Source organism: Streptococcus oralis (assembly GCF_019334565.1).
GTDB lineage: Bacteria > Bacillota > Bacilli > Lactobacillales > Streptococcaceae > Streptococcus > Streptococcus oralis_CR.
In genome coordinates this window covers 145,001-375,686 of the sequence record NZ_CP079724.1, presented here as the reverse complement: position 1 = coordinate 375,686, position 230,686 = coordinate 145,001, and the positions used below count along the sequence as shown (strand labels likewise).

General features: G+C 41.8%; 212 protein-coding genes, 12 tRNA genes, 3 rRNA genes, 6 pseudogenes and 1 riboswitch (2 of these 234 cut by a window edge). Of the genes and pseudogenes, 37 read left to right on the top strand and 196 right to left on the bottom strand.

Annotated elements, in window-relative coordinates:
• The 18 genes from KX728_RS01915 to KX728_RS01830 all read right to left on the bottom strand — a co-directional run.
• Positions 1 to 1,538, bottom strand: the 5' portion of a protein-coding gene (locus KX728_RS01915; RefSeq protein ID WP_215804990.1) for a DEAD/DEAH box helicase. It extends 1,480 nt beyond the left edge of the window; only the first 1,538 of its 3,018 coding nucleotides appear in the window; the start codon lies at positions 1,536 to 1,538; its stop codon lies beyond the left edge, outside the window.
• A 45-nt stretch (positions 1,539 to 1,583) separates the two neighbouring features.
• Positions 1,584 to 2,144, bottom strand: a complete 561-nt coding sequence (locus KX728_RS01910) for a GNAT family N-acetyltransferase (RefSeq protein WP_215804991.1) — start codon at positions 2,142 to 2,144, stop codon at positions 1,584 to 1,586.
• A gap of 278 nt (positions 2,145 to 2,422) precedes the next feature.
• Complete coding sequence (locus tag KX728_RS01905) at positions 2,423 to 2,818, bottom strand: helix-hairpin-helix domain-containing protein (RefSeq protein ID WP_215804992.1); 396 nt, start codon at positions 2,816 to 2,818, stop codon at positions 2,423 to 2,425.
• Positions 2,819 to 2,915: 97 nt separating this feature from the next.
• Complete coding sequence (locus KX728_RS01900) at positions 2,916 to 3,170, bottom strand: DUF1912 family protein (protein ID WP_000119707.1); 255 nt, start codon at positions 3,168 to 3,170, stop codon at positions 2,916 to 2,918.
• Between the two features lie 9 nt (positions 3,171 to 3,179).
• Positions 3,180 to 4,514, bottom strand: coding sequence for a DUF438 domain-containing protein (locus tag KX728_RS01895; RefSeq protein WP_215804993.1), 1,335 nt, complete (start codon positions 4,512 to 4,514; stop codon positions 3,180 to 3,182).
• Positions 4,514 to 4,747, bottom strand: coding sequence for a DUF1858 domain-containing protein (locus KX728_RS01890; RefSeq protein ID WP_000368739.1), 234 nt, complete (start codon positions 4,745 to 4,747; stop codon positions 4,514 to 4,516). The genes KX728_RS01895 and KX728_RS01890 overlap by 1 nt, the downstream gene beginning before the upstream one ends.
• A 261-nt stretch (positions 4,748 to 5,008) precedes the next feature.
• Positions 5,009 to 5,191, bottom strand: a complete 183-nt coding sequence (locus tag KX728_RS01885) for a hypothetical protein (protein WP_000505781.1) — start codon at positions 5,189 to 5,191, stop codon at positions 5,009 to 5,011.
• A gap of 1 nt (position 5,192) precedes the next feature.
• Positions 5,193 to 5,972, bottom strand: coding sequence for a hypothetical protein (locus KX728_RS01880; RefSeq protein WP_215804994.1), 780 nt, complete (start codon positions 5,970 to 5,972; stop codon positions 5,193 to 5,195).
• A 150-nt stretch (positions 5,973 to 6,122) separates the two neighbouring features.
• Positions 6,123 to 6,473: a 30S ribosome-binding factor RbfA gene (gene rbfA, locus KX728_RS01875; RefSeq protein ID WP_125389399.1), complete on the bottom strand. Its 351-nt coding sequence runs from the start codon at positions 6,471 to 6,473 to the stop codon at positions 6,123 to 6,125.
• Positions 6,474 to 6,638: 165 nt separating this feature from the next.
• The gene (gene infB / locus KX728_RS01870) at positions 6,639 to 9,425 is read right to left on the bottom strand and encodes a translation initiation factor IF-2 (RefSeq protein WP_215804995.1); all 2,787 of its coding nucleotides are present in this window, start codon (positions 9,423 to 9,425) and stop codon (positions 6,639 to 6,641) included.
• A 16-nt stretch (positions 9,426 to 9,441) separates the two neighbouring features.
• The gene (locus KX728_RS01865; RefSeq protein WP_001041399.1) at positions 9,442 to 9,741 is read right to left on the bottom strand and encodes a YlxQ-related RNA-binding protein; all 300 of its coding nucleotides are present in this window, start codon (positions 9,739 to 9,741) and stop codon (positions 9,442 to 9,444) included.
• Positions 9,734 to 10,027 carry an RNase P modulator RnpM gene (rnpM, locus tag KX728_RS01860; RefSeq protein ID WP_000857560.1) on the bottom strand — a complete coding sequence of 98 codons (294 nt, stop codon included), beginning with the start codon at positions 10,025 to 10,027 and terminating at the stop codon, positions 9,734 to 9,736. Before rnpM ends, KX728_RS01865 begins: the two co-directional genes overlap by 8 nt.
• Positions 10,028 to 10,048: 21 nt before the next feature.
• Entirely contained in the window at positions 10,049 to 11,185 is a 1,137-nt protein-coding gene (gene nusA, locus KX728_RS01855; RefSeq protein WP_049550482.1) for a transcription termination factor NusA, read from the bottom strand.
• A 42-nt stretch (positions 11,186 to 11,227) separates the two neighbouring features.
• On the bottom strand, positions 11,228 to 11,707 hold the full coding sequence (gene rimP, locus KX728_RS01850) for a ribosome maturation factor RimP (protein WP_215804996.1): 480 nt from the start codon (positions 11,705 to 11,707) through the stop codon (positions 11,228 to 11,230).
• Positions 11,708 to 11,833: 126 nt separating this feature from the next.
• Positions 11,834 to 12,469 carry a tRNA (guanosine(46)-N7)-methyltransferase TrmB gene (trmB, locus tag KX728_RS01845; RefSeq protein WP_001266087.1) on the bottom strand — a complete coding sequence of 212 codons (636 nt, stop codon included), beginning with the start codon at positions 12,467 to 12,469 and terminating at the stop codon, positions 11,834 to 11,836.
• Positions 12,466 to 13,260, bottom strand: a complete 795-nt coding sequence (gene ccrZ, locus KX728_RS01840; RefSeq protein ID WP_215804997.1) for a cell cycle regulator CcrZ — start codon at positions 13,258 to 13,260, stop codon at positions 12,466 to 12,468. The genes trmB and ccrZ overlap by 4 nt, the downstream gene beginning before the upstream one ends.
• Before the next feature lie 47 nt (positions 13,261 to 13,307).
• Positions 13,308 to 14,357, bottom strand: a complete 1,050-nt coding sequence (locus KX728_RS01835; protein WP_215804998.1) for an ABC transporter permease — start codon at positions 14,355 to 14,357, stop codon at positions 13,308 to 13,310.
• On the bottom strand, positions 14,354 to 15,085 hold the full coding sequence (locus KX728_RS01830) for an ABC transporter ATP-binding protein (RefSeq protein ID WP_215804999.1): 732 nt from the start codon (positions 15,083 to 15,085) through the stop codon (positions 14,354 to 14,356). The genes KX728_RS01835 and KX728_RS01830 overlap by 4 nt, the downstream gene beginning before the upstream one ends.
• A 67-nt stretch (positions 15,086 to 15,152) precedes the next feature.
• Here KX728_RS01830 and KX728_RS01825 point away from each other — a divergent pair, with 67 nt between their 5' ends.
• The 3 genes from KX728_RS01825 (at position 15,153) to KX728_RS01815 (ending at position 16,574) form a co-directional block, all read left to right on the top strand.
• Positions 15,153 to 15,563: an HIT family protein gene (locus tag KX728_RS01825; RefSeq protein ID WP_215805000.1), complete on the top strand. Its 411-nt coding sequence runs from the start codon at positions 15,153 to 15,155 to the stop codon at positions 15,561 to 15,563.
• 9 nt (positions 15,564 to 15,572) lie between these two features.
• Positions 15,573 to 15,851 (top strand): hypothetical protein, encoded by a 279-nt coding sequence (locus KX728_RS01820; RefSeq protein WP_000777740.1) that lies wholly within the window; start codon positions 15,573 to 15,575, stop codon positions 15,849 to 15,851.
• Between the two features lie 63 nt (positions 15,852 to 15,914).
• Positions 15,915 to 16,574, top strand: coding sequence for a hypothetical protein (locus KX728_RS01815; protein ID WP_215805001.1), 660 nt, complete (start codon positions 15,915 to 15,917; stop codon positions 16,572 to 16,574).
• Between the two features lie 77 nt (positions 16,575 to 16,651).
• On the opposite strand, the gene dnaJ is transcribed toward KX728_RS01815, so the two are convergent.
• The 13 genes and pseudogenes from dnaJ to KX728_RS01755 form a co-directional block, all read right to left on the bottom strand.
• Positions 16,652 to 17,788, bottom strand: a complete 1,137-nt coding sequence (dnaJ, locus tag KX728_RS01810; RefSeq protein WP_001066315.1) for a molecular chaperone DnaJ — start codon at positions 17,786 to 17,788, stop codon at positions 16,652 to 16,654.
• Between the two features lie 608 nt (positions 17,789 to 18,396).
• Positions 18,397 to 20,220, bottom strand: a complete 1,824-nt coding sequence (gene dnaK, locus KX728_RS01805) for a molecular chaperone DnaK (protein WP_000034683.1) — start codon at positions 20,218 to 20,220, stop codon at positions 18,397 to 18,399.
• A 274-nt stretch (positions 20,221 to 20,494) separates the two neighbouring features.
• On the bottom strand, positions 20,495 to 21,010 hold the full coding sequence (grpE, locus tag KX728_RS01800) for a nucleotide exchange factor GrpE (RefSeq protein WP_215805002.1): 516 nt from the start codon (positions 21,008 to 21,010) through the stop codon (positions 20,495 to 20,497).
• A 26-nt stretch (positions 21,011 to 21,036) separates the two neighbouring features.
• Positions 21,037 to 22,071 (bottom strand): heat-inducible transcriptional repressor HrcA, encoded by a 1,035-nt coding sequence (hrcA, locus tag KX728_RS01795; RefSeq protein WP_215805003.1) that lies wholly within the window; start codon positions 22,069 to 22,071, stop codon positions 21,037 to 21,039.
• A gap of 160 nt (positions 22,072 to 22,231) precedes the next feature.
• Positions 22,232 to 22,321 (bottom strand): annotated as a pseudogene (locus KX728_RS09315) (DUF2812 domain-containing protein); the annotation flags it as partial.
• A 71-nt stretch (positions 22,322 to 22,392) separates the two neighbouring features.
• Positions 22,393 to 24,948, bottom strand: coding sequence for an LPXTG-anchored SHIRT domain periscope protein (locus KX728_RS01790; RefSeq protein ID WP_215805004.1), 2,556 nt, complete (start codon positions 24,946 to 24,948; stop codon positions 22,393 to 22,395).
• A 449-nt stretch (positions 24,949 to 25,397) separates the two neighbouring features.
• A pseudogene (locus KX728_RS09430) lies at positions 25,398 to 25,661 on the bottom strand (LPXTG cell wall anchor domain-containing protein); the annotation flags it as partial.
• Positions 25,662 to 25,812: 151 nt separating this feature from the next.
• On the bottom strand, positions 25,813 to 27,159 hold the full coding sequence (glnA, locus tag KX728_RS01780; protein WP_215805005.1) for a type I glutamate--ammonia ligase: 1,347 nt from the start codon (positions 27,157 to 27,159) through the stop codon (positions 25,813 to 25,815).
• Between the two features lie 38 nt (positions 27,160 to 27,197).
• Positions 27,198 to 27,554 carry a transcriptional repressor GlnR gene (glnR, locus tag KX728_RS01775; protein WP_000664333.1) on the bottom strand — a complete coding sequence of 119 codons (357 nt, stop codon included), beginning with the start codon at positions 27,552 to 27,554 and terminating at the stop codon, positions 27,198 to 27,200.
• 76 nt (positions 27,555 to 27,630) lie between these two features.
• Positions 27,631 to 28,158 carry an FUSC family protein gene (locus tag KX728_RS01770; RefSeq protein ID WP_042768020.1) on the bottom strand — a complete coding sequence of 176 codons (528 nt, stop codon included), beginning with the start codon at positions 28,156 to 28,158 and terminating at the stop codon, positions 27,631 to 27,633.
• Between the two features lie 133 nt (positions 28,159 to 28,291).
• A complete protein-coding gene (locus tag KX728_RS01765; protein ID WP_042902030.1) occupies positions 28,292 to 32,935 on the bottom strand; it encodes an antigen I/II family LPXTG-anchored adhesin in 4,644 nt (1,547 codons plus the stop codon).
• Positions 32,936 to 33,098: 163 nt separating this feature from the next.
• Positions 33,099 to 34,298, bottom strand: coding sequence for a phosphoglycerate kinase (locus KX728_RS01760; protein WP_001096772.1), 1,200 nt, complete (start codon positions 34,296 to 34,298; stop codon positions 33,099 to 33,101).
• A gap of 260 nt (positions 34,299 to 34,558) precedes the next feature.
• Positions 34,559 to 39,283 carry an endo-beta-N-acetylglucosaminidase gene (locus KX728_RS01755; protein WP_215805006.1) on the bottom strand — a complete coding sequence of 1,575 codons (4,725 nt, stop codon included), beginning with the start codon at positions 39,281 to 39,283 and terminating at the stop codon, positions 34,559 to 34,561.
• Positions 39,284 to 39,615: 332 nt separating this feature from the next.
• Here KX728_RS01755 and KX728_RS01750 point away from each other — a divergent pair, with 332 nt between their 5' ends.
• Positions 39,616 to 41,247: a Na/Pi cotransporter family protein gene (locus KX728_RS01750; RefSeq protein ID WP_000026664.1), complete on the top strand. Its 1,632-nt coding sequence runs from the start codon at positions 39,616 to 39,618 to the stop codon at positions 41,245 to 41,247.
• 94 nt (positions 41,248 to 41,341) lie between these two features.
• Here the strand turns inward: KX728_RS01750 and KX728_RS01745 are convergent, their stop codons facing one another.
• Both KX728_RS01745 and pepA read right to left on the bottom strand, forming a co-directional pair.
• Positions 41,342 to 41,638 carry a bacteriocin immunity family protein gene (locus KX728_RS01745; protein ID WP_000840142.1) on the bottom strand — a complete coding sequence of 99 codons (297 nt, stop codon included), beginning with the start codon at positions 41,636 to 41,638 and terminating at the stop codon, positions 41,342 to 41,344.
• A 20-nt stretch (positions 41,639 to 41,658) separates the two neighbouring features.
• Positions 41,659 to 42,723, bottom strand: coding sequence for a glutamyl aminopeptidase (gene pepA / locus KX728_RS01740; RefSeq protein ID WP_215805007.1), 1,065 nt, complete (start codon positions 42,721 to 42,723; stop codon positions 41,659 to 41,661).
• 232 nt (positions 42,724 to 42,955) lie between these two features.
• Here pepA and KX728_RS01735 point away from each other — a divergent pair, with 232 nt between their 5' ends.
• The 4 genes from KX728_RS01735 (at position 42,956) to KX728_RS01720 (ending at position 46,680) form a co-directional block, all read left to right on the top strand.
• Entirely contained in the window at positions 42,956 to 43,915 is a 960-nt protein-coding gene (locus tag KX728_RS01735) for an ABC transporter permease (RefSeq protein ID WP_215805008.1), read from the top strand.
• Positions 43,905 to 44,861: an iron chelate uptake ABC transporter family permease subunit gene (locus tag KX728_RS01730; protein ID WP_215805009.1), complete on the top strand. Its 957-nt coding sequence runs from the start codon at positions 43,905 to 43,907 to the stop codon at positions 44,859 to 44,861. Before KX728_RS01735 ends, KX728_RS01730 begins: the two co-directional genes overlap by 11 nt.
• Positions 44,858 to 45,610, top strand: a complete 753-nt coding sequence (locus tag KX728_RS01725; protein ID WP_215805010.1) for an iron ABC transporter ATP-binding protein — start codon at positions 44,858 to 44,860, stop codon at positions 45,608 to 45,610. Before KX728_RS01730 ends, KX728_RS01725 begins: the two co-directional genes overlap by 4 nt.
• A 98-nt stretch (positions 45,611 to 45,708) precedes the next feature.
• Positions 45,709 to 46,680 carry a siderophore ABC transporter substrate-binding protein gene (locus KX728_RS01720; RefSeq protein ID WP_215805011.1) on the top strand — a complete coding sequence of 324 codons (972 nt, stop codon included), beginning with the start codon at positions 45,709 to 45,711 and terminating at the stop codon, positions 46,678 to 46,680.
• Between the two features lie 31 nt (positions 46,681 to 46,711).
• Here the strand turns inward: KX728_RS01720 and yidD are convergent, their stop codons facing one another.
• The 10 genes from yidD to KX728_RS01670 form a co-directional block, all read right to left on the bottom strand.
• A complete protein-coding gene (gene yidD / locus KX728_RS01715; RefSeq protein ID WP_000821619.1) occupies positions 46,712 to 46,954 on the bottom strand; it encodes a membrane protein insertion efficiency factor YidD in 243 nt (80 codons plus the stop codon).
• A complete protein-coding gene (locus KX728_RS01710; protein ID WP_215805012.1) occupies positions 46,954 to 47,676 on the bottom strand; it encodes a pseudouridine synthase in 723 nt (240 codons plus the stop codon). Before KX728_RS01710 ends, yidD begins: the two co-directional genes overlap by 1 nt.
• A complete protein-coding gene (gene scpB, locus KX728_RS01705) occupies positions 47,663 to 48,232 on the bottom strand; it encodes an SMC-Scp complex subunit ScpB (RefSeq protein ID WP_215805013.1) in 570 nt (189 codons plus the stop codon). The genes KX728_RS01710 and scpB overlap by 14 nt, the downstream gene beginning before the upstream one ends.
• Positions 48,233 to 48,250: 18 nt before the next feature.
• Positions 48,251 to 48,979 carry a segregation/condensation protein A gene (locus KX728_RS01700; protein WP_000351887.1) on the bottom strand — a complete coding sequence of 243 codons (729 nt, stop codon included), beginning with the start codon at positions 48,977 to 48,979 and terminating at the stop codon, positions 48,251 to 48,253.
• Positions 48,979 to 49,713, bottom strand: a complete 735-nt coding sequence (gene xerD / locus KX728_RS01695; protein WP_287639059.1) for a site-specific tyrosine recombinase XerD — start codon at positions 49,711 to 49,713, stop codon at positions 48,979 to 48,981. The genes KX728_RS01700 and xerD overlap by 1 nt, the downstream gene beginning before the upstream one ends.
• Positions 49,710 to 50,171, bottom strand: coding sequence for a cyclic-di-AMP-binding protein CbpB (gene cbpB / locus KX728_RS01690; RefSeq protein ID WP_215805015.1), 462 nt, complete (start codon positions 50,169 to 50,171; stop codon positions 49,710 to 49,712). The genes xerD and cbpB overlap by 4 nt, the downstream gene beginning before the upstream one ends.
• Positions 50,168 to 50,689 carry a metallophosphoesterase gene (locus KX728_RS01685; RefSeq protein ID WP_084877440.1) on the bottom strand — a complete coding sequence of 174 codons (522 nt, stop codon included), beginning with the start codon at positions 50,687 to 50,689 and terminating at the stop codon, positions 50,168 to 50,170. Before KX728_RS01685 ends, cbpB begins: the two co-directional genes overlap by 4 nt.
• Complete coding sequence (locus KX728_RS01680; protein WP_215805016.1) at positions 50,665 to 51,636, bottom strand: nucleoside-triphosphate diphosphatase; 972 nt, start codon at positions 51,634 to 51,636, stop codon at positions 50,665 to 50,667. The genes KX728_RS01685 and KX728_RS01680 overlap by 25 nt, the downstream gene beginning before the upstream one ends.
• On the bottom strand, positions 51,633 to 52,427 hold the full coding sequence (gene racE / locus KX728_RS01675) for a glutamate racemase (RefSeq protein WP_000370379.1): 795 nt from the start codon (positions 52,425 to 52,427) through the stop codon (positions 51,633 to 51,635). Before racE ends, KX728_RS01680 begins: the two co-directional genes overlap by 4 nt.
• A gap of 205 nt (positions 52,428 to 52,632) precedes the next feature.
• Entirely contained in the window at positions 52,633 to 52,878 is a 246-nt protein-coding gene (locus KX728_RS01670; RefSeq protein ID WP_215805017.1) for a YneF family protein, read from the bottom strand.
• Positions 52,879 to 53,202: 324 nt separating this feature from the next.
• Here KX728_RS01670 and KX728_RS01665 point away from each other — a divergent pair, with 324 nt between their 5' ends.
• Positions 53,203 to 58,266 carry an SIALI-17 repeat-containing surface protein gene (locus tag KX728_RS01665; protein ID WP_215805018.1) on the top strand — a complete coding sequence of 1,688 codons (5,064 nt, stop codon included), beginning with the start codon at positions 53,203 to 53,205 and terminating at the stop codon, positions 58,264 to 58,266.
• Between the two features lie 69 nt (positions 58,267 to 58,335).
• On the opposite strand, the gene mraY is transcribed toward KX728_RS01665, so the two are convergent.
• Genes mraY through rsmH form a run of 4 tightly spaced genes read right to left on the bottom strand, consistent with a single transcriptional unit; the run spans position 58,336 to position 62,855 of the window.
• A complete protein-coding gene (mraY, locus tag KX728_RS01660) occupies positions 58,336 to 59,316 on the bottom strand; it encodes a phospho-N-acetylmuramoyl-pentapeptide-transferase (RefSeq protein WP_215805019.1) in 981 nt (326 codons plus the stop codon).
• A 1-nt stretch (position 59,317) separates the two neighbouring features.
• The gene (gene pbp2x, locus KX728_RS01655; protein ID WP_215805020.1) at positions 59,318 to 61,573 is read right to left on the bottom strand and encodes a penicillin-binding protein PBP2X; all 2,256 of its coding nucleotides are present in this window, start codon (positions 61,571 to 61,573) and stop codon (positions 59,318 to 59,320) included.
• Between the two features lie 3 nt (positions 61,574 to 61,576).
• Complete coding sequence (gene ftsL, locus KX728_RS01650) at positions 61,577 to 61,894, bottom strand: cell division protein FtsL (RefSeq protein ID WP_000840795.1); 318 nt, start codon at positions 61,892 to 61,894, stop codon at positions 61,577 to 61,579.
• A 10-nt stretch (positions 61,895 to 61,904) separates the two neighbouring features.
• Positions 61,905 to 62,855: a 16S rRNA (cytosine(1402)-N(4))-methyltransferase RsmH gene (gene rsmH / locus KX728_RS01645; protein ID WP_000159388.1), complete on the bottom strand. Its 951-nt coding sequence runs from the start codon at positions 62,853 to 62,855 to the stop codon at positions 61,905 to 61,907.
• 162 nt (positions 62,856 to 63,017) lie between these two features.
• Between rsmH and KX728_RS01640 the strand changes: the two genes are divergently transcribed.
• From KX728_RS01640 to KX728_RS01625, 4 genes are read left to right on the top strand one after another with little or no spacing between them, the layout of a single operon-like run.
• On the top strand, positions 63,018 to 63,212 hold the full coding sequence (locus KX728_RS01640) for a helix-turn-helix transcriptional regulator (protein ID WP_001082470.1): 195 nt from the start codon (positions 63,018 to 63,020) through the stop codon (positions 63,210 to 63,212).
• A gap of 15 nt (positions 63,213 to 63,227) precedes the next feature.
• Positions 63,228 to 63,770: a DUF3278 domain-containing protein gene (locus KX728_RS01635; protein WP_215805021.1), complete on the top strand. Its 543-nt coding sequence runs from the start codon at positions 63,228 to 63,230 to the stop codon at positions 63,768 to 63,770.
• A gap of 10 nt (positions 63,771 to 63,780) precedes the next feature.
• Positions 63,781 to 64,122: a hypothetical protein gene (locus KX728_RS01630; RefSeq protein ID WP_049484333.1), complete on the top strand. Its 342-nt coding sequence runs from the start codon at positions 63,781 to 63,783 to the stop codon at positions 64,120 to 64,122.
• A gap of 12 nt (positions 64,123 to 64,134) precedes the next feature.
• Positions 64,135 to 64,674 carry a DUF3278 domain-containing protein gene (locus KX728_RS01625; RefSeq protein ID WP_049484332.1) on the top strand — a complete coding sequence of 180 codons (540 nt, stop codon included), beginning with the start codon at positions 64,135 to 64,137 and terminating at the stop codon, positions 64,672 to 64,674.
• Between the two features lie 113 nt (positions 64,675 to 64,787).
• On the opposite strand, the gene KX728_RS01620 is transcribed toward KX728_RS01625, so the two are convergent.
• The 13 genes and pseudogenes from KX728_RS01620 to KX728_RS01560 all read right to left on the bottom strand — a co-directional run bounded on the left by KX728_RS01620 (position 64,788) and on the right by KX728_RS01560 (position 72,912).
• Complete coding sequence (locus KX728_RS01620) at positions 64,788 to 65,402, bottom strand: TipC family immunity protein (protein WP_215805094.1); 615 nt, start codon at positions 65,400 to 65,402, stop codon at positions 64,788 to 64,790.
• 4 nt (positions 65,403 to 65,406) lie between these two features.
• Positions 65,407 to 66,012 (bottom strand): TipC family immunity protein, encoded by a 606-nt coding sequence (locus KX728_RS01615; RefSeq protein WP_215805022.1) that lies wholly within the window; start codon positions 66,010 to 66,012, stop codon positions 65,407 to 65,409.
• Between the two features lie 10 nt (positions 66,013 to 66,022).
• Positions 66,023 to 66,486: pseudogene (locus KX728_RS01610) on the bottom strand (T7SS effector LXG polymorphic toxin); the annotation flags it as partial.
• Positions 66,487 to 66,488: 2 nt separating this feature from the next.
• Positions 66,489 to 67,094: a TipC family immunity protein gene (locus KX728_RS01605; RefSeq protein ID WP_215805095.1), complete on the bottom strand. Its 606-nt coding sequence runs from the start codon at positions 67,092 to 67,094 to the stop codon at positions 66,489 to 66,491.
• Between the two features lie 4 nt (positions 67,095 to 67,098).
• Complete coding sequence (locus KX728_RS01600; RefSeq protein WP_215805023.1) at positions 67,099 to 67,713, bottom strand: TipC family immunity protein; 615 nt, start codon at positions 67,711 to 67,713, stop codon at positions 67,099 to 67,101.
• A 4-nt stretch (positions 67,714 to 67,717) separates the two neighbouring features.
• The gene (locus KX728_RS01595; RefSeq protein WP_215805024.1) at positions 67,718 to 68,329 is read right to left on the bottom strand and encodes a TipC family immunity protein; all 612 of its coding nucleotides are present in this window, start codon (positions 68,327 to 68,329) and stop codon (positions 67,718 to 67,720) included.
• A gap of 10 nt (positions 68,330 to 68,339) precedes the next feature.
• A pseudogene (locus tag KX728_RS01590) lies at positions 68,340 to 68,788 on the bottom strand (T7SS effector LXG polymorphic toxin); the annotation flags it as partial.
• A gap of 2 nt (positions 68,789 to 68,790) precedes the next feature.
• The gene (locus tag KX728_RS01585) at positions 68,791 to 69,402 is read right to left on the bottom strand and encodes a TipC family immunity protein (RefSeq protein ID WP_215805096.1); all 612 of its coding nucleotides are present in this window, start codon (positions 69,400 to 69,402) and stop codon (positions 68,791 to 68,793) included.
• Positions 69,403 to 69,406: 4 nt separating this feature from the next.
• Positions 69,407 to 70,012 carry a TipC family immunity protein gene (locus tag KX728_RS01580; protein ID WP_215805097.1) on the bottom strand — a complete coding sequence of 202 codons (606 nt, stop codon included), beginning with the start codon at positions 70,010 to 70,012 and terminating at the stop codon, positions 69,407 to 69,409.
• Positions 70,013 to 70,016: 4 nt separating this feature from the next.
• On the bottom strand, positions 70,017 to 70,625 hold the full coding sequence (locus tag KX728_RS01575) for a TipC family immunity protein (protein ID WP_000721865.1): 609 nt from the start codon (positions 70,623 to 70,625) through the stop codon (positions 70,017 to 70,019).
• A 10-nt stretch (positions 70,626 to 70,635) separates the two neighbouring features.
• Positions 70,636 to 72,288 (bottom strand): T7SS effector LXG polymorphic toxin, encoded by a 1,653-nt coding sequence (locus KX728_RS01570; RefSeq protein ID WP_215805025.1) that lies wholly within the window; start codon positions 72,286 to 72,288, stop codon positions 70,636 to 70,638.
• Positions 72,278 to 72,637, bottom strand: coding sequence for a DUF3958 family protein (locus tag KX728_RS01565; RefSeq protein WP_215805026.1), 360 nt, complete (start codon positions 72,635 to 72,637; stop codon positions 72,278 to 72,280). Before KX728_RS01565 ends, KX728_RS01570 begins: the two co-directional genes overlap by 11 nt.
• Positions 72,634 to 72,912 (bottom strand): TIGR04197 family type VII secretion effector, encoded by a 279-nt coding sequence (locus KX728_RS01560; protein WP_215805027.1) that lies wholly within the window; start codon positions 72,910 to 72,912, stop codon positions 72,634 to 72,636. The genes KX728_RS01565 and KX728_RS01560 overlap by 4 nt, the downstream gene beginning before the upstream one ends.
• A gap of 201 nt (positions 72,913 to 73,113) precedes the next feature.
• Between KX728_RS01560 and KX728_RS01555 the strand changes: the two genes are divergently transcribed.
• Together KX728_RS01555 and KX728_RS01550 are read left to right on the top strand one after the other, a co-directional pair.
• Positions 73,114 to 73,590 carry a glutathione peroxidase gene (locus tag KX728_RS01555; protein ID WP_215805028.1) on the top strand — a complete coding sequence of 159 codons (477 nt, stop codon included), beginning with the start codon at positions 73,114 to 73,116 and terminating at the stop codon, positions 73,588 to 73,590.
• 341 nt (positions 73,591 to 73,931) lie between these two features.
• Entirely contained in the window at positions 73,932 to 79,928 is a 5,997-nt protein-coding gene (locus KX728_RS01550; RefSeq protein WP_219108657.1) for an alpha-L-fucosidase, read from the top strand.
• A 362-nt stretch (positions 79,929 to 80,290) separates the two neighbouring features.
• On the opposite strand, the gene KX728_RS01545 is transcribed toward KX728_RS01550, so the two are convergent.
• The 30 genes from KX728_RS01545 to KX728_RS01400 all read right to left on the bottom strand — a co-directional run bounded on the left by KX728_RS01545 (position 80,291) and on the right by KX728_RS01400 (position 112,858).
• Positions 80,291 to 80,584: a DUF5960 family protein gene (locus KX728_RS01545; protein ID WP_215805030.1), complete on the bottom strand. Its 294-nt coding sequence runs from the start codon at positions 80,582 to 80,584 to the stop codon at positions 80,291 to 80,293.
• Positions 80,577 to 80,939 carry a hypothetical protein gene (locus tag KX728_RS01540; protein WP_215805031.1) on the bottom strand — a complete coding sequence of 121 codons (363 nt, stop codon included), beginning with the start codon at positions 80,937 to 80,939 and terminating at the stop codon, positions 80,577 to 80,579. The genes KX728_RS01545 and KX728_RS01540 overlap by 8 nt, the downstream gene beginning before the upstream one ends.
• Positions 80,936 to 82,351 (bottom strand): Y-family DNA polymerase, encoded by a 1,416-nt coding sequence (locus KX728_RS01535; RefSeq protein WP_215805032.1) that lies wholly within the window; start codon positions 82,349 to 82,351, stop codon positions 80,936 to 80,938. Before KX728_RS01535 ends, KX728_RS01540 begins: the two co-directional genes overlap by 4 nt.
• 3 nt (positions 82,352 to 82,354) lie before the next feature.
• Positions 82,355 to 83,041, bottom strand: a complete 687-nt coding sequence (locus KX728_RS01530) for an XRE family transcriptional regulator (protein ID WP_215805033.1) — start codon at positions 83,039 to 83,041, stop codon at positions 82,355 to 82,357.
• Positions 83,042 to 83,245: 204 nt separating this feature from the next.
• Complete coding sequence (locus KX728_RS01525; RefSeq protein WP_215805034.1) at positions 83,246 to 84,211, bottom strand: hypothetical protein; 966 nt, start codon at positions 84,209 to 84,211, stop codon at positions 83,246 to 83,248.
• A gap of 239 nt (positions 84,212 to 84,450) precedes the next feature.
• A complete protein-coding gene (locus KX728_RS01520) occupies positions 84,451 to 85,269 on the bottom strand; it encodes a hypothetical protein (RefSeq protein WP_215805035.1) in 819 nt (272 codons plus the stop codon).
• A 13-nt stretch (positions 85,270 to 85,282) separates the two neighbouring features.
• Entirely contained in the window at positions 85,283 to 85,585 is a 303-nt protein-coding gene (locus tag KX728_RS01515; RefSeq protein ID WP_223335683.1) for a hypothetical protein, read from the bottom strand.
• Between the two features lie 205 nt (positions 85,586 to 85,790).
• A complete protein-coding gene (locus KX728_RS01510) occupies positions 85,791 to 86,144 on the bottom strand; it encodes a hypothetical protein (protein ID WP_215805036.1) in 354 nt (117 codons plus the stop codon).
• Complete coding sequence (locus tag KX728_RS01505) at positions 86,134 to 87,120, bottom strand: hypothetical protein (protein ID WP_215805037.1); 987 nt, start codon at positions 87,118 to 87,120, stop codon at positions 86,134 to 86,136. Before KX728_RS01505 ends, KX728_RS01510 begins: the two co-directional genes overlap by 11 nt.
• A gap of 125 nt (positions 87,121 to 87,245) precedes the next feature.
• On the bottom strand, positions 87,246 to 87,599 hold the full coding sequence (locus KX728_RS01500) for a hypothetical protein (protein ID WP_215805038.1): 354 nt from the start codon (positions 87,597 to 87,599) through the stop codon (positions 87,246 to 87,248).
• Complete coding sequence (locus KX728_RS01495; protein ID WP_215805039.1) at positions 87,589 to 88,572, bottom strand: hypothetical protein; 984 nt, start codon at positions 88,570 to 88,572, stop codon at positions 87,589 to 87,591. The genes KX728_RS01500 and KX728_RS01495 overlap by 11 nt, the downstream gene beginning before the upstream one ends.
• 142 nt (positions 88,573 to 88,714) lie before the next feature.
• Entirely contained in the window at positions 88,715 to 89,068 is a 354-nt protein-coding gene (locus KX728_RS01490) for a hypothetical protein (protein ID WP_049519867.1), read from the bottom strand.
• A complete protein-coding gene (locus KX728_RS01485; RefSeq protein WP_000816351.1) occupies positions 89,058 to 90,041 on the bottom strand; it encodes a hypothetical protein in 984 nt (327 codons plus the stop codon). The genes KX728_RS01490 and KX728_RS01485 overlap by 11 nt, the downstream gene beginning before the upstream one ends.
• Entirely contained in the window at positions 90,038 to 92,194 is a 2,157-nt protein-coding gene (locus KX728_RS01480) for a hypothetical protein (protein ID WP_215805040.1), read from the bottom strand. The genes KX728_RS01485 and KX728_RS01480 overlap by 4 nt, the downstream gene beginning before the upstream one ends.
• Positions 92,195 to 92,197: 3 nt before the next feature.
• A complete protein-coding gene (locus KX728_RS01475) occupies positions 92,198 to 92,566 on the bottom strand; it encodes a DUF5082 family protein (RefSeq protein WP_215805041.1) in 369 nt (122 codons plus the stop codon).
• Positions 92,567 to 92,575: 9 nt separating this feature from the next.
• Complete coding sequence (essC, locus tag KX728_RS01470) at positions 92,576 to 96,976, bottom strand: type VII secretion protein EssC (RefSeq protein ID WP_215805042.1); 4,401 nt, start codon at positions 96,974 to 96,976, stop codon at positions 92,576 to 92,578.
• Between the two features lie 21 nt (positions 96,977 to 96,997).
• Positions 96,998 to 98,269 carry a type VII secretion protein EssB gene (gene essB / locus KX728_RS01465; protein ID WP_000796947.1) on the bottom strand — a complete coding sequence of 424 codons (1,272 nt, stop codon included), beginning with the start codon at positions 98,267 to 98,269 and terminating at the stop codon, positions 96,998 to 97,000.
• On the bottom strand, positions 98,270 to 98,509 hold the full coding sequence (locus KX728_RS01460) for an EsaB/YukD family protein (protein ID WP_000434883.1): 240 nt from the start codon (positions 98,507 to 98,509) through the stop codon (positions 98,270 to 98,272).
• Positions 98,510 to 98,575: 66 nt separating this feature from the next.
• Positions 98,576 to 99,040: a type VII secretion protein EssA gene (essA, locus tag KX728_RS01455; protein ID WP_049519733.1), complete on the bottom strand. Its 465-nt coding sequence runs from the start codon at positions 99,038 to 99,040 to the stop codon at positions 98,576 to 98,578.
• A gap of 11 nt (positions 99,041 to 99,051) precedes the next feature.
• Complete coding sequence (gene esaA, locus KX728_RS01450; protein WP_215805043.1) at positions 99,052 to 102,081, bottom strand: type VII secretion protein EsaA; 3,030 nt, start codon at positions 102,079 to 102,081, stop codon at positions 99,052 to 99,054.
• A 71-nt stretch (positions 102,082 to 102,152) separates the two neighbouring features.
• Positions 102,153 to 102,437 carry a WXG100 family type VII secretion target gene (locus tag KX728_RS01445; protein ID WP_001173991.1) on the bottom strand — a complete coding sequence of 95 codons (285 nt, stop codon included), beginning with the start codon at positions 102,435 to 102,437 and terminating at the stop codon, positions 102,153 to 102,155.
• Between the two features lie 231 nt (positions 102,438 to 102,668).
• Entirely contained in the window at positions 102,669 to 102,977 is a 309-nt protein-coding gene (locus tag KX728_RS01440; RefSeq protein ID WP_000358232.1) for a hypothetical protein, read from the bottom strand.
• Between the two features lie 13 nt (positions 102,978 to 102,990).
• Positions 102,991 to 103,305: a hypothetical protein gene (locus KX728_RS01435; protein ID WP_042903175.1), complete on the bottom strand. Its 315-nt coding sequence runs from the start codon at positions 103,303 to 103,305 to the stop codon at positions 102,991 to 102,993.
• Positions 103,286 to 104,956, bottom strand: coding sequence for a cutinase family protein (locus tag KX728_RS01430; RefSeq protein ID WP_215805044.1), 1,671 nt, complete (start codon positions 104,954 to 104,956; stop codon positions 103,286 to 103,288). The genes KX728_RS01435 and KX728_RS01430 overlap by 20 nt, the downstream gene beginning before the upstream one ends.
• On the bottom strand, positions 104,949 to 105,371 hold the full coding sequence (locus KX728_RS01425) for a hypothetical protein (RefSeq protein WP_215805045.1): 423 nt from the start codon (positions 105,369 to 105,371) through the stop codon (positions 104,949 to 104,951). The genes KX728_RS01430 and KX728_RS01425 overlap by 8 nt, the downstream gene beginning before the upstream one ends.
• A 138-nt stretch (positions 105,372 to 105,509) precedes the next feature.
• A complete protein-coding gene (locus KX728_RS01420) occupies positions 105,510 to 105,920 on the bottom strand; it encodes a hypothetical protein (RefSeq protein WP_215805046.1) in 411 nt (136 codons plus the stop codon).
• Between the two features lie 53 nt (positions 105,921 to 105,973).
• Positions 105,974 to 106,363: a hypothetical protein gene (locus KX728_RS01415; protein WP_215805047.1), complete on the bottom strand. Its 390-nt coding sequence runs from the start codon at positions 106,361 to 106,363 to the stop codon at positions 105,974 to 105,976.
• A gap of 136 nt (positions 106,364 to 106,499) precedes the next feature.
• A complete protein-coding gene (locus tag KX728_RS01410) occupies positions 106,500 to 106,889 on the bottom strand; it encodes a hypothetical protein (RefSeq protein WP_215805048.1) in 390 nt (129 codons plus the stop codon).
• A gap of 855 nt (positions 106,890 to 107,744) precedes the next feature.
• Positions 107,745 to 111,227, bottom strand: a complete 3,483-nt coding sequence (locus KX728_RS01405) for a hypothetical protein (RefSeq protein WP_215805049.1) — start codon at positions 111,225 to 111,227, stop codon at positions 107,745 to 107,747.
• Between the two features lie 308 nt (positions 111,228 to 111,535).
• Positions 111,536 to 112,858, bottom strand: coding sequence for a hypothetical protein (locus tag KX728_RS01400; protein ID WP_215805050.1), 1,323 nt, complete (start codon positions 112,856 to 112,858; stop codon positions 111,536 to 111,538).
• A gap of 279 nt (positions 112,859 to 113,137) precedes the next feature.
• Here KX728_RS01400 and KX728_RS01395 point away from each other — a divergent pair, with 279 nt between their 5' ends.
• The 7 genes from KX728_RS01395 (at position 113,138) to KX728_RS01365 (ending at position 118,037) form a co-directional block, all read left to right on the top strand.
• Positions 113,138 to 113,665, top strand: coding sequence for a hypothetical protein (locus tag KX728_RS01395; protein ID WP_215805051.1), 528 nt, complete (start codon positions 113,138 to 113,140; stop codon positions 113,663 to 113,665).
• Positions 113,666 to 113,764: 99 nt separating this feature from the next.
• Positions 113,765 to 114,079, top strand: a complete 315-nt coding sequence (locus KX728_RS01390) for a hypothetical protein (RefSeq protein ID WP_215805052.1) — start codon at positions 113,765 to 113,767, stop codon at positions 114,077 to 114,079.
• The gene (locus KX728_RS01385) at positions 114,079 to 115,164 is read left to right on the top strand and encodes an AAA family ATPase (protein WP_215805053.1); all 1,086 of its coding nucleotides are present in this window, start codon (positions 114,079 to 114,081) and stop codon (positions 115,162 to 115,164) included. The genes KX728_RS01390 and KX728_RS01385 overlap by 1 nt, the downstream gene beginning before the upstream one ends.
• Positions 115,164 to 115,775 carry a hypothetical protein gene (locus KX728_RS01380; protein ID WP_215805054.1) on the top strand — a complete coding sequence of 204 codons (612 nt, stop codon included), beginning with the start codon at positions 115,164 to 115,166 and terminating at the stop codon, positions 115,773 to 115,775. The genes KX728_RS01385 and KX728_RS01380 overlap by 1 nt, the downstream gene beginning before the upstream one ends.
• A 125-nt stretch (positions 115,776 to 115,900) precedes the next feature.
• Positions 115,901 to 116,500 carry a replication protein gene (locus tag KX728_RS01375; RefSeq protein ID WP_215805055.1) on the top strand — a complete coding sequence of 200 codons (600 nt, stop codon included), beginning with the start codon at positions 115,901 to 115,903 and terminating at the stop codon, positions 116,498 to 116,500.
• Positions 116,491 to 116,754 (top strand): helix-turn-helix domain-containing protein, encoded by a 264-nt coding sequence (locus KX728_RS01370; protein ID WP_215805056.1) that lies wholly within the window; start codon positions 116,491 to 116,493, stop codon positions 116,752 to 116,754. Before KX728_RS01375 ends, KX728_RS01370 begins: the two co-directional genes overlap by 10 nt.
• Before the next feature lie 65 nt (positions 116,755 to 116,819).
• The gene (locus KX728_RS01365) at positions 116,820 to 118,037 is read left to right on the top strand and encodes a site-specific integrase (protein WP_215805057.1); all 1,218 of its coding nucleotides are present in this window, start codon (positions 116,820 to 116,822) and stop codon (positions 118,035 to 118,037) included.
• 106 nt (positions 118,038 to 118,143) lie between these two features.
• Here KX728_RS01365 and rpsI read toward each other — a convergent pair whose 3' ends face one another.
• The 10 genes and pseudogenes from rpsI to KX728_RS01315 form a co-directional block, all read right to left on the bottom strand.
• Positions 118,144 to 118,536, bottom strand: coding sequence for a 30S ribosomal protein S9 (gene rpsI / locus KX728_RS01360; RefSeq protein ID WP_000075973.1), 393 nt, complete (start codon positions 118,534 to 118,536; stop codon positions 118,144 to 118,146).
• Positions 118,537 to 118,554: 18 nt separating this feature from the next.
• The gene (gene rplM / locus KX728_RS01355) at positions 118,555 to 119,001 is read right to left on the bottom strand and encodes a 50S ribosomal protein L13 (RefSeq protein ID WP_001044624.1); all 447 of its coding nucleotides are present in this window, start codon (positions 118,999 to 119,001) and stop codon (positions 118,555 to 118,557) included.
• Positions 119,002 to 119,211: 210 nt separating this feature from the next.
• Positions 119,212 to 120,411 (bottom strand): annotated as a pseudogene (locus KX728_RS01350) (ABC transporter permease).
• Entirely contained in the window at positions 120,408 to 121,301 is an 894-nt protein-coding gene (locus KX728_RS01345) for an ABC transporter ATP-binding protein (RefSeq protein WP_215805058.1), read from the bottom strand. The pseudogene KX728_RS01350 and the gene KX728_RS01345 overlap by 4 nt, the downstream one beginning before the upstream one ends.
• Positions 121,302 to 121,550: 249 nt before the next feature.
• Positions 121,551 to 123,956: a phenylalanine--tRNA ligase subunit beta gene (pheT, locus tag KX728_RS01340; RefSeq protein ID WP_215805059.1), complete on the bottom strand. Its 2,406-nt coding sequence runs from the start codon at positions 123,954 to 123,956 to the stop codon at positions 121,551 to 121,553.
• 119 nt (positions 123,957 to 124,075) lie between these two features.
• Positions 124,076 to 125,122 carry a phenylalanine--tRNA ligase subunit alpha gene (gene pheS / locus KX728_RS01335; protein WP_215805060.1) on the bottom strand — a complete coding sequence of 349 codons (1,047 nt, stop codon included), beginning with the start codon at positions 125,120 to 125,122 and terminating at the stop codon, positions 124,076 to 124,078.
• Between the two features lie 312 nt (positions 125,123 to 125,434).
• Positions 125,435 to 125,854, bottom strand: coding sequence for a chromosome partitioning protein ParB (locus KX728_RS01330; RefSeq protein WP_215805061.1), 420 nt, complete (start codon positions 125,852 to 125,854; stop codon positions 125,435 to 125,437).
• Between the two features lie 27 nt (positions 125,855 to 125,881).
• Positions 125,882 to 126,532: a phosphatase PAP2 family protein gene (locus tag KX728_RS01325; protein ID WP_215805062.1), complete on the bottom strand. Its 651-nt coding sequence runs from the start codon at positions 126,530 to 126,532 to the stop codon at positions 125,882 to 125,884.
• Positions 126,522 to 127,085 (bottom strand): ECF transporter S component, encoded by a 564-nt coding sequence (locus tag KX728_RS01320; RefSeq protein WP_215805063.1) that lies wholly within the window; start codon positions 127,083 to 127,085, stop codon positions 126,522 to 126,524. The genes KX728_RS01325 and KX728_RS01320 overlap by 11 nt, the downstream gene beginning before the upstream one ends.
• Positions 127,086 to 127,238: 153 nt before the next feature.
• Positions 127,239 to 127,456, bottom strand: a riboswitch (FMN riboswitch).
• A 40-nt stretch (positions 127,457 to 127,496) separates the two neighbouring features.
• Positions 127,497 to 128,000: a tRNA (cytidine(34)-2'-O)-methyltransferase gene (locus KX728_RS01315; protein WP_033629317.1), complete on the bottom strand. Its 504-nt coding sequence runs from the start codon at positions 127,998 to 128,000 to the stop codon at positions 127,497 to 127,499.
• 401 nt (positions 128,001 to 128,401) lie between these two features.
• Here KX728_RS01315 and trkA point away from each other — a divergent pair, with 401 nt between their 5' ends.
• Both trkA and KX728_RS01305 read left to right on the top strand, forming a co-directional pair.
• Positions 128,402 to 129,751: a Trk system potassium transporter TrkA gene (gene trkA / locus KX728_RS01310; RefSeq protein ID WP_215805064.1), complete on the top strand. Its 1,350-nt coding sequence runs from the start codon at positions 128,402 to 128,404 to the stop codon at positions 129,749 to 129,751.
• A gap of 3 nt (positions 129,752 to 129,754) precedes the next feature.
• A complete protein-coding gene (locus KX728_RS01305) occupies positions 129,755 to 131,194 on the top strand; it encodes a TrkH family potassium uptake protein (RefSeq protein ID WP_215805065.1) in 1,440 nt (479 codons plus the stop codon).
• An 89-nt stretch (positions 131,195 to 131,283) separates the two neighbouring features.
• On the opposite strand, the gene KX728_RS01300 is transcribed toward KX728_RS01305, so the two are convergent.
• The 5 genes from KX728_RS01300 to KX728_RS01280 form a co-directional block, all read right to left on the bottom strand.
• Positions 131,284 to 132,213: an ATP-binding cassette domain-containing protein gene (locus tag KX728_RS01300; protein ID WP_001291306.1), complete on the bottom strand. Its 930-nt coding sequence runs from the start codon at positions 132,211 to 132,213 to the stop codon at positions 131,284 to 131,286.
• Between the two features lie 10 nt (positions 132,214 to 132,223).
• Positions 132,224 to 133,291: an ABC transporter ATP-binding protein gene (locus KX728_RS01295; RefSeq protein WP_215805066.1), complete on the bottom strand. Its 1,068-nt coding sequence runs from the start codon at positions 133,289 to 133,291 to the stop codon at positions 132,224 to 132,226.
• 8 nt (positions 133,292 to 133,299) lie between these two features.
• Entirely contained in the window at positions 133,300 to 134,226 is a 927-nt protein-coding gene (oppC, locus tag KX728_RS01290; protein WP_007522372.1) for an oligopeptide ABC transporter permease OppC, read from the bottom strand.
• A complete protein-coding gene (locus tag KX728_RS01285; RefSeq protein ID WP_215805067.1) occupies positions 134,226 to 135,722 on the bottom strand; it encodes an ABC transporter permease in 1,497 nt (498 codons plus the stop codon). Before KX728_RS01285 ends, oppC begins: the two co-directional genes overlap by 1 nt.
• Before the next feature lie 66 nt (positions 135,723 to 135,788).
• On the bottom strand, positions 135,789 to 137,768 hold the full coding sequence (locus KX728_RS01280) for a peptide ABC transporter substrate-binding protein (RefSeq protein ID WP_215805068.1): 1,980 nt from the start codon (positions 137,766 to 137,768) through the stop codon (positions 135,789 to 135,791).
• Between the two features lie 299 nt (positions 137,769 to 138,067).
• Here KX728_RS01280 and KX728_RS01275 point away from each other — a divergent pair.
• Positions 138,068 to 138,138 (top strand) — tRNA-Cys (locus KX728_RS01275).
• Positions 138,139 to 138,286: 148 nt separating this feature from the next.
• On the opposite strand, the gene KX728_RS01270 is transcribed toward KX728_RS01275, so the two are convergent.
• The 11 genes from KX728_RS01270 to KX728_RS01220 form a co-directional block, all read right to left on the bottom strand.
• Positions 138,287 to 139,618: a hemolysin family protein gene (locus KX728_RS01270; RefSeq protein WP_061421650.1), complete on the bottom strand. Its 1,332-nt coding sequence runs from the start codon at positions 139,616 to 139,618 to the stop codon at positions 138,287 to 138,289.
• 144 nt (positions 139,619 to 139,762) lie between these two features.
• Positions 139,763 to 140,587: a DNA/RNA non-specific endonuclease gene (locus KX728_RS01265; RefSeq protein WP_215805069.1), complete on the bottom strand. Its 825-nt coding sequence runs from the start codon at positions 140,585 to 140,587 to the stop codon at positions 139,763 to 139,765.
• 40 nt (positions 140,588 to 140,627) lie between these two features.
• Positions 140,628 to 140,822, bottom strand: coding sequence for a DNA-directed RNA polymerase subunit beta (locus tag KX728_RS01260; protein ID WP_000739701.1), 195 nt, complete (start codon positions 140,820 to 140,822; stop codon positions 140,628 to 140,630).
• Positions 140,809 to 142,092, bottom strand: coding sequence for a UDP-N-acetylglucosamine 1-carboxyvinyltransferase (gene murA, locus KX728_RS01255; RefSeq protein ID WP_215805070.1), 1,284 nt, complete (start codon positions 142,090 to 142,092; stop codon positions 140,809 to 140,811). The genes KX728_RS01260 and murA overlap by 14 nt, the downstream gene beginning before the upstream one ends.
• 23 nt (positions 142,093 to 142,115) lie before the next feature.
• Positions 142,116 to 142,346 (bottom strand): DUF1146 family protein, encoded by a 231-nt coding sequence (locus KX728_RS01250; protein WP_008276638.1) that lies wholly within the window; start codon positions 142,344 to 142,346, stop codon positions 142,116 to 142,118.
• A 55-nt stretch (positions 142,347 to 142,401) separates the two neighbouring features.
• Positions 142,402 to 143,439 (bottom strand): SepM family pheromone-processing serine protease, encoded by a 1,038-nt coding sequence (locus KX728_RS01245; protein ID WP_215805071.1) that lies wholly within the window; start codon positions 143,437 to 143,439, stop codon positions 142,402 to 142,404.
• A complete protein-coding gene (coaD, locus tag KX728_RS01240; protein ID WP_215805072.1) occupies positions 143,423 to 143,911 on the bottom strand; it encodes a pantetheine-phosphate adenylyltransferase in 489 nt (162 codons plus the stop codon). Before coaD ends, KX728_RS01245 begins: the two co-directional genes overlap by 17 nt.
• A complete protein-coding gene (gene rsmD, locus KX728_RS01235) occupies positions 143,901 to 144,440 on the bottom strand; it encodes a 16S rRNA (guanine(966)-N(2))-methyltransferase RsmD (RefSeq protein WP_215805073.1) in 540 nt (179 codons plus the stop codon). Before rsmD ends, coaD begins: the two co-directional genes overlap by 11 nt.
• A gap of 64 nt (positions 144,441 to 144,504) precedes the next feature.
• A complete protein-coding gene (asnA, locus tag KX728_RS01230; RefSeq protein ID WP_084860344.1) occupies positions 144,505 to 145,497 on the bottom strand; it encodes an aspartate--ammonia ligase in 993 nt (330 codons plus the stop codon).
• A 109-nt stretch (positions 145,498 to 145,606) separates the two neighbouring features.
• Positions 145,607 to 146,290: a Bax inhibitor-1/YccA family protein gene (locus KX728_RS01225; RefSeq protein WP_219108653.1), complete on the bottom strand. Its 684-nt coding sequence runs from the start codon at positions 146,288 to 146,290 to the stop codon at positions 145,607 to 145,609.
• Between the two features lie 54 nt (positions 146,291 to 146,344).
• Positions 146,345 to 147,085: a TrmH family RNA methyltransferase gene (locus KX728_RS01220; RefSeq protein ID WP_215805074.1), complete on the bottom strand. Its 741-nt coding sequence runs from the start codon at positions 147,083 to 147,085 to the stop codon at positions 146,345 to 146,347.
• A gap of 33 nt (positions 147,086 to 147,118) precedes the next feature.
• Between KX728_RS01220 and KX728_RS01215 the strand changes: the two genes are divergently transcribed.
• Positions 147,119 to 147,397, top strand: a complete 279-nt coding sequence (locus KX728_RS01215) for an acylphosphatase (protein ID WP_001174620.1) — start codon at positions 147,119 to 147,121, stop codon at positions 147,395 to 147,397.
• Between the two features lie 77 nt (positions 147,398 to 147,474).
• Positions 147,475 to 148,404, top strand: coding sequence for a membrane protein insertase YidC (gene yidC, locus KX728_RS01210; protein ID WP_215805098.1), 930 nt, complete (start codon positions 147,475 to 147,477; stop codon positions 148,402 to 148,404).
• 71 nt (positions 148,405 to 148,475) lie between these two features.
• On the opposite strand, the gene pflA is transcribed toward yidC, so the two are convergent.
• The 13 genes from pflA to KX728_RS01145 form a co-directional block, all read right to left on the bottom strand.
• Complete coding sequence (pflA, locus tag KX728_RS01205) at positions 148,476 to 149,270, bottom strand: pyruvate formate-lyase-activating protein (protein WP_001288281.1); 795 nt, start codon at positions 149,268 to 149,270, stop codon at positions 148,476 to 148,478.
• Positions 149,271 to 149,391: 121 nt separating this feature from the next.
• Entirely contained in the window at positions 149,392 to 150,648 is a 1,257-nt protein-coding gene (locus KX728_RS01200) for a diaminopimelate decarboxylase (protein WP_198464976.1), read from the bottom strand.
• A gap of 66 nt (positions 150,649 to 150,714) precedes the next feature.
• Positions 150,715 to 151,542 carry a pur operon repressor gene (gene purR, locus KX728_RS01195; protein ID WP_002874197.1) on the bottom strand — a complete coding sequence of 276 codons (828 nt, stop codon included), beginning with the start codon at positions 151,540 to 151,542 and terminating at the stop codon, positions 150,715 to 150,717.
• Between the two features lie 104 nt (positions 151,543 to 151,646).
• Positions 151,647 to 152,588: a 3'-5' exoribonuclease YhaM family protein gene (locus KX728_RS01190; protein ID WP_096753357.1), complete on the bottom strand. Its 942-nt coding sequence runs from the start codon at positions 152,586 to 152,588 to the stop codon at positions 151,647 to 151,649.
• Positions 152,578 to 153,834: a DNA recombination protein RmuC gene (locus KX728_RS01185; protein WP_215805075.1), complete on the bottom strand. Its 1,257-nt coding sequence runs from the start codon at positions 153,832 to 153,834 to the stop codon at positions 152,578 to 152,580. Before KX728_RS01185 ends, KX728_RS01190 begins: the two co-directional genes overlap by 11 nt.
• A gap of 1 nt (position 153,835) precedes the next feature.
• A complete protein-coding gene (locus KX728_RS01180) occupies positions 153,836 to 154,498 on the bottom strand; it encodes a thiamine diphosphokinase (protein WP_215805076.1) in 663 nt (220 codons plus the stop codon).
• Positions 154,461 to 155,117: a ribulose-phosphate 3-epimerase gene (gene rpe, locus KX728_RS01175; RefSeq protein WP_125413399.1), complete on the bottom strand. Its 657-nt coding sequence runs from the start codon at positions 155,115 to 155,117 to the stop codon at positions 154,461 to 154,463. The genes KX728_RS01180 and rpe overlap by 38 nt, the downstream gene beginning before the upstream one ends.
• A 10-nt stretch (positions 155,118 to 155,127) precedes the next feature.
• Positions 155,128 to 156,006: a ribosome small subunit-dependent GTPase A gene (gene rsgA, locus KX728_RS01170; RefSeq protein WP_125413398.1), complete on the bottom strand. Its 879-nt coding sequence runs from the start codon at positions 156,004 to 156,006 to the stop codon at positions 155,128 to 155,130.
• A gap of 1 nt (position 156,007) precedes the next feature.
• A complete protein-coding gene (gene rsmA / locus KX728_RS01165) occupies positions 156,008 to 156,880 on the bottom strand; it encodes a 16S rRNA (adenine(1518)-N(6)/adenine(1519)-N(6))-dimethyltransferase RsmA (RefSeq protein WP_125413397.1) in 873 nt (290 codons plus the stop codon).
• Positions 156,877 to 157,212 carry a hypothetical protein gene (locus KX728_RS01160; RefSeq protein WP_125413396.1) on the bottom strand — a complete coding sequence of 112 codons (336 nt, stop codon included), beginning with the start codon at positions 157,210 to 157,212 and terminating at the stop codon, positions 156,877 to 156,879. Before KX728_RS01160 ends, rsmA begins: the two co-directional genes overlap by 4 nt.
• Positions 157,213 to 157,405: 193 nt before the next feature.
• Positions 157,406 to 158,260 carry an SDR family NAD(P)-dependent oxidoreductase gene (locus KX728_RS01155; RefSeq protein WP_125413395.1) on the bottom strand — a complete coding sequence of 285 codons (855 nt, stop codon included), beginning with the start codon at positions 158,258 to 158,260 and terminating at the stop codon, positions 157,406 to 157,408.
• Between the two features lie 11 nt (positions 158,261 to 158,271).
• Positions 158,272 to 158,835: a ribonuclease M5 gene (rnmV, locus tag KX728_RS01150; protein WP_215805077.1), complete on the bottom strand. Its 564-nt coding sequence runs from the start codon at positions 158,833 to 158,835 to the stop codon at positions 158,272 to 158,274.
• Entirely contained in the window at positions 158,835 to 159,608 is a 774-nt protein-coding gene (locus tag KX728_RS01145) for a TatD family hydrolase (protein WP_215805099.1), read from the bottom strand. The genes rnmV and KX728_RS01145 overlap by 1 nt, the downstream gene beginning before the upstream one ends.
• A gap of 151 nt (positions 159,609 to 159,759) precedes the next feature.
• Here KX728_RS01145 and kimA point away from each other — a divergent pair, with 151 nt between their 5' ends.
• Complete coding sequence (gene kimA / locus KX728_RS01140; protein WP_070696060.1) at positions 159,760 to 161,604, top strand: potassium transporter KimA; 1,845 nt, start codon at positions 159,760 to 159,762, stop codon at positions 161,602 to 161,604.
• 181 nt (positions 161,605 to 161,785) lie between these two features.
• Here kimA and rpmH read toward each other — a convergent pair whose 3' ends face one another.
• From rpmH to KX728_RS01125, 3 genes are all read right to left on the bottom strand, one after another.
• Positions 161,786 to 161,920 (bottom strand): 50S ribosomal protein L34, encoded by a 135-nt coding sequence (rpmH, locus tag KX728_RS01135; RefSeq protein ID WP_000831905.1) that lies wholly within the window; start codon positions 161,918 to 161,920, stop codon positions 161,786 to 161,788.
• A gap of 144 nt (positions 161,921 to 162,064) precedes the next feature.
• Complete coding sequence (locus KX728_RS01130; RefSeq protein ID WP_049490443.1) at positions 162,065 to 163,279, bottom strand: pyridoxal phosphate-dependent aminotransferase; 1,215 nt, start codon at positions 163,277 to 163,279, stop codon at positions 162,065 to 162,067.
• A gap of 143 nt (positions 163,280 to 163,422) precedes the next feature.
• Entirely contained in the window at positions 163,423 to 163,722 is a 300-nt protein-coding gene (locus tag KX728_RS01125; protein ID WP_215805078.1) for a hypothetical protein, read from the bottom strand.
• A 173-nt stretch (positions 163,723 to 163,895) separates the two neighbouring features.
• Between KX728_RS01125 and KX728_RS01120 the strand changes: the two genes are divergently transcribed.
• Positions 163,896 to 164,348 (top strand): universal stress protein, encoded by a 453-nt coding sequence (locus KX728_RS01120; protein WP_000079162.1) that lies wholly within the window; start codon positions 163,896 to 163,898, stop codon positions 164,346 to 164,348.
• Positions 164,349 to 164,384: 36 nt separating this feature from the next.
• Here the strand turns inward: KX728_RS01120 and KX728_RS01115 are convergent, their stop codons facing one another.
• Complete coding sequence (locus KX728_RS01115; protein WP_219108650.1) at positions 164,385 to 165,770, bottom strand: Cof-type HAD-IIB family hydrolase; 1,386 nt, start codon at positions 165,768 to 165,770, stop codon at positions 164,385 to 164,387.
• A 65-nt stretch (positions 165,771 to 165,835) separates the two neighbouring features.
• Between KX728_RS01115 and KX728_RS01110 the strand changes: the two genes are divergently transcribed.
• Complete coding sequence (locus tag KX728_RS01110; protein WP_061426607.1) at positions 165,836 to 166,798, top strand: asparaginase; 963 nt, start codon at positions 165,836 to 165,838, stop codon at positions 166,796 to 166,798.
• A 52-nt stretch (positions 166,799 to 166,850) separates the two neighbouring features.
• On the opposite strand, the gene ccpA is transcribed toward KX728_RS01110, so the two are convergent.
• Positions 166,851 to 167,861, bottom strand: coding sequence for a catabolite control protein A (gene ccpA / locus KX728_RS01105; RefSeq protein WP_215805080.1), 1,011 nt, complete (start codon positions 167,859 to 167,861; stop codon positions 166,851 to 166,853).
• Positions 167,862 to 168,065: 204 nt separating this feature from the next.
• On the opposite strand from ccpA, the gene KX728_RS01100 reads away from it, so the two are divergent.
• Complete coding sequence (locus tag KX728_RS01100; protein ID WP_215805081.1) at positions 168,066 to 168,383, top strand: DUF960 domain-containing protein; 318 nt, start codon at positions 168,066 to 168,068, stop codon at positions 168,381 to 168,383.
• A gap of 50 nt (positions 168,384 to 168,433) precedes the next feature.
• Here KX728_RS01100 and KX728_RS01095 read toward each other — a convergent pair whose 3' ends face one another.
• The 7 genes from KX728_RS01095 to KX728_RS01065 form a co-directional block, all read right to left on the bottom strand.
• Positions 168,434 to 169,717 carry a DUF308 domain-containing protein gene (locus KX728_RS01095; protein WP_215805082.1) on the bottom strand — a complete coding sequence of 428 codons (1,284 nt, stop codon included), beginning with the start codon at positions 169,715 to 169,717 and terminating at the stop codon, positions 168,434 to 168,436.
• A complete protein-coding gene (folK, locus tag KX728_RS01090; protein ID WP_215805083.1) occupies positions 169,710 to 170,531 on the bottom strand; it encodes a 2-amino-4-hydroxy-6-hydroxymethyldihydropteridine diphosphokinase in 822 nt (273 codons plus the stop codon). The genes KX728_RS01095 and folK overlap by 8 nt, the downstream gene beginning before the upstream one ends.
• Before the next feature lie 158 nt (positions 170,532 to 170,689).
• Positions 170,690 to 171,244, bottom strand: coding sequence for a GTP cyclohydrolase I FolE (gene folE, locus KX728_RS01085; protein ID WP_000380931.1), 555 nt, complete (start codon positions 171,242 to 171,244; stop codon positions 170,690 to 170,692).
• Positions 171,225 to 172,547, bottom strand: coding sequence for a bifunctional folylpolyglutamate synthase/dihydrofolate synthase (locus tag KX728_RS01080; RefSeq protein ID WP_215805084.1), 1,323 nt, complete (start codon positions 172,545 to 172,547; stop codon positions 171,225 to 171,227). The genes folE and KX728_RS01080 overlap by 20 nt, the downstream gene beginning before the upstream one ends.
• 1 nt (position 172,548) lies before the next feature.
• A complete protein-coding gene (folP, locus tag KX728_RS01075) occupies positions 172,549 to 173,493 on the bottom strand; it encodes a dihydropteroate synthase (RefSeq protein ID WP_084881336.1) in 945 nt (314 codons plus the stop codon).
• A gap of 103 nt (positions 173,494 to 173,596) precedes the next feature.
• Positions 173,597 to 174,304, bottom strand: coding sequence for a CPBP family intramembrane glutamic endopeptidase (locus KX728_RS01070; RefSeq protein WP_215805085.1), 708 nt, complete (start codon positions 174,302 to 174,304; stop codon positions 173,597 to 173,599).
• Positions 174,305 to 174,358: 54 nt separating this feature from the next.
• A complete protein-coding gene (locus KX728_RS01065) occupies positions 174,359 to 175,777 on the bottom strand; it encodes an NCS2 family permease (protein WP_139689533.1) in 1,419 nt (472 codons plus the stop codon).
• Between the two features lie 187 nt (positions 175,778 to 175,964).
• Here KX728_RS01065 and KX728_RS01060 point away from each other — a divergent pair, with 187 nt between their 5' ends.
• The 4 genes from KX728_RS01060 (at position 175,965) to KX728_RS01045 (ending at position 179,863) form a co-directional block, all read left to right on the top strand.
• Complete coding sequence (locus KX728_RS01060; RefSeq protein ID WP_044020159.1) at positions 175,965 to 176,777, top strand: Cof-type HAD-IIB family hydrolase; 813 nt, start codon at positions 175,965 to 175,967, stop codon at positions 176,775 to 176,777.
• Between the two features lie 282 nt (positions 176,778 to 177,059).
• Positions 177,060 to 178,049: a PTS sugar transporter subunit IIB gene (locus tag KX728_RS01055; protein ID WP_000021983.1), complete on the top strand. Its 990-nt coding sequence runs from the start codon at positions 177,060 to 177,062 to the stop codon at positions 178,047 to 178,049.
• A 75-nt stretch (positions 178,050 to 178,124) separates the two neighbouring features.
• A complete protein-coding gene (locus tag KX728_RS01050; RefSeq protein WP_001280321.1) occupies positions 178,125 to 178,937 on the top strand; it encodes a PTS mannose/fructose/sorbose transporter subunit IIC in 813 nt (270 codons plus the stop codon).
• A gap of 14 nt (positions 178,938 to 178,951) precedes the next feature.
• Positions 178,952 to 179,863 carry a PTS system mannose/fructose/sorbose family transporter subunit IID gene (locus tag KX728_RS01045; RefSeq protein ID WP_000818316.1) on the top strand — a complete coding sequence of 304 codons (912 nt, stop codon included), beginning with the start codon at positions 178,952 to 178,954 and terminating at the stop codon, positions 179,861 to 179,863.
• Between the two features lie 61 nt (positions 179,864 to 179,924).
• Here the strand turns inward: KX728_RS01045 and KX728_RS01040 are convergent, their stop codons facing one another.
• From KX728_RS01040 to pbp2a, 26 genes are all read right to left on the bottom strand, one after another.
• On the bottom strand, positions 179,925 to 182,153 hold the full coding sequence (locus KX728_RS01040; protein ID WP_215805087.1) for an HAD-IC family P-type ATPase: 2,229 nt from the start codon (positions 182,151 to 182,153) through the stop codon (positions 179,925 to 179,927).
• Between the two features lie 164 nt (positions 182,154 to 182,317).
• Positions 182,318 to 183,652, bottom strand: a complete 1,335-nt coding sequence (pepC, locus tag KX728_RS01035) for a C1 family peptidase (protein WP_215805088.1) — start codon at positions 183,650 to 183,652, stop codon at positions 182,318 to 182,320.
• Between the two features lie 109 nt (positions 183,653 to 183,761).
• Positions 183,762 to 184,484, bottom strand: a complete 723-nt coding sequence (locus KX728_RS01030) for a pseudouridine synthase (RefSeq protein ID WP_215805089.1) — start codon at positions 184,482 to 184,484, stop codon at positions 183,762 to 183,764.
• A 224-nt stretch (positions 184,485 to 184,708) separates the two neighbouring features.
• Positions 184,709 to 184,939 (bottom strand): GlsB/YeaQ/YmgE family stress response membrane protein, encoded by a 231-nt coding sequence (locus tag KX728_RS01025; protein ID WP_000901578.1) that lies wholly within the window; start codon positions 184,937 to 184,939, stop codon positions 184,709 to 184,711.
• Between the two features lie 9 nt (positions 184,940 to 184,948).
• Complete coding sequence (locus KX728_RS01020) at positions 184,949 to 186,190, bottom strand: aminopeptidase (protein WP_215805090.1); 1,242 nt, start codon at positions 186,188 to 186,190, stop codon at positions 184,949 to 184,951.
• A 15-nt stretch (positions 186,191 to 186,205) separates the two neighbouring features.
• A complete protein-coding gene (locus KX728_RS01015) occupies positions 186,206 to 186,358 on the bottom strand; it encodes a hypothetical protein (protein ID WP_215805091.1) in 153 nt (50 codons plus the stop codon).
• A 19-nt stretch (positions 186,359 to 186,377) separates the two neighbouring features.
• Positions 186,378 to 190,769 carry a PolC-type DNA polymerase III gene (locus KX728_RS01010; protein ID WP_215805092.1) on the bottom strand — a complete coding sequence of 1,464 codons (4,392 nt, stop codon included), beginning with the start codon at positions 190,767 to 190,769 and terminating at the stop codon, positions 186,378 to 186,380.
• Between the two features lie 175 nt (positions 190,770 to 190,944).
• Positions 190,945 to 191,018: transfer RNA gene (locus KX728_RS01005), tRNA-Pro, on the bottom strand.
• A gap of 15 nt (positions 191,019 to 191,033) precedes the next feature.
• Positions 191,034 to 191,107: transfer RNA gene (locus KX728_RS01000), tRNA-Arg, on the bottom strand.
• An 11-nt stretch (positions 191,108 to 191,118) separates the two neighbouring features.
• A tRNA-Leu gene (locus tag KX728_RS00995) sits at positions 191,119 to 191,204 on the bottom strand.
• Between the two features lie 7 nt (positions 191,205 to 191,211).
• Positions 191,212 to 191,283 (bottom strand) — tRNA-Gly (locus tag KX728_RS00990).
• Positions 191,284 to 191,310: 27 nt separating this feature from the next.
• Positions 191,311 to 191,383: transfer RNA gene (locus KX728_RS00985), tRNA-Thr, on the bottom strand.
• Between the two features lie 12 nt (positions 191,384 to 191,395).
• Positions 191,396 to 191,477: transfer RNA gene (locus KX728_RS00980), tRNA-Leu, on the bottom strand.
• A 5-nt stretch (positions 191,478 to 191,482) separates the two neighbouring features.
• Positions 191,483 to 191,555: transfer RNA gene (locus KX728_RS00975), tRNA-Lys, on the bottom strand.
• A 24-nt stretch (positions 191,556 to 191,579) separates the two neighbouring features.
• Positions 191,580 to 191,652 (bottom strand) — tRNA-Asp (locus KX728_RS00970).
• Between the two features lie 2 nt (positions 191,653 to 191,654).
• A tRNA-Val gene (locus tag KX728_RS00965) sits at positions 191,655 to 191,727 on the bottom strand.
• A gap of 29 nt (positions 191,728 to 191,756) precedes the next feature.
• A 5S ribosomal RNA gene (gene rrf, locus KX728_RS00960) occupies positions 191,757 to 191,872 on the bottom strand.
• 76 nt (positions 191,873 to 191,948) lie between these two features.
• Positions 191,949 to 194,851: ribosomal RNA gene (locus KX728_RS00955) — 23S ribosomal RNA — on the bottom strand.
• 122 nt (positions 194,852 to 194,973) lie between these two features.
• Positions 194,974 to 195,046: transfer RNA gene (locus tag KX728_RS00950), tRNA-Ala, on the bottom strand.
• Positions 195,047 to 195,097: 51 nt separating this feature from the next.
• Positions 195,098 to 196,644, bottom strand: a 16S ribosomal RNA gene (locus KX728_RS00945).
• Together the 16S, 23S and 5S rRNA genes with 11 tRNA genes alongside form the textbook arrangement of a ribosomal RNA operon.
• 230 nt (positions 196,645 to 196,874) lie before the next feature.
• Positions 196,875 to 196,946 (bottom strand) — tRNA-Glu (locus KX728_RS00940).
• A gap of 63 nt (positions 196,947 to 197,009) precedes the next feature.
• Positions 197,010 to 197,483 (bottom strand): hypothetical protein, encoded by a 474-nt coding sequence (locus KX728_RS00935; RefSeq protein ID WP_045591891.1) that lies wholly within the window; start codon positions 197,481 to 197,483, stop codon positions 197,010 to 197,012.
• Positions 197,484 to 197,603: 120 nt separating this feature from the next.
• Positions 197,604 to 198,140, bottom strand: coding sequence for a transcription termination/antitermination protein NusG (gene nusG, locus KX728_RS00930; RefSeq protein ID WP_000376728.1), 537 nt, complete (start codon positions 198,138 to 198,140; stop codon positions 197,604 to 197,606).
• Between the two features lie 57 nt (positions 198,141 to 198,197).
• The gene (secE, locus tag KX728_RS00925; RefSeq protein ID WP_000505776.1) at positions 198,198 to 198,374 is read right to left on the bottom strand and encodes a preprotein translocase subunit SecE; all 177 of its coding nucleotides are present in this window, start codon (positions 198,372 to 198,374) and stop codon (positions 198,198 to 198,200) included.
• Between the two features lie 9 nt (positions 198,375 to 198,383).
• Positions 198,384 to 198,536, bottom strand: coding sequence for a 50S ribosomal protein L33 (rpmG, locus tag KX728_RS00920; RefSeq protein WP_001809375.1), 153 nt, complete (start codon positions 198,534 to 198,536; stop codon positions 198,384 to 198,386).
• A gap of 52 nt (positions 198,537 to 198,588) precedes the next feature.
• Positions 198,589 to 200,784 (bottom strand): penicillin-binding protein PBP2A, encoded by a 2,196-nt coding sequence (gene pbp2a, locus KX728_RS00915; protein ID WP_215805157.1) that lies wholly within the window; start codon positions 200,782 to 200,784, stop codon positions 198,589 to 198,591.
• 86 nt (positions 200,785 to 200,870) lie between these two features.
• On the opposite strand from pbp2a, the gene KX728_RS00910 reads away from it, so the two are divergent.
• Positions 200,871 to 201,746: an RluA family pseudouridine synthase gene (locus KX728_RS00910; RefSeq protein ID WP_223335705.1), complete on the top strand. Its 876-nt coding sequence runs from the start codon at positions 200,871 to 200,873 to the stop codon at positions 201,744 to 201,746.
• Positions 201,747 to 201,812: 66 nt separating this feature from the next.
• Here the strand turns inward: KX728_RS00910 and gap are convergent, their stop codons facing one another.
• The 24 genes and pseudogenes from gap to tgt all read right to left on the bottom strand — a co-directional run bounded on the left by gap (position 201,813) and on the right by tgt (position 224,077).
• Positions 201,813 to 202,823 carry a type I glyceraldehyde-3-phosphate dehydrogenase gene (gap, locus tag KX728_RS00905; RefSeq protein ID WP_215805158.1) on the bottom strand — a complete coding sequence of 337 codons (1,011 nt, stop codon included), beginning with the start codon at positions 202,821 to 202,823 and terminating at the stop codon, positions 201,813 to 201,815.
• Positions 202,824 to 203,142: 319 nt separating this feature from the next.
• Complete coding sequence (adhE, locus tag KX728_RS00900) at positions 203,143 to 205,794, bottom strand: bifunctional acetaldehyde-CoA/alcohol dehydrogenase (RefSeq protein ID WP_215805159.1); 2,652 nt, start codon at positions 205,792 to 205,794, stop codon at positions 203,143 to 203,145.
• Between the two features lie 295 nt (positions 205,795 to 206,089).
• A complete protein-coding gene (locus tag KX728_RS00895; protein ID WP_101800316.1) occupies positions 206,090 to 206,503 on the bottom strand; it encodes an MORN repeat-containing protein in 414 nt (137 codons plus the stop codon).
• Entirely contained in the window at positions 206,490 to 206,933 is a 444-nt protein-coding gene (locus tag KX728_RS00890) for a low molecular weight protein-tyrosine-phosphatase (protein ID WP_044020140.1), read from the bottom strand. Before KX728_RS00890 ends, KX728_RS00895 begins: the two co-directional genes overlap by 14 nt.
• Positions 206,934 to 206,981: 48 nt before the next feature.
• A complete protein-coding gene (gene yajC, locus KX728_RS00885) occupies positions 206,982 to 207,302 on the bottom strand; it encodes a preprotein translocase subunit YajC (RefSeq protein WP_025168800.1) in 321 nt (106 codons plus the stop codon).
• Between the two features lie 128 nt (positions 207,303 to 207,430).
• Entirely contained in the window at positions 207,431 to 209,407 is a 1,977-nt protein-coding gene (tkt, locus tag KX728_RS00880) for a transketolase (RefSeq protein WP_000067902.1), read from the bottom strand.
• Positions 209,408 to 209,524: 117 nt separating this feature from the next.
• Positions 209,525 to 210,148, bottom strand: a complete 624-nt coding sequence (locus KX728_RS00875; RefSeq protein WP_215805160.1) for a ribonuclease P — start codon at positions 210,146 to 210,148, stop codon at positions 209,525 to 209,527.
• Positions 210,149 to 210,203: 55 nt separating this feature from the next.
• Positions 210,204 to 211,190, bottom strand: a complete 987-nt coding sequence (gene jag, locus KX728_RS00870; protein WP_215805161.1) for an RNA-binding cell elongation regulator Jag/EloR — start codon at positions 211,188 to 211,190, stop codon at positions 210,204 to 210,206.
• A 14-nt stretch (positions 211,191 to 211,204) separates the two neighbouring features.
• Complete coding sequence (locus KX728_RS00865; RefSeq protein WP_000728097.1) at positions 211,205 to 212,032, bottom strand: membrane protein insertase YidC; 828 nt, start codon at positions 212,030 to 212,032, stop codon at positions 211,205 to 211,207.
• On the bottom strand, positions 212,007 to 212,378 hold the full coding sequence (gene rnpA / locus KX728_RS00860) for a ribonuclease P protein component (protein WP_000748120.1): 372 nt from the start codon (positions 212,376 to 212,378) through the stop codon (positions 212,007 to 212,009). The genes KX728_RS00865 and rnpA overlap by 26 nt, the downstream gene beginning before the upstream one ends.
• 149 nt (positions 212,379 to 212,527) lie before the next feature.
• A complete protein-coding gene (locus KX728_RS00855) occupies positions 212,528 to 213,718 on the bottom strand; it encodes an acetate kinase (RefSeq protein ID WP_215805162.1) in 1,191 nt (396 codons plus the stop codon).
• A 50-nt stretch (positions 213,719 to 213,768) separates the two neighbouring features.
• Complete coding sequence (locus KX728_RS00850; RefSeq protein WP_215805163.1) at positions 213,769 to 214,722, bottom strand: class I SAM-dependent methyltransferase; 954 nt, start codon at positions 214,720 to 214,722, stop codon at positions 213,769 to 213,771.
• 58 nt (positions 214,723 to 214,780) lie between these two features.
• Positions 214,781 to 215,371 (bottom strand): annotated as a pseudogene (locus KX728_RS00845) (class I SAM-dependent methyltransferase).
• 32 nt (positions 215,372 to 215,403) lie between these two features.
• On the bottom strand, positions 215,404 to 215,817 hold the full coding sequence (comGG, locus tag KX728_RS00840; RefSeq protein WP_215805164.1) for a competence type IV pilus minor pilin ComGG: 414 nt from the start codon (positions 215,815 to 215,817) through the stop codon (positions 215,404 to 215,406).
• Positions 215,795 to 216,256, bottom strand: a complete 462-nt coding sequence (comGF, locus tag KX728_RS00835) for a competence type IV pilus minor pilin ComGF (RefSeq protein ID WP_215805165.1) — start codon at positions 216,254 to 216,256, stop codon at positions 215,795 to 215,797. The genes comGG and comGF overlap by 23 nt, the downstream gene beginning before the upstream one ends.
• On the bottom strand, positions 216,219 to 216,521 hold the full coding sequence (comGE, locus tag KX728_RS00830; RefSeq protein WP_000413364.1) for a competence type IV pilus minor pilin ComGE: 303 nt from the start codon (positions 216,519 to 216,521) through the stop codon (positions 216,219 to 216,221). The genes comGF and comGE overlap by 38 nt, the downstream gene beginning before the upstream one ends.
• Complete coding sequence (gene comGD, locus KX728_RS00825) at positions 216,484 to 216,918, bottom strand: competence type IV pilus minor pilin ComGD (RefSeq protein ID WP_215805166.1); 435 nt, start codon at positions 216,916 to 216,918, stop codon at positions 216,484 to 216,486. Before comGD ends, comGE begins: the two co-directional genes overlap by 38 nt.
• Positions 216,881 to 217,204: a competence type IV pilus major pilin ComGC gene (gene comGC / locus KX728_RS00820; protein WP_215805167.1), complete on the bottom strand. Its 324-nt coding sequence runs from the start codon at positions 217,202 to 217,204 to the stop codon at positions 216,881 to 216,883. The genes comGD and comGC overlap by 38 nt, the downstream gene beginning before the upstream one ends.
• A gap of 1 nt (position 217,205) precedes the next feature.
• Positions 217,206 to 218,222, bottom strand: coding sequence for a competence type IV pilus assembly protein ComGB (gene comGB, locus KX728_RS00815; RefSeq protein ID WP_215805178.1), 1,017 nt, complete (start codon positions 218,220 to 218,222; stop codon positions 217,206 to 217,208).
• Positions 218,170 to 219,111 (bottom strand): competence type IV pilus ATPase ComGA, encoded by a 942-nt coding sequence (gene comGA / locus KX728_RS00810; protein WP_215805168.1) that lies wholly within the window; start codon positions 219,109 to 219,111, stop codon positions 218,170 to 218,172. Before comGA ends, comGB begins: the two co-directional genes overlap by 53 nt.
• Before the next feature lie 63 nt (positions 219,112 to 219,174).
• The gene (locus KX728_RS00805) at positions 219,175 to 219,540 is read right to left on the bottom strand and encodes a DUF1033 family protein (protein WP_000286399.1); all 366 of its coding nucleotides are present in this window, start codon (positions 219,538 to 219,540) and stop codon (positions 219,175 to 219,177) included.
• A 151-nt stretch (positions 219,541 to 219,691) separates the two neighbouring features.
• Positions 219,692 to 220,843 (bottom strand): N-acetylglucosamine-6-phosphate deacetylase, encoded by a 1,152-nt coding sequence (gene nagA / locus KX728_RS00800; protein WP_215805169.1) that lies wholly within the window; start codon positions 220,841 to 220,843, stop codon positions 219,692 to 219,694.
• A 140-nt stretch (positions 220,844 to 220,983) separates the two neighbouring features.
• Positions 220,984 to 222,801: an acyltransferase family protein gene (locus tag KX728_RS00795; RefSeq protein WP_215805170.1), complete on the bottom strand. Its 1,818-nt coding sequence runs from the start codon at positions 222,799 to 222,801 to the stop codon at positions 220,984 to 220,986.
• 133 nt (positions 222,802 to 222,934) lie between these two features.
• Positions 222,935 to 224,077, bottom strand: a complete 1,143-nt coding sequence (gene tgt, locus KX728_RS00790) for a tRNA guanosine(34) transglycosylase Tgt (RefSeq protein ID WP_001285249.1) — start codon at positions 224,075 to 224,077, stop codon at positions 222,935 to 222,937.
• Positions 224,078 to 224,193: 116 nt separating this feature from the next.
• Between tgt and KX728_RS00785 the strand changes: the two genes are divergently transcribed.
• Entirely contained in the window at positions 224,194 to 225,051 is an 858-nt protein-coding gene (locus KX728_RS00785) for a DUF975 family protein (protein WP_215805171.1), read from the top strand.
• 180 nt (positions 225,052 to 225,231) lie between these two features.
• On the opposite strand, the gene KX728_RS00780 is transcribed toward KX728_RS00785, so the two are convergent.
• The 5 genes from KX728_RS00780 to KX728_RS00760 all read right to left on the bottom strand — a co-directional run.
• Positions 225,232 to 226,434, bottom strand: a complete 1,203-nt coding sequence (locus KX728_RS00780) for a LysM peptidoglycan-binding domain-containing protein (protein ID WP_215805172.1) — start codon at positions 226,432 to 226,434, stop codon at positions 225,232 to 225,234.
• 165 nt (positions 226,435 to 226,599) lie between these two features.
• A complete protein-coding gene (locus KX728_RS00775) occupies positions 226,600 to 227,220 on the bottom strand; it encodes an HAD family hydrolase (protein WP_215805173.1) in 621 nt (206 codons plus the stop codon).
• Positions 227,221 to 227,223: 3 nt separating this feature from the next.
• The gene (locus KX728_RS00770) at positions 227,224 to 228,504 is read right to left on the bottom strand and encodes an MATE family efflux transporter (RefSeq protein WP_215805174.1); all 1,281 of its coding nucleotides are present in this window, start codon (positions 228,502 to 228,504) and stop codon (positions 227,224 to 227,226) included.
• Positions 228,505 to 228,564: 60 nt separating this feature from the next.
• Complete coding sequence (gene thrC, locus KX728_RS00765; protein ID WP_215805175.1) at positions 228,565 to 230,049, bottom strand: threonine synthase; 1,485 nt, start codon at positions 230,047 to 230,049, stop codon at positions 228,565 to 228,567.
• Positions 230,050 to 230,124: 75 nt separating this feature from the next.
• A protein-coding gene (locus KX728_RS00760) for a glutamate-cysteine ligase family protein (protein WP_215805176.1) crosses the window boundary here: on the bottom strand, positions 230,125 to 230,686 show its final stretch. Its footprint extends 716 nt past the window's final position; the window shows 562 of its 1,278 coding nt (coding positions 717-1,278); its start codon lies beyond the right edge, outside the window — the gene reads right to left on this strand; it ends in the stop codon at positions 230,125 to 230,127.

Here is a 230,686-nt window from a genome sequence, read left to right as displayed (position 1 = left end):
TTTAACATAGAAATAAGACGCTCATGCTCAAACAGCTCAGATTCTATTTCCTTTTTACTATTTTCTAATTGAATATGTTTATCCCGTATTTTAGATAGTTCTGAACGTCTTTGGGCATCATCCTGATGAAACTCTATCTCAACCTGTTGGTAAGCATTTTTCAATTTTACATGCAATCGAATCTTATCTGCTATATCTTGCATCTTTTCTCTTTTATCAAATAGCTTCTGATATTGAATTTTAAACTCTTCGTATACTGATGGATTCGATTGAAATTTATCCGAATTCAACTCTTGTCGTATTGCTTTTAAAACATTTTGCAGACGGTCTCTATTCTGTTTTTTTCCACCTTCTATCGAAAACAATCCCCAATATTTTTTGTCGTTAGAAACATCTTCATCTTCTAACAATAAATCATTACTGATTTCAGCAAAGTAATCAATTTTCTTTAATTCATCTAACCAATTTAATTTCTGATAAATTTCTTTTCTTTGGGGTAATTCATTAACAATATTTTTAACAGCACCATTATTAGAACTTGCAACTACGATTCCTTTTTCTGCAATTTCTTTTGGTAATTTTGCAATAAGATCTAGTTTGTCATGACAAACTAGATTCCCTTTAAGCTTAGGAGCCGATAATTCACTAATAATTCTCGCCTGTTCCGTTACCAGATCTGCAAAAATATCTTTTAAAAGTGTCGTTTTACCAGTCCCCGGAGGACCATTGACACTTCTCACATCTTCATCCGCATTCGAAGCTAAATTTACAGCTACTTGTTGCATCATGGAAAGAGCATATTCAGGGTTACTAGGAAATCTTCCTAATGGATAATTTTTCGGTTCAAGTATAGTTTCTAAATCTTTGGGATTAAAATAGGATGATTCTTTATTGCCGTCCAAATTAACCCTTACAGAATCGAATCCTGATAAATAACGATTGAGATTTTCATTATAAATTGATTTTGCATATTTCAAATCCTTTAGAAAAAATGAATGTAAATTTATTTCGTCAGCAAAATTCTTAACAAAATAATATCTGCAATCACTTGGTGAAATCTCATACTTTTTGAGAAGTTTACTAAAAACTTCATTGAACTCTCCATCAAGAAACGCCTGACCTAACTGTTCTCGAAGCTCATTTTCTGCTATTAAGAAATCTTTAGGCAATTCCCCATTTTTGAAAATTTGCCCACTCATGGTTAAAAAAAACTTATCAGCTAAGAACTTCAAATCTTTATCAAAGTATAGAGCAAAAGTAAATTTATAAGAAGCTCTTCCCAATTCTTCCTCCGTCGCCTTTAAATTGTATTTGCCTCTTAACACTTCAATAATTTTTCGAAAAGGGAAAATTCCACAATAAACAGCAATCCCTGAACTGGATTTTAATTTTTGACGTTTAAAAAAATCTTTTAATATTGATTGATAATCATCACCTTGAAAAATCTTATACTTAGAATCACTTTTTTCAATATTCCCTTCTGATAATTGTTCTACTGTAATCCAAGCATCTAATATTTGATTATGACTACTTCTCATCATGTCTCCCTTAAAGCATATAAAAACAAGAATATATCTTACTCATTAAAAACTCTCCCACTCACTCCTCAGCAAACCATATATCAGACTGTCACAGCGGTTTCCTTGGGCATCTTTGCGGTCTCGGATTCGAGCTTCTAAGGTAAAGCCAAGTTTCTCAGCGACTCGTTGACTTTGGACATTGTAACCAAAACAAGTTAGTTCAATCTTGTGTAGGTTCAATTCTTTAAAAGCTAAATCAATCAAGGTACGTGCCGCTTCGGGCACATAGCCTCGGCCCCAATAGTCTGGATGTAAGATATAGCCAATCTCCAAGACATCATCCTCGTGACGACGAGGGAAATCAACAGAGCCGATGATAGTATCGGTCCCTTTAACCACTATGCCGTAACCAGCTGGGAGATTGTCCTTTTCATTGCGCTCGGGCAGAATATGCTCCAGATAATAAATCTCATCTTCCAAGGTCTTGACGGGCGGAAAGCCTGCTGGGTAGGAAACTTCTGGCCTACTGGCATAGTCAAAGATATCCACAACATCAGCCACGGTACGGACTCGCAAGACCAGACGCTCGGTCTCTATTCGTTCTGGCAACTCTGCTCTTGTCATCCTTCTACCTCGCTTTCTACAAAAAATCGCCCCTGCCATATCCATGACAGGGACGAATGTGCTTATCCGCGGTACCACCCAATTTCGGGCAGATGCCCGCAACTCTCGTCTTTAAAACAAAAAGACAATATTATTTCATTTTTCATCCATCAGCAACCAGTTTTGACACATTTGTGGACTTCTCAGCACCGCCACTTTCTGTAAAATGTGGGATTCAAAACACCTCTAATGGCTCTATTGTAGCAAGTTTTTCTCGGAAATGCAAGGGGCAAGAAAGATTACTTGAAGCTGATTCCGTGCTCTTTTAATTTCTTGATGGTAGCTGGGCCGATTCCTTTCAAGGCAAGGAGTTCTTTTTCAGTCCAATTTTTAAAGTCAGCAGCCGACTTGATCCCCTCATCATAGAAAGTCTTAGCACGATCTACTGAGAGGCCACCCAAAGTAGCTGCGAAATCTTCTACTGAATTGGCTACTTTTTGAGCTTGCTCTTTAGTCGCTTCTACTGCTTGTTCCACTTTTTTAGAGACAACTTTTCCTGCTTGGCTGGCAGATTTTTCTGCATGTTTCACAACTTTCTTGGTCTCTTCGACAACTTTGGTCACCGTACTTGAAAATGCACCTGAGCGACGGAGGTGATTTCGCAATTGTTTTTTACGTTGGAGTTTCTTTGACATGATAAAATCCTTTCAATAAAAAATCCCTGCTCTGACAAGGATTTAATAAAGATATTCTATCAAGATTTTGGCAAAAAATCAAGAAAGTATCTGTATTTTAATAATTCCGTTCACCAAACAATCCTTCTGGCAAATCATGAAATCCCTTGCCCGCCTTGAAATTTTCAAATTTACCCAGCAAGAACTGATAAGCATCCAAACGACTCTCGTAGCGAATCATAGCATCTTTGGCACGCTCGTCCTGGTCTTCTTCGTAAACTTTTTGACTTTCCTTGTGCGCCATGTCGTTGATCATGATTTGGGTATTGACCCAAGCTTCAAATTCCTTCATAAATTCTTGTTCGTAACTCATTGATTCTCCTTATTCTAATCCACGGAAGTAGTCCGTATCAATCTCACGATAGGGCTGGATGTCCTGAACATACTCTAGCACGCCTTGAAATTCCCCAGCTTCATCGTGCACTGCAGCGTAGGTGATGTGGACAAACTTGCCTCGCGACTCAGACTTGAACCACATTTCATACTTGTCCTTTTTACCTTCACGAAGACCTTTCATAACGGCCTTCACCTTTTCTAGGTACTTAGGCGGATGGCAGAGTTCTACATTACGCCCGACTTGGGACGGCGTCCGTTTGAAAATCATCTCATCAGCTGGCGTATTGTCATTGTAATACTGGAAAATATCGTCTTTATTGACAAAGGTAATCTCCATAGGGAGGTTATTTAGGATGTGGTTGGCCTGCTCTACGGAGAGATAGCCATTGCCAAATACCTGTTGACTATGGCGGTCCAGCACTGCTTCCTTTTCCTTAGGGGTAAAGGTAATGATAAACTGGCCTTCTGGCGTATCGATAACTTGTTGCACTTGGCCTTCAGCTGTGTCTAGCTGCACGGGCTCCTCTGCACTCTTTTCCTCAACAAAACTCTGACGTTCTGGAACCCATTTCTCAGACGGACGGATGATGGCATAGCCGTAAGCATCGCTCTCCTCCGCAATCTGAATCCAGTCATCCTGAGTAAAGGACTCAAGGAGAATCATGAGAAGGATGGACTCTTCCTTGAAAATCATACTTTCAAACTCTGTCGCAAAAGCTTCGAAAGTTTCCTTTACAGTGGAAATCGGCACTTCTGGTAGTGACTTAGCTGTCGTTAGAGCTGTTTGAAAGAGTTCCCTGATCTGATCATCCACTCCCCACATGACCTTAGGGGGTGAATCGTGTCCATAGCGCTCCATGATAGGAAAGAAGAGCTCTTCCTTGCGCTGGTAGTGGATATCAAATTGCCCCAACAGCCCCATTTGACGGACCAAACCCTTGCGCATCTCTGCCAGCATTTCCTCATCTTCCATAGACTCATAGGTATCTAACAATCTCCGAATGCGAATCAAGGCAGCACGGAGGGCCAGGTTTTCATCCTTGAAGACGCGAACGGGGTGGCCAGGATGCTCGGTATCCTCTACTTCAACACCCTTAACAGCGTTTTTAAAAAGATTGGCATGGACATCACAGAGCTCCATAACGTCTTCAAAGGTGACACCTGAGTCTGAGTTCATCAGCTCGTGCTCCATGAGGGAAATCTCGATGGCTGACACACCTGTAAAGGTCGCATCAAAACGCTCCTGAACTGACTCAGGAGAGGCGCCATTGTGCAATTCTAACAAAATATCCCGTAGGATATGAATCCGTTCATCTGCCATTAGTCTAATCCAATCACTTCGTAACCATTCGCTTCCAGTGTGCGGACAATCTTGTCCATAGGAGTTCCTTCGAGCTTAGAACCCTGTTTGAGCGATACCTTGCGACCGACGGTGTTGCGCATCAAGGGATTAGCAAGTGGTTTAAAACCCAGCTCCACTAGGATTTCCAAAACTTCTGGGTGCTTGTCCACCACTTCTGCAACGGGAATTGACACATCGATGATATTGTCCATGACGACCTCCATTGTATGTTCTAATACTCAATGAAAATCAAAGAGCAAACTAGGAAGCTAGCCGCAGGTTGCTCAAAACAGTGTTTTGAGGTTGTGGATAGAACTGACGAAGTCAGTAACCATACCTACGGCAAGGTGAAGCTGACGTGGTTTGAAGAGATTTTCGAAGAGTATAAAATGATTTTACTGCTTATATTATACCATATGGGAAGAGATTAAAAAACTAGCAGCGGAGTTCCTGCTAGTTTCTTTCATTTCAAGTTATTCCTTATCATCTGGTTTTGCGAGCCACTGGGCTACATCCATCAACTTGTCAGCAAGCAGTACTTTCCCGAAACCTACTAGAGCATTGTCATCTTTTTTCATGTTCTTCAGGACTTTGACGCTTTGCATCACAAAAAAGTAATTCCCATAAGTCTTGGCTAGAATTTTAATGAACCCCATATTACTCTCCTTCGATGATTTCGACCTCTTTTCGGATAGTATCAACGTCTCTTTGATATTGCACTTCATTGTAGTTGACTAGCTTGGACAATTCCAGTTGCAATCTTTCTCCCATCGGTTTCATGGTCGCAAAGGTTAAGCCACCAGAAATGACTCCACCTAGGATAGGAATCACTTTCCCCATCCCTTTGGCTAGGCCTCCTTTTGTCAGATTGACTCCAAAAATTTTCAAAACTTTTTCTAAAATTGGATACCAAAGAGTTTTTGTCAAGGCTTTCTTGTTCACTACTTTTATGACTTGTTTGGCTACTGTCACACCGCCTGATCGAAGCAGAGCACCAGCGCCATTTACTCCCAGCATCACACCGAGGTACAGTAGGAGTGTGTTTTTAGCTTCCTCGCTTAACTCATTGCGCGATGCCCAGAGATCATCAAATCCGTAAATATACCCTAGCTCCTGAGCTAGTTTTAATGAGAATGCATAAAACTGGGCTACATCTGTCGGGATGGTGATCGCCATGACAATCCCTCCAGGTAGACCTGCCAAAACCGAAGTTCCACTGGCTAACAGGACATTATCCTTAATACAGGCCTTGGCTACTCTATCCAAGCTTTCTTGAGGCAACAAAGAAGTCGGTCCTTGTTCTAATAAGGTAGCAATGTCCTTGCGATCTAATTCCTTGGAAAACTTTTCCACCAAAAATTTCTCTCGATCAACTTTGACTACGGGAAGTTTCACCACTTGTTGCAGTACTTGCATAGCTATATCTTGTTTAGCCATATGTCTCTCCGTTTTTCATTTATATCAAGCTTTATCATATCATACTATTTGAAATTTACAAATTTTTTAAACTGCGTTTTACAAGGGCAACATATTGTTAATTAGATAATAGTTTACTCTGACAACAAAAAAGAGGGTATCCCCTCTTTCTTAATTCTTATCCAGATTGCGTAGCATCTCGTCAATCTTGTTTCCATATTCGATGGATTCGTCTTTGACGAAGGTCAAATCTGGGATTTTGTATAATTTCAAATTGCGACCAAGTTCACGTTTGATGGTGCCAGTTGCTTTTTCAAGCCCGATTTGAGCTTTTTGGTTATCCGAAGCAAGGTTACTCAAAATGGTGTAGTAAACCTTGGCCATCGATAAATCGCCTAGCATCTGAACATCTGTGATGGTCACACCTTGGACACGGGGATCACGGACCTTCTTTTGCAAAATCTCATTGACTTCACGCTTGATTTCCATGCCTACACGATCCGTACGGAAATGATTTGCCATGATATTCCTTTCTCTACTTTGAACCAAAAGCTAGGCCAGCAGACCTAGCTATTTCTGTTAGATAGAGGAACTAGAGCCATTTGAATCTAGGAAACAAGCCTTTGATAGAACTAAAGTTCATCAAGGCGCTGTTGACAACGAGTCAAATGAGCTATCGTTTCTCTATTATCGTTTGATTTCTTCCATGACATAGGCCTCAATCACATCATCAGTCTTGATATCATTGTAGCCATCAATCATGAGACCACCTTCACGACCGTTTGTAACTTCTTTGACGTCGTCTTTGTAGTGTTTCAAGCTGGCGAGTTCGCCATCATAGATAACGACACCATCACGGATAACACGAACTTTCGAGTCACGGGTAACCTTACCGTTGATAACCATGAATCCACCGATAGTTCCGACTTTAGATACCTTAAAGGTTTCACGGATAACTGCTTCACCGATAACTTTTTCTTCGAATTCTGGGTCAAGCATCCCTTTCATGGCTTCTTCCATCTCTTCGATAACCTTATAGATAATGCTGTGGAGACGGATTTCTACATCGTCAGCTTCCGCTTGTTGACGCGCTTGTGGTGTAGGGCGTACGTTGAAACCAACGATAAAGGCATTTGAAGCTTCCGCAAGAGTCACGTCAGATTCGTTGATAGCACCGACTGCCGAGTGGACAATGGTAACTTTGACACCTTCTACATCGATCTTTTGAAGTGAGGCAGAAAGGGCTTCAACAGAACCCTGTACGTCGGCCTTGATGATGACATTGACTGACTTGAGCTCACCAGCTTTAAGCGTATCAAAGAGGTTTTCAAGGCTGACACGTTGAGTAGCTTGACGTTGCTTCATAAGAGCACGTTTGGCACGTTCTTCACCGGCTGCACGCGCAGATTTTTCATCTTCGTAAACAGCAAAATGGTCACCCGCCATTGGCGCTTCGTTCAAACCTGTAATAGAAACTGGTGTTGATGGGCCTGCAACCTTGACACGACGACCAAGGTCATTGGTCATAGCACGGACACGACCGAAGGTATTTCCGACAACGATTGGGTCTTGGACATTCAAGGTACCTTGTTGCACAAGAAGGGTTGCAACCGCACCTTTTCCTTTATCCAAGCGCGCTTCGATAACTGTACCGATTGCACGAACTGTTGGGTCTGCCTTGAGTTCTTGGATTTCAGCCACAAGAAGAACTGTTTCCAAGAGTTCATCGATATTTTGGTTGAATTTAGCTGAGATTTCAACAAATTCAGAATCTCCACCCCAAGCTGTTGACATAACACCATGCTCTGCCAATTCACCGATAACACGTTCTGGATTGGCACCTGGTTTATCAATCTTGTTGATAGCTACGATGATTGGAACGTTGGCCGCTTTTGAGTGGTTGATGGCTTCGATAGTCTGAGGCATAACCCCATCGTCGGCTGCTACAACCAAGATGGTAATATCGGTAACAGAAGCACCACGCGCACGCATAGATGTAAAGGCCGCGTGTCCTGGTGTATCAAGGAAGGTGATCTTCTTGCCATTTTCCACAATTTGGTAGGCACCGATATGCTGAGTGATACCACCTGCTTCACCTGTCGCAACACGAGAGTTACGAAGGGTATCCAAGAGGGTTGTTTTACCATGGTCAACGTGTCCCATGATGGTTACAACTGGTGGACGCTCAACCAATTCATCTTCGTTAAGATAGCCATCTTCGACAAAGAAACGTTCGATGTCGGCATTATCCACTTCAACCTTTTGTTTGGCTTCAATACCATAATCCACCATGAGGAGTTCAATGGTTTTCCCATCCAAGGATTGGTTTTGTGTAGCCATGACACCCATCATAAAGAGTTTCTTAACGATTTCAGCTGGTTCACGTTTGATACGTTTTGCGATTTCCGCAACAGTCATACCATCTGTATACTCAAATTCTGTTGGCAATTCATGGAACTTACGCTCTGTAACAGGTTTGGGAGTCTGGTTACGGTTGTTTTGCTTGTTCCCTTTTTTATTTTTCTTGTTGTTATTCCAGTTACTATTTCTTTGATTTCTCACTTGATTCTGACTACTTCGATTCTTTTGTTGTTTTCTAGGACCATCTTCTTCGTGATCATAATCGTCACGTTCTTTGTCTGGTCGAGCTTGTTTTTTACGACGTGTATCCACCGGCGCTTCTTTCGCTACAGGAGCTACTGTTACTACTGGCTGCGTTTGTTCAGCTAGCTTAGCAGCTTCTTCAAAGATTTCCTCTGGTTCCTTGCGTTTATTAGCTTGAGCCAAGGCTTCTTTGGCAGCTTGCGATTGTTTGAAGCGCTCCTCGCTTGAGCGTGCGTACTCTGCATTTTGCTCTGCTTTTAGGGCTGCTGCACGGGCTTTAAAGTCAACACGTGGGCCAGCTTGCTTGGGCTGGAAGTCTTGTTGCTGACGGCGATCATTGCCATGATTTCCTTGACCTTGTGGTTTTTTCCCTTGGTCGTTAAATCGGCGATTGTCGCGGTTTCCTTGACCAGTTTTGCCACCATTACGGCCGTCGTTTTTCTGACGGTTGCCGTTTTGTTGTTGGTCACGGTTGTTGCCCTTGTTTTGTTTGCGTCGTTCTGCCTGCTCTTTGGCACGCGCCTCACGCTCCGCCTTGAAGTTTCGACTCTGTGGTCTTGCGGCCACTACTTTTTCTTCCTTAGGAGCTACAGGTGCAGCTGGTTTGCTTTCTTCCTTTGCAGCAGCTGGTTTAGCCGAAACAGACTTTTCTGCTTTCTTTTCTACACTTGCTTTTGGTGCTGCAGGTTTTGCTTCTGCCTTAGGAGCAGGTGCAGATTTAAAGCTAGCTGCGATTTGTTCAGCAGCAGCAACTTCCACGCTCGATGAGTGGCTTTTCACATCCAAGCCCAACTCTTTTGCACGCGCTACAACTTCTTTACTTTCTTTTCCAAGTTCTTTTGCGATTTCGTACAATCTTTTCTTAGACAAATTATGTCCTCCTCTTCTATTCCATAAGAGACCTCATTTTCTTTGTAAATCCAGCATCTGTCACAGCCAAAACCTTTCTCGATTTTCCGACTGCTATGCTTAATTCCAGTGTTGAAAACACGGTTATAACTTCTACTTGATAATAGTCACTTTTATCTTGAATCTTCTTGGTCAGATTGGGACCAGCATCCTGTGCTAGAAAGACTAGCTTGGCTTTCTGGTCTTGGATTGCCTTGACTACCAATTCCTCACCCGATATGATCCGGCCTGCTCGTTGAGCAAGTCCCAAGAGATTGCTTATCTTTTGCTTATTCAAGTCCTAACTCTCTTCTTTTCACTTTGTGATCCACATAAGCGATCAACTCGTCATAAAAGCTTTCTTCCACTTCCATGTTAAAGCTGCGGTTAAAGACTTTCTTCTTTTTTGCCTCTAGGGCTTCTGCATTGTCTAGCTTGATATAAGCGCCACGGCCATTGGCCTTGCCTGTCGGATCGATAAAGACCTGTCCTTCTTTGTTCTTGACAATGCGGAGCAAATCACGCTTATCAATCACTTCGTTGGACACAACAGACTTGCGCAAAGGGATTTTTCTTGTTTTCATCTTTCCCTCCTCTAGCAGCTTTTATTCTTCTGTCAATTCATCCGCATCTGCGTAATCCACTTGACCTGCTTCTTCCATAGCTTCAAACTCACTGGCTGACTTGATATCGATACGGTAACCTGTCAAGTGAGCTGCTAAGCGAACATTTTGTCCACGACGACCGATGGCAAGAGAAAGCTTGTTATCAGGTACAACGACCAAGGCACGTTTGCTGTCATTTTCATCAAAGATAACTTGGTCAACCTCTGCAGGTGCGATGGCATTGTAGATAAACTCAGCTGGATCCGCTACCCACTCGATAACGTCGATGTTTTCTTCGACAGGAATCATGCGGTCGCTCTTAGCATCGTAACGAGCTGGGTGGAATTTGCTGGTGATTTTCTTGATATTGGCACCACCACGTCCAACGATTGTCCCGATAGCGTCCACGTTTGGATTGTGGCTACGAACGGCAACTTTCGTACGGTCACCAGCTTCGCGGGCTACGCTCATGATTTCGACAGTTCCATCATACACTTCTGGAATTTCTTGCTCCATCAAACGTTTGATCATTTCTGGATGGCTACGGCTAACAAATACGTTGACACCACGAGGATTGTCTTCAACCTTGTAAACGTAGACTTCGATACGGTCATGGGAAGCAAAAACTTCTCCAGGGATTTGGTCCTGTTTTGACAATTGGGCTTCGATGCTACCAAGGTTGACATAGATGAAGCGGTTGTCAAAGCGTTCTACTGTACCAGACATGATTTCTTGTTCATGTTCTTTGTATGTATTATAAGTGATGGCACGTGTTTGCTTGCGCATTTTTTCCATGATGGTTTGTTTAGCAGATTGGGCTGCTACACGACCAAACTCAGCTGGTGCTTCTTCAAACTTGATTTTGTCACCAAGCTCATAGGCTGAATTAATGGCAAGGGCATCTTTCAAGCTAATTTCCAAACGGCTATCAAATACTTCATCAACAACTTCACGGACAGTATAAACTGTAAAGTCACCCGTTTTTTCATTGAAGTCAATGGCTACGCTGTCAGATTGACCATAGCGTCTGCGATAAGCGGAACGAAGCGACTCTACTACTGCGTCGATGATGTCTTCTTTTTTGATTCCCTTGTCTTCTTCCAAAATGCGGAAGGCCTCTAGCATTTCTTTACTCATGTTCTTTTTACTTTTGAATCCTCAAAAGCTATCCTTTCTTTTCTATAGTTTTACTGCTAAACGTGCTTTTGATACTAAACTGTATGGAATTTGAACGGTTTTCTTACGTGTCTTGTCCATATATTCCATGGTCAACTCGTCTTCTTCAAAGGATACCAAAGTTCCTTCAAAGACTTTTTGCTTATCAATGGCTTGGTAGAGCCCGACATGGATGTATTTCCCAACAGCTCCAGCGACAGCATCCTTGGTTTTCAAAGGACGTTCCAAGCCTGGACTGGTGATTTCTAGGAAATATTGTTCTGGGAAGGGATCGGGCTTGATGGTGTCTAGGACAGGACTGATAATTTCTGTCAGGTCTGCCGTGTCGTTCAAGGTAATTCCTTCAGGTTTATCTACAAAAATACTGAGAATCATGTCACTGTCAATCTTTCCATACTCGATATCCACGAGTTTGAAAGGCGCTTGGATGACAGGTTCTACAACTTCTCTGACTAATTCTACGATTGTTGCGATTGTGTCCACCTCCTCATAAGCAAGAGGCGAAGATATTTCCCCGCCTCTCTTTCTTATATTCTTACTATCAGTATAGCACGTTTGTCAATTTATGTAAAGCATAAGCACTCAAACGGCTAGTTTTCAAGCTATTTTTTAAAATTCTGCCTCAACACGGTAGATCACTTGACCCTTGTTGGAGAATTTTTGCTCATATTCCGTCATGACATTGCCTTCAAAATCACTGGCATGTAAGTCCAACCAAACCCCGTTCAGTTTCATGCCGTACTGAGAAAAACTCACCAGGCTGTACTCAAATAAGCCACGATTGTCTGTCTTGAAATGGATTTCCCCATTCTCAGGTAAGATGCGCTTGAAGGTATCCAAGAAACTCTTGTAGGTCAGACGGCGTTTTTCATGGCGTTTTTTAGGCCAGGGATCTGAAAAGTTTAGGTAGAGACGATCAATCTCACCGTCTTCAAAGTAGTCCGTCAAATCTGAACCATCTACCCACAACAACTTGATATTAGGAACTCCAACTTCTAATACCTTATCCAAGGCATAACTTAACACCGACTTTTGGATGTCAATCCCGATATAGTTGATGTCAGGGTTTTGTTTGGCCATTCCTGATACGAAGGCTCCTTTCCCACTTCCAACTTCAACATGAATAGGATGATCATTTCCAAACAAGTCTCGCCATTTCCCTTTAGCTTCCAAGGGATTGAGGACAACATACTGGGGATTAGCCTCTAGTAACTCTGTCGCCCCTTTACGATTTCTAACTCTCATCTTTTCTTTCCATACTTGTCACGGAAGACACGCAAGGCATAAATCTCCCGGTTTACATTGTCTAAATCTTGATTTTCACAGTATTTGGCAATCTGGTTCAAGTAAGAATACTGACCATACCAATACAATTTATCTAACACTGTCTGATTGTACTTATAGCCGTAGTCTCTCAACCATTGACGCCACTGATGATCTGGAATGTAGTGGCATAGCAAATGCGCTACATCAAACATACGATCCGTCAGACGAACCGAATCCCAATCCACTAGATAAACGAGTCCACTCTCTGTCTCAATCCAATTACTATGGCGAAGATCCCCATGCACAATCGTTGCATGGTCTTCTCTAAAACCTGGAACCGTCTTACCTAGCTCAGCAATCACACTATTCAAGTAGTGATTCTGTTGCAAGATTTCTGGTACTTCTTGTTGCCAAGAACGCAACAAATCAACTGGTTTTTCCATGGTATATCCCAAACGGCTCAACTGCTTCATCAAAGGACGCGAGCGGTGAAGGCGGTTCAAGATATTGATAATCTGCTTGCGATTCATATCGTAAGGGGTCAAGATTTTACCCGTCAGCCATTCCTGAGCACACATATCACGGCCGTCTGGCAAACGACGAGTCCATAGTAATTGAGGAGCGATTTGTTCTCTGGCTAGACCAGGTAGGATTGGAGAGGTGTTCATTTTTACAAAGACGCGCTTCCCATCAGGGTAGCTTCCCATATAAGCCTTGCCACTCTTCCCAGGTATAGGGGTCAGCGTTAGCTCATTATCACCCAAGTCCATTTCTTTCCTCCGTATAAAGTTTCCTTACTATTCTACTAGTTTTTGGTCTATTCGTCAACCAATCTTTTTAGTTGGTAAGGTAAATAAAACAATTGTAGGAAGAGACTAGCCCCTACAAGAGCCAACAAGGCTATTTTTTCTTGAAAAACCACTGCTCCGACCAGAAATTCTAACAAAAGAACTGCACTTCCCACACCGAGCACAATCTGTTTTAATCCCTTTTCTTTCTCCCCTTTTTCTAATGGAAAAAGCTGGGTCAAGTATTGGTAGTCAAAGGCGTGATAGAGGGCCAGTAACTGAAAGAGCAGGAGGTAGTTAAACAGCACTACCACCGCTGTCGCGATCCAAGATTGCGCGATAAAGACTAGAGCTAACAAGGATAGGAGCAAAAGGCGCAAACTGAGGGCAAAGAGGTCTCCATTTCGCAGGTAAGAACGAAGATAGAGGTTTTGCCAAATCTTGCTCGGCACTTTCTGAACTGCTTTAAGGATGAAATCCAGATAAACGCGACGTTTGACACTATTTGAAACGCCCTTGACCTGCGTAAAGAGAGCAAAGAAACGAAGCAAAACTTGCTTGCGCTTGCTTTCTTGGGAGATCACATAGTCCCAGTCGAGACCAGTATCAGTAAAAAATTTACTGGCTTTTTGACGAAAGAGGAGATATTTCCCAGTTCCCAATAAAAGCACATAGATGAGAAAGACTGGCAAACCATAGCCCATGGCTAAAAATAAGGGCGCAAATAACAGCAAGAAAAGGTTTTGGACAAAGAGCCAAAAGACCAGTGAGCGCACCGTCTGCCCTTTGAGGTGGGACTTAACCTCCTCTTCACTGACTAAGAGAAAGAGCTTGTCAGGTACTTCCATGTAGGTCGCGATTCCTCCCCAAGCTAAAAGCAAGGCAGAGACAATCCCCAAAAACAAGAGAATAGGCCAATGATTTTCAGGAAAATGTTGCAGGAGTTGACTATACTGGTAGGCTAAAAAACCGATGAGAACTAGCAGGAACAAGACAAAGTGGTCATTGAGAACATAACGAAGATAACCGACACATTCCTTACGAAAAGCCTGCTTTCTCTTTAAAAACAAGTCTTTCATAGCTCCTCCTCTTTTGTCAGAGCCAGATAAATGTCATTCAAACTAGCTTCAGGCATGTCAAAGGCTTCACGGAGTTGCTGGAGGTTCCCCTGAGCCCGCACCTCCCCCTTGTGGAGAATAACAAAGGCATCACACATCTTTTCTGCTGAGTCTAGCACATGGGTACTCATGAGAATAGACTTGCCTTTTTGCTTTTCCACTTCCAAAAGCTGAATCAAGTCAGAAATAGCCAGCGGATCAAGCCCAAGGAAAGGCTCATCAACGATGAAAAGACTCGGATCCACCACAAAGGCACAGATAATCATGACCTTCTGCTTCATCCCTTTGGAGAAATGCACTGGGAACCAGTCCAATTTTTGGTCCAGACGAAACATCTTTAACAAATGTTCCACTCGCTCAAAAGCCACTTTTTGCTCAATACCATAAGCCATGGCAACCGTCTCGAAATGCTCTCTGAGTGTCAGTTCCTCATACAAGCTAGGCGTCTCTGGGATGTAGCCAATCTGCTTGCGGTAGCTAGTCGCAGCTTCTCGCAGGGTCAAACCATTAATCTTAATTTCCCCACTGTAAGGAGTCAAAAGACCGATAATTTCATTGATAGTCGTTGATTTTCCAGCACCGTTTAGACCAATCAAACCGACCAACTGCCCACTTTCAACTGTAAAGGACACATCTTTCAAGACAGGGACGTGAACATAGCCACCTGTCAGGTTTTTAATTTCTAACATATTTTCTCCGAATCTGGTATAATGTAGCTATATTATATCAAAATTCAATACAGTAGAGGTGGATTTTATGTCAGATTGCATTTTTTGTAAGATCATCGCAGGGGAGATTCCTGCTTCAAAAGTATACGAGGATGATCAGGTTCTTGCCTTTCTTGATATCTCTCAAGTAACGCCTGGACACACCCTCATTGTACCAAAAGAGCATTATCGCAATCTTTTAGAAATGGATGCCGCAAGTGCCAGCCAACTCTTTGCCCAAGTGCCACTGGTAGCTCAAAAAGTTATGAAGGCTACCAAGGCCGCCGGAATGAACATCATCGCCAACTGTGAGGAAGTTGCTGGTCAAACAGTCTTTCATACTCACGTGCATCTCGTACCCCGCTACGGTGCAGAAGATGACCTCAAGATTGACTTTATCGCCCACGAACCTGACTTTGACAAACTTGCCCAAGTCGCTGAAACCATTAAAAACGCTTAAGGAGATGCCATGAAACTATCCAATCTATTGCTATTTGCAGGAGCTGCAGCTGGAAGTTATTTTGTCGTGAAAAATCGCCAAGCCATTCAGGATGAAGTGCTAGATACAACTGACCGCGTCGAAGCTATCAAGGATGATTTGGATATCATTCAAAACAGCCTACAAATCATCGACCAACAAAAAGCCCTTATCAAGGAATACCAAAAAGATTTGACCTACAAGTTCAAAGTCTTGGAAAAAGATTTCCAGACCAGAATGGCGGTCCTCCAAGAAGAAAAACAAGAATAAAAAAGCCTCCAACTTTCCTTAAACTCTTTTTTGGATACTAGGTTTGAACAGAAAAAGGAGGCAATGAAAGTGAAACAGTTTGTAAAAGTTCTAGCGAAGGTCATCGCGATCCCTTGTGGCTGTCTCTGTCTCCTTGCAGTTCTGGCATTTCTACTACTAATCAATCTTTTCAAAGCGTCACCAAGTGATATCCGAAAAGGGAATGAAACCTTAAAACAAATCTTTATCTCCCTTGATCTCCCTCCTGAGAAAATCGAATCAAATGGAAAGTATCAATTCGAGGGCGGGGGCTTAGATTTTTATGTGACATTCTCTGATGAAGTTATCAATAGCCGCCCCGTCCTAAAAGAAAGTCCAAAACTCACCAAAAACCGACTTAAAGTCTATGTCCTCCAGACAGGAGATATTTCCTACTATAAAGTAGGAGATAACTTATTCAATCATGGTTTAATACAATTTTTAGAGGAGGAAGGCGAGAAGTATTTTCGAGAAAACGGAAAGAAATCAAATTCTTCTTACACAATTCTAAATTGGAAAGATCAGGAAAGTCTTAAAAAGGGAATTACATTCTATGAAAAAGCTTTGACCTTAGTGGATATTCAAGATAACTCGGCGATTAAACACATTGATACCATCACCGTTAAACCTGGCAAAGAAGCGGAAATCAAGCAACTCATCCAGGAGATGGATGCAGCTGGCTTGCTCACTCAAAAGTATAAATAGTAGACTAACTGGAAAATGATTTTCTGAAGATAAATTTTTCAAGACAACACAAAAAGAGCCAATCGGCTCTTTTTACTTTATTCTCCTTCAAAGGCATCTTTTATATGGTCAAAGAAGCCTTTTTTCTTCGGATTGACTTTCAAGTCACCTGCAGCTGCGAATTCTTTAAGCGCTGCTTTTTGGCGGTCGTTCAAACCTGTCGGAGTCACGACATTGACAGTAACGTATTGGTCACCAACAGCACCGCCACGAAGGCTCGGTGCTCCCTTGCCACGTAGACGGAATTTCTTGCCAGTCTGAGTTCCTTCTGGGATAACCAATTCAACATCACCATGCACGGTTGGAATTTCAACAGTATCTCCAAGAGTAGCTTGGACAATATTGAGGTTTAACTTGTAGAAAATAGTTGTTCCTTCACGTTCAAACTTATCGCTAGCTTCTACTGAAACCACCACGTACAAGTCTCCGTAAGGTCCACCGTTAAAGCCTGCTTCACCTTGACCCGCGAGGCGGATTTGTTGGCCTGTTTCCACACCTGCAGGAATCTTCACATGTACGCTATGAGCTTGTTTTTCATGACCTGTTCCATGACAAGTTGTACATGGATCCTTGATTTCTTTTCCGCGACCATGACAGACATCACAGGTTACTTGGCGACGCATCATACCAAGAGGAGTCTGCGTATCAACGTTAATGACACCAGCGCCATGACAGCGTCCACAAGTGACTGGACTTGTTCCTGGCTTAGCACCAGATCCGTTACATGTACGACAGCTGGCTTCACGATTATATTTAACTTCTTTTTCCGTTCCGAAGATAGCTTCTTCAAAGGTCAAGTTCACACGGTACTGGAGGTCATCCCCTTGACGAGGAGCGTTTGGATTGCGCGAAGCTCCGCCTCCCCCGAAAAAACTTGAGAAGATATCTTCAAAACCACCGAAGCCACCTGCTCCGTCAAAACCGCCAAAACCACCGGCACCACCAAAGCCACCGTTGGCACCTGCAGCACCATATTGGTCGTAGGCTGCACGTTTTTGGTCGTCACTCAAAGTCTCATAGGCTTCTTGAACTTCCTTGTATTTTTCCTCAGCGCCAGGCTCCTTGTTGATATCTGGGTGATATTTTTTGGAAAGCTTACGATAAGCCTTTTTGATCTCGTCTGCCGAAGCGTTTTTTGACACCCCCAGACGATCATAAAATTCAGTATTGTTCATACAAGATACTAAGAGCGAACAGAAAGCGACTGAAATTTAGGAAACCGACAAGAAATCCTGGTTTCTTAGGAGGTTTATCTAATTTCCAAGCTTTCCGCTCGAGTTCAATTATGAACACCCTTATTCCTTTCTGTTAATATTGCGGAACGAGACCACGGTTTAGGTCGGGTTCAGTTCCTTTCTTTTATATTGATGGGACAAAAGCCAAATAAATGAGATTCAGTCCCTTTTTACCGAAAAACAGAGGCTGGGCTGCAACCTCTGGATTTCTTCTTATCATTATTACATTTAGACAAAGTACCTTAGTAATTCGTCATTCTTAACGAGTTAGGCTTAACTGAGTTTCGGCTAAAAACTTCGAAAAAAAGATAAGCCATCTTTTGTGCATCGCACAAGGCGATGGCTTCCTATTTTTCTTTCGTTTTCTTAACGCCTCAACATCTTACCGAATTGAGCACGCCCTAACCTCTTGGTGAAAAAGAGACGTAGCTGTTTTCGCTTTAGCGAACTACAGATATGGCTACCTTTAGGTGCAAGTCTTCCTAGAAACTAAAGTTTCTGCGTTAGATTTCCTATTTTCACTGTGAGGTTTTAACGGGCTTTGCATCTTATTTTTCAGTAAACTCTCCGTCTACGACGTCATCGCCTGCGTTTCCTGTTGCTTGTGCGCCTTCTGCTCCTGCTTGAGCTTGTTGGGCTGCTGCGGCTTGTTCGTAGAGTTTAACTGCAAGTCCTTGAGCTTTTTCGTTCAATGCTTCAAGTTTTGCTTTCATTTCGTCCAAGTTGTTGTCTTCTTGCGCTTTCTTAAGGTCATCAAGGGCAGCTTGAGCAGCATCGCGTTCTGCGTCAAAGCCTTTACCTTCAGTTTCCTTGATGGTCTTTTCAGTCGCAAAGATTGCTTGGTCTACTTCGTTACGAAGATCAACTTCTTCTTTACGTTTCTTATCTGCTTCAGCGTTTGCTTCTGCATCTTTCATCATGCGGTCGATTTCTTCATCAGTCAAACCTGAATTTGATTGGATGACAATAGTTTGTTCTTTTTGAGTTCCAAGGTCTTTGGCTTTAACGGATACAATACCGTTCTTGTCGATGTCGAAAGTTACTTCGATTTGAGGAATTCCACGAGGTGCAGCTGGGATATCTGTCAATTGGAAACGTCCAAGAGTCTTGTTATCTGCTGCCATTGGGCGTTCACCTTGAAGAACGTGGATATCAACGGCTGGTTGGTTGTCTGCCGCAGTTGAGAAGACTTGTGATTTAGATGTTGGAATAGTAGTGTTGCGATCGATAAGTTTTGTGAAGACGCCACCCATTGTTTCGATACCGAGTGACAATGGTGTAACGTCAAGAAGGACAACGTCTTTAACATCACCAGTAATCACACCACCTTGGATCGCAGCACCCATAGCAACTACTTCATCAGGGTTTACTGATTTGTTTGGTTCTTTACCAGTTTCAGCTTTCACAGCTTCTACAACGGCTGGGATACGAGTTGAACCACCAACAAGGATGACTTCGTCGATTTCTGATAAGCTTAAACCTGCATCTGAAAGGGCTTGACGAACTGGAACTTTTGTACGTTCTACAAGGTCACGAGTCAAATCGTCAAATTTCGCACGAGTCAAGGTCATTTCCAAGTGAAGAGGTCCAGCTTCACCAGCAGTGATGAATGGCAAGCTGATTTGTGTTGAAGTGACACCAGAAAGATCTTTCTTAGCTTTTTCAGCCGCATCTTTCAAACGTTGCATTGCCATCTTGTCAGTAGACAAGTCAATACCGTTTTCTTTCTTGAATTCTGCTACCAAGTGATCGATGATTTTTTGGTCAAAGTCGTCACCACCGAGTTTGTTGTCCCCTGCAGTTGACAATACATCGAAGACACCATCACCCAATTCAAGGATAGATACGTCGAATGTACCTCCACCAAGGTCGAATACCAAGATTTTTTCTTCTTTGTCAGTCTTGTCCAAACCGTAAGCAAGGGCTGCTGCAGTTGGTTCGTTGACGATACGTTCTACTTCAAGACCAGCGATTTTACCAGCGTCTTTTGTTGCTTGACGTTGAGCGTCGTTAAAGTAGGCTGGAACTGTGATAACTGCTTTGGTTACTTTTTCACCAAGGTATTCTTCAGCGTAACCTTTCAAGTATTGAAGAATCATAGCTGAGATTTCTTGTGGAGTATATTCTTTTCCATTAGCAGAAACTTTTTCAGAAGTTCCCATCTTAGATTTGATTGAGATAACTGTATCTGGGTTTGTAACTGCTTGACGTTTTGCGGCATCACCAACGATGATTTCTCCATTTTTGAATGATACTACAGATGGAGTTGTACGGTTTCCTTCTGGGTTTGCGATGATTTTGCTTTCAGTTCCTTCAAGAACTGCAACTGCTGAGTTTGTTGTACCTAAGTCAATACCGATAATTTTAGACATGTGTTTTTCTCCTTAAAGTTTAATTCGAATTTTGATTTTTTGATATTCCCCTTAAGTGGTGGGGACGTGAGCAACTCCCTACGGGATTTCATCACTTATTTTTGAGCCTATTGTCTCAAAAATCCCCTGTTTCAGTAGCAAAAGCTACTGAAACTTTCACCACGGCGGGAAATATCTTCCTTGCAAGCCTCCGGCTTGCTTTTTATCCTTCTTCATAGTTTATTGTCGTTTCGGACAAGTTTTCTATTATGTATGTTGCAACCGTCAGAATTGCCTAGTTGTAGACAACTACCATTGCTGGGCGTAGGATGCGGTCATGGAGTTTGTAGCCTTTTTGGAAGACTTGGGCGATTGTATCTGCTGGGTGTTCATCGTCTGCTGGGAGAGTTTGGATGGCCATATGGTAGTTATGGTCAAATTTGCCGTCAGCTACGATTTCTTCGATTCCTTCTTCTTTCAAAGCGTGAATCAAGCTCTCTTGCACCATCTCCAATCCTTTTTTGACATCGTCTGTCAAACCTTCAACTGCTAGTGCACGTTCTAAGTTGTCAAGCGATGGCAAGATTGCTTTCGCCAAGTCCTGGCTACGATAACGTTGCAAGTTTTGACGTTCTTCATTGGCACGGCGTTGAATATTTTGCATTTCTGCATGAGCGCGAAGGTATTTGTTTTCGAACTCATCCGCACGTTCATTTGCCAAGTCCAACTCTGACTTTTCAGGAGTTGTTTCTTCAGTTGTTTCCACAACTTCCTCTTCTTTCATTTCTTCCTTTTTTTTATCTTGGGCCATTTTCGCCTCCTTTAATGATTTCAATCTTAATGTACTTCGTAATGATTACTGCTGAGGTAGCGATAAAAATCTGTCAACTTCATCGTCAAAACACGATTGACCACATTGACTTGGTTGACCAATTGCTGATAATCTAGATTGACTGGACCGATAATCGCTAGAATTCCAAAACCTCGATAAGGAATGAGGAACTTACTGCTAATCACCGCCAAATCAGCTAGACAGGATTCCTGACTGTCTGCAACACGGACATTTTGCATTTGATCTTCATGCAGACCTTCACGAATCTCCAGAGCCACCTTTTGTGGATGATCAAAGAACTGATAGGCTGCTAGATTGGCAAAATTCAAGAGATTGACTTTTCCCGACACCACAATATTTTCGTTGAACATTTCTTTAAAAATGTGTTCAAAGAGATCCATAACATTGTCCGTAGTTGTGAAGTAACGCTGGATAATCTGTGGAATCTCCGTTCGAATCTTGTAGTGAATATCTAGAACTGTGTGACCGAGGAAACGTTCCTGAATGATGTTCTTCAGTTTCAGCAAATCTTCCTGCAAGAAATTTCTTGGAATCAAAAACTGACTGGTAACCGTTCGAGACTCGTCCAGGGTGAAAACTGCAAGAGCAGTATGTTGTCCTAGAACGACAATATCGAAAGCCGTCAGGCGCTGTCTACTTGGCTCAACATCCAGAGCCACTACCGTACAGCCACTCAAGTCTGTCAGTAAATTGGCAGCCTCTTGCAGAATATCCTCCAGTTTGAAGAACTCCTGATCAAAGGCTTTGACAATCTCATAAACCTCATTTTCAGCCAGTCGATCAAAAGCCAAGGAGTGTTTTACATAGTACTGAAAACCAGCCACACTAGGCATCCGACCACTTGAAGTATGAGCTTTCTCAAGCAATCCTTGTTTTTCTAGAGCTGCCATATCATTACGAATGGTAGCACTACTAGAATTAATAGACTCTTGTAGCGCTTTGGATCCGACAGGTTCGTGCGTTTTGGTAAAGATGTCAATAATCAGATTTAAAATATCCTGCTGACGCTCTGTAACCATCTCATCACTCCTCTCTGTCAGATTGATTAGCACTCGATACACACAAGTGCTAACTCATGATTCTATTATACACCCTTAGAAGAGAATGTCAAGACAAAAACTCAAAAAATTAGCACTCTTTTGTCAAGAGTGCTAAAAATCAGTCTAAAGACCTAGAATCTTACTTTTTATCTACTTGGTATTTCCTTTTTAGTCTGAAATAACCATAGATTAGATAAGAAATCAAGCAAGCGTATAAAACAAAAAAGAGAGAACGATTTCTCATTCTCTCTTCTTATACTACGGAATTAAGCAGTTAATCTCTCATTTACTAAGAGTAACTTAGTCTTTCTTGCGAAGGACAAAAGCTGCTAGGCTTGCAAAGGCAAGACCGATGATTGAAAGAAGACCAGATACTGCAGAGCCTGTGTTTGGTAACAAGGTCTTAGTTTGACTACTTCCTTCTTCTGGTTGGCTATTATTTCCAGAATTGTTAATTGGTGCCGGGGTAAATTCCCAAGTACCGACGAAGTGGGCATCCGCTCCATTGATGGTTTCTGATGCTTTGTCATAAGACTTAAAGCTCCATGTGCCTTCTGCTGTCTTCACTTCTGTTTGACTTGGTTGCGTTGGTGTCGCTTGACTACCGTCTTTCAAGTCTGTTTGGTCTGCTGGAAGCAAGGTTTTCACTTCTTGCGGAAGTTCTTTTCCTGGAGTTCCGCTGACAAACTCGTGAACTGCTTTATGAGTCACTGTTGGAACCGGGCTTGCTGTAAATTCCCATGTGCCTACAAACTTAACATCTGATCCATTGATGGTTTCTGATGCCTTGTCATAGGACTTGAAGCTCCATGTACCTTCTGCCGTCTTCACTTCTGTTTGGCTTGGTTGCGTTGGAGTTGCTTGACTACCATCTTTCAAGTCTGTTTGGTCTGCTGGAAGCAAGGTTTTCACTTCTTGTGGAAGTTCTTTGCCTGGCGTTCCGCTGACAAACTCATGTGTTGCCTTGTAAGTTGGTGCTGGGGTGAATTCCCAAGTACCGACGAAGTGAGCATCCGCTCCATTGATGGTTTCTGATGCCTTGTCATAGGACTTGAAGCTCCATGTACCTTCTGCGGTCTTCACTTCTGTTTGGCTTGGTTGCGTTGGAGTTGCTTGACTACCATCTTTCAAGTCTGTTTGGTCTGCTGGAAGCAAGGTTTTCACTTCTTGTGGAAGTTCTTTTCCTGGCGTTCCGCTGACAAACTCATGTGTTGCCTTGTAAGTTGGTGCTGGGGTGAATTCCCAAGTACCGACAAAGTGAGCATCCGCTCCATTGATGGTTTCTGATGCCTTGTCATAGGACTTGAAGCTCCATGTACCTTCTGCTGTCTTCACTTCCGTTTGACTTGGTTGTGTTGGCGTTACTTGACTGCCATTAGGTAAATTCTTTTCTGTTGCTGGAAGCAAATCTTTCACTTCTTGTGGCAACTCTTTACCTGGAGTTCCACTGACAAATTCATGGTGTTTTTCGTAAAGAAGAGCAGTGCTCACCTGATTAGAAGGAGCTGATAAGTTATCAACATGCAAGGTTACAGTGTTGTTAATTTTTTCAGGTCCCTTTTCTTCCACTTTTTTGTTTGTAGTAGTATTATAAGTTACAATAATTTCAGCAGAAGAATTTGCTTTTATGTATTCAGGTGTCATTTTAACAGTAACTGTTTGACCTGATTTCTCGATCGTATAGTCACGTCCTTCTTGCAGAGTCACTCCCCCTGATTCAACTTTAAGTTCTTGATAATCAAGGCGCTCATCAAAATTCTGAACCATTTCGATAGATGAAGGCGCTGCTAAAAGATCTTTGCCAGGAACCGGAACTTTAAACCTTGCTTTATAAGTGATATTTTGCCCCTCTTTAGCTGGAATCTCTGTAGGATCAACTTCTAGAACAGGGCTAGGATCAAGTTTTTCAACATAGAGACCAAAGACGGCCGAAGCAACCTCTGTTGATGAATAAGCAAAATTCATCCTATTACTATTCGATCGAAGGGCGAAACCAGAGATATTGTTCTCAGAATAGCTACCACTTGTAATCTGAGTCGCAATCCAAGCAGTTCGTTCTCCTTGGTCTTCCTGTTTCAAAACATTGGCATTGTTCATCAGACGAAGATTAACATCATTTTGATAACCTTTAATATAGAAGGTTTCCTTCAAGTTGTTTGCATCCATTGCATCGATATCCGTTGGTTTCATGACCAACTTCAAATCTGTCTCTGAACCATCTGCATAACTCAACTCGGCTGTTACATCAGCATCAATCCAAAATGCTTTATTCATGATGTAGTCATGATTCGCATCTACGTAAGGAACATTACCAATTTCAAAAGCACTACTTTCCCATAATTCAGAAATTGAGAAAAATTCAACAGTAGATTTTTGAGTACTATTCATTTCAGACTCTGCTTGAGCAGTGTTTAGATAGTGAAGAGTTACCTTATTGAATTTTAAGTAAGCATCTACTTGCTTACCATTAACTGTCCCAATATTTGTGAATTTTAGAGAAAGAGGATTTTCAAAAACTTGATCCTGCTTTTTACTTTTATCTACTTTAAGAGTAAAGTTCTCCATCTCGCCTGGATAGGCACCACCCCAGAGATATTCATAGTGGGGATTCGATAAATGAAACTGATCAACAGCCTGTGATTTAGATAAAACACTAAAATTGTTGATGTTCAAATTAAACTTACGAATATCCAAGGTTGAGATATCCGTTCCATTTTTTATTTCTTCTAAAGCCGCATAAGATTGAAGCGGAAGAAGAAAAATAGAAAAAAGTAAAACGACTAGTCCGAGAAAAGCCTGTTTTTTTCTACTGAAAATAGTAGAAAAAGGCATTCTCATGCGATATTTCCATTTCATAATGTACCTCCAAAACTAAAAATGATTATTTGATCATTTCAAAAGAAATATTCATCTCATTCTAACACAAAGAAAGGGAAATTGAAAGCAGATATAAAAAAATATTTACTTTTTTGTATTTCCAAATTATTATTCATTCTGTCCATATATACTTAAAACATCTATCTATATATTAAAAAATGTGTTCTTTTCACAAAGTTGACAAGAAGTAAAATCTATTTTGAGTCATTGAATCTATCTTCATTATGTAGTATTTATACTAGAACCCCCTCTATAAACCATACAAAAAAATTAATTTTTATTAATAATTTCGAAATTAGAATAAGAGTTTCTCTCTTTTGATTTAAAAGGTCTCAGTTTATTTTATATTTTATAAAAAGAACCCGAGAATCAATCTCGAGTTCTTTTTGATATCTGTCTCACAAAAAACTTTTGAACATTAAGATGGCTTAGTCTTTCTTACGAAGGACAAAAGCTGCTAGGCTTGCAAAGGCAAGACCGATGATTGAAAGAATACTAGATACTGCTGAACCTGTGTTTGGTAGAGCTTTCTTATCTTGACTTGCAATTTCTTCTTTCTTGTTACTTTCAGCTTGATTTCCTGTTGTTGTAGATGCTACTTTCTTAGTTCCTACTTCAACGATCTCATCTACTGCTGGGCTTGTGATTGTATTGGATTTCTCAACACGACCTGTTTCTACTCCGTCTGTGTATCAGAATATTCCCATTTACTATGTATAATTGTAAGCAAGCTAAGAAATATGAATTGCCTATATTACCTATACTAATATTTGCATCAAAATACTTTTATAACATTGCAAAAAATAAAAAAGATTGCCCATTCGGACAACCTCTTTTCTGCTATTAATACAAATCAAGATAATTATCAATTTCCCATTGTGAAACAAAGGTCGCATAGCTAGCCCACTCGATACGTTTGGCTTCAAGGAAACTAGTGTAGATGTGTTCACCTAGGGCTGCCTTGACCACTTCATCTTCTGTCAAAGCTTTCAAGGCGTTATGAAGAGTTGATGGAAGATCAGTGATTCCAGCTTCCTTACGCTCTTCTGCTGTCATGATGTAGATATTTTCTTCGATAGGAGCTGGTGCTTCGATTTTGTTTTCAATACCATGCAAACCAACTTCCAATAGAACTGCCATAGCGATGTATGGGTTTGCCATCGGGTCCACTGAACGCAACTCAAGACGAGTTCCCATACCACGTGAAGCTGGTACGCGCACAAGTGGCGAACGGTTACGACCAGCCCAAGCAATGTAAACAGGCGCTTCATAACCTGGAACCAAACGTTTGTATGAGTTAACTGTTGGGTTCATGATAGCAGTATAGTTGTAAGCATGCTTGATCAAACCACCAAGGAAATGGTAGGCAGTTTCAGATAACTGCATTCCTTTTGAATCATTTGGATCAAAGAAGGCATTGTTTCCTTCCGCATCAAACAAGGACATATTACAGTGCATACCTGAGCCAGCAATACCAAATTTCGGTTTAGCCATAAAGGTTGCGTAAAGGCCATGTTTGCGAGCAATGGTTTTAACAACGAGTTTAAAGATTTGAATCTTGTCACAGGCACGGAGGACTTCATCATACTTGAAGTCAATTTCATGTTGTCCAACCGCAACCTCGTGGTGACTCGCTTCTACTTCAAATCCCATTTTGGTCAAGACATTCACGATTTCACGACGCGTATTGTCTGCAAGGTCAGTAGGGGCCAAGTCGAAGTAGCCACCCTTGTCATTTACTTCAAGAGTCGGATCCCCATTTTCATCCAACTTAAATAGGAAGAATTCTGGTTCTGGACCAAGGTTGAAGGATTTGAATCCTACTTCTTCCATATGACTAAGTGCACGCTTCAGATTACCACGTGGGTCACCTGCAAAGGGTTCGCCTTCTGTTGTATAGACATCACAGATCAAACCTGCAACACTTCCATTTTCATCTCCCCAAGGGAAGACTGTCCATGTATCCAAGTCTGGGTACAAGTACATATCTGACTCATTGATACGTACAAAACCTTCAATAGAAGAGCCATCAAACATGGCTTTGTTTGACAAGACCTTATCTAACTGTTCATCTGTAGCAGGAATTTCGACGTTTTTCATGGTTCCCAGAATATCTGAAAACATGAGACGGATAAAGGTAACATTTTTTTCCTTGACTTCACGACGAATATCTGCAGCTGTGATTGGCATGGGTTTTCTCCTTAATATATATGACTACTTGCGATTGCCTAACCGCGACCAAAGGGTGACCGTACTGAAGCAAAGCGCCCTTGCTGGAGGAGTTCATTGTGGAGTGCGCGACGCACTTCCGTCTGACTCACGGCTTTCTTGGACTTCGCCTCGCGTTCAGCATATTTTTTCTTAATCGCAGCAATATTATGACCTTCAGAGATATAATCTTTGATTTCAAGTAGACGATCCATGTCATTCAACGAATACATGCGACGGTTTCCTTCGTTTCGATCAGGTTTGATCAACTCTTGATCTTCATAATAACGAATCTGACGCGCCGAGAGATCGGTCAATTTCATAACACTGCCGATAGGAAAAACAGCCATATTTCGGCGAAATTCTCTTTCCTTCATTTACAATTTCCTTCTTCCTGTCTATTATAGTCTAAAAAAAGATAAACGTCAACGAATAATGTCATAAAATGTAACATTATTTTCTTTTTTTCTCCCAAAAGAGTTTCAGTTGCTCAATATCATAATTAACAAGGATTGCGACAAAAACTCCCATAAATGTTTCAAATACGCGCGCAAACACGTACAAAAATGTTTCTCCGCTCGGTATTGATAGGGTAATAATCAACATAGCCGCTACACCACCGATAACTCCTGCCTTGTTGTTCATGGCAACATTTGTCATAATGGTTAACATGGTGCAAATCGGGACAACTAGTAAGGTTACCCAAAAGGCTTCATGAAATAAAGTGTTTAAGAGGAAAAAGACAAGGGCGTAAAAACCGCCAATGCTATTTCCTAAGATACGCGAAGTTCCAAAATGGACACTCTTATCAAAGCTCTCTCGTAGACTGAAGACCGCTGTTAGTGCTCCGATTTGAAGCCCCTTCCAGCCAAAAAAACCAAAAATCAAGAGAACTATAAATACAGCTATCCCTGTTTTGAAGGTTCGCATACCAAGCTTGAACTGTGACTTATCAAATTTATATTTTTTAAAATAACTCATAATCTCAACTTTCTACTACCATTTTAACATAAATTAGTTGATTTTATGAGCCAAAATCAATAGGAAGCGTTTTTAATTTTTGGCTATAAAAAAGAGGAAACAGAGTTCCTCTTTTCTATTTAACTTTTAGAGCTTAGTTGCTTTCGTCTTCTTTACGTTTCAACTGACCAAGTCCTAAAACTCCTACTAAAGCTGCTAGACCAAGATATGGCATGTAGCTTGAATCATTTGTACCTGTTTGAGGTAGAGTAGGGTTTCCTTTTGGATTTGGAGTAGGAGTTGTTGGCTCCTCTGGTTTCTTAGGTTCTGGCGTTGTCGTACGAACTGTATTTGAAGCATAAGCAACTTTGTTCACAGTATTTACATAGGTATTTTCAAAGGTTCCGACAGCAATTCGTTTCATTTGAATATAAGTCTCAGCCTGGAATGGAGAATCCAACTGAATCTCTTGAAGGAATTCTTCCTTGAAGCGAATGGTAATCATTCCCTTATCTTGATCATGTTCAACCTGTGTTTCAGCTGTTAAGTCTGTCCCTGCCTTAATAACACGACCGTCTTTCAATCGGATATCAACCTTGGCAAGAACTTTATAATTTCCAGTGTATTGATCACCTTTTTGGTCATAATCATCTACAAAACTATAGTCATTCAAGTCCTCAGAATGATTTTGTGGAATCAAACCACCGATTAAACGATAATTGAAGTACTGGTTCAACGGAATAGTTTGGCCATCAATATTGTCACTGCTTGGATCCATACTGATTGTCACATCTTTTTTCGGTGTGATTTTCGGTACGTTGTTGACAACTACTTCTGTAGCATAGCCATTTCCAAAATCAATTTGGTAGGCTTTGTTTTCGTACTTACCACCCGTTTGCCCAAATTCAGGTTTAACTGTCATCGGATCTGTGATGAGTAATGATTTTCCTGCTGCTACATAGTTCTTGTAGAATTCAGCTGGATTATCAGCTGAGAAGAGTTGGAAAGCACCTTTAACAGTGATGTTGGCTTTCTTCAACAGCTCTTGAACCTTCTTAGGCGCAGCTTCTAAACTATCAAATTGTTGAACACTGATACCTGATACAAGGTTGCCTTCTAGATCACGAATCTTAACCAATTCTGGTTGAAGGGTTAAGGCTTCTTCTGGATAATCATCAACATAGTAGAAACCATTTTGAATCGCTTCTTTAGAAGATTTATCTCCCTTGTATTGGTCCAAATCCCATGTGAGTTCATAGTAGTTCGTTGAACCAGCTAGAACTTCTTTGCCATCAATATTCACACCTTGCTTGTTCTTGTTAACTTTCAAAGGCTTGATGTAGTTGTTATTTGGATTGTCAGGATCATTTGGTTTACCTGGAGTCGTTACACGAACAATATTTGACTTGACACCGTAGGCATCGTTGACTGTCAAGGTAAAGTTATTTGTATAAGTCGCCCCATCATTCAAGACACGACCAACAACAGTTGGATATAGAGTCTCAAAGGATTTTGTCAAATCTGCATTGAAAGCAGCCAAGGTCTCCTCAGTAGCCTTAAAGGTTACAGTGTGACTAGCTTTGTCATAGCTTGTTTCAAAACCTTTGCTTGCAGCCTTAGTCGCTTCCAAATCAAACTGATAGCCAGTTGGAAGTGGATCTACCAATACAAACGAAGTTGTTTTTGGACGCCCTGCAGTTAAAGCTTCCGTTTTCAGCTCAAACTTCACTACAGACTGCTTAGCAACGAGAGTACGGTCGATATCTACTCCATCCTCATTTTTAATTTCTTTATTAATCTGAGGTTGTGCAAAAAGACGATTGTAATGGAAGTGAACTGTTGGCACCGCTGGTGGTGTTGGCAACTGCTTAGGAGTTGGTGCTACCGGCGGAGTTGGCAATGGATCATAATTTGGCTCTTCTGGTTTTGATGGCTCTGGTTGATCTGGAGTTTTTACCGGTGGTGTTGGCTCATTTTCATAGCTTGGTGCTACTGGAGCTGGTTCCAATGGTTTCTCTGTCTCATATGTTGGCTCTTCTGGTTTTGATGGCTCCGGTTGATCTGGAGTTTTTACCGGTGGAGTTGGCTCATTTTCGTAGTTTGGTGCTACTGGAGCTGGTTCCAATGGTTTCTCTGTCTCATATGTTGGCTCTTCTGGTTTTGATGGCTCCGGTTGATCTGGAGTTTTTACCGGTGGAGTTGGCTCATTTTCGTAGTTTGGTACTACTGGAGCTGGTTCCAGTGGTTTCTCTACTTCATAAGTAGGAGCTTGTGGTGCAGTTGGTTCTACTGGCGGAGTTGGTTTTTCTAATGTGATGGTTGGCAAATTAGTTGCTCGAACATTTCCGTTAATCGCAAACCAAATATTTGGCTTTTTGGGAGATAATTTCTCTGCTCTACGTGGATCATTCGCTGCAGGCTGTCCCAACACTTCTGAAGACGAAATTGTTCCGATAGTCATACTATTTGAAGGACCTGAGATTTCCACTGCTCCCGCACCATACCAAGAGTTTGGTGCATCTGCATTATCCCAACCAGAATCTGGTTGACTATTCTTATACATGGTGAAGCGGGAACCACCAACTCCTTTTTTGAAGTTTTCAGATTCTGTCGCATAAATTTGGCCGTTCTTTTCACCAACTGAAGAACCCGAAATTTTGATGAAATTCCCAGTATAATCTTTAGCCATCTCGATTGAGTTTGCTTCGCGGTTAAGAGACGCTACAGACATCAAGGCCTTGTCAAAATTAATAATTTGACCATCTTCATCATAGAATTGAAACTCAGTCTTAACGAAGAGAGAGGTAGCATCTTCTGTATTACCAGTATAAGCCGAAGCGAAAACCCCCATCGTTGGGTCTTTAAAAATTCCCAACCAAGCCTTATCATTGCGGAACTTGGAACTAGGATCAAGAGTATAAGTATAGACGATTTTAGAAACTTTTTTTCCTTGATAGTAAGTCCCCTGAAGATTCGTATAAGTTGCTGTTGCAGACTGACCTCGTTTCAGCAGGACTGAAGACCATTCAGTTGGTCCCTTACCACTTGTTACATTTGAATTGTACTCAGAATACTTACCGACTGTACCAAAGCTTTCCTGTTTGTTTGTCTGGTAGTTAGCATTTTGAATGTCTGTTACTTTAAAGTTATCCAACTGGAAGAGTTTATTGGCAAATTCTGCAGTATTCTTCACAGCTGCTTCCATGCCAGTATAGCTAACAAATTCACCAGTTGTAGTCAATGAAAGTTCAGCATTAGGCTCCGATTTGAAAATCAAACTTTGAGCACTTGGGCGACTCAAGTTTCCATCTTCATTCTTCTTTGATTCTGCTAAAGCCATAGCTGCCTTAATTTTGGCCTGCTCAGCTTCATAAGCTTGCAACTTAGCCGGATACTCAGCCAACTCTTTCTTATATTTGGCAAGATCAGCTTCGTATTTAGCTAATTTTGCTTCATAGTCAGTTTTAGCCGCGGCATTCCGCTGCTTGATTTCTTCGTTTTCAGCTTGGAGCGCTGCATTTTTTGCCTTATTGTCTTCAACAGCCTTCTCATAAGCTGTTTTAGCATCAGCATTTGCCTTTTGAACGCGAGCTAGTTCTGTCTGATAAGCCGCTAACTTAGTTTGGTAGTCTGTTTCGTTAGCTGCATTCGCTTGTTTGACTGCTGCCAAGTCTTTTTCGTATTGTGCTATTTTAGCCTCATAAGTTGCCTTGGCTGTTTCATTTCGTTGTTTAATAGCTTCATTTTCAGCTTGGATAGCATTGTTTTTAGCTGTGTTTTCTTCAACAGCCTTTTCATAGGCTACTTTTGCATCAGAATTAGCCTTTTGAACACGTGCCAATTCTGTTTTATAAGCTGCTAATTTAGCTTGATAATCAGCATCATTATCCTCTTTAGCTTTCTTAATAGCTGCAAGGTCTGCTTCATACTGCTTCATCGCTGCTTCATAATTCGCTTTTGCAGTTTCATTACGCTGTTTAATCGCTTCATTTTCAGCTTTAAGCGCTTCGTTTTTCGCAGTGTTTTCTTTTACTGCTTTATCATAAGCCTCTTTAGCTTCAGCATTAGCTTTTTGTACTCGAGCTAATTCTGTCTGGTAAGCTGAAAGTTTATTTTGATAATCCTGTTGACTATCTTCATTTGCTTTTTTGACAGTTGCTAAATCTTTTTGATATTGTGCTAGCTTAGCCTCATATTCTGCTTTAGCTGTTGCATTAGCAGTGTTGATTTTTTCAACTTCTTCTTGATGACTTTTTAGATCTTTTTGGTACTTGTCATCCGCTGCTTTGTTTTCAGCATTGATTTTATCTGTTTCAGCCTGATGAGCTGCGACTTCCTTTTTATATGCTTCAGTTGTTGTCTTTACTTCTTCAGCCTGTTTAGCATAGTCGCTTTTAATCTCATCTTGTTTTTGAGCATTCTCTGTAGCAGTTGTGGCTGTTCCTTTGTCTTTTGTTTCATCTTGAACTACCTTAACTCCTGCAGATTTTGCATCAGCAACTGCTTTATCCAAATCAGCTGATGATACTTCTACTGGCAAAGCTGAGTCTTTAGAACCAGCCTTAGCTTGGCTTGCTTTGGCAACTTGGCTCATTTCACCCTGAGCTTCAGGTAGATTTGTGGCTGGGTTCCCTGTAGTAGCTACCTCAACTGTACTTGTACTAGTTGTCTCTGTAACTTCATCAGCAAATACTGCTTTGTCTGCAAAAGCAATCAAAGCAGTTCCTAAAACAGCACCACACAACGTTTTCGCAACTTTGCTTTTACGAAATCCATAGACTTCTTTTTTATTTTTCATTATAATCCTTTTCCTTATCTAAATTTAGTAGTTACTTTTCATATTAGCACTTTACAAGGCAGGATGCAAATATTTACTCTTTTTTTATTTATAGAAAAATTCCACCTATTTATAAATTAAATTAAAAAGAAGATGGTCACACCATCTTCCTTTAGTTAACTATTTATTTTTCAGTCAAGGCTGCCAATCCTGGAAGAACTTTACCTTCAAGGAGTTCCATTGATGCTCCACCACCAGTAGAGATCCATGAGAACTTGTCTGCACGGCCAAGGTTGATGGCTGCGGCAGCTGAGTCACCACCACCGATGATTGATTTAACACCTGGTTGTTTCACGATAGCATCCATGACACCGATTGTTCCAGCTTGGAAGTCAGGGTTTTCAAATACACCCATAGGTCCGTTCCATACAACTGTTTTCGCACCAGTCAAAGCTTCGTCAAATTTAGCGATAGATTTTGGACCGATATCCAAACCAAGGAAACCTGGGTCTACTGCTTCACCTTCAGTGTCTTTCACTTCAGTGTAGTCAGCAAATGCGTTTGCTTCTTTTGAGTCAACTGGCAAGATCAATTTGCCGTTTGCTTTTTCAAGAAGAGCTTTCGCAACATCCAATTTGTCTTCTTCTACAAGTGAGTTACCGATTTCGATACCTTGTGCTTTGTAGAATGTGTAAGTCATCCCACCACCGATAAGAACTTTATCAGCTTTTTCAAGCAAGTTTTCGATAACACCGATCTTGTCTGAAACTTTTGAACCACCAAGGATAGCCACGAATGGACGTTCTGGAGCTTCAACTGCTTCTTGGATGTAGGCAATTTCATTTTCAAGAAGGAATCCAGCAACAGCTTTTTCAACGTTTGCTGAGATACCGACGTTAGATGCATGTGCGCGGTGAGCTGTACCGAATGCATCGTTTACGAAGATACCATCTCCAAGAGATGCCCAGTATTTACCAAGTTCAGAATCGTTTTTAGATTCTTTCTTGCCGTCAACATCTTCGAAACGAGTGTTTTCAACCAAGAGAACTTGTCCATCTTCAAGAGCGTTAACAGCGGCTTCCAATTCAGCACCACGTGTAACACCTGGGATAAATTTAACTTCTTGTCCCAATTTAGCAGCTAAGTCAGCAGCTACAGGAGCAAGTGATTTACCTTCTTTGTCTGCTTCTTCTTTTACACGGCCAAGGTGAGAGAAGAGGATTGCACGTCCACCTTGTTCAAGGATGTACTTGATAGTTGGAAGAGCTGCAGTGATACGGTTGTCATTGGTAATCACGCCATCTTTAACAGGTACGTTGAAGTCAACACGAACGAGAACTTTTTTCCCTTTCAAGTCAACGTCTTTAACAGTCAATTTTGCCATTAGATATGACTCCTTCTTTTTTTATACGTGTTAATTATATCACAAAATCAGCAAAAGAGATAGAAAAACCCTAAACTTTTCTTGTTCATTCTTGCAACTAAAACTAATATTTTTTATAATATAAGCTAGAAAAACCTTGCAAAACAACTCATTTACTCGTTCTTTCACTGATTTCTACTAGTTAAAACAAGGTCTGACTAATCTATAGTCAAACCTTGTTTTTTAATTTTTATGATAAAATCCAAGATTCGTAAATCTGATTAGTTTTCTTTCATCTTTCTAGCAAGCAAGCCGTAGCCACTCATTACTCCGAGGAGTCCCAGCGCTACTAGACTAGCATCTCTTGTCGCTCCCGTATTTGGAAGCTCTTTACTTGTTTCTTCAACTTTTGCTGGTGCTGCTGAAAGAGCTTGATCCCTTGTTTGTGAGACTTGATCCTCTTTCGTTCCTACTTCAACAATTTCTGGAAGAGCTTCCTTGAGAACCTCAATAGAATGAAGGGTGCGTTTGCCCTGAGCATCAACTTCTACAAAGCGACGAACTTGACCTTCAACGCCTGCTTGAACTAGCTGGCGTTTGCCTTTGAGAAGGCTTGCATTTGGTCGCTCTTGACGATTGAAGGCCACTGTGTCCTCTTCAATTTCTAGTTTCGGAATTTCTAAAACTAGGTCTTTTACTCCCTCAGCCGGTTGGTTACTTGACAGAACTTTTGTACCAACTTCGGTGATTTCTGGGACTGATTCCTTGACTACCTCAGTCGAACGAAGAGTGCGTTTGCCTTGGGTATCTACTTCTACAAAGCGACGAACTTGGCCTTCAACTCCTGCTTGCACTAGCTGCCGTTGGCCTTTGAGAAGTTCGGCGTTTGGTCTCTCCTGACGTTCAAAGGCTGTTGTTTCACTTTCAATAACTAGTTCAGGGAGGGCCTCAACCGTTGGAGCCACTTCATTTGGATCCATACTTCCAACATGGTGACTTTCTTCTGCAGGAGCTAGTTTCTTATTTAGCTTTTCTTTCATTTCCGCAAAAGCTTGTGGAGTTGGTGTTTGTGAAGACAACAAAGCTTCAGCTTGGGCAATCAACTCATTTTGAGAATCTTTTGCACGGACGGATTCGAGCAAGCCTTCCAATTCTTCTCTAGCAGTTTGATAACGTTGATTTCCATCCAAGTTTGTCCCTGCTTGTTTCAACTCATTCAAAGCCCGATTGACTTCTTCTTGGCTAGCATTATGGTTTTCTGCTACAGCTTTGGCTGCATTGAGCTTCTCTACTAGTGCTGCTTGTTTGTCCTCGCTTGAGAAGGTGTAGGCAAGGGTTGACTGACGGCCTTGGGCAGCAGTGATTTCTTGTTTGAGGTACTCATCATTGACTGAAGCCTTTGGAGAAACCAAGACATCAAACTCAGCGGTGTGTCCCTTGTAATGCAAGGCCAAGGTCTGACGACCAGTCTTTTGAGCATCGTAGCCCGTAATTTCAACACCTTGATCTGTGAAGGCATGGCTTTCTTCTGTCTCATCATCATAGAGAACGCCGAAGCGCCCTTCTGCAAGATCCAGTTGCTCTCCTACTAGATAGTCTGTTTTCGGTTTCTGAGTAATGTACAAGCCTGCTACTTCTTTCGGCTTCCCTTCATCTTGACCAGTCACTTGGACTTTCAGTTCACCTGACACTGGTAAACCAAGGTATTGAAGTGTTAGGTTCTGTTCCCCTTTTTGATGAGCGTTGTAGCCAGATACTGTCACACCTGAGTGAGTAAGGTTGATCAGCTCATCGGCTTGTCCCCCTTCGTATTGAACACGGAGAGTCCCACCTCTAAGGTCAAGTTTTTCTCCCTCTTTGTAAACTATCTTCTTAGGTCCTTTTTCAAGGCTAACTGCAGCAATTTTTCTCTCATCCTGCGGAATTGCTACTGCCAAGGTGTTACTGATTTCTTTGCCAGGTAGTTGGGTACGATAGTAGAGGAGAGTTGGTTGCTTGTCAAAGCCCAATGGTGCTGTTGCCAAGTCGCCTCCAGTTTCAGACTCCAAGGTTGCAATTGGTATTTGTGAATCTGCCTTGTCGTAAACGGTGATAGTTGCACCCGCTGGAACATCAGAGAAACCAAGTTGAACTTGATGGTTTCCAAGTGAACGAGCAGCTACCTTAGCCATTGGAATATTTTGACTTTCTGTGTCCAAGGTTTCGTACATCTTCCAGTTGTAGATACGAATGGCTTTCCAAGGTGTTCCGTTATCAGATGTAATGACATGCAAACGCCAGTCTTGGGCAGTGATTGGTTTGTCAAGAGTGATATCTGTAACGTGCACTTTGTTGCCACGGACTTCCTTAGCTAGTTTCCACTCGCCATCTGTATCCTTGTAATAAAGATCAAAGTCCTTGGTATTCATCAGACCATCGTTAACAGACTCACCACCAGCTCCTGCATGATCCATTACCCATCTAACAACGGTACGTGGCTTGGTCAAGCGAATATCCACACTACCGCTCAGCTGAGCTGAAGACCACTTATCTGACAAGCTAGTAATGGTACCATTCAACATACCTTCGATGCCTTCCCCGCCTTCAGTATTCGGGAAAGTGCTACCAATAACCGTTGCCCCTGGAACAATATTTTCAGCTAAAGGTCTTGGAAGAGTCGTATCCTGAACTGTCATCCCCCAGTTGAATGACGCAGTTGCAGCCTCAGAACGGAGCCCATTTTTACCAACTGCAACGACTTTCAATTCTTGAGTCCTACCAGTCGCATTAGCAGAACGGCTAACTTTTGGCAAGTAGATGGTTGAAGCAGATGATCCTGTCAACAAACGCCAGTTATCACCGTCTTTTTCGTAGACTTCATAGAAATCCGCATCTTGGTTACCCGAAAATTGAACCACTGCTTCAGCTTCTTGGGCATTCTTAAGAGATTGCTTCACTACAGAGAGACCTGTCGGGGCTTGTGGCGCTTGGTGATTGTCTGAAATGGTTAATTGACCTAGGTTGAACTGATAATCTTTTACAGCTCCTTCATGCTCGAAGAAGAGTTTGACTGCATAGATGGTTTTACCTGCTAGTGAGCTGAGGTCAAATTCTTCATTCTTCCAGTCATCAGAGAGAGTCAGTTCTTTCCATGCAGCTGCATCCTCAAATTTGTAGTCTGGTGTTGTAGAGAAAGCCATATAAACTTTAGAGCCTTTTCCTCCCTTGTGGGCAACACGAAGTTTGGTTTTCTCTGTTACTTCTAGTTTGGTAGAATACAAATTCACATCCTGGTCCGTCTTACCAGCTACATCGCCTGAGAATTTAAGGGAGTTTCCTCCATTATAGGCATCTGTAAAGTCATATTCTGCACGAAGTTTTTCCCCTGTTGAAGTCTGCCACCAGCGCCATGTTGGCAAGACACCAGAAACAGAACGGTAGTTCCACTCAGAATCCTTAGAAACTTTGCCGTCTACAAACCATTTTCTACCATGACCTGTATTAAAGGAGGTCGTGAAGGTTCGACCTACTGCTGGTGTACGGTCAGCAACTAAATTGGCAATTCCATACCACTCTTTATCTGCTGGTTTTTGAGCTGTTGGATCTCCTTGGTAACCTGTAAAGAAGATGTCTTCGTTCTTGTGGTAGTCTTCGCCTGTTTTTCCTAGACTGGTAATCGTATCTGGTGCAAAAAGTCCAAGTGACAAACGCAACTTGCCTTTTTCATCTAAGAGGGCATCCCATTTGACTTTGGTCTTATAAGAACCACCTTGTTGCAATTCCAAGCCTGCAAAGACATCATATTGACTACGCTCTAGCCATTTGGCCATCTCTACGGAGTGGTCATTCTTTTCCTTGTTCCAGTTGAAATTGGCAAAAAATTGATCTGCAGGGACTTTGTCACCTTCTTTTTGCATGAACTGGTAGTTGTAATCACCTAGACCATCTTCGTGGTAACGACCGTATTTGTAGGTCATGGCATCGTACCAAGCATACTTGATCGGGTGGTTGACTTTGGCTGCGTATTCTTTTGTATAGAGCATGAATTGGCGCATTTTTTCACCAAGAGGTGCTACCAATTCCCCCGTTGTTTCCTGATTAATGAAATAGCCATCAAAGCCATAGTACTTAGCAAGATCGACAAGTTTCCGTGCGATAGGGAAGGTGCCATCTGCGTCTTGTTTCAAGGCAGCGGCAAATTTCTCTTGGTCAGCAATACTGTTTGACCAGTTGAAAAAGAGTGTTCCATAAACGGGAACTCCGTTGCGGTGACCGGCATCAATGACATCTGGAGTTGGAACTAGACCTTCCCAGAAGACCATTGAATCCAAGTATTGCCAGTAGTCAAAAGCATAGGCCTTGAATTCTTCTCCACCAACAGAAGCGTGGTCTTTGGCCTTTGAGTTGGTATTTGCCAGCGCCTGAACCTTGGCTCTTCTGCTTGCTTTTTCGTTAACCAACTGGCCTCTATGGCGCTTGGCGAGTTCAACTGATGAACGGTTAATGGGATCATCCTCACGCGCACCCGGTTCCCATTTCAACAAATCCTCCCAGGTATCAAATTTGATTTCTTTTGGTCGGAGACTCTTTTCTTCATTTTTAGGAACGTCTGCTAGAGTCGGTTTGTCGGCTTTCTTCTCAGCTACTTGAGGAGTTTCCTCTGGTTTAACTTCTTCTTTTTCAGTTGGTTGAGCAGGTTTTTCAGTTTTATCTGTCGGAGTTGGCTTTGCTTCTTCTTTTTCATTAACCAGATCCGTTATTGCTGGAGTGTTTTCTGAAATTGGTTGCTCAGCTACTTTGTTCTCTGTTTCCTCTAATTGTTTTTCAAGGGCTGCAGTATCTGGATTAGTTGTTTCACTAGCGCTTGTAGCTTGGGCGCTCGTATTTGCAGCTGTTTCAGGGACTGCGACTTGTTCGGCAAGAGCTGGGCTCGCAAATAGAGCTGAACCAATCATCAAGGAACAAGCCCCGATTGACAGCTTACGAATACTGTAACGGCAACGTTTTTCAAAAAATAGATCTTTCATCTTATCCTCCTAATAAAATATAAAGTAAGCGCTTTACTTTTTGATAAAAAGTAACTGTTCTCAGTGCACACCACCAGAACAGGATCATCTTCATTTTATACTATATGAAAGCGATGTCAATCTATTTAACATAAAAACTATAACTAGGATAATAATCAGTAAAATTTGGACACAATCCTATAAATCATCTATCTTAAAGGGAATCTATCTCTCATTTTAAAAGAAAGTTCTTGTTTCTTATGAAAATTTCAGCTAAACACTTGTGAGATTTACTTTTATCCTTTAAAATAGAATAGGAGAAATTCCGTTATTATTTTTCGGAGGAAAAAGAAATGTCCATTAATTGGCAGGAAATTTTATTTCACTTTTTAGGAGGTCTAGGACTGTTTTTATACAGTATCAAGACCATGGGAGACGGTTTGCAACAAGCTGCTGGAGATCGCCTTCGTTTTTACATTGACAAGTACACTAGCAATCCCTTTTTAGGTGTTCTAGTCGGGATTGTCGTGACCGCCCTCATTCAGTCAAGTACAGGGGTTACAGTTATCACGGTTGGGTTGGTCAGTGCTAGTCTTCTCACTCTTAGACAGGCTATCGGAATTATCATGGGAGCCAACATCGGAACCACCGTTACTTCCTTTATCATCGGTTTCAAACTAGGCGAGTATGCTTTACCCTTGATTTTCCTTGGAACCATGTTCCTCTTCTTTACAAAAAACAGAACAGCAAACAATATCGGGCGCATCCTGTTTGGTGTTGGGGGAATCTTCTACGCCCTTAACCTCATCAGTGCCGGTATGAGTCCGCTTAAAGATTTACCACAATTCAAGGAATATATGGTAACCTTGGGACAAAATCCTATTTTAGGAGTAGTAGCTGGTGCAGTGATTACCGTCCTCATCCAGGCTTCCTCGGCTACAATCGGGATTTTGCAAGGTCTCTATGCAGGTGGGTTCCTTGATCTTAAAGGTTCACTACCAGTTCTCTTCGGGGATAATATCGGGACAACCTTAACCGTTATCATCGCAGCAGCTGGAGCCAATGTCTCAGCGAAACGCGTTGCAGCAACCCACGTTACCTTTAACGTTTTAGGAACTATTCTTTGCTTAATCCTATTAGGCCCCTTTACTGCTATGATCGAGTACTTCCAGGCACTCCTTCACCTCTCACCTGAGATGACCATCGCCTTCTCGCACGGTGCCTTTAACGTAAGTAACACCATTGTACAATTTCCATTCATCGGAGCCTTGGCCTACTTTGTAACCAAGCTCATCCCTGGTGAAGACGAGGTTGTCAAGTACGAGCCCCTCTATCTCGACGAGCAACTTATCCAGCAATCTCCTTCTATCGCTCTAGGAAATGCCAAAAAAGAACTCTTGCACTTAGGAAACTATGCAGCCAAAGCTTTTGACCTTTCTTATACCTATATCATCGGTTTGGATGAAAAGGTAGCTGAAAAAGGGCACAAGACAGAGGAAGCCATCAATACCATCGATGAAAAACTCACTCGTTACCTCATCAGACTCTCAAGCGAATCCTTGAGTCAAAAGGAAAGCGAAGTCTTGACCAACATCCTAGATTCATCTCGTGATTTGGAACGGATTGGGGACCACGCAGAAGGCTTGCTCAACCTAACAGACTACCTTCAACGTAAGAATGTTCAATTTTCTGATGCTGCTTTAGAGGAATTAGCTGAGATTTATCAAGCAACAACTACATTCATCAAGGATGCCCTTGATAGTGTGGAAAACAATGATATTGAAAAAGCTCAAAGTCTGATTGAACGCCATAAAGAAATCAACAATATGGAACGCGTTCTCAGAAAGACCCATATCAAACGCCTTAACAAAGGTGAATGTTCTACACAAGCTGGAGTCAACTTTATCGACATTATTTCCCATTACACTCGTGTATCTGATCACGCCATGAACCTTGCTGAAAAGGTCATCGCTGAACAAATTTAATTGGTAAGAAGCCACCTTAATTTAGGTGGTTTTTTTCGTCTCTTAATCAAGAATATTTTTTCTAACGTAAAAAATGCTTTGATTCACAATGGAATCAAAGCATTTTAAAGAGTTCTCCAAACATGATAGCAGAAACTGCAGTGCCCCTATACTTGGCTTCTTCTCTTTTGATAAAACGCGCCAAGTTGATCAACTCAGGTGCTGGGTGTTTGGGATTGGTGAGCAATTCACGGGTGACCAGTCCTGAGAGACGGACTGCTAGTAACTGCTCATTTGTAGTAGGCAGTTTCTTAGCAGTCTCTAGGAGAGCAGCAACTAAATCTTCACTCAAACCCTGACGAGCATGGTTATAGAGATCTTTTATAAGGCTTTCTAGGTTTGGTTCTGCCATCCCGACCACCTCCCTTATGCTTAATAATGTTTAATCAAATCTACTGTTGAACGATCCAATTTTTTCACCAAGGCTTGCAAGAAAGCTTGGGCTTCTAAGAAGTCATCCATCGCGTAGAGAGTTTGGTGAGAGTGGATATAACGAGCACAGACACCGATAGTTGTAGATGGGACACCACCATTTTTCAGATGAGCTGCTCCAGCGTCTGTTCCACCTTTTCCACAGTAGTATTGGTACTTAATGCCAGCTTCTTCAGCCGTTGTCAAAAGGAAATCCTTCATAGCTGGGAGGAGCAAATGACCTGGATCATAGAAACGAATCAAGGTTCCATCCCCAATCTTGCCTTGGCCACCATAAACATCACCAGCAGGTGAGCAGTCAACGGCTAGGAAAACTTCTGGGTCAAACTTAGTTGTAGAAGTATGAGCGCCACGAAGACCAACCTCTTCTTGGACGTTCGAGCCAAGATAGAGTTCATTTCCGAGTTTTTGACCTGAAAGGGCTTCTGCTAGCTCACTAACCATAAGAACTCCATAGCGGTTGTCCCAAGCTTTTGAGATGATATTTTTTTCATTGGCTGTCAAGATAGCGGAGCTATCAGGGACAATGGTATCACCCGGACGGATACCAAAGCTTTCTGCCTCAGCCTTGTCTGCAAACCCACCATCAAAAATGATATCTGAGATTGCTGGCATAGTTGGTCCTCCTGTTCCACGTGTCAAATGTGGAGGAACAGAACCTGAAATCACTGGGATTTCACGACCGTCACGAGTAAAGAGTTTAAAGCGTTGACTGCTGACCACCATAGGATTCCAGCCACCGATTTCAACCACACGGAAGGTTCCGTCTGGCTTAATCTCACTGACCATAAAACCAACTTCGTCCATGTGAGAAGCGACCAAAACACGCGGTGCATCGACAGCTTCTGAATGCTTGATACCAAAAATACCACCCAAGCCATCTGTCACTACTTCATCCACGTGCGGTGTCAACTTTTCACGAAGATAAGTCCGGACAGGCGCTTCATGACCCGAGATCGCAGCAAATTCTGTTACTTCTTTGATTTTTGAAAATAATGTTGTCATATCAGTTCCTTCTTTCTGTCCTCCATTTTACCACTTTTTATAGGAGAAGGATAGTGGGAAGTTGGACTGGTTTTTACTAGTTTATCCTATAAAATAGAGGAGCAGATGTAATTTCAGGAATTTTTCTTTCTTTTTACATTAAATTGTCAGAAAATTTATTGACAGATTAAAAAATCGTGTTACATTATCTCCAAGGGTATTTTTATACCAAATCTACATGAAAGGACGGGGCATGAAACTCTCTCATATTTTAACAGGCTTACTTCTACTCCTGGTCTTTCTCTCCATTAGTATTGGAACCAGTGATTTTTCTTGGGAAAAATTCTTTGCTTTTGACCAACAGACTTGGCTTCTCTTTCAAGAGTCGCGTCTTCCAAGAACCATCAGCATTCTCCTTGCAGCCTCCAGTATGAGCATGGCAGGACTCCTCATGCAGACCATTACCCAAAATCAGTTTGCTGCTCCGAGTACAGTCGGAACGACAGAAGCCGCCAAACTGGGAATGGTGTTGAGCCTCTTTGTCTTTCCGTCTGCGAGTCTGACCCAAAAGATGCTCTTTGCTTTTGGCTCATCTATTTTATTTACCCTCTTCTTCCTGGCTTTTATGACTATTTTTTCTGTAAAGGAAAGGTGGATGTTGCCCTTAATTGGGATCATCTATAGTGGGATTATCGGTTCTGTCACAGAAGTTATCGCCTATCGTTTCAATCTGGTTCAGAGTATGACTGCTTGGACCCAGGGCTCCTTCTCCATGATTCAGACCCATCAGTATGAGTGGCTCTTCTTAGGCCTCATTATCCTGATGGCCGTTTGGAAATTATCCCAAACCTTCACCATCATGAATCTGGGCAAGGAAACCAGTGAGAGTTTGGGGATTTCTTACTCCCTACTTGAAAAGCTGGCCCTCTTTCTAGTGGCGCTAACGACAAGTGTCACCATGATTACTGTGGGTGCCTTGCCTTTTCTCGGAGTCATCGTTCCCAATCTTGTCCGCAAGCGCTATGGAGATAATCTGAGCCAAACCAAACTCATGGTCGCTCTGATCGGAGCCAATCTGGTTCTGGCCTGCGATATCCTCTCTCGAGTCTTGATTCGGCCCTATGAGCTGTCTGTCAGTCTCCTACTAGGAATCATCGGTAGCCTCGTCTTTATCCTACTTCTCTGGAGAGGAGGACGAAAAGATGCAGTTTAAAAGCAAACATACCAAGCTCTTCTGGCTTCTCATTATTCTGGCCATCGGAGCTTGTCTCCTCTACTTTTGGCCCATCACTAACCTGTCTGCCTTTGCCTGGAAGCTGCGTTCCCAAAAAATCATTGTTTATCTCTTGGTAGCCATCGCGACAGGGATTTCGACCATTAGTTTTCAAACCCTGACGGAAAATCGCTTTCTGACGCCAAGTATTTTGGGAATCGAATCCTTCTATGTCTTGCTACAGACCCTGCTACTGATATTTGAAAGCAAATTTCTACAGCTTGGGAAGTCGCCTATCTTAGAATTTCTAGTCTTGCTTCTGCTTCAATCCCTCTTCTTTCTCGCCTTACAAGGCTACCTGAAGAGGCTGATGAAACAAGACCTGGTCTTCATCCTACTAATCTGCCTAGCCCTGGGAAGTCTCTTTCGAAATATCAGTACCTTCCTCCAAGTTCTGATGGATCCAAATGAATACGATAAACTGCAGAACAGTCTCTTTGCCTCCTTTCAGCATCTCAACACTTCCATCCTAGCCATCGGTTCTCTGATCATCCTCGCTTTGACAATCTTTTTCTTTCGCAAAGCAGTCGTTCTGGATGTCTTGCACCTGCAAAGAGAAACGGCTCAGATACTGGGACTAGATGTTGAAAAAGAACAGAGAGAACTCCTCTGGGGCATCGTGCTCTTGACCTCAACAGCCACTGCCTTGGTAGGGCCTATGGCCTTCTTTGGCTTTATGCTGGCCAATCTCACTTACCTGATTGTCAAAGATTATCGACACAAGTTGCTCTTTATCGTAGCCATTCTAATTGGATTTATTAGCTTAACCTTGGGGCAAGCCCTCATCGAACGAGTCTTTGCGCTGGAAATTCGCATCAGCATGATCATCGAGAGTGTGGGTGGTCTCTTATTCTTTATCTTACTATACAGGAGGGCCCGTCGGTGAAACTGGAAAACATTGACAAATCCATTCAAAAACAGGATATTTTGCAAGACATTTCCCTTGAAGTCAGTCCTCAGAAACTGACAGCCTTCATTGGTCCAAATGGTGCTGGAAAATCAACTCTTCTCTCCATCATGAGCAGACTGACCAAGAAAGATCAGGGAATCCTCAGTATCAAAGGGCGTGAAATCGAGAGTTGGAATTCGCAAGAACTAGCCAAAGAGCTCACCATCCTAAAGCAGAAGATCAATTACCAAGCCAAATTGACCGTTGAAGAACTAGTCAGCTTTGGACGTTTTCCCTACAGCCGTGGTCGACTGAAGGCAGAAGACTGGGAAAAAATCCGAGAAACCCTGGACTACCTGGAACTGACAAGCTTAAAAGACCGCTACATCGATAGTCTGTCTGGTGGACAGTTGCAACGTGTCTTTATCGCTATGGTACTGGCCCAGGATACAGACTTTATCTTGCTAGACGAACCGCTCAATAATCTCGATATCAAGCAAAGTGTCAGCATGATGCAGATCCTTCGGCAACTGGTGGAGGAACTTGGCAAAACCATTATCATCGTCCTCCACGATATCAATATGGCTAGCCAATATGCGGATGAAATTGTTGCCTTCAAGGACGGTCAAGTCTTTTGCAAGGGAACGACTGCTCAAATCATGCAGACTGACCTGCTCAGTCAACTCTATGAGATTCCCATCACGTTGGCTGATATCAATGGCAAAAAGATCTGTATCTATAGCTAGCTATTCTGAACTCATGTTAGAGAACCCTCTGTCTCTTAGCTAACAAGCCTATCTAAGAGACTCCCTACATCGTTATCATATTTTAAAAAGGAGAAATCATGAAAACATCCCTTAAACTTTATCTTACTGCCCTAGTGGCCAGCTTCTTGCTCCTACTTGGTGCATGTAGTACAAATACAAACTCAACCACTAGTAAGACGGAGTCAAGTAGCTCTGCTCCAACAGAGATAACCATTAAAAGTTCACTAGACGAGGTCAAACTTTCAAAGGTTCCTGAAAAGATTGTGACCTTTGATCTCGGTGCTGCGGATACTATTCGCGCTTTAGGTTTTGAAAAGAATATCGTCGGAATGCCGACAAAAACTGTTCCGACTTACCTAAAAGATCTTGCGGGAAATGTCAACAATGTGGGTTCTATGGTTGAGCCAGACCTAGAAGCCATTGCTGCTCTTGAGCCGGATCTGATTATCGCTTCTCCACGTACCCAAAAATTCGTAGACAAGTTCAAAGAAATTGCTCCAACTGTTCTCTTCCAAGCAAGCAAGGACGACTACTGGACTTCTACCAAGGCTAACATCGAATCTCTAGCAAGTGCCTTTGGTGAAACTGGTACACAGAAAGCCAAAGAAGAATTAGCTAACCTAGACAAGAGCATCCAAGAAGTCGCTACTAAAAACGAAAGTTCTGACAAAAAAGCCCTTGCTATCCTCCTCAATGAAGGAAAAATGGCTGCCTTTGGTGCCCAATCTCGTTTCTCTTTCTTGTACCAAACCTTGAAATTCAAGCCAACAGATACTCAATTTGAAGACTCTCGCCACGGACAAGAAGTCAGCTTTGAAAGTGTCAAAGAAATCAATCCTGACATCCTCTTTGTCATCAACCGTACCCTTGCCATCGGTGGGGACAACTCTAGCAACGATGGCGTCCTAGAAAATGCCCTCATCGCTGAAACTCCTGCTGCTAAAAATGGAAAAATTATCCAACTAACACCAGACCTCTGGTATCTAAGCGGAGGCGGTCTTGAATCAACCAAACTCATGATTGAAGACGCACAAAAAGCTTTGAAATAAACAAGAAAACCCAACATCAGGTGATGTTGGGTTATTTTTTTTCTTGATTTCGTCTGAGAGAAAAGTGGTCTGGGACAGGATCTTTTCCTATTGGCGACCAAGGATGGCATCGGAAAATTCGAGCCAAGCCCATCAGAACACCCTTGAAGCCATGTTTTTCAATAGCCTGAATCATGTAGTTGGAACAAGTCGGCTCAAAGCGACAAGAGGGTGGAAAGGCTGGTGAGATAAAACGTTGGTAAAAGCGTACTGGCGCTATTAAGATTCGTTTCATTATTTCTTGGTTACAGCCATGGTGTGTAGTTGGCTGATTTCTTTTTTATTGAGGCGACGAGCTTCACCTGGACGAAGCCCCGTCAAGTCTAGATGTCCAAAACGTGTCCGAGACAACTTATCCACTTGGAGGCCGACAGCTTCAAACATCTTTTTAACCTGATGGTTACGCCCTTCATGGATAGTCAACTGTACCACAGAGCGGTTTTTGACTGGATCCACTTTGAGAATTTCATAAATAGCCGGCTTGGTTTTCTTGCCATCAATCTCAAGACCGCGGGTCAAGGGGCGGAGATTGTCCTTATTAGCCACACCTTTAACACGCGCAACATAGACCTTGTCAATCTCATTACGGGGGTGAATCATCTCATCCGTAAAATCACCATCATTGGTTAAAATCAAGACACCTGATGTATCCCAGTCCAAACGTCCCACAGGGTAAATGCGTTCTTTAACATTGGGCAAGAGGTCGACAACAGTCTTACGACCCTTATCATCTGTCACACTGGAAATCACACCGCGTGGTTTGTTAAGCAGATAGTAAACCTTTTCTTCGTTGTAGATAGGTTGACCTTCAACTTCGACCTTGTCACCAGACTTGATGGTCGTTGCGAGTTCACGCACTACCTGTCCGTTGACCGTTACCAATCCTTGCTTGATCAGCTCTTCTGCTTTTCTCCTACTGGCCACACCTGCGTGGGCAATATATTTATTGATTCTCATCTTCTTCTATCCTTTCACCAAATAATTGGCTTTCTTGGGCTTGAATCTCAAGATCATCAATCACTGGTAATTCTTCTAAATGGTTAATCCCCATGTAATCTAGAAAATAATCCGTAGTCACATAGAGATTAGGGCGACCCAAAACTTCTTTTTTCCCATCTTCTCTTATCAATTCAAAAGCCTGCAACTTTGCCAAGGCTCCACTCGAGTTAACCCCACGAATAGCATCAATCTCAATTCGGGTAATCGGCTGCTTGTAGGCAATGATGGACAAGGTCTCAAGGGCAGCCCGAGACAAACTTTGGTTGATGGGTGCCTTGGAGTATTCCTTCAAAATCGCTGCAAATTGAGGCTTGGTGACCAATCTGTATGCACCACCTGTCTTGATCAGGGACAAGCTCGAATCTTGGTCTTTTTCATACTTCTGGGCTAATTTTTCTAAACTCTGTTGGATGCCTGTCGGTGGCAGAGAGAGGAGTTCAGCCAACTGACGGACCCGAATCCCATCTTCACCTGCCACAAACAAGAGCGCTTCTATTTCTGCTAAAGTACTCATCTTTCCTCTCTATCAAGTCTAGCTTTGTGCCTCTTGATTTTCTTCCTTCTTTTCCATGAGATAGATATCTCCGAAACTCTCCTCTTGCACGAGGATCAGTTCCTGGGTTTTGATTAACTCTAAGGTCGCCAAAAAGAGGGTAATAACCTCTTGGACATTCTGGGCTTCCTTGAACAAATCCTGCAAGCGCAACTGGTCTCGTCCAGTCAAGGACTCTTTTACGATGACCATCATGTCCTCAATCTTATACTCATCTCGCAAGATAGTTGTATGATTCTGAGCAAATTCCTCTTTTTTCTTGGCTAGGATATTTGAAAAAGCCAAAAAGAGGTCAATGGTCGTCTTGTCATGTACAAGCTCCGCATCCTCGTAAATCAACTCTGTCGGTGCTTTGGAATAATACTGGGCCCGATCTTGGTGCTTAGCTTCCAAGTGCTCACCCAAGAGCTTGAACTTACGGTATTCTTCGATTTGGGAGAGAAGATCCTGCTCCAGGTCATCCTCCAAGTCTGTCACTTCTGCTACCTTTGGCAAGAGCTTGCGGCTCTTGATCAGCATGAGCTGACTGGCCATGACCATATACTCGCCCGTCACTTCCAGACGCATGGCCTGCAGGGTTGAGACATAGGCTAGATACTGCTCGATGACTTCCGTAATGGGCACATCGTAGATATCCATCTGGTACTTGGAAACCAGGTGCAAAAGCAGGTCCAGAGGCCCTTCAAAATCTTTTAATTTAATATCCATTATCTATATTTTTCTAAGGTCAGGACTGTTTTTAATCCTAATTTTTTTGCAATTTCGTACAAATCGACCTTGTTTTCTATCTGTCTTAGAATGAACTGTTCCCGCAAGGCTTGGGCTGATAAGGCTGGGAACCTCTTCTCCTTGACAAAGGACTCCAGCTGACGAAAGGCCCACTGACGAGAATAGGTTTTCCCACTCCTTTCAAAGAGGTAGGTTTGCCCCATCAAGGGTTCTAGCTCTGGAATCAAGGTCGTGGGAATAGTGACAATCCTCTGTTGGGAAGCCTTGTTGATTCTCAAAACCTGAAAATCAAGATTGATATCCGCAATCTTGAGGGATAAAATCTCGCTTGGCAAGAGTCCCATTTCTAGGATTAAGAGCGCTAGCAAGCGTCCTTCTGGATAATTACTTTCCTGCCAAAAAGAGTCTAAGTCTAGAATCTCTGGCTTTTCGGTCTTCTTTTCAGCTTGTTTGGCTAATTCCAGACGGTAAAAACTGTCCACTTCACCTTTTTGATAGAGAAAGTAGAGAAATTGGTTGCAGGCCGAAAATTTTCGCTTCTGGGCGCTGATTTTTAGATTGGCTAGCTGGCCTTGGTAAATCTTAAGACTGGTCTCAGAAATCCGCTCACCCACAATGTCTAAAAATTGCTCCAGATCATACTTATAGGACTGCTTGGAATTGGCAGACAAACCCTGCTTTCCCTCTAAAAAGTCTGAAATCCTATCTCTCATTTGCATCGAATCTCATATTCCTTACTAAAGTCATGTAAGAGAGCATTGACGGCCTTGAGGATAGACTTGCGCGTGATGATTCCTTGGAAAATTCCTTCACCATCTACGACTGGCAAGAAGGGTTCATCCACCAGTTTATGGAGGACTTCAGTGATGTTATAGTCTGGAGCGACGACTGCCACATCTGTCTTGGTCATATTGACGATGTCTGTCGTTGCCATCTGCTCATCCGTCAAATCTTGCTCCATTTGATAAGCCAAAATGTCTCTCAGTCCAATGGTTCCAACAAAGCGTTTGTCAAAGGTCACAACAGGGATACGGGTATAGGTGATTTGGCTCAGCACCAAAATTGCATGGTCAGCGTTATGGGTATCAATCAAGGCTGCTAGATTCTCAGCAGGGGTAAGAAAAGTCTCTTCCTGCTCCAGTAAAAATGCTTCAAATTCCTTGGCAATCATCGAGAAAACTCCTTGGACAAGCCTGGATAAACCTCATGGTCACGTGTCAAAAAGTCTACTTTAAAATAGCTGTCATCAATCTCCACACGGGCATAAAGGCATTCCCTGATGGTTCCTCTTGGTTGGCTGATGGAGCCTGGATTTAAAAAGAGTGTTTTGCCTTCCATCCAAGCATTTGGCACATGTAAGTGACCATAGAGACAGATATCGGCATCTTCTTCCTGAGCCCAGTAGTCCAACTTTTGAAAGTTGAAATTGATGTCAAACAAGTGTCCATGCGTCTGGATGATCTTAGTGGGACCAAGTTGAGTTACCAAACGTTCTGGGTAGCCAGCATAAAAGTCCATGTTGCCTTTGACGACATGGATGCCTTCCCAGAGCGGAGAGTCTGGACGGAGTTCTGAGTCACCATCGTGAAAAATGGCATCGACTTTCCCCAGATAGCGATCACGAATTTCTTCCACAATCAAGCTATCGCCGTGGGAGTCACTCATTACAATGATGGTTTGCTTTGCCATGATGGAAATACCTCCAAAAGTTTCTTAACGGCTAAGGCACGGTGGGATTGGCTATTTTTTTCTTCAAGGGTTAATTCAGCTGAGGACTTGCCTGTCTCTCCCACAAGGAAGAGCGGATCATAACCAAAGCCATTTTCGCCCTTGGGCTCAAAGTTGATATAACCTGGCCAGTCAGCTTCGACAACCAAGCTTTCCTTATTTGGACTGGCTACAACTAGGGTTGTGTGGAATTGAGCCGAGCGGTCCTTGAGTTCAAAGACCATGGCCAATTCGTGCAAGAGCTTGGCATTGTTTTCACGATCATTCGCTCCCACTCCTGCAAAACGGGCTGACCAGACTCCTGGCAAACCGCCGAGGACATCGACTTTGAGACCTGAGTCATCTGCTAGCACCATCTTGCCTGTTAATTGGGAAATGGTTTCTGCCTTGAGGCGGGCATTTTCTTCAAAGGTCATACCTGTTTCAGCTACTTCAGGCAAATCTGGATAGTCATTGAGATTTTCCACATCGTAGCCTAACTTGTCAAAGATAGCTCGGAATTCCTTGGTCTTGCCTTCGTTGCGAGTTGCAATCAATAAGGTTTCTCTGACCTTGTTAGTTTCAAAGAAGGTTTCCACTTCAACTCCTTCTTTAGGCAATTCGACATGCAAAAGCTGTCCATTTTCAATCAAGAGCAGGGCACCCTGACGTTGGATGACTTCTAGATTGCGGCCTGCTTCAGCATTTAAAATCTCAACGATAAAGGAGAGCAGACGGAAGTTAGAAGACCAGCGCATCACCGTTATCGTAATCGGAAAGCCATTTTCCTCGTCACGAAAAATCCGCGCTAAATCCATAAAATCAAGCTCGAGAGAATCTTTGATAAGGCTATAGATGCCTCCATAGACATCCCAGACACCGACATACCAGTCCTGGTCATCCTTGTATTCATAAATTTTATTTGTCATAAAGTTACATGCTCCACATGAATCTCTTTTTCCAGCCATTCTGCTCCAATCTGGGCAAAACTTTGGCTATTGGCTGTTGTGTAAAAACGATGTTGAAGAGGTCCCGCATCTCGGCTACGATTGATTTCAAAATAGTTCAGCAAAACCGAGATATCCCGTACACACTCTGCCCCACTATCGATGAGCTGAACCTTTGGTCCCATGACATTTTGGATGATAGGGCGAAGGAGTGGGTAATGGGTACAACCCAAAATCAGGCTATCCACCTTTCCAACCAAGGGACGCAGAGTTTCATAGACCACTTTCTTAGTTACACTGGTTGACAGGGCACCAGACTCCACCAAGGGGGCAAACTTGGGACAGGCCAAACTCTCCACCTGTAAGTCCGGATCCAGATCATGGATTTTTTGACGATAGATGTCTGATTGGACCGTCATGGGGGTTCCAATGACCCCGATTTTCCCACCTTGACTGGACTTGATAGCTGCCGAAGCTCCTGGCAAAATCACGCCTAAGACAGGAATATCTAGTTGGGCCTTGATTTCTTCCCAGACGACCGCAGTCGCAGTGTTACAAGCAATGACAATCATCTTGACATCCTTGGTCAAGAGAAAGTTGACCAACTGCCAAGTATATTCACGAATTTGCTCAGCAGGACGGGGACCATAGGGTGCCCGTGCCGAATCTCCAATATAGACGATTTCTTCATGGGGAAGCTGGCGCATGAGCTCACGAACAACAGTCAAGCCCCCGACACCCGAATCCAAAAAACCAATTGGTCGATTATCCATACAGTCTTCTTTCTAGTCTTTTTTCTGATTGATAGTTCATCATAATTACTCGTCCTAAATGAACGGATAGACAGCTTGATAGAATGGCAACTGCCTCTCTTTTAATCATAATCAAATATCAATAGAATGCAAGGAAAAAGTCTTATCCTTGAGAACTATTGAACATAGTGAGAAGTCTGGAACTTTCATCCCAGACTTTTCCTATTTATTTCTTTTTGTTCTTAGCAAGGGCTGCTTTTTGTTGGCGGATGATTTGGTGGTAAACTTGTTGTACCTTGGCTTCGCTTGGTTTTTGACCATTTGCACTCAAGAGAGCACGAACTGCCTCAGCGTTCAAACGTGGGTTGTCCGCAAATTCTTTTTCGATTTGCTTACGAACCAAGTACATCCCTCCAAGAGCTCCCCCTAGAAAAGCTAGCACAATCAAGACAATTGCTAAAAGTAAATCCATTCTTTTTCTCCTGTTTCTTTTTGAGTCTTCTATATTATACCATAAAGTGACTTTCCTGACTAGTTTGTTTTACGCTTTCAAGAGGGGGTTAAGCCAATTCTAAGCTAGTCTTACAATCAGAATGAACTATAAAATTACGAATAATTCTCCCCCTTCCTCTCTTTTCTCTACTATTTTAAGAAAAAACAACAGCAAATATGTATCTTGCTAAAAACCTCTTGACAAATGCTAGATGACCAGTAGAATGGGAGGTAAATAGAAACAAAAATATAGGGATTTGTTTTACAAAATGTAAACGGTTCCAAAAATATAAAGGAGATTTCTATGGACAAAATATTTTGGGAGAAATCCTGTCGCTATAGCATCCGTAAACTAACGGTTGGGACTGCTTCTGTTTTACTGGGGGCTGTTTTTCTAGTCAACCATACTGTAGCCGCAGACAGTGTTGAGGTCAAACAAACTGAACCGACCTCTGTCGAATCTATCACTAAGCCTGATAGTGAATCCAAAGCTGCTAAAGCGACTGAAACTACAAATCCGTCTCTAGCAGAAAGTCCAGTAGTTTCTGAAAGTAAGCCAGCTAACGAGACTCAGACGACAAATAGTCAAGCTAGTGAAGAAGCCATTGTAGAAGCTAAAGAAAATAAGGAACCTGAAAAAGCAGATCAGCCCGTGACAAAGCAAGAAAACTATCAACTCAACTACGATCATCCAACAGCTCCTTCCTATGATGGATGGGAAAAACAAGCCCTTCCAGTCGGAAATGGCGAGATGGGAGCCAAGGTCTTTGGTCTGATTGGTGAAGAAAGAATCCAGTATAACGAAAAGACTCTCTGGTCTGGTGGTCCCCAGCCCGATAGCAGCGACTATAATGGTGGGAACTACAAGGATCGCTACAAGGTCTTGGCAGAAATTCGTAAGGCTCTTGAAGATGGAGACCGCCAAAAAGCCAAACGCCTAGCTGAAAGAAATCTCGTTGGGCCTAATAATGCCCAATATGGTCGCTACCTAGCCTTTGGAGATATCTTCATGGTCTTTAATAACCAGAAGAAAGGACTAGATACTGTAACTGATTATCATCGTAATCTAGACATCACCGAAGCCACTACGACCACTTCTTACACCCAAGATGGGACGACCTTCAAACGCGAAACCTTCTCCAGTTATCCTGATGATGTCACCGTGACCCACTTGACCAAAAAAGGAAACAAGACACTTGACTTTACCCTTTGGAACAGCTTGACAGAAGACTTGCTTGCTAATGGCAACTACTCTTGGGAATATTCCAACTATAAGAATGGTCATGTCACTACAGATGCAAACGGAATCCTTCTAAAGGGAACTGTCAAAGATAACGGCCTCCAATTTGCATCCTATCTAGGAATTAAAACGGACGGAAAGGTGACTGTTCAGGACGAAACTCTGACCGTTACAGGCGCAAGTTATGCAACCCTCTATCTCAGTGCCAAGACTAACTTTGCTCAGAATCCAAAAACCAACTATCGAAAAGACATTGACCTCGAAAAAACAGTTAAAGGGATTGTCGAAGCAGCTAAGTCCAAAGACTACGAGACACTTAAAAAGGCCCATATCAAGGACTATCAAAGTCTCTTTAACCGCGTTAAACTAAATCTAGGCGGAACCAAGACTACTCAAACGACAAAAGAGGCCCTTCAAGGCTATAACCCAGAAAAAGGGCAAAAATTGGAAGAACTCTTCTTCCAATATGGCCGATATCTACTCATCAGTTCGTCTCGTGATCGGACAGATGCCCTTCCTGCCAACCTACAAGGAGTCTGGAATGCTGTAGACAATCCACCTTGGAACGCTGACTACCACCTCAATGTCAATTTGCAAATGAACTATTGGCCAGCCTACATGAACAACCTTGCTGAAACTGCCAAGCCAATGATCAATTACATTGACGACATGCGCTATTATGGTCGTATCGCTGCTAAGGAATACGCTGGCATCGAATCCAAAGATGGGCAAGAAAATGGTTGGTTGGTCCACACTCAAGCAACACCATTTGGCTGGACAACTCCTGGTTGGAATTACTATTGGGGTTGGTCGCCAGCAGCCAATGCCTGGATGATGCAGAATGTCTATGACTACTATAAATTCACCAAGGATGAGACTTATCTCAAAGAAAAGATTTATCCAATGCTCAAGGAAACCGCTAAGTTCTGGAACTCCTTCTTGCACTATGACAAGGCCAGTGACCGTTGGGTGTCTTCTCCATCCTACTCACCTGAACACGGTACCATTACCATTGGAAATACCTTTGACCAGTCGCTAGTCTGGCAACTCTTCCACGACTACATGGAAGTCGCTAACCATCTGAAAGTCGACCAAGACTTAGTCACAGAGGTCAAGGCTAAATTTGACAAACTGAAACCACTTCACATCAACAAAGAAGGACGTATCAAGGAATGGTACGAAGAAGACAGCCCGCAATTCACTAATGAAGGCATTGAAAATAACCACCGCCACGTGTCTCATCTGGTAGGTCTCTTCCCAGGTACGCTCTTTAGCAAGGATCAGGCTGAATACCTAGAGGCTGCGCGTGCAACCCTCAATCACCGTGGAGATGGTGGGACTGGTTGGTCTAAGGCCAATAAAATCAACCTCTGGGCTCGTCTCTTAGACGGTAATCGTGCCCATCGCTTACTCGCTGAACAGCTCAAGTATTCAACCCTAGAAAACCTTTGGGATACCCACGCGCCTTTCCAAATCGACGGAAACTTTGGAGCAACTAGTGGGATGGCAGAAATGCTCCTGCAATCTCATACCGGCTATATTGCACCATTGCCAGCCCTTCCTGATGCTTGGAAAGACGGTCAAGTTTCTGGTTTAGTTGCCCGTGGTAACTTCGAAGTCAGCATGAAGTGGAAAGATAAAAATCTTCAAAGTTTGTCCTTCCTTTCAAATGTTGGCGGGGACCTGGTTGTAGACTATCCAAATATCGAAGCCAGTCAGGTTAAGGTCAATGGCAAAGCAGTCAAAGCAACGATCCTTAAAGATAATCGTATCCAGCTTGCAACGCAAAAAGGTGACGTCATTACCTTTGAACATTTTCCTGGTCGTGTAACCAGCCTGACAGCAGTTCGACAAAATGGAGTCACTGCCGAACTCACCTTCAACCAAGTAGAAGGCGCTACCCACTATGTCATCCAAAGACAAGTAAAAGACGAATCTGGCCAAACCTCTGCAACTAGAGAATTTGTAACCAATCAAACCCACTTTATCGACCGATCACTAAATCCTCAACTCGCCTATACTTATACCGTCAAGGCGATGCTGGGCGAAGTTTCCACACAAGTATCTGAACAGGCAACTGTAGAAACTCCTAGTGAATTGATGGATGACCGAGACAGTCGTATCCAGTACGGAGCTGCCTTTGGAAACTGGGCAGACTCAGAATTATTTGGAGGAACGGAGAAGTTTGCTGATCTTTCAAAAGGAAACTACACAGACCAAGACGTGACTGCTACTATTCCTTTCAATGGTGTGGGTATCGAAATCTATGGACTGAAATCGTCTGAACTAGGTCTTGCCACTGCTAAAATTGATGGCAAAGAAGTCGGCGAACTTGACTTCCATACTGCTGGGGCAACTGAAAAAGGTAGTCTCATCGGTCGCTTCACAGGATTGTCTGACGGACCTCACACATTGACTCTTAGTGTTAAACGTGAACACAAAGGACGTGGTAGTGAGCGTTCGAAAATTTCATTAGACTACTTAAAAATCCTAGCAGGAACAGACAATACGATTGAAAAAATGGATGATCGTGATTCGCGCATCCAGTATGGTGCCCAGTTTAAGGACTGGTCTGACCCTGAACTCTACGGAGGTACGGAAAAATACGCTGATATTAACAACAGCGACTCTAGTGCAGCTTCAGAAGCTCAGGCAACTATTTCCTTTACAGGGACGGGTATTCGTATCTTTGGCTTAAAGAGCCTCGCTCTTGGACGAGCACGTGTTACACTAGATGGCAAAGAAATGCCAAGTCTAGACTTCTACACTTCAGGTGCAACTGAAAAGAGAGCTTTTATTGGCGAATTTACAAATCTCACTGACGGTCCGCATACCCTGACATTACAAGTTGATCCAGATTCGCCAGAAGGTCGCAAGAAAATCTCTCTAGACTCCTTTGATATCATCAAAGCTCCTGCTGTTGGTATAGATAGCCCGAGCATTGCGCCTCTTAAGGAAAATGACAAAACCATTTCCTTAAGCCTACCAGCTGGAGATTGGGAAGCCATCGCAGTGACCTTCCCAGGAGTCAAAGATCCTCTAGTTTTGCGTAAGGTGGATGAAACGCATCTGGTTACCAGTGGGGATCAGACTATCCTATCAATCCAAGACAATCAAGTTCAAATCCCAATCCCTGACGAAACCAATCGCAAAGCTGGAAATGCCATTGAAGCTTATACAATTCAAGGAAATACCACAAGCAGCCCTATCGTGGCCGTCTTTACTAAAAAGGATGAAAAGAAAGTCGATGAGAAGCGACCAACTACAAGCAAGGGGGACGAACCAGCTCCTACTGTTGAAATTCCGAAATACACCGAGCCTATCGGAACGGCAGGGCAAGAAGTGCCACCCACTGTAGAAATGCCTGAATACACCGAACCTATCGGAACGGCGGGGCAAGAAGAGTCTCCTACTGTAGAAAAGCCTGAATACACCGAACCGATCGGAACAGCAGGTCAAGAGGAAGCACCTACTGTTGAAAAACCTGAATACACCAAACCTATCGGAACTAGTGGGGATCAGGCTGCTCCAAGCCTTAGCCTTCCTGACTATCCAGTTCGAGTCTTAAAAGATAAGGAAACTGGAGTAGAAATCATCGGTGGAGCCAGCGACTTAGAAGGAATTTCTCACGTTTCTAGCCGACGTGTCCTAGCTCAAGAACTCTTTGGCAAGACCTATGATGCTTACGACCTACAGCTTAAAAATCCAACCGATCATAGCTTGCAGCCAAAAGGCTCTGTCTTGGTTCGCTTGCCTATTTCAGCTAGCGTAGAAAACATCTACTACATCACTCCGACCAAGGAGTTGCAAGCCCTTGATTTCACCGTTCAAGACGGAAAGGTAGAATTCATCACTAATCATTTCAGTACCTATGCTGTCGTCTATCAAGCTACTGGAACAAGCTCTAACACTGAGGAAAAACCAAGTACTTCAGATGCAGAAACATTAGCACACGAGGCTGAACAACTTTCAGCTAGTCCGAGCCTTGCGAAAACTGGAAATCATTCTCCTAAAGAAGAACTTCCAGCAACAGGAGAAGCGTCCAACCCACTCCTCTTCTTAGCAGGACTCAGCCTAGCCCTTACAGCCACTTTTATGTTAAAAGGAAGAAAGGATGACTCCAACTAACCTTTAACCACACAAAAACAGGATGAAGATCACCTTCATCCTGTTTTATTTTGTAATCAGAAATTATTTTTACAGTAGGTATAAAAAGGCTAAGGTCAAGAGACTTGCTAGAAGCCCAACTCCCCAAAAGAAGAAGTCAACCTTCCACTCGCTCCAAGGATTGCCCTTGCCTGAGAATCCTCCAAGCTCAAAATGGTGATGCACAGGTGTCATACGGAAAATACGCTTCCCACCACTAAGTTTAAAGTAGGTGACCTGCATCATGACAGAGCTTGTCTCAAAAACATAGATAATCCCAATCAACAAAAGGGTCCATTCTTGGTGGAGAGCCATAGAAATAGCTGCCAGCATCCCACCTAGAGCCAAACTTCCCACATCTCCCATAAAGACCTTGGCAGGCTTGTGGTTAAAGACGAAGAAGCCTAACAAACCACCAATCATGGCAATAATCACAAGAAGAATATCCAGTTGATTTTGCATATAAGCAATCACACCATAGGCCGACAAGCTAATCACTACTGAGATACTAGCCAAGCCGTCGATCCCGTCAGTCAGATTCACCGCATTTGAAAAGCCAACTAGCCAGAAAAGGGCAAAGAAAATATAGAAAATTCCCAAATGAACTTGGTAGCCAAAAACTGAAAGCATATCGCCACCACGTTCATAAAAGAGGTAGAAAATCACTCCTCCAAGCAGCTGGAGAGCAAGTTTTTGCTTGGGATTTAAGCCTTCGTTGATTTTACGAAAGACCTTGAGGAAATCATCCAAAAAACCTACCAAACCATACAAAACCAAGATAAACAAAATCATGCCTATATTGTTGGTCAATTGTTGGGTAAAGAGAGCGACAAGGAAGCTCACAACAACTGCAACAATCAGGAAGACAAGACCTCCCATGGTTGGAGTCCCAGCTTTAGCTTGGTGTTGCTTGACATCCTCGTGCATCTGCTGTCCCGTAATCTGTGCTTTTCGATAAAATCGGATAAAGGCTGGAATACCTATCAAGGTCAATAGAAAGGCTAGAATTCCAGCACTAATGGAACTAATCATCTTAATCTCCTAAAGTTATTTTCATTTTTTTAATGTCTTTGAGGGCTGTATTGGCACGGACACTTTGTTTCTTGACCGTTTTGCCACTACCTTCCCACTCGACTTCTATATTCAGCCATTTGGCAAATGTTTGCACATTTTCATCTGTCCAGCCGTACATATCAGGCATTTCTTCGACCTTATCTGACAGGATCAAGATCTGCTGATTGGCTTCCAAATTATCTCCTTCAGAAACCGAGAGTTCCTTGATCTTGGTTCCTGTTCCGATAACGATTGGTTGGACCAGGTTTCGACGCAATTCCTCCGCTAGGTCTCCCGGCGTAAAGTCCTTGGTAGCTGGCATGGCATAACTTGTCGTCTTGCTGACCTGATCTAAGCTCTTGGCAGTTGACTGAAGATTGAGGGATTCTTTCATGGCAGAAGCTCGCTCAAGGATTGGGTTGGCAAACTCTCCTAGCTGAACGCCTGAATAATGCTCTGGCTGTTGCACCGTCACATAGAGGATAAAGTCAGGATTCTCTGCAGGATGCATCGACACAACAGAGAAGATATAGTTGGTTTCACCTGTTAGGTAACCCCCATTCTTCTCATCAGCAATCTGAGCAGTCCCTGATTTCAGGGCAACATTTTGCCCCGGAACATTGACATTTGGTTTTCCTGTGCTGTGGTTGTACATGGTACCGTAGACAGGATCTGTTCCGACCATGACCATGTGATCCCGAGTAGAGGAAGCTGCTGCTTTTGATACAGGATTTCCAACAATTTCCTTTTGAGACTTACGAACAGACTGGTCATTTGGATCATAGAGGGCACTGATAAATTTCGGCTCCAACATAACCCCATCGTTGGCAATGGCTGTAAAGGCACGAAGCATTTGGGTCTGGGTAACAGAAATCCCTTGTCCAAATGAACTCATGGCGATATTGACAATGTTATCAGCAGGCAATTGACCTGTGTACTCATCCGCCAGACCAAAACGGGTCGGCACCCCAAACTTAAAGCGGTTAAGGTAGTCCAACCAAGTTGCATCTCCCATCTTTTGCTCAAGCAAGGTCATCCCGATATTACTTGAGTGGGCAAATCCTTGAGAGAAGGTCATGGTGCCACCACTCGTCAAACCTTCATTGACGTCCCAGTCTCGAATGGTCGCATCTGCTATTTTCAATTCACTGCTGTTAAAGTATTCGCCACCAGGGAAGGTATTGTTATCAATGGCTGAGGCCAACATCATCACCTTCATGGTTGACCCTGGCTCATAGTTACTTTGATAGAGGATATCACGCCAGACAAAGTCTTTTGTGATGCCATCCTTGGTATCTGCGTTAAAGGTCGGCCGTTGGGTCGTAGCCAGGATTTCCCCTGTCTTAGCGCTGACCAAGGTAGCCGTCATATACTTGCCTTTTACCTTTTCCTGAAAGGCATCCATCTGGGTTTCCACAAAGGATTGCAAGGGACTAGAAAGGGTTGTGTATACATCTTTTCCATCTACTGTTTGTTGGGAAGCTTGATCTGTACCCGGAACAATATTTCCCAGACGATCCTTCTCATAGGTGATGATCCCATCTGTACCCGCCAGAATGTTATTTAAAGAACTCTCCAATCCAGATGTCCCAATCAAACGTTTGGTGCCATCCTCATTTTCATGGAGTTGCGCTAAACCGATAAAGGAAGAAGCAAACTGTCCATTGGGATAACTGCGGTTAGGGCTAGTTGTAAAGTCAACTCCCTCAACACCAGCAGTTTTGAGGTCATTTTTAATAGCCATCATATTGGCATAGGTGATCCCATTTCCCTTGGTCCCAAAGGATACCTGTTTTAGATCTGGTTGAGAAAGCTGTTCTTTGACATAAGACTCCTCCATATCCAGATACTTATGGAAAATTTCAGCTACCTTATTAAATTGAGAATCCTCTACATAGAGAATTTTGCCTGTTGCTGACTTGTAGGTCTTATCAATAACGGCATAGATATTATACGAAGTCGCATCCTCAGCAATAGGTGTTCCATTACGATCGTAGATGGTTCCCCGTTTTGCAGGAATCGTCTTGGTTGTTTGATGGACCTTGTTGGCTTCTTGAACCAAGTCCTTACCAAATTTTTTACCCGTTCCGATAATGACCGCAAAGTTGACCAAAAAGACAGCGAAGAGTATGACAGCCAATAAACTCAGGCTTTTCCCTACTCTTCGGCGGTTTTCTTCTGGAGATTTACGGTTACGAACGGCATAACGGATGATTTTTTCTTTCCACTGTTTCATTTCTTACTCCGCTGCTCGGATATTTTCGTTATTCAGCTGCAAATCCTTGGAGTTTGCAATTTCTTTCAAACGTTCTGAACGAATCAATTCATTGACCTCTTGCTTGGCATCGTCTAGCTCGGTTTTCTTTTCTTCGATTTGAGCATTGACCTTGGTCAATTCATTCTGAACTTGTAATAGCTTGGTCTGCATAAACACAACGCTAATTGCCAGGATAATCATTGTTGCAGCAATCGAAACATAGAAGGCCTTTTCCACACGTGAAAAACCTTTAAACTTCGTTTGCAATAACTGGCTTGTTTTTTCGATTCTTTCTGCCATGTTTTTCCTCTTACTTGTGAATTTTTCTAGCCACGCGCAACTTGGCTGAATGCGAACGATTGTTGGCTTCTAGCTCTTCAGCACTTGGCAAGATTGGCTTACGGGATACCAATTCCATCTTGGGCTTAAGGTCATCTGGAATGAAGGGCAAGCCTTTGGGAACTTCCACTGTTGAAGCTTCCTTGAATAATTGCTTGGTCAAGCGGTCTTCCAGCGAATGGAAGGTAATGACCGAGATTCTACCATCCAGAGCCAGCATGTCCATGGCCTGCTGGATAGATTCATCTGCAGCGCCCAGCTCATCATTGACTTCGATTCGGATAGCCTGAAAAATCTGCTTGGCAGGGTGTCCCTTTTTCTTGAGCTCCTTGGCAGGCTTGGCCGACTTGATAATCTCTGCCAACTCCGTCGTCGTCTCAATGGGTTTCACCTCACGCGCTTGCTCAATCTTACGGGCAATCTGTTTAGAAAATTTATCCTCACCATACTTGAAAAAGATCCGAACCAGGTCATGATAGTCATAATGATTGACCACCTCATAGGCCGTCAGACTAGCTTCCTGATTCATCCGCATATCCAGTGGCGCATCCTTTTTATAAGAAAAGCCACGTTCACGCTGATCTAGCTGAGGACTGGACACTCCCAAGTCATAACAAATTCCATCAATTTCCTGGACACCAGCCTCCTGCAAACGTGCCTGCAAATGACGGAAGTTATCCTTGATAAAAGTCACCATCCCCTTTTCGATATAGGGTGCCAACCGTTTTTGCGCATTGTCAATAGCATTCTGGTCCTGGTCAAAGGCATAGAGATGACCTTTTTCGCTCAATTTACTTAATAAATATTCGCTATGGCCTGCTCCGCCCAAAGTCGCATCAACGTAGATACCGTCAGGTTTTACGTCAAGCATATCAATCGTTTCATGAAGCAAGACCGTTACATGATGAAATTCTTTTGTCATATCTTATCTATTTTACCACAAATCTGACCAGCTTGCACTTGTCAGACAAGGCTAAGTTTCTTCGAAAAAAATTCTCAAAAATATGTCATATATACTTGACATCCCATCCCCAAAAGAATATAATATAGTCAAATATATACGACATATCAGAAAGGAGACCCTATGAATCGTGTTAAAGAATTCCGCAAGGAACTGGGCATTTCTCAGCTCGAGCTCGCCAAAGATATCGGTGTCTCGAGACAGACCATCAACATGATTGAAAATGACAAGTACAATCCAACCCTAGAACTCTGTCTCAACCTCGCCCGCAGCCTCCAAACTGACCTCAATAGCCTCTTTTGGGAAGACGATTTTTAAAAAAGGAGCAAACAAATGAAAAAAGAAACTCTCACTGAAAAACTCATCAAACGCACATACGGCATTTCTGGCCCCCTTGACGAACACAAACGGCGCGAGGCCGATCGTATCGGGAATCAGGTCTTTATCGTTCTCTTTTATCTCATGATATTTGGCAACCTCATCCCCTTTATCCTTGCTTATAAATACCCACAAATTGTCGCTATCGGCTATCCTCTCGTGGTGTTTGGCATTTCGATGATGGCTGCCCTCTATGTGGTCTCTCAAACCAAGAAAACGGGCATCACAGCTATTGACCCCGAAATGCTGAGTCAAAAAGAAAGTAAACAACTACATTTTCCGGGTCTAAAAGCGGGTCTGATCTATGGCATGGGCATGTTCTTTGGAATACCGCTTCTGAATGTCCTAACCGATGATAGCAAGGGTTATCTTGGTTCTCTTTTAAATGCAGGGCATTTTGTATCAACTATCCTAGCTACTCTCTTCTTCGGAGTGACCATACAAATTATCGTCTCTCTTCGCATTCGAAAAGCCAAGAAAGATCGAGAAGACGACTAGGAGGTTCCTTATGAAATCACTAGCTAGACTACTGATCAGTCATGTTTTTATCAGTATCTTTGTTACCTTTTTCCTACTTTCTGGACATATTGAGCATCCTTTCTTGATTATCTTTCTTTTATTCCTTCCTGTATTGAACAAGGGACAGAGATTCCAGAAAATCCAATCAAAAAAAATACGTCTTCTAAACGCATCTCTCTGTTTTATCCTCGTATCCTTTCCACAACTTTTAACAAATCCTATGGATTGGAGATACCTGGTATTTCTAATAATCTGTATCATTTCGAGTTTGGTCTACTTCTATACTCTCTATCAACTCTTTAAAGAAATCAATCAAAAATCGCTCATTTAGGAGATTACTCCCATGAAAAAAGAAGATCTCACCACTCGCTTACTCAAACTATTCTTTCACATACAAGGCCCCTTTGATGAATGCCGCCAAGAGATAATCTACAGGGCTTGTGCCCGTGCCTTGATCCAAATCGTTTACTCCTCTCTCCTACTCTTCTTGTTCTATCTCCTATTTGGACGCTTCATAGAGTTGGTTCGAGATGCCATGCCCTACCTCTATTTTGGACTTATCTTCGTCCTCTCATCTAGGGCGAGACTAGCAGTTCGCAATTTACATTTGGACAAGGATGACCAGTCCGAAATCCATCACAAAAGCTACAGCAAAAGTCAAATCAACCTTCGTAGTTGGGGTGTATTCATCAGTATTCCAATTGGCTTGTTTGTCTTATCAGCCTTTCACAAACTCTTTGTTCAGCATCTTCCCCTCGATACCTTTTGGGACAATCTCTCCCAGTTCGATAAAACGCTCCCTTTACTAGTCTTGGGATTGGGAATTGGTGCCATCTTTGGAACCATGACCTATGCCTTTTTATCGGAACACGTTAAAAAATAGACCAAGATTCACTAATTTCTCATTTCATAGGCAAAGAATCCCACCTAGCTCGTTCTAGGTGGGATTTCCACTTCAATTCATAGAATAATTTCCAAAATATCTACTGACCCTCGTCACCAATTCTCCCACTGGGTTTCAACCTTGACATCACCATAGTTGCTTGGCGAGTACTTGCTGTCATAAATCGAACACCAGTCTTTTAAGACTTTTTGATTGACGATTTCGTCGTAATAAGAATCCAAGTCCTTGGCAGTGATACCATACTGCTCTAGGTAGGATTTCACCTGAGCTTCGTCTTCGATATAAGTTTCCGTATCTGCTTTCTTTAAACCTATTTTGACAAATTTTTTTAAAACACGATCCTTCCGAGTATAGTTATCCCATATTCTAACTCTAACATTTGGCCCAATTCGTTTTTCAAATGAGATTGAACTTAATTGTGTTTTTGTAGCAAAATTAAAACCAATTTCAATTTCAAAATAGTCTTCTGGGGTATTGTTTTTATTATAAGTTCCAAATGGATAATATTTAGAATACTCTCCATCACTTGGCCAATCAGGTCTGATTTCAAATCCATCTATATTTCTTAAAATATTATTTGACCGATAGGTTTTCTCCGTCTCTTGGTAAATTTCATCAAAAATATTTTTAGGTTGACGCACAAAAAAGTAAAAACAAGATGATACGATTATCACGAATAAAGCTACTAGGCCTAGGATTTTCTTCATATTGTCACCAATTCTCCCACTGGGTTTCAATCTTGACATCACCATAGTTGCTTGGCGAGTATTTACTGTCATAAATCGAGCACCAATCTTTCAGGACTTTCTGGTTGACGATTTCGTCGTAGTAAGAATCCAAATCCTTGGCAGTGATACCATACTGCTCTAGATAGGATTTTACTTGGGCCTCGTCTTCGATATAACTATCCTCATTTCCTGATATTACAATCTGAATTGACTTTGTGATTGTTTTAGTATTTGGATTATATTTGTTGACCATCCATAGCTTCGTACCATCAGCTATTTTTCTCTCAAATGAAACAAACAGTTTACTATACGCTTTCTCAAAATTAAATCCAACTCTCAGTTCAAGATAATCCTCTGGAAGAGTCTTATACTTTCCTAAAGGGCTATATTTAAAATAATCTCCATCACTCGGCCAGACATCATCGATTTCAAAACCTTCTATATTTCTTAAAATATTATTTGACCGATAGGTTTTCTCAGTTTCTTGGTAAATCTCATCAAAAAAATTTTTAGGTTGATGCATAAAGAAGTAAAGAGAAACTGATACAAGTAATACAACTATTGTTAAAACACCTAGTATTTTCTTCATAGACTTCCTCCTAATCCGCCACGGCTTCCAAGCGGTTTAAAAACTTAGATACACCTGGATAGTTACTTTCGATATATGCTTTAATGGCATCTTCCCCTTTTTCCATAACCTCTAATGGAAGGATACTAGCATAAATAGTACTCTTCTAACTTCTTTCCAATCTTTATTTTTTAAGAATTCTCTTTCTCTAAGAGTCGAATCCTTTTGAAGGTCAGCATAATAGGAAGATGTGGCTTGGGCATAGGATTGCCCCTGTTGCATACGGCCGATAAGATTGACCGAGTCCAAATCTGCCTTGTAATCATCCTCGCCAATGCTTGGTTTCATATCCGTAGCATTTTTAGTCGTGTCTCCCTCCCATCCAGAAAGATCTCTGACATTCTCTCTACCACCATAGACGTCGGATAACTGAAAGCTGCCAGGATTTAGATGAGTAGCCATAGTGATGGACTGGTGGGTAAAGTCTGCGTGGCCTATCACCAATTCTCCCACTGCGTTTCAACCTTGACATCGCCATAGTTGCTTGGTGAATACTTACTGTCATAGATGGAACACCAGTCTTTCAAGACTTTCTGATTGACGATTTCGTCGTAGTAAGAATCCAAATCCTTGGCAGTGATACAGTACTGCTCTAGGTAGGATTTCACTTGGGCCTCATCTTCAATATAACTATCCTCATTTCCTGATAATACTATCTGAATTGACTTTGTGATTGTTTTAGTGTTTGGATTATATTTGCTGATCATCCATATCTTCGTTCCATCAGCTATTTTTCTCTCAACTGAAACAAACATTTTACTATACGCTTTCTCAAAATTAAATCCAACTCTCAGTTCAAGATAGCCTTCTGGAAGAGTCTTATACTTCCCTAAAGGGCTATATTTAAAATACTCTCCATCACTTGGCCAACCTGGACTAATTTCAAAGCCATCTATTTTTCTTAAAATATTATTTGTCCGATAAGTTTTCTCAGTTTCTTGGTAGATTTCATCAAAAATGTTTTTAGGTTGTCTACTAAAAAAGTAAAAACAGGATGATACAATTATCACGAATAAGGCTACTAAACCAAGGATTTTCTTCATATTGTCACCAATTCTCCCACTGCGTTTCAACCTTGACATCGCCATAGTTGCTTGGCGAGTACTTACTGTCATAAATGGTGCACCAGTCCTTCAAGACTTTTTGATTGACGATTTCGTCGTAGTAAGAATTCAAATCCTTGGCAGTGATACCATACTGCTCTAGGTAGGATTTCACCTGAGCTTCGTCTTCGATATAAGTTTCCGTATCTGCTTTCTTTAATCCTATTTTGACAAATTTTTTTAAAACACGATCCTTCCGAGTATAGTTATCCCATATTCTAACTCTAACATTTGGCCCAATTCGTTTTTCAAATGAGATTGAACTTAATTGTGTTTTTGTAGTAAAATTAAAACCAATTTCGATTTCAAAATACTCTTCTGGGGTATGGTCATTATTATAAGTTCCAAATGGATAGTATTTAGAATATTCTCCATCACTTGGCCAGACATCGTCAATTTCAAAGCCATCTATTTTTCTTAAAATATTATTTGACCGATAGGTTTTCTCGGTTTCTTGATACATTTCATCAAAAATATTTTTAGGTTGTTTAGGAAATAAGTAAAAACAGGATAATACGATTATTGTGATTAACGCGAATAAACCGAGGATTTTCTTCATATTGTTACCAATTCTCCCACTGGGTTTCGACTTTTACCTCACCATAGTTACTTGGCGAATATTTACTGTCATAAATCGAGCACCAATCTTTCAAGACTATCTGGTTGACGATTTCGTCGTAGTAAGCATCCAAGTCCTTAGCAGTGATACCGTACTGTTCTAGGTAGGTTCTTACTTGCGATTCATCATCGATAGATTTATCAGTTCCTTCTTGATTTATAAGTAGCTGTACATTTTTTTGAAACAATTTTTCTTTTGTAAGATACTTACCAAAAATAAAAATTCGCTGCCCAGTACTTATCTCCTTCTCAAAAGAAACGAAGACTGTACTTGTGTCTTTTGTAAAATGAAATATTAAATCAATATTTTTATAGTCATGCGGAGTTTTCTGTTTTTGATATAGTACATAAGAATAAAATTGAGAATCATCACCATACTCTTGATATTTATGTACTTCAACATCTTTCAACTGGTTAAAAACATTGTTTCCTAGATAAGTCTTCTCTGTTTCCTGATAAATTTCATCAAAAATATTTTTAGGTTGATGCGTAAAGAAGTAAAAACAAACTGATACAAGTAATACTACTATTGTTAAAACACCGAGTATTTTCTTCATAGACTTCCTCCTAATCTGCCATGGCTTCCAAGCGATTTAAAAATGTTGATACATCTGAATGTTTTTCCTCAATGTACTCTTTAATAGATGCCTCGCCTTTCTTCAGTATATCCACAGGCGCTACTCCTGCATAAATCGTACCTTTGACGTGTTTCCAATCCTTATTTTTCAAAAATTCTTTTTCTCTCTGAGAGGAGTCCTTTTGAAGGTCAGAGTAATAAGAAGTTATGGCTTGGTCATAGGACTGTCCCTTTTGCATGCGACCGATAAGATTGACTGAATCAAGGTCTATCTTCTCCGATACTTGGCTTCATATCGTTAGCGTTAAAGGTCGTATCTCCTTCCCAGCCAGAAAGGTCCTTGACATGCTCTCTACCGCCATAGACGTCGGATAACTGAAAGCTACTAGGATAGATGAGTGCCCATAGTAATGGACTGGTGGGTAAATTCTGCATGACCTATCACCAATTCTCCCACTGGGTTTCAATCTTGACATCACCATAATTGCTTGGCGAGTATTTACTGTCATAAATGGAGCACCAATCTTTCAGGACTTTCTGATTTACGATTTCGTCGTAGTAAGAATCCAAATCCTTGGCAGTGATACCGTACTGCTCTAGGTAAGATTTCACTTGGGTTTCGTCTTCGATATAAGTTTCCGTATCCGCTTTCTTTAAACCTATTTTTACAAATTTTTTTAAACTACGTTCTTTATGAGAATATACAGTCCACATTTTTATATTCACGTTAGACTCTATCCGTTTTTCAAATGAAATCAAGCTTAATTGAGCTTCGGATTTAAAATTAAAATCTATAGCAATTTTCTCATAGCTATCTGGTAAAGCATTTCCCTCATAGACAACGCTTGGATAAAATTTAGAATCATCACTATACTCTTGATATTTATGTGCTTCAACATCTTTCAACTTGTTAAAGACATTATTTCCTAGATAGGTCTTCTCCGTTTCTTGGTAAATCTCATCAAAAATGTTTTTAGGTTGACGCACAAAAAAGTAAAAACAGGATGATATGATTATCACGAATAAGACTACTAGGCCTAGGATTTTCTTCATATTGTCACCAATTCTCCCACTGGGTTTCAATCTTGACATCGCCATAGTTACTTGGCGAGTACTTACTGTCATAGATGGTACACCAGTCTTTTAAAACCTTCTGATTGACGATTTCGTCGTAGTAAGAATCCAAGTCCTTAGCTGTAATACCGTACTGCTCTAGGTAGGATTTTACCTGAGCTTCGTCTTCGATATAACTATCCTCATTTCCTGATATTACAATCTGAATTAACTTTGTGATTGTTTTAGTATTTGGATTATATTTATTGACCATCCATAACTTCGTACCATCAGCTATTTTTCTCTCAAATGAAACAAACAGTTTACTATACGCTTTCTCAAAATTAAATCCAACTCTCAGTTCAAGATAATCCTCCAGAAGAGTCTTATACTTCCCTAAAGGGCTATATTTAAAATAATCTCCATCACTTGGCCAGACATCATCAATTTCAAAGCCATCTATGTTTCTTAAAATATTATTTGACCGATAGGTTTTCTCCGTCTCCTGATAAATCTCATCAAAAATGTTTTTAGGTTGTCTAGTAAAAAAGTAGAAACAGGATAATACAATTAGTACGAAAGACACTACTAGACCGAGGATTTTTTTCATGCTATCACCAATTCTCCCACTGGGTTTCAATCTTGACATCGCCATAGTTGCTTGGCGAGTACTTGCTGTCATAAATGGTACACCAATCTTTCAAGACTTTCTGGTTGACGATTTCGTCGAAGTCTTTCTCTAATTCTTCTTTGGTTATGTTGTATTTTTTTAAATAGTCTCTTACTTTTTCTTCATCATTAAGATATTGACCTGGTTGCCTTGGCTCTTCAAAAATCGCAAGCCCTTTTTTGAGCACTTTCTTTTGCATATTATAGTGTGCTGAATACCATAGGGTAATATCCGAATTAATCCTTTTTTCAAAACGTATCGTCATCCCTTTAATACCTTCTCCAAAATTAAAGCTAATACTTATGTCTTTATAACCTTCAGGATGAGTTTGATACTTCCCTGAAGGGGTGTATGCAAAATATTCTCCATCGTTAGGCCAATCGGGTCTGATTTTAAACCCATCTATGTTTCTTAAAATATTATTTGACCGATAGGTTTTCTCCGTTTCTTGGTAAATTTCATCAAAAATATTTTTAGGTTGTTTAGGAAAAAAGTAAAAACAAACTGATACAAGTAATACAATTATTGTTAAAACACCTAGTATTTTCTTCATAGACTTCCTCCTAGTCCGCCACGGCTTCCAAGCGGTTTAAAAACTTGAACACTCCTGGATATTTTCTTTCAATATATGCTTTAAGAGCATCCTCTCCATCTAACTTAATATCCGTTGGTCGCAAACTATCATAAATAGTATCTCTGACTGTATCCCAATCCTTATTTTTTAGGAATTCTCTTTCTCTCTGAGAGGAGTCTTTTTGAAGGTCAGCATAGTAAGAAGAGATTACTTGGTCATAGGATTGCCCATTTTGCATACGGCCGATAAGGTTGACCGAGTCCAAATCCGCCTTGTAGTCATCCTCTCCGATACTTGGCTTCATATCGTTTGCATTAAAGGTCGTATCTCCCTCCCAGCCAGAAAGGTCCTTGACACGCTCTCTACCGCCATAGACATCGGATAACTGAGCTTGGTTAGGATTAAGATGAGTCGCCATAGTAATGGACTGGTGGGTAAAGTCTGCATGGCCCGCTCCATTGTTAGAGTATGACTTTAGTTTGCTGTCCCAAAATTGGTCAAAGTTACCCTTATCACCATAAATCCCTTCATAAGTACTTTTATAGGAATCATAATGGTTAGTTCCATTTTTTTGATCATCATCCTTAATTTTTTCTATGTTATCAGATTCCCCACCCGCCATCTCGTGTTGCAGTCTAAGATTATAATACAGTTCTTTGGCCTTTTCTTCTTTCAACCCCAGTTCTTGAAAGATTTCAAGAACTGGTTTCAAAGTTCTCAATTTTTGGCCTGTATTCGGATCACTCACAAATTCGTAATAAAAATATTGCCACAATCCACCTGCCGTTTCGTTCCACTTAAAGTCATCATAGTTGGCCGCACCGACGACTCGCAAAAAGATATAGTCACGGAACTCTTGACTTGAGGTTGGGAACTTCTTGTCTATCCCTTGCTTGATGGTCAAAAGCTGTTGGGCTGTCTCTGCGTCAAAGCCGTATTCTGCCATCATGGTTTGGACAAAGGCCTTCTCTTGACGGCTGAGCTTCAAGTCCTTTGTATCAGCATAGGCAGTCAGGTAGTTGGCCCAAGTCAGGTCAGATGGGACTTTAAAGACGCCTTGCTTTGCATCCCAGCTCGTTTCGATTTGGTCCAGTCCGCGACTCAGTTGCACATCGATACTGTCTAGTTCATCGAACAGTCCTCCTGAATAGCTATCATAGGCTCGCAGGTCTCTCAAAATCGTTTCATAGACGCGTTTATTCGCGTGGTGTCCTCGCATGAGTTCCACATTACTGCGTCTCAATCTCCCTTTTTCTTCGCTATCCATGGTCAAGGAAGAAAGGGATTGGTTGACTTCATCTAGATAAGCAATCATTTGCTCTTCCTGACGGATCTTATCAAGCAGATCATCCTCACGCCAACTCTTGCTGTCGACCATCGTTTGGTAGTCTTCTGGTAATTTCTTGATGGTTTGAGAGAAGGTTTCTGCATAGAGCTGTCCCCCTTTGCTCAAGGGCAATAAGACACTTGCAAAAAAACTTCTAGCCGAATTATAAGCATCGCCCTTTAGACTCTCTGTATCCTCTGAAAACTTTTGGATGGCTGATTGCAAGTCTTGATAAGCCTCCACCTGAGATTGGCACATGGTCGCTACACTCGAACTTTGTAGTTGTGATTGTTCTAAGTACATATCAATGCCCATGTCGTTTCTCCTCCTCTCTTTCTAGTTCTTTGCGTCTTTCATAGTAGACCTCATCCAAGTCTCCCTCTAACCGGAACTTTTCTTTTTTCAAATCATCCATGCGGTAGCTGAGGTTCTCAAGGATTTGGTTTTTAAGTTGGTTTCTTTGCAGGAGCGTTTCTTCCAACTGTCCTGCGTATCGGCTCTGATAGGCCGCCTCCCACAAATCACTTTGATAACGGTGGCTGGCTCTATCATATCCTTCAAAGGTTTCTATCAGTTCTTTGGTACGATAGTTCTCTTTTCCATTGTCTTCTAGCTGGTACAAGAGTTCTCGCTCTCTTTTCTTCAACTCATCTAACTCGCTCATGTATGACTCCTAAAACCATTGGCACCCGCTTCATCTAGCGCCTCAAAATCGCTCGCTACAGAGTGCAGTCGTTCTGAAGTCAGGGTGACAGCAGTTGTAATCTGACTAGCAAGATTTTGATCCTTTGCCAGACATTGATGAGCCTTGATATTCCCTTGAAGGGTCGTTAAGTCATCCTGACTAGCCGTAGCGATCGCTATTAACGATTGACAAGCATTTTTCAACTGAGTCGCATATGTTTGCGCAAGATTTAGATCACTTTTTACTGTTGACATGGCTGTTTTATCCTTTTTCTCATTCCCTAGTGATAGGTATACTCCATTTAGCTATATAGGCCTATTATACCATGTTTCATAAAAGGAGCATCATTTTGTCCTGATTTATGTACTATTGTGTATTTTTTCAACAACTTCTCTCATCCGACTCGACGAAAAAAGTAAAAACTGTTAGAATGTAGAAAAAGAAAAGAGGCCCTCATGACCAGTATATATGATTTTTCCGTTTTAAACCAAAACAACCAAGCAACTCCCCTGGAGAGCTATCGTGGTAAAGTTCTCTTGATTGTCAACACTGCTACTGGATGTGGTTTAACGCCCCAGTACCAGGGACTTCAAGAACTCTATGAACGCTATCAAGATCAGGGCTTTGAAATCTTAGATTTCCCTTGCAATCAGTTCATGGGACAAGCACCTGGCAGCGCAGAGGAAATCAATAGTTTCTGTAGCCTACACTATCAGACCACTTTCCCTCGCTTTGCCAAGATTAAGGTCAACGGAAAGGAGGCAGATCCTCTTTATGTTTGGCTAAAAGACCAGAAATCTGGCCCACTAGGAAAACGAATCGAATGGAATTTTGCTAAGTTTCTCATTGGCCGAGATGGGCAAGTCCTTGAGCGCTTCTCTGCCAAAACAGACCCCCAAACCATCCAAGAGTCTCTCCAAAAAATACTCTAATTTCTTTTTAAAACGTATCCTTTCATTTAGTTTGAGCCCTGAAAGGATGCGTTTTTTCTTTAAAAAGTAACTAATTTTCTTTAATTTATATTTATTTTTTTGCTTTTTGCTATTGCAATTCTTTCATTAATTTAGTATATTTGTTATATTAAAAGTTTTCAGTCATTTTAAGGGAGAAATGACCTTTTAAATTTTTTTATCTTAAAATGAAAGCGCTTTATAAACAGGAGGTAAGGTGGCTTACAAATTATCAGAGAGTTTTTCATTAAATCAAGTTGTAACCAAGTCAGACTTGGGCTTGGGCAGTAGCTGACTGCCTTTCTAAAAACTAGGAGTATATTATGAATCGATACCTTTTTGAAAAAGGGCAAACATTTAGCATTCGGAAGTTGACTGTAGGTGTGGCATCTGTTATCGTGGGACTGGCATTTTTTGCTTCTGGAACCGTGCGTGCAGACGAAACCTCTCCTGCCACAACATCCAATTTAGATCAGCAAATGAAACAAGTCGCAGATATAGAAGAGACCAAGGCTGAACCAGTCAAAAAAGAAGGTCGTGTAGAAGCTGAAAAACAAGAAACACCTGTTGCCGATACCAACAGTGCTGACTTGCTCCCTGAAGACATTCAGGACCGTGCCTATCCCGACACACCTGTCAAAGAACTCGATACGACTACTATCGTTGACCAGAAAGCTAGTCCAAAGGTAGAAACTAAGAGCATTCTAAAGGACAAGGAAGAAGCTCCAAAAGAAACTGAGAACGGAAACCGTGCCATCATTAACGGTGGACAAGACCTCAAACACATCAACTACGAGGGACAACCTGCTACTGCTGCTACTATGGTTTACAGCACTTATAATGCAGGGGAGCAACGCTACCTCGTTTCAGGATCTGGTATCTTTGTTGCACCTAATTTGATTCTTACCGTTGCTCATAACTTCCTAGAGGCCAATAAAGAAACTGGCGAAGGTCACATTCGTGGTGGAAAATCTGCCCAGTTCTACTATAACGTTGGTTCAAACAGCGAAAAGAAAAACTCACTGCCATCTTCTGGAACTACGGTTTTATTCAGAGAAAAAGACATCCATTTCTGGAACAAGAAAGAGTTTGGAAAAGGCTATAAGAATGACCTTGCTCTTGTAGAAGCTCCTATTCCTCTTCCGATTGCTAGTCCAAACAAAGCAGCAACCTTTGCGCCTTTAGCGGAGCACAAGACGCATCAGCCGGGAGAAGCCATCAGTACGATTGGCTACCCAACTGACTCGAGCTCCAAAGAACTGAAACAACCTATCCTAGCTGGTCAGCTTTACAAGGCAGATGGGACCATCCGATCTGTTGAGTCCTATGATGATAAGGGAACGACTGGTATCACCTACAAAACCACTTCTGTATCTGGTTTGTCTGGTGGCGGGATTGTCGATAGCCAAGGAAAAGTTCTGGGGGTTCACCAACATGGAACCGTTGACAATGGTGTGGATGAAAAGGATCGCTTTGGTGGCGGACTCGTCCTTTCACCTGAACAACTGAAATGGGTGAAGGACATGATTGCCAAGTATGGTGTGAAAGGCTGGTACCAAGGTGATAACGGAAATCGTTACTACTTTACCGATGAAGGACGTATGCTTCGGAATGAGAAAGCTGTGATCGGAAGCAACGAATATTCCTTCAACCAAGATGGGATCGCTACCTTGACTAAGGGAGTTGAATACGGTCGTGTGGTTATCCAACACGAAGACGAAGAAGGAAATCCTGTCAAAGATAATGACACCTTTATCGAACAGACAGCTGTTGATTCGCCATTTGACTATAATTTCAAAAAAGAAATCGAGAAAACGGACTTCTACCAGAAGAATAAAGACAAATACGAAATTGTATCCATTGATGGCGTAGCAGTCAATAAACAACTAAAGGATGCTTGGGCTGAAGATCACAATGTTGTCAGCAAAGCGCCTGCCGGTACACGTGTCATCAAGGTAGTCTATAAAGTCAACAAAGGCTCCTTCAAAGTTTACTACCGTCAAAAAGGAACCACTACTGAACTAGCTGAGGCGACAGTTGATAACAATGAAGGCCAAGAGTATGAGGTTTCCTTTGTCAACACCTTCCATGCAAAAGACATTACTGGTTACCGTCCAGTAAAAGCTAGCTTGGAAGCAAGGATCCAGCAAAAAGGGGTGAATGAGGTCGTCTTTGAATACGAGCCAGTCGCTGATACAGCTAATCCAACGACACCGACTCCACCAGTGGCTCATCCAGAAGATAAAGAAACCGAGATTGGCAATCATGGACCTCTTCCAAGCAAGGCTCAACTCGATTACCACAAGGAAGAATTGGCAGCCTTCATCCACTACGGAATGAACACTTATACCAATTCTGAATGGGGAAATGGGAAAGAAGACCCCCGATACTTCAATCCAACCAACTTGGATACTGACCAGTGGATTCGCACTCTGAAGGAAACGGGCTTCAAACGAACCATTATGGTTGTTAAACACCACGACGGATTCGTTGCTTATCCATCTAAGTATACGAATCATACCGTAGCTGCTAGCCCATGGAAAGATGGAAAGGGTGACCTTCTCGAAGAAGTTTCCAAGTCTGCTAGCAAGTATGACATGAATATGGGTGTTTACTTGTCACCATGGGATGCTAATCATCCAAAATACCATGTCGCAACCGAAAAAGAATACAACCAATACTATCTCAACCAGCTGAAAGAAATCCTTGGAAATCCAAAATACGGAAATAAAGGGAAATTCATCGAAGTTTGGATGGACGGTGCGCGTGGTAGCGGTGCCCAAAAAGTAACCTACACCTTTGATGAATGGTTCAAATACATCAAAGAAGCTGAAGGAGATATCGCCATCTTCTCTGCTCAACCGACAAGCGTTCGCTGGATCGGAAATGAACGTGGTATCGCAGGGGACCCTGTCTGGCATAAAGTCAAACGTGCCAACATCACAGACAATGTGAAAAACGAATACCTCAACCATGGTGACCCAGATGGTGATATGTACTCTGTAGGGGAAGCGGACGTTTCGATCCGTTCTGGTTGGTTCTATCATGACAATCAACAGCCGAAATCACTCAAAGAGTTGATGGATATCTACTTCAAGTCTGTTGGTCGTGGAACCCCACTCCTTCTCAATATTCCACCAAACAAAGAAGGAAAATTTGCAGATGCGGATGTGGCTCGCTTGAAAGAATTCAAGGCAACTCTAGACCAAATGTATGCGACTGACTTTGCCAAAGGTGCCACTGTAACAGCAAGTTCGACTCGTCAAAACCACCTCTACAAGGAAAGCCACCTCACAGACGGTAAAGATGACACCAGCTGGGCGCTCTCAAATGATGCCACAACCGGTAGCTTTACAGTCGATTTGGGGCAAAAGAGACGCTTTGACGTCGTTGAACTCAAGGAAGACATCGCCAAAGGTCAACGTATCTCAGGTTTCAAGATTGAAGTTGAAATCAACGGACGTTGGGTGACTTACGGCGAAGGTTCGACCGTTGGTTACCGTCGCTTGGTTCAAGGCAAGCCTGTAGAAGCACAAAAAATCCGTGTAACCATCACCGGTGCTCAAGCAACCCCAATCTTAACCAACTTCTCAGTCTACAAGACACCAAGCAGCATTGAAAAGACAGATGGCTATCCTCTTGGACTGGAATACCACTCAAACACAACTGCGGATACAGCCGGAACAACTTGGTACAATGAATCTGAAGGTGTTCGTGGCACTTCTATGTGGACCAATCAAAAAGATGCCAAAGTAAGCTATACCTTCACAGGAACCAAGGCCTATGTTGTCTCTACAGTCGACCCAGGTCATGGAGAAATGTCTGTCTACGTTGATGGTCAAAAGGTTGCCGATGTCCAAACTAAGAATGCTAGTCGTAAACGCAGCCAAAAAGTCTTTGAGACAGGCGATTTAGCACCAGGCCAACACACTATTACCCTTGTAAACAAAACAGGCGAACCAATTGCTACAGAAGGAATCTACACCCTAAACAATGATAGTAAAGGGATGTTTGAACTCGAGTCTACCAACTACGAAGTCGAAAAAGGAAAACCAGTCACTGTTAAGATTAAACGCGTTGGTGGAAGTAAGGGGACTGCTACTGTTCGCTTTATCACAGAACCTGGAACTGGGGTTCACGGTAAAGTTTACCAAGATACAACTCAAGATGTGACCTTTAAAGATGGAGAAACAGAAAAGACTGTTACCATCCCAACGATTGACTTTACAGAACAAGCCGACTCTGTCTTTGACTTCAAAGCCAAGCTCACTTCTGTCACTGATGGTGCCCTGCTCGGTTTTGCTACCGATGCGACCATCCAAGTGATGAAAGCTGAATTGCTAATCAAGGACCAAACAAACTATGATGATCAAGCTAGTCAGTTGGATTACAGTCCTGGATGGCACCATGAAACCAATTCGGCAGACAAGTACCAAAAAACGGAGTCTTGGGCTTCCTTTGGCCGCTTAACTGACGAGCAAAAGAAAAAGACAACTATCACAGCCTACTTCTACGGTACTGGACTTGATATCAAGGGCTATGTTGATCCAAATCATGGTATCTACAAGGTATTCCTCGACGGCAAAGAAGTTCCTTACCAAGATGGCATGGGAAATGCTTCGACTATTGATGGTAAGAAATACTTTAGCGGTCGTGCAGCCCAACGCCAAGGCAATCAAACTCTGGTTAGCCTAAAAGGTCTGGACGAAAACTTGCACGCAGTCACCCTTCAACTAGATCCTGATCGAAACGATTTGTCTCAAAATATCGGTATTCAGGTAGATCAATTCATCACTCGTGGCGAAGGTAGCGAACTCTACAGCAAGGCAGATATCATCCAGTCTATCTCTAAATGGAAAGACGATCTGTCCAACTTTGATCCAGCAGGCTTGAAAAATACGGCTACTGCACGCCAAGCTTTCCAAGCAAATCTAGAAAAATTGAGAAACCAACTCAGTGCTGATGCAGTGGATGTTCAGGATGTCATGTTGACAGTCAGTGCCCTACAAGATATCCTATCCAAGGATGAGAACTATCAAAGAGGCCAAGAGGAACCTAGTCCAGAGCAACCGGAACAGCCTGAAGAGCCTTCTAAACCTGAGCAACCTGCTCAACCAAAACAACCGGAAATTGAGTATGATAAGGCTATGGACAGCTTGACAAAAGCTATCGAGAAAAAAGTCGCTGAGCTTGGATCCAACAAGGAAGCTAAGAAGCAATTGCTAACAATTGCTGACCAAGCCATTGCTGCAATCCAAGAAGCTAAGACTCAGGAGGCAGTCAATAAAGCGCTAGAAACTGCTCTCGAACAAATCAACAAGCTCGAAGCAGCTCAGCCTGAGAAACCTGCTGAACCTGAAAAACCAGTTCAACCTGAAAAACCTACTCAACCGGAAAAACCGGCGCAACCTGAACAACCGGCGCAACCGGAAACTCCAGTTCAACCGGAAAAACCGGCTCAACCTGAAAAACCCGCTCAACCTGAAAAGCCAGTTCAACCGGAAAAACCGGCTCAACCTGAACAACCGGCGCAACCGGAAACTCCAGCGCAACCTGAGAATCCAGTTCAACCGGAAAAACCTGCTGAGCCTGAAAAACCAGTTCAGCCTGAGAAACCTGCTCAACCGGAAACTCCAGCGCAACCGGAAAAACCGGCTCAACCGGAAACTCCAGCGCAACCGGAAAAACCTGCTCAACCTGAGAAACCGGCGCAACCGGAAACGCCAGCTCAGCCTGAAAAGCCAGCTCAGCCTGAAAAGCCGACTCAACCTGAGAAACCGGCGCAACCTGAGAAACCAATTACTTCTTCAAGTCCTGAGGAAGGGGTTAAAGACCTTGTCTTTACACTTCCAAGCTTAGAAATCGTCAATAAGGTCGTACCGTTTAAGACGATTCGTCGCGAAAACCCACAATTAGACAAAGGAAAAGAGCAAGTTCTATCAGAAGGGAAAGACGGTCTCTTAGTCGAGTATGTTGAAGTGGATGGTGACAATCGCAAGGTTCTCCAAACAGAAGCAACTCCAGCTCAAGATCGAGTGATTGAGGTAGGTAGCAAACAAAGCTCTGTTGGAACAGAAGCGCCACCAGTTGTGAATCTTCCTGAGTATGTTCTACCAAGAGAGACTGAAAAAACTGCTCCAGTCGTAACAGATAATTCATCAGCAAAAGATGAAAAAGCTCCTGTTACAGCTACAGTCAAAGAAGACAAGGAAAGACTACTCCCTGCAACTGGGGAACAAGAAGCAAGTGCCTTCCTCTTCTTGGCAGCCATTACTTCTATCTTGTCTCTCCTCATTTTCCAAAAGAATTTCAAAGACTAATAACCCTCTTTGATTGATTCTTTCTAATGATTCAGTTCCCCCGTTGAGAAGACCATTTGGTCTTCTCTTTTTCTATCTGTAAAATTAAAAAACATCCACAAATATACATGGATGTTTTGGCATGACTCTATAAAGTAAGATGATCATTGAGAATAGCTGTTCTCAAATCAAACCACGTTTTCAAATAAACGCTCATTTAAAAAGAGAGTGGCCCTTTTCTTATCTCATCATCAATACCTATCATAAGTTTCTGCAAGAACTCCACAGATAAAGGATAACGTTTCGAATTCCAATACCATGAGATTTTCTGACGCTCATAAGCCATCTTTCCTAGATCGGACTTCCCTCTCCCATATCTAGCTCTACTGACTACTATTTTTGAGTCCAGCGTATGCATAGGTTCGATTTTTAGGGCACTCTTTTTCTGTCACCACCCTAAAATAAAAGCGATGCTCCCGCCCATCCTTGGCGTTTTCCTTGTTTAAGACAAAGTAGTTTTTCTGATTCATTGCCATGGTTCGTAGGATATCATCGATCAAAAAAGTCAAGGGAACATTCATGGCAGAGTATTTTTGGAAATCCTCTTCAAAGCGGATATAACTATCTGAAAAATAATCCATCTGTAGTTTGTTTTCATACAGCTCTTTTCTAGTCATACACTTCCTCCTCCCACAGTCGAATTTCGAGGACATCTACAATCTCTATCAGCCTGTAGCCCTCATTGGTCCTAATAGATAGAGTTTGAGGTGATATTTCGCTTACCTCACCGATGATTGTCATTTTTTGCTTTCTTTCCTTGACAACAAAACATCCCTTCAGTTGCCCAACATAAAGCTGAGAAAGCAAGAGTAGCTTCTCAACGGAATTCAAATTCGTCGAAAAATCAACACGATTTTTTTCTTCACTGATCGAACTGGTGTGTTCTGAAAGGTAAAATCCCATCCACTTCTGCATCCCTGGATCTTGATAGTCTCGCGCAGATTGAAAAGGTAAATAAGAACGATCAATCATTTTAGTCCGTCTAATCCTCCAGCAGAATGCCCCCCAATCAGCTTGCTTCTAGCAAGACTCCTAGAGGCTTCTTCCAGTGCATTGGCCTTTAAAAGGGAGGTAAAACCAAATTGTTCCCGAATGGAGTCAATAGCCGTCTGGAGCCTTTCTTCTTTTTCTAACTTGTCAACATCATCAAAGAGGGAGATCAAGCCAAAGGACTCGTCCACAAATCCTGAATAATTGACTCCAACACTTCTGACCGCTCCAGAAGTGTATTTATTATGAAATAACTTCAAAACATAATCCGTTAAGATAGCTGTATTATTGGTAGGTTCGACCTTCATTTGTGTGTGAATAGACGGCCTAACCTCCTGTTTAGAGAAACCGACATAGATAGAGACAAGGGTTGTTTTCTTGCCCGCCCTTCTCAGCCTAATAGCCACCTGCTCCGCCATTTCTCGGAGAATAATTTCAATATCCCGTAGCTTTACATAGTCTCTCGGCAAGATTTGAGAATTTCCTAACCCTTGGGACTTAGCTTTATAGGGCCTGTGAACATTGCTCTCATCAATCCCGTTAGCATGAAACCACAAACGCAGGCCAGCCTGACCCAGAGCCTTCTGTAGCTGGTCTGGGTTGCTTGTAGCTAATTCTCTGATGGAAAAAATCCCCAGAGCATGCAAGCGTTTCTCCATCCGCCTGCCAATCCCCCAAAAGTCCGTCATCTTAGGAATGGCCCAAACCTTCTCTTCCACATCCTGGTAAGACCAGTTGGCCCTCATGGTCGGAGTGTGCTTGGCCTCATTATCCAGAGCCAATTTAGCCAGTAAGGGATTGGCATTGGACATACCCACTGTAGAGTAGATCCCTGTCTGCCTCCAAATATCCCTCTGGATGCGAGCAGAAAGCAGATCCAGCTTGTCTTTGCGAGAGATACTCTTGTCTGGGATAAAATAGTTGAGCGAACTAGTCAGATCGATAAAGCCCTCATCGATAGAGTAGGGATAAATATCATCTGGACTACCATAGTTTTGAAAGATTCGCTGGATTTCCATATTGACCGCTATGTATTCGTCCATCCTAGGTGGCACAATCAAGGTCACTTGAGCCCAATCTTCGATGTAGCGAACATAGTCTGAGTCAGTAGGCAAGCCTTGCTTTCGAGCATTGTAATAGGAAAATTTGCGCGTTTTGATATCAAAAGGCAGATCATAGGCCCGGCCAACATTGGACTTGCCAAAAATCTTCTTAAACATGGGAGAGGAAGCTAGGATAAGACCAGTAGAATTATCCGCGCGACTCATGACACAAAGCGAGGTCTTCAGCGGATGCAAGCCCCTTTTCACACACTCGACACTGGCATAAAAAGATTTCATATCAACAAAGGCAATATCACTTTTGGGCTCTCTGGAATAATCAAAGTAGCCCATAGGCTAACCCTCCATTGGCACAAAATTCCCAACAATAATCCCCACAATCCGAGGATCTTCCTCATAGGAGATGAAAATGTCCTTGTATTTAGGATTTATAGAAACCAGACGCAAACCATCTTCCTCCCGATAGACCCGTTTAATATAGGTCTGGTTGTTACAAACTACTGCATAAACTGCCCCATCATAGTCAAATCCTGTTTCCCGAATCAGAGCCACTGAACCATTTTGATATTTAGGTTCCATGGAGTCCCCAGCCACCCAGGAAGCAAAATCGTGGGCTAGTTCTTCATTAAAGTAAACGGTATCAAAATTTCTATCGTCATATACCGAAGCCCCGATCCCTGCTGACATGCGTTCATAGACACGATACTCGTAGAGGCGCTCTGGCACGGTCGCCACTTTCTGAGTTTGTTCCTCTTGAGCCAAGTGGCGAGCATAAAGAACAACCTTGTCCTTCCCTTGCTTGGAGAGGCTATTGTAGAGACGGACAATCTCAATCTGAGTGAAATATCCTTTTGCTACCCTTAAAATGTTCTCTAGCTGGGCAACCTTCTCCTGAGACGGTTCCTTAATTCCACGTTCCCAAGCCGAGTAAGCCTGAAAACTAATCCCAAGTTGCTCTGCAATTTCCTTCTGTGTCAGTTTCAACTCTTTCCTCCGAGCCTTTAGTTTTTCTGGTTGGTACATACTTCACCTCCTATTGTGATGTTTTATTGAGAATATCTCTCTTAGAAAAACAAATCGATGGTTGAGCTTACACCTCTAAAACTCAACCAATTCGGTTTAGTTTTATTATATAAAAAAAGTGGACAATTGTCCACTGGGAAAATCAAATTTTAACAGACACAACTGGAGGTTCTGAACAAAAAACTGGACTAGCCCTAGCAACTCCTACTCTAATTTTTGCAACAGCTTTACAACTTGACGATTTTCAATCTTCACATAGTATACACCACTATCACTGACAAGTTTATCCTCTTTATACTTAGCAATTTTGACAGCATAAAGACCGCGTGGTAGGGGTTGGTTGGCAAAAAATTCCTTCATGAGCGCTTCAACCTCTTTAAGATAGTCATCATACAAGAGATCTCTTTTTTCCTTCGGAACGAAATATTGAAATTCAAATGTCGGTATAAAAATCTCTTTTTGGAAAAGATATTGAGCATCCATTGGATACATTCCTTGCAGAGCTTGGCCCTTGCTTTGATTTTCCTCTAATATTTCATTATAAAGATAGATATTATCAGATTGGTTATTAAATTCAAAACCAATACCTTGATACTTCAAATCAGGAAGTTTAGGATCTTTGATTGAACTGTCCAGTGTTTTTAAAAACTCGCTGGTGCCTGGACTAACCTCAATCCCTAAATAGGCTAATTCTGGGAAAACATTATAAATTTTTTTACCATTTTTGTAATCAACTTCTGCATCTGTCTTTCCATATGTTTCATTTTTCGAAAAGCGAGTATAGTATTTAAATCGAGTTTTAACCTCATAGGTTTTTCCGGCTATATTTTCACTGTAGGTACCATGGATTATAAATCCTCCCACACTTGTATAGTTTTTCTCGTATTTTTCTAACTCAAACTGTCCTGTAAGACCGTAATTTTGATAAGAACGATGCACAGCTTGCTCAAGCTCAGTTCGACTTGCATGGGCAAACAGCCCCCACATATCCATTAGAGCAAGAATAGGACTACTCACTGTGAAGATTACGATTGGGATCACTATGGATAAGCAACCTATTAATAGCCAATTTCTTTTCTTGGCGTTTCCCTCGGATTTTTTAGCAGTTTTCTGTTTCCTTTTTAAGATTAGAATGAGCAAAACCAAGATCCCTAATACTAATAAAACCAATCTACAATCTTCTTTTATTTTGGATAGCTGTTAACAGGTAGATAGGAGACTGACAGAAATACTCGTCTCACCTGCTAACTTATCCTGAATTCCATAAACTCGTCTGAAACGAGGAGCAATCCTTGTCCCATTATACCACATGGGCAATGCCGTGAGAAGATGAGAAAAGCAAAAGAAACCCACCTGAATTTGTTTCAGGTGGTTGGCTTCATGACACTAGAAATAGTATCTATAAACCTTTATTTCTTTTTAGACTTCTTAACATGTTCCTTGTACATTTTTGACTTCTTTCCATACCATTCTTCGATGGTATAGCCATACTCTTCACGATATTTCTCTTGATTTTTATTGACTGTATTCAAGTTCTCTAGCGTTACTACATTGGATTTAAAAAATGATACCAAAAATAGGCCTAGGAAAATAGGTGCAATAGGTAACAAAGCAAGCAAGAGATACGCTAGGAAATGATTGAGTCCGTTGATGAAGAGATTGATTCCATACATCAACAACCATAAAAATAAAATAACATTCAAAAATTTTTTATAATATTCTGAGGAGAAATAATCCTTGCTAGCGCGCTGCTTTGTGACAAGGATATAAACAAGGTAAATCAGTGATAACACAAAACCAATCCAGTAGACGATACGAACTGCTACTAGAGGGATTAGATACAAGGCGGCTATAAACAAACTATAATATAAAATTACGAGCAAAAATAACTGAAGAATCTGAGTCAATAAATAGGTCTTAATACGATTTCTTTTAGAGATGATATAAAAACAAATATAACAAAACCAACAAAACAAGAATAGAAAACCAAAGAAACTATCTGGGGGAATGAGCCCTTTTTCTACTGATGTTAGCTGGGTAACCATTGATGTCAATGGTATAGCTGGGTCATACCCAGCTTCACTAGCCATTCGAAATAAACTTATCGGTAAAGTTGTCGCAAGCATAGTCATCAATGAAAATAAAGGTGCTACAGAAAACATCTTCAATATGTTAAAACGTCTGCCTGTCTCTAGTGCTTCATTAATATCTTTTTGTATCTTATCCATTTATTTTCTCCTATTATCCAAACAAGGATGAGACCGTCTTCAGACCACCATTGAAAAAATCAGAAACATTCTTGCCCACACTCTTGACAGTCTCCAAGCCCTGGTGGATTCCATTTCCGATAGACTCCACTCCTGATTCTACCACGTCCACTGCACCATAAGCTATATCTTTAGCCCCCTCGTAAAAAGCCTTTTTCTGATCAGGGAAAAACAGAGAATCCGCAAGATTAATTGCTCCCAAACCAAGGCCCGCAAGAGTTCCAACTACTAGTCCCTGTGGTCCAGCTTTCGCCCCTATCTTAGCTCCAAGCCACATACCATCTAAGGGACCAACGTTAGATATGGTATCAATAGTACCACCTAGTACAGACTTCCCGATTTTCCCTACGGTCGTCTTAGAATGATTGCCAAACAGAAAAACAAAGAAAATGTCTTTGTCCCATTATACCACACGAGCAATACCGTGAAAAGAAGAGAAAAGTAAGAGAAAACCACTTGAAATAAATTCAAGTGGCAAATGGTTAGGGGAGCTCATTATAAACAGAGGCATCGTAAATCTTCTGTTGGATTCGTTTCTTTTCTGTATACTCTTGTGGTGAAACTGTATAAATCTCATTCGTTTCAATAGATCCCGCTAAATCGGTATCCATATTTTTAAAAGCTTCCGCAATCTTGTTCATAAAGCCATCTAATGAGTCTACCGTCTCTACTAAATTTTCCATACATGTTTTTGCGAGACCTGCACAAGACTCTAGACTACTTGTAACCGGTGCATCAATGATAGTCGACATCCCCTTTGAAATCTCATCTGTCGAAACCTTGATACTTGCCTTAATACTTTGAATTCGCATCGGTTGGATCTGTTTAACGGACATTGCTCAATTCCTCCTTTGGTTTCAAGACACTAATAAACTCTTCATAAGAATGAACTACATGTTCTTTCCCGTCCTTGGTCACCTCTCCATAAACCGTGAGATTATCAAATAAATCACGGTCCTTAGGAATTAAGAGGCTAAATATATCTGATAGAAGCTTAACATCTGTCTCATTAGTTAAAAAATAGAGAGTTCCTTTTTCTTTACTCATCAAGTCATAGGCTTTTGGATATCTCTCTTTTAGGCGCCAGTCTGAAGACTGATCAATCACAGATTGTGAGAGATTAAGACAAGTGGTGTTATCTATAAAATCATCATTATAATAGTAATTTTTCAAACTTGTATAACGGTTAAATAAATATGTATATCTATTCTCAAGGGCAACCCCAAGTTCTTTAGGAACATCCTCTAGATTACCTGTTTCCATGTTAAAAAGGACTTCCTTACGGTCATGACCTCCAGTTTTTTGGAGAACTACCTTGCGATATTCTTGGCCATTGTATGTGACAAAATTAATATAGGTACTTGAAACTGGAAAGTACGAAGCATCATAATTTGCAACAGCCTTTAAAAGGTCATACTCCTTACGAGGCAAATCATCCTGACTAGTGTCATAAACCTGGATTTTCCAATATTCCCCCCAACTCAGATTCTTTACATCAAAGCGGTTATCATCATAACGATGAATCAAGCGTTTACTGTCTGTCGAAAGGTAACGTTTTCCATAAATTGCACTGGTATACTCCAGAGGTCCTTCATTAGCTTCCTGCTTATTGTTAGGATTGACATATTTCCAAGAGATGACCAATCCCTGTCTATCAGCTAGAAACTCATAAGAAGCTGGTTCTACCTCAGGAGTCCTCACCTTGTAGCGATCATGTGTCAGATAGCGATATAAGGGATAGGATCCAACAACCACAACTAGAAGACTTAAAACTCCCAGAATGATTAGTATCTTTTTTCTGTATTGTTTCATTGATTTCCTCCTGAGTATTTACTAAAACGTTTTAATCCTTAATCCATTATACCATATGCGTGACACCGTGAGAAGATGAGAAAAGCAAAAGAAAACCACTTGAAATGGATTCAAGTGGCGAATAGTTAGGGGAGCTCATTATAAACAGAGGCATCATAGATCTTCTGTTGGATTCGTTTCTTTTCTGTATACTCTTCTGGTGAAACTGTATAAATCTCATTCGTTTCAATAGATCCTGCTAAATCTGTATCCATATTTTTAAAAGCTTCCGCAATCTTGTTCATAAAGCCATCTAATGAGTCTACCGTCTCTACTAAATTTTCCATACATGTTTTTGCGAGACCCGCACAAGACTCTAGACTACTTATAACCGGTGCATCAATGATAGTCGACATCCCCTTTGAAATCTCATCTGTCGAAACCTTAATACTTGCCTTAATACTTTGAATTCGCATCGGTTGGATCTGTTTAACTGACATTTATCAATTCCTCCTTTGGTTTCAAGACACTGATAAACTCTTCATAGGAATGGACTACATGGTCTTTCCCGTCCTTGGTCACCTCTCCATAAACTGTTAGATTGTCAAACAAGTCTCGGTCCTTAGGGATTAAGAGACTGTAAATATCTGAAAAGAGCTTGGCATCTGTTTCGTTAGTCAAGAAATAGAGTTCACCTTTCTTCTTAGTCATCAAGTCATAGGCTGCTGGATATTCTTCCCTCAAGCGCCAGTCTGAAGACTGTTCAATTACAGATGGTGGGAGGGTAATAGAATAATCCGAATTATCAATATCATCTTTATAATAATTCTTTAAACTAGTAAATTCTTGAAATAGATAAAGAATTCTTGTTTCTATGGCTTTACTAACTTCCTGTGGAATATCCTCTAACTTACCTGTTGCCATGTTAAAGAGGACTTCCTTACGGTCGTGTCCCCCAGTTTTTTGGAGAACGACTGTACGATATTCTTGATCCTTGAAAGCTAAAGAATGAACATAGGTACTTGAGACTGGGAAGTATGACGGATCATAATCCGCAACAGCCTTTAAAAGATCATACTCCTTTCGAGGCAAATCATCCTGACTGGTATCATAGACCTGAATCTTCCAATACTCCCCCCAACTCAGCTTCTTAACATCAAAGCGATTATCGTCCCATTTGTAAATTAAACGTCTACTTTCTGTAGCAAGGTAACGTTTCCCATAAATCGCACTGCCATAATCAATAGGTTCATCCTTAGTGCCCTGACTCTCACCATTGCTAGCTTGCTTCCAAGAAATAACCAACCCCTGTCTATCAGCTATAAACTCATAAGAAGCTGGTTCTACCTCAGGAGTTCGCACCTTAAAACGATCATGTGTCAAATAGCGATACAAAGGATAGGCTCCAGAAACGACAATAAGAAGGCTAAAAAGTCCCAGAATAATTAGTATTTTTTTCCTATATTGTTTCATTGACTTCCTCCTGAGCATTTGTTGTTTGTATCTGATAAACAAAGATTATAAACTCTTAATCCATTATACCATATGCGTGACACCGTGAGAAGATGAGAAAAGCAAAAGAAAACCACTTGAAATGGATTCAAGTGGCGAATAGTTAGGGGAGCTCATTATAAACAGAGGCATCATAGATCTTCTGTTGGATTCGTTTCTTTTCTGTATACTCTTCTGGTGAAACTGTATAAATCTCATTCGTTTCAATAGATCCTGCTAAATCTGTATCCATATTTTTAAAAGCTTCCGCAATCTTGTTCATAAAGCCATCTAATGAGTCTACCGTCTCTACTAAATTTTCCATACATGTTTTTGCGAGACCCGCACAAGACTCTAGATTACTTGTAACCGGTGCATCAATAATAGTCGACATCCCCTTTGAAATCTCATCTGTCGAAACCTTAATACTTGCCTTAATACTTTGAATTCGCATCGGTTGGATCTGTTTAACGGACATTGCTCAATTCCTCCTTTGGTTTCAAGACATTGATAAACTCTTCATAGGAATGAACCACATGGTCTTTCCCGTCCTTGGTCACCTCTCCATAAACTGTTAGATTATCAAACAAATCTCTGTCCTTAGGGATTAAGAGACTGTATATATCAGAGAGAAGCTTGATATCTGTCTCGTTGGTCAAGAAAAATAGCCCACCTTTCTTCTTAGTCATCAAGTCATAGGCTGCAGGATACTCCTCCTTCAAACGCCAGTCTGAAGACTGTTCAATTACGGATTGAGAAAAACTAATTGGAGTGTCTATATGTAAAAGGTCACCTGCATAATATTCTTTTAAATTAGTAAATTCTTTAAATATATTAACATTTCTGTTCTCTAGAGCCTTTCCGGCATCCTTAGGGATGTCTTCTAGTTTACCTGTTGCCATGTTAAAGAGGACTTCCTTACGATCCTCACCTCCCGTTTTCTGGAGAACGACTGTCCGGTATTCCTGATCTTTGTAAGCAAAAAAATGAGTATAGGCACTTGAAACTGGAAAGTAAGAAGCATCATAATCCGCAATAGCCTTCAAAAGATCATACTCCTTACGAGGCAAATCATCCTGACTGGTATCATAGACCTGAATCTTCCAATACTCCCCCCAACTTAGATTCTTCACATCAAAGCGATTATCTCCCGATTCATAGATTAAACGGATACTTTCTGTGGCTATAAATCGTCTCCCATGAATTACCAAACTATAGTCAACCGGCTCATCCCTATCTCTTTTCCCATTACTATTCTTTGTCTCTTTCCAAGAAATGACCAGCCCCTGTCTATCAGCTATAAATTCATGAGATGCTGGTTCTACTTCAATTGACCAAACTTTATAGCGATCATGTGTCAAATAGCGATACAAAGGATAGCCTCCAGAAACCACAACAAGAAGGCTTAAAACCCCCAGAATGATTAGTATTTTTTTCCTGTATTGTTTCATTGACTTCCTCCTGAGTATTTACTATTTAGATAGAGCTGATATTCTTCATAGCCATGTTTGGCATTTTGGTCAGAAGAAATCGATAAATGTTCCAATACATTTTTATACGTTTTCAACTGGTCTACGCTCATATTGACTAGAGAAAGATCGGTCTCCTCGCCTAAGAGATACTTGCTCATTTCTGGTGTTACAGAATTTGAGTTAAGTTGATTTTCTTTGTTTATTGCTTCTTGGATTATTGCCCTTGTATCATTACTAGTACTATTCACCTTATAATGGCTGGACGACTTCGCATATTCAACATAAGGAACAAGACCTTCATTATCCATCTCTTTCAAGCGGACCGCTGTATAAAAATTATGTGTTCTCATGCGAGAAATTGCGACTGAACTCTTCCCATCTTTCTGGAAAAGATAGGTATTCCCTCGATTTAAAAAGTCATCCACCATCTCAATGCGTGTCTTTTCTTTTTCCAAGTCATATCCCTTTAACTGATCGACATACTTCAAATAGGCTTGTATGGTTGCTGTTGGTAATTGAATACCCATATTGTATGGACCCGTCTTCGTAAAACCACTTTCAACAACTTTCCCCTTAACGGTTATATCCTTATCAATCGCAGAAAAGAGTTCTTTACTGAATTCCTTAGAATCACTGGTAGCCAGAGCATCAATCATCGAGACGATAGGAACTGCTTCAGGTATGAAAGTACCAACCAGTGCATAAGTTATAGCTTTACCCATTGCAGCACGCATATCTTTATTCGCTTCTTCGCGAGATTTCTCAAGTTCACCGATCCGAGCCTGCTTCTCTGCCATATTATTTCCAATAGCGGTTGCGTATTCTTCCATTTTGTAAACCTTGGTTTCGGTTGTATTGCTAATACTCGTTGGATAAGAGTAACCACCTATATTCATTTCCAAGGTTGTTTTCTTTGTATCAACCGTATTCTTAAATGAAAATGTTGCATCCGATATATCTGAAATTGAAACTTTTGTTCTCGTTTCGGTGACATATAGTTTGTCACCAACTGCTAATTTTCCTTTTGATGTTTCTGTCCGTCCTATCTCCATTACATAAAGAGATTCCATCAAACTAACAAACTTATCCGTCAAAGCAAGATGCTTATTATATGCTGCCATCTGGTTGCTCTGTAAAGTGCCGTCTTTAGCATATTGAACTTCCATAACCTTTTCAAGAGCTTCACCCAATCCAATCCCAGCTTTCTGAAATTTCAGCAAATACGGTTGGTTAGCAGAAAAATCACGATTCCCCATGGCATCCAGAAGATGATTGAGAGTTTCCTTATCCCCTGATTGAATCCACTCCATCATCTCCTGCGCACCAATACTGTAAAATCCTTCACTAAGATCCCCAGGTTTTTCGTTTAATATGTCTCCTGGCTGTTTATTCAATATTGCACCTAACGCACGACCATCTGCTTCTGTTTGGATAGCATCCAAATAGCTAATTTTAGTCTTAGTAAGACTACCATTTTTAATTCCTGCTAAGATACTAGAAGCCGGAATATTACATACTGCACTGGCATTTTTTATTCTAGTCTGTAGAGTTTTTAGTTCTGCTTCTGCATCCGTAGTGTCTTTTGATAAGGTATCATGTGCTTGTTGCAGCGCGTTATGGGTATCACGACGTGCTGTCGCTGCACTAGCTAAATCATCTCCCGAAGTTGTTTTAATAGTTGTTAAATCTTCTGATTCAATCCCTAGTTCAGCAGTAGCATCGTTTAATAGTGTTTGAAGATTATCAACTTTTGTTTTGATTTTCTCATATTGTTCAGACTCCACGCCATCTAATTTTTTATAGACAGAATCATTACCAGTTTGTTGAGTCCATGCTTTATTTTGGAAACCGGCAGCTGTAGCAGCATTTTCAAATGTTGATAAAGCTGTTGAAAAATGCGTAATAGTGGTAGGATACTCTTGAAATACTTGGGTCTGTAAAGTATTCAATCGAGTGAAGAAAGCATTTATTGCCTCTCCTTTGTCCTCTGAATCTCCTGTTTTACCTGCCTTTTCATTAAATTTACGCATCGTTTGTTTAGAAGCCGAGTCCACACCTTTTGAAAACTCTTGAACAGCCGAACTATAACGAGCTATGGCCGGTAAGTCATGTACTTTTATAATATCACTCATACTTTACTCCTCCGTTGTTAGACTTTTTTCAATTTCTAACCAACTAATACTAAGGCTAATCCCCGACTTCTCTGTCTCTAATTCAGAAATTTTCTGAGTCAATTTGGCCACTACGTCATCACTCTTTGCTGAAAGCTTTTGTTTAGCTGTTTTTAGTATTTTCTCTTCATTATTGGTTTCATTTAAATATGGTGTTCCTGCTAAATAATAGGTCGTTTCAATATTGTCATTGCTCGTCAACACATATTCTATATCCGTCGAAAAATCTGTTAGTGCTTTTTTACAGCCTTCTAACCGACTAATTTGGCTATTTAAATCAGTGATTTCTCCACGTTTAGCATCTATCTGAGCTTGTATTGCTGCTTTTCCCATTTCTCCTCCTTATACCATTAATACTTTCATTTTACTTGCCAACCCATCGGCCACATAGTAATGTTCTTGTTCTTCCAACTGTGACTCTCGGACAGGTCTGTTGATCACTGTCAGAACTGATTGATCGCTTAAGCGAAGTGCTAAAATAGCCTGCTTATAAGAACGAGCAGTTTTTGAGATTACATCGATATGCTTGGTGATTAGTGGCGAACTCATTACAATTGAACCATATCCAGCTCGTATTCCTTTATCTAGGACATAAGCCAATGTATCAAGTGCTTCTGAGTTTAATTCACTCACCAATTCAATTAAATTGTAGACAACTACTGTTGCTACGTGTTCTCTTTCGTTTTGCTCTAAACGCTCATTAATTCGCTTCTCTATACTTGCGATAGCACTTAGATAGTCTTCAGAGTTACTAATAATCGTCACACCTTCCATTTCAGGTAGGCTATGATACTTCGGTGCCAAGACGATGACCTTCTGTTTCCCTTTGGCAATGTGTTTCACCAAGGCCGTCATCTGCTCTTCTTTATCTGTTAAGTAAAGGAGATTTCCTTTAGCCAGGTTCCATGTAACAGGTTCAACTGTCTCCAAGTCAAGTCCTAATGGCACGAGTCCGTGTTCATAGGCAGTCTGCACGCTTGCTCGGCTATAGAAGTCTTTCTCTGTCAACTCCTCTGGCACCATCGGAATGGCACTTGGGCGCTGGCCGGTCCAGGCTTCTTGGAGGGAAGCGACTGCTTGGCGCAGGTTGTTGAGGACTTGGGTGTCATTGGCTCCATAAACTGGAAGTGCTAGCTGGATGACATCCACCTCTTCACGTTTCATAAGAGCACGTCCCTTGATATCTTCCATGGTCATGGCAAGGGGCGTAGAGCCCACGATAGCTCGCACTTCACCTGCCTCATTCTGTGGTAGGCTCAACTGGTGCTTGAAGTTCGAGTAGAGCTGAGCACGAAGGTTGGTCTGACGACCGGCTGTCATCAAGAGGTGAACCCCGATACTGAGACCTTCACGGGAGATACGCACCAAGAGCTTGAAGAGTTCCGCCTCATAGGCTTCTTCCTTGAAGGCTTCATAGCTATCTAAGAGGATAACGATAGCCGGCTCTTCCTGACCACTGGCCTGACGGTAGAGGTCTAAGGTCCCAACACCATAGTCCGCAAGGAGTTTCTTACGACGGTTGAGTTCGCGCTCCATGATTCGTACAAATTTAGAGATCTTCTCTGTTTGGTCCAAAAGCATGGTATCCGCCACCTGTGGAAGCTTGGACAATGGAGCCAAACCATTGGTACCAAAGTCCATCAAGTACATGGTAAGAGCCTTTGGACTGAATTTGCGAGCCAAGTCCATACCAGCAGTCTGAAGGAAGGTGGTCTTTCCTGTACCCGGACTTCCGTAAAGGAGGATATGACCATCCTTGGAGAGATTGATAGAGACAGCTTCCTGCTTCTGGGCCTGCGGAATATCCGCCATCCCCAAGAGGACAGAGAGTGGTTTCTCTTGTGTCCAGGCTACTGCTGGCTGTACTTCTTCCAGTTCGTCTAGCGTGATTCGCTCTTTGAGCGGTGGCAACCATGGTTGTGGCACTGGAGGAATCTCTTGTTCCTCACACAAGAGCTGGATATGGTGCACTATCGCATCCAACTCTGTTGGAACTTCCTTGATCTCATCCACATCTTCTAAGCCTGATAGGTCTTCATTCAAAATCTCATATTGCCCCAATTCATTGATCAGGTAGATGGTATGATCCTCGATCCCCATATCGTCCTTGTCCGGCTGGTAATCCGCGCCTGACCAGGCAGACTGGAAGAGCTCATAGACTTCATTGTTTCCGACTTGCAGATAGGCACGTCCCGTCTGGGTGATTTCAGCCGCATCTGGTGTATGAAGCATTTCATTCGAGTCCGAACGGTCCGCCACCTTAAGGGCGATCTTGAAGCGTGAGTTAGACCAGATCTGGTCATCAACCACACCAGATGGTTTCTGGGTAGCTAGGATCAAGTGGACCCCGAGGGAACGTCCGACACGCGCGATGGATACCAGCTCCTTGATAAAGTCTGGCTGGTTAACCTTGAGCTCTGCGAACTCATCTGAGATGAGAAAGAGGTGAGGGAGTGGTTCTGTCGCTTCTCCGTTTTTAAATTTCTTCTGGTATTGATTGATATGGTTGACTTCGAACTCTCCAAAGAGTCGTTCACGACGATGGATCTCCGCATTGATCGAAGCCAGAGCCCGCATAGATTGGGCACCATCCAAGTTGGTAATCGTCCCCAAGAGATGGGGCAGATTTTTAAAGAGATTGGCCATCCCACCACCCTTATAGTCGATCAGCAAGAAAGCCACATCATGAGGGTGGAAGTTGACAGCGAGGGATAGGATATAGGATTGGATGGTTTCGGACTTCCCTGAACCAGTCGTCCCTGCGATCAATCCATGAGGTCCATGGGCTTTTTCATGCAGATTGAGCTGAACCAGATCATCCTGACCACGCAGACCAATTGGCACAGCCAAACTCTTGTAAGGTGCGTTCTTTTTCCAACGGCTCGATACCTGCAAATCCTCAAAGGTCTCCGCCCCATACATTTCCATAAAGGTCACAGAATCTGGGATCGAACTCTTCAGGTTTTGGAGGTGATTGAGCGGTGCCAAGGTACGGGCGATCCGCTCCTTATCATAATCTGCTGGGAAATGATCCAAACGGAAGTCCGTCTCTTTCAAGACTCCTTCTTCCATGACCAGTTGGCCTGTATTACGGTCCTTGATATTGATCACTGTCTGGATGTTCTCAGACAAGGAACTCATGACATCCTCTACAAAGATTAGAGAACAGCCTAATTCCGTTGGATCTTCGGTAAAGAACTCCATGATGATATGATCCAAAATCAGCTTCTCATCGGTCACTAAAACCACGTAATGAGGATGGAAGAGGGTGCTCTCCTTGTGGGATGCTTCTTCCTTTTGACTACGACGTAGTTTCAAGATTTGGTTCAAACTATTCAGAACTTGGTCCCGTGTTCGTTGATTGTAGACAAAACCGCGGACATTGAGTTCTTGCAGTTTGGCATGAGGAAGCCAACGCATCCAAGACCATTGCTCTTTTTCCTCTTCAGGTAAGATCGTAATAAACTGCACATCATGATAAGAATGGAAAGTCGCTAGCTGCATCACCAAAAGTTGCAGTTGTTCTAGAACGAGATTTCTAGGTCCAATATAACCCACCGGTCCATGGCTGAGGTTTGCCGGGATTGGCATATCTGGGATTTTTTTGTGACGACTATAGAGAGCGTAACCCTCTTCTTCTAGAGCATCCTTCTTACCGCTACGCTCCTGTTGACCGTATTTCAAGTCATAGCTAGTCGGCATTTTCCCGAGTCCCAAACGATAGTATAAAAAGTCAAAATGCAAGGGAGTCTTTTCGTAAATTCGGTGATTGTAACTCTCAACCAAGTCCGTCAACTCTAAAACCGTTGGAAAATGATAGTGCATCCCTTCTTTTTGTTCTCGTTCCAGACGAGTCAATTCCTTGACCTTATCTTTCAGGTAAAGACGATAGAGATCGACCCGTTCCTTCTTATCAGCCTTGTACTTTTTACGATTTTTGATAAAACCACGGATAGAAAAAATCATTGTGGTTATGGACATCCCTACTGTCGCAAGGATATAGATCCCTCGAGGTTGAATTAAGGTGATTAAGACGGTTACCCCGACCATCATCAAAGGAGGAACGATCAGCTTTAACAGTTCATCACTCGGCTTAACCGGCTCCTGACCTGGGGGATTGATCAAGATTTTATCTTCGCTGCCACGATAAATGATCCGTGGAGAACGATGATAATCTGGATAATCTTCATAAAAACCATATCGAGATGGTTCTCTCAGAGTCAGTTGTGGCCCAACTTGGGCAGGACCCTGGACCCATACTTCATCAGGATAGAACTTGATCGTCACCGCCCCTAGACTCAACTCATCTCCAAAACCAATCAATTGCTGGTCCATTTGTTCCAGATGATTGTTTCGATAAAATGCGCCTTTTAGTCGAGTTAGCTTCCATTGATTTTGGGATTTTTGGAGTAAGAATTCAACATCTCCATCTAGGGTGATCAACGCACCTCTTTGAGAGCCAATCTGAAACTCTGATAAATCCAAAAGGTCATAAACCTTTGGCTCCCCTTCTCGGAGATAAAAGACGACCTCACCCAAACGCAGACCATCTTTCAAAAGTCCCGCTTCATCGTCGTACTGATAAAAGACCTCGTCACCATCGACCTTGATTTGAATCGGTCTTTCCTGTTGAGAAAGGTAGACTTGGGCCTTTTCAGTCGCCCCGACCAAGACCGTCTTATCTGCACTCAGTTCAACTTCATAACGCAGACCTTGGCTGTAGAAAATGATTTGTTTTTTCATAATTTCTCTCCTTGGTCTACTTTAATTACTAGAGGAGCTACTTGGAACAGGTTTCTTCTCAGATGACGGTTTGCTTTCAGAAGCCTTGTCTTGAGGGTTAGGAGTTGTAGAAGCATTGGAGCTTGATTCACTCGTTAGTAGCTCACTTCGACTATCCCAGTATTTCTTATACTCGCTTTCCAAAGTATTCAACTTACTTTCACGGTCTTTTCCTGACAAGTTACCATCTTCTCGAACCTGCTTGATTTCCTGAGTCAAAGCATAGAGAATCAAGTCACTGTCGTTAATCCGTTTGGCAATATCAAGAGCCTCTTCAAAACGATTGCGCCCAACCTGGATCCAGTAAGTCAAATAAAGCTCATCTGACTTGAGTGTTACGTTGTTCAAGATGACTTTCTTTTGTTCAGAAGAAAATTCCAACCCCTGAATATAAGAGTAAGCCAACTCATACTTTTGCGTATTCGGCAAGCTAGCTGGATCAATTCTCTCTAATTCTGTAATAACACCACTATAATCCACTTTAATAAAGGCAGTATCAGCCTGCAACATCTTTTCTTTGAAAGGATTTTGCACAAAAATCAGATAGATCAGTGGAACGATTAGCAAGACAACGCTGGCTGTTAACCAAATCGTTGCCAATTTAAAGACACGATGGCGTCTACTTGGAACCAAGACCAAATCTGCCCGTTCTTTCGCAGCCTTCTCCGTGTAGTACTTCTCCAAAACAGCTACTGCAGCCTCTATATCATCTGCCTGACATAGGTCATTTAAGAAGTCTGGCAAGGTCTCTAATTCCAAGGAACCATTATAAAGATCCATGAAATCCAAATCGCTAAATAGTGTTACTGTAAAACATTTGGCCTGGCGTAAAAAATCTTCTGAGGATATGGATTGAGGAACCATCAAACCAGGAATTCCACGATAAGCAATCTTAGCCTGAGCATCCTTGGTAATAAAGAGATTTACTGGGTGCAAAAGGAAAGTCACAGGTAACTCCAAGGCGCCCTCTAGACGAAAAACGTTTAGGGCCAAACGGATTCTTTCCGAAATGGTGCGTTCCTTTATTTCCTCATAAGTCAGTCCATGAGCTTCGACTTGATAGGAGAAGGTGACGCTATCCTCATCAGACACCATCGATTGCTCCAAAAAGAATGGATGATGCAAATCCAATAGTAAGAGTTCCCGTAAATCTTGACTCGCAACATCTGAACGTTTGAGTTTTAATTCCCAGTTTGTTTCATTTTTTTCATAGACAAACGACTGTCCACCAAATTCAAATTTTTCTTCAGCCACCTATATCTCCTCAATTTCTACTAAATCTCCTGTCGTCATAGGATAATCAGACAGATGTTTCCCTTCATCAATCAACAAACCTTTATTGACAATTCTTAATTGATATTTTTTTCGCTTGATACCTGGATTAAAAATCGTATCCACTTCTCGCACCAGCCGGCGCACTTCAATTCGCCGTGGAATGCGAATATCCACATCTCTTTCTCTCAAACGTAGGGTAATATTGATATGTTGCTCCACCTTTTTTCACGCCTCCTATGTTTGGTTTATCCTTTTCTAAGTTATTTAGACAGACTAGTTGTAAAATTAGTCCATCCCTTCTACCATCACACGATAACTCATTACTGCCGTTGCTCCAAAAAGCAAGAAAATCAACACCACATAGAATATCTCTGGAAGAAATTCATTCAGACCACCTTTTTCTACATGGCCTATATTTGTTTGAAATTTAATTGTTTTTTGAGCATTGGGCTGAAACAACTGTTCTTCAGAAGATTTTTTCACTGGTCTCTGTATAGCAGAAAACAGTTGGCCCCTTTCTGTGATCAACTGTTCCTCTTGATGCTGTTGCATGTCCTGCAACCTCTTTTGAGTCGCTTCATTAAAAAGCTCCTTGATTTGTTCAGACTGTAGACCAAATTTCAATCCCTCTTTCTTTTCAAGTCGGGAATCATCAATCTGCAGACTGTTATCCTTCAAATCATCTGCAGCAGCCCCAGAGACTGCTGCACATGTTACTAAGGTAAGAAGGAAAAGAATGATTTTCTTCATATTTCTAATTTCTATTCTTTCTCAGCTTGGCTTGCTTGAAACCACAAACTACTTTCCCTGATAAAAACATTTATAACAAGTAAAACAGCTATGACAACAATCGTTGCAACAAAAGCGATAATTGCTGCTGGATGTCCATCAAAGTATCCTGAGAGCAAACCTTCTAATATCGATAACGCATTGAGGTTTTTGATAAAGGCTGGGAAACCAGTTAAACTTGCTGTTGTCCCAATAGCATTTGATAGGTAGACAAAGCTAATCATCATAAAGAAGGAGAGTCCCATACCAATCACTCGGAAATGTTTAAGCAATAGATATTGTCCTTGAATCAGTACAAATGCGGCTAAAACAATTAATAGAACCCAAGATGGTTGATATTCACGGCCAACCTGTAGCTGAACACTTGATACAACACCAACTACCAATCCGACAACGAGACTTAAAGCAGATAGGATGGTTACCGTCATCAAGTCTGTATCATGTAACTTATCAAGTTTGAACTTATCTTTGACTTTGCGAATAACGTTTTGAGTTGCAAACAGATAGGCTGTAAAGAGGCTAACAATCTCCAATAGTAAAATCCATGTAAATGGACGGTAAACATTGACAGTCGCTTTTACTGAAGTAGAATTTTGGGTAACAGGATTGGATAAGAAGTTCAACAATACTTCGTTTGGTACCCCATTTTGATAGGCATTATTCAGAACCTTCACAAAGGATTCTACAAAGTTTCCATTGTTAGTCAATTCTTCGTTAAACTGCGTCATCAAGGAGTCAGCATCTTGTGACAACTTTTCAGTACTTGTTTGAGCGTTTGACAATTCACGATTGAACTTACCTAAAGTTTCATTCACAGACTCTGCAGCTTTGACATTACTTTGAGAAGACTCCTTCACACCCGTAGTTTCTGACAATAGAGCTGCATAATCCGATTTTAGGGTGGCCAATTGTTTATCAGTCTCTTCAAAAGCAGAATTGCTCCCCCCTTGCTTCTCAACCAAATCATCTAGTTTCTCTTTTAACTTTCCGTACTTATCCAATTGGTCCTTTATTTTGGTATCCAATTCTTGGTTGGTAGTCAAAACATCCTGCACATTTTTTTCTAAAACAGGCTTCAGAGTAGTCAATTCTGATAAGGCTTTATCTACTTTCCCTTTGACACCATCAGTTTCTGTATCGCTAGCAGGTGTAGTTAAGCTGTCTTCATATTTCTTCAGATTTGAACTAATAGCTTCAAGCCAAATATTTGACAAAGCATCTGTTACATCACTATCTCGTAACTCTTTGACAGCATTGTATGCTTGTCTGAGTGCTTCCACCTTTTGGTAGTCAGAAGCTATTTTCTGAACCTTTTGTCCATAAGTCACTGCTGCTTGCTGAACACGTAACACATCTACTGGAGCACTGGCTGCTTGGACATCATTCAAGGAAATATTAATTGATTTTAGCTCTGCTTTTGGAGCTGGACTTGGAGTCCCGGTTGAACCTGTAGTTGTAGTTGAGGTTGTCTCTGCAACACTATAGGCTACTTTAAAAGTCCCACCCGTCTTCAAATCAATTTCTTGACCAAACTCAACTGGTGTACCATCATAAGTGACTGAGTGAACTGTCACTCCTGATTCAGCTTTCCACGATACCTTAGCCTTTGTTCCTGTTCGTCCAACAGCACTCGTACTCGTGATTGCTAGATCTTCCAAATTCTTCAAATCAGTCGAATTGATTTCGTCACTAGGCTCTTTGATTGTTTTTAATTCAGTATAGTTTACAGAAGGAATTGTGATTGGTGTCATACCAAAACCACTAAATTCTTTTCCACTAAAGTCTTCTTTTGGTAATTCTGAGATTGCAGAAGCCAACTGCTCTTTGAGAGATTCTACAGCCTTCTCTAGGTCTTTGTTTGCAGCTGTATCCAAAAATTGCTTAAGAGTGATTTTGCTCTTCTCACTTGTTCCATAGTAAGCAGCTAATTTCTCATCAATAAAGTTATGAATATCCTTTTTATGATTTTCAAACTTGGTTCTTTCATCTGTTAGATTGTTCTTTAAACTCTCAATCTTTTTGCCGATGCTTTCTGCGACTGTTTTATAGGAAGGTCTAACTTCAGATGACGTACCATCAGAAGATGCTGCTGTTCCATCTATATTAGAAGTCAGACTACCTTGAGCTTTAATTAATTCCTTATAAGTTTCAATTTGTCCCTTAACGTCTTCCCGACTCTGAGAAATGAGCCCAGTGATAACATCCGCATGATTTTTCTTCTCAGTGACCCTATCCTGAAGCAGAGTGTCAAGCTTTTTACCATAGGCAATCTGTGAAACGTCATAACGACCAAAAATCTGAGAATAACTATCCAAACCTGTCTTTAAAGCACTGTTGGCGTCAACAGAAGAACTAGACATACTATAGAGAGTTGGGAAAAGATTTTTAGAGTTGATAGCTGTATTATATAAATTCGTACGATAGTTTCCGATATTGGTCGCTTGTATCTGTGAGCTAGCTTGAACATTCTTTTGTGCTGTATAAAGGTTGTTCAAAATACTAGCCATATACATGTCAACTAACTGACCATTCAAATCAGAAACAATGTCTTTCGCTAGTTTATTTGCATCATTTTCTACTTGCAAATTTCCTTGCGCATTCACCTTATAATTGATGGTTGTCTTATCAACATTGATGCTGTTAATATCGAGTATTTTTTCAGAAAAGTCACTAGGAATTGTTAAAACGAGTTGGTATTTCCCACTTTCTAACCCAGAATCAGCTGCTCCACGAGGGACAACAGACCAATTTTGTGAATTATCACGCTCGATATTTTTTACATAACTAGCACCTAGATTGTATTCTTTTGTATCTACGTAGACAGGCTTATCTTCATTTACGATAGCTACATTTAATTTTGTCTGCTGATTAGCCTTTGCATTATTTTCATTGCTAATCGTTGTATTTTTTTGAACAGATAGATTCAAAAAAATAATCAATGCAAGCAATCCTAATGCCAGCAGACTACTTCCTATATATTTAAAAATTCTATTCTTCCTCATATTACTTTAAATTTTCTCCGTCATAAAAAATAGGAAGGCTCTCGCCTTCCTAAAGCCACTTATATAACAAATTAAATTTGTGATGCAAGATCTTGGTCGTTTTGTTCAACAATTTCAGCAACCTTGTTCAACTGTGCATTGATTTCATCAAGCAAAGTTGCAAACTCCTCAATTTTTGGAGACAATTCTGTGAATTGGCGATCAAAGCTCTCAAAAGCAGCACCTTTCCAGTTGTCTCGGATAGTATTTTGCTCTTGAGTCAATGTACGAAGTACTTGTCTTACTTCCTCAGAACCTTGAGTGTACTTTTGAGCAGAGGTGCGCAATTCTTCTGTTGTTAATTGAATTAAAGCCATGTGAAACTCCTTTATATTAATTTATGCCCTCATTATATCAATAATTTGCCTCAATTGCAAGTTTAAAATTCATTTTTTATTCTATTTATAAAAAAATAAGAGCTATTTCCATCTAAAAACTAGTAAGAAGGGTTAAATTATCTACTTTTCTTGTATAATTACTTCTTTTTTTTATTTATAATAACAAAGTATAACAAACTCATATCATCCTTCTTTTATAAGGTATATTTGTCAAACGTTCTTTTCTTCTAACTTTCTATGAAAGTTTTTATTCTCTTGATGGCGAGCTTCTAACACATTCTCTATACGACTCTTGTAAAGTTGATGATAGTTATCTAAATTGTTCTCTATCTCAAAGATATATGGTTGAATTTCAGCAAAACTACTGTCTCTGCATGCATAGGAAAGCGCCTCCAGGAGATGATCCGTCTCCCTACTAAACTTGTGGAAATCATCATCCAAATCCATCTCCAAACGCTCTAAGTCTCGTAATTTACGATTATGCTCATCCTCTAGTTTCTGAAGTTCCTTTTTATCCATCACAAGTTTTCTCCTAGTTCTTGATAGGACTTTGTAAAGCAGGTGTTTGCATGGTCTGGGTCAAGTAAGTTTCAGCAGCATCAGCGGCCTTGCCCTCAAATCCACCCTTAATATTGTTTACATAAGTCTTAGAGGCGTACTCTTGCATATCTGAGGCTGCTTCTTGCAACTTTTTAGCCAACTCCACTCCCTTAGCAAGGATTGACAGTTCTTTTGCAGTTACTAAGGCCCTGACTGCTTGGCGTTCTTGTTCCTTCATTCTTTCTTTGAAGCCTCTGTCGAGTTGCTCTCTTGTAATTAAAGTATCCTCATCCGTTAGGACTAACATTTTTTTCCCTCCATGTTTGTTTTACATCCGCCAATAGATTGTTAAAATCTTCAGCACTATTTGTATCTATGGTTTCAAAGGAACCACTAGCTTTAACCAGGCTTTCCCCTAGCTGCTCAATTTGTGTCAGGAAGGATGTTGCTGCTGTCTTCGTGTCACTTGCAACGCCTTCATCCCAAAAGCTTGTTGTGTCAAAACCAGAAAGTAGATTTGTAACTTCTGAACTTGACAAATATCCAACCATGTCAAACGCTGTCTGTCTTGTTTCTTTTATCATGTTTTGAATATCTTCCTTAGCATCTGAAAGTAAGGTTTTCACAGATTTAACTTTGTCTTCCATGTCAAAATTTGCCAACTGGGCTGCTGTCTGAAGCAACTGAGCTCGAACCAAAATCCTCTTTTCTCCTGTAAGATTGCCATTTCTCAGTTGTTCCTGATAACGAGGAATAGCTTCTCGATCCCACTTTATAGATTCCTGACGAGCTTCTTCGACAATTTTACTATATTCAGTTGTAAAATTCTCGTAAACAGCATAACCAATAGCTGCCTTTATTTTAAACTCACCCCTCATAATGGCATTTAAAACATTTGAGGCTACATTTTCATCGACTCCTAAAGCCCGGAGGGAATCCAACGTTGTCGCTATCAGTCGAGCTAGCTTTTCACCTGCCCTGAGCAATTCTGGGTGAAAATCCTCAGACGCGGTCAATAAATTTCCCTTTCCATCCGATTGGAAAACACCAAAGTCATGGGAGCTTTCCGGATCAGTAATTTGGGTATAATGAAGGGGAACGAGGACATTGACTTTACCGACGGGTTTCTTAAGAGGTTCATCGGAGTCCCCCGGTAATTTGGTGATGGTATGCTCACGATTGAGCATCCCCACGACATCAAATGGATTGACATAGTACTCGATTTTTTCGCTGATCTTTTTGATTTTCTCATCGCTGAGTCCCATTTTCTTTAAACTCTTTGTCGTGTCCGGGCCGTCAAAGAGGACCACTTTGCCGATTTTCTCCAGTTCTTGATCAGTAAGGCCAGCTACCCCTTGGGCAGAGACAATGGTCCCTAAGGAGTGACCTGTGATGTCCATCGTCGCATTTGGAGCCTTTTCGCGCATCTCAGCGATTTTCGTTTTCATTCCTACTGTTGCTAACTTGGCTTGCGGCGTATGGATATGATTGAGAGCGAACTTAGCATCGTTGTCAACCCAGTCGTTCCAATTTTCTTTACTGATGGCATCACTTCCGCGGATGGTCATATAGGTTTTCGTAGTATCATTAGTCAAGGTAGGCGTATCCGTTAAGTAGTAGGCACTGAAACCAGCTTCATCATCAGTTAAGAGTCCTTTTTGATACCGTTTGTGACGAATATCCTGCCTCATCCCATTCGCATCAGGAACTGGTATCGATGTAACTTTATAAGTATCTCGCAAATCAGGATCCGGCTGCAAGTAGACTCTACCATTATGGGGTAGATGTTTACCTCCAGGGGTGATTTCTTCGTTATAAATTATTTCTTTTGAATAGTCAAACACTCTTGCTTCTATTGAATTATTTTTAGGTGGAAAATTATTGGGACGACCAGTATAAGCCGATTGCGCTAAATCCGCATAAAAATTATCAAAGGTTTTTAAATTACTGTTAGTCATAAATCTCCCATACGTTGCCTTTCAAAACTCTTATCGGTTGCATTTCAGAAATTTTCTTAATATTGGGAATACTATTGCTATTATATTCTATAGGGAAACCAATTGTAAATTCAGTATCTTCATTGTTATTTATTTTTCCATCCAATGTTATAATATATCCCCCACCTTGAGGGGTACCATTTCCTATATTTTCTACTTTCATACTATCCCAATCAAATTGGACACTTTCGACTTTAGGATTTCTAGACTTTATAAAGTTCGCCATCTCCTCTTCATGCTCCTTCAGATAAGCCAACTGCTTAGCCCGTGGGCTCAGAGTTATTCCTCCAAATAGATTTGTTTTCTGTGCCATCCATGCGCCTCCTCCAAAAATTACAAGTGCTAAAATTAGCCAAACTAAAGTACGTTTTTTCATTTCTTTCCTCCTATATAGTGGAATCTAAGTATATTATATCATGAATGTAAAAAAAAATACTTTTAGCAAGTATTCGAAGTCAGTGGGGATGAGTGAGGGATTAAGCTATCATAAAAGTTGTTATAATCTTTTAGATTACTATCCGTCATACTTGTCCCAACCTACATTTTTTAACACTCTAGGCTGATTATACATGCCAATCCGATCTATTGAAAGCACATCATTTTTATTTTTTAATCGAAAATCTATTGTAAAGTCAGAATCCTTTATATGATTAAAAGAACCCTTCACTGATAGATTATAACCTCCACCCTGTGGAGTTCCATTTCCTATTTGTTCAACAGTTAAACTATTCCAATCCATCTGAACAGATTCAATCTTTAAATTTTTAGACTTTACAAATTTTACAATTTCTTCTTCATGCTCCTTCAGATAAGCTAACTGCTTAGCTCGTGGGCTCAGAAATAAATTTGCTTCTTTCGCCATCCATGCTCCGCCACCGAATACTACAAGAGCTAAAACTAGCCAAACCAAGGTACGTTTTTTCATTCTTTTTCTCCTATATATTTGAGTAAAAATTATCAAAGGTTTTTAAATTACTGTTAGTCAAAAATCCTTCCTCCCATTCGTAAATAATTGGCTAAAGCCATTGAATTAGGAATAATTTTGTCATTCTCAATATCAAAAGTAACATTCCAAGAGGAGGACTCAATATGATTAAAACCACCATATACATTTACAATTTCTCCGCCTCCTTGAGGGGTCCCATTCCCAACTTTTTCCCATTTAGTTTCATCCCAAGCAATCTGAACAGATTCAATCTTTGAATTTTTAGACTTTACAAATTTTACAATTTCTTCCTCATGTTCCTTTAAATAATCCAACTGCTTAGCTCGTGGGCTTAGAAATAAATTTGTTTCTTGTGCTAGCCATGCTCCGCCTCCAAATACTACAAGTGCTAAAACTAGCCAAACTAAAGTACGTTTTTTCATTTCTTTCCTCCAATATAGTGGAATCTTAGTTTATTATATCATGAATGTAAAAAAACTTTTGGAAAGTATTCGAAGTCAGTGGGGAATGAATGATGTTAAATTTGAGTAAAAATTATCAAAATTTTTTAAGTTGCTATTAGTCAAGCAGTTTACCCCCAATACGCAACGGACTACCAATTCCAATAGATTTAATTAAAATTTTTCCATCTGTAATCTTAATAATCACACTCCAGCTTGAGTTTGATATATTATTAAACCCTCCATAAACCTGAACAATATCGCCTCCTCCTTGAGGTGTACCATTTCCTATCTTATCCCATTGTGTCTGTTTCCAATCTATTTGAACCGATTCGACTTTAGGATTTAAAGATTTTACAAACTCCTTAATATCCTCTTCATGCTCCTTTAAATAAGCCAACTGCTTGGCTCGCGGACTTAGAAATAGATTTGTTTCCTGTGCTAGCCATGCTCCTCCTCCAAATACTACAAGGGACAAAACCAGTAAAATCAAGGCACGTTTTTTCATATTGATGCTCCTTCAGATATATCATCTCCCTCTTACAATCCCAAACTCCTTAATTAAAAACAAATTACGGATCTATTGTTGCTTTAGAAATAGAAGATTGTCATTAAAACTAGTATAGCATAAAAGCCTCAAACAGCCTATTTCACCAATCCCTCATCTTGAAGATTTGTTAATAATTTGACCAGAAGAATTTGAGTTGAATGCAAAGAAACAATAGTGTGAATTTTGCTAAAAATCATCAAAAAACACCCCATGGTGTGAACCATGAAGTGCTTTGAAACGTTGATAGTATCTTATTGATTAACGTTCTGAGGCAACTGACTTTGTCAGATTACACCAATTTAGTATGAAAATATAAAAAAGAACACCCCGAAAGGTGCTCTTTGTAAGTATAGTAATTCTCTCGAATTAACGTTTACTAAATTGTGATGCTTTACGAGCTTTCTTAAGACCTGGTTGGGGCATCACTTATTTCATCAAATTTCAAAATTCTTTAAAATCAACGTTCTCACTAGTTTTCAGAAAATAAAATTTCAACTAATTTCAATCAATTGCATCAAAATAAGGTAAATTTTCGTCAAAAATAAGTAAAAATCGAACCAGAATATCAAAAGTTTACCTTATTTGGTTTTTACAGACAGAAGTCAAGCAGACATTCACTACTCGTCAGTTATGACGAAAAATATTGATTTAAAGTGATTTTTGAAATTTAGAATTTCGATGTGTTACTGTAAAAATCAACCAAATGACTACATTTTATGAGAAATAAATTTAGAAGTTAATATATACAAAATCTCTTTTATCAATTTTAGAAAATGAATACTTTGATAGCCTGTTCAAATTTTATAAAGAAATTCAATTATTATTGAGAGATTTAAATTCATTAAAACTAATAATTTCAAATGGAAATTCCACAAAGTTTGATTTTATTAGTTTATTTGTAATGAAATATGATTTTAATGAGTATCTCTCTTCTAATCCGATATTTCTACAAATTACATCTAGATTCTCTTCAAAATACTCTACTCGCCGTTTGAACTTTAGTCCTTTGGCCTTTCCCCCAAAAAAGTATTCTTTTTGATCACCCATACTATCTTTCATAGTCTGACTTAAACGCATATATTTAACTTCAAATAATAATATTTCTTTCAGCTTATTGTCTATCACAATTAGGTCGTAATCTCCTAAATTTCTAGGATGATTTCCTTTAATATCTAATTTATATAATTCTTGATCAATATGAGTAACGTACCTATTATCTTTAAATAAGCCCTTAAGATTTTGGACTATCTGTTGTTCGTAAAATTTTTTCCAACTATTTATTGTATTTAGCGTATTTTGCATACCAATATCATATGGTAAAATGAAGTTCATCATTCCCTCTGTCCAATCTTTTGCCAACCTATCAAGAATAATAGGTGAAAAAATAATGCTATTATGATTAACAATAATAGGTTTAGCAGAAAATTTATTATCTCTTTTCTTTTTCTCCCATATTGGAATTACTCCATTAGTAGTAATTTTCTTCTTTTCTATAACTAAGAATTTCAAAACACCATAAAAGATTTCAATTGAATAGTCCGAATTCTCTTCAAAATATTTAGCCAAATCTTCTATTTTACCTGTTACAACATTTCCTTTTACAGTCAGTAATTTTTGATTTTTTAATTTTAAAATATGACTATTACTTGAAAATATGGAGAGGAAACAAATAAAAGAATCAAAATCAACTTTCGTATCTTGAAAGAACGATTTCTTAACCAGATCAATTATATTATTGTCAATTTCCTTATCTCTACTTGCGTATTCACCATATTTATACTTGATTTCTATCATTTCATCAACAAATTGTAAGTACTTTTCCGTTTCTGAAATATCTACAACATAATTATCTTCAATCTCTAACTGAAACCAATTGCTAGCACCATACGAATAGGCATCAGAAAGAAGTTGAAAATCTAATATGTATTTCCCATAAGCAATCAATTCATCAACAATATCATCACTTGGAATTAATGCGTCATCATCCCTTTCTGTTACTAAATTCTCTTCAATAAGATATTCTAATATTGGTTTATAAACGCGGGCCTCTTCACGTAAATCAATTGTTTGTTCTCGAAATTTATTTAATTTAACAGTTTGAAGATTTCCGTTATCTGAAAATGTAGTTAATCTTCTGCGGTGGATATCAATATTAAAAATAATTAAAGATAATATATTTTGTAGTTTAAGTATCAAGTCATACTGATTATACAATGACATCATAGAAACTAAGTCTTCGCGTATTTTATTTCTAAAACATCTTACGATAGCAACTATGTCTGATTCACAATATATACCTGGCTCTAATCCAAGTTCTTTAATGATGTTAGCAATACTTTTCCTAACTCTTTTAAAAGAATAGTTTTTAGGAGCTGAGAATTCTAAATGAGGCTGAATAAAATATTCAACCCTAACTTCAAATAAGCTTGAAGTTCGTTTCTCATTGTCTGTTTCTTTAATTTTTTCAAATAACAAAACTCTATCCTTAAAAAGGAAACTGTCTAGTAAATTTATTAGAATTGTATTTTCAAATTCCAATGTTGATTTGGAAAGATTATCAGCAAATATTTTATTCCATCTAGGAGCTAATAAAGTTATCTGATATTTGGAATTTTTAACAAAAACTATTTTATTAAAATAGTTCGTTTCTTGTATCGGACATCTAGAATTAGCATTTCTATCAAGCACAGACTTAGATACTAAATTAATCTCCATAGTTTCTTTTTCATAGTTTGATAAAATTGCTTCTTTATTATGACATAAAGCATTTAAAACAATTTCGTTAAAAGATTTTATTTGTTCGTAATCATAGATATTTATATCTTCTAAAATAAAATGTAACTCCCGATATATAATTTTTTTATGATTCTCTGAAAATATATCAATTGATCCAAGATGAGCTTTTGAAATAAGTGACAAATCAGTTTGTTCCCTATCAACTATTTTCCAACCATGAATATTATAAAACTCTCCCCCTATTTCAAATGGATAGTTTAATACAATTTTATCAAACGTTTCCATATTATAATGAACACTTTCATAGGGTAAGAAAGCCATATTTACATTCAAAGCACCATCATTAATCATCTGATTTGATGATTGCCACATTCGAAATAAAGCATCTCCATTGGAGAAAGACATAATTCTATCTTGATTATTGTTATAAGCTATAAAAAAATCAACGATTTCTTTTATTGAATTCGCATTGTTAATTATTCCTATAATACTACTTGCATTTAATACATATTCATCATCATCTCCAAATAGGAATGTTTTAGTGATATTTGGAGATATACTCTTGGTGTCAACTCCAACAAAAATAATATTGCTCTGGGACTTAAACTCAAATCCTCTAACTTCTCCATCTTGACAAAGACCTGCTATCTGGTAAGTATTATCAATAATTCCTTTTTTTAAGTGATCTGAAATTTTATTTTGGCTTGGCTCTAAAACAATTAATTTATCTTCATTTAAAAATGCCAATGTATTTTTTAAATCAATCTTTTCTTTAGCCTCTTTGTTAATTAACCTCAGATTATAAAATGAATTTCCTTCTCGTTCAAAGAATTTTGTAAAATTACAATTTAGTCTGCTCCAGAAGCTTAACCAAATAGATTCTTCAAACTTTGATTCCTCTATTTCGCTTTCTATTCTCTCCATAAAACAATCTTTCATAACTGGTAAAAATATGGGAAAGTTATTAACAGGAGTAAATAATGGATATAACTCAGCATTATTACTTTTGAATGTTTTGAAATACTGGGCAAGTTCGTTATCATAAAAAAGCTCATGATTTTGATATATAAAATTGAAATAACTCTCAGGTGGACATTCAAAGTTTTCTTGAGTAAACTCACTTTTAAATGGTTCTAAGGATGAAATAATTAAATCTTCATATTCAAGTATCTCATACCATATTTCTTTGAATTGCTTAAAATCATGCACTAAAGATTCTATTACAAATGAAGTTTCATAAGTATCTTCATTGCCATTTCCTATAAATATTTTATGAAATCTATCATTTGAATAGAACCTTACATTTCCAGTATCAATAGGGAAATCTTCTTTTGGGTATTCAGGTATATAATACTCAATTGCTTTTTTATAAAAGTCTACAAATTTGCTGTATGAATCTATTTTAGTAGTCCCTAAAATCTTACTTTCATTATTAATAAAATCTCTATTCAATTTATCTACTATTCCTAAAAATCTCCTATTTGGAAACCATGAAGTAATAGAGTAGATAACTTTAGATAAAGATTCAATGTCATATTCTAATAAAAAAGAGTTATTCATATTTTTTCCTCATAGGCTATCAATTTTATCTCCCAAATGTAATCAGAATGTTGAAAGAAATCTAGCTTTCTAAACATCTATCTGCGAATAAATTAAATTCCTTAGAATTATACAACTTCTTAAATTAGCCGTCAATTTATTTCCAGTTAAAAACCTTATCTAATTTCTTAATACATTATAATTATTATTTTTTATACTAATAAATCCTGTAATTACTATGATATTGGTAACCTAAAACATATGTTTAGTTTCTGTCTAGAGAGTTAAATAGGCAATTTTATTGTTTTCTATAAACATATTGGACATAATTATTCATGAAATTTTCTTACTTCTCGAGCTAAATAGCTATCTGGATGTCTTTTTATAAAATATCTTTCTCTTGCAAATCCATTGTTTCCATATTGTAAGCTTTTATAAATCAAAGGTCTCAGGAGCTCTTTATCTCCTGTTTGTATATATTCTAAGATCTCATTGCCATATTGGTATTTTTTGACATAACCTAAATAATTGCCTTGCCAATGAGAATTTTCCTCTCTAAAACTTTGGAAACTACTCATTAAATGAAGTAATTTTTCTGTCAGTCCTAATATATATGTCGCGTATATGGCATCTATATCTTCATAATCTAAATATTCATCAGTATACTTACCCAGAACGTCATCAATGTTATCCTTATTTAGAGCATTTAGCAAATTATCATCCCATACCTTATTACCATATTTTTTTCTAATTTCAACTGATTCCATATCACCTTGGTACAAACGCATCTCCTGTTGAATTGAAATTATTGACTCTAAACTTTGATAAGTACTATTTTCATGAACATACTTTTCTTTATAGCCATAATAACTGCCATCATTAATAAATTTATCAATTTTTTTCTTTAAAATTTCAGTGTAAAATTCGTTCAGATAAACATCAACGAATGCTATTTTATTTATGTTTTTTGATTCGTTTTTTACACGTTCTTCATAAAATTTCCAAAATAAGGTATCAACATTAAGAGCTTTTTCTGTAGCTCGAAAAATCCCTGTCATAAATAATTCATAATGCTCTTCAAAAAGTATACTATATACTTTTTGAACATCAACAACATCTAATCTTATTTTTTCAAATTCAATATTAAGTGGCATATATCCTAAAACTATTCTCCATAGATTTTCATCATAAGATTCAAAAAGAATATCTAAAATAATAATAGATGATAGGAAGGATTTGAGTTTCCAATGTTCGGAACGATCACCAAAGCAAATTTCATCATAAGATTTAAACATTATATTACGCGCTATATATTTCTTTTTTTCATTACTAACTAAACCTAATTTTGTGCCATATTCATCCAACTTACAATTGTTCAAAACATCTTCTATTGCATTAGGAGTATAAAGATATGGATTCTTTGAGGTTACCATCCCTCTTCTAATAAGGCTAATTAACGGAGAATTGCTTGAAGAAATCTCTCTATTCGTAAGTTTTTTATATTTCTTATTTATTTTCTTTTCTTGACCTGTATACCAGTAATACTCTGTTGAAGCCCCTGACTTACGTTCCTCATTTATAATTTTAATTTTAGAATCTAGCCTCAATGAAGCACAATCGATAAAATACTTCTTTGTCCTTTTAAAAATCATAATCTTCCTTTTAAAAACGTGGTGTTTTTAAGTTGTTATTTTATAAAAATCACCTTAATTATACCACGTTTTTCACTATATAATGTAATTATCCCTATTTAAATAGGAAATTATGAAGTCCAAAGGTGCACCAAAGGACGGATTGAAACTCAGAACATAGCTACATCTTTAGGTATTCGCTATGTCAAATGTTTCACCGTTTCTTTGGTGTGTTTTTTTCATACTTAGCTCGGTAAACGACTGTGTTTCTATTCCGTCCAAGGACGGAAAGGAAGTAAAATGACATATAAAAGTGTAATAGAGGAATTATATTGCAAACTGTTAGGTATAGAGCTCAAGAGAATACTTAATGAGCGAGAAATGTTACAAAATCAAATTGGATATGAAACAGCTGAAGGGGAAGTTGAGTTATTATCCGAAACAACAGTTGGACAAATTCTAAAGGGAAAAAGAAATATTAGTTTTAATGCTTCGTTAGCTTTTCAGACCAGTTTAGATTATAAAAATCCTAGGGAATTATTTTTCCCAAGTATTGAATTCGAACTACTACTTATTGAAAACATAATATCTACAATTTTGATAGATCCTACGTTTGAAAATACTTTTTTAAAAAAGTCAATAGCAAAAAAATTTTCTAATGTCTCAAAGAAAGAAGTAGCGCAAATCATTGAAAAAAATAAAGGAATTTTTCTAGACTCCTTATCAAGCTTTATTTCAGATTTCCCAGAGGAAGAAACTTCGCATCAAATAGCTGAGAAATTAACTTATTGGTTATCCGAATTAGCCTGTCTCATACCAAAAATTTAAAAGTAGACTGTCAGGAAAACTGACAGTCTACTTCATGAAATTACGTTAAACTAAAATTGTTCTTAGCTAAGACAAATAATCAAATACGAGGTAAATCTAATGAAAACACGTAATCGCAAAGGTGGATATTCAACTAACACCGCTAATGAATACATTGACAACAAACAAGGCATTTACTGCTTAAGTACGGAACTTGAACCACAGCAACTCTTTGAGGATGGAAAGCCTACTGGCGAAATCATCGCTTACAAGGCAACCTTCATCCAAGAAGGACTCGAACCGTTCCAAGTTAAGTTTGAAGACAAAATTAAGCTACCTGATTTCATGAGTTTGATTCAATTCGATAACCTTCAAGCCGTTGAAGTACGCTATAACGTTTACTTTAAAGCTGATGGCATTAAGGAGGTTAAATAATGGTATCTGAAACAGATGCCGTCTTGCAATCATACTTGCTCCAGAGCCTTAATATGGCTCTGGGAGCCTTGATGCAAGGCGAAACGAGTTACACAAACAGTTTTAACATCCTCATTCAAGAAAATGGTTTCATTTTCATCCCACGGCTTCCCTGTGCCTATATTTTAGATGATGAGCTCTATAATAAAATCTTCTTGATTGCTAACGCAACCCTATATCCACATTACACATTATTGAAGCAAAATGCCACATACTTCGTCCCTCTAAAAACGGATGATATCCATATTCAGCGAGGACTTTTCTTTCCGTGGAGGGTGGGAATTTCAAAACGATTAGTCATTCCTGATCTTGATAGATACACAACAAGTTTACCAAAAAATCAAATTCCAATTATGGAAAATTTCACTCTCAATCTTGATAAGGTCAATCACATGGCAATCTGTGGAAATAGTGGTTCGGGTAAATCCTATGCTCTCACCTATTTACTGAGTGTACTCAAACATCAATCTGATTTAATTATAGTAGACCCAAAATTTGACACACCTAGTCGTTGGGCTCGTGAACATCAAATTGCAGTGCTTCACCCCGTTGAAAATCGCTCTAAGTCCGACTTTGTATCAGAAATCAATGAGAAATTAAGTCAATGTCTAGAACTGATTCACAAACGTCAAGCAATCCTATACGAGAATCCACGTCATGAGTTCAGCCATATGACAATTGTGATTGATGAAGTTCTTGCATTATCTGAGGGAGTCAATAAGACGATTAAAGAATCGTTTTTCTCACTCTTATCTTCTATCGCACTTCTCGGACGTGCTACAAAACTTCATTTGTTACTTGTTTCACAAAGATTCGATCACACTACGATTCCCATTTCTGTTCGTGAACAACTTAATGTCCTCATCCAGATTGGCAACATTAACAAGAAGACGACACAATTTCTATTCCCTGACCTCGACCCAGAAGGTATTGTTATCCCTATCGGGCATGGAACAGGTCTGATTCAAGTAATTGATAACGAACATCCTTATCAGGTACTTCCGCTACTATGTCCAACGTATTACACAAAGAAAGGAATTCTTTAATGGTGAAAAAATCTTACTTCATGAGGACATTCAACATCAATATCAATCTAATTCTAGTTTCATTTCTAGCAGGATTTATAGGATGGTCTCTGGATTTTCTATCAAATCAGTTTAAACTAAATCCTCTGAGTTTTTTTGACCTCTCCCAGTTCAATGGCTATTTAGATTTAGGAAGCAAATATTCTTATACAGCAATGTCCTTCCTTCTACTTACACTATTTGTTTCTGTAATGTTTGAAATTCTGAATCGATTTCGATTTGATAGTCTATTCAACTATTTTAAGTCCGTATACTTTACATTCAAACTTCGTCAGTTTCTAACGCAACGTGAGAAATCAGAAAAAGTAACAACGATTGACAATCAGAATATAACTACCTTCAATCCCATAAATAGTAGTTTTAATCACTGTGCACATAAGAGTGTCGTAGACATACGAAAAGATGATGTGACGGTTTTTGTCAAAGTCCCTAGAGACCAGCAGGGGCAAAAAATTTTGGCTGACATGACCTCTCAACTGAAAGAAGAGGTTTCGAGTCAACATCCTGACTACTACTTTTCAGCACCTAATCGGATTCGTAATAAGCTATGGTTAGTTGGTAAAAAACGATAAAAAGGGGCTATGGCTTGCGTTAAGCAGTAGCCAGATAGCCCCCCCCTTCTAGCATTTTCCAAGATAATTGGGGTTACTACGACCCCCAATTATCCTGTAATCAGTAATCAGAAAGGTATATCAAAATGACAAAAGAACAACGCTCCAGCAAGTGGACATTCCTTTTTTACAAAGAAAGCGCCCCTGCTGACTACCTTGAAGTTCTTGAAGAACTACACATCCCCTTCATCCTTAGTCCTTGGCACGATAAAGACATTAACCGACAAACTGGGGAACTGAAAAAATCTCACAAACACGGGGCTTTCTTCTTTGATTCTCTCAAAAGTTATAAACAAGTTTCCGAGCTAATCAAGGACAAGTTGAATGGACCTGCTCATGTAGAAATCGTACAATCTCCCAAAGGACTTTTTGACTACTTCATTCATGCCGAAAACAAGGAGAAAACTCAATATGATATAAATGATATTGAAGTTGGATGTGGTTTTAATCTCGATAAATTTCTTGTAGAAAATAACTCAGATGATTTCATGCATGAAGTTGTGGATATTATTGAACAGAATGACTTCACAGAGTTTGAAGAACTCGTCTGGTATGCACGAGCTAATCACACACCACTTCTAGGACTTATCATTGAGCGCACCTACTTTTTTGCTAAGTATTTGGATTCACGTCGATGCAATCCAATGAGGAACCAAGATAAGAAGGAGGGTAATAAATGCAAGTAATTCTTCCTGATGAACAGATTCATCAGATTCAACTACTACTATCCAATCTTATCCAAAAAGAAATTGAACAACAAATAGAAAAAAATTCTTTAAGTTGTCCCTATTTGAACAAACAACAGACTTGCGACTATTTGGGAATTTCCAACAATACTCTTGATTCATGGATTCAAAGGGGGCTTCCATCAATCAAAATTGGAAAAACAATTCGATTCCACAAAGACGCTATTGACTGCTGGCTAAACGGTAACAACTAGAAAAATCAAGATTTTTATTTTATAATGGTCATGATATTTTCTGGTTCGATATAAAGGAGAATATCATGACTATCAGTAAGACAAAAAACGGAACTTACCGATTAAAAGTCTATATACCAATAGAAGCACGAATGCCTCTTGGCATCGTTAATAATAACTATTATGATAAAAGATTTAAAACAAGAAAGGAGGCACGACAAGCAGAGATAGACTTACTTACGAAGCTAAACCAAATTGAAGACCATGCGTTTTCGGGACTAGCCAAAGAAGATATTCTTTTCTCAGACTTCTATACTAATATTTGGTGGGAATCCTACAAAGCAGGACAAACAACATCTACTTCAAAGCCACCAAGTAGGTCAACTATTGCTAATACAAAAACATGTTTTGAAAAGCATATACTACCCCTTCTTGGAAACTATACGATTCAATTTTTAAACCAAAATAAACAGGTTATTCTAAATTTGATGACGGCAAAAGCCAACGAATATGCCAACTTCAAAACTTTACGAAGTTACGTTATTTCTATTTTTGATTGGGCAGAAGAACTTGAGTATATTGAAGCAAATAGAGTTGCAAAAACTTTAAGACGAATTAAGGCCGTCAAAAAAATTCAACTTGCAGAATCAAAACGTGATGAAGATTTATATTTAACTCATGAACAACTCCAAGAATGGTTCTCAGCTTTTAAAGAAGATTTAGAGAACGATAAAATCTCACTCAAAGATTACGTCCTTTTTTATCTCACCTTTTTCCTTGGAGATAGAAAATCAGAAACATATGCTCTCCAGTGGAAACATATCGACTTTTCAAAATCTCAGATTCAGTTAATTCAGGCTTTAGACAGATACGGACAAGTAAAATCTACCAAAGGAAATAAAAAAACTATCTTTTCTATTTCTAGTGACTTGCTTCAACTTCTGACTTTATGGAAAAAACAACAAAAATATGAACTGGCAAAGTTTGGCATCATCAGCAATTCAGAACAATTCATTTTCACTTATATAGATACCAGAGGGAATATCAATAAACCTTTACATGCTGACTATCTTAATAATAAGATGAAAACTATCAAAAAGCGACACCCAGAGCTTACACACGCTACGCCACACAAACTACGGCATACGGGAGCAACACTTGCTAAACAAGCAGGAATGAGCTTAGAAGCTATTTCTGAAGCTCTAACACATAGCGACACAGGTACAACACAGATTTATGTCAATACTTCAAATGTAGTCCCTATGGCAGTCGGTGAATTTGCCTTAAAGTCTCTAAAACAATAAGGTGAAAATAAGGTAAACTTTGAGGTGAACTTTTTCAAAAAACATAAAAAAAGCACCCATGAGGTAAACTCTTGAGTGCTTTGAAACGTTGATATAATCGTATTGATTAACGTTTTGAGAATTGTGAAGCTTTACGAGCTTTCTTAAGACCTGGTTTCTTACGTTCAACTTTACGTGAGTCACGTGTAAGAAGTCCTGCGCGCTTCAATGAATCGCGGAAGTCTGGGTCTACTTGAAGAAGGGCACGAGCGATACCGTGACGGATAGCTCCTGATTGACCAGCGTATCCACCACCTACAACGTTAACGAAAACGTCGTATGAACCTACAGTTGAAGTAACTGCGAATGGTTGGTTGATAACAAGACGAAGGTCAGCATGTGGGATGTACTCTTCAACATCTTTTTTGTTAACAGTGATTTTACCAGTTCCTGGAACAAGGCGAACGCGTGCAACAGCGTTTTTACGACGTCCAGTACCTGCATATTGTGCTTGTGACATACTTTATTGTTCCTTTCCTTAGATAAGTCCTGAAATATCAAGAACTTCTGGTTGTTGTGCAGCGTGAGTGTGCTCAGCTCCAACGAATACTTTCAATTTCATACCTTGAGCGCGGCCAAGAGTATTGTGTGGAAGCATACCTTTAACTGATTTTTCGATCAAACGTACTGCATTTTTAGAACGAAGTTCACCAGCAGAGATTTGTTTCAATCCACCTGGGTGGTTTGAGTGAGTGTAGTAAATCTTATCAGTTGCTTTTTTACCAGTCAATTTAACTTTTTCAGCATTGATAACGATTACGAAGTCACCTGTATCAGTGTGTGGTGTGAATGTTGGTTTGTTTTTTCCGCGAAGTACGCTAGCAACAACTGCTGAAAGGCGTCCAAGAGGTACATCAGTTGCGTCAACAACGTACCATTTGCGTTCTACTTGGCCTGGTTTAGCCATGAATGTAGTTTTGTTCATGATTTCTCCTATATGAATATCGTTTTTGTTTACAGGGCGGATGTTCCGGTCCGCGGGGTATTTGAAAGGTTCCGGGGCCTTACAAATGGGGTAAACAATACCGTCTACTATCATACCAAATTTCACTACTAAAAGTCAATAGATATGAAAAATATTTTTGCCGATTTCAGTGTTTAACATCTAGAAAAACCTCGCTTTTGCGAGGCTCTCCTATTTATAAGCTAAGGCACGTTTAAAGGTTTTCCAGATTCCCAAATCATCCGTTTGAAGAACTAGACTGGCATACATGCGGCCGATAAAGGCTGTCGCAGTGACCGCAAAAACAACCGTTATGGCAAGCGAAATCCAAGCTTCTAGACCACTTGCATACCCATTTATAGCTCTAAATGGCATAAAGAAGGTCGAGATGAAAGGAATATAGGAACCAATTTTCAGAACTAAATTATCCCCAGCAGCACCTAGAGAAGTCACACCAACAAATCCTGCTATAATCAAGATCATCAATGGCGACAAGGCCTTTCCTGAATCCTCAGGGCGAGAAACCATAGAGCCTAGGAAGGCTGCTAAAACAACGTACATAAAGAGACTAACCAAGACAAACAATAAGGTATTGAGCGAGAAAGCCTCTCCTAGATGATTTAAAATTCCAGATTGTGCCAAGATAGGGATGTCTTTAAAGAGCAGAATGGCAGCAAGTCCACCCACGACGTAAATGCCAATATGAGTCAAAATCACAAGAAGTAGAGCCAGCATGCGAGCGTAGAAATAATGACTAGCTCGGATACTAGAGAATACCACCTCCATGATTTTGGTTCCTTTCTCGCTAGCCACTTCCTGAGCAGTGACACTAGCATAGGTAATCAAAATCATATAAAGGAAGAAACCAAGCCCTGCGGCCGCAATGGTTTGAACAATTTTTTTGTTTTCCTTAGATTCATCAATCTTCTCAGTAAAATCAACAGTTTGACTCAGGCGTTTTTCCTGTTCTTAAGACAAATTGGCTGCCGAACGATTGAGTTGATATTGCAGTTCGTTTAACTTATTGGTTACTGCTAGTTTGATGCCTGTTTCAAGAGAAGTTTCACCATGATAGACGGCCTTGAGAACACTGTCCTCTTGGTCAATGGTTAGGTAACCCTTGATTTTCTCATCCTTGATAGCAGCCTGGGCACTGGCTTCATCCTTATAATCAAAGTTGATACCATTGGTACCCTTGAGCCCTTCTTCCACAGATGGCACCGTTGTCACTACTGCTATCTTGCTATTCTTGGCCATAGAAGACCCTTGGAGAAAGCCGATTCCTACAGATAAGGCTAAAAAGAGGAACGGCGAAATCACCATAAAGAAGAAACTCCACGACTTGACATGTCGGAGATAGGTTTCCTTCATTACAACCCACATATTTCTCATACTTCCACCCCTGATTCTAGTTTAAAGATTTCATCGATTGTTGGAGCTTGTTGGTCAAAGGTCGCAATATATTGACCTTGAGTGAGGATTGGGAAGAGTTCCCTTCCAGCGCTCTCGTCATCGAGGATCAATTTCCAACTGCCTTGCTTGGTCAAGCTCACCTGTTTGACATGAGGAAGTTTTTCCAGTTCTTCCTTGCTTCGTTCACTTGAAACAAAAAGACGTGTTTTCCCGTATTGATTGCGAACATCCTGAACAGGTCCATGCAAGACCACACACCCATCACGAATCATCAGGATATCATCGCAAAGTTCCTCAACATTGGTCATAACATGATCAGAAAAGATAATGATTGCACCACGCTCTTTCTCTTTCAAGATGACTTGTTTGAGCAACTCGGTATTGACTGGATCCAGTCCACTAAAAGGCTCATCCAGGATAATCAAGTCAGGCTCATGAATTAGAGTAATAATCAGTTGGATTTTCTGCTGATTCCCTTTTGAGAGACTCTTGATTTTGTCGGTCAATTTGCCCTTCACTTCGAGTTTTTCCATCCATTGAGGGAGTTTCTCCTTGACCTCCTTGGCATCCATGCCCTTTAGAGTCGCCAAGTAGCGAACTTGTTCAAGGACTGTCAGCTTGGGCATAAGACTGCGTTCCTCAGGCAGATAGCCAATCCGAGCATAGGTTTCCTGACGAATTTCCTGCCCATCCAGACTGATCTCTCCTTGATACTCTAAAAATTTCAACATACTGTGGAAAATCGTTGTTTTCCCAGCACCATTTTTCCCGACCAGTCCTAGAATTCGTCCTGGACTTGCCTGAAAATCTACACCAAACAAGACTTGCTTGGAACCGAAACTTTTCTCTAGATTTCTTACTTCTAGCATCTTCCACCTCCAAAATATGTTGCACTTATTATACTCCTTTTTGACAGCCTTTACAAGGATTTATGTCCATTTTTAACACGATATTTTATAGTTAAAAATACCGTTTCTAAGGATTTTAAGTGCTTCAGCGATAGCTTTAGTATAACTCATGAAAGACTGTCTAGGAGGATTTTTTCCTCAACTATCGCTTTTCTCTTCTGAACTGTCCTTTTGAAACTAAAAATCCACCCCGAAGGATGGATTGATGAGTTAACGTACTTCTGCACTCACTTTTTCTTCGAGAGAAGCTTGGATTTTCTCCATGTAACGTGCGACTTCTTCATCCGTCAAGCTATCTTCTGGATTTTGGAAGGTCAGACTGTAAGCCATTGACTTCATACCAAGTCCCAGTTTTTCGCCTGAGAAGACGTCAAAGAGTTTGATATCTGTCAATCGTTTTACGCCTGCAGCTTGGATGGCATTTACAACTTCTTGATGGCTAATTTCTGCCTTGAGAAGAAGGGCAATATCACGGCTGACTGCTGGGAATTTCGTGATCTCCACAAATGGAGCAGCAGGTTGGAGCGCAGCTTCGATGGCTGAGAGGTCGAGCTCCGCTACATACGTTTCTGGGATATCGTAAGCCTTGGCAGTGACTGGATGTACTTGCCCAAGAAAACCAAGAATTTGGTCACCGAGTGAGATTACGGCTGTACGTCCTGGGTGAAGGCTAGCGATTTCAGATGTTGCTGTATAAGTCACTGCAAGTCCCAAGCGAGTAAAGAGGGCTTCAAGGATTCCCTTAGCATAGAAGAAATCAACTGGAACTGCTGCCGTTTGGAAATCTTTTTCTGCAACCAAGCCGGTTAAGGCAAAGGCAAAACTGTTGATTTCGTTTGGAAGTTCTTCTTTTGGATTGCCTGTTTGTTCAAAGACTTTTCCAATCTCGTAAAGAGCCAAGTTTTTGTTCTTACGCGCTACGTTGTAGGCAACTGTATCAAGGATACCAGAAACCATATTTTGACGGAGAACTGAACGGTCCACGGTCATTGGCCACATGAGCTCTGTCAGCTTACTTGGTTGAACCGTAAACTCAACTGCTTTTTCAGGAGTTGTCAGAGCGTAGGTGATGATTTCTGTCAAACCTGCCCCTTCAGCGATGGTACGAACTTGACGGCGCAATTTTTGTGTCGCAGTCAATTCACCAGCTGTACCATCATCTTTTGGAAGACTAGTTGGCAAGCGATCATAACCATAGATACGAGCGATTTCTTCAAAGAGGTCCGCTTCGATGGTGATATCCCAACGACGACGTGGGACGCTGACAGTGAAGGCTTCCTCATTTCCAGAAAGTCCAAAGCCAAGACGACGGAAGACATCTTCCACATCAGCATATGAAAGGTCCGTACCAAGGACGCGGTTAACGTCTGCAAGAGTAGAAGAAACTTCCACATCAGAAGTATCAAGCTGGCCTGCTGAAACGATGCCCTTACGCACTGTCGCACCTGCAAGTTCCGCAATCAGGCTAGCTGCCGCATCAAGGGCTTCATTGACTGTTGCCACATTGATGCCTTTTTCAAAGCGAGAAGATGATTCAGAGCGTAGGTTAAGGCGTCCGCTAGTCTTACGAATGGATTGGCCATTAAAAACAGCAGCTTCAAGGACAACACGACTAGAATTTTCAGAGATTTCTGTTGCTTGACCACCCATAACACCTGCAAGGGCTACTGGCTTGTCTGCGACAGTGATGACTAAGTCATTTGTTTCCAAGTCACGCTCTTCACCATCCAAGGTCACCAATTTTTCACCAGCACGTGCTTCACGCACAAGGATGTCAGTCCCTTCAAAGGTATCCAAGTCAAAGGCATGCATCGGTTGACCAAAGTAGAGTAGGATATAGTTGGTCACGTCTACAACGTTATTGATGGGACGGATACCTTCATTCATAAGAAGGTTTTGCAACCATTGTGGACTTGGTGCGATAGTCACATTATCCAAGATACGGGTCGCATAGTAAGGAGACTTGTCTGTGTCAATATTGACAGAAAGAGCATCCGCTGCAGCTTGATCCGTTTCAGCAAGAGCAAACTCTTTAAAGTTCACAGACTTGTCATAGATGGCTGCTACTTCGTGTGCTACTCCACGCATAGATAGAGCATCTGCACGGTTTGGTGTGATGGAAAGCTCGATAATTTCATCATCCAAGTCTAGGTAAGAAAAGACTTCGTCCCCAGGAACAGCATCTTGAGGCAAGATTTGGATACCATCTGCGAATTCCTTTGGCACAACTGAGTCAGAAATACCTAATTCACCAAGGGAACAAATCATTCCAAGTGACTCTAAACCACGGATTTTTCCTTTTTTAATCTTGTAATTGTCCGCGATACGAGCTCCCGGAAGTGCCACCATGACCTTGATACCAGCGCGCACATTTGGTGCACCACAGACGATTTGACGGGCTTCTTCTTCACCCACATTGACTTGGCAGACATGCAAGTGTGTTTCGGGCACATCTTCACAAGACAAGACCTCACCGACGACAATTTTTGAGAGACCAGCAGCCGGTGATTCGACACCTTCGACCTCAATCCCTGTAGTTGACATTTTTTCAGCCAACTCTTGTGATGGCACATCAATGTCCACCAATTCTTTTAACCATTTATAAGATACAAGCATAATTCTGATTGTAAGATACCACCAAGTGGTACCTTTTCAATTCCTTTCTTTTTCTTCGAGTCAGTCCTCACCATTCTCATCGAGAGAAAATGACTAGGACTGTGTTGCAGGTTTCAATCTTATTTAAACTGTTCTGAGAAGCGGACATCGCCTTGGTAGAATCCACGAATATCGTTGATTCCGTAACGGAGCATGGCTACACGCTCTTGACCAAGACCAAAGGCAAAACCAGAGTAAACCGTTGCATCAATACCACTCATCTCAAGGACACGTGGGTGAACCATACCGGCACCCATGATTTCAATCCAACCTGTTTTCTTACATACGTTACAGCCGTCTCCGCCACACTTGAAGCAGGAAACATCCACCTCAACAGATGGCTCTGTGAATGGGAAGTAAGATGGACGCAGACGGATCTGACGCTCTTCACCAAACATTTTTTGCACAATCAACTGAAGTGTTCCTTGAAGGTCCGCCATAGAGATATTTTTCCCAACAACCAAGCCTTCGATTTGGTGGAATTGGTGACTGTGGGTTGCATCGTCCGTGTCACGACGGAATACACGCCCTGGTGAGATCATCTTCAAAGGACCTTTTGAAAAATCATGGGCGTCCATGGCACGCGCCTGAACTGGAGACGTGTGGGTACGGAGCAAGATTTCTTCTGTGATATAGAAAGTGTCCTGCATATCGCGAGCTGGATGGTCCTTTGGAAGGTTCATGCGCTCAAAGTTATAGTAGTCTTGCTCCACTTCAAAACCATCCACGACTTGGTAACCCATCCCGATGAAAATATCTTCGATTTCTTCACTGGTTTGTGTGAGGACATGACGGTGACCAGTCGCAACTGGGCGGCCTGGAAGTGTCACATCGATACTCTCGCTAGCTAATTTAGCTGCGACTTTCTTTTCTTCCAAAAGCTTAGCTGTTTCTTCAAAAGCAGCTGTCAAGACATCACGCGCTTCATTGACGTGTTTCCCGATGATTGGGCGCATCTCAGCAGAGACATCTTTCATCCCTTTGAGGATTTCAGTAAGCGAACCCTTTTTACCAAGGACAGAGACACGCAAGTCTTGCATCTCTTTTTCGTTTTCAGCAGTAATCTGCTGCAAGCTAGCCAGCGTTTCTTCGCGAAGCGCTTTTAATTGTTCTTCAATAGTTGACATATTTCCTCCATCAGTCTCTCATAAGATAAAAAGAAAACCACATGCCAAAAACTCCACTCGGAGCGTTGACACGCGGTACCATCCGTTTTCATCTGACAAGTCAGACCTTCATTTCTAAATCCATGCGCAAGTGAATTCACCCAGCTTTCATATAGAGAGCTTGCAGTCACGGCTCTCCTCCCTGATATACTTCCCTTGAGTTACTAGTCTTGCGGATTCCTATTCAATTACTACTTAGTTTATCAGATTTTTAGTTAAAAAACAAGTTAGATTAGACTAATTTCAATATAAAAAGGAACAAGACACAATGCATTACCTATTTGTAGGATCTGTTTCACCTGCTTTCCTTTTCAATAAAAGAGTTGCTGCTTGATTAAAACCATCACACCAGTTATACCATTTTGCTTCATACTCATCTTGAGATACGATATGATTTTTTAAATCCAGAACAGAGTAAATCTTTCTTTCCTCACAAGCTTGCGCATAGAGATAATACAGTTCATCGCCACCATCTCTATCCCACTCAGCAGAAATCGTATCCCTACCTGCCAATAAAGCCTGATAAGCCCTGTGATGCCCGTCTGTAATCAACAAGCAGTCTCCGAATGCAAGAACACTGATTGGAGCAACATTGATTATTTCTGCCGACTGATAAAGTGTCTGGATGCCTTCTAGTTTCTTTTCTGATAAGTATAGTTGAGTCGGATGGAGATCTGTTATATTGACTTTCATTTCTTTCTCCTCAAGAGAATTCGATACTCACTTCTGCTTGCCTTTAAATCGCCATTGGAAGCGAAGCTTGTCATAGAAAGGAAATTCGATAAACAAGACTCCCAAACCTACACAGAAACTGGCAAGCACATCTGATGGGTAGTGAACTCCCAGATAGACCCGAGATAGAAGCACACTGACGAGGTAGAAGCCAAGGACGATTTGCACAATTTTTCTCCAAACCGGATCTTTAATCCGTTGACTGAGAATGACAATCAGAGTACCTACCATCAGCGTCACTGCCAGAGAATGACCACTTGGAAAAGAAAATCCCTTCTCCTCTACCAAGTGTAAAATGGCTGGCCGTGGGCGCTGGTAGATGTTTTTAAAGGTCACGATTAAAAGACCGGCTAAGGCTAGATTACCCGCCATGAAGTAGCTTTCTATCTTCCACTGCTTACGATAAAAGATAAAGGCTGCGATGGCAACCCAGGTAATGATTACTGGGATATCAATCAAATGCGTAAGCGCACGGAATAGAACTGTCAAATAATCTGGCAAGTCCCCACGAAGAGCAGTCTGAATCGGTTGATCAAAACCGACTAGCATTTCAGGATAGAACTTAACCATATAGCCAAGAAGGACGAAAAGTAAAAGGGCAAAACTGCCCTTCATTAAAAATGTTTGTTTATCTCTCATAATGTTTTAAGGTTGGTTTCAAGAGGACATATAACAACCAGAATGAAACGGCAAAGATGATACCTTCAATCAGGTTAAAAGGTAAAACCATAGTCATCAAGTAGTTAGAAAGTCCTATAATTTCTCTAATATCAAAGTTGGCAAACTGCGCGTACAAAGGAACCGCATAGACATAGTTGAGAACCAACATGGCAGAAGTCAACCCAATAGTTCCCGCTAGAGATGCTAGTAGGAAACGAAGGGTGCTACGCTCCTTTTTCCAAATCAAACCAAAAGCGATAACAAAAACTCCCAGAGCTACGACATTCATTGGCAAGCCAATGTAGGTGTTCACTCCTTGGCTATTCAGAAGCAACTTCAAGAGTGAGCGCATCAAGAGAATTCCTAGAGCTGCTGGCAAATCCATCACCACCAAGCCCACAAGGACTGGCAAGATACTAAACTCGATCTTGAGGAAGGTTGCCGCTGGCAAGAGCGGAAAGTCAAAGTACATCAGCACAAATGAAATGGCTGATAAAATCGCAATGGTCGAAATTCGACGTGTGTTTGTCATAACAGGTTCCTCCAATTTTCTATAAAATCAGAAGAAGTTGGAAAGGATCCCTCTATCTATTCTCACTTTTTATATCCCAAAAGTTCCCTCTCACTCTTTTGAGCAAGCGGTTGCAATTCATCAATAAACTCATCAGAACAGACAAAGCCATTCTTTCGTCTTCTCCCATCCAGACTATACTGTCGGTTGTGGAATTGCACCACATCAGCTTGCGCTCGCGGACTTATTTGGCTAAGATATTTTAGATTTACCTAGGCGTCGCAGTCGAAGATAATACTTGAGTATATCGAGACAAGACAACGACAAGAAAGCTAAAATAGCTAGTCAAATTTACCGCCGGTCGGGAATCTCACCCTGCCCTGAAGACCCCTTTATCATAACAAAAAACGCTTGCAAGTGCAAGCATTTTGATTATTTCAATTTATCTGCTTCATAGGTGTGAACAAGCTCAAGACCTGCAAAATTCTGCTGACGAAGAGCCTCATATACAATCATGCAGACGGTATTGGAAACATTGAGACTGCGGACATGTTCATCATTCATAGGAATACGGAGAGCCTTTTCGGGATGCTCCCGCATAAAGTCCTCAGGCAAGCCCTTGTCTTCACGTCCAAAGAGAAAATAATGGTCTTCGTCCGTCGATAAATCTGCTTCAGAATAGACTTTTTCCGCAAATTTTGAAATCAGATAGAGTTTACCCTTCATCTGAGACATGAAATCTTCCAAACTGTCATAAAAATAAATCTCAAGCTTATCCCAGTAGTCCAAACCAGCCCGCTTCATCTTGCGGTCATCAATCGGAAATCCCATCGGTTTGATGATGTGAAGGGGAGAATTGGTCGCAGCGCAAGTACGCGCAATGTTACCTGTGTTTTGTGGAATCTGAGGTTCAAATAATACAATGTGATTTGTCATGACTGGCTTCCTTTTATCATTGCAAAAAAATAGCCACACTGCCCGGAGTCAAGCTCAGCAAACAGCGTGGTTAAGGCGTCGTTAACTTACCTCACAACAGGTTTGAAGTAAATCAGCGAAACTACTTCCTTAGTATAACACTTTCAGAATCATTGTCAATAGAAATGACTTGATTTTTTTACTTTTTTTTGATGATATTTTCATGTTTGGTTATTCCCTTTCTGAAAAGGTATGGTAAAAGAGCCAAATCACTTCAAATCGGTGACATTGTCATAGAAGTTAAGCAAATGTATCTTCAAAACTTGAAAGAAGCCTTTCTTCCCCTAAAAATCGCCTTAGCAAGTGCATTTTTTGCTAAAAAAGGGTATGATAGTTACATCATGAAAAAGTAGGTTTTTTATATGAAAATTGTCCTTGTTGGTGGAGGGAAAGTTGGTTTCGCCCTCTGTCGTTCACTTGTTGCAGAAAACCATGACGTTGTCCTTATCGAACAAGATGAGGCCGTCCTCAATCACATTGTCAGCCGCTATGATATCATAGGTCTCCTTGGAAATGGTGCTGACTTTGCCATCTTAGAGCAAGCCAGTGTTCAAGAGTGCGATATCTTTATCGCCCTAACCGAACACGATGAAGTGAATATGATTTCAGCGGTACTTGCTAAAAAAATGGGGGCTAAAGAAACCATCGTTCGGGTGCGAAATCCTGAATACTCTAATGCCTATTTTAAAGAGAAAAACATTCTTGGATTTTCACTTATTGTTAATCCAGAACTCCTAGCAGCGCGTGCGATCTCAAATATCATTGATTTCCCTAATGCCCTCTCTGTCGAACGATTTGCTGGAGGTCGGGTCAGTCTCATGGAATTTGTTGTCAAGGACTCTAGCGGTCTTTGTCAAATGCCAATCTCAGACTTCCGTAAAAAATTTGGTAATGTTATCGTCTGTGCTATGGAGAGAGATCATCAACTGATGATTCCAAGTGGTGATGTTACTATCCAAGACAAGGATAGGATTTTTGTTACGGGAAATCGTGTAGATATGATGCTTTTCCATAACTATTTTAAATCTCGTGCAGTGAAAAGCTTGCTTATCGTTGGAGCTGGAAAGATCGCTTATTATCTTCTCGGCATTTTAAAAGACAGTCGCATTGATACCAAGGTCATCGAGATCAATCCTGAAAGAGCTCGTTTCTTCAGTGAAAAGTTTCCCAATCTCTATATTGTCCAAGGAGATGGAACTGCAAAAGACATTTTGCTGGAAGAAAGTGCTCCCCACTATGATGCAGTCGCAACCTTGACTGGAGTTGATGAGGAAAATATCATCACTTCTATGTTTCTTGACCGTGTTGGCGTCCATAAGAATATCACCAAGGTCAACCGAACAAGCCTTCTAGAGATTATCCACGCACCTGATTTTTCAAGTATCATCACACCAAAAAGCATCGCAGTAGATACCATTATGCACTTTATCCGTGGTCGAGTAAACGCTCAGTACTCAGACCTTCAAGCCATGCACCATCTAGCAAACGGTCAAATTGAAACTCTCCAATTCCAAATCAAGGAAGCTAATAAAATGACTGCCAAACCTCTTTCACATCTGAAATTGAAGAAAGGGGTTCTCATCGCAGCCATTATCCGAAAAGGAAAAACAATCTTCCCTACCGGAGAGGATATGCTTGAGGTAGGAGACAAGTTGCTCGTGACGACCTTATTGCCAAACATCACCAAAATTTATGATTTGATCGAGAGGTAAAAAATGAATAAAAGTATGATTCGTTACCTCCTCTCAAAACTTCTCTTGATTGAGGCTGTTCTTCTCCTAGTACCTGTTAGTGTAGCGATCTATTACCAAGAATCCAGTCAAGTATTTATCGCTCTCTTTTCTACGATTGAAATTTTAGTCCTTCTTGGTGGTCTAGGTGTTTTACGGAAACCAAAAAATCAACGGATTTATGCCAAGGAAGGAGTCTTAATTGTTGCCCTCTGTTGGATTCTATGGTCTTTCTTTGGTGGCCTCCCCTTTGTCTTTTCAGGACAAATCCCCAGCATCATCGATGCCTTCTTTGAAATCAGTTCTGGATTTACGACGACTGGTGCTACTATCCTAACAGATGTTTCCGTTCTCACTCATTCCCTCCTCTTCTGGAGAAGTTTCACCCACTTGATAGGAGGGATGGGGGTGCTCGTCTTTGCACTTGCCATTATGGACAATGCTAAGAATAGCCACTTGGAAGTGATGAAGGCTGAGGTCCCTGGACCTGTCTTTGGCAAGGTCGTATCCAAGCTAAAAAACACTGCCCAGATTCTCTATCTGCTTTATCTGGCTCTCTTCTCCCTTTTTGTGGTTATCTACTACCTAGCAGGCATGCCTCTCTATGATAGTTTTGTCATCGCTATGGGAACAGCAGGAACTGGGGGCTTTACCGTATATAACGACGGAATTGCCCACTACGGTAGCTCACTTATCACCTATCTCGTTAGTATCGGAGTGTTGGTTTTTGGGGTTAACTTCAATCTCTACTACTACCTCATGCTCCGTCGGATTAAGGCTTTCTTTGGAGATGAAGAACTACGAGCATATATCATCATTGTCCTAGTTTCTACTGGCTTGATTACTCTTAATACGCTCCACCTCTACCAAGGGGTTTCCAAAAGTGTTGAAATGGCCTTCTTCCAGGTTTCCAATATCATCACGACAACAGGTTTTGGTTACGGAGATATTACCAACTGGCCCCTCTTCTCCCAATTTATCCTCCTCTTCCTCATGGGAATCGGTGGATCAGCTGGCTCAACTGCAGGTGGTCTTAAGGTGATCAGAGGACTCATCCTCTCTAAAATCGCAAAAAATCAGATTTTATCCACCTTATCCCCTCACCGTGTTTTGACTCTACACGTCAATAAAACTGTGATTGATAAGGATACCCAACACAAGATTCTTAAGTATTTTGCCATCTATATGATGATTATCCTCTCTCTCATCTTTATCGTCAGTCTTGATAACAATGATTTTCTAGTCGTGACCAGTGCGGTCTTCAGCTGTTTTAACAATATTGGACCTATTCTAGGTACAACCTCGAGTTTTGCCATCTTTAGCCCCATTTCTAAGCTCCTGCTCTCCTTTGCAATGATCGCAGGTCGCTTAGAGATATACCCCATTTTGCTACTCTTTATGAAACGCACTTGGTCTAAACGCTAATGATAATACAATTCCCCCTTTTACAAGCTAGTAGAAGGGGAATTTTTTTATTAAAAATGAGAAGACCTTTCGGTCCTCTCTTAGTCTGTTTATTTTTTAAGAGCTTCCTTGTAACGAGCAAGTTCTGCTTGGTTAGCCCAAACATAGTGACCTGGACGAATTTCTACCATAGATGGCTTGTCTGTCTCATAGTCATGTTGGTCAGGATCGTAAACTTTCAAGACCTTCTTGCGTTCCAAGATTGGATCTGGAATCGGTACAGCAGATAGAAGTGCTTGAGTGTATGGGTGGACGGGATTGTTAAACAACTCCTCTGTCTCCGCCACTTCGACGATAACTCCCTTATAGATAACCGCGATACGATCTGAGATAAAGCGAACAACTGACAAGTCATGCGCGATAAAGAGATAGGTCAAGCCCAACTCTTTTTGGAACTTCTTGAGCAAGTTCAAGACTTGCGCACGCACTGATACGTCCAAGGCTGAAATTGGCTCATCCGCAATAACGAAATCAGGTTCCATCACAAGGGCACGGGCAATCCCGATACGCTGGCGTTGCCCACCAGAAAACTCATGTGGATAGCGGGTCAAGTGTTCTTTCAAAAGTCCAACTTCATGAATCATCTTTTGAACTTTTTCTTTTCGATCTTCTTCATCTTTAAACAAGTGATAGTTGTAAAGACCTTCAGAGATGATATAGTCAACTGTTGCACGCTCATTCAAGCTCGCTGCAGGGTCCTGGAAAATCATCTGGATACGACGAATCAAGTCTGATGATTCTTTATGAGATTTTTTCCCATTAATCTTATGACCATCAAAGATGATCTCACCTTTACTAGTATTATTTAAACCAATAATGGCACGACCAATGGTTGTTTTCCCACTACCAGATTCACCTACAAGAGAGAAAGTTTCTCCCTTGTTGATAAAGAAGTTGGCGTTTTTAACCGCGACAAACTTCTTACTTCCTTCACCGAAGGAAATTTCTAAATCTTTAATTTCTACTAATTTTTCAGACATTTCCTTCCTCCTAGTCTTCTAGATGAGCAAAGCCCATTTTATCACGAATTTTGTCATGCAAATCTGCAATGACTCCAGGTTTTTCAACTTTAGGAGCATTCTCATGAAGCAACCAAGTCTTAGCCCAGTGGGTATCAGTGACTGAAAACTTAGGTGCTTTCTCTTCAAAATCAATTTGCATCGCATAATCTGAACGAAGGGCAAAGGCATCACCTTTCAACTCAGTATAAAGAGACGGTGGTGTTCCTGGGATAGAGTACAATTCCCCTTTATCATCAGCAAGCTGTGGCAAGCTAGACAAGAGACTCCAAGTGTATGGATGACGTGGATCGTAGAAGACTTCCTCAACAGTACCGTATTCTACAATTTCCCCAGCATACATAACCGCTACCTTATCGGCAATACTTGCTACCACACCAAGGTCATGGGTGATAAAGATAATGGTAAAGTGGTACTCATTTTGCAAGGTTTTAAGCAAATCAATGATTTGTGCTTGAATGGTTACATCAAGGGCCGTTGTCGGCTCGTCACAGATTAAGATATCTGGACGACATGCAAGGGCAATCGCGATAACGATACGTTGACGCATCCCTCCAGAATATTGGAAAGGATACTCATCAAAACGTTTTTCAGCGTCTGGAATTCCGACCTTGTTCATATAGTCGATTGCCATCTCTTTGGCTTCCTTAGCTGTTTTCCCTTGGTGTTTAATGATCACTTCAGTGATTTGGCTACCGATTGTATTGATTGGGTCCAAACTTGTCATAGGGTCTTGGAAGATAGTCGCAATCTTAGCACCACGAATCTTCTCCCATTCCTTGTTAGAAGTAAGAGCAGTCAAGTCTTGTCCACGATAGTCGATGCTTCCTTGGGCAATACGCCCATTGTCTTCTAACATCCCTGTAAAGGTTTTTGTTAAAACAGATTTACCAGAACCGGACTCACCTACCAAGGCCAGAACTTCTCCTTCAATCAAGTCTAGAGAAACTCCTCGGATAGCCGTCAGAACTTTGTCACGAACGTCAAATTCCACGACAATATCACGAGCAGTCAAAATTACATTTTTCCCTTTTATCATGTCTACTCCTATCTATGTGTACGTGGATCACTAGCATCCGCTAGGTTTTGACCAACAACAAAAAGAGATAGAGATACCAAAATCAAGGTAGTCAATGGAATCCAGAACAAGTAAGCGTTGGTCGTAACGTTTTGTGAGTAATCTGAGATCAAACGTCCCAAACTTGGCACTGTTACAGGCAATCCCAATCCAAAGAAGGAAAGGAAGGCTTCATAAGAGATGAAGCTTGGCAACATCAAGGTCATTGTAGAAACAATAACAGATACCAATTGCGGCATGATATTTTTAACAATGATTTTAAAGGTTGGTGTTCCAAGTGTTTGAGAAGCAAGGTTGTATTCCAAATCACGATAACGCATGATTTGGATACGAATCATATAAGCAATCCCAATCCAAGTTGTCACACTCATGGCAAAAATCAAATTCCAGAAACCAGCACCAATTGAGTAAGTCAAGACAATGACAATCAAGAGAGATGGAATGTTTGAAATAATGTTATAAACTTCCATCATGACGCGGTCAACGGATTTTGAAATTCCCCAAATTCCACCAACAATAACCCCGATCACAAGGTTGATAAAAGTGGCAATTACAGAGATAAGAATTGAATTACGCGCACCAAACCAAACCCCATCAAACAAGGATTTACCATTGCTATCTGTACCAAACCAATGTTCAGCATTGGGCTTGATAAAACGAGCAGAAAAGTCATTGACCTTACTTACATCGTTGAAGTCAAAATCTGAGAACATTGGGTAAATAAAGCTCATCAAGATAATGGCAACCAAAATCCCCAACATAATGACTGTTGATTTTTTCTTTAGAAATTGTCTAAATACAGAACCCCAGTATGAATAGGCAGGAGCATCAATTGTTTCAGAGGCAAAATCGTCACGTTTTACGAACTGAAATTTTTCTTTATCGATTGTTGACATTATTTGCCTCCTTTCTCTGTCAATTTAATACGTGGGTCAAGCATGGTCATCCAGATATCTCCTACAAAGAGTGAGAAGATAGAAATACATGTAAAGATAAAGACGAGACCAACTACCATTGAGTTGTTTGATGCCTTAACAGAGTCAATCAACATTTTACCCATACCTGGGAAGGCGAAGACTGTTTCTGTCAATGTTGCACCACCAATAACTCCGATTACGGCACCAGGAATACCTGAAACCAAAGGAACCATGGCATTTTTAAAGATGTGTTTATTTGAAATTTCTTTTTCAGACAAACCTTTGGCACGAGCAAAACGTACAAAGTCCTGAGATTGCAAGTCGATCATGTAACGACGAATCCAGATAGCTGTACTTGGCGCACCCAACAAACCTAGAATGACTGCTGGTAAGACATAAGAACGCCAATCTCCAGCACCCAAAATAGGGAATGAGTCAGGCAGACCAATTGATGATCCAATCAAGCGGACGATATAAACCAAGGCAATCGTTGGAAGGGCAAGCAAGAAGGTCAGAGCACCTGTCGAGAAGCTGTCAATCCAAGTATTTTTGTGGCGAGCCATAGCAGATCCAAGTGGAATCGCAATCGCATACGAAATAATCAAACCAATCAAACCAGCAACCGCTGAACTTGCAATCATTGATGGGTATTGGTAATTGCTTTCTGTAGCTGTATATGGATCGTCTTTACCATAGTTGGCTACCTCACGCGCGTCTGCTTGACTTGGAGATTTGTAAGTACGAGAGTAAATATCTACCGATGAAGTCTTTTTACCCATAGGGAATTGAACTTCTGATGTCTTAGTTTGTCCCTGACCTTGTGTGATAACTTGAAGCACTGGTGTGTTTGCATAAGTTGGGTAAGAGTCACCCAAGTTGATGTTCACAAAGTTTTGGTGTACAAATGGAAATTGATTGTTGAAATACAAAAGATACTTATGTTTTGTACCTGAACCAACCAATGACCAACCGATAGCAGGGTCATTTTCAAAACGAAGATAACGTTGCAAGTTTGGATTTTCAGGGTCTTGAATCTTGTTTGGATGATCAATATCAATCAAGTTGGAATAGAATTTGAAAACACGTTCAAAAATTGGAATTTCACGCGTAGCATAGAATTGACCACTTTCTGAGAACACACCGAGTGTCCAACCATTTCCTAGTTGGTTGATGTATTTTTCATAGATTGCCTTATTGGTATCATTGGCATCCACTGTTACAGATGAGTCCAGTGAGCTCGCTCTTTCTTGCAACTCTTTGGTATCGTAGTACTCGATATAGCCCATCCGTTCATAAACGGTATTTTCATAATTATCCCGCTTGTCCGGCGTCGTTGCAATCTTGTTATAGTTGGTATCCTGCTTGAAAATCAATTTTCGAGGAACCATCGTATAGATAATTGTGTAGGTCAATGTTGTCACCAAGAAAATAGACAACAATGAACGCAATACACGCATAAAAATATATTTCTTCATATCGTTTCCTTTTAAAATCCCAAAAGAACCTTCTCCTCATGGAGAGAAAGTTCTCTTGAGAGTTATTTATTTAACGTGGTTAGCCAATTCTTTTTGAACTTTTTCGTTTGATTCTTTTTTCTCTTTGAGCCATTTTTCACGAGCTTGTTCATAGTCAGCTTTTGTTACAACCTTATCTTGTAACTGAATATACTTGAAGTATACGTCTGATCCCTTATCTCCAGATTGACTGTAAGATGCTGTGAATGGTACAACACGAGAAATGATTGGTGCAGCACCACTTGATGACATAGCTGGCAAGAAGAGTGAGCTATCTGTCAACCAAGCTTGGGCAGCCGCATATTTTTCATAACGAACATTCAAGTCGTTGGTTTCCTTAGCAGCTTCATCAACTAGCTTATCGTATTCTTTCAAACCAACTTGAGCCGCTGCAGCATTATCTGCACCTTCGTAACCCATGTATGTTTTTGTTTGTTCAGCATTCGTTGTCTTCAAGATATCAAGGTAAGTTGATGGATCTTCATAGTCAGGGTTCCATCCAACAGCACCTGAAAGATCCCAATCTTCTGCTGCTGCGCTAGCTGCGTAGTAAGTGATGTTGTTCAACTCATCTTTAGAAATTTGTTGGATATCAATGACTACGTTGCCTTCACCAAGTACTGTTTCAACGGATTGTTTGAAGGATTGGATACGTGCAATATAGTTTTTAGATGTTTGGTCTACTGGGATATCCAAGTGAATAGGGAATTTCACACCTTCTGCTTCCAATGCTGTTTTAGCTTTGGCAAATTCAGCTTTGGCTTTATCGGCGTTGAAGAGTCCATCTTGACCATCCGCAAAGTTAACATTCTTCCACTCATCACCGTAAGCAGCCATCTTTTCAGTTACCAAGTCACCGAAAGTTTTTTCACCTGCAGAGACAAAATCTGGTTTCACAAAGAGGTTACGAACTGCAAGAGGAGCACCTTCTTTACCATTAATTTGTGCTGAGTAAGAAGTACGGTCAAAGGCGAAGTTCAAAGCCTGACGGAAGTCCTTGTTAAGAAGGGCTTTCTTGGTAGAAGTCTTCTCTTCATCAGTTGTTTTAGAAGTGTATTTGTAACCTTGACGGTCAATATTCACACCCAAACCACCAATACCAGGTCCTGATGGAGTGTAGTAGATATTGTCTTTGTATGTTTCTTCTACCTTAGAGTAGTTTGAACTTGTTGGGTAAAGACGAGCATAGCTATAAGCTCCACTTGTAAAGTTACGTTCAATAGATTCTTGGTCTGACCCATCATAGAAAGCAAGGGTTACTTTATCAATGTGAACATTATCTTTGTCCCAGTAGTTTTCATTCTTAGCAAACTCTATAGAAGATTTAGCAGTCAAACCTTTCAGTAAGAATGGACCATTGTAAAGCAATGATGTAGGGTCAGTTGCTTTGGCAAAGTCAGCCCCTTTTGATTTTTCAAAATCTTCGTTCAATGGCCAGAAGATTGCGTAGGCCATCTTAGAGTTCCAGTATGGTTCTGGTTGATTCAAAGTATACTCAAGAGTATAATCATCAACTGCCTTTACACCGACTGAAGAAAAGTCTTTATTATTTCCAGCTTTATAGTCAGCTAGACCTTTAACTGAATCTTCTGCTAGATAAAGTGCTTCAGACTTGTTATCAGCCGCGTGTTTCAAGCCATTTACAAAGTCTTTCGCTTTCACTTCAGCATATTCTTCGCCATCTGATGTCATCCATTTAACACCTTTACGAATCTTATAGGTATAAGTCAAACCATCTTTTGAAACTGACCAGTCTTCTGCAACTGCAGGAACTAGGTTCCCATACTTGTCATTTGTGAAGAGACCATCGATACCATTTGAAGTGGCAACCTTAGTACTTTGTTTCCCTGAAATGAGGTAATCCAATGTTTCTGGATCAGCTGTATAAACATAGCCATAATTTTTTGGCGCTGTTGAATCAGATGATTTTGAAGAACCGCAAGCAGCTAGTACTCCTGCTGCTAATAAAGCAACACCTGCTGCAACAAATACTCTACTTTTTTTCATGTTTTTAACTCCTCTTGAAAAATTTAGGCTTATTGGAAATTATAACATATATTTTTTAAAAAGTAAACGAATTTTCAGAATATTTAGGCGCATTTCCTCAAAAAACTTCTATTTGTCAAAATTTCTGCATTCTTTGTTTGTTTCTTCAAGAAATACTTTCTAGTCTGACCCTCTATTAGAATGGGATTTTTACAAGCTTTTTCTCACTTCCTCAATCATCATCTGTTTTCCTAAATTGGATTTTAGAATAAGAAACTATTGACGGGAAATGATTTTCAAGGTATAATAATAAACGTTGAGGCGGTATAGCCAAGTGGTAAGGCACGGCTCTGCAAAAGCTTGATCGTCGGTTCAAATCCGTCTACCGCCTTTCAGTACCTGAATTAACAGGAATTAACCAAATGAAAAGCCCAAAAAATCGGGCTTTTTTTATTTTTTCTTCAGATAAATACGGATAACTTCGAAAAACTTTTGGGGCGAATTGGGGGAAATATAAAGCAGTGACTCAAGTCACTGCTTTATTCTGTTTCTTCTTCAGGTTCTAGTTCTGTGATTTGAACTTTTACCTTGGTAACACGTCCATTTTTCACCTTATCATTGGTCAGGACGATTTGCTTGTTTTGACTGACCAGTTGGTAACTGATTTTTTCAGTTGTTGGAATCGTACCAACACCCGTCAAATAATAACCGGCGATGGTATCCACATCATCGCTTTCTAGTTCGACACCAAAGTAGTTATTGAAGTCGTTAAGATTCATAGTTCCCTGTGCAATATAGGTGTCCTCACCGATTTGATGGACTTCGATTTCTGCTCGGTCTGTCTCGTCGTCGATTTCTCCGACAATCTCCTCCAGCAGGTCTTCCAGTGTGACCAGTCCAGCCATACCACCATATTCATCGAGCAAAATGGCCATTTGTCTTTGGGTATTTCGCAATTCTTTTAGCAAGTCATCCACAAAAATAGTTTCAGGAACAAAGAGTGGATCTTGTAAGATCTTCTTCCAGACAATGTTTTCAAAGCCATCTGCATAGGCAGCGTTTAGCAAACGCTTGGTATGAATCAAACCAATCACATTGTCCTTATCCCCATCATAAACAGGGATACGTGAGAAATTTTGCTTTAGAATACTTTGGATAATGGTTTGACTATCATCCTGAATATCCACCATAAAGGCATCCGTCCGAGGAACCATGACTTCTCTCGCCATCAGCTCATCTAGAGAGAAAATCCCTTGTAACATCTCGATTTCGTCTGCATCCAAAGTTTCCTCACTTTTGGTCAACATGTACTCAATTTCATCTCGAGTCATTTTTTCATCTGCATCATCAAAGGTCATTGGCGTTAAACGACTCAAGAGATTGGTTGAAGCAGATAACAACCAGACAAAGGGACTGACAATCTTCCCAAGCCCAATGATAATCGGAACAGAGCGAATGGCTAAGGCATCTTTTAGATTAAGGGCAATCCGTTTAGGATAGAGTTCACCAAAAACAATAGAGATGTAGGTCAAGAATGCCAAAGAGAGGAAACTTGCAATGGCATAAGTTGTTTCTCCATTCCCCATCCAAGAGGCAATTACTTGTCCAAGTGTATCTGCCAATTTTGCCCCTGACAAGATCGTGATCAAGGTGATACCGACTTGAATGGTTGATAAAAAGTGGTTAGGATTTTCAAGTACCTTTAACAAACGAATGTAACGTTTGTCTCCCTCTTCTGCCTTTTGCTCCACTCGGGAACGGTTTAGTGACACCATCGCCATTTCAGTGGCTGAGAAAAAAGCATTTAACAGGGTCAAGATAAATAACAATACAAACTGTAGCAACAAATTCTGACTGCTCGGGTCTTCCATAGTCCTTCTCCTAAAATAGTATCTTGTGTTCCATTATATCATAAAATCGATCAGGATTCACATTATTTTTCATTTAAACAATAGCTCCCCTGCCTATAGAAGACAAAGGAGCTATTTTTATTGTATCTATTGTATCTATTGTTTCTAATCCGTTACTGTTACTTGCCCTGTTCGGTAATCAAGCTGGATTCCCTTTTGAACATTGGGGATTAGGACATTGAATTCCAATTCGCCATCTGAAGACTTGGCTTCGATTTGTGAAGCGGATGGAACTAGGTCCTCATTTGTCGCATAGTGGAGCGTCACGCGATAACGAACCCTCTTATTTTGGTCCAAGGCTTTTCTGACCAAACTCTCATAGTAGTTCTGACCTGTCGAATCCTCAGCCTGAGCTTGGTTGGCCCAAGCTGTCTGGACTGCAATGTTCTTGGGGTTGCTGGTAGAGGCATCAAAACCGTCCAAACCACCTATCAAGGCATAGCCCAGCAGGTGTCCTCTATCAACTGCATGTGTATAGACTCCCTTTAGATTCTTGACCTGATGCCATCCTGGTGGCGTCCAGGAGGTTGAGCCGTTGCCTGTTTCTTCACGATTTTTATACTGCCGAGTCGCTTTGGATAAGATGGCATTGGCAACAGTTGGAACTGTTTCTTTTCCCACTGTCTTTGTTTTATTATCCGCATAGGGTTTGCTGGAAACCTTGGCATCTAGATTGGTTTTATTGCCATTGACAATGAAGGCCCCTGCTCCATTCCACTCAAGATCACCCTTGATTTGGTTTTTGATTGACTCAGTTAAGACACTTTCAGCTAGCTCCTGACTGGGAGCTTCTGAAGCTTGTTTTTTCTGACTAATCTTTGTTCTAGGGGTGTTTGGCGCTGTCTGCATCTGCTTGATATAGTAGCTTCCAGCAGCCAAGAGTAAGAATAGAAGTAACCCTATCAGAGCTTGTCTTGTTTTTTTGTCCATTTTTCTCCTTATTTCTTTAGAAAAAGACTGGTCTCCCAGTCTAATTTCCTGTAAATTTGCTAATCAATTCCTGCCACTTTGCTGGAGACAAGATAGCCCATGGATCCTGTCCCTTTCCTAGGATTCCATAGCCTACCATCAAGCCGATTCCTAAAGCCAGAAAGCCTAGCAATAGTACGATAAAAATCAACAGTAAACGACGGAGTACATAGCGTAAGTTTTTATTCTTCTTCATCATTTGCCTCGATTCGCTGAATCTTCGCTCCTAGCTGAGCCAATTTCTCATGGAAACGGTAGTAACCTCTATCAAGGTGGACTAATTTACCAACAACTGTCTCCCCTTGCGCTACTAAACCTGTCAAAATCAAGGCAGCACTGGCACGAAGGTCCGTTGAAAGAACTTCAGCCCCCTGTAAAGCCTGTCCCCCAACAATACGAGCCGTGTCACGGATAATCTCTGAATGCAAGCCCATACGGCGCATTTCCTCTAAGTGTTGGAAGCGATTCTCAAACACCGTTTCCACCATGGTGGATTCCCCTTTTGCGACTGTCATCAGAGCTGTAAATTGCGCCTGCATATCTGTTGGAAATCCTGGGTGCGGCAAGGTTTTTACATGAACAGCCTTGAGATTTTCAAGTTGAGAACGAATACGGATGCCTTCTGATTCCTCTGTCACTTCAACACCCATTTCAAGGAGTTTTGAAATCAAGGGGCGATTGTGTTCCCATACTGCATCGCGAACGAGGACATCTCCGCCAGTCATAGCTGCAGCCACCATAAAGGTTCCGGCTTCGATACGGTCCTGTACGACACTGTGAGTCGTACCATGGAGTTCCTCAACACCAGTCACTGTGATGGTTTCGGTACCAGCTCCCTTGACCTTGGCTCCCATTTCATTAAGGAGAATAGCGAGATCAACAATTTCCGGCTCACGCGCAGCATTTTCAATGACCGTCACACCGTCAGCTAGAGTTGCCGCCATCATGAGGTTTTGTGTTGCGCCGACACTAGGGAAGTCCATGTAGATATGAGCACCATGCAGGCGTTCTGCCTTGGCTTCGATGTAACCAGCTGTCTGGGTAATCTTTGCCCCCATAGCTTCCAAACCTTTGAGGTGGAGGTCGATGGGACGACTCCCGATGGTACATCCCCCTGGCATAGAAACTTTGGCATGTCCTACACGAGCAAGGATTGGCCCCAAGACAACGATGGATGCACGCATCTTGCTGACATACTTGTATGGAGCTTCCTCAGTGATATCACCAGTCGCATCAACCTCGACAACATGTGCTTCCTCATCAAAATCCACCTTGGCATTCAGACCACGAACTACTTGATTCATGGTGAAAACATCTGACAAGATTGGGACGTTCTGCAAGACTGTCTTACCCTTGCTTGCTAGAATAGTCGCCGCCAACAAAGGCAAGACTGCATTCTTTGCTCCCTCGATCGTCACACTCCCGACCAGACGATTATCTCCACCTTGAACTACAATTTTTTCCATAGTTGTTTCCTTTACTTTTGATTTTATAATAGTCCTCTAAGTGCTTCTTGCCACAGTTGGTACAAACTGATAAAGAATGAACTCAAGATGTAGCCCATTACCATACTAAAGAAGCCTACCAACAAACGAACCTTTTTTGTGTTAGTAGCGGTCACTTTTAAAACCTTTTCCCATCTCACAAGATCCTTTAAAAGGTAAAAACTCAAATAAATAAAGAGTATATGACTACTTAGAGTGAATAATAATTGAACCATTTGACTATTATACCATCTTATCCGCTTGCGCGCTAGTTTTCGATTCTTCTACGAATTAGGGATTGTTTTTAAGGTAATCAATCGCATCCTGCAAGGTCTTAACAGGGACGATTTTCATCTCTGTTTTGATCGTTTTAGCAGCTTCTAGGGCTGTTTCATAGTTGCTTTTCGCATGTGGATCTGCTTTTTTTGCTTCCTCAGTGACTGGATTGTCAGGAGCAAAAAAGATGTTAGCTCCCTGACGAGAGGCTGCAACCACTTTTTTGTCAATTCCACCGATGTCTCCAACATTTCCATCGCGATCAATGGTTCCCGTTCCCGCAACGACGCGACCATTACGAAGTCCTGGATCTGCTATCTGAGTGTAAATAGCTAGACTAAACATAAGACCAGCACTTGGTCCCCCGATACCAGCTGTGGAGAAGCGAATTGGAACGTCACTGGTCACTTCTGTACGGTCAATCAAACCAATCCCAATCCCGTTTTTCCCGTTTTCGAGAGTGATAATTTTACCTTCAGCAGACTTGACTTTTCCGTCTTCTTCATAGGTTACCTTGACCGTGTCCCCCAATTGTTGAGAATTGACATAGTCGACCAAGTCTTTTGAACTGTCAAACGTTTTGTCATTAACAGCCGTCACGGTGTCTGCAATGTTCAGAATGCCTTTAAAAGTCGAATTGTCTGTCACGGTTAAAACGTAAACTCCCAGGTACTTGAGTTCGATATCCTTACCAGCCGTCTTCAGTCCTTGATACTTGGCCATATTTTGAGAAGTTTGCATGTAGAACTGATTGATCCGCATAAACTCTGCATCAGTAGAGCCACCCGTAGTCTCCTTGGCACTTCTAATATCCGTGAAAGGTGTTAACCAAGCATAGACAAGATGCGACAGAGTTGCATGTCGAATGCCGACTGTTACAAACTGGTAAGCTCCTGCTTCTGTGTCTTCTGTTTCATTGACTTTCAATACTCTACGAATATCTTCCGCTCCACCTGGAACTTCTATGTAGTATGGTAAAGGTACTACAAAGGCTAAAAAAGTCAATACTAGTGCTAGGATGACATATAAGGGCCATCTAGTTTTTTTCTTCATGTTCTAATTCCTCCACAACACTGTTTGGGACATATTGCTGAATCTCCTGACCAAACTTCAGAAGTTCTCTCACGGCCGAAGAGCTAATATAAAGATGCTCTGGGCGACTGTATAGGTAAATGGTTTCGATTTCTGGGGCCAGTTGATGATTGTAGTAGTCAAAACTAGACTCATATTGCAAGTCAGTGGCATTTCGCAAGCCACGGACAAGGGTTTTTGCTCCCAGTCTCCTTGCAACTTCGACTACCAATTCATCATGAGAAGCCAAGACCTCTACATTATCTATATGCGCCACCGATTTTTCGACTGCTCGTTTGCGATTCTCAACGGGGAGAAAACCTTGTTTGTGGGGATTGTAGAAAACCCCGACATAGAGCTTATCAAAGAGTTTGCTGGCACGTTCAATGATATCCAGATGTCCATTTGTCATCGGATCAAATGAACCTGTAAATAATCCAATTTTATCTGACATAGACTGTCACCTTACTAATCCCATATATTTTTTCCTTCCAGATGCCTAAGCAGGCGATTTCTTCTGGAAGTTCTACAGACTTATCGGTTTCGCAGACAACCATGACTTCTTGGGAGAAGAGATTTCTTTCTGCCATTTTTTCGATATCTGCAACGATTTGTTCTTTTGCGTAGGGAGGGTCTAAAAAGACCAGATTAAATGTCCCTCCGACTTGCTCTAGAGCACGGTCAGCTTCCATCTTTAAGAGCTGAAATTTAGAAACTTCCTTGGTCATCTGGATATTTTCAGCGATGACAGCTTGGGCCTTTCGCTCCCGTTCCACTAAGACAGCATGGGACATCCCTCTTGACACAGCTTCAATAGACAGACCACCACTGCCAGCATAGAGATCCAAGACACGACCGCCCTCAAAATAGGGACCTATCATGTTAAAGATAGCTCCACGCACCTTATCCGATGTCGGCCTCGTCGTCTTGCCTTCTAGCGTCTTGAGGGGGCGCCCCCCGTAGATTCCTGATACAATTTTCATACCGTTTATTATACCAAATTATAGGCAAAAAGAGAAAGAGAACCGAACCTTGCGGTTCGATTCTCTACAAAATATTTTCGTACGTGTCGCGGACTTCTTGCGGCCAAACACTGGTCTGAACCTCTCCGATGTGTTTCTTACGAAGAAGGAACATGGCCATCCGAGACTGTCCAATCCCCCCACCGATTGTCAATGGGAAAAGACCGTTGAGCAGTGCCTTATGCCATTCCAACTCCAGACGATTTTCGTCTCCTGTAAGAGCCACTTGGCGACGAAGTGTATCTTCATCTACCCGAATCCCCATCGACGAAAGCTCAAAGGCACAACCAAGAGATTCGTTCCAAACTAGAATATCTCCATTTAGCCCCTTATAGCCATTTTCAGACTCTGTTGTCCAGTCATCGTAGTCAGGTGCACGGCCGTCATGAGGTTTTCCGTCAGGCAACTCGCCACCAATACCAATCAAGAAGACTGCACCGAACTCTTTACAAATCGCATTTTCACGCTCTTTCGGTGTTAGGTCTGGATAGCGTTCTACCAACTCTTCTGTATGGATAAAGGTGATTTGTTTTGGCAAGATGGATTCGATATCGTAGCGAGCTTCTACGGCTAGCTCTGTTAGACGAATAGCCTTGTAAATCTTCTCAACGGTTTCTTTGAGATAAGCGATATTGCGTTGACCATTTGGGATAACCTTCTCCCAGTCCCACTGGTCCACATAAACTGAATGGGTCGCGTCAAGTGAATCTTCGTCCGGACGAAGGGCTTTCATGTGAACAAACAGACCTTCACCTTCACCGAAACCAAAACGAGCCAAGGTGTGGCGTTTCCATTTGGCAAGTGAGTGAACGACTTCATAGGTTTCATCTGGAATCTGCAAAACCTTGACGGATACTGGATTTTCGACACCTGACAGGTTGTCCTGCATCCCATCCCCGACCTTGCTCAAGATAGGACCTTGAACTTCAACAACTTCTAACTTATCTTTCAAATACTGGGTAAAAGTGTTTTTGACAAAGGAAATTTCTTCTTGTTGATGAATAAAACTTTTCTTCATAAACAGCTCCTCAAAAATTAGTTAAAAGCATTATACACCTATTTCCAAGAAAAGAAAAGAGTAAATAAGAAAAAGTCAGTGCTCTTTTGAACACTGACTCTGTCATTCATTAATCGTTTCGACCAAAGATTCGTAAGATGCTAAGGAAGAGGTTGATAAAGTCTAGATAGATGCTAAGCGCCATTGAGATGACCCATCCTGTCGCTACTTGCCCTCGTGACTGCTCATAAACATAGCGAATCTTTTGGTTGTCCCAAGCAATCAAACCTGAGAAAACCAAGACCATGGCAATACTAATCATGTAGTCAAAGAAACTATTGGCTAAAAATAGATTCACAACCATAGCAATGATGAGACCAACAAACGCCGCCATCAAAGCTCGGCCCATTCCACTCAAATCTTTCTTGGTGAAAATTCCGATTGCCGCCATGACAAAGAATAGAAGGGCACTGGATACAAAGGCTGATAAGACGGTTCCAGGTGTATAGAAGGCTACGACAAAGCTGAGCGTAAAGCCATTTAAAACAGAATAAACTAAAAATACTGGGAGAGCTGCTGGGCTATTTTTGGCAGCCATGCTACTTGCAACAAAGACCAGAGCAAGTTCTGCAAAAGTTGCAATCATCAACCAGAGACGACCATGCATTAAAAAGTAGACCAATTGGGATTGAAAGACTGTCAACATCAAAGCTGATACGAGAGCCGATAGACCAATTCCAAGTCCCACAAAGGCGTAAACCTTGGCGTAAAATTGATTGAGACCTGAACGTTCTTGAATAATCGATTGATTCATTCTGATTCTCCTTTTTCTATAGATATGTCTTGATTATAACAAAGATTTTATAAATTAGCTGAAATAAAACATCAAAATGCCTGCTGCAACTGCCACGTTGAGACTTTCTGCTCGGCCTTTCATGCCTATATGAACCAGCTGGTCAGCACTCTCAGCCATGACAGAACTAATCCCCTGTCCTTCATTTCCCATGACTAGAGCAAAGTTTTCTAAGGGAGAAAGCTCACGATAATCCTTTGAATCTCTCGACAAGGTCGTTGCTAGAATGGGCAAATTGCTCTTTTTTGCCTCTACTACAAAGGTGGCAAGAGGCATACGATAGATGGGCAAGTGAAAATGACTTCCTTGCATGGAACGTAGGGTCTTAAGACTGTAGATATCTGCTGACTTGTCTGAGACAATAACCCCTGTAAAACCTGCAGCATCCGCCGTCCGAATCATGGTGCCCACATTACCAGGGTCTTGGACATCTTCTAAAAATAGAAACTTCCCCTGACTAAAATCAGGCAATCCCACTTCTTCTTTCTGAATCACCGCAACAATGCCTTGAGGAGTTTGCGTATCTGCCAAATCCAGCAAAATTTCCTCTGAAACCCAGACCATTTGAGGAAAATTAGCTAGCTGATCTCGGTAACTTTCTAGGGCAAAGACCTTTTCAATCGTCACCCCTGCTTGAACAGCTTCTTCAAATAAGTGCCAACCTTCAATCAAATAGGTAGACTTTCGATATTTTTTTTGATGCAATTTCTTGGCATTTTTTACCACTGAATTGGTTTTTGAGGTTATAATAGTCATAGAAATATTATAACACAATCAAAGGGGTTTGGTATGCAAAAGGTTAGAATGATTGCCCAAGGCAGGGTTCAGGGTGTTGGTTTTCGCTGGGGTGTTTATACTTTAGCTCTTGAAATCGGTGGCATCACTGGTCGTGTCTGGAATAACGACGATGGCACAGTTGAAATTCTTGCTCAGGCAGACTCCTCTGCCACTATGGCAAAATTTATCCAAGAAATCCGTAAAGGCCCAACGCCCTTTTCAAAAGTCACCTATCTGGATGTGCAGATGAGCAACTTTTCATCCTATTCAGACTTCAAAGTTGCAAATTAGGTCTCCAGAACTATTGTATATTTTACAAAAAAACAGTAGAATAGAAAGGTACAATTTTTAAAGAAGGAATGAAAACATTGAAATCTATTAAACGTTTTGCCCTCTCTGCTATGGGAGTGGCTATGCTACTCGTCTTGACAGGCTGTGTCCAAGTAGACAAAGCAACAGGACAACCTACAGGATTAATTTGGAATACCATCGGAGCACCAATGGCTGAAGCCATCAAATACTTTGCCAACGACCAGGGGCTTGGATTTGGTCTCGGGATCATCATCGTAACCATTATCGTGCGTTTGATTATCCTGCCACTCGGTATCTACCAATCATGGAAAGCGACACTTCACTCTGAAAAGATGAATGCCCTCAAACACGTGCTTGAACCACATCAAACACGTCTTAAAGAAGCAACAACTCAGGAAGAAAAACTTGAGGCTCAACAAGCTCTCTTTGCTGCTCAGAAAGAACACGGCATCAGCATGTTAGGTGGTGTAGGTTGCTTCCCTATCCTCATTCAAATGCCATTCTTCTCTGCTATCTACTTTGCAGCCCAATACACTGATGGAGTAGCTAGCTCTACCTTCTTGGGTATCGATCTTGGTTCACCAAGTCTGCTCCTTGTCGCTTTCGCTGGTATCCTCTACTATCTCCAATCACTCCTCTCACTTCATGGAGTAGAAGACGAGATGCAAAGAGATCAACTAAAAAGAATGATTTACGTGAGTCCACTCATGATTGTCGTCTTCTCCCTCTTCGCACCAGCCAGTGTGACGCTTTACTGGGTTGTCGGTGGTTTCATGATGATTCTCCAACAGTTCATCGTTAACTATGTTGTTCGTCCAAAACTTCGCAAAAAAGTTCGTGAAGAATTTGCTAAAAACCCACCAAAAGCAAGTTCGTTTTCAACTGGAGGCGGACGCAAAGATGTCACTCCAAACCAAGCAACTGCGATCATGACCAATAAGAAACATAAAAAACGCAATGCTGGTAAACAACATTCTAGAAAATAAGAAAAAGGCTTAGCTGAGAGGCTAAGTCTTTTTGCATCACAAAAGCCCGATGTCTCCATCAGGCTTCTTTTTTATCCATGAACACGTTTCATGTAATCTTGGTAACTTTCTGTATCCATCAATTCCTTGGCATTCTTGACACGGTCTGCTGTTGGAGGTTTGACCCCTTCGAGCGAATAAGGAATTCCAAGTTCACGCCACTTGAACTCACCCATCGTGTGATAAGGCAAGATTTCAAACTTGTCAACATTTTTGAGGGTCTTGACAAACTTACCAAGTTCGATCAAATCCTCATCTCTATCTGTCAATCCTGGAACCAGCACATGGCGAATCCAAACAGGCTTCCCGATATCTGATAGGTACTGGGCACAGGCCAAGATGTTTTTATTGGTTTGGCTTGTGACAATCTTGTGCTGTTCTTCATTGATTTCCTTGATATCCAGGAGAACCAAGTCTGTCACCGCCATGAGTTTATTAAACTTTTCGAGATAACGTGGTTTGTTACGGAATGGAAGGGCACAGGTATCCAAGGTACAGTGGATTCCTTTTTCCTTGGCCTTGGTAAAGAGGGCAATTAGGAAATCAATCTGTAAGAGGGCTTCTCCACCACTAACAGTGATTCCTCCCTTATCTCCCCAGAAACCACGGTAGCGAAGGGCTTCTGTCAAGACATCGTCTACTGTCCGTTCGCGTGATTTATTGGTCTCCATAGCCCATGTATCGGGGTTATGACAGTACTGGCAACGCATGTGACAGCCCTGCAAAAAGACAATAAACCGAATCCCAGGGCCATCTACCGCCCCAAAACTCTCTGTCGAATGCACCATTCCTGTCACTTGTCCATAGTCAATTGTTTCTTCAGACATATCGTCACCTTCCTTGAAACCGTTTTATAGTTTTATTATATCACGAGTAAGGTGAAAAACAAGGTTTTTTTGTCTATTTTTTAGAAAGCAATCTGTTTTTCACTTTCATTTTCAATTTCTTTTACTGATCCGATTCAAAATCAAAACCATACAAGGTTGCAAAATAGTCCTCAGGGCGCTCTGCACGGCGGATTTGGCGGGCTTTTCCTTCTTCGGTATAGAGGATTTCTGCTGAGCGTAGTTTGGCATTGTACTGGTAACCCATGGAGAATCCATGTGCACCTGTATCATGAATCACTAGCAAATCACCGATTTCTGTATAAGGTAGTTCGCGGTTCACTGCAAATTTATCATTGTTTTCACAGAGTGAACCGACCACGTCTACCACCTCAACAGGTCCATCTGGATGTGTCAGATTAGTGATATGGTGGTAGGCTCCATACATGGCTGGGCGCATGAGGTTGACTGCTGATGCATCCACGCCCAAATAGGTACGATAGGTTTTTTTCTTATGAGTGACTCTTGTGACGAGAGCTCCATGAGGGGCTAACATAAAGCGACCCAATTCGGTGAAAATCTTGACCTGACCAAGTCCTGCTGGCGTAAGGACTTCCTCATAAACCTTACGAACTCCCTCACCAATCACAGCAATGTCATTTGGCTCCTGCTCAGGACGATAATTGACTCCGATTCCGCCGGAAAGATTGATAAAGTCTAGCGAAATACCCAACTTTTCCTTAATTTCAACGGCTAATTCAAAAAGCTGACGCGCCAACTCTGGGTAGTAGAGATGGGTGACAGTATTGGATGCTAGGAAAGAGTGAATCCCAAATGTCTTGGCTCCTTTTTCCTTTAAAACTGCAAAGGCTTCAAAAAGCTGGTCCTTGGTCATGCCAAACTTGGCTTCTCCAGGATTGTCCATGATATCTGTTCCTAGCTCAAAAACGCCTCCAGGATTGTAACGACAAGAGATGATTTCTGGAATACCTGCTGCACGCTCCAGATGTTCAATATCTTCAAAGGCATCCAAGTTAATAGTTGCACCCAATTCACGCGCATAAGCGTACTCTTGGTCTGGCGTATTGTTTGATGAGAACATGATCTCAGAACCGGGGAAATCCAGTTTATGGCTCATCAAAAGTTCCACATAACTAGAACAGTCCACACCACAACCTTCCTCTTGGAGGATTTTCAAGATGGCTGGGGTTGGAGTGGCCTTGACGGCAAAATATTCTTTGAATCCCTTATTCCAAGAAAAGGCCTGGTTGACGGCTCTTGCTTTTTCACGAATCCCCTTCTCATCATACAAGTGAAAGGGAGTCGGGAACTCTGCAACAATTGTTTCTAAATCTTCACGGCTGATAAATGGTGTTTTCATAAGCATCCTTCTATTCTGTTTGCAAAGAAAGGCTGGGACAAGCGTTCCAACCTTTAGTTCTATCTCTTATTTGTCTTCGTCAAAGATATTTCCAATCTCGACATCGATGGATTGGTTCTTAACATCAATATTAGTTACTTTCAAGAGTGACTTGTAATCAAACTGCTTTTCACGTTCTTCTTGGGCATTGTCTGCAAAGACTGCGACACCAGCTAGTTCAGAATCGAATTCACGCAAGAGACTAATCATCCCGTTGACAGTTCCGCCGCCTTTCAAGAAGTCATCCACAATCAAGACACGACTGCCTGCCTTGAGACTGCGTTTTGAAAGGAACATTTTCTCAATGCGGTCACCACTGGAACCTGAAACATAGTTGACGCTGACCGTTGAACCTTCGGTAATTTTCAAGTCACGACGCACAATGACAAATGGAACGTTGAGGACATTGGCAACTGCATTTGCGAGTGGAACCCCTTTAGTTGCTACTGTCATAACGGCATCGATTTTTTGGTCCATAAAGCTCTTGGCAATGATACGCCCAATATTTTTCAAAATGGCAGGCGTACTAAGCAAATCAGACAGGTAAATGTAGCCACCTGGCAAGATACGGTCGCTTTCTGAAAGTTTGTCACGCAAGTCTGCGATCATTTCTTTGGCTTCATGGCTAGAGATTGATGGTGTAAAGATAACGCCACCACCTGCTCCAGTCACAGTCTGAATATGGCCGATTTCGATTTCCTCAAAGGCACGCTTGATAATCACGATGTCCTCTGAAATCGATGATTTAGCAGATTCGTACTTTTCTGCAAAGGTATTGAGACTGGTTAGTTTGTATGGATTATTAATCAAATAGTTGGAAATGACAACCATCCGATCACTTCTTCTTAATTTCATTTTTATTTACCATTCCATTTAATTTTGATATTTTATCCATTATACCACATTCACATAAAAAAACGAACATTATTGCGTAAAAAATGCTCGTTTTTCTTAAATTATTAATCTAAATCTGGTTTATAGAAGGAACGATTGTCCATAGCAAAGATTTTATTGGTCATTTCTCCTTTGTCCACCAAAGCTAGAGCTGTTGACATCATCATCATGCTGGCATCTAGATTGTCAATCATATGGATAATTTCTGCCTCCATAATGCGTGGACGGACTGGACTTCCATACTCCAGTAAGCCATGGTGACTGAGGATGACATGGCGCAGTAGCACCACTTCTTCTCTAGTATCATCGATGCCTAGTTCCATGACAGTCTTGGTAATTTCGCTATCAATCAGAGCGATATGACCAAGAAGATTGCCTCGCACTGTGTACTCCGTCTGGTCTGGTCCCGTCAACTCAATAACCTTGGCCAAGTCGTGCAACATAATCCCGGCATAGAGGAGGCTCTTATTGAGCTGAGGATAGATATCGCTAATGGCATCTGCCAAACGCACCATGGTTGCCGTGTGAAAAGCCAAACCCGTTTCAAAGGCATGGTGGTTGGTCTTGGCAGCCGGATAGGAGTAGAATTCCTTATCATACTTGGTGTAGAGACTACGAACGATACGCTGCCAGACAGGATTTTCAATCTTGAAAATCATTTGCGACATGTAGTCACGAATCTCCTTGACATCAACCGGCGATTTGACCTTGAAGTCAGCTGGATCATTGGGTTCCCCAGGCTGAGGCAAGCGGAGAGTGATTTGATTAACCTGTGGAGTATTATTATAAACTTCTCGACGCCCCTGCATGTGGACGACTTTCCCTGCGGTAAAGGCCTCAACGTTATGAGGTTGGGCATCCCAGAGTTTTCCTTCAATCTCGCCACTATCGTCTTGGAAGGTAAAGGCTAGGTAGTTTTTCCCAGCTCGTGTCTGTCTCAGGTCAGCTGACTTAATCAGGTAAAAACCTTCAAACAGCTCATCTTTTTTCATGTGACTAATCTTCATATTCTTCCTCATTTTCTTGGAAATGGAGTAGATCAAGCGCAGGCTCACCTTCTGATAACTCAATGTGACGGAGCGTCCGCTCGATAGCTGTGGTACGACGGTTTAATAATTCATCAATATTGCCAGAGGCATGTTGGAGATGCTTTTGTGCCTTGACCAGAATGCCTCCGAACTTGCCAAACTCGGTTTTGACACTGGCAAGGGTCTTGCTGATATGGTCAGCACTCTTTTGGATATTGAGAGTTTTGAAGCCAACTGATAGGGAATTGAGAAGGGCTGATAAGGTACTTGGTCCAGCAACAATAATCTGCTCCTCCCGTCTCAAGTCATCAAAGAAGACCGGATTGCGGACGATTTCTGAGTAGAGTCCCTCTGTCGGGACAAACAAGACTCCAAAATTAGTCGTCCGAGGTGGCGCCAGATACTTGCTCTTGATATCCTTGGCAAAGCGCTTGACGCTGGCTAGGAGTGACTTACGACAGCGTTCGATTTCGTCCTTATCACCTGCTTCATAAGCTTCTTCTAAGCGGTAATAATCCGCCAGTGGAAACTTGGAGTCAATCGGTAAATAGACATATTCCTGGTCACCCTGTCCAGGTAACTTGATGGCATACTCTACTCGTTCACTGGAGTTTTCAACCGTTGCAAATTCTCGTTCGTACTGGGCAGGTGTCATGATATCTTCAATGATTTGCCCCAGTTGCAATTCTCCCAGAATTCCTCGCGTCTTGGTCCCAGAGAGAACCTTGTTAAGTGCACCGACATCACGGGCAACTGTCTGCATCTCTCCAAGGCCACGATTGACAGACTCTAGTTGCTTGGAAACTGTCTCGAAGGAAGCCTGCAAGCGCGTCTGCAAGGTCTTTTCCAACTTTTCCTCGACTGTCTGGCGTATTTGTTCCAAGCGTTGCTCATTTGATTCCTGCAGGGCTTGGAGACGTTGGTCGGTCTTGTCTCTAGTTTGCAAAAGATTATCTGTCATTTCTTGACGGACTTGCGTCAGGCCTTGGTGCAACTCCATTCGCACTTCTTGCAAACGGTCGCTGACAGCCACTTCCAAGTCTTTTTGATCTAGCTGACTGGCTTGCCTAGCTTGTTCAAAGCGATAATCCAGTTGATCTGAAAGATTGTCTGCCTGATCCTCCAAGCTCTTGGCTAGGTACTTGTCTTGCTTATCCTGCCTTTGCCAAATCAGAAAGAGTCCAGCTAGGTTGGCAATTAATAATAGTAGTAATACAGTCTCCATCCTACCTCCTGTCCTTGCTATGCAAGACAACCACATAGCTATCAGGGCAAGTTACCGCAACTTCCCTATCTATATATTCGTTAGAAGCGTACACTTTTTTAAAGAAAAAATTTTCCTCAGTCAATTCGTACTTAGCACCGATAATGGTCAACTGACTATCCCGAACTGGCATAAAGGCTAGGTAATCGTAGTCTGAACGGGGCTCTAGCTGACTGGTTCCTTCTGGACAATAGGCAATCAAGTTTTGCCCATCCTCAATCGCTATCTGGCGCATATAGGGTGCCAACTTGGGATTGCTAGGCAGAAAGACATTAGCCAGCATATGATCAATACGACCACCCAAAGCCCAAAAAATGGTCACTTGGGCTTGAGGATTTTTTTCAAAAATCGTTAAAAGTGCTAGTTCCAGATCCGTATCATCCTTTTCTGGCTGGGCTTGAACAAAATGTTGGGCACGTTTTTGAATCAACTGACGTTCGTCTGCAGTCACCGAATCAAAATCCCCAACTGCTAGAGTGAGAGGCAGATCTTCTTCCAAGACCCAGAGCGAACCGCGATCCACACCGACAAAGCAATCAAAATCCGTCCGATAATGACCGCGATCTCCGCCGGCAAAAACAGCAACCCTAGTCCAGTTTTTTTCTGAGATTTTGCACTCGTTCATTGACATCTCCCTTAAAGACATAGGATCCTGCTACAAAAACGGTCGCTCCAGCTTCTTTGGCTTGAGCAATGGTTTGATCATCAATACCGCCATCGACTTCAATCTCAAAGCTCAAACCTTTTTCCTCACGAAGGGCAACCAACTCACGAATCTTATCCATGGTTTCAGGTAGAAAGGCTTGCCCGCCGAAGCCAGGGTTAACCGTCATCACCAAAACTTGGTCAACTAGGTGAAGTACGTGTTTGATAGCTTCAACCGGCGTACCAGGGTTAATGACAACAGAAGGTTTGACACCTAGAGAACGAATCTTTTGAAGAGCACCATGGATATGAGGTGTTGCTTCAACATGAATGCTGATGATATCTGCACCTGCACGCGCAAAGTCTTCTAGATGATGCTCTGGATTAGCTACCATCAAGTGGCAGTCAAAGACCATCTTGCTATGAGGACGAAGAGCTTCGACCACACCTGCACCAAAACTGATTTGCGGTACAAAGTGACCATCCATGATATCGATATGGGCATATTCTGCACCAGTTGCTTCTAGGCGTTTGATTTCACGTTCAAAGTTGGCATAATCTGCTGCCAGAATTGACGGAGCAATCTTGTATTGAGACATAGGTTTCTCCTTATTTTGGAATTTTTTTGCTGACTTTTTTATAGGTTTCTCTGCGATTTTCAATTTCACTGAGAAATTGCAGGTAGTTGTCAAAACGGAAGGTTGCAATAGCGCCTTCTTCTACAGCTGGCTTAACCGCACAAGACGGCTCATGGGTATGGGTACAAGTACGGAACTTGCAGTCTCGACTAACACTAGCAATCTCTGGAAAGGCCTGATTGAGGTCTTCAGCCGTTGACACTTCATAATCCAGTGATGAAAAGCCTGGTGTGTCCGCGATTTTACCCCCATTGAGGTTGTAAAAACTAACAGCTCGAGTGGTATGACGACCGCGACCCAGACTGTCTGAGATTTCTCCTGTTTCAAGATTGAGATCTGGTGCGATTTTATTGAGGAGGGTTGATTTGCCAACACCAGTCTGCCCCATAAAGACCGTCACTTTTCCTGTCAACAAAGGCAAAAGTTCTTCTTTACTAGTCACAAAGTCGTAACTAATGGCACGATAGGTTTGTTGGTAAAAACTTAATTCTTCCCTATCTTCCAGCAAGTCCATTTTAGAAATATAAACAATAGGATGAATGCCCTTGTGTTCCAAAAGAACCAAGAAGCGATCCAACAAGTTGCTGTTGAAGTCAGGTTCCTTGGCGGACATGATCACCACGGCTTGCTCAATATTGACAATAGGCGGACGGACCAGACTGTTTTTCCGTTCGTGAATTTTGAGGATATAACCTTCTGAATTTTCCTCGGCAGAAAAGTCTACCCAGTCTCCGACATAAGGTGTATGACCTTTTTTGCGGAAATTTCCACGCGCGCGTGTCTGATAGACTTGGTCCTCACTCTCCACATAATAGAAGCCTGCCAAGGCTTTAATGATTTGTCCCTGCATCTTAGAATCCTTGTCCTTTAAGCGCATCTGCCAGACTGGCAAATTCTGCCAAGCTGAGAGCTTCACCACGCACAGATGGAGACAAGCCTGCCTGATCCAAAGCCTTGGTCAGTTTGTCCTTGATTTCTTCGGTCTTCCCAAAATAACCTGTTAAGTTGTTCCATAAGGTCTTGCGACGATGAGTGAAGCTAGCCTTGGAAACCTTAAAGAAGAAGTTCTCATCTTTCACTGCTACAGCAGGCTCTGGACGACGCACCATTTTTAAAATGGCTGAGTCCACGTTTGGGGCTGGCACAAAGACCGTACGAGGCACGATGAAGGCAACCTTAGCTGTCATATAATACTGCACAGCAATAGACAAACTACCATAAGCCTTGGTATTTGGCTGTGCGGAGATACGGTCCGCGACTTCTTTCTGCATCATAACCACAAACTCGCTAAAAGGAATGCCACTTTCAATCAAGTGCATGAGAATAGGCGTCGTAATGTAGTAAGGCAAGTTGGCTACCACCTTAATGGGCAGGTCAGGATTTTTGAAATTCTGAATATGCTGCGCCAAATCGACCTTGAGAATGTCCTCGTTGACTACGGTAACATTGTCAAAATCACGTAGGGTATCCGCTAGAATTGGCACCAAACGGTGGTCAATCTCAAAGGCCATAACTTCAGCTGCACGCTCAGCCAAAAACTCCGTCAAGGCCCCAATACCTGGCCCGATTTCGATAACATTAACCTGGTCATCAATTTCAGTCGTATCCACAATTTTTTGAAGGATATTGGTATCCGTCAGGAAATTTTGCCCAAAGGATTTTTTAAAGGTAAAACCGTGACGCTCCAGCACTGCCTTAGTCACGCTATAATCTGCAATTCTCATTTATTCTCTTTTCTAATATAGTATGCTTCCGGGGTATAATGATAGAGCAAAACAAATAAGGGAATCTCAGTAATTCCTTCCAGCATTTCTTTTAAGACCGCATCTGGATAGATAATCTCTCGTGTTTTGGTGAAATAAACACCTTGTTCTCCATTTCGATTACGGAGTTCCCAGGCCACATTATTTCCTTGAACAGACGGCAAATAACGTTCCTTTTCTAGAAAGTCAAAAAATTCTTTCACCGTCATATCTTCAGAAATCTCAAATTCTGTCTCATGGGGCAATACATCATCCCCAATACACACAGAATCTCTGTCAACTCGGATTTTCATTTCGTTCTGTCCTTATAAGTTTCTATTTTAACGCTATCAAAATAAATCTAAGTACCTCTATTGTAACACATTCCCCTTATATTTTCGGGCTATCTGGTTATTGTTATCACTTTTCAGGACTCTGCAAACAGATTTCGATATCTAAATTTCTTTCCACTCTTGAAGTAAGCATAAAATTTATTTTTCTAATTCTTTATAGATTGTCTCTTGAAAATGTCAGTTGTTCAAGTAAGGAATATAGTTTTGCTTGCTCCTCTTCTTCGTAAGCAGATCTATTTGCTTTTACTTCCCTGCATTTCTCGTCATACAGAAAACCGTCATGGCCATCTTCTGTAGATAAGGCTGTGTAGACTTTGGCCATTTCTTCAGGACTAATCGAAAATCTTGACTTGATTTTATACAAATTTTTCATAAAAGTGCTGAGGTGATCATAGCGGCGCATATCAACTTTGACATTGGTCACACGGATTGCCTGAATTTTGATACCATTCCAATGTTTCCGCATATAAAGCGACAGCATCAACAAGGCTAGTTTATTCTGATAATAGGTCTTGGCAGGACTATAATGTTTTTGACCAGCTAAATTTTCAAAATCAAGCTTCATGAAGGGATAAAGCATCAACCCTTGGGAAGAAATATTAATAATCCGACCACTCTCAGATTTTTCCAACAAACCTTTCAACAAGATAGAAAGCAAGAAAGGGGCGACAACATTGGTCGCAAATTGCTTTTCTAATCCCTCTCTAGTCAGGATGGGCTTTTTGACTGACAAATCAAAATCAGCCGCATTGTTAATCAGAACGTCTAGAACGTCTTCTTTTTGAATATACTGTTCCGCCGCTTTTCTGATACTCTTCATATCAGATAGATCAACCAATATATAATCTATATGTGGATTTCCTGTCTGCTGACGAATTTCCTCACAAGCTTGCTCGGCAGCTTCTTTCCGTCTACAAAAGAGAGTTACCGACCAGCCCTTTTCAGCCAACTGTTTAGCAGACTGGTAGCCAATACCACTATTGCCACCCGTAATAATTACTTTTTTCATTCCTTACTCCGTTAGACTGAATACTTAGCCATCACTTCTTCTACCTCTGCCAAGGTTACTCCAAACAACTCCAACCGCTTGAGCAGCTGTTTTCCATTGGAATAGCCGATGCGGAGCTGTTCGCCTAGATACTCTCGGCGTCTACGACTGTCTGCTCCCGCTAGGAAACCTAGGCGAATCAAGTCACCACGACTGATGTTAAACTCGTTCTCGTTTTCAAATTGCTCTGTCACCTGAGCCAGCGCTGTTTTTAGGTCTTCATAGCTGGCGTGTTCGATTCCCAGAGAACGTCCCTTGGACTTGGATTTGGGAACAGCCTCATCTCGCTTGAGAAAGGCATGCTGTACCGTTGGAATGGCCGTCATAATCATGCGACGAATCCGCTCCCCATTAAAGTCAGGGTCTGTAAAGACAATGACTCCATGCAAATCATGCAGGCGCTGAATGCGTTCTATATCCTGGTCATTAATGGCAGAACCTCGTGTTTCATAGGTCTCTACATCAAAGTAACGTTTGAGATTGGCCGTATCATCGCGACCTTCGACCACGATGACTTGGGAATTTTTTTCTTTCATCACTTGCTGTCCAATCCAAAGATACGCTCTGCATTTGCAGTCGTTGCTGCCGCCAGCTCTTCGGTCGTCATCCCACGCAAATCCGCGATAAAATCTACCACATAGCGTGTGTAGGCTGTTTTGTTTTCACGGCCACGTTTAGGAACAGGAGCCAGATAGGGCGCATCCGTCTCTACCAAAATCTTGTCTAAAGGAAGCTCTCTAGCAGCTTCTTGGATATCCGTTGCTTTCTTAAAGGTCACCACTCCTGAGAAAGAAATGGTCATGCCAAGCTCGACAAACTTCTCAGCCCACTCGAGAGAGCCTGAAAATGAATGCATAATCCCACCACGAGGACCAACGCCCTCACCCTTGATAATCTCATAAGTATCTTCTAGCGCATCACGGGTATGGACCACAAAAGGCAAATTCAAGTCCTTAGACAACTGAATCTGACGACGAAAAACCTGCTCCTGCACTTCCTTAGGTGCTGTCATCCAATGGTAGTCCAGTCCAATCTCACCTAAAGCAACAACCTTGGGATGTTTTAGTTTTTCAAGCAAGTAAGCTTCGACCTCATCTGTGTAAGTCCCTGCTTCCGTCGGATGCCAGCCAATAGTTGCGTAGAGTTGCTCATACTCATCTGTCAATTCTAGGGCTCGCTCAATGGTCGGTGTATCAAAACCAACAATATTCATCTGTGTCACACCCATTTCAGCAGCCAAGGCGATTTCTTCGGCCTCACGTCCTGCAAATTCCTCCACATTTAAATGTGTGTGCGTATCAAAAATCATCACTTCTAACCTCATTTTCTTCCATCTATTATACCAAAAATAGCATTCCTCGGCTTGTAAAAATATTCTAATACCAATCATTCTCCCTTGACTGCCCTTTTTCAAAGCAGTATAATAACACTTATTGAAATTTTCATCAAAGGAAAAGAAAATGTTTAGAAAATTAAAATATACCTTTATCGGTCGACCACTCAAGTCTCTCACAGATGGTGAAGGGGGATTGTTAGGGAAAATGCAGGCACTTGCAATGTTATCCAGTGATGCCCTGTCTTCTATTGCCTATGGACCTGAACAAGTCATTCTCGTTTTAGTCAGTCTCTCTCCTCTCGCTATTTGGTGGAGCCTCCCTATCGGTATTTTTGTCCTCTTACTCCTCGCTAGTTTGACCATTTCCTATCGTCAAATTATTCACGCCTATCCTCAAGGTGGAGGAGCTTATATGGTCACTCGGGAAAATCTATCTCCCGAGCTAGGCTTGATTGCAGGAGGCAGCCTCCTTGTTGACTATATGCTGACAGTAGCCGTATCCGTTGCGTCTGGGGCTGATGCTATTACTGCAGCCATCCCTGCCCTCCATCCCTATAATCTTCATATCTCTATTTTCCTAGTCTGTCTGCTCATGCTCTTGAATTTAAGAGGATTGAAAGAATCTGCCAGCTCTCTGATGATTCCCGTCTACCTCTTTATCTTCAGTACCGTCTTTCTCTTGCTTTATGGGTTCTTTCAACTATTTACAGGTTCCCTAAACTATCAGGCGACTTCAACCATTGGACAAACCGTTCCGAGCCTTTCCATCGTTCTCCTATTGAGAGCCTTTACCAGTGGCTCTGCCTCTCTGACAGGGGTTGAGGCTATTTCAAATGCGGTACCATTTTTCAAAACTCCGAAAGAAAAGAATGCTGCTCAGACTCTGACCATCATGTCGCTGATTTTAGGATTTCTTTTTGCAGGCATTACCTTCCTAAACTACTGGATGGGCATCACTCCTCAAAATGGAGAAACCATCCTCTCGCAAATGGCCAAGGGCATTCTTGGTGATTCATTCTTTGGTCATGCTAGCTACTATCTCTTCCAGTTCTCAACAGCCCTGATTCTAGCTGTAGCTGCAAATACTGGCTTTTCAGCCTTCCCTATGCTGGCTTACAATATGGCTAAAAACAAGTACATGCCCCATCTCTTTATGGAAAAGGGGGATCGTCTCGGCTACTCCAACGGTATCTTAACTCTGGCCTTTGGGGCTATGATCCTTCTTCTCATTTTTAACGGGAATACTGAACGCTTGATTCCTCTTTATACTATCGGGGTCTTCGTTCCCTTTGCCCTTTCTCAGACTGGGATGATTCGCCATTGGAAAAAGGAAAAAGGAGCAAACTTTTTAAAACCTGCCTTTGCTAATATCCTTGGGGCCATCATTTGTTATGCTATTGTCCTCATTTTACTCCTCTTCAGACTGGGTGATATCTGGCCATTCTTCCCAATTATCCTAGTTCTAACTTTCCTCTTTTTGTCCATTCACAGCCATTACCAAAAAGTGGCAAAACAACTACGACTCTACGAAGGAATTGAAAAGCGCACTTATGACGGTAACCTTGTCCTTGTCCTAGTAGGAAATGTCACTCGAGTAAGTGTCGGAGCCATTAACTACGCTCAAAGTATCGGTGATGAAGTGTTAGCCATGCACATTTCTACTAAAGAAACGGCCGAAAAAGACCAAGAAATTCTTCAGGAATTTGCCGATTACTTCCCAAATATCACTCTGAAGAATATCAATACTAGCTACCGCGACATCATCACCCCTAGCGTTAAGTATGTCAAACGAATCGCCCAAGAAGCTAAGCAAAAAAACTACACTGTTACAGTCCTTGTCCCACAGTTTATCCCTAACAAGCCTTGGCAAAATATCCTGCACAATCAAATGAGCCTCAAACTAAAATACGCTCTCAGATGGCATGAAGACGTCGTTATCGCTAGCTACTCTTATCACTTAAAAGAATAAACAAAAACTCAAAATCAGTAACTTATATCTGGTTTTGAGTTTTTTGTATATGACCTTTTAAAAGAGCCCTCCACGAGTTTCATCTAAAATGACCGATTTCAAGGACAATGCACCCTTTAAGATAAAAAGAAAAGCCAGTAGACTCGAGTTCCTACTGACTTCTTTGTTGAATTCGTTTGGATTAAGCAGCCAAAACTTTGCGTCCTTTACGACGACGAGCTGCCAATACGCGACGACCGTTTTTAGTTGACATACGGTTACGGAATCCGTGTTTACGCGCACGACGAAGTTTACTTGGTTGATAAGTACGTTTCACGATGAATACCTCCTCATAGATTTTGTATTCGTTTAGCCGGCTATAAAGTGATCAGTTACTAAACATACTTTACTATTCTATCTGATTCTGACCTATTTGTCAATAGCTCTAAGTAAATGTTTCCTGCTTTTCCCTATGAAAGCCTTATCTACGATACTGACTCAAGAAACGTGTCATCTTTTCTTGGATTTGCGCCAATTCGTCCACACGAGGAAGATAAACGATACGGAAATGGTCTGGTTCCTTCCAGTTAAAACCACGACCATGAACCAAGAGAACCTTTTCCTGCTTCAAGAAATCAAGAACGAACTGTTCATCATCATCGATGCGGTACATATTGCGGTCAATTTTAGGGAAGATATAAAGACCCGCCTTTGGCTTGACCGCAGACAAACCTGGAATATCTTGGATGGCATTGTAAATGAAGTTTCTTTGCTCGTAAATCCGTCCACCAGGAAGGAGCAATTCATCCACTGACTGGTGCCCACCTAGTGAAGTTTGTACGACTTGCTGGGCCAAAACGTTGGAGCAAAGGCGCATATTTGACAGCATATTGAGCCCTTCGATATAGCCCTTAACATGAGTCTTAGGTCCAGATAAGACCATCCAGCCTACACGAAAACCTGCGATACGGTGAGATTTTGACAGACCATTCATGCTGACACAGAAAACATCAGGTGCCAAGCTCGCCACAGGCGTATGCACATGCCCATCCATTACCATGCGGTCGTAGATTTCGTCCGCAAAGATGATCAAATCGTTTTGACGAGCAATCTCAATAATCTCCAACAAGAGTTCCTTAGGATAAAGGGCTCCAGTTGGGTTATTTGGATTGATAAGGACGATTGCCTTGGTATTGGAAGTAATTTTTGACTTAATATCGTCAATATCTGGGTACCATTCTGCAGCTTCATCACAGATATAGTGAACGGCATTTCCCCCAGCTAGGCTGACCGCGGCTGTCCAGAGAGGATAGTCTGGCATAGGCACCAAGACCTCATCGCCATTATCCAAAAGCCCTTGCATGGACATAACAATCAGCTCACTGACACCATTTCCAAGGTAGATATCATCAATGTCTACATTGGGAAATTTCTTCAGTTGACAATACTGCATGATGGCCTTACGGGCTGAGAAAATCCCTTTGGAGTCAGAATATCCCTCACTATCACGCGCATTCATAATCAAGTCATGAATGACCTCATCTGGCGCTGTAAAGCCAAATTCTGCTGGATTTCCTGTATTCAGACGTAAAATCTTTTCTCCGTTTGCTCGCATCCGCATAGCTTCTTCCAAAACAGGACCACGGATATCATAGGCAACATGCTCTAACTTACTAGACTTGTTATATTCTTTCATCTTGTTTCCTCAATTCATAGAGATAGTAACATTATACCACTAGAAAGGGATTGCGACAAGTTTCCTGAAATGAGCAAGCAAAGAAAAAACTCACAACGACTAGGTTCTCACCGTCTAAACAACTAGAATACAGAAGTATTTTCTCACATACCAAAAGACAAACCTAGAAAGATCAGCGCTATAAAAGAATCATACAAAAGATTAAACATGAGAAAGAGCCCCCACGTGACCAAATAGTCCAAGCGACCACTTCTCTTTGCAATCACCAATAAAATGATGTGGTAGACCAAGTGAAAGAGAAGAAATCCAACAAATCCTGAATAAAGAACGGGCACGACTCTTTCCAGCTGCCAAAGCATCACTACTTCTCCTACAAGTGACGCAAGGATAATTCCATGATAAAGAAAACTTATTTTTTTAGAAGCTTGAACAGACCCTTTCATACTTTCTCATCCCCTCGTTGTGTTTCCTACTATCTCGTATCTCGTTTTCTTTTATTTTAACATATCTCCACCAAATTGAATCTCCAATAATATTTATTTAAATATGATTTTTACTTTACTTCTTTAGTGAAAAGGGTTACAATAACAGTAAGAAAATTTCAGGAGGTTTCATTATGGCACAACGTTACCAAAATGTTATGGTCGCAATTGATGGTTCTAAAGAAGCAGACTTGGCTTTCGTCAAAGGTGTTTACACTGCTCTACGCAACGAATCCAAGCTCACCATTGCCCATGTTATCGACACACGCGCTCTTCAAAGCGTGTCTACCTTTGATGCTGAAGTTTACGAAGAACTCCAAGTCGACGCTGAAAGTCTGATGAAGGAGTACGAAAAGCGCGCAAGAGATGCTGGTGTGACCGATATTCACATCGTCATCGAAATGGGAAATCCAAAAACCCTCCTTGCCCGTACTATTCCAGACGCAGAAAATGTCGACCTGATTCTCGTTGGTGCAACAGGGCTCAATGCCTTTGAACGCCTCTTGGTTGGTTCTTCATCTGAGTACATTCTCCGCCATGCAAAAGTCGATTTACTGGTCGTGAGAGAAAGTGAAAAAACATTGTAATCATTAAAAAAGGGAGCCTTGAGCTCCTTTTTGTTTCTATTTTTTTCTTTCTTTATGTCGCTCATAAGCTTTAAACTGACGTTGTAGTTCCTGTCGGATGGCAGGTTCTGGAGCATATTTTTCTTCCCAGTCATCTGGCTTTAAAATCTTGTGTGTAACTGGGTCAAAATGAGCTTTTCCATCAGGGAAAACCTTCCCCATATTCGCTTCATGGACAATATCAAAAATGCGTTCTGGGTCTACTCCCATCAAAACAAAACTACCGTATGTAAAATACAGTGTGTCAATCAAAGCATCCACTTGACCGACCAGATTTTGCTTAGCAGGTGTCTTTTTCGCCACTTTCTCTGCCGCTTTATCAAGTGCCTCATGCATGCTTGCAAGGGAGTCTTGGAATTCTTCCTCCGAAGAACTTGCTGCGCGAACAAACTCTACTAATTCTTCAATTTTAAAGTCTGCGCGGTGGGTTGCACCTTCAACATCCCATGCCTGTGGCTCTTCTTGAGTTCGTTCATCCATCATGTGGTGGAAGGTCTTGACCTTATTAAAGTGGTAGTCTCGACTGACAAACACTTTTTCTGAAGCCAAAACACCAAAGTGCTCGAGCGCCTTGTGGATACCATCTTGTTGATTACTTGCCGTAATATGCTTGGCAACTTCTTTGACACTGCTACTGCCATTTCCCATAGCAACCGACATACCAACACCCGCTAACATTTCCAGATCGTTGTCTGAATCACCAAAGGCCATGACTTGGTTGAGATCAAAGCCATATTCTTTCCCGACTCGGCGAATGCCTTCTAGTTTGGAATTTCCTTGGTTAATGATATCTGCTGCAAAAGGATTGCTTCGAGTTAATTTCAAATCTTCAAAATCACTTGCTGCCTTCTCAGATTCTTCTGGCGTCATCAGCATCAAAACTTGATAAATGGGTTGATTAATCAAGTTAAGCAAGTCGTCTTCCTTTTGAGGAACTGCCTTGCTGACCATTCGATTAAAGGAACGGCTAACGGTTCTTGTCAGAACAGTCGGAATAAAACGACTAACCAGTTGGGAAAAGGAGCCGAGACCAAATGACATAATCTTCGAACCAACAACGGCATGCTCGGTTCCAAGAGCGATTTCTTTACGCTCCTTTTTAGCATAAGCAATCAGTTGACGTAGGCTTGACTTAGCGATTGGGCTTGCAAAGAGTACCTTTTCTTTATTAAAAATGTATTGGCCATTGTAGGTCACCGCAAAGTCTAGGTCCAAGTCTTCCATCAATTCCTTGACAAAAAACGGCCCTCGTCCTGTCGCTACTCCAACAAGCACTCCTTGCTCTTTGACAATCTTAATCGCGTCCTTAGTGGATTTCAAAACACTCTTGCGATCGTTGACTAGCGTTCCATCGATATCAAAAAAAACAGCCTTGACTTCCATCCTGTCCCATTCTCCCCTTTTGTGTTACAATGATTATACCACATTTCAGAAAGAGTGACTAAATCATGCCTAAGAAAATCCTTGTTTTACATACAGGTGGGACTATTTCCATGCAAGCAGACGCCACTGGTGCCGTTGTAACTAGCCAGGAAAATCCCATGAACCATGTTTCCAATCCGCTTGAAGGGATTGAGGTTCATGCCCTAGACTTTTTTAATCTGCCAAGCCCTCATATCAAACCCAAGCATATGCTTGCACTCTATCATAAGATTAAAGAGGAAGCTGATAACTATGATGGAGTTGTCATCACACATGGTACAGATACCTTAGAAGAAACAGCCTACTTCCTTGATACCATGAAAATTCCGCCCATCCCCATCGTTCTAACAGGGGCCATGCGTAGTTCAAACGAACTTGGTAGCGACGGTGTATATAACTATCTGAGCGCTTTGCGAGTTGCCAGCGATGACAAAGCAGCCGACAAGGGTGTACTGGTCGTCATGAACGACGAGATCCACGCAGCCAAGTATGTTACCAAAACTCATACGACCAACGTCAGCACCTTTCAAACCCCAACACATGGACCACTTGGCCTCATCATGAAGCAAGAAATCCTCTACTTCAAAACGGCTGAACCTCGTGTCCGGTTTGATCTTGAGCATATTCAAGGTCTGGTTCCCATCATCTCAGCCTATGCCGGTATGACAGACGAGCTGATTGATATGTTAGACTTGGAACAGCTGGATGGCTTAGTTATTCAGGCCTTCGGAGCAGGCAATGTTCCCAAAGAAACAGCTCAAAAGTTGGAAAATCTCCTGCAAAAAGGAATTCCAGTCGCCTTGGTCTCACGATGCTTTAATGGCATTGCTGAACCTGTCTACGCCTACCAAGGTGGAGGAGTGCAGTTGCAACGAGCTGGTGTTTTCTTTGTCAAAGAACTCAACGCTCAAAAAGCGCGCCTCAAATTATTAATTGCCCTTAATGCTGGACTAAAAGGACAGGCTTTGAAAGACTATATGGAAGGCTAATCCTCTTCTCTAGAACGCAAAATCAGGAAATCTCACGATTTCCTGATTTTTTCTATTTACGTTTTCGTGTAGAGCGGCGCTCTGTCAAACCATGAGGCAAGAGAACTTCACGTTCTTCCAACTCTTCCTTATGCATAATCTTAGTCAACATACGCATGCTGATAGCACCTAGATCATAAAGAGGTTGGGCAATAGTAGTCAAGTTTGGACGAGTGAATCGTGCAATCTGAGAGTCATCTGTCGTGATGATTTCAAACTCTTCTGGCACAGATACGCCATGGTCAGCCAAACCATTCAACACACCTGCCGCCAATTCATCACCTGTTACAACTGCGGCTGTAGCTTGTGATGAAATCAAGCGTTCTGCCAAGGCATAGCCATCATCATAGCTGTATTTTGATTCAAAGACCAAGCCCTCACTATAAGAATGTCCAGCTTTTTTCAAGGCTTCCTTGTAACCGATCAAACGAACCTTGCCATTGATATCATCGACGAGTGGTCCACTCACAAAAGCAATTTTCTCATTTTCTTTGAGAAGGTAACTCACAGCATCAATCGTTGCTTGTTTGTAGTCGATATTCACACTTGGAAGTTGGTGTTCGACATCCACAGTACCAGCAAGAACAACCGGTGTCCGTGAACGAGAAAACTCTGAACGAATCTTTTCAGTCAAGTGATAGCCCATAAAGATAATCCCATCGACTTGTTTTGAAAAGAGAGTGTTGACTACTGAAACTTCCTTTTCATCATCCTCATCACTATTTGCAAGGACAATGTTATACTTGTACATTTCAGCAATGTAGTCAATTCCCTTAGCAAGTGTTGAGAAATAACCATTGGTAATGTTCGGAATCACAACTCCGACTGTCGTTGTTTTCTTGCTAGCCAAACCACGTGCTACCGCATTTGGACGATAGTCCAAGCGATCAATCACTTCTAGGACTTTTTTTCGAGTGTTCTCTTTAACATTCTTGTTGCCATTAACGACACGGCTAACTGTTGCCATTGAAACTCCTGCTTCACGGGCGACGTCATAAATCGTTACTGTATCATCTGTGTTCATTCCGTTTCCTTTCTATAATGAAAATTTCGCTTTCACGCATCTACTTACTCCATTTTATCACTTATTGTAAACACTTTCAAGTATTTTTTAGAGAAACTTTGGAAAAATTTCACAGTTTATTCCCATTTTGAAAAAGCGAGTAGGATTTCTTGATTTTTAAGACATTTTGCTGTATGATAAGGAAAATAAAGGGGGGAAGGAAACATGGCTTTTACAAATACACAGAGACGTTCCGCTAGTTTTGGTGTTGTGACCAGTCTACCCGACGATGTTATCGACTCTTTATGGTTCATTATCGATCATTTTTTGAAAAATGTCTTTGAATTAGAAGAAGAACTCGAATTTCAGCTTCTCAACAACGAGGGGACCATTACCTTCCATTTCTCTAGTCAAAACCTTCCGACTAGCATCGATTTTGATTTCAATCATCCTTTCGATCCGCTTTATCCTCCTAGGGTCCTTGTTTTAGACTTGGACGGTAGGGAAACCATCCTCCTTCCAGAAGAAAATGACCTGTTTTAAAAACTCTAGCTTCTCGGCGTAAACTGCTGAGGAACTAGAGTTTTCTTTTTCTAATAAATGGAGCGACTAACAACTAGACCATTGGGTTTTGTGTACTCTAAATCAAGGTAATCCTGGTAAGTCCCCGGTACAATGAAACCTTGGGGACTTAATATATCCGTCCCAGCTTTTCCCACGATAGAGTCTGCTAGCAGAACACAATTGGTACTGAGAACAAAGTAGGTCTTAAACTCAGATGAGCTGAATTTATAGAGGGTCGCATCTGCTTCCTGTTTCAGTTGGTAGGAGTAGGTATGCTTGACCTCTCCCTCTCTTCTTTTCATCAACTGAGAGCTAGGCTCCCAAGGAATTAACAGCTCTTCTATCTCTGCTAGGCGAGCTTGGATAGCAGCTTTCTGTTGTTCTGTCAAACTCAGACCATAAGCAAACAAGGTCTTCTGACTTTCTCTCTTACAGAGCTCGATGTATTTTTCCCGATTGGCTTTAAACAGAACACCGTCTCCGACCATGCCGAATAAACGCTCCGAGTGGGGATCATAGGAACCATAGGAAATAACCTGACCTTGATAACAAATATCCACATGTCCCATAGCAAGGAAAAAGGAGGTTTCTGATGTATGAACAAAAATTTCCAGATCAACCGCCTGGTCATTTTTTCTTTCTGAATGAACTTCCCCTTCTTGACTTTCATGATTTGCCAGCCACTCATTCAATTTGCGCAAGGTGCTGATAGGAATCAGAGCCGTCACAAAGATTGGCAAGGTCATTCGCATACGTCGTTTCAGCTTGGGATTGTTTTCTATCTTTTCAAAAAAGAAACCGTCCCGGAGGCTACTGGCTCCTAGCATGAGCAAGTAAAACCCAAGCAAGAGCAATTCAAAATTCGCTGCATCGTGAAAAGGAGAGATGCTATAAAGACCGAATCCTATCATCCATACAGCATCGAAGAGATGATGGAGCCGAGGATGAATGGCATTTTTTCGATAGAGAGACCAGGTCACAAGACTAATGATGCCCGTAAACAGCTGGTAGCTCGCAATGATAAAGACCAAGAGATAGAGGGCAAGATCTTGCAAAATGATAGAGTCAAACACCAGAGCTGCTACCACCAGCTTGCCCAAGGTTACAAAGATATTTTCCCGACGTTTTTTATCTTGAAACCAGCGAGTCAACAAGTGCCAAACTGCTGACAAGGAAAAATAGCCCAGCAGCAACTGGTACCCCATTCGCGGAATAACTTGTCCAAAACGAATCAAGAGAAGCCCTAAAACAATAGCAAGTAGTCCCTCCCCGATACTCTTCCACTTGCTATAGGTCTCGGAAATCTTAGGCATTTCCTTGCTCCAACTGGTCAACCAAGTACCGAATTGATTGCTTTAGGATTGGATGGATAAAATGGGGAGCTATTTCCACTAACGGCTCAAGAACAAAGAGGCGTTCTGCTATATAAGGATGAGGCAAGATGAGGTCGTCTGTGTAGATTACTTGGTCTTCTACAAAAAGCAGGTCCAAATCAATCAAACGAGGCCCCCAATGCACTTCTCTCACCCGCCCCATTTCTGACTCGATGGCTAATAATGTTTCTAACAAGACTGATGCTGGTAACCAGGTTTCTACTTCAATCACCTGATTGGCAAAGCTATCCTGCTCCACACCACCCCAAGGCTCCGTCGTCAAAACACTGGACTCTTTGAGAATATGGATGCCACGAGCTCGCAGGTTGTCAATGGCTTTTTCCAAGTTTGCTTGCTTATCTCCCATATTACTTCCTAGGGCGATAAAGGCCCGTTGCTTACGACGGTGAATGGTCACCGAGCAGGTATCCAACGGTAAATGCACTGGAGCCCAAGGTTTTTTTAGTTCCAACTCAATCTCTTGGACAAGAGGATAGGTCTCAAAGGTACGTTCAACTAGTTTGTAGGCTACCGTTTCAATCAAGTCCTCAGTGCTTTCCTGAAACCAAGTCGTCCACTGCTGACACAATTCTCCGTAATGGACAGAAGCTGTCAAATCCAATTCTGTAGCCGCCTTGGTCATATCATAGGATAAGATGGCTGAAACGACAAACTTCTGCCCCAATTCCTTCTCACTTGGAAAAAGACCATGATAGGCAAAAATTTCCAAATCTTTAATCTGCAGTTGATCCATAACTAGTCCTTTCTAGAAAAATCCGCATGAAGCGGATTCTTTTTATACTCAATGAAAATCAAAGTGCAAACTAGGAAGCTATCCGCAGGCTGCTCAAAACACTGTTTTGAGGTTGCAGATGGAAGCTGACGTGGTTTGAATTTGATTTTCGAAGGGTATCATAGTCCCATTAAACGATAAGCCTGATCTCTTAGGTCCTTATCTGTTTCAAATAGACCACGAGCGACTGTTGTCAAAGTCGCAGTACCTGGTTTTCTGACACCACGCATGCTCATACACATATGCTCCGCCTCAATGACAACAAAGGCCCCTTTAGCACCCAGATAGTCCATCAAGGCATCGGCCACTTCAATATTCAATCGTTCTTGAATTTGTGGTTTTTTAGAATAAACTTCAACCGTACGGGCAAGTTTGGACAAACCTGCCACCCGACCATCTGGAATGTAGGCAATGTGCGCTCTCCCATAAAATGGCAAGAAGTGGTGCTCACACATAGTATGGAAAAAAATATCCTTTTCCACTACCATATTGTCATCAATAATCTCAAAGGATTTTGACAGGTGCTCCTCAGCAGTTTGGCCAAGACCTGAAAAAATCTCTTGGTACATACGGGCTACGCGAGCAGGTGTTTCCTGCAAGCCCTCGCGGTTAGCATCCTCACCGACAGCCTCGATAATCATTTTTACAGCCGTTTCAATCTTTTGTGTATCCATTCTCGTTCTTCCTCTCCATCAGATAGGCTCTCACTTGGCTCAAGAAATACAAGGAACCTGTGACAATCCTAACTGTTTGTTTCTCTTCATTTTTATCTGTCAATTTCTGCTCTAGAAAATCCTGCCAACTTTGGTAATTGAGATTTCTAGACTTGGCTGTCTCTTTCAGCACGCTTTCATCCGTCGCCCGACTATCATCAAAATGTGTAAGGGTAAGCTCGGTATCTGGCATTTCCCCTAGCAAATCCAGCATATCGTCCAAGGCCTTGGTTTTGATGCAGGTAAAGAGGATTTCCTTATGATAATCCGCAAAGCGTTCTTGTAAGGTTGCTAGTAAAGCCTTGATAGCATGGGGATTGTGGGCACCATCCAAAAGCAACAAGGGGTCGCTAGACACGACCTCCAAACGCCCTGGCCATCTGGTTTCTTTCAAAGCTTGAGCAACCAAGTCATTACTTGCTAATTCTCGCCCAGTCTCCTGACAATAAGTGTCTAAGAGAGCAAGCGCCATCCCCGCATTTTCTATCTGGTGCAAACCAAGCAGACCTGTTTGAAAGCGACCTTGTCTGACAGAACTGGTATAATCAAAGATTTCGCCTGTCACCACACTCTTTTGGTGACTGACCTGGTAATCTTTCCCATAGGCAAGTCTAGGCGCATTTTTAGCTTCTGCAATAGGGTCTATCACAGTCAAGGCTTCAGGAACAATATGACCTGTCACCAAGGGAATGCCTTGCTTGATAATACCAGCCTTCTGCTCTGCTATGGCTTCCAAGGTGTCACCAAGTAGGGCCACATGATCCAGTCCAATGGTCGTAATTCCTGTCAAAATTGGTTGACAGATATTGGTACTATCCAAAAGACCACCCATACCGACTTCCATGATGGCCACATCTACTTGTTCTGAGGCAAAGTAATCATAGGCTAGAGCTGTGATAATCTCAAATTCGGTTGTCCCCTGCAAATTGGTAGCAGATTCCCCCTCAAGCAAAGACTGATAGTCTGCCATGAGCGCTTCTAGTCTAGCCTCGGGAATGGATCTCCCATTGATACTAATCTGATCTGTGTAATGAATGAGATAGGGCGAGCTGAACACCCCAACTCTCAGTCCTAATTTTTCCAGCATCTTTTTCAAAAAAGCAATGGTAGACCCCTTGCCATTGGTCCCTCCAATATGGATGACCTTAAGTTTGAGATGGGGATTGCCTCGCAGAGCTAGGAGTTCCACCATTCGCTCCAAACCGAAATGCGGTTGGTCGGTCCGGTAGTGGGCAATCCACTGATTGTTTTCAATTTCGTTCATCTTATTTATATTGTTTTAAATCTAGATTTTCTGCATCATCTGCCAAACGGATAGCAGAGGCAATTTCAACTGCCATCCTGTGACTGGCTACATCGTGCACGCGCACTACTTCGACCCCCTGTCTCGCAGCGATACTGGTTACATGAGCCGAAGCAGTATCCCGATTGCGGAAACCAAGTTCGGTCTCAGAATTGACTTCAAAACCATTTTCTTCTAGGACATTGATGACAAATCGCTTACGTGAAACTCCAAGAAAGATCGGATAGCCTTGCTGGTGTAGTTTATCTAGATCCCGTAGAAGGAGTAGATTTTCCTTTTTGGTCAGACCAAAGCCAATTCCTGGATCCAGCAAAATGTTTTCTCTTGCTATCCCAGCTTGGTTCGCTCTCGCTAGGGCTCTGTCAAAGAAAGCCTTCATCAGGTCTTCGATTGGCATTTTTTCAAAGTCAGCTAACTCTTCCTCTGTAAAAGCTTGCCCAAAACCAAAATGAGGAAAGATGAGCGAACTAGGATGCTGAGGACGAGCCATAACCGGATTAAACATGATAACCACCTTCGCTCCAGCCTTAGCAACCACATCCGCCATTTTCTCATCTCCCATGAGACCAGTGATATCATTGACCAGATTGGCACCAGCAGCCAAAGCAGCCTCTGCCACCTGACTTTTCCAAGTATCGATGGAAATGAGAACATCACTTTCCTCACGGATAGCTTTAATCACTGGAACAACACGCTGGATTTCCTCTTCTATCTCAACATAGCTACTGCCCGGCCGAGTCGATTCTCCACCGATATCTAGCATGCTCGCTCCTTCTGCTATTAATTTACGAGCTTGCTGGAGCGCCTGGTCAAGAGCAAGAAACTGCCCACCATCCGAAAAGGAGTCTGGGGTTACATTGATAATTCCACAAATAGCTGTTTTTTTGTGGTTGACTTTATTGGACATAGGGTCACTCCTCAAGGTTTTTCACCACATTATTTCTCTATTTTACCATAAAAAGAAAAAGATGGACACGTTAGTATTCATCTTTTCCAAGTAGGCCAATGGTTTAGAATGATAGACCTAGATTTCTACTAATCAACACCAATAAGGCCAACAAACAAAATGCAATACCATTGAGAATTATATGAAGCAAAATGGACATCTCCAAACGCTCAGTCTTATAGGCTGTCCAAGTCAAAACCGTTGACATTCCTCCATAAATAATCACAGAAGGTAGATTGGTTGGCATATGGAGCAAGGTAAAGACGATTGCACCAACAACAAAACCTAGTTTTTCTTTTCCACGGAAGATCTTTTTTGGAATAATTCCACGACACAAAATTTCTTCACAAATCGGCGCAATCAAGACTAGTAGGAAGAAAGTTGAAATCAAGGAACTATTCTGAACCAAACCATTCAGTATTGATTGGTTATTGGTTGTTGCCTCATTTGTTAGTCGAAGCAGGAGTGAACCCAAGAGATTTGTCGCAAAAATCACCAGATAACTCAGTACCAAGCGAGCCAAGTCTTTTGCCTTAAAAAAGGATAGATTAAAAGTAGCAAGTTGTGTTTTTCGTGCACCAATAATGAATACAATCAAAACGACTATGGATAGGGCACCTACTAAGAGCCCTGACTGTAAAATCGGAAACTGTTTGTTTGCTAAAAACAAAGCAAGTCCTATGGGAAATTGAGATAGAACAAAAGCTACCAAAAGGATGAGCACCCATTTCCCTCTGTTCAAAACCTCTTGCCAAATCGTCTTATCTTTCATGATGTACCTCCTTATAATTAAAAAGGGGAGACTCCCCTTTTTCTATTATACCATTTATAGCGCCATACTGATATAGTTAAGGATAAACAAGGCATCCAAAATCCAAATCATCACGTGCACATCCTTGGCTTGACCTTTGACAACTTTTGTCAAGGTATATGTCAAGAAACCAACAGCAATCCCTTGTGTGATAGAGTAGCTGAATCCCATAAAGATAGATGTGAAGAAGGCAGGAACCGCTTCAGCCATATCATCCCAAGGGATATTTTTCAAGTTAGAAAGCATCATGATTCCGACGATGATCAAAATTGGTGCTGTTGCAGCTGTCGGAACAATCGCTAGAAGTGGGCTAAAGAAGCTAGATAGAGCAAAACAGATCGCAACCACTAGGGCTGTCAACCCAGTACGTCCACCAGCGCCGATACCCGCCGCAGACTCAACATAGGTTGTAACGTTTGAAGTACCTGCAATGGCACCTACTGAAGTTGCCACCAAGTCTGAGTAAAGAGCCTTGTCCAATTTAGCAGATTCATGGTTTTCCCCACTTGTCGCAACGATACCAACTTTTTCACCAGTACCGATAAGAGTACCGATTGTGTCAAAAATATCTGTTAGTGAGAAGGCAAGAATAGCCATCAAGGTTTCTGGTAAACGTGAAGTGTTTGAAATCAAAGATCCTAAACCTTCTGAACCAAGAGCGGCACCAAACAAAGTTCCTAAATCATTAACCGCTGATGAAAGATTGTTGCTAGCAAAGTCAATCGCTGACAAATTCACAACTTTAACAGCAATAGCAAGGACAGTCGTTGTTAAAATAGAAAGAATAATTCCACCCTTGATGCCTTTAACAACAAAGAAGATGGTAATAGCCAGACCTGCAAGAGCCACCAATACTGCTGGAGTATTGAAGTCTACCAATCCTGGAACAGCTGCTGAGTTTGCAGTAAGTGCAGCTTGAGCCTTGTCCGCTCCTTCACCTGCTACCGTATAAGTACCTGGATCGATTGAGAATTTCAAGAGACCAGCATTCTTAATCCCAACATAGGCAAGGAAAACACCAATACCAGCCGAAATAGCTGAACGAAGTGTTGTTGGAATAGATTCGATGATCATTTTACGAACATTTGTCAAGGTAATAATCAGTGAAATAATTCCACAAATGAAGACCATACCAAGAGCTTCTTTCCAAGTATAGCCCATCCCAAATACAACTGTAAATGTGAAGAAGGCATTTAGTCCCATACCTGGTGCTTGTGCGTACGGCAAATTAGCATAGAAAGCCATCATCAAAGTACCGACTACAGAACCGATAATCGTTGCCAAGAACACACCTTGAACAGGCATACCCGTTTGGGAAAGCATTTGAGGGTTTACAAAGAGAATATAACTCATTGCAAAGAATGTTGTTAAACCAGCAAGCACCTCTGTACGGACATCTGTCCCGTGCTCTTTTAGTTTAAATAGTTTGTCCATTTTTAATCTCCTTTTGTTTTTTACGAACAATATTAGTATTATATCATTTATCATTCACCTTTTCAATATATTTGTTTGATTTATTTAATAAATCAAAGCAACTGTAGTTTTTGTTCTTATCTGCTTTTCTTCCTTCTTTTTGATATAATAGTAGACATCTTATCTGGAAACGACTAGGAAGGTTTATATGACTAAGAAAATTATCGCAGTCGATTTGGACGGAACCCTGCTGAATAGTGAAAGCAAGCTCTCCGATTTCACCAAAGAGACGATCAAAAAAATTTCAGAAAAAGGACACCATGTTATCATCACGACGGGCCGTCCGTATCGTATGGCAAAAGACTTCTATCGTGAGCTAGAATTGCATACTCCCATGATTAACTTTAATGGTTCCCTTACCCATCTACCAGGACAGGCTTGGGCGCATGAAAAGTGCTTGACCTTGGACAAAAAATACCTCCTAGACATGGTCAAGCGCACGGAGGACATCCAGGCTGATTTTATTGCGGGAGAATATCGAAAAAAATTCTATATCACGACACCGAATGAAGAAATTGCAGATCCTAAACTATTTGGCGTAGAGAACTTCCGGCCGGAAAATCAATTCAAACCTGAACGAGTAACCAAAGATCCCAACTGCATCCTTTTGCAAACAAGGGCTGAAGACAAATACGCTTTAGCGGACGAAATGAATCGTTTTTATCAGCACCAACTAGCTATCAATACCTGGGGCGGGCCCCTCAACATCCTCGAGTGTACTCCCAAGGGTGTAAACAAGGCCTTTGCTCTAGAGTACTTGCTCAATGTGATGAATCGTGATAAAAAAGACTTAATCGCCTTTGGTGATGAGCATAATGACACTGAAATGTTGGCATTTGCAGGCAAAGGATATGCTATGAAAAACGCCAATCCTGCTCTTCTTCCATATGCGGACGAACAACTTCCTCTGACCAACGAAGAAGATGGAGTTGCCCACGCTTTACAAAATTTATTCCTATAAAAGGGAAGATTGCGACCATGCAATCTTCCCTTTTTGTTTTCATTTTGTTTTCACAAAAGCAACTTATTTTCTGTATTTTTATATTAAATTTTCCATTACCATTTTCATTTATCTCTCAAAAGCATTGATATATTAATATTTTTAAAAAGTCATTCTATGAAAACTTTTACATCTTTTTAGAAAAAGTAGTTGATTTTTATATGAAAACGGTTTATACTTAAAGTTAGGCTTAAAGTTTTCTTAAACATACAGTCAAACATTTTATAAGGAGGAATGACAATAATGAGTATCGGAATCATTATTGCGAGCCACGGCGAATTTGCTGCGGGTATTCATCAGTCAGGATCTATGATCTTTGGTGAACAAGAAAAGGTTCAAGTTGTAACCTTTATGCCAAATGAAGGTCCAGATGACCTTTACGCTAAATTCAACAACGCTGTGGCTGCATTTGACGCAGAAGATGAGGTTCTAGTATTGGCTGACCTTTGGAGTGGATCTCCATTCAACCAAGCTAGCCGCGTAATGGGAGAAAATCCAGAACGTAAGTTTGCCATCATCACAGGACTGAACTTGCCGATGTTGATCCAAGCCTACACAGAGCGCCTTATGGACGCGAATGCAGGTGTGGATAAAGTCGCTGCGAATATCATTAAAGAAGCCAAAGATGGCATCAAGGCTCTTCCAGAAGAGCTTAACCCAGTTGAGGAAGTTGCAACTGCTGCAGCTGCTCCAGTTGCCCAAGCTGCTATTCCAGAAGGAACAGTTATCGGTGACGGTAAACTGAAAATCAACCTTGCTCGTCTAGACACTCGTCTCCTTCACGGTCAGGTTGCCACTGCTTGGACTCCTGATTCAAAAGCAGACCGTATCATCGTTGCTTCAGACAACGTTGCAAACGACGAATTGCGTAAAGAATTGATCAAACAAGCAGCTCCAAACGGAGTAAAAGCTAACGTTGTCCCAATTCAAAAATTGATCGACGTTGCAAAAGACCCACGTTTCGGCGAAACTCATGCCCTTATCTTGTTTGAAACTCCACAAGATGCACTTCGTGCTATCGAAGGTGGCGTGCCAATCAAGACCCTTAACGTTGGTTCTATGGCTCACTCAACAGGTAAAACAATGATTAACAACGTTTTGTCTATGGACAAAGAAGACGTTGCAACCTTTGAAAAAATGCGTGACCTTGGTGTTGAATTTGACGTACGTAAAGTACCAAACGACACGAAAAAAGATTTGTTTGACTTGATTAAAAAAGCAAACGTTCAATAATGTTAATCTGTTTCTATCATTTTCGAAAACAGGATTAAATACTTTATTAAAACTAAATAGAAAAGGAATAAAACCATGTCAGATATTTCAATCATTTCTGCTATCTTGGTTGTAGTTGTTGCCTTCCTTGCAGGTCTTGAAGGTATCCTCGACCAATTCCAATTCCATCAACCAATCGTCGCATGTACCCTTATCGGACTTGCAACTGGTAACCTCGAAGCAGGTGTTATGCTTGGTGGATCTCTTCAAATGATCGCCCTTGGTTGGGCAAACATCGGAGCTGCCGTAGCTCCTGACGCTGCTCTTGCATCTGTTGCTGCAGCAATCATCTTGATCAAAGGTGGTAACTTTACTACTGAAGGTATCGCCGTTGCTACGGCAACAGCTATCCCTCTTGCCGTAGCTGGACTTTTCTTGACTATGATTGTTCGTACAATCTCAGTTGCCTTGGTTCACACTGCTGACGCTGCTGCTAAAGAAGGAAATATTGCGGCTGTTGAACGTGCTCACTTTGTTGCACTTCTTCTTCAAGGTCTTCGTATTGCAATCCCTGCTGCCTTCCTTATCGCTATCCCAGCTTCTGCCGTTCAAGATGCTCTTAAATTGATGCCAGACTGGTTGAACGGTGGTATGGCTGTTGGTGGTGCTATGGTCGTTGCCGTTGGTTACGCTATGGTTATCAACATGATGGCAACTCGTGAAGTATGGCCATTCTTCGCTATCGGTTTTGCTCTTGCAGCAATCTCTCAATTGACTTTGATTGCCCTTGGTGTCATCGGTGTTGCCCTTGCCTTCATCTACCTTAACCTTACAAAACAAGGTGGAAACGGTGGCGGCGGAGCTGCGACTTCTAACGACCCAATCGGTGATATCCTAGAAGACTACTAGAAAGGGGATCAATCATGGCTGAAAAAATTCAATTATCAAAATCAGATCGTCAAAAAGTTTGGTGGCGTTCACAATTCCTTCAAGGTTCTTGGAACTATGAACGTATGCAAAACTTGGGTTGGGCTTACTCTTTAATCCCAGCTATCAAAAAATTGTACACTAAAAAAGAAGACCAAGCGGCTGCTCTTGAGCGTCACCTTGAGTTCTTCAACACTCACCCATACGTAGCTGCTCCAATCATGGGGGTTACTCTTGCACTTGAAGAAGAGCGCGCTAACGGTGTTGAAATCGACGACGCGGCTATCCAAGGGGTTAAGATCGGTATGATGGGACCTCTTGCTGGTATCGGTGACCCAGTATTCTGGTTTACAGTTCGTCCTATCCTTGGAGCCCTTGGTGCATCACTTGCTGCATCTGGTAACATTGTTGGTCCTCTTCTCTTCTTCTTTGGATGGAATGCTATCCGTATGGCCTTCCTATGGTATACACAAGAGTTCGGTTACAAAGCTGGATCTGAAATCACTAAAGACATGTCTGGTGGTATCTTGAAAGACATCACCAAAGGAGCATCTATCCTTGGTATGTTCATCCTTGCCGTTCTTGTACAACGTTGGGTATCTATCAACTTTACTGTGAACCTTCCAGGTAAACAATTGGCAGAAGGTGCTTATATCAACTTCCCAGAAGGCGCTGTAACAGGTGGAGAATTGAAGGGAATCCTTGGTCAAGCACTCAGCGGATTGAGCTTGGATAGCGTTCAACCACAAACTCTTCAAGGTCAGTTGAACTCATTGATTCCAGGATTGATGGGACTTCTCCTTACTTTCCTTTGCATGTGGTTGCTTAAGAAAAAAGTATCACCAATCGCAATCATCCTTGCTCTCTTTGCAGTAGGTATTGCAGCTCGTTTCTTCGGTATCATGTAATCCAAGCAATTGAGAATATAGATAAAAAAGAATCAGGATTAAACCTGATTCTTTTTGTGTATCAACTTTTTCTTCTAGTCAAATAATGCAAGCCCCCAATCACCACTGCTAGGATGGCTACATAGACAACTTGGGTGGTTTCTAAAGGCACATACGCTCCTTGCAGGATAAAGGTATTGGCAAGCACTCCAACAAGGGCTGTAAGGCTCAAAAGTACGAGCAAGACTAGTTTGTATCGATTAAAAGGCAGGCTGACCTTGGCAACTAGACACAGACCATTGATCAGGGCAAGGAGGAAGCAAATAAATTTGACCTGACCAGAGACAGTGATAAAGAAGTTCGTCAAGAGTACACTAGCGACTAGAATGCCACCACCAATCGCAGCATTGGTCAAAATATCTCGCATAAAATGTGTGCTGACCTTTTCTTTATTGGACTCAAAAGTTAGGAAGAAAGATGGAATCCCAATCGTAATGGCTGAAATGATTGTAAACTGAATGGGGATAAAGGCAAATTCCAAACCAAATACCACACTCAAAATGGCAAACACGATGGAGAAGAAGGTCTTTGTCAGAAAGAGAGAGGCTACCTTTTGGATGTTATTGATGACCCGGCGACCTTCCATCAAGATATCATAAAATACTGCAAAATCATCTGTCAGGAAAACAATATTGGATACACTTTTGGCTGCACTCGTAGCACCATTCATAGCAAAACTGATATCTGCTTTCTTGAGAGCCAGAACATCATTGACCCCGTCACCGCTCATGGCAACTGTTTTACCAGCATTTTGCAAAATAGATACCATCTTTTGCTTCTGTTCCGGTGTCACCCGACCAAAGATATCATGTTCCAAGACCACTCTTTCAAAATCTTGTTCACTCACCTTGGTCATATCAATCGCACGGGCTTCTTCCTTAAAACCTGCCTTACGAGCCACCCCATATACAGCCACATGATTATCACCACTGATAATCTTCACTTCAACACCTTGAGATTCGAAATAGTCAAAGGTTTCCTTGGTATTGTCCTTAATCTCATCTGACAGAACGACATGCCCTAATAGTTCCATTTCGGATGGGCTTGTAATCTGGTCCTTGCTATGAGCAAGCGATAAGATTCGAAAACCTTGCTGCTTCAGATGTTCATAGTAGGTATCCATCGGCTGGGTAAAGCCTAAAAACTCATAGGCGCCAAAGAAATAGGTCCCACCATCTTTTACTTGAACAAAGGAATACTTGTTTTTACTTGAGAATGCACCGACTTCTTGAACTTCCCACTTTTTCTCACAGGTTAAGTAAGTATTCAGAGCTCGGGAAGTAGCATTTTCATCCTCGAAATAAGCTAGATAAGAAGATAGTTTCTCTGCTACATTAGCATCCATTTCTTGGACCTTCATATTCCCCGTCGTGATAGTTCCCGTCTTATCAAAACAAAGAACATCTACTCGCGCCAAGGTCTCCACACAGTATAGCTCCTGCACCAGAACCTTCTTTTTAGCCAGCTTCATAGCCGCTACTGCTAGGGAAACGCTAACCAGTAGAATCAATCCCTCTGGAATCATGCCGACCAAGGCACCTGAACTTCCCAAGACAATTTCAACATAAGTCCGTCCTAGACTAAAACCTCTGACATAGAGCAGAATGGCAACTGGCACCAGCAAGATAGAAACGATTTTTAAAATCTTATCCATATAATCGCGCAGTTGAGAAGGGTATTTTTTAAATTCCTTGCTGGATTTTGCAAGTTTGTTGATATAACTATCGGGACCCACAGCTGTAGCAAGGACCAGACAAGTACCGCTGACAACATTGCTTCCGCTCATCAGCTTGTCACCAACTGTTTTAAAGACCGAATCACTCTCACCAGTCAGCAAGGACTCATCAACTTCAACATTCCCTTCAAGCACTTCTGCATCTACAGGCACCTGATCTCCCAGATTGAGATGCAGATACTCACCCAGAACGATGTCCTCTGGATCAATCTCGATCGTTTGACCATCTCGATTGACTCTGTACTTACTTTTACCAAGCAAACTCAGCTTTTCTAAGGCATTTTTTGAACGCACTTCTTGGAAAATCCCGATGGCTGTATTGATAGCAATCACACCTAAAAAGAGCATATTTTCAAATCGCAAGGTTGTGGCTACCAGAACTGCCAGAGCCAAGTTCATGGCATTAAAAAAGGTAAAAATATTTGAAACGACAATTTCCTTGGTTGTTTTGTAGGGTTTAATGTCGCTGATGTTTCGTTGACGATCCTTGATGTCTTGGCTACTTAAATACTTCATTTCTACTCCGATATCCTTTTGTACTACTATAGTAACACATATCTTTCTCTCTGTCACTTAAAGACTCAAAATAAGGAGAACTCACTTGACAAGCATCATCTATCGCCACTTTAAGAAGGACTTAAAAAGAGGCTAGGATTTTCCTAACCTCTTTTCTCTATGCTTTATTCTGCCAAGGCTCCCATTGGATCCCATGGTGCGAGTACGATTGGTTCTGCTTCATAGGCAGCTTGTTCTTCTGCTGTCAGCAATTCCTTACGGACAACGATTTGGTAGGTATATTCGTCCATCCAAGCGTCTGAGGCAACAAAGTAACCATCTGTACCGACCTTGTCTCCCCATGAGTTTTCAACCTTCCACTTAGTTGACTTACCATTTTCGTCCAAGTCCACTCCTGTCAAGACCATGGCGTGGGTCATCAAGCTTTCGCTGTAGTCCAAACGTCCAGCCTTGTCTTGAGTCAGTTGAATATCCATACTTGATTCAAAGTCATAAACATCTGTCGCAAGGATTCCAGCTTTACGGTTGCTGAGTTGGCCGACATCAGAACCAAACCAAACAGTCTCTCCTGCTTGCATTTGGGCAATCGCCAATTCTTTCAAGCGTTCCATCGGTACGTTGATGTAACGAACTGCACGGCTACCAACCACATTCCCCAACATCTCAACTGTGTAAGATTTGCCGTAAGGCTTGTCAGCAGTTGGTGCGTTGATAACAGAAACATAATCTTCTAGAGGAAGATTGACATATTTCTTGTAAAACTCTTGTGGTGTTATGCCCTTTTCGCTTTGGTAGTTATCATCCTTATCACGATAAGCAAAGTCAAACTGACTTGGTGGAAGTCCTAGTGACATAGCAAGGAAGTTAAAGATTTCTTGCAAGAGGTCTTCTTTCTTAGCTTGAACAGTCACTTGGTCTGCACCAGATGCTAGTAAATCACGCAAGATTTGAGCATCTTGGCGAAGCAATTTGTTGAGAATGGCATTGAGCTCACGGCTGCTGCTAGATGAAACAGACTCAGGATAAACTGACTTGGGAACGACACCGTATTTCTCAAAGAGGGCAACGACCATATCCCATTGACCACCGTCTTGTTGGGGAGTTTGGAGTAGGAAGCTAACCTTGCGGCTCGTCAAATCTTGGTCTGCAGTCGCAATCACTTGCTCCAAGAACCAGTTAGATTTTTCATACTTGTCCCAGAAGAAAGTGTGGGCTTGTGACAACTCAAAGTTTTCTAGTTTGTATTGCGAGATGAGTTTGTGGCGGAAAGTGTTAAGGGCTGCGAACATCCAGCAACGACCAGACGCTTTCTGGTTGGTCACCTTGTCCTTGGTCAAATCAAGCGAGAAAACAGGTGTATTGTCTACATGGCTTTGACGACGCTCTAGGGCTGCAAAAATTCCATTGTGACTGGCAGCATTTTCAATCGCTTGGTATTTGACATTTGCTTCATAGTTAGCAAATAATTTATCTGTAAATGATTCTTGAATCGCGTTCATAGATTCCTCCTTTTATTCTACTGTCTATTATAACTCTTTTCACAAAGGAAGCAACTGAAAAATGAAAAAGGCAGGGACTTTCTCCTCACCTTTTCTAACATAATCCAAACTAATCAATACTAGCAAGGAGCTCCTCTAACTCCTCCTTGGTCAGGCGACGCCATTCTCCTTGTTCTAAGTTCTCATCCAAGACTAAAGTTCCCATCGTCAAACGGTGTAGGTCCACCACTTCCTTGCCACAGTAGGCTACCATGCGTTTGACCTGATGAAACTTCCCTTCAGCAATGGTCACCCGAACCTGGCTCTCATCCTTATCTGAATCCACCGACAAAATCTCCAGTTTGGCCGGCTGGCAGATGAAATCCTTGAGAGGAATGCCCTTGGCAAATGTGTCCACATCTTCTTGGCTCATGATGCCTTCGACTTGAGCCAAATAGGTCTTATCCACATGACGTTTGGGTGAAAGCAACGCATGGGCCAGCTGACCATTATTGGTCAAAAGCAGGAGACCATGCGTGTCAATATCCAAGCGCCCTACTGGAAAAACTTCCTTGGTCCGCGCAAAGTCATCCAACAAGTCTAGAACCGTTCTATGCTTGGTATCTTCAGTCGCTGAAATGACTCCTTGAGGCTTGTTCATCATGTAGTAGACAAACTCCTCGTACTCTAGCACTTGACCATCAAAGCGAATTTCGTCTTTTTCTTCATTTATTTGCAATTTTGCTGATTTTTCTTTCTTGCCATTGACCGTCACGCTTCCAGCCTTGAGCAAGTTTTTGACCTCCGTCCGACTTCCCACAGCGCATGCAACTAAAAATTTATCTAATCTCATAGAACTATTATATCATACTCAAAAGGAGGCTGGCCCAAGTGACCGACCTCCTTTTCGTTTCATACTCTTCAAAAATCTCTTCAAACCGCGTCAACGTCGCCTTGCCGTATAGATGTTACTGACTTCGTCAGTTCTATCTACAACCGCAAAGCAGTGCTTTGAGCAGCCTGCGGCTAGTTTCCTAGTTTGCTCTTTGATTTTCATTGAGTATCGGATTTAAGAAATTAACTTCCTCGTCTCCAGAAAATAGCTAAGACAACCATAGCACCTAAAACAGCTGGAACAATAGCTATCCCCGCTAGGTTTGGCCCCCAAGTTCCAAAAAGTAGGTGACCCAAAGAAGCACCAATCCAGCCGAGAAACATTTTTCCAAAGCATCCCATGCTCTCTCCACGATTGGTTAAAGCACCTGCCAAGAGTCCCACTAGGAGACCAACAAACATACTTCCAAGCATAGCTTCTCCTTAAATTGCCCAGTCTCCATTGCGGAAGAGCGGTACGCGTGTTCCATCCTCACGGATACCATCGATATCCATTTGATTAGAGCCAATCATAAAGTCTACGTGAACATCTGAACGGTTCAGTCCAGCAGCTTCAAGCTCTTCTTCACTCATCTCTGCCCCACCAACAACGCTAGTCGCATAGGCTGCACCGATAGCCAAGTGGTTTGAAGCATTCTCATCGAAAAGCGTGTTAAAGAAGATAATGCCTGACTGAGAAATTGGGCTTGGATCTGGTACCAAGGCACATTCACCCAAGGCACGCGCACCCGCATTTTCAAAGACAAGGTCCTTCATGACCTGATCACCCTTTTCAGCAGTAATGTCTACGATTTGACCATCCTTGAAGGTTACTTTAATCCCTTCGATGATATTTCCGTTGTAGCTAAGTGGTTTTGTAGAGGTTACATAGCCATCTGCACGACGGAAGTCAGGAGCCGTAAAGACTTCTTCTGTTGGCATATTTGGCAAGAATCCTTCGCCCTGTGCATTGATAGCACCAGCTGATTCCCAAACGTGATTCTTAGGCAAGCCAAGTGTCAGATCGGTTCCTGGCGCTGTGTAGTGAAGGGCTGAAAATTGCTCTTTATTAAGTATTTCTGCCTTACTCTTAAGAATAGCTGCATGTTCTTCCCAAGCCTTAACTGGATCTTCTTCATAGACACGGCAAGTTTTGAAGATTTGATCCCAAAGAAGATCAACTGCTTCTTCATCGCTCGCAGCATTTGGAAAGACTTTCTTAGCCCATTCAAGTCCAGCAGCGGCTGCTACAGTCCAGCTAACCTTGTTGGATTGAGTTGCGATGCGCATTGGCTTCATCGCAAGTCCCATAGCTTTGGCGGAAGCTGAAAGCTTATCCGCATCCACTCCGTTCAAGGCACCTGGGTCAGAAGAACGAACACCGAGACGGCTAGCCTTATTCTCCAAGAGATAGTTCATCTCAGCAATCTTGTATTCTGGCACATTGTCCAAACGCTCCATCGGCGCGTGGAGGAATTTCTCGCGGTTGATAAAGTCATCCGCCCATTGAACAATGACTTCGTGCGCACCCAAGGCATAGGCTTCTTTCACGATTAGATGCGCCAATTCACGTTGCTCCACATCGATAGAAAGAGCCAAAGTGTGACCAGGTTGCACGTTAATTCCATTCGCAACCAACAATTTCGCATATTTTTCTAGATTTTCTTTAAAATTTGGTAAAACCATTCTATTCTTCCTTTTCTATTTTTCTTTCAAAGCAGAAAATAATCCTGCTAAAGCAATAGCACCAGACAAGAGTGCTGTCGATAGGATAATTGTTTCATCTGCCAGCTCTAGCTGATAGTTAAAAACCTTTTGCGCTGGCTTATCCTGAGCGGAAATGGTAAGTTTCATAAAAACCTCTTCCTATATTTTAGAAAAATTCATCAAACAAACTCAACTGGTTATCCTCTGGCATATTGCCGAGAATCCCCATTTCATCCATCTTTTCAACCAAGGTTGATGAAAGTCCACCACGCTTGCGCAGTTCTGTCTTAGAGAGGAACTCACCCTCTTCACGCGCACGCACCAACTGCTTAGCAACGTTCTCTCCCAGACCATCCATTGCGACAAATGGTGGGATAAGAGTGTCTCCGTCAATGATGAATTCAGTCGCATCACTACGATAGAGGTCTAACTTGCCAAACTTAAAGCCACGCTCCCACATCTCATTGACAATCTCAAGAGTTGTATAGAGGTCAATTTCCACATTAGAGGCTTCATTATTCTTCCGTTTTTCAGCGATCTCTTCCATTCTACGCTTGATGGCATCCAAGCCCGCACCCATGGTCTTGATATCAAAGGCCTTGGCGCGGATAGAGAAGTAAGCACAGTAATAATAAATGGGATGGTGAACCTTGAAGTAGGCTACACGCAAGGCCATCATAACGTAGGCTGCCGCATGGGCCTTAGGGAACATATACTTGATTTTTCCACAGGATTCGATATACCACTCTGGCACCTTATTGGCTTTCATGGCTTCGATATAGCCATTTCTCTCCTCTTCGGAGATCTTCAACCACAAGCCCTTACGCACCCGTTCCATGATGGTAAAGGCCATCTTAGGTTCGAGACCCGCATGCATGAGGTAAACCATGATGTCGTCCCGACAACCGATAACGGTTGATAGGTCCGCGATCCCTTGCTTGATCAAATCCTGGGCATTTCCCAACCACACATCGGTACCGTGGGACAGACCAGACAGCTGAAGTAACTCCGCAAAAGTCGTCGGATGCGTTTCATCGACCATCCCACGTACAAAGTTGGTTCCAAATTCTGGAATCCCCAGCATACCCGTCGGCGTTCCGATTTGCTCCGGCGTCACCCCAAGCACATCCGTCCCAGAAAAGAGGGCCATGACACCTTCGTCATCCATAGGAATTTCATTAGGGTCAATCCCAGACAAGTCCTGCAATTTCCGAATCATGGTCGGATCATCATGCCCCAGTACATCAAGTTTGAGGACATTCTCATCGATATCGTGGAAGTTAAAGTGAGTCGTCTGCCATTCAGCCGTCACGTCATCTGCTGGATACTGAACAGGCGTAAAATCGTAAACATCCATGTAGTTCGGAATAACAACGATTCCTCCCGGGTGTTGTCCTGTTGTCCGCTTGACACCGGCAGCACCTTGGGCAAGACGTTCCACCTCTGCATCACGATAAAACTTCCCATAGTCTCTCTCATAGCCCTTTACAAATCCATAGGCAGTCTTAGCAGCTACCGTACCAACCGTTCCTGCACGGAAGGCATATTCTTCACCAAAGATATCACGTACATCCAAGTGAGCACTAGGCTGGTCTTCTCCCGAGAAGTTCAAGTCAATATCGGGAACCTTGTCTCCATCAAAACCAAGGAAAGTCTCAAACGGAATATCCTGTCCATTTTTGCTAAGTTTATGACCACAGTTTGGACAGTCCTTATTAGGCATATCAAAACCTGAACCGTAAGAACCATCCGTGATAAACTCGCTGTACTGACACTGACCACAGACGTAGTGTGGAGAGAGAGGATTAACCTCCGTAATCCCAATCATGGTCGCAACAAAACTAGAACCGACAGATCCACGAGAACCAACCAAGTAACCCCGTTCATTGGAACGTTGCACTAACATCTGGGAAGCCAGATAAATCACGGCAAATCCATTCCCCAGAATGGAAGTTAATTCTTTTTCAATCCGTAAATCAACGATATCTGGCAGCGGATTTCCATAAATCTCAAAAGCTTTCTTGTAGGTCAGCTCGGCGACCGTTTCTTCCGCCTTGTCGATGAAAGGCGTGTACAAGTCACCCTTAACAACCTCAACAGGTTCAAAGATATCTGCCAAGGCATTGGTATTTTTAATAACTAGCCTGTGTGCTAGCTCCTCTCCCAAGAAAGCAAATTCATCCAACATCTCATTAGTTGTTCGAAAATGAGCCTTTGGCAAAGGAGCTGGTTGGGCATGTTCACCATGACCGATGGTTCGGTTAATCATAGCCCCCTGACCCAAACTACGGACAATAATTTCACGGTAAATCTCTTCTTCCGGTTCGATATAGTGGACATTTCCCGTAGCTAGAACAGGCTTGCCAAGACGGTCCCCAACCTCTATCAAACTCTTGATAATAGTCTGGAGTTCCTCCATATCCTTGACCTGCTCTTTAGCAATCAAGGGAGCATAGATAGCTGGTGGCATGACTTCGATAAAGTCATAATACTTGGCCACCTCAACCGCCGCATCCACACCTTGGGAAACAACTGCGTCAAAAACTTCACCCTCGGAGCAAGCCGACCCCAAAATCAAGCCCTCCCGATGGGCATCTAGAACCGTTCTCGGAATCCGTGGTACTCCTTCAAAGTACTTGGTATTGGACAAAGAAACCAGCTTAAAAATATTTTTTAAACCAACTTGATTCTTGACATAGATAGTCGCATGCTTGATCCGAGCTTTTTTATAAGAGTCTGGACTAATCAAATCAATGTTGAGTCTAGCTAAATCAGTCACACCATGTTTCTCTGCCACCTCTTTGATAAAGATGAAGAGCAGACGACCAGTAGCTTCCGCATCGTAATTAGCCATGTGGTGGTGTTCAAGTGCCACACCAAAACGCTTGGTCAAAGGCCCCAAACCATGACGTTTATACTCAGGATAGAGGTTTCTAGCAAACTCCAGCGTATCGATAACTGGCTGGCTAATCTTAGGCAGACCATGACGCTCATAATTAGCATTCATAAAGCCAACATCAAAGGTGGCATTGTGGGCAACTAGGACTGTATCCTTGCAAAATTCTTGGAATTCTAGCAAAACTTGTTCCAGTGGTTTGGCATTTTTAACATGGTCATCTGTAATCCCAGTCAACTCAGTAGTAAAAGCAGACAAGGGATGGCCAGGATTGATAAATTCATCAAATTCAGCGATGATATTGCCCTTGTACATCTTAGATGCCGCAACCTGAATCAAATCATTATAGATGGCTGAAAGCCCTGTCGTTTCCACGTCAAAAACCACATAGGTAGCTTCTGACAAGTCCATCTCCACTTCGTTGTAAACGATAGGAACACGGTCCTCCACGATATTGGCTTCCATTCCATAGATCAGCTGGATTCCCGCTTTCTTGGCCGCCTTATAGCCGTGTGGGAAGGACTGGACATTCCCATGGTCCGTGATGGCAACCGCCTTGTGTCCCCACTTAGCAGCTGTCGCAACGATCTCCTCTACTTCTGGTAGAGCATCCATAGTCGACATATTAGTATGAGCATGAAACTCAATCCGACGCTCACCCTCTGGCATCAAATCCTTCCGCTCATAGTGAACAACTTCCTGCACATCCTGGATGTTCATGGTCAAATCACGTGTGAAGTTATTCATCTCCACATTCCCACGAACTCGGAGCCAAGAATTCTTCTTAATGATATCAAACTTCTGAGCCTCTTCTTCATTCTTAACCCATTTTTGCATTGAAAAACTTGAAGTGTAGTCTGTCATTTTAAAGTTGATCAAAACGCGACCAGTTCTGGTCACCTTATGCTCCACATCAAAAACGACCCCTTCAAAGACCAGGCGATTTTCCTCAGTCGTCACGTCGATCATCTGGGTAACTTCAGCCTTATCTAGTTTAGGCTTGGACGCAGCTTTTTTAGCCTGAAAATCAAAGGCTGGCTTCTCTTCTACTGGAGGAGGAGCCATTTGTTCCAGTTGCTCCATAGCCCGGAGCGCCTCCTCATTGGCAGCTTGAACAATCTGTTCATTCTCGGTATGGAAGGCTTCCTCCTGCTCTTGTGTAAGAGCATCATTCTTTTCTATTTGGCATACAAAAGCTGGAAAACCGAACTTTTCGAGTTGCTTTGCCAAATTAGGAAGATGATTCTTCTTAAAGTGCTCCTTATCAATCGCTTCTGAACCTTCAATAATGAGTTGATTTCCTTCCGCACGAACATTTAAATTCTGGTAAAGAGATTTAAACCCCTGACTTGCACATGGACCTTCAGAAAAAGCCTCTCTATAGTAGGCCTGCAAGAGTTCATTAGAGAATTCTTGAGAAAGAGCCTTGATTTCGAAAACAGCTCGGTTTCCTGTCTTAGAAAATTCTTCACCAAGCCCTTTCTTTAACTCTAAAAAGATTTCAATCGGTAAAATATTAGAAAATACAAAATGAAATTCCCAAATCTTACTAATTTTATGAACCACAACATGCTCAATTTTGGCATCAACAAGAGCAGGATCCCGTCTCAATTGATCAGAGATTCCTAGTTGATTCATTAAAATTTCAAACTTACTTGACATTCATTTTCCTCACATTATTCTCTTACTATTTTACCATAATTAAAGAAAATATATGACTAGTACCATTCCTTAAGCACTGCTAGTTTACACAAATTTGTTCCGTAAAGAAAAAGAAGACTCTCAGAATCTCCTTAGTAAATAAAAAAAAGATACCCTAAAGTATCCTCGTAATCGATCGGGAAGACAGGATTCGAACCTGCGACACCTTGGTCCCAAACCAAGTACTCTACCAAGCTGAGCTACTTCCCGCGTTAAATAAAAAAATGCACCCTAGAGGAGTCGAACCTCTAACCGCCTGATTCGTAGTCAGGTACTCTATCCAGTTGAGCTAAGGGTGCTCATCATTATATGCCGAGGACCGGAATCGAACCGGTACGATCGTTACCAATCGCAGGATTTTAAGTCCTGTGCGTCTGCCAGTTCCGCCACCCCGGCCTCTCTAAGCGAACGACGGGATTCGAACCCGCGACCCCCACCTTGGCAAGGTGGTGTTCTACCACTGAACTACGTTCGCATCGACCTCTTATTCTATATAAAAAAATGCCGGCTACATGACTTGAACACGCGACCCTCTGATTACAAATCAGATGCTCTACCAACTGAGCTAAGCCGGCTACTTTCTATTATGCGGGTTAAGGGACTTGAACCCCCACGCCGTTAAGCGCCAGATCCTAAATCTGGTGCGTCTGCCAATTCCGCCAAACCCGCAAATATGACCCGTACTGGGCTCGAACCAGTGACCCATTGATTAAAAGTCAATTGCTCTACCAACTGAGCTAACGAGTCTAAAATAACTGCCGTTATCTTAAACGGTCCCGACGGGAATCGAACCCGCGATCTTCGCCGTGACAGGGCGACGTGATAACCGCTACACTACGGGACCTATGGGAGTTAACGGGATCGAACCGCTGACCCTCTGCTTGTAAGGCAGATGCTCTCCCAGCTGAGCTAAACTCCCAAAAAGGAAGTCTCTAAACTTCCTATTCTGCTAAGCGACTTCCATATCTCACAGGGGGCAACCCCCAACTACTTCCGGCGTTCTAGGGCTTAACTGCTGTGTTCGGCATGGGTACAGGTGTATCTCCTAGGCTATCGTCACTTAACTCTGAGTAATACCTACTCAAAATTGAATATCTATCAAATACAAAGAAAACCTCACACTTCGTATTCTCAGTTACTTTGGATAAGTCCTCGAGCTATTAGTATTAGTCCGCTACATGTGTCGCCACACTTCCACTTCTAACCTATCTACCTGATCATCTCTCAGGGCTCTTACTGATATAAAATCATGGGAAATCTCATCTTGAGGTGGGTTTCACACTTAGATGCTTTCAGCGTTTATCCCTTCCCTACATAGCTACCCAGCGATGCCTTTGGCAAGACAACTGGTACACCAGCGGTAAGTCCACTCTGGTCCTCTCGTACTAGGAGCAGATCCTCTCAAATTTCCTACGCCCGCGACGGATAGGGACCGAACTGTCTCACGACGTTCTGAACCCAGCTCGCGTGCCGCTTTAATGGGCGAACAGCCCAACCCTTGGGACCGACTACAGCCCCAGGATGCGACGAGCCGACATCGAGGTGCCAAACCTCCCCGTCGATGTGAACTCTTGGGGGAGATAAGCCTGTTATCCCCAGGGTAGCTTTTATCCGTTGAGCGATGGCCCTTCCATACGGAACCACCGGATCACTAAGCCCGACTTTCGTCCCTGCTCGAGTTGTAGCTCTCGCAGTCAAGCTCCCTTATACCTTTACACTCTGCGAATGATTTCCAACCATTCTGAGGGAACCTTTGGGCGCCTCCGTTACCTTTTAGGAGGCGACCGCCCCAGTCAAACTGCCCGTCAGACACTGTCTCCGATAGGGATAACCTATCCGGGTTAGAGTGGCCATAACACAAGGGTAGTATCCCAAGAACGTCTCCTTCGAAACTGGCGTCCCGATCTCATAGACTCCTACCTATCCTGTACATGTGGTACAGACACTCAATATCAAACTGCAGTAAAGCTCCATGGGGTCTTTCCGTCCTGTCGCGGGTAACCTGCATCTTCACAGGTACTAAAATTTCACCGAGTCTCTCGTTGAGACAGTGCCCAAATCATTACGCCTTTCGTGCGGGTCGGAACTTACCCGACAAGGAATTTCGCTACCTTAGGACCGTTATAGTTACGGCCGCCGTTTACTGGGGCTTCAATTCATACCTTCGGATTACTCCTAAGCACTCCTCTTAACCTTCCAGCACCGGGCAGGCGTCACCCCCTATACATCATCTTACGATTTAGCAGAGAGCTGTGTTTTTGATAAACAGTTGCTTGGGCCTATTCACTGCGGCTGACGTAAAGTCAGCACCCCTTCTCCCGAAGTTACGGGGTCATTTTGCCGAGTTCCTTAACGAGAGTTCTCTCGCTCACCTGAGGCTACTCGCCTCGACTACCTGTGTCGGTTTGCGGTACGGGTAGAGTATGTTTAAACGCTAGAAGCTTTTCTTGGCAGTGTGACGTCACTAACTTCGCTACTAAACTTCGCTCCCCATCACAGCTCAATGTTATAGATATAAGCATTTGACTCATATCACACCTCACTGCTTAGACAGACTCTTCCATTCGTCTGCTTTAGTTAGCCTACTGCGTCCCTCCATCACTACATACTCTAGTACAGGAATATCAACCTGTTGTCCATCGGATACACCTTTCGGTCTCTCCTTAGGTCCCGACTAACCCAGGGCGGACGAGCCTTCCCCTGGAAACCTTAGTCTTACGGTGGACAGGATTCTCACCTGTCTTTCGCTACTCATACCGGCATTCTCACTTCTATGCGTTCCAGCACTCCTCACGGTATACCTTCTTCACACATAGAACGCTCTCCTACCATACCTATAAAGGTATCCACAGCTTCGGTAAATTGTTTTAGCCCCGGTACATTTTCGGCGCAGGGTCACTCGACTAGTGAGCTATTACGCACTCTTTGAATGAATAGCTGCTTCTAAGCTAACATCCTAGTTGTCTGTGCAACCCCACATCCTTTTCCACTTAACAATTATTTTGGGACCTTAGCTGGTGGTCTGGGCTGTTTCCCTTTCGACTACGGATCTTAGCACTCGCAGTCTGACTGCCGACCATAATTCATTGGCATTCGGAGTTTATCTGAGATTGGTAATCCGGGATGGACCCCTCACCCAAACAGTGCTCTACCTCCAAGAATCTTTATGTCGACGCTAGCCCTAAAGCTATTTCGGAGAGAACCAGCTATCTCCAAGTTCGTTTGGAATTTCTCCGCTACCCACAAGTCATCCAAGCACTTTTCAACGTGCCCTGGTTCGGTCCTCCAGTGCGTCTTACCGCACCTTCAACCTGCTCATGGGTAGGTCACATGGTTTCGGGTCTACGACATGATACTAATGCGCCCTATTCAGACTCGGTTTCCCTGCGGCTCCGTCTCTTCAACTTAACCTCGCATCATATCGTAACTCGCCGGTTCATTCTACAAAAGGCACGCTCTCACCCATTAACGGGCTCGAACTTGTTGTAGGCACACGGTTTCAGGTTCTATTTCACTCCCCTCCCGGGGTGCTTTTCACCTTTCCCTCACGGTACTGGTTCACTATCGGTCACTAGGGAGTATTTAGGGTTGGGAGATGGTCCTCCCAGATTCCGACGGGATTTCACGTGTCCCGCCGTACTCAGGATACTGCTAGGTACAAAGACTATTTTAAATACGAGGCTATTACTCTCTTTGGCTGATCTTCCCAAATCATTCTTCTATAATCTTTGAGTCCACATTGCAGTCCTACAACCCCGAAGAGTAAACTCTTCGGTTTGCCCTCCTGCCGTTTCGCTCGCCGCTACTAAGGCAATCGCTTTTGCTTTCTCTTCCTGCAGCTACTTAGATGTTTCAGTTCACTGCGTCTTCCTCCTCACATCCTTAACAGATGCGGGTAACAGGTAGTACCTGTTGGGTTCCCCCATTCGGAAATCCCTGGATCATCGCTTACTTACAGCTACCCAAGGCATATCGTCGTTTGTCACGTCCTTCTTCGGCTCCTAGTGCCAAGGCATCCACCGTGCGCCCTTATTAACTTAACCTTATTTTTTGACCTTTCAGTCATAAACTCTTTTAATACTACAGCGTTTCGGTTTATTTTCTTGTTACTATTTGATATAGATATTCAATTTTCAATGTGCATTACTTGGTGATCTCTCACCAATGGAGCCTAGCGGGATCGAACCGCTGACCTCCTGCGTGCAAAGCAGGCGCTCTCCCAGCTGAGCTAAGGCCCCACAAGACCTCTCAAGACTAAACAAGACCAATGTGCAGTTCCTTATCCTTAGAAAGGAGGTGATCCAGCCGCACCTTCCGATACGGCTACCTTGTTACGACTTCACCCCAATCATCTATCCCACCTTAGGCGGCTGGCTCCTAAAAGGTTACCTCACCGACTTCGGGTGTTACAAACTCTCGTGGTGTGACGGGCGGTGTGTACAAGGCCCGGGAACGTATTCACCGCGGCGTGCTGATCCGCGATTACTAGCGATTCCGACTTCATGTAGGCGAGTTGCAGCCTACAATCCGAACTGAGACTGGCTTTAAGAGATTAGCTTGCCGTCACCGGCTTGCGACTCGTTGTACCAGCCATTGTAGCACGTGTGTAGCCCAGGTCATAAGGGGCATGATGATTTGACGTCATCCCCACCTTCCTCCGGTTTATTACCGGCAGTCTCGCTAGAGTGCCCAACTGAATGATGGCAACTAACAATAGGGGTTGCGCTCGTTGCGGGACTTAACCCAACATCTCACGACACGAGCTGACGACAACCATGCACCACCTGTCACCTCTGTCCCGAAGGAAAACTCTATCTCTAGAGCGGTCAGAGGGATGTCAAGACCTGGTAAGGTTCTTCGCGTTGCTTCGAATTAAACCACATGCTCCACCGCTTGTGCGGGCCCCCGTCAATTCCTTTGAGTTTCAACCTTGCGGTCGTACTCCCCAGGCGGAGTGCTTAATGCGTTAGCTGCGGCACTAAACCCCGGAAAGGGTCTAACACCTAGCACTCATCGTTTACGGCGTGGACTACCAGGGTATCTAATCCTGTTTGCTCCCCACGCTTTCGAGCCTCAGCGTCAGTTACAAGCCAGAGAGCCGCTTTCGCCACCGGTGTTCCTCCATATATCTACGCATTTCACCGCTACACATGGAATTCCACTCTCCCCTCTTGCACTCAAGTTAAACAGTTTCCAAAGCGTACTATGGTTAAGCCACAGCCTTTAACTTCAGACTTATCTAACCGCCTGCGCTCGCTTTACGCCCAATAAATCCGGACAACGCTCGGGACCTACGTATTACCGCGGCTGCTGGCACGTAGTTAGCCGTCCCTTTCTGGTAAGATACCGTCACAGTGTGAACTTTCCACTCTCACACTCGTTCTTCTCTTACAACAGAGCTTTACGATCCGAAAACCTTCTTCACTCACGCGGCGTTGCTCGGTCAGACTTCCGTCCATTGCCGAAGATTCCCTACTGCTGCCTCCCGTAGGAGTCTGGGCCGTGTCTCAGTCCCAGTGTGGCCGATCACCCTCTCAGGTCGGCTATGTATCGTTGCCTTGGTGAGCCGTTACCTCACCAACTAGCTAATACAACGCAGGTCCATCTGGTAGTGATGCATTTGCACCTTTTAAGCAAATGTCATGCAACATCTACTCTTATGCGGTATTAGCTATCGTTTCCAATAGTTATCCCCCGCTACCAGGCAGGTTACCTACGCGTTACTCACCCGTTCGCAACTCATCCAGAGAAGCAAGCTCCTCCTTCAGCGTTCTACTTGCATGTATTAGGCACGCCGCCAGCGTTCGTCCTGAGCCAGGATCAAACTCTCATTAAAAGTTTGAGTTCTCACTCATTTCTGTCACTGACAGATTTATTGTTTTTTCATTGTTCAGTACTATAACTTCAGTTATAGTGCCCTGCACATTGGTTCGTCTTGTTCAGTTTTCAAAGGTCTTTGTCACTCATTCTCTCTCGAGCGACAACTATATTAGTATATCACAGCTACCTGTCTCTGTCAACAGATTTTTTAAACTTTTTTCAAGTTTTTTTAACCGCAATACACCATAGTCCGTACGGGATTCGAACCCGTGTTACCGCCGTGAAAAGGCGGTGTCTTAACCCCTTGACCAACGGACCTGAGCTTTTCAACTCTTTCTATTATACCTACTTTTTTACCTTTGTCAAGAACTTTTTTCCTCTTTATCGAAATTCTGAAAAGATTAGGGAAAGTTCTCTCAGGAGAGCTTTACGTCCTCTAAAGACTTCCCCTCCCATGAGACGGTCTATTAATTCTTGTTTTTCCATACTCTGCTTTGATTTGTAATTCTTTAGAAGTTCGTGAAAGAGATAATAATCGTCCAGCCTGAGTCCTTTTTCTCCTAGACGATGGCTAATCTCACTCACCTCTTCATAAGGTTCTTTGTCAAAACGGCGCTTGTGACTTTCCTGTTTACGGATGTAATCTAGAATACGATTTCTAAATTTTGTTTTAAAGCAAACATATAGTTGATGGCGCTCCCCCTCTAGTAACTCTGGGTTGCGACTCACCAGCTCATACAGACATAACATGCCTTCCTGATCCCAGTCCTCTTTCTCCCACAGATGCAAATGATAATCTTTGCGACACTTATGGACGATTCCCTTGCTTTCTTCATATAAGTCTTTTAGATTCATAGACCTCTCCTTTCTGCATTTAGTTTAGCAAAATGCGCGAGCCCCTGGGTCTACTTCCTCTATTTTATACTTCTTCCTCCCTCAACAGCACATAAAAAGAGAGGTAAAGCCTCTCTGGGGTTATAATTCTGCAATTTGGTTGAGATTCACTTCTGCAATCGTATCATTACCAAACATAGAGATAATCATCTTCACTTTGTTGTTATCAATTTCAGTAATTTTCCCTGTGTAGTCTGCAAAAGCGCCATCAATGATGCGGACTGTCTGGCCAACTTCAACATCAATATCGAACTCTTGAACAGTTTGTCCCATTGAAACCAGAATATCACGGATTTCTTGTTCCAAAAGTGGAGTTGGTTTTGATCTGTTACCGTGTGAGCCGACGAATCCTGTTACGTTAGGTGTGTTTCGAACGACGAACCATGCTTCATCGGTCATGACCATTTCTACAAGGACATAACCTGGAAAGCGATTCTCTTCAATTTCCTTTTTCTTTCCATTTTTCTCAACTTGCACGGTTTGTGTTGGAATCTCAACGCGAAGAATATTATCCAACATGTTATATGTTTGCGCACGTTGCAATAGATTTTCTTTTACCTTATTTTCATAGCCAGAATAAGTTTGTAGAACAAACCATCCCTTGTCAAAACTATCCATGATATTTCCTTTCATACATATATAGAAGAAAGCTAGCAGAAGCTTTCCACTTTTCTTCTAAAAAATGTTAATAAATCGAATCAAACCTGAAACAATCAACTGGTCAAAAATGTAAATGATGACCACAAAGAAGGCTGTATATTCCATAATAGAGCGAAAATCTCTCCAGCTTTCTTTGCGAGTTGGCCAAGTTGTTTCTTTAAGAAGTTTAAAAATATCCTTAATAAAACCCATCGTTCTCTCCTATCTCGTTTCTCTATGTGTCGTATATTTTCCACAATGTTTACAAAATTTATTTACTTCTAGTCGTGTTGGCTTGGGGTTCCCACTAATTTTGATTGAGTAATTCCTTGAACCACAAACTGCACAAGCTAGGCTTGCTTTTTTTAGTGCCATAACGCCTCCATCTTATCTATTATAACAAGAAACCTAGGCTTTGACAAGCCTCTTAACGAAATAGATTAAGGATTGAGTCCCATATTGTCTGGGCTTTTTCTTTTATTTTAGCTTCTGAAATCGCACGGCCTGCTTCATCTACAAGATTTTGTGCACGACTACGAATATCTCCTATTGGGTCCTCAGACTGGTTTGTCTCATTTTCAACAACCTGCTTTTTCGTATTTTCTGGTTCAATACCATTTTGTTTATAAGCATTCTCAACTGTAAAAGTGCTACCTGTAGTGTAAGGTAAAATGGTATTAGCCATACTTCTAAAGACATGGGCTGCTCCATTGGAGGTCGAACCTGCTAGATAATGGTTCTCATCTGTTGTTGGGAAGCCGAGCCAGTGGCTGATTACCACATCCGGAGTATAGCCGATCACCCACTGGTCACTGGTATATTCTGGGTTGAAAACAGCTTCAGTCGTACCTGTTTTACCAGCCATAACGTAATCCGCTGGTGACGAACTAATTCCCGTACCATTGGTAAATGTTCCTAGCATCATACTGGTCATCTTATCGGCTACCGACTTATCAATCACTCGTTTTTGGGAGTTTTTATGACTCTTGACGACCTGACCACTGGCATTTTCAATGCGAGTGATGAAATGCGCCTCAGGCATCAAACCTCCATTGGCAAAGGCTGCATAGGCTTGCGCCATCTGGAGAGGATTCGTCTCCACACCTCCACCAAGAGCAACTCCAAGAACTCGGTCAACTTTTTCCATATTCAGGCCAAATCTCTCCCCAGCGTCAAAAGCTTTGTCAATACCTAATGCATTTACTGTCGCAACAGCTGGTAGGTTGAGTGATTCCGCCAAAGCCTGATACATAGGTACTTCTGGAGATGTCTTAATACCTGCATAGTTGTCTACTTGATAACTGTTGTACTGCATCGTATGATTATCCAGTTGCTTGTTCAAGGCCCACCCTGCTTCTACTGCGGGTGTATAAACGACTAAAGGTTTAATGGTTGAGCCTGGGCTACGCTTAGACTGAGTGGCATAGTTGAAATTGCGAAAGCCTGGTTTGTCATCACCAGCTACACGACCAACAACTCCACGCACTCCACCAGTCTTGGGTTCTAGAGCGACACTACCTGATTCGGCATGTGTTCCGTCTTCTGCTGTTGGAAATAGCGAAGTGTTTTCGTAAATAACCTGCATGTTTGCTTGGTAGTTTTGGTCAAGCTCTGTGTAAATTCGATAGCCGTTGTTGACAATCTCTTCTTCTGTAAGATTGTACTTGGAAACTGCTTCGTTGACAACTGCATCAAAATAGGACGGGTAACGATAATCCGAAACTTTGCCTTCATACTTATCTTGCAGTTGAGAAGCCATATCTACTCCAGCCGCTTCGATCTCTTTATTTTTATCAATATAGCCCGCTGCAACCATATTTTGCAAAACAGTATCCCTACGGTTGGTCGAAGTCTCAACAGAATTTAATGGATTATACAATTCTGGTCCCTTGAGCATCCCTGCTAGAGTGGCCGCCTGATCAAGCGTTAGTTGTGAAGCCGATACACCGAAATATTTCTTACTTGCATCTTCAACACCCCATACCCCATTTCCAAAGTAGGCGTTATTAAGGTACATAGTAAGGATTTGCTCCTTGCTGTATTTCTTGGTCAACTCTAAGGCAAGGAAAAACTCCTTGGCCTTCCGTTCAACGGTCTGGTCCTGGGAAAGATAGGCATTTTTCGCCAACTGTTGAGTGATGGTGGAGCCCCCTCCAGAACGACCCGCGGTAAGGATGGCTAGAAAGAAACGACCGTAGTTAATCCCATCATTTTTATAAAAGGAACGGTCCTCTGTCGCAACAACAGCATTCTGCAAGTCTTTACTGATATCTGTCAGTTCAACATAGGTTCCTTTTTGACCTGATAGGGCTCCTGCCTCTTTTTCTTCGCGGTCAAAAATCAGAGTTCGCGTTTTCAAGGCATTTTGCAAGTCATTGACATTGGTCGACTTGGCTATCGCAAATAGGTAGGTTCCTACTAGCAAACCTGCACTTAACCCTAATATGATGACGATTTTTGTCAGATGATAACGGCGCCAAAATTTCCGAATTGGGCCTACTTGGGACAATTTTTTTCTATCGCTCCGTGAACGACGCATGCTAGTCGAATCAGACTCCGCTGATTCATTCGTTTCTTTTTTAAAGAGAGAAAGAAACTTCTCAAATAATTTATCTAATTTCATGCGTTTATTTTATCATCTTCACCATAGGAACTCAAGAATTTAGCTACTCCCTATCCAAATAGGGCTTTTTTTGTTACAATATCTGTATGCAATTCACATTTACATTACCCGAATCTTTGCCTCAAATGACGGTCAAACAATTTCTAGAGGAACAACTCCTCATCCCTAGAAAAATCCGCCATTTTTTGAGAATAAAGAAGAACATCTTAATTAATCACAAACAAGTTCACTGGAACGAGATGGTCAAACCAGGTGACATTTGCCAGTTGACTTTTGACGAGGAAGATTATCCCAAAAAAGAAATCCTTTGGGGAAATCTAGACCTCGTTCAAGAGATTTACCAAGACCAACATCTCATTATCGTCAACAAGCCAGAAGGAATGAAAACTCACGGAAATCAACCTGGTGAAATTGCCCTTCTCAATCACGTCTCTGCCTACGTTGGCCAAACCTGCTATGTCGTTCATCGCCTGGATATGGAAACAAGCGGTTTAGTGCTTTTTGCTAAAAATCCTTTTATCTTACCCATTCTCAATCGTTTGTTGGAAAAAAAGGAAATCGCTCGTGAGTACTGGGCACTTATAGAAGGGCGAGTAGAGAGTAAAGAACTTGTCTTTCGAGATAAAATTGGTCGTGATCGACACGATCGTAGAAAAAGAATAGTTGATGCAAAAAATGGACAATATGCTGAAACACATATCAGTCGATTAAAACAATTCCCAAACAAGACTACCCTTGTTCGTTGCAAACTAAAGACCGGTCGAACACATCAAATCCGTGTTCACCTCTCTCATCACAAGCATCCTATCCTGGGCGATCCTCTCTATAACTCTAGATCAAAAACGAGCCGGCTGATGCTCCACGCCTTTCGACTCTCCTTTACTCATCCACTCACCTTAGAAAAATTGAGTTTCACTGCCCTCTCGGATACTTTCGAAATAGAATTAAAACAAAATGGATGACACTATCATCCATTTTTCTATACAAAAAAGCAAGACCAGAAGGCCTTGCTTTTATCGACTCAAGAATTATTTAGCGATTTTTGCGAAGTATTCAAGAGTACGTACAAGTTGTGCAGTGTATGACATTTCGTTGTCGTACCATGATACAACTTTAACCAATTGTTTACCGTCAACATCAAGAACTTTAGTTTGAGTTGCGTCAAACAATGAACCGTAAGACATACCTACGATATCTGAAGATACGATTGGATCTTCTGTGTAACCGTATGATTCGTTTGAAGCTGCTTTCATAGCTGCGTTCACTTCATCAACAGTAACGTTCTTTTCAAGAACTGCTACCAATTCAGTAACTGATCCAGTTGGAGTTGGAACACGTTGTGCAGATCCGTCAAGTTTACCGTTCAATTCTGGGATTACAAGACCGATAGCTTTAGCAGCACCAGTTGAGTTAGGAACGATGTTTGCAGCACCAGCACGAGCACGGCGAAGGTCACCACCACGGTGTGGTCCGTCAAGGATCATTTGGTCACCAGTGTAAGCGTGGATAGTAGTCATCAATCCTTCTACAACACCGAAGTTGTCTTGAAGAGCTTTAGCCATTGGAGCCAAGCAGTTTGTAGTACATGAAGCACCTGAGATAACTGTTTCAGTACCGTCAAGAACGTCGTGGTTAGTGTTAAATACAACTGTTTTAACATCGCTTCCACCAGGAGCAGTGATAACAACTTTTTTAGCTCCTCCAGCGTGCAAGTGTTTTTCAGCCGCTGCTTTCTTAGCAAAGAAACCAGTTGCTTCAAGAACGATTTCTACACCGTCAGTAGCCCAGTCGATTTGTTCTGGATCACGTTCAGCAGAAACTTTAACGAATTTACCGTTAACTTCGAATCCACCTTCTTTAACTTCTACAGTACCGTCGAAACGACCTTGAGTTGTATCGTATTTCAACAAGTGTGCAAGCATAACTGGATCTGTAAGGTCGTTGATGCGAGTAACTTCAACACCTTCTACGTTTTGGATACGGCGGAAAGCAAGACGACCGATACGTCCGAAACCGTTAATACCAACTTTAACTACCATTAGTGATTTCCTCCTTATGAAAATCATGAAATTTTTATTGTGAAAAGAGTAACTTGAATCACTACAAATCACCTTTCAACAAACCTATTATATAACTATTTGAGTTGAATTGCAAGTACGGGCGTTGATTTTCTCTCCTGCTTTTCTACTTTTTCTCCCCCTTTTTATTCATCCATTCTTTTATTTCCAAAGCATATCACTAGAATCTTTTATAATATCTGCATATTCTCTTCATTATCAAGGTGAAACTACAATTTCAACTCTTTCAGAGTTTACAAAAAAGAGACAGGATAACTCCTGCCTCTAGGCTGATAAACAATTATTTGCGACGTCCTGGTCGTTCTGCATAACCATAGTAAGCATCTGCCATGATTTCTTCCATGTCAGCTACCATTGGCAAGCGTGGGTTAGCAGGTGAACATTGGTCTTCATAAGCAAGCAAGGCAATTTCATGCAAGCTGTCTTTCCAAGCTTTTTCATCGATTCCAAAGCCTTTGAAGTTCATTGTGATTCCAACTGCTTCACCAAGATCGTAAACTGCTTTGGCATACGCTTCAACCGCTTCTTCTGGAGTTGAGTGAGGCAATCCAAGCATTCTAGCAATATCTTGGAATTTTTCGTCAGCTTTCCAGTAGTTATACTTAGGCCATGTAGTCGTCTTAGATGGGCGAGTACCATTGTAACGGATAACGTATGGAAGCAAGATTGCGTTTGTACGTCCGTGAACAGTATGGTGAACCGCACCGATCTTGTGGGCCATTGAGTGGCTCATACCAAGGAAGGCATTGGCAAAGGCCATACCAGCCATTGTAGATGCATTGTGCATTTTTTCGCGAGCTTCTGGATCAGCTGTCTTAACAGATTTTTCCAACCATTCAAAGACAAGTTTGATTGTTTGAAGGGCGATACCGTCTGTGTAGTCGTTAGCAAAGTTTGAAGTGTAGGCTTCAGTCGCGTGAGTCAAGACGTCCATACCTGTGTCCGCAGCGATGAAGTCTGGAACTGACTCAACCAAAGCAGGATCAACAATCGCAATAGTTGGTGTCAATGAATAGTCAGCCAATGGATACTTACGGTTGTTTTTCTTATCAGAGATAACGGCAAATGGTGTTACTTCTGAACCTGTACCTGAAGTTGTTGGAATACCAATGTATTTCGCTTTTTTACCAAGTGATGGGAAGCGGAAGGCCCGTTTACGGATATCCATGAATTTTTGAACCAAGTCACGGAAGTCGATTTGTGGTTGTTCGTAGAAGAGCCACATTACTTTGGCTGCATCCATTGGAGAACCACCACCAAGAGCGATGATTGTGTCTGGTTCAAATGCTCTCATTACTTCAGTACCACGTTCTACAGTTGTGATATCTGGGTCTGGTTCAACGTCTGAGAAGACTTGGACAGTTACACGGTTGCTGCGTTTGTTCAATTGGTCAATAATGCGTTGAACAAAACCAAGTTTTTCGATCGATTTGTCTGTAACAATCATAACGCGTTCAATATCTTCACATGTTTGAAGGTATTGGATAGAATTGCGTTCGAAGTAAATTTTTGAAGGAACTTTAAACCACTGCATATTATTTCTACGTTTCCTTACTTTCTTGATGTTTAGAAGGTTGATCGCACTCACATTATCACCGACTGAATTGTGTCCATATGAACCACATCCAAGTGTCAATGATGGAATGAAGGCATTGTATACGTCACCGATACCACCGAAAGTAGATGGAGAGTTCCAGATAATACGCATTGCTTTGATTTCTGTACCAAAGCGTTTAGCAAGAGCTTCGTCTTTTGTATGGATGGCTGCTGAGTGACCAAGTCCGTTAAACTCAACCATTTGACGAGCTTTTTTAAGACCGTCTTCTGTATCTTCAGCTTTTAGGACAGCGATAACTGGTGACAATTTTTCACGAGTCAATGGTTCTTTTGGTCCTACTTCTGCACATTCTGCAGCCAAGATGTTTGTTCCTTCTGGAACGCTAAATCCTGCTTGTTCAGCAATCCATGCTGCTGGTTTACCAACAATGTTTGCATTTAGTTTAGCACCTGCACAGTTTTTGCTGTTTGCTTTCACACCAAAACAGAATTCTTCAAGAAGTGCTTTTTCTTTCTTGTTTACAAAGTAAGTGTGATATGATTTGAATTCTTCTACAAATTCGTCATACACTTCTTTATCAATGATAACCGCTTGTTCTGATGCACAGACCATCCCATTATCAAATGATTTAGACATCACGATGTCATGAGCCGCTTGACGAAGGTCAGCTGATTTTTCCACATAGGCAGGAACGTTTCCGGCACCTACCCCAAGAGCTGGTTTTCCACATGAGTATGCAGCTTTAACCATAGCATTCCCACCAGTTGCAAGAATAGTTGCAACACCTTCGTGGTTCATTAGCGCTCCAGTTGCTTCCATGGATGGCTTTGTAATCCATTGTACACAGTTTTCAGGTGCACCGGCTGCGATGGCTGCATCGCGAACGATTTGTGCTGCGTGTGCTGATGATTCTTGAGCTGATGGGTGGAAAGCGAAAACGATTGGGTTACGTGTTTTCAAAGCAATGAGTGATTTGAAAATCGCTGTTGAAGTTGGGTTTGTGGTAGGAGTGACACCACAGATTACCCCGACAGGCTCCGCAATCTTTGTCAAACCTGTAATTGGATCATCTTCAATAACTCCAACTGTTTTAACTCCACGCATATTGTTCACTACGTGTTCACAGGCAAATAGGTTTTTTGTTGCCTTGTCTTCAAATACCCCACGGCCAGTTTCTTCAACTGCATGTTGTGCAAGGATACCATGTGCGTCAAGTGCTGCAACCGAAGCTTTTGCCACGATATAGTCAACTTGCTCTTGGTTCAACTTGCGCATTTCATCAAGCGCAACCAAGGCTTTTTTCACGAGACCGTCGACATGCTTCTCAGCAGCAAGTTGCTTTTCCTCTGGTGTTACTGTTTTTTTATCAGCCATATTATCCTCCATAGCCTTTAAGGATGTTATCCTTTGTTAATTTTTTCACAAGTTTATTATAACTCTTTTTTTATGCTTTGTAAACAGTTTCATAAGTATTTCACAAAGAATTTTTCTGAAATTGTGATTTTTTTCTCAATATGGCTGTGCAATAGAGTTTTGGCCGGATGATTGTGAAATTATGGAGAAAATTTTTTTATTTCACAAAGTTTTTCTAGTTGATAGTTAGTTATCGAATCCAAACAAAGAAAGCGCTTTCTTGCCGGTTTTGAAAAATAGTCTCCTAACTTGGAGACTACTGTTTTTGCTGAAAAACGCCTTGCTTAAAGGTTCCTTCATAAACGACTTCTTGCTCTGTAGTCAACTTCCCTTGACCTTCAGCCTGACCATTTACAAAATCACCTTCATATTTCCAGCCATCTTTTGATTGGAAAGTCCCTTTTCCATTAAAGGCACCATTATTGAAATCACCTGTATATTGGTCTCCATTTTCAAAGGTCAAGGTTCCTTGACCATTCATTTTCCCTCGTACCAAGGTGCCATCATAAACAAGAGCTCCACTATCAAGTGTCAGGACACCCTTTTTAGGCGTATTTAGTAGAAATACCGAAAGAGCACAGATTACCATTACGACAACTGCAATGAGCTCTATCCTAGGACGAGTTAGGTAAACTCTACACTTCTCATAAAATTGTTTAAGCTTTTCCATTGTCACTCTCTTTTTCTAATCGATCTAGCCAGCTTTGACATCCACTTGTGATACGAGTATAGGTTTCCTCAAAATCTCCTGTATACCAAGGATCTGGGACACTTTCAGATGCAAAAGAGTAAATTTTGTACTGTAGTTCCTGAGGACACATGTGACGCAGATCTGAAAGGTTTGAAGCATCCATACCGATAATATAATCAAACGATTCAAAGTCTTCTCTGCCAATCTGAAGCGATGTTTTATCTTTGTCATACGGGATCTGATACTGCTGGAAAATCGCCTGCGTTCCCTTATGAATTGGATTGCCATGTTCCCAAGACGAAGTTGCACGACTCTCAACTTGATAATCACTCGTCATGGACTTCATCACAAACTCTGCCATGGGGCTACGGCAAATATTTCCTAAGCACACAAATACTATTTTTTTCATCCCTTTTCCTCTCATATCATAGAAAAACGGGAGTGATAGAATCCCGTTTTATTCTTCGATTGCTCCGCCTTCGTCAACAACTGTTCCTTCTGGCGTCACAGCTTCTTTGAGTGGCAAAACGGTCTTGATCGCAGCCAATTCAAAGGTCAAATAAACCCCATCTACATCCAGTACGATTGTACCTTTCTCAGTATCTACTTCATCCACTGTTCCGTAAAGCCCACCAATTGTAATGACTTCATAGCCTTTTTGAAGCTTGTTCAAGCTTTCCATACGCTTTTGTGCTTGTTTCTTTTGAGAACGTTGCATAAAGAACATCAAGGCAAACATACCTACAAGCATGATCAAAAATGTTAAATTTGGACTAATATTTTCCATAGTATTTTCTCCTTTGTATTTTACATAGGACTACTATATCAAATTTCAGCTACTTTTACAAGATTGTGCCTTGTTTTTATGGTTATAAAAAATCAGAGTTTTCACTCTGATTTTTGTGATTATTTCAAGTTTTGAACGACTTTGACTAGATTTTCAACTGTAAATCCGTACTCTGCCAATACTTTTGGTGCTGGGGCAGATGCTCCAAAGGTATCAATACCGAGAACTGCACCATCAAGACCAACATACTTGTACCAGTTTTGAGTTGCACCCATTTCAACTGCAACACGACGGCGAACTGCATTTGGAAGGATTTCTTCCTTGTAAGCTGCATCTTGTGCGTCAAAGACATCTGTTGATGGCATGCTGACTACACGGACTTTTGCCCCTTGGCTAGCCAATTCTTTGGCAGCTGCGACCGCCAAATTCACCTCTGAACCTGTTGCAATCAAGATCGTATCAAAGTCTGCTGCATTTTCATAGACGACATAGGCACCTTTCGCAACTTTGTCAAAGTCTGTTCCCTCTTCGACAGTCAAGTTTTGACGTGTCAAGACAAGGGCAGTTGGTGTTTTTTCGCTTGTCACTGCAAGGTACCAAGCCGCTTGAGTTTCACGCGCATCTGCTGGGCGGAAAACATTCAGATTTGGCATAGCACGGAGACCTGCTAAGTGTTCAACTGGTTCGTGAGTTGGACCATCTTCACCAACTGCAATAGAATCGTGGGTAAAGACATAAGTCACAGGAAGTCCTTGCAAGGCTGACAAGCGGACAGCTGCTTTCACATAGTCAGAGAAGACGAAGAAAGTACCTCCGTATACACGAAGTCCACCGTGAAGGGCCATCCCGTTCAAGATCGTTCCCATTGCAAATTCACGAACACCAAACTGAATGTTGCGGTTCAAGCGATTAGCGTCGTCTTGAAGTCCATCCGTTTTGATATAAGTCATGTTTGAGTGAGCAAGGTCAGCTGATCCACCTAGGAAAGTTGGCAACTTGGCAGCAACAACGTTCAAAGCATCTTGACTTGAATTACGAGTTGCTTGAGAAAAGCCATTTTCTAAGGCTGGGAAGTCTGCTGGAGTCACTTCAACTGGATCACGTCCGTCGATGATGGCTTCTACTTCTGCAGCCAGTTCTGGGTGAGCTTCTTTATAATCTGCAACTAATTTTGTCCAAGCTTGATAAGCTGACGCGCCACGGTCTGCAACATTTTCCTTGAAATCAGCATAAACTTCAGCTGGGATTTCAAATGATTCATAGTCCCAACCAAGGGCTTGACGAGTAGCCGCAGTTTCATCTGCTCCAAGAGGAGCACCGTGTACAGCATTGGTTCCTTGTTTGTTTGGAGAACCGTATCCAATAACAGTCTTCACTTCAATCAAAGATGGTTTGCCTGAAGCTTTAGCTGTTTCGATAGCCGCATGGATAGCTTCCAAGTCTGTTCCGTCTTCAACTAAGGCTGTATGCCAGCCGTAGGCATTGTAGCGATCACGAACACTTTCTGTAAAGGAATCTTTTGTCTCACCATCCAAGTTAATGTCATTTGAATCATAAAGAACCACCAACTTGTCAAGTTTTTGCAAGCCTGCATATGAAGCCGCCTCACTTGAGACACCTTCCATCAAATCTCCGTCTCCACAGATCACATAAGTATAGTGGTCAAAGATATTGAAACCTTCGCGGTTATATTTGGCTGCAAGGAAACGTTCTGCTTGGGCAAAACCAGTAGCAGTAGAAATCCCTTGACCTAGAGGACCAGTTGTCGCGTCAACCCCTGCTGTATGACCAAATTCTGGGTGACCTGGCGTTTTTGAACCCCATTGGCGGAAGTTCTTGACTTCATCCATGCTAACATCTTCAAAACCAGAAAGGTGAAGAAGGGCATAAAGAAGCATAGAGCCGTGTCCTGCTGAAAGAATAAAGCGATCGCGGTTGATCCAGTTTGGTTGAGCTGGATTGATACGAAGTTGCTTTGTAAAGAGGCTATAGGCCATAGGAGCAGCCCCCATAACCACCCCTGGGTGACCTGAGTTTGCTTTGTTGATGGCGTCAATACCTAGAAAACGAATTGCATTAACAGATAGATTTGACATAGAATTTCCTTTCTCTTTGAGGTGATTAATGAATCACACATCCTATTTTACTATTATATGAAAAAATGCATAGAATAGCAATAAAACAATTTGCGTTCATCTAACACATTTGATTTTCTATTCCCTCGTCACTTCATAGTACGGAAGCAAGCGCGCATAAGCCTCTTCTAACTTCTCCAATATCGCTTCTACTGACTGATTTTCAATGAGGGAAACATCTGACTTAACCAACACTTTACGGACTTCCTGACTTCTCAGCTTCTCTCGTAAAGCACGACGATTCTCCTCAGTAGCCTCCATCTTATGGCTTTCCCCATTTGAGTAGACTAGATAATAAATTCCTTCTACCGCTGGAAGTTCTAAAACCTTGGCTTGCTTGTCTAAAGTCTGTTCATCTTTCTTGCGCTCGATGAAGCTGACCTCCAAAGAAATCCCATAATTAGTAGGTGTTCCATACAAACGAAGAGCCATCATAGGTTCTGTCACTTGTCCGTCTCTCTGTAGATAGGCCCAGAAATGCGGTCGCAAGCGTTGCGCTTGGTTCATCCACTGACTAGTCTGTTGCAGTTGCCATTCTGGATGACTAGCTTGAAAGGTTTTGGCCAATTCTGTAAAAGACTTCCGAGCCTCTTGACCTTTTTGCCGCAAGGTCAACATCTTTTCTCTTTCATCGCCAGCTTTATCAGGATTGCGGTACTGGACTCCTGCAAATGATAGGTATTCTCTAACTGCTTTCAGCATATCTGAATCTTTCCTTTCCTAGCAAAAAATCAGGATGAACCTGATTTTGCTTTGCTTATTCTGCATCTACGACAACATAGCGATTGGGCTCGTCACCTTCAGAGTAACTCGTCACGCCATCCATGCGTGAAATAATGCGATGGATAATCTTGCGTTCGCTATTTGACATTGGATCAGTTTGTTGGCTACGTCCTTCTTCTAAAACGCGAGTCGCCAATTTTTGAGCGTAGGTTTGCAAGACTTCTGCACGGTGTTCAACGTAATCATTGACATTGATTGTGATGTAGAAGGTTCTTGAATAGCGATTGTAAAGGTAATTTTGCGCTAACAGTTGAAGAGCTTTCAAGACTTTTCCGTGGTAGCCAATAATACGACCTGGTTCATTGGTGTCAATTTGAAGATTGATGGTGCGGCGATTGTAGTCGCTTGAAATCGTCCCTTCAACATCCATATCATCTACAATGGTTTGAACGTAGCTAGCTACTTCAGTTGCCACCTGTTCGATGTCATAACTTGGTTCTACTTTCAAGCCTAAATCTTCCAAAGATTGGCTTGTTACTTCCTGCGTTTCAGTTTCTTTTTCTGGAGCAGATTCCACTTCCTCGGTAGTATCCTCTGGTTCCAAATCATTTAAAATTGAAATATGACCTGTTTCTTCCAAAATCGTGCTGGCATGTTTTTCATTTTTCAGGATTTCAGCCTTGACCTCTTCAGAAACACCTTGACCTTCTTCTTCAATCTTCTTGATGGCTTCCACTACATGCCCCAAATCAACAGTTGCTTCACTTACTGTTTTCACGGGTTCATTTTTTTCATTGACTTCTTTTGGAACCCCTTTAATGGCCTGCTGATTGGCTTTGATCACTGTCGTTTCACTAATCGCTTCGATATCAACTTGAGCTGGCTTCTTACCAAACAAGCCTAAGAATCCTTTTTTCTCTTTCGAAACGACCTTGATGTGGGCCTTCATTCTTGGAATGTCTAATTCTTTCAATCCTTTTTGGATTGCTTCTTCAACCGTTGAACCTGTAAATAATACCATTACCAGATTCCTCCTTATTTTTTCTTTTTCTGTGCTTTTTTCAAAGCTCTTCTCTTCTTGCCTTCTAAATCTTTTTCTGCTTGCGCCACTGCTTCTCTTTCAGCAATAATCTTGAAAGGATTGTTCAAGAAATAGGTTTGCAAAACTTGGTAAGCATTGGATACGGCCCAGTACAAGGCTACACCACTTGGGGCGGAGATGGCAAAAACAAAGATCAATACAGGCATACCATACATCATCCCTGTCGTAGCTCCACTTTTTTCAGACAAAGCTTTATTCGATAACCAGCTACTCAAGAAGGTAAAGACTGCCGCCAAAATCGGAAGGACAAAACTTGTATCTACTCCTCCCAAATTAATCCATAAAAAGTGACCTGTTTTCAAAAAGTCTACTCGACTCAAGGCTTGAAAGAGTGCCAAGAGAACCGGCATTTGTATTAAAATCGGCCAGAGAGAGGACGAATGTTTGATTCCTAACTCTTTATAAACCTTGCGCATCTCCTGGTCTAGCTTGGTTCTACTTTCCATATCACGACCCGGATATTGCTCTCGCAAAGCCTTGATGCGTGGTTGAGCCTCTTGCATTTTTCTAGAGGCAACCATCTGTGTCTGAAAGACCGGTAATAGAATCGTCCGGATCAAAATCGTGAAGAGGATAATCCCCACTCCGATACTAATGTCAAAGGACAAAAAGCGGATAATTTCAGCAAAAAAATAGACGAATTTGCTCCAAAAGTCTGTCGAATCTGCTGTTATATCGCTAGCTGTACCATTTGTTGCACAGGCTGTCATGATAAACAAGGACAAGCCCAACAAACTAGTCAACTGTAGTTTCTTTTTCACTCCCATTTCCTTCCTGGTAAATCTTTGATAACTTTAATACGTGGAGTAGGTTTTTCTCCATCTCTGCATATTCCAAGGTTTCCACCCCTTTTCGGGCAATCACGACAAAATCAACATGCTCTACTAAACTCCCTTTTACACTTTGTAGAATGTGCCGGATTCGTCTCTTGATTTGATTTCTGGTAACCGCATTCCCCAGCTTTTTGCTGACGGACAGTCCTACTCGAAAATGGTTTTGCTGGTTTTCCAATTGGTAGACAACAAATTTTCGATTGGCAAAACTTGTTCCGTCCTTGAAAATCGCCTTAAAATCTTTCTCTCTTTTTACACGAAAGCTTTTCTTCAAAACTCAACTCCATCTATTAAATTACTACTATTATACCATATTTTTTGAAAAAGCCAATAACAGCAAGGTTTTAGACATTTTCTACATAAAAAAAGCTGGAAAATCTCTTTCCCAACTTCTTTTTACAATCAAATTTTACGTGTATTTACTTATTTTTTCAAGCGCTCAACATCACGTGCAATCATCAATTCTTCATCTGTTGGAATAACCAAGACACGGATTTTCGCTGCGTCAGTTGAGATGTCTCCCGTTACGCCAAAGACGTTCTTTTCTGGATCCACATCACAACCAAACCAAGAGATACCTGAAATGACGTCCTCACGAACCAAAGCTGCATTTTCACCGATACCTGCTGTGAAGATAATCGCATCTGCCCCATTTAGGACTGCAAGGTATTGACCGATATGTTTTTGGATACGATCAACATACATTTCATAAGCCAAAGTCGCATCATGGTCTCCTGCCTCCATAGCAGCAATCACATCACGCATATCGCTTGACTGACCAGAAACTCCCATAAGGCCTGATTCACGATTGAGAACGCGACTAATATCTTCAGGCGTGTTAAAGTCCTCTGTATATTGCATGAGATAAGGGATGATAGCAGGGTCAATATCTCCTGTACGAGTTCCCATCATCACACCGCCAAGTGGTGTGAATCCCATAGAAGTATCTACAGACTTCCCACCCTTAACAGCTGTGATAGAAGCCCCGTTACCAATATGGCAGGTAATCAATTTCAAATCTTCTAGAGGACGGCCCAAAAGTTTCGCTGCTTCTCCTGCGACAAACTGATGACTTGTCCCGTGGGCACCATATTTACGAACCTTGTTTTCTGTGTAGTATTTAGTTGGTAGAGGATAGCGATAAGCCTTCTCTGGCATGGTTGTGTGGAATGAGGTATCAAATACGACAACACTGGTAATATCTGGAAGCAATTCCTTAAATGCGCGAATTCCAGCTGCGTTAGCCGGATTGTGAAGAGGAGCCAAGAGTCCCAATTCCTCAACTTTTTCTAACACGTCTCCCTCAACAACTGTTGATTCCTTGAAATATTCACCACCTGCAACGACGCGGTGTCCGACACCTGTAATCTCATCGTACCCTTTGATAATATCAAAACGAATCAAGTCATCCAATAAAATTTTAACGGCTTGTGTGTGATCTTCAATATCAAGAATTTGTTGCTCCGAACGACCGTCAAATTTTACTGTTGAAATGGAATCTTTCAATCCAATACGTTCAATCAAGCCTTTAGCCAAAACTTTTTCCTCAGGCATTTGATAAAGTTGCCATTTCAAGCTTGAGCTTCCTGCATTGATTGCAATTGTTTTTGTCATAAGATGATACCTCTTTTTAAGCGTTTTCATCTATTATAACAAAATCTCTTTTATATTTCAGTACCTTTGCTCCAATTTTGAAAATTTTCTTTAAAGGTAAACAAAACTGACGGATCTTGCAAGCTAGTAAGTGGATAGACAAAGGGTTCTATTTCTTTATCTCTTTTCTTCTGTAAGACAAAAATACTTTTAGCTTGGCTTGCAGTTGAGAAAATATCCTCTGGCAGAGCGATGATAGCAGCCAGACTCACTTCGTCTTTGAGCCACCCTTTTAATAAATCACTTTGAGGACTGGTCAATAAATCACTCGGAGCTAGAAAAATAGCATAGCCATCTGACTTAAGGTACTTGAGGCCTTGTTCCATCATCAAATGATGGGCATAGGTATGCTCTTGACTAGAAGACACTTGATAGCGCGAAGCGATAGCATCGTCTGGGTAATAGCCAACAGGCAAGTCGCTGATGACCACGTCGCTTTCTTTAAGCATTTGTGGACGAACGGCATCTCCTTGAACAAAACCAGCTTGTAAACCAATCACATCTGCCATACTGGCTGCCAAATCAATCAGCAAGTCATCCACTTCGATTCCCAAGTAATCTACTTTTTTAGCAAGAGAAGTCAAGAAAGTAGCCCCCAAAATCCCCATACCAGAACCTATTTCGAGGATGCTAATTTCCTCTTGTTCAAACAACTCTTCCACAACAAGTACCAAGAGGAGGGCAATGGCATCCGGCGTAAACTGGTGATTGGCCTGTAAAGGCTCCGTTTGTCCTGCCTTCATCAAGAGAAACTGATAGGTCTTGAGCCACTCTTCCTTGCGAAGGGCTAAGCGCTTAAGGGCTTGATTGTTCTCCTTGACCTGCTCTAGCTCTGTCTCGCCATCCAGATAGATGCTATTTTGCTCTACCAAGGCGTCATAAAAGTTGGTCGCCAAATCACTTTGGATGACTTGGACATTCTCTAGTAAATACGTATAAGCTTGTTCAATTTTTTCAAAATCCATATTCCTATCTTATCAAAATTCCCCTATTTTTTCCATCTGAAGAGAAAAAATCACTGCTTTAGTCAGCGAGTGATTTTTGGGCTACTGTTAAAAAGAGCTCTGCGTAATTTCCTAGGAAAAGACCTTCGGCACTGTAAAGGATCTGACTGTCAATGCTCGAAAAACCAAACTGGGCTAGCTTGTTTTCCAGTTCAGCTAAATCAAAACCATGATGGTTGGTATCTGTCTTGACAAAATCAGCGATGAGAACTTATCCATTCTCCCTAAGGTGATGGTGAAACATGGCAAGAGTCGCATCTAGATCAGGCATATGATGAAGAACCCGACTGACTACAATTAGGTCAAATTGTTGTTCCAAGGGATTTGCCAGTAAATTCTGCTCCAAAAACTGGATATTCTTGATGTCTTGTTGCTCTGCTTTCAAACGGTCTTGCTCCAGCATTTTCTCCGAGATATCTACAAGGGTAACCGACTTGGCCTGCTTGGCTAGGGGCAAGGCTAATAGACCCGTTCCACCACCAAAATCCAGTATTTCCTTGTCTGATAGAAGAGCAATCTGTTTTTCAACTACTTGACACACCAAATTTGCAAGAAAGATATTTTTGGGCGAATCAAAGGTTTCTGCTTTGTGATTAAAATCATGTTTCATGCTTTTAGTTTAGCACAAAGTAGTTGAATTGACTAGGAATTGTCTTTCTTTTCAGACTTCTCTTCTGATTTTTTCTTCTCTGCTTGATTGCTTGAATCAGTCGCTACCTCTTCCTTTTTAGCTGTTTTCTTTTCTTGGGTTTTCATCGTAGGAAAGAGAAATTCATAGTTGCCCTTATTCATACGAACACTTGTTGCAAAACCTGTTTTCGTATTTTGATATCTGACTTTTCCTAAGTTAAAGACTCGTTCTCCACTTTCTTGCTCAGCCTTATCCTCACTTCGCTTGGCCATGGCAAAAGCGATCAACTTTTCTTTGTTTAGGGCAAAGTCTTTGTGATGGGCGACTTGCCGATTTAAATAAAACTGCAACAACAGACTAAAGATGGCTGCCATGGTGACTGCATATAAAAGAACGCCTGCCTTAACTTTTTGTTTTTTCCACACGATAGATGAACTCCCTTTCTAAGCCCTTTTGAAATTGGAAACGAAAGCGAACCAATTGATTTTCCTCTGTAATTTGAGCTGATTTGAGTCCATAAACCATCGGCTGATAGCCCCGTCCGCTGGTATCCGTTTTTCGAAAATCATCCGATTTAGACTTCCCTATAGAGATATCCTTACCATCTTGTTTCATGTAGAGGCGATTGCCTTCTACCTTTTCAAACTGCGAACGCTCTAACTCTGCCTCCAGCTGATCCACAAACAAGAGCCACTCCTTTTGCTCGCTTTGCTGCTGGTAACGAACTTCTGAAATGAGGAGCTGACTCATAGCCTGAAAGAGGAGCAAGCCTCCGCTAATGACGATAAGGGCAATCAGAGATTCTAAAAGAGTGAACGCTCTTACCTTACTGCTCTTTAAGGTCGAGTAACTTCTCTGAACCATGGTAGACCTCCAATCCCTTTTCACTAGAAAACACCTGAATCTCCACTCCGTTTATGTTTACTTGATTTTGCCCTGTCTGCAGAGCCATCTTCGCTGCACGTAAGACTTCCTCTTTTTGCAAGATTTCTGCCTCTTCCTGCCTATTTTTCTGAATTTGTCCTAAAAGGAGGGTTGCAATACTGGCAAATATGGCTAGCGCTACTACTGCTTCTAGTAAGATCACTGCCTTAATTTTTAGTTTCCTTAATGCGTTTAATTTTTCCATTTCCTAGATATAATTGATAGCGAATCGCTCCTTTACTGGTCTGAAATTCAACCTTAGCCAGGGACGAATTGCCCCCAGCTCGGTCAAATATAATGCTTTGTCCAGATGGTGCCTGAATCCCTTTAGGAACGGTCAACTTTTGACTGCCGTTACTGATCGTTTGCCCATCTAAGTTTAGACTGGTCTTTTGCTGACTGGCTACACTGCGTTTTTGCGTTTCCCGATAGAGTTCTTCAAACTCCATAAAGAAAATCTGTTCTTCCACCGCTGCAAAACTGGACTGAACAGAACCGGACAAGCCCAAAGCAAGGATACTCACAAGTCCTAAAACAAGGAGACTTTCCAGCATGGTAAAGGCCTTAATCTGCAACAGTTTGACTTGTTTTTTGTTTTGCATGGTAGTCTTTATAAGCTTTAGCTTGCTCAGCTGTGATACGACCGTCCGCTTGTAATTTGCTAAGGCTAGCATCTTCATTCTTGTCCAGACTATAGAGCTCTGCCTGACTTTCTACGACCTTGACAACAGCAGCTTTTCCTTTATCATCTACGGCATCCTTTTGCTTGGTCAAATTAGGAACAAAGAGCAAGAGAAGAACGCTGATGATTAAAAGGACGACTAGCATTTCTACCAAAGTGAAAGCTTTAACCTTGGCTTTTTTTAAATTTATCATGAGTTTTTTCATTTTAAAAATTTACCTCCATATTTTGATACATGGGCATAAGCATTGCCGCATAAAGTAAAACGATAATCAGAGCCACAAAGATAAAAACCAGTGGCTGTACTAAGTTCATGGTACGAGTAACTCGGGTAAAAAAGGCTTCCCAAGTTTTTTCAGCATAGATTTCCAACTCACTCCCCAGCTTGGACTTGACTTCCCCATACTCGATGATAAGACTCAACTCCTTTTTAAAGAAATGATAGGTCGCTATGGTTTGAGAAAATTCGCGGCCATTTTGCAGGGCTTGAGCCAGATCTTGACCGATTTCTTTAAAGAGCTGGGAGCCCTGTTCCTGCATGATCTGAAAAATCTGCGTCAGCTCCATTCCCTGTGAAATCATATTGCCCCATTCACGCCCATAATAAGCTGTCAGATAAGTCTGGACAAAGATTCCTAGAAAGGGAACCCGTGCCAACATAGAGAAAACCTGCATCTTGGAACTTCTTTTGTAGAAAGTGAGGGCTAAAAGTAAAGATAGAGAGCAAACCAGCACTAGTCCCAGAAATATTTGTGGCATATTGCCGATGATTTGAGTGGCGAAATTGCTACTGTCCAGTTGGGGGAGCAAATAATTCCTGAGCCCCAACATAATTAGCAAGAGAAATCCCAGCAAAATCAGGGGATAGGTCGCCACTTCGATTAACTTTTTCTTGACCTTGGCCAAATTATCCAGATATTCTTCTATCTTTCCCAAACTCAGGTGGAGATTTCCATGCACTTCAGCTAGAGATAATTGGGTCACGATGGCACTTGAAAAACCCAAGCTGTTCATCATTTCTGAAAAGGATTTCCCCTGCGACAAACCTTGGTGCATCTGGGCCACATAGTCCTTTTCCAGCAGGGCACTTCTTCCCAAGAAAGAAATAATTTCCACCAAATGAAAGCCACTGGAGAAGAGGTTGTTAAACAAAGTGATGATTTTCTTCTGCTTAGCTGTAGCTAATTTTTTCCGTTTCAGCCTGAAGACTTGTGATATGTCCATCTTTAAGAAGCTGGTCAATCTGCGCATTCCAGCTAGTTGGCTGGTGTTCTTGATAGTCTTTGTTTGCAAAGTCAACGATTCCTCCTCCCCCGATTAATCTCTGGTAGCAGACTCCTTGCAGAACAACTGCTAATTCCTCCTCCGTCACACCCAACTCCAGAAGGCGTTCATAAACTCCTCGGATACTCTTGGCATGAATGGTTGAAAAAACTGTCGCCCCTGTCAAACTGGCTCTGACCACTGCACGCGCTGTCTCGCTATCCCGAATTTCGCCAATAATCAAGAGATCAGGACGATGCCGGAGAGACAGTTTGATCAGATTTTCATAGGTCAAGCCAATCGCCTCATTTAACTGCAACTGGAGCATGTCTTCCTGCTTAATCTCAACAGGATCTTCAATGGACATGACCTGCTGCCCCTTAAAAAGAGGCTTAGCTAATTCGTGCATCAGAGTCGTCTTGCCACTGCCGACTGGACCTGCAAAGAGATAGAGTCCCCGTTGCCTGTACTGCTCACCCAGTTCGTTCATATCCTGAAACCAGAAATGCAGCTCCTGCTCCTCATCGTGCAACAAACGAATGACCAAACTCTCATGTCCCCGATAATCTCCTACGGTAGACAAACGCAGAGAAGACACCTTCTCCCCATGCTGATAGTCGCAAGAGCCCAGCTGACTACGTCTCTTCTCTCCTACGTTCATACCCGCCACAAACTTAAAATGACTAATCACTGCAGCTAAAACATCAAACTCATAGGAGTCAACGAGACACCGTTCGTCTCCAACCCGCATGTGAAGTTCGTAGGACTTTTCCTTGGGGATAAAATAGATATCCTGGGCCTTCTTTTCTTTCGCAGTAGCAATAATTTTTTGTGCAATTTCTTGTACCATACCGCCCTCCTTATCTAACTATTCGCAAAAAAATAAAAAAAGCAACTTAAAAAGTTACTTTTTTTATCTCCATTTCATACGGCAAGAACGGTGTTTTTCTTGACCTGTTTGTTTTTCGTAGCCTGGACGTAGCTTTTCATCGGGGATGACTTGCTCATCCTGTAAAAGTGCCAAAGAATGGTACTGCTGCAAATACTCATCACACTCATCACACCAGCGTTGGTCGGCAGGATCCCAAAAGATAGTCATCAAATCACTCCGACTCTTATAAAGAGGATTCTTCTTTTCCAGCTCAAACCAGCATGATTTATAATATTTTAGAGCATCATAATACTTGTCAAAAGATTGACTCATGATGACATCTTCTTCCCAACCTTCTATGAACCACCACGGTTCAAAATCCCCATACATTTCTATAACACGATACATTCTTACTACTTCCTTTGTATCGTATATTATATCTAATTTTTTTTACAAGAAAAGGATTTTGCTTGCCTTTCCCTTTAGGAAGACTTCTTTAAATACCTTTACAACCTATCATAAAAATAGGAGTCCTTTATTGACCCCTATTTTTATCTTCTTAGGCTTGATAACGTTTCACACCATCTAGGTAGGTTGCTACCAATTCCAAATCTTTATCTAGTACGATAAAGTCAGCGTCGTAGCCTTCACGGATTTGGCCACAGACATCATCGATGTGAACAGATTTTGCTGGGTTGAGGCTGGCCATCATGACTGCTTCATGCGGATTCGCAATTCCCCATTCGACCACATTCTTCAAACCATCTTTGAGTTTGAGGATAGAACCTGCCAAATTGCCTGTAGATTTGAGGCGAGCAGTTCCATTAGCAACAACTACTGGGAATTCTCCCAACATGTAGTCTCCATCTTCCAAACCACCCGCTGTCATACAGTCTGTGATAAGGGCGATATTTTCAGTTCCTTTTTGTTTGAGCAAAATGTCACAGGCCTTTGGATCTACGTGGTGACCGTCACAAATCAATTCTGCATAAGTATGTGGCAATTCATACATGGCTCCTACCATACCGAGCTCACGGTGAGTCAACCCACGCATTCCATTGTAGGCATGTACCCAAACACTTGCTCCAGCATCGACTGCTTTTTTAGCTTCATCAAAAGTTGCATTGGAGTGCCCAAGAGCAACGGTCACTCCTTCACCCGTAACTGTACGAACAAAGTCTTCTACACCTTCGCGTTCTGGCGCAAGGGCAATTTTATTGAGCAGGCCATTAGCTGCTTTTTGCCAAGCACGAAACTCATCCATACGAGGATCTTTCATATAGGCAGGGTTTTGGGCTCCTTTGTATTTCTCTGTGAAATAAGGGCCTTCAAAATAGATTCCACGAATCTTGGCTCCACTTGCTTCCTGGTAACGAGCGCCGATATTTTCAGTTACCGCAAGCAACTGCTCGTAAGAGGAAGTCAACGTCGTTGGCAAGAAGCTGGTAACACCCGTGCTAAGCAATCCTTCACTCATGGTATGAAGGGTTCCTTCAATATTATTATCCATGACATCGACACCGCCAAATCCATGAATATGGGTATCCACAAGTCCTGGGGCAATGCTGTAGCCTGTATAGTCAATGACGTCAGAGCCTTCAGGAATCTCTTCTACATGCTTTCCAAACTTGCCATCCACAAGTTCCAAGTAACCGCCACGACGAACTCCGTGTGGGTAGAAAAACTGATCCGCTTTAATATAATTAGGCATAATGATAACCTCCTTGATAGATTGATTCTAGAATTTATTATGTCAATTACATTATAAACCTTTCTTTTTCATTTGTAAATGGTATAGACCTATTTTTCGTGGATATTTTAAAAGAGCTGGATTTCTCCAACTCTTTAATTTTATTTTGATTTTACAGGCAGTTCTTGAGCAGCCTTAACAGCAGCTGCAATCGTTTCTGCGTATAGCTTAGCACCTTCTTCGAGCTTGCTATTGTCATTCCCAAAGTGGACTTGGTCAGTTCCAGCCCAGATTTCAGGGTGTTCCTTAGCAACCTTATTCCAATCAGCGATGCTCACATATGGATTCTTTTCAGCTAATTCCCGTGCATAAGCCGCATACTGCTCCACTGATGTGTAAGTGTCCTTGCTCTTGTCTCCCTCATAAGGCGTCACCAATATCAGATGGTGTCCTTTCGGTAGATTGTTCACAATGCTATCCAAATCATTCTTATAGCCTTCAGGATTATTGACTCCCGTTGCAATGACGACTGTTTTTAGTAGCGCCTTGTTCTGACTGTTATTGAGCATGATGTCATTGGCTTGCTTGGTCGTTCGACTCACCTGGGCATTGATATTCGCTTCAGGAAGTGCCTCTTGTAAGGCTGTATTGGCACGCAAGGCTACCGAATCTCCTATTAGGCTTGTTCCCTCAGAAATTCCTAGACGACTCAGTTCAGCTTGTTCAGCAAGAGTCTTTGTTTGTCCTATATTGGTCTGGGCTTGTTTGAAACCATTGACCATCAAGTCTGTCTCAAAAGCTCCAACTTGAGGAGCCACAGCTATGATAATCAAGGTAATCAAGGTAAGAATGCCAGCACCAGTAGCACTAATTGGTTTAATATGAGGTAATCGACTAATCTTCCGTATTAAAGGATTGGATTTACCGGCAATCAACGGCTCAATAATATAGAAGGATAGGATAGCAAAGAAATAAGAAAAGATGATTGTCAGAATAACAGCAGGTAGATTACTCATCAACTGAGAGAAGATAATATAAAAAGGCCAGTGAAAGAGATAAACCGCGTAGCTGGTATCCGCTAAAAATGTAATGATCCGAGGTTCTTGTATCTCAGGCGTTTTCTCATGCAAGACACGCGCAGCAAAAATCATGGCCACTGCCGCTAAACTTGCTAGCAAGAAGCCAAATAAGTACGCAAACAGGTAGGTGAACTTGACAAAGAAAGTCAAGAGCACTAACACCAAAAGCCCCGCAGCAAATACCAGGAGATTCTGACGAAGATCCCACATCCGGTCAAACTGCTTGACTAAATCGCTCGTCTGACGAACCCCCACAACCGTCGCCAAAATGCTTCCTAAAAAGAAGGGATAGACATGGGTCAAACTTGAAAAGTAGACAGATGAATAGGAACTCGCCATTAGACTACCAATAAACATGGAGAAAAAGCTAATGATGAAAGCTCCAGCAGAAAGAAGAAAGACCATCCCTCTCAATTGACTACTAGATTTTGAACGTTTCGATAAGAACCAAACCGCTAAGCCCCAAAGGATATAGTAGTGAACCTCAACAGCTAGACTCCAGTTGTGAACAAAGAGATGCGGAATGAACTGGGATTCATAACTTCCCCCTGTTAACATTTCGTAGAAGTTGGTCATAAAACCGAGAACTCCAGCTATCTGGCCACCAATTCCAGCAACATAGTCTTGACGAACCAAGAAAGTAAAAGGCATGGTCACCAAAACCATCAGCACCACAGGTGGCACGATGCGGTAAAACCGTCTCTTAAAAAAGCTCAGCAAATCAATCTGGCGTGCCTTCCCAAATTCTTCTAAAAGGAGGGAAGTGATCAAAAATCCTGAAAAAGTGAAAAAGACATCTACCCCAAAGAAACCTCCAGGAAAGATCGTTTGAAAGAAGTGGTACAAAAGCACCAAAAGTAAACCTGTAATCCTAATCAAGGAAAACCATTTAATACGCATACGAGTCTATTCTCCATTAAATTAGGAAGTAAAACACCACCTAATTTCCATTCCATTATACTCCCTATTCTATCAAAAAAATAGGAAAAATCCTAAGAGAAAACTTAGGATTTTGGCATTCTATTTTTACACTTTAGAAATTGCGCCCTGACTTGTTGTAGCCATATTTTTCTACAAAATACTCACGGAATTCCAAGAGATTGTCATCCATGATGGCTTGGCGGACCTGCTTCATCAGATTGAGTAAGAAGTAGAGATTGTGGTAACTAGTCAAGCGGATACCAAAGGTTTCGTCAGCCTTGAGTAGGTGGCGAAGATAAGCGCGTGTATAGTTCTTACATGTGTAGCAATCGCACTCAGGATCCAGTGGCGTAAAGTCTTCAGCGAATTGGGCATTTTTGACAACCAAACGACCTTGACTGGTCATACAAGTCCCGTTACGAGCGATACGAGTCGGTAAGACACAGTCAAACATATCCACGCCACGAATAACTCCATCAATCAAGCTATCTGGCGCTCCGACACCCATCAAATAGCGAGGTTTGTTTTCAGGTAGCAGTTGAGTTGTGAAATCCAAGACGGCATTCATCTCTTCATGCGTTTCTCCTACTGCCAAACCACCGATAGAGTATCCAGGGAAATCCATGCTGACAAGGTCGTGAGCCGACTGACGACGAAGGTCTTCAAATCCTGCCCCCTGTACAATTCCAAACAAACCTTGATCCTGTGGACGACGGTGAGCCTTCAAACCACGCTCAGCCCAACGGCTAGTACGCTCGATTGATTTCTTAACGTAGTCATAAGGTTGGTAAAACTGAGGACATTCGTCAAAGGACATCATGATGTCGGAGCCTAGATTGTTCTGAATAGAGATGGCTTTCTCTGGTGATAGGAACATCTTGGAGCCATTGAGATGGTTTTTAAAGGTTACTCCTTCTTCGGTGATATTTCGGCTATCAGCTAGGGAATAAACCTGGAAACCACCACTATCCGTCAAGATTGGTTGGTCCCAATTCATGAACTTGTGGAGACCACCTGCGCGTGCGATGAGTTCATCTCCAGGACGAAGCCAGAGATGATAGGTATTAGAGAGGATAATCCCTGATCCCATCTCCTTCAACTCCTCTGGTGACTGGGTCTTGACAGTAGCTTGGGTCCCAACTGGCATAAACATAGGCGTTGGAAAGGTACCGTGCGGGGTGATAATTTCTCCCAGACGAGCTCCCGTGTGTTTTTCTTTCTTAATCAAACGGTATTTGATTGGTGAATCTGACATTTTCTACCTCCGAAGCTGGGAAAGACAGTCCCAGTTCATACTTTGTGCCCAAAGGCATACTGTATGATTTTATCAAAAAAACTAGGAACTGTCACGAACTATGGTATAATGAGAGAATGAAATACCAAAAAATTGATTTAAAAACCATTCGTCTGCAGACGAGGCAATTTCAGGCTGAAAATCCCCGCCTCTTTCTCGTCTATCTCTTACCTAGCATACTGGTCATCTTATCAGGCTTTCTCAACCCCTTGGCTCGTCTCCAAGAAAGTGTTTTAGAGCAATCCTTTTTCAGCATGCTGGCACAAGTGCTTCAATCCTATCTCTTCCCACTAGTGGTTTCTTTTGTGAGCACGATTTTTCTAGCAGGTGCTGCTTTTGCGACACTCCGACTCCTCAAGGATCCTGATACGGAACTCTCAGTAAAATCAAGCCTGGCCCTCTTTGCTGAAGAGCGCTTCTCGCAAACCTTCCTAACTCTACTCCTCAAACGTTTCTACCTCTTTTTATGGAGCATTCCAAACTTAGTAGGCGTTTATTTTCTCTTTTATAGCAATCTCCTAGCTCGGAGATTTGTTGCCCTACATCCTGAATTTCCAAAATTAGACCTCTCATCCGTTGAAACAGATCAGTTCCTTATGACCTTTGGCCTCTACTTTTTCGCGAGTCTCATCTTGATGATTGTAGGGAACATCCTCTATGTTCCGCAACATTATGCCTACTCACAGGTAGAATTCCTCCTCTGCGACACTCTGGATTTAGGACAGGCTAAACCCCGTCAAATCCTGAAAACCAGCCGTTTCTTGATGAAAGGTTACAAATTCCAGCGCTTTGTCCTCGACCTACAACTACTCCCTTGGTACTTCCTCAACTGGCTCACTTTTGGAATTGCTAGTTTTTCAATCCTTCCCTATATCCAAAACAATCACATCTTCTTTTACAGAGCCCTACTAGCCCGTAAACGTCGAAATGGATAAGAGTCTACAAAAACCAGCGTCGTTCAGGACGCTGGTTTTCTTATTTCAAAAGCAACATACTCAGCAGAGTCAAAATAGCAGGCCCACCTTGCTTCAGAATAATCTTCTTGTTTATCCTGAAAAAATGACACACAAAAAAGAAGCGGGAACTTAATCAGTTCCCAACTTCCATTTTAATGATTAGTTCATTGATACGTGAACGTGGTCATAGTGGTTTTCGGTTACGCTACCACGGTCTGGCATTGGATTCCAAGTGTAGGCTGGTCCATATTTACTATCGTATGGAGCGTAGAAACGTTGTTTCCAAATGATATAGTTGATACCACGGCTAGCCATATTTTTGACTGCATATTCTGCAATTTGATCTCCGAGTGCTGAACTCACTGGAACCATAAAGTCGATGGCCAAACCTTTACCATGGTCCCCACTGTCACCAGGACGGTAGCCACTAAAAGATGTAATTCCAAACAAATTGGCAATTTCTTCTTTGAAGGCTGCAGTTTGTGGTTGAAGACCAGCATTCTCAGACTTAGCTACAGCAAGTCCTGCATAGTCAGGAGCCGCTGGAGCCGAATACGTTCTTGAAGCCGTTTGGCTTTGCTCTGCTTGATAAGTCAAAGTTGTAGTATCAGAATTTGTTGTTTCTTCTGCTGCACTTGTTCCTGTTGTATCAGCAGGCGTTTCAGTTGCTGGAGCAGCTGCTACTGGTGCTTCTGCTGGAGTTGTTGCTGCCGTTTCTTCGGTAGCTGGATTCGCTGTTTGAGGAGCTTCTTCTTCAACTGGGCGAGTTGTTTCTGCTACTGGTGCTTCCGCTGGAGTCGTTTCAGCTGTTTCTTCAGCTACAGGTGTTTCTGTAGATGGTGTCTCTTCAGCAACTGTCGCTGTCTCAGAAACTTCTGAACTTGACGCTACTTCTTTTGATTTTTCGGTCTCTGTTGCACTTGGTACTTTCTCAATTGGTTTAGAGAGGTCTTCTACTTGAACTGTTTGTTCATCGACTGTTACTTGATTCGTCGTCAAATCAGCTGTCGTAGTCGTCACTTCTTCACTAGCGTCTGCTTGAGGAGTTTGGATTTCAACTTCCGTTACCTCTTCTGCCTCATTGACAGTTGTAGTGAGGACAGTATCTGGGAAAATCAAGTCCATATTGGTAATTTTGTTCAAATTAGCAAGAACTGTGACATCTACACCCAAGGCTTCTGCAATGGTGCTCAAGGTATCACCATACTGTACTGTATAGCTTGTTTTGTTGTCCGTTTTAGTCAAATCGTTTTGAATTTGCTCAACACTACGTGCAGTCCAAAGGACTTCTTCTGCTTGAGTTGCCAATACTGGGGCAAATGACAAGGCTACTGTTGAGGCTAAAATCATTCTTTTCTTCATTCGTTCATATTCCTTTCAAATGAGTACCTGTCTATCATAACACAAAAAAAGCTGAAAAAAAGCCCTCTCGGGCCTATTTAATAGAACTGTCTATTCCTTGTAACAAACTCGATTACTTGAAATAGTTTGTTAGGTCTCTGTCACACAACTGACACAATCTTCTCGTTACTTACTCTCAAAAATATGAGGAATATCTGCTAGTGCTCGAATCATGTGATTGCCTTCAAAAGAAGACTCTAAAAAGTTGATGCTTTGAATGCCGCTATTCTGGGCGAATTCCACATCTAAAGTCCGGTCCCCTATATAATAGGTCTTCTCAGGATCCAGCTGATACTTGTCTAACAAATAGGTAGCCGCTTCTGGACTAGGCTTGCGCTCAAAGCCACTCTGACTGGTTAAAATCTCTGTAAAATAGGATTCCAATCCCAGATCCTTTAGAATAGTAAAAGCATTGTCCCCTTTATGAGTGTAAACAAAGTTCCGAATCCCTACTTGGTCTGCCCAATTCAACACCTCACGCGCACATGGCATCAAAACTACCTGAGCATTCTTCTCAGCCAGGCTCTGGGCACGTACCTGATTGAGCACTTCCGCATCCAGATTTCTATCTTCTGCCACCTGCACAAGCAAATCCTGCACAGAAAACTTGAGGATAAACTCTCTCACTTTCTCCTTATCATAAGGAATAGAAAATTGAGCAAAGGTCTCCTCAATCCCTGACAAAATCGCTTCGTATGAGTCCAATAAAGTCCCGTCCAAATCCCAAATAAAGGCTGTTTTTTGCATCTTCTATCCTTTCAAGCTCATATAACGCTGGTAACGGTAACGTAGAAATAACCAACGGAAACCATTATCCAAAAGGGTTCCGGCCCAAATACCAGGCAAGCCCCAACCAAGAACAAGCCCCATAAGATAGGCTGTGCCAATACGGATACACCACATCCCAATACTTGTCGCATAAAAGGGGAGGCGAGCATTTCCCAAGCCCTGCCAAACTGCCGTATAAATAACTGTCCCTGTCGCCATGGGGGTTCCTAGTAGAGAGAACAGTGCAACCAAAACGCTCGCTTCGACCGCTACAGGATCGGTCGTATAGAGATGAGTCAATGGTGTCCCCAAGGCATAGATACTGAGAGTTAAGGGCAACATGAGAAGCAGGGAAAGCCAAAAGGTTTGCTTGCTCAAATCATCTACTCTTTCCCAGTTATCCTCTCCAACTGCTCGAGCTACCTGCATGACCGTCGCTGTAGCGACGCCAAAGGAAGGCATATAGTTAAACTGGGTCAAGACTTCTCCGACTGCATTCCCCGCTACTGCCTCCGTCCCAAAAGAAACAACCAATGCAATAATCACTACATCTCCAGCCCGCATCATGAGACGTTCTCCTGCCGCTGGCAAAGCCAAAGTCAATAGTTCCTTATCTAAACCAAAAGTCGGTTTCTCAAAAGGTAGCTTTAATTGCGACCACAAAATCACAAGACCGACTAAGCGAGACAAGATAGTCCCCCAAGCAACACCCGCTATGCCCATATCAAGGACAAAAATAGCTAGACTTGAAAAAAGAATATTCAAGGCATTGGATAACAGACTTACATAGAGAGGCAGACGCGGATTATGCGTTGCACGAATCAAGGCACCTAGACTGGTCATCAAGCCCAAGAGAACAATCGATCCGCCTACCAAAGATAGGTAGAGTCCACCACTCTCGGCCACATCCTGCTCAGTTCCCAAGAGCCCTATCATCTCTTGCCCAGCAAAGAGCGATAAAGCGCCTAAAAGTGCACTCAGCAATAGGGTTATCTTGAGAGCCTCTGTCACGTGATAAGCCAACTTGGACTGATCTTTCTGCCCCAAACTTTTTGAAATAACGCTGGAAATAGCAGCTCCCAGAGCGATGAAAAGCGCCTGGTAAATCGTGATAATATTGCCAGCCACTGAAACACCTGAAATGGCGATTAAGCCCAAGTGAGCGACCAAGTAACTGTCCACCATTCCTATGAGCATCTGCAAAAAGTTTTCACCCATAGCTGGCAATGCAATATTAAGAATGTCTTTATTTTTCTTAAACAATCCTTCCTCCTGATGAAAAGAAACTCAGTTGGTTTCCCAACCGAGTTTACTCCCTCTGTCTTAAAGTCCTAGATAAGTCTCAACCGCTGCTTGCATGTCAGCAGCTGCCACTGTTGTTTTATGACGAACTGGAGCTGCTTCAAGGCCATCAACCGCTGGTGGCACTGCCACTCCTGAAATGTCATGTAATTGAGCCAAGGCTTCAAAGTCTGTCAAACCTGCTTTTCCTGTTACAGCTTCTACTGCAACCACTGGGAACTTGTATGGACTAGCTGTTGAAGCAATCACTGTCTTGGTTACATCGCCAGTAGCTGCTTTGTATTTTCTATAAACTGCTGAGGCAACCGCCGTGTGGGGATCCTCGATGTAGGCATCTGTTTGATAAACACGTTTAATTTCTGTCGCAGTTTCTTCCTCAGTCGCATATTCAGCTGCAAAGAGTTCCAGAATCGCTGCATCAAAGTCTGTCAATTCATATTGTCCTTGTGTACTCAAGGCGTTCATGAGTTCAGCTGTCTTAACCGCATCATTCCCCAAAAGATGGAAAATCAAACGCTCCAAGTTTGAAGATACTAAGATATCCATAGATGGACTAGTCGTGACCTTAAACTCACGTTTCTTATCGTAAACACGTGTTTTAAAGAAGTCAGTTAAAACATTATTGTCATTTGAAGCACAGATTAATTTGCCAACTGGAAGACCGATTTGTTTAGCATAAAAGGCAGCCAAGATATTTCCAAAGTTTCCTGTTGGTACTGTGAAGTTGACCTTTTCACCAGCCACAATCTCACCAGACTTGACCAACTGAGCGTAGGCATAAACATAATAAACAATCTGTGGTACCAAACGACCAATGTTCATAGAGTTAGCTGATGAAAATTGCAGTTTATTGGCAGCCAACTTTTCACGAAGAGCTACATCGTTAAACATATGTTTCACGTTTGTTTGCGCATCATCAAAGTTTCCATCAATAGCGATAACATGAGTATTGTCGCCAGTCTGAGTAGTCATTTGCAACTCTTGTACCTTGCTGACACCATCCTTTGGATAAAAGACGATAATCTCAGTTCCAGGCACATCGGCAAACCCCGCCATAGCAGCTTTTCCAGTATCACCAGATGTCGCTGTCAAAATGACGATTTTGTTCTCTAAACCATGCTTTTTAGCGGCTGTCGTCATAAAGTATGGCAAGATAGACAAGGCCATATCCTTAAAGGCAATCGTTGAACCATGGAACAGTTCCAAGTTGTATTGCCCATCCAGTTTCACCAATGGCGCAATAGCTGGAGTATCAAACTTGCTATCGTAGGCATTGTTGATACAGTAGTCCAACTCCTCAGCCGTAAAGTCATCTAAAAAGGCTGATAAAACTAATTTAGCCACTTCTTGGTAAGAAGCATCTTTTAATGTGTCAAAGTCCAAATCAACCTTTGGATAAGTAAGTGGTGTAAACAGACCACCATCCGTCGCCAAACCTTGCAAAATAGCTTGGCTGGCAGTTACTGTATTATTGGCATCACGCGTTGATTGATAAACTAATGTCATGAATCTCTATCCTTTATCTATAGTCTCTTCCATTATATCATGATTTTTCAGAAAATTCTCCCTTTATAAGAGAAATTATAATCCCAATTCTTTCTTCAGAGGCTCTAAATAAACCATTTCTTGGTTATCTCTTTTCTCCAGTCCTTCCTCAGCTAGGGTGAGTAAATCTTTAGAAAACTCGAGAACCGCAGCTTCTTCTTCATCTGTGAGTTGTTTTTTAGAAAATTGTCGTCTTAGAAGCTTATAATCACGACCAGCTGTGGTAAAAAATGGAGCAGTTCGCAAGTAAGCTTCAAGCTTGTCTAAATGAACCAACAAGCCCAAGTGAAAGGCGGCAGAAGCAAAAGTCCTATCAAGAGGTTGCGTACACACACTACGAAACTCGATAGTCCCTCGAGTCGTTAAGTCTTGGTACTGGTAACTACGATGGGTTTGGAAATCCTCCTCCTGAGGATGAATCAACACCTCGTCCCCATTAAGGGTAAATGCTTGGATTTCAGGTGTAGCCAAATAATCTCTAACCTGAATCGGATAAAAATAATAGGTCTGCCCATCACGCTCCGCAGTAAAAATCGCAGAATGATTTAAATAGTCAAAAAAATCATCCTCATCTTTAAATAGTCTAGTATTGACACCA

Coding starts and splice junctions, on each gene's coding strand:
- pepA (WP_215805007.1), bottom strand. CDS start 42,723: ATGACAACATTATTTTCAAAAATCAAAGAAGTAACAGAATTTGCTGCG.
- KX728_RS01905 (WP_215804992.1), bottom strand. CDS start 2,818: ATGTCAAAGAAACTCCAACGTAAAAAACAATTGCGAAATCACCTCCGT.
- trkA (WP_215805064.1), top strand. CDS start 128,402: ATGAAAATTGTCCTTGTTGGTGGAGGGAAAGTTGGTTTCGCCCTCTGT.
- hrcA (WP_215805003.1), bottom strand. CDS start 22,071: ATGGTTACAGAGCGTCAGCAGGATATTTTAAATCTGATTATTGACATC.
- KX728_RS01345 (WP_215805058.1), bottom strand. CDS start 121,301: ATGCTAGAAGTAAGAAATCTAGAGAAAAGTTTCGGTTCCAAGCAAGTC.
- KX728_RS01115 (WP_219108650.1), bottom strand. CDS start 165,770: ATGGAAGTCAAGGCTGTTTTTTTTGATATCGATGGAACGCTAGTCAAC.
- nusG (WP_000376728.1), bottom strand. CDS start 198,140: ATGGATAGTTTTGACAAGGGATGGTTTGTTCTACAAACTTATTCTGGC.
- KX728_RS01555 (WP_215805028.1), top strand. CDS start 73,114: ATGACCAGTATATATGATTTTTCCGTTTTAAACCAAAACAACCAAGCA.
- KX728_RS01820 (WP_000777740.1), top strand. CDS start 15,573: ATGAAACTATCCAATCTATTGCTATTTGCAGGAGCTGCAGCTGGAAGT.
- KX728_RS00780 (WP_215805172.1), bottom strand. CDS start 226,434: ATGAAGAAAAGAATGATTTTAGCCTCAACAGTAGCCTTGTCATTTGCC.
- tkt (WP_000067902.1), bottom strand. CDS start 209,407: ATGTCAAATCTATCTGTTAATGCAATTCGTTTTCTAGGTATTGACGCC.
- KX728_RS01815 (WP_215805001.1), top strand. CDS start 15,915: ATGAAAGTGAAACAGTTTGTAAAAGTTCTAGCGAAGGTCATCGCGATC.
- dnaJ (WP_001066315.1), bottom strand. CDS start 17,788: ATGAACAATACTGAATTTTATGATCGTCTGGGGGTGTCAAAAAACGCT.
- KX728_RS01125 (WP_215805078.1), bottom strand. CDS start 163,722: ATGAAAGGGTCTGTTCAAGCTTCTAAAAAAATAAGTTTTCTTTATCAT.
- KX728_RS01065 (WP_139689533.1), bottom strand. CDS start 175,777: ATGGACAAACTATTTAAACTAAAAGAGCACGGGACAGATGTCCGTACA.
- KX728_RS01710 (WP_215805012.1), bottom strand. CDS start 47,676: ATGAGAATCAATAAATATATTGCCCACGCAGGTGTGGCCAGTAGGAGA.
- KX728_RS01550 (WP_219108657.1), top strand. CDS start 73,932: ATGAATCGATACCTTTTTGAAAAAGGGCAAACATTTAGCATTCGGAAG.
- essC (WP_215805042.1), bottom strand. CDS start 96,976: ATGAAAAAACAAATCATTTTCTACAGCCAAGGTCTGCGTTATGAAGTT.
- KX728_RS01270 (WP_061421650.1), bottom strand. CDS start 139,618: ATGGAAGACCCGAGCAGTCAGAATTTGTTGCTACAGTTTGTATTGTTA.
- KX728_RS01735 (WP_215805008.1), top strand. CDS start 42,956: ATGAAACTCTCTCATATTTTAACAGGCTTACTTCTACTCCTGGTCTTT.
- racE (WP_000370379.1), bottom strand. CDS start 52,427: ATGGATAATCGACCAATTGGTTTTTTGGATTCGGGTGTCGGGGGCTTG.
- kimA (WP_070696060.1), top strand. CDS start 159,760: ATGTTTAGAAAATTAAAATATACCTTTATCGGTCGACCACTCAAGTCT.
- KX728_RS00890 (WP_044020140.1), bottom strand. CDS start 206,933: ATGAAAAAAATAGTATTTGTGTGCTTAGGAAATATTTGCCGTAGCCCC.
- comGE (WP_000413364.1), bottom strand. CDS start 216,521: ATGGAAAAATTAAACGCATTAAGGAAACTAAAAATTAAGGCAGTGATC.
- rbfA (WP_125389399.1), bottom strand. CDS start 6,473: ATGGCAAATCATTTCCGTACGGATCGTGTAGGCATGGAAATCAAGCGT.
- pheT (WP_215805059.1), bottom strand. CDS start 123,956: ATGCTTGTATCTTATAAATGGTTAAAAGAATTGGTGGACATTGATGTG.
- KX728_RS01400 (WP_215805050.1), bottom strand. CDS start 112,858: ATGATTTTTAAAAGGACAAAGAAGTATTTTATCGATTGTGCTTCATTG.
- pbp2x (WP_215805020.1), bottom strand. CDS start 61,573: ATGAAACAGTGGAAAGAAAAAATCATCCGTTATGCCGTTCGTAACCGT.
- KX728_RS01505 (WP_215805037.1), bottom strand. CDS start 87,120: ATGAAACAATACAGAAAAAAGATACTAATCATTCTGGGAGTTTTAAGT.
- KX728_RS01390 (WP_215805052.1), top strand. CDS start 113,765: ATGAAAACACGTAATCGCAAAGGTGGATATTCAACTAACACCGCTAAT.
- pflA (WP_001288281.1), bottom strand. CDS start 149,270: ATGTCTGAAGAAACAATTGACTATGGACAAGTGACAGGAATGGTGCAT.
- pheS (WP_215805060.1), bottom strand. CDS start 125,122: ATGTCAACTATTGAAGAACAATTAAAAGCGCTTCGCGAAGAAACGCTG.
- KX728_RS01895 (WP_215804993.1), bottom strand. CDS start 4,514: ATGGCAGATGAACGGATTCATATCCTACGGGATATTTTGTTAGAATTG.
- comGF (WP_215805165.1), bottom strand. CDS start 216,256: ATGGTTCAGAGAAGTTACTCGACCTTAAAGAGCAGTAAGGTAAGAGCG.
- KX728_RS01530 (WP_215805033.1), bottom strand. CDS start 83,041: ATGTACCAACCAGAAAAACTAAAGGCTCGGAGGAAAGAGTTGAAACTG.
- KX728_RS01285 (WP_215805067.1), bottom strand. CDS start 135,722: ATGAAGAAATATATTTTTATGCGTGTATTGCGTTCATTGTTGTCTATT.
- KX728_RS01445 (WP_001173991.1), bottom strand. CDS start 102,437: ATGGCTTTAATTCAATTAACAACAGAAGAATTGCGCACCTCTGCTCAA.
- KX728_RS01580 (WP_215805097.1), bottom strand. CDS start 70,012: ATGAAAAAAATCCTCGGTCTAGTAGTGTCTTTCGTACTAATTGTATTA.
- KX728_RS01180 (WP_215805076.1), bottom strand. CDS start 154,498: ATGAACGAGTGCAAAATCTCAGAAAAAAACTGGACTAGGGTTGCTGTT.
- rsmD (WP_215805073.1), bottom strand. CDS start 144,440: ATGAAAATTGTATCAGGAATCTACGGGGGGCGCCCCCTCAAGACGCTA.
- KX728_RS00855 (WP_215805162.1), bottom strand. CDS start 213,718: ATGACAAAAACAATTGCAATCAATGCAGGAAGCTCAAGCTTGAAATGG.
- KX728_RS01145 (WP_215805099.1), bottom strand. CDS start 159,608: ATGATTTTTGATACGCACACACATTTAAATGTGGAGGAATTTGCAGGA.
- nusA (WP_049550482.1), bottom strand. CDS start 11,185: ATGAGTAAAGAAATGCTAGAGGCCTTCCGCATTTTGGAAGAAGACAAG.
- KX728_RS01435 (WP_042903175.1), bottom strand. CDS start 103,305: ATGTTAGTCCTAACGGATGAGGATACTTTAATTACAAGAGAGCAACTC.
- KX728_RS01910 (WP_215804991.1), bottom strand. CDS start 2,144: ATGACAAGAGCAGAGTTGCCAGAACGAATAGAGACCGAGCGTCTGGTC.
- KX728_RS01510 (WP_215805036.1), bottom strand. CDS start 86,144: ATGTCCGTTAAACAGATCCAACCGATGCGAATTCAAAGTATTAAGGCA.
- oppC (WP_007522372.1), bottom strand. CDS start 134,226: ATGTCAACAATCGATAAAGAAAAATTTCAGTTCGTAAAACGTGACGAT.
- KX728_RS01120 (WP_000079162.1), top strand. CDS start 163,896: ATGGCACAACGTTACCAAAATGTTATGGTCGCAATTGATGGTTCTAAA.
- KX728_RS01100 (WP_215805081.1), top strand. CDS start 168,066: ATGGCTTTTACAAATACACAGAGACGTTCCGCTAGTTTTGGTGTTGTG.
- rsgA (WP_125413398.1), bottom strand. CDS start 156,006: ATGCAGGGACAAATCATTAAAGCCTTGGCAGGCTTCTATTATGTGGAG.
- KX728_RS01830 (WP_215804999.1), bottom strand. CDS start 15,085: ATGTTAGAAATTAAAAACCTGACAGGTGGCTATGTTCACGTCCCTGTC.
- folK (WP_215805083.1), bottom strand. CDS start 170,531: ATGGATCAACTGCAGATTAAAGATTTGGAAATTTTTGCCTATCATGGT.
- tgt (WP_001285249.1), bottom strand. CDS start 224,077: ATGTCAGATTCACCAATCAAATACCGTTTGATTAAGAAAGAAAAACAC.
- KX728_RS01585 (WP_215805096.1), bottom strand. CDS start 69,402: ATGAAGAAAATCCTAGGCCTAGTAGTCTTATTCGTGATAATCATATCA.
- rsmA (WP_125413397.1), bottom strand. CDS start 156,880: ATGAGAATTGCAGATTATAGCGTGACTAAGGCAGTGCTGGAGCGTCAC.
- KX728_RS01430 (WP_215805044.1), bottom strand. CDS start 104,956: ATGACTAACAGTAATTTAAAAACCTTTGATAATTTTTATGCGGATTTA.
- rplM (WP_001044624.1), bottom strand. CDS start 119,001: ATGAACAAAACTACATTCATGGCTAAACCAGGCCAAGTAGAACGCAAA.
- KX728_RS00785 (WP_215805171.1), top strand. CDS start 224,194: ATGAAATACCAAAAAATTGATTTAAAAACCATTCGTCTGCAGACGAGG.
- ftsL (WP_000840795.1), bottom strand. CDS start 61,894: ATGGCAGAAAGAATCGAAAAAACAAGCCAGTTATTGCAAACGAAGTTT.
- KX728_RS01295 (WP_215805066.1), bottom strand. CDS start 133,291: ATGATAAAAGGGAAAAATGTAATTTTGACTGCTCGTGATATTGTCGTG.
- KX728_RS01060 (WP_044020159.1), top strand. CDS start 175,965: ATGACTAAGAAAATTATCGCAGTCGATTTGGACGGAACCCTGCTGAAT.
- KX728_RS01415 (WP_215805047.1), bottom strand. CDS start 106,363: ATGAAAAAACGTACTTTAGTTTGGCTAGTTTTAGCACTTGTAGTATTT.
- KX728_RS01605 (WP_215805095.1), bottom strand. CDS start 67,094: ATGAAGAAAATCCTTGGTTTAGTAGCCTTATTCGTGATAATTGTATCA.
- thrC (WP_215805175.1), bottom strand. CDS start 230,049: ATGACATTAGTTTATCAATCAACGCGTGATGCCAATAATACAGTAACT.
- pepC (WP_215805088.1), bottom strand. CDS start 183,652: ATGAACGCGATTCAAGAATCATTTACAGATAAATTATTTGCTAACTAT.
- KX728_RS01770 (WP_042768020.1), bottom strand. CDS start 28,158: ATGAGTTATTTTAAAAAATATAAATTTGATAAGTCACAGTTCAAGCTT.
- KX728_RS01765 (WP_042902030.1), bottom strand. CDS start 32,935: ATGAAAAATAAAAAAGAAGTCTATGGATTTCGTAAAAGCAAAGTTGCG.
- KX728_RS01190 (WP_096753357.1), bottom strand. CDS start 152,588: ATGAAGATTAGTCACATGAAAAAAGATGAGCTGTTTGAAGGTTTTTAC.
- dnaK (WP_000034683.1), bottom strand. CDS start 20,220: ATGTCTAAAATTATCGGTATTGACTTAGGTACAACAAACTCAGCAGTT.
- KX728_RS01900 (WP_000119707.1), bottom strand. CDS start 3,170: ATGAGTTACGAACAAGAATTTATGAAGGAATTTGAAGCTTGGGTCAAT.
- jag (WP_215805161.1), bottom strand. CDS start 211,190: ATGGTATTATTTACAGGTTCAACGGTTGAAGAAGCAATCCAAAAAGGA.
- secE (WP_000505776.1), bottom strand. CDS start 198,374: ATGGGTTTTATTAAGGATATTTTTAAACTTCTTAAAGAAACAACTTGG.
- KX728_RS01315 (WP_033629317.1), bottom strand. CDS start 128,000: ATGACAAATCACATTGTATTATTTGAACCTCAGATTCCACAAAACACA.
- KX728_RS00875 (WP_215805160.1), bottom strand. CDS start 210,148: ATGCTGAAAGCAGTTAGAGAATACCTATCATTTGCAGGAGTCCAGTAC.
- KX728_RS01305 (WP_215805065.1), top strand. CDS start 129,755: ATGAATAAAAGTATGATTCGTTACCTCCTCTCAAAACTTCTCTTGATT.
- KX728_RS01370 (WP_215805056.1), top strand. CDS start 116,491: ATGCAAGTAATTCTTCCTGATGAACAGATTCATCAGATTCAACTACTA.
- KX728_RS00910 (WP_223335705.1), top strand. CDS start 200,871: ATGCAATTCACATTTACATTACCCGAATCTTTGCCTCAAATGACGGTC.
- KX728_RS01380 (WP_215805054.1), top strand. CDS start 115,164: ATGGTGAAAAAATCTTACTTCATGAGGACATTCAACATCAATATCAAT.
- KX728_RS01300 (WP_001291306.1), bottom strand. CDS start 132,213: ATGTCTGAAAAATTAGTAGAAATTAAAGATTTAGAAATTTCCTTCGGT.
- comGA (WP_215805168.1), bottom strand. CDS start 219,111: ATGGTACAAGAAATTGCACAAAAAATTATTGCTACTGCGAAAGAAAAG.
- KX728_RS01025 (WP_000901578.1), bottom strand. CDS start 184,939: ATGCTTGGAAGTATGTTTGTTGGTCTCCTAGTGGGACTCTTGGCAGGT.
- KX728_RS01050 (WP_001280321.1), top strand. CDS start 178,125: ATGTCAGATATTTCAATCATTTCTGCTATCTTGGTTGTAGTTGTTGCC.
- KX728_RS00795 (WP_215805170.1), bottom strand. CDS start 222,801: ATGCGTATTAAATGGTTTTCCTTGATTAGGATTACAGGTTTACTTTTG.
- adhE (WP_215805159.1), bottom strand. CDS start 205,794: ATGGCTGATAAAAAAACAGTAACACCAGAGGAAAAGCAACTTGCTGCT.
- KX728_RS01045 (WP_000818316.1), top strand. CDS start 178,952: ATGGCTGAAAAAATTCAATTATCAAAATCAGATCGTCAAAAAGTTTGG.
- KX728_RS01825 (WP_215805000.1), top strand. CDS start 15,153: ATGTCAGATTGCATTTTTTGTAAGATCATCGCAGGGGAGATTCCTGCT.
- KX728_RS01890 (WP_000368739.1), bottom strand. CDS start 4,747: ATGGACAATATCATCGATGTGTCAATTCCCGTTGCAGAAGTGGTGGAC.
- KX728_RS01420 (WP_215805046.1), bottom strand. CDS start 105,920: ATGAAAAAACGTACCTTGGTTTGGCTAGTTTTAGCTCTTGTAGTATTC.
- KX728_RS01385 (WP_215805053.1), top strand. CDS start 114,079: ATGGTATCTGAAACAGATGCCGTCTTGCAATCATACTTGCTCCAGAGC.
- KX728_RS01265 (WP_215805069.1), bottom strand. CDS start 140,587: ATGGACAAAAAAACAAGACAAGCTCTGATAGGGTTACTTCTATTCTTA.
- KX728_RS01685 (WP_084877440.1), bottom strand. CDS start 50,689: ATGGCAAAGCAAACCATCATTGTAATGAGTGACTCCCACGGCGATAGC.
- folE (WP_000380931.1), bottom strand. CDS start 171,244: ATGGATACACAAAAGATTGAAACGGCTGTAAAAATGATTATCGAGGCT.
- comGC (WP_215805167.1), bottom strand. CDS start 217,204: ATGAAAAAACTCATGATAAATTTAAAAAAAGCCAAGGTTAAAGCTTTC.
- KX728_RS01575 (WP_000721865.1), bottom strand. CDS start 70,625: ATGAAGAAAATACTAGGTGTTTTAACAATAATTGTATTACTTGTATCA.
- KX728_RS01630 (WP_049484333.1), top strand. CDS start 63,781: ATGAAATCACTAGCTAGACTACTGATCAGTCATGTTTTTATCAGTATC.
- rpe (WP_125413399.1), bottom strand. CDS start 155,117: ATGTCTCAATACAAGATTGCTCCGTCAATTCTGGCAGCAGATTATGCC.
- KX728_RS01250 (WP_008276638.1), bottom strand. CDS start 142,346: ATGGTTCAATTATTATTCACTCTAAGTAGTCATATACTCTTTATTTAT.
- KX728_RS01620 (WP_215805094.1), bottom strand. CDS start 65,402: ATGAAGAAAATCCTAGGCCTAGTAGCTTTATTCGTGATAATCGTATCA.
- KX728_RS01730 (WP_215805009.1), top strand. CDS start 43,905: ATGCAGTTTAAAAGCAAACATACCAAGCTCTTCTGGCTTCTCATTATT.
- KX728_RS01160 (WP_125413396.1), bottom strand. CDS start 157,212: ATGAAAATCCGAGTTGACAGAGATTCTGTGTGTATTGGGGATGATGTA.
- KX728_RS01570 (WP_215805025.1), bottom strand. CDS start 72,288: ATGGGCATTGATATGTACTTAGAACAATCACAACTACAAAGTTCGAGT.
- glnR (WP_000664333.1), bottom strand. CDS start 27,554: ATGAAGGAAAGAGAATTTCGCCGAAATATGGCTGTTTTTCCTATCGGC.
- KX728_RS01885 (WP_000505781.1), bottom strand. CDS start 5,191: ATGGGGTTCATTAAAATTCTAGCCAAGACTTATGGGAATTACTTTTTT.
- ccrZ (WP_215804997.1), bottom strand. CDS start 13,260: ATGGACTTGGGTGATAATGAGCTAACGCTGACCCCTATACCTGGGAAG.
- trmB (WP_001266087.1), bottom strand. CDS start 12,469: ATGAGAGTTAGAAATCGTAAAGGGGCGACAGAGTTACTAGAGGCTAAT.
- KX728_RS01700 (WP_000351887.1), bottom strand. CDS start 48,979: ATGGATATTAAATTAAAAGATTTTGAAGGGCCTCTGGACCTGCTTTTG.
- KX728_RS01680 (WP_215805016.1), bottom strand. CDS start 51,636: ATGACAAATAAAATTTATGAATACAAGGATGACCAGGACTGGTATGTC.
- KX728_RS01010 (WP_215805092.1), bottom strand. CDS start 190,769: ATGTCAAGTAAGTTTGAAATTTTAATGAATCAACTAGGAATCTCTGAT.
- KX728_RS01790 (WP_215805004.1), bottom strand. CDS start 24,948: ATGAAATGGAAATATCGCATGAGAATGCCTTTTTCTACTATTTTCAGT.
- KX728_RS00805 (WP_000286399.1), bottom strand. CDS start 219,540: ATGTATCGTGTTATAGAAATGTATGGGGATTTTGAACCGTGGTGGTTC.
- KX728_RS01395 (WP_215805051.1), top strand. CDS start 113,138: ATGACATATAAAAGTGTAATAGAGGAATTATATTGCAAACTGTTAGGT.
- gap (WP_215805158.1), bottom strand. CDS start 202,823: ATGGTAGTTAAAGTTGGTATTAACGGTTTCGGACGTATCGGTCGTCTT.
- KX728_RS01515 (WP_223335683.1), bottom strand. CDS start 85,585: ATGTGGCTTGGAGCTAAGATAGGGGCGAAAGCTGGACCACAGGGACTA.
- coaD (WP_215805072.1), bottom strand. CDS start 143,911: ATGTCAGATAAAATTGGATTATTTACAGGTTCATTTGATCCGATGACA.
- KX728_RS00775 (WP_215805173.1), bottom strand. CDS start 227,220: ATGCAAAAAACAGCCTTTATTTGGGATTTGGACGGGACTTTATTGGAC.
- rpsI (WP_000075973.1), bottom strand. CDS start 118,536: ATGTCACAAGCACAATATGCAGGTACTGGACGTCGTAAAAACGCTGTT.
- KX728_RS01260 (WP_000739701.1), bottom strand. CDS start 140,822: ATGAAGAAGAATAAAAACTTACGCTATGTACTCCGTCGTTTACTGTTG.
- KX728_RS01500 (WP_215805038.1), bottom strand. CDS start 87,599: ATGTCAGTTAAACAGATCCAACCGATGCGAATTCAAAGTATTAAGGCA.
- KX728_RS01490 (WP_049519867.1), bottom strand. CDS start 89,068: ATGTCCGTTAAACAGATCCAACCGATGCGAATTCAAAGTATTAAGGCA.
- KX728_RS01720 (WP_215805011.1), top strand. CDS start 45,709: ATGAAAACATCCCTTAAACTTTATCTTACTGCCCTAGTGGCCAGCTTC.
- asnA (WP_084860344.1), bottom strand. CDS start 145,497: ATGAAGAAAAGTTTTATTCATCAACAAGAAGAAATTTCCTTTGTCAAA.
- KX728_RS01755 (WP_215805006.1), bottom strand. CDS start 39,283: ATGAAAGATCTATTTTTTGAAAAACGTTGCCGTTACAGTATTCGTAAG.
- rnpM (WP_000857560.1), bottom strand. CDS start 10,027: ATGAAAACAAGAAAAATCCCTTTGCGCAAGTCTGTTGTGTCCAACGAA.
- KX728_RS01760 (WP_001096772.1), bottom strand. CDS start 34,298: ATGGCAAAATTGACTGTTAAAGACGTTGACTTGAAAGGGAAAAAAGTT.
- folP (WP_084881336.1), bottom strand. CDS start 173,493: ATGTCCAATAAAGTCAACCACAAAAAAACAGCTATTTGTGGAATTATC.
- KX728_RS01155 (WP_125413395.1), bottom strand. CDS start 158,260: ATGAAAAAAGTAATTATTACGGGTGGCAATAGTGGTATTGGCTACCAG.
- yidD (WP_000821619.1), bottom strand. CDS start 46,954: ATGAAACGAATCTTAATAGCGCCAGTACGCTTTTACCAACGTTTTATC.
- KX728_RS01280 (WP_215805068.1), bottom strand. CDS start 137,768: ATGAAAAAAAGTAGAGTATTTGTTGCAGCAGGTGTTGCTTTATTAGCA.
- KX728_RS01440 (WP_000358232.1), bottom strand. CDS start 102,977: ATGGATAAAAAGGAACTTCAGAAACTAGAGGATGAGCATAATCGTAAA.
- KX728_RS01485 (WP_000816351.1), bottom strand. CDS start 90,041: ATGAAACAATACAGGAAAAAAATACTAATCATTCTGGGGGTTTTAAGC.
- KX728_RS01665 (WP_215805018.1), top strand. CDS start 53,203: ATGGACAAAATATTTTGGGAGAAATCCTGTCGCTATAGCATCCGTAAA.
- KX728_RS01595 (WP_215805024.1), bottom strand. CDS start 68,329: ATGAAGAAAATACTCGGTGTTTTAACAATAGTAGTATTACTTGTATCA.
- grpE (WP_215805002.1), bottom strand. CDS start 21,010: ATGGCCCAAGATAAAAAAAAGGAAGAAATGAAAGAAGAGGAAGTTGTG.
- KX728_RS01475 (WP_215805041.1), bottom strand. CDS start 92,566: ATGGGAAAAGCAGCAATACAAGCTCAGATAGATGCTAAACGTGGAGAA.
- murA (WP_215805070.1), bottom strand. CDS start 142,092: ATGGAAAAAATTGTAGTTCAAGGTGGAGATAATCGTCTGGTCGGGAGT.
- KX728_RS00895 (WP_101800316.1), bottom strand. CDS start 206,503: ATGGAAAAGCTTAAACAATTTTATGAGAAGTGTAGAGTTTACCTAACT.
- KX728_RS01080 (WP_215805084.1), bottom strand. CDS start 172,547: ATGAACGAAATTGAAAACAATCAGTGGATTGCCCACTACCGGACCGAC.
- KX728_RS01835 (WP_215804998.1), bottom strand. CDS start 14,357: ATGAAAGACTTGTTTTTAAAGAGAAAGCAGGCTTTTCGTAAGGAATGT.
- KX728_RS01535 (WP_215805032.1), bottom strand. CDS start 82,351: ATGGGCTACTTTGATTATTCCAGAGAGCCCAAAAGTGATATTGCCTTT.
- KX728_RS01405 (WP_215805049.1), bottom strand. CDS start 111,227: ATGAATAACTCTTTTTTATTAGAATATGACATTGAATCTTTATCTAAA.
- xerD (WP_287639059.1), bottom strand. CDS start 49,713: ATGAGAGATAGGATTTCAGACTTTTTAGAGGGAAAGCAGGGTTTGTCT.
- KX728_RS01640 (WP_001082470.1), top strand. CDS start 63,018: ATGAATCGTGTTAAAGAATTCCGCAAGGAACTGGGCATTTCTCAGCTC.
- rsmH (WP_000159388.1), bottom strand. CDS start 62,855: ATGACAAAAGAATTTCATCATGTAACGGTCTTGCTTCATGAAACGATT.
- KX728_RS01020 (WP_215805090.1), bottom strand. CDS start 186,190: ATGGTTTTACCAAATTTTAAAGAAAATCTAGAAAAATATGCGAAATTG.
- KX728_RS01750 (WP_000026664.1), top strand. CDS start 39,616: ATGTCCATTAATTGGCAGGAAATTTTATTTCACTTTTTAGGAGGTCTA.
- scpB (WP_215805013.1), bottom strand. CDS start 48,232: ATGAGTACTTTAGCAGAAATAGAAGCGCTCTTGTTTGTGGCAGGTGAA.
- KX728_RS01545 (WP_215805030.1), bottom strand. CDS start 80,584: ATGACTAGAAAAGAGCTGTATGAAAACAAACTACAGATGGATTATTTT.
- KX728_RS01030 (WP_215805089.1), bottom strand. CDS start 184,484: ATGAGATTAGATAAATTTTTAGTTGCATGCGCTGTGGGAAGTCGGACG.
- KX728_RS01110 (WP_061426607.1), top strand. CDS start 165,836: ATGCCTAAGAAAATCCTTGTTTTACATACAGGTGGGACTATTTCCATG.
- KX728_RS01365 (WP_215805057.1), top strand. CDS start 116,820: ATGACTATCAGTAAGACAAAAAACGGAACTTACCGATTAAAAGTCTAT.
- KX728_RS01410 (WP_215805048.1), bottom strand. CDS start 106,889: ATGAAAAAACGTGCCTTGATTTTACTGGTTTTGTCCCTTGTAGTATTT.
- nagA (WP_215805169.1), bottom strand. CDS start 220,843: ATGCCTAATTATATTAAAGCGGATCAGTTTTTCTACCCACACGGAGTT.
- KX728_RS01200 (WP_198464976.1), bottom strand. CDS start 150,648: ATGAAAACACCATTTATCAGCCGTGAAGATTTAGAAACAATTGTTGCA.
- comGD (WP_215805166.1), bottom strand. CDS start 216,918: ATGCAAAACAAAAAACAAGTCAAACTGTTGCAGATTAAGGCCTTTACC.
- KX728_RS01070 (WP_215805085.1), bottom strand. CDS start 174,304: ATGAAAGATAAGACGATTTGGCAAGAGGTTTTGAACAGAGGGAAATGG.
- KX728_RS01095 (WP_215805082.1), bottom strand. CDS start 169,717: ATGCCTAAGATTTCCGAGACCTATAGCAAGTGGAAGAGTATCGGGGAG.
- KX728_RS01330 (WP_215805061.1), bottom strand. CDS start 125,854: ATGAAAGTCAATATAACAGATCTCCATCCGACTCAACTATACTTATCA.
- KX728_RS01225 (WP_219108653.1), bottom strand. CDS start 146,290: ATGAATCAATCGATTATTCAAGAACGTTCAGGTCTCAATCAATTTTAC.
- cbpB (WP_215805015.1), bottom strand. CDS start 50,171: ATGATTGCCAAGGAATTTGAAGCATTTTTACTGGAGCAGGAAGAGACT.
- KX728_RS01375 (WP_215805055.1), top strand. CDS start 115,901: ATGACAAAAGAACAACGCTCCAGCAAGTGGACATTCCTTTTTTACAAA.
- KX728_RS01745 (WP_000840142.1), bottom strand. CDS start 41,638: ATGGCAGAACCAAACCTAGAAAGCCTTATAAAAGATCTCTATAACCAT.
- KX728_RS01015 (WP_215805091.1), bottom strand. CDS start 186,358: ATGAAACTTACCATTTCCGCTCAGGATAAGCCAGCGCAAAAGGTTTTT.
- KX728_RS01540 (WP_215805031.1), bottom strand. CDS start 80,939: ATGATTGATCGTTCTTATTTACCTTTTCAATCTGCGCGAGACTATCAA.
- KX728_RS01625 (WP_049484332.1), top strand. CDS start 64,135: ATGAAAAAAGAAGATCTCACCACTCGCTTACTCAAACTATTCTTTCAC.
- pbp2a (WP_215805157.1), bottom strand. CDS start 200,784: ATGAAATTAGATAAATTATTTGAGAAGTTTCTTTCTCTCTTTAAAAAA.
- KX728_RS01320 (WP_215805063.1), bottom strand. CDS start 127,085: ATGACAAACACACGTCGAATTTCGACCATTGCGATTTTATCAGCCATT.
- comGB (WP_215805178.1), bottom strand. CDS start 218,222: ATGGACATATCACAAGTCTTCAGGCTGAAACGGAAAAAATTAGCTACA.
- KX728_RS01040 (WP_215805087.1), bottom strand. CDS start 182,153: ATGAAGTATTTAAGTAGCCAAGACATCAAGGATCGTCAACGAAACATC.
- KX728_RS01495 (WP_215805039.1), bottom strand. CDS start 88,572: ATGAAACAATATAGGAAAAAAATACTAATTATTCTGGGACTTTTTAGC.
- KX728_RS01245 (WP_215805071.1), bottom strand. CDS start 143,439: ATGAAGAAAAAAACTAGATGGCCCTTATATGTCATCCTAGCACTAGTA.
- KX728_RS01880 (WP_215804994.1), bottom strand. CDS start 5,972: ATGGCTAAACAAGATATAGCTATGCAAGTACTGCAACAAGTGGTGAAA.
- KX728_RS01635 (WP_215805021.1), top strand. CDS start 63,228: ATGAAAAAAGAAACTCTCACTGAAAAACTCATCAAACGCACATACGGC.
- mraY (WP_215805019.1), bottom strand. CDS start 59,316: ATGATTAGTTCCATTAGTGCTGGAATTCTAGCCTTTCTATTGACCTTG.
- KX728_RS01220 (WP_215805074.1), bottom strand. CDS start 147,085: ATGACTATTATAACCTCAAAAACCAATTCAGTGGTAAAAAATGCCAAG.
- KX728_RS00935 (WP_045591891.1), bottom strand. CDS start 197,483: ATGAATCTAAAAGACTTATATGAAGAAAGCAAGGGAATCGTCCATAAG.
- KX728_RS01185 (WP_215805075.1), bottom strand. CDS start 153,834: ATGGAGACTGTATTACTACTATTATTAATTGCCAACCTAGCTGGACTC.
- KX728_RS01615 (WP_215805022.1), bottom strand. CDS start 66,012: ATGAAGAAAATACTAGGTGTTTTAACAATAGTTGTATTACTTGTATCA.
- KX728_RS00850 (WP_215805163.1), bottom strand. CDS start 214,722: ATGGATTTTGAAAAAATTGAACAAGCTTATACGTATTTACTAGAGAAT.
- KX728_RS01425 (WP_215805045.1), bottom strand. CDS start 105,371: ATGAAAAAACGTACTTTAGTTTGGCTAATTTTAGCACTTGTAATTTTT.
- KX728_RS01560 (WP_215805027.1), bottom strand. CDS start 72,912: ATGTCAACAGTAAAAAGTGATCTAAATCTTGCGCAAACATATGCGACT.
- essA (WP_049519733.1), bottom strand. CDS start 99,040: ATGAAGAAAATCATTCTTTTCCTTCTTACCTTAGTAACATGTGCAGCA.
- KX728_RS01325 (WP_215805062.1), bottom strand. CDS start 126,532: ATGAGAGATAAACAAACATTTTTAATGAAGGGCAGTTTTGCCCTTTTA.
- ccpA (WP_215805080.1), bottom strand. CDS start 167,861: ATGAACACAGATGATACAGTAACGATTTATGACGTCGCCCGTGAAGCA.
- rnmV (WP_215805077.1), bottom strand. CDS start 158,835: ATGAAAGAAAAAAATTCCCAAGTCATCGTGGTCGAAGGTCGCGATGAT.
- glnA (WP_215805005.1), bottom strand. CDS start 27,159: ATGCCAATCACAGCTGCAGATATTCGTCGTGAAGTCAAGGAAAAAAAT.
- KX728_RS01480 (WP_215805040.1), bottom strand. CDS start 92,194: ATGAGTGATATTATAAAAGTACATGACTTACCGGCCATAGCTCGTTAT.
- KX728_RS01055 (WP_000021983.1), top strand. CDS start 177,060: ATGAGTATCGGAATCATTATTGCGAGCCACGGCGAATTTGCTGCGGGT.
- rpmG (WP_001809375.1), bottom strand. CDS start 198,536: ATGGCACTAAAAAAAGCAAGCCTAGCTTGTGCAGTTTGTGGTTCAAGG.
- KX728_RS01670 (WP_215805017.1), bottom strand. CDS start 52,878: ATGGATTTACTTTTAGCAATTGTCTTGATTGTGCTAGCTTTTCTAGGG.
- KX728_RS01565 (WP_215805026.1), bottom strand. CDS start 72,637: ATGAGCGAGTTAGATGAGTTGAAGAAAAGAGAGCGAGAACTCTTGTAC.
- KX728_RS01520 (WP_215805035.1), bottom strand. CDS start 85,269: ATGGATAAGATACAAAAAGATATTAATGAAGCACTAGAGACAGGCAGA.
- purR (WP_002874197.1), bottom strand. CDS start 151,542: ATGAAATTAAGAAGAAGTGATCGGATGGTTGTCATTTCCAACTATTTG.
- KX728_RS01215 (WP_001174620.1), top strand. CDS start 147,119: ATGCAAAAGGTTAGAATGATTGCCCAAGGCAGGGTTCAGGGTGTTGGT.
- KX728_RS01130 (WP_049490443.1), bottom strand. CDS start 163,279: ATGAAAGAATATAACAAGTCTAGTAAGTTAGAGCATGTTGCCTATGAT.
- KX728_RS01600 (WP_215805023.1), bottom strand. CDS start 67,713: ATGAAGAAAATCCTCGGTTTATTCGCGTTAATCACAATAATCGTATTA.
- esaA (WP_215805043.1), bottom strand. CDS start 102,081: ATGAGGAAGAATAGAATTTTTAAATATATAGGAAGTAGTCTGCTGGCA.